Consider the following 230,686-nt stretch of genomic DNA (forward strand, 5'->3'; position numbering starts at 1 on the left):
GAGTGTGCTCGGGGACGTTCCATCCATCGTCCCGTCCGAAGGGCGCCGTGTAGTCAGCCGCTGTTCCGGTTCCGGGGGGCGACTTCGGTCGGACACCGGGGGCCGGCGTCATACCTGCGGATGACGACCACCCCCGAGGGGGCGCTGCCGCGCCGGGCCGGAGGGAGGGCGGCCGGGGGGAGGCGAAGCGGAGTGACGGTGAGTGTGAGGGGGGAGCAGGGGAGAGCGCGGGGGAGCGGGAGGGAGCAAAGGGGATCGAGGGGAAGCGGGGAGGGCGCGCGGGGGCGCGAGGAGGGCGCGGGCGAGAACGGGGCGGGCGTCCTTCTCGACACGGTGAATTCCCGTCATTCCGCATGCGTCGCCGGCCGCCGCGCGCAAGGCTGTTGGCATGTGCTGATGGCCTGACCCGGGAGCTGATGCCCACTCAGGCGCCAATAAAATAAGACAACATCGGTCCTCCCGCCCGCTGTTCGGGAGATGCGTCCCGATAGGCTCAAGACGCTCGACGCGGAGCCCATGGCCTGCCCGGATGGTGGAATGCAGACACGGCGAGCTTAAACCTCGCTGCCCCCTTGAGGGCGTGCCGGTTCAAGTCCGGCTCCGGGCACAACCACTGTCACCGCGCGTGACCAGCGACAACGGCCCCATGGGGCCGTTTCTCTTTTGCCGTTTGGGCGCACCGTGGGCGCACCCATGTGGTCAGGAGTTCGTCCAGATGCCGGTGCCTTGGTCGCGGACTTGCGCCCACAGCTCCAGGAGGCGCCCGTACTCCGTCGCGCGGCTCTCGTCTGCCGGCTGGGACATGAGAGCGCGGATCGCTTCGTTGACGCTCGTCGTGTACAGGCAGGGGCGACCGCAGGGCGGGCACGGGGAGGGCATACCGCCACGTTATGGGGCGGGTCTGACATCGGTCACCGGCCGGGTGTGTTCTATTCTGCGTTCGAGGTGGCCGGTGTGTGGCCGCCCCAGAACGGACTGATCATGACCGCTCCCGTGCCGCCGGTGACCGAGCCGGACGCCTCCGCCCGTATCTGCCCCGGCGACCAGCGTGTCCCCTGCGCACGGTGCCGCCGGACCACCCATGAGTACGGCTAAGTACGGCCCCGGTGCACGCAGCCCCTTGTGCGACTACTGCGACGCCGAGGCCGTGACGACCTGGGGGCGGCCCCTGCCCGCTACTCGGCCGGCCCTGGCGTCGTAGGGCGGGTGGCCGGCTCGGCCGGTTGCAGGTCGCGGACCATGCAGTCGTACAGGGGGGCGTCCTCCCACGGGTGGGAGGTGCCGACGCGGCGGTACCCCCAGGCCAGGTAAGCCCGGCGAGCTGGGGCGGCCTCGGGCTCGGGTCGTACGGTCAGGGTGACGCGCTCGGCGTGCACGTCCTCCAGGAGCAGGCTGTGCAGGCGGGCGGCGACGTGCTGGCGGCGCCAGGCGCTGCGCACAGCCAGTTCGATGATCACGAACGTGCGCCGGCCGTCCTCGCGGGTTTCCTCGGCGGGAAGCTGGACGTCCTGGAGGTTGGTCCACCATCGGGTGTCGGGGGCGAGGTAGTAGCCGTAGGTGAAGCCGACGACCTGGTCGCCGTCGTGGGCGAGGACGAGGCGCATGCCGGTGCGTTTGGCCTGCACGGCGTAGTGCTCGATGAAATCCGCGATGTCCCGAGGGCCCTCCAGGTAGGGCGGGGCGGCATAGATCTCCTCGTACGCCGGCAGGAACGCGTCCAGGGCCGTAGCGGCGTCCGGACCGTCGTGCCGGGTGTAGGCCAACCCCTCGGGCGTCATGCGGCTTTCCTCTCCTGTACGTACTCCGTCAGCTCCTCGGCGGCCTGGCGCGCGGAGACGGCGTCCACGTCGCTGAGGAGGTCCACCACCTCGGACAGGCGACGGAGGACCCGCCCGGACTCCACCTCTTCCAGGTGGCCCAGGCTCTCGGTGGCCTGGGCGGCTGCCTCGTCGACCTCGCCGCAGGTCACCAGGCTACGGGCGAGGGTGAGGCGGTAGAGAGCGCGGTTGCGGCCGTAGGTGCGGTCCTGGTGGTCGAGGGCGGCGCGCAGGAAGGCGACGGCGCGGCCGTGGTGACCGGTCTCTGTGTAGAGCAAGCCCTGGGCGTAGTCCAGTTCGGCGTGGCCGTGGAATGCCGCCCAGTCCGGGGCGGGCCGACCTCTGTCGGCGCGCTCCACCAGGCGCATGGATTCAGCGAGGCGCTGACGGGCTGCCGAGCCGTCCCGCAGGAGGGACAGCGCCCGGGCCTCCCGGGAGGCGATGAGGGACTGGAGGACGGGAGAGCCGTAGCGGGTGGCCCGTTCCTGGGCGGCGCGTGCCAGGTCGTAGCCGTCGCGGGGGCGTCCTGTGTAGCTGGCCTGCATACTCAGGGAGGCCAGCACGAGAATCTCCAGGGAGGCCTCCCGGAGCATCGTGGCGGTGGTCAAGGCGTCCCCCCAGTAGGAGGTGGCCGCGCCCTGGTCGTCGACGTCGTAGTGCAGCCAGGCACAGTGCTCGGCGGTCTCGCCGGCGAGCAGGCGCAACTGTCGGCCGATGGTCTCGGGAAACTCCCGGGTGTTGATGACGCGGCGGACGCGGCGGAGGTGTTTGGCGGCCAGGGAGAGGACGTCGCCGCCGCCGTAGGCGTCGTCCAGGTGGTACAGGGACCGGAGTCCTTCACGCAGCTCCAGCACGTGGGCGGTGCCGACGGCTCCCGTGCTGCTCGGCGGCGTAATGGGGGTCTCTCGGTGCGGCAGGGCGACGGCGGCGGTGACGCCGATGGAGTCGGAGAGGAATGCCCGTCGTTGCACGCTGGTGCCTTCCTGTGCGAGGAGCGTTGCTCCTCTCACGGTGACACCGGCTGGGGGGTTGTGGAAACCAAGCTCCACAGGGTCTACGCCGAACATGGCATGGATCACTCGCCATGTCAGTGCCCGGGGAGTTGGGGGCGGCACTTCGTGTTTCCAGCGGCGGACGTGACGGCTGGTCACGGTGACGGCCTCGCCCAAGAGGGCGGCTGTCGAGTCAAAGGCCCGGACGAACTTGCTCGTTGTGTCCCAGCCCTGAGCGATACACGCTTGCTCGAAAAGCGTTGGCCCCTCGGCCACGTCGTAACTCCACTCGTCCGACCGTCTACCGACCGTAGCCGGTGCCGCAGATACGGGATGTCCCCTCGCACGAAAATGTCCGCCTGAATGTCCGCCTGCACGTCCGCGCGGCGGCGTTGTCCGGCTGTTGGCTTGGAGGGCGGGCCCCTTGGGCCCGTCTCCGTAAATGCACGACAGCCGCTTGGGGGCGTCAGCATGGCGAGCACTACCACCCGCGACAGCGAGACGGTGGACCGGCTACGGCCGACCTGGCGGCCGGTCGCTTCCTCGACCGGTGACCCGGCGTACAGCGGAGTCCTGCAGAGGGACGACCAGGTCGCCGAGGACGCCCGGCAGATGGTGGACACGGTGCTGGCCGTGTGGAGCCTGGAGCGGCTGGCGGACGACCTGAAGGTGGTCGTGTCGGAGTTGGCGAGCAACGCGGCCCGGCACGCGAGGGGCACGGTCGTACGGATCGCGGTGACGAGGACGGCCCGCTACCGCGTCCGGGTGTCCATCACCGACAAGTGCCAGGCCATGCCTCAGCTCCAGGTCGGGGACCCGCTGGCCGAGTCCGGCCGGGGCCTGCGCCTGGTCGATGCGCTGTCCAGTAACTGGGGCGTCATTCCGCTGCCCTGGGGCAAGCAGGTGTGGGCGGAGGTGACCGCGTCGTGACGACCGCCGCGGTGCTGCGGCCGCCCTACCTGCCGCGTGAGGACGCGCTCTTGGCCATGACGGTTGTGGACGGCACATGGAATGCCGTCACCGTGCCTGCCACCTGGGGGCACCTGGTCCTGGAGGTGCTGGCGGAACGGACCGGGCCAGTCCTGGAGGACCCGGCCGCCGGCCACCTGCTGTGGGTGATCCCTCCCGGCGGCGCGGACGCCTGGCCGGACGCCACCGCGGCCGGGGTGCAGGTGCACGGCGACGCGGCGGAACTGTTCGTGTGCGGTCTGGACGGCTACCGGTCCGGGATGCGCTGGCTGCGCGTGCCGACGCCCCGCAGCTGGGAGACGGACGCACGGCTGCTGCGCCTGGGCCTGGAGTGGGTCCTGGGCCCCCTCGGCGACGCGGAGCCCATACAGGTGTGCATCTCCTGCGGGGCGCCTACCCGGGACGGCCGCCTGCTCGCGCGGCACCTCGGCGACGCGGGGCCCGGCTGGGAGGTGCACGCCTGCCCGCCCTGCTGGCGGGAGATGGTCCGCGGCGGCCCCGGCCGCCACCTGCGTGTGGTGAGGAGAGGCCCCCTGTGACGCGAACCGAAGTGGTCGTGTGCTCGGTGACCTGCGCGGCGCTGCTCGCGGCGCTGCTGCTCGCCGCCACCACCTGACCCCCTGAGACTCCCGCCCTGGGCCGGTACGGCACACCGACTGGCTCTCCCTGCCTGGACCCGCCCCCTCGCGCGGTCCCCGGCCCGGGGCGGGGCAGTGTTCCGGCCGGCCCTCCGTGGGGGAGTGAGGCGGCCGGGACACCACGGCCCCGGCCGCCTGGACCCCTTGGTGGTCGGGGCTGACCTGGCAGACCGCCGTCATTGACCAGGGCGGCCGACCTCCCATGAGGAAACCCATGATCAAAGAGGGCGCACACACCTACATCGACGGGCAAGGCTCCGTGGTGCCCTACACGGGGAAGTACGCGGTCAAGGTAGAGGACCCGTTCGCCGTGATCCGCGACCGGTGGCGCGCGGCCGGCGTCTCCGACGGGTACGCCTACCGTCCGCTGCGCGTCGAGTTCGAACTCACCGACCGCTGCAACGACAGTTGCAGGAGCTGCGGCATGGGGGCGCGGCCGGTGTCCGAGGGCGTGACCCTGTCGGACGCCCAGCTCGACCGCCTGGTGACCCAGTTCGCCGACGTGGGCCTGTCCTCCGTGGCCATCACGGGCGGGGAGCCGTTCGTGTCCAGCCGGGCCCTGTACCGGTTCATGGACATGGCGCGCGGCACGGTGGAGATCGGCAAGCTGACGACCAACGGAATCTGGGGGACGCCGACGGGCACCCCGCACGTCTTCGAGCGCCTGGCCGCCAACGGCTTCCTGGACACCCGCCTCTTCGTGCCCCTGCTGATGGTGTCCGTCGGCGAGCAGACCACGCCCCTGGACCGGATCGCCCGGATCATCCACCACGCCACCACCGAGTACACCGACCGGGAGCTGGGCATCGCGGTGTCCAGCCTCGCGGCCCCGGACGACCGCAAGCACCGCATCTACGAACTGCTCGACCTGTACGAGAAGACCTACGGGGACTTCCCCCACGACCGGGTCCACTCCACGATGCGGGTCTACCTGGAGAACGAGCGCCTTGAGGACCAGGCCCCCATCAACCGGCCGGGCACGACGACCGTCACCCGGTGGATGAACTCCTGTTACGACTGCTTCGCACCCACGGTCGGCACGTATGTCCTGCCGTGCGCGCTCATGAAGGTGAGCGGGGACCTGTACTCCTGCGCGGCGTTCAACGTCCCGGAGAAACTCGGGTTCGGCAACCTGTTCCGCGAGGAGTTCCGGGAGATCCTGGCCCGCGTCAACTCCAGCGCGTACGTACGCACGGTGCGCGCCGGCGGCGGCCTCAAGGGCGTGGGCGAGGTCATCCCACGGGCGGTCACCGACGGCATGACGTGCGGCAGTTTCTGCGGCTCCTGCAAGCTGCTCATCGACCGCTTCGAGGCGGCGACCGGCCAGCAGGAGCCCGGCGGGCGCCTGCCCACGTTCATCCCGCTCCAGGGCCTGACCGTGCGAGAGGGGCAGAGCGCGTGATCGAGAATCTCGTGACGGGCGTCCTCATGTCCGTCAGCGGCAAGCCGCAAAGCGAGTGCCGGAACCGGGACCTGCACCTGTTCCACGGTCTCGGCCTGGATAGCCTGGCCCTGATGGAGACAGTGACGGCCCTGGAGAAGGTGGCCGACTGCTCGATCCCCGACGAGATCACCGGGCAACTGGCCACGGTCGGCGACCTCCAGGAGGCGGTGCAGCAGTGCGCGAGCGGCGCGGTGAGCCGGATCGCGGAGGCGGAGGCATACCTCCTCGGCCACACCAGCGCGCACTTCGAGCGGGCCGGCCGTTTCCGGGCGGCCAGCGAGCGCCTGCGCGCCAGCGGCCTGGACGACGCCGACATCCTCGTGGACCTCGGCGCCGGCTACACAGAGCTGGACTTCTACCTGCGCCATGAGTACGGGTGGCGTGGCCGGTACGTCCCCATGGACGCCTGGGTGGACGGCACGTTCGACCTGGGCACCTGGCGTCCGGCGCGGCCGGTCGGCTGGTACGCGGCCCTGGAGGTGCTGGAGCACCTGGAGGACCCGGCGGACCTGGTCCGCCGGATGAAGGAAACCACGCTGAAGGGGTTCGTCGTGACGACACCCAACAGTGACGTAGTGGATGTTTTGGCGCAGGACCCCACCCACGTGACACCGCTGGACGAGAAGACTCTCCAGGGGTGGGGCCTGACCACCAGCCTGCACAACTTCTACGGCCGCTACCAGGACGGTATCTGCGGCCTGTGGCGAAAGGACTGAAGTGGACCTGACCGATAGGAAGATCCTCGTCTTCGGTGTCCTCACCGAGACCAGCATGGGCTTCAAGATCGCCGAGGCGGCCGTGCGCGCAGGCGCTGACGTGATCCTCGCCAACGCCCCGGGCCGGCCGAGCTCCATCATGGGCCGCATCGCCGGGCGGCTGCCCAAGGCTTCGGTGGCGTGCCTGTCGGCGGACATCACCAAGCCGGACGACCTGGCCGCCCTGGCCGAGGAGATCGGCGGCCACTGGGACCGGCTGGACGGCGTCGTGCACGCCGTGGCGTTCGCGCCCCAGGACGCGCTCGGCGGCAACTTCCTCAACACCCCGTTCGAGTCGGTGGCCACCGCCATGAACGTCTCGGCCTACTCCCTCAAGGGCCTGACGATGGCCGTGCTGCCGCTGCTGGAGAAGAGCGAGGCAGGGGCGTCCGTCGTGAGCCTCACCTTCAACGCGACCGTCGCGTGGCCGGTGTACGACTGGATGGGCCCGACCAAGGCCGCCCTGGAGGCGACCAACCGCTACCTGGCCCGGTACCTGGGCCCCAAGGGCATCCGCGTCAACGCCGTGGACTCCGGGCCGATCACGACCATGGCAGGCAAGAGCATCCCCGGGTTCGACGAGCTCGCGAAGGCGTGGCCCGAGCGGGCGCCACTGGGCTGGGACACCTCGGACGCCACGCCCGTGGCCGACACCGTCGCCTTCCTGCTGAGCAACGCAGCCCGGGCCATCACGGGCCAGGTGCTGCACGTGGACGGCGGGTTCTCCGCCGTGGGCGCCTGATCGGGCGCCGGCGAGGCGGGTGGATTTAGTCGAACGTGGAACAACTTGTCACACGTTCGAGTGACTAGTGCCCCGTGCCTGCTTTCCCGTGGCCAGTATGTTCACTGGGATGCAGAATGACAGCCACGTTTCGGCCAGTTGGCCGTGACGTGGGCAGGCTCCCGGCGTCCCCCGTGGCGTCGGGCAGGGCGGCCCCTTCCATACTCCGCAGGTAGGGCGAGGGGTCGTCACGAGGTGGGCCCGGCGCTCTTATCGCCGGGCCCACTGCCATGTATACGGAGCCCCGGACCAGTTCGGTTGCCGGTGTCCCCAATCTCACCCGGGCGCACGGGGGCGTGGCGGTGCCGGGTGAGCCACGGCGAGGACCGGCGGCCGGCCCTTGCGTCCGTGCGCCCCGCCAGGGGTTGATTTCAGGCCGTGCGCCCGGTGCGCCCAAGACGGGCGCACGAGACAGGATGAGGCCACCTGAGACGGCCTGAGACAGGATCAGGCGGGGGTGAAGGTGCAGGTCAGCGCTCTGACCTGGGAAGACGCTCCGGTTCAAGTCCGGCTCCGGGCACCAACTCCAAGACTTCGCTTGTCTGCGACGACAGCCTCGCCGAGGCGTCTCTGCTCTTCTGAACTGTCCCGGGTGTGCAGGGCGGCAGTGTGGCCCGGTCAGCGCTTCGTTTCGCCGAGGGCGGCGCGGAGCCAGTCGAGCGAACCGGTCTCCAGGACGGCGTCCGCGAGGGCCTGGCCGCTCTTGGTGACGATCCGGCCGCGGCTGTTGTCGATCCACCGCTGGGCGTTCTCGTATCCCTGGGCTCGGTATTCGATGCCCTGGATCATGCACTCCAGCTTGTCGGCGTCCCTGGCGCACACCGCCTCGGGCGACTCGCGTGCCTCGTACTCGCCGATCAGGTCGGCCACGGTCTGCGCCAGTGCCTCGGGCATGCCGGCGACCTGATCGGCGGCGATCGCACGTGGGTCGGCTTCGCCGGCGGTGTACTTCTTGCCGAGGTGGTTGACGTCCCCGGTGCGCGTCTCTCCGGTGTCGTGCCAGACGGCGAGGAAGGCGGCCCGCGCCGGGTCGGCTCCTTCGAGCTTGGCGATGACGGACGCGATCAGGCTGGTGCGCCACGAGTGCTCGGCCACCGACTCTGGGTCCTTGACGCCCGCCATCCACCATCCGGTGCGCTTCGTCTGCTTGAGCGTCCCCGCCTCGTACAGGAAGTTCGCCACCGCGGAAAGGTCGTCTGACACTTCGGGTTCCTCTCACGCCTCGGCGAGGCGGATTGCACAGTGGATGCTCTCCAGCTCCCGTCTGCCACGTGACGAGGGCTCCCGGCCATCCAACATGATCGGTAGCCGGTCGCGCAGGGCGCGTGCGGCAGCTCCTGAGCGCAGGAGGTTGGGACGGAGTTGGAGCAGGGACCACACGCTGTGGATGTTGAGGGCCACGTATCCGTGCCCAGGTGCGAGGCCCTGGACGAGGTGGTCGAGCAGCCGGTCTCCGGGTGCTGCATCTCGCCGACCCAGTACGCCCAGTAGTTGAGGTTGGCGGCCTCGCCTGCGTCGTCCTGGAGGGCCGTGTATCCGGTTGCGGTCGCCCTGGCGGGCGGCGACGGCCACCACCGAACGGCCGTTGAGCCAGCCCGTGAGCCAGTCGTCGGGGCGCTCGGTCCTCTGCTGGTGGGCGAGCCAGTCGGCGGTGTCCGTGGCGGTGTCGTACCCGGACGGCGACGGTCCGCGCCGGGGCCGGACAGGGGCGGGCAGGGTCCGTACCGGCTCCGGGGGCACTCCGTTGAGGGGCCCCGCCAGTACGGCGCCCGGCTCGCGCTGCATCACCATCACCGAGAGGGGACTCTCCTCGGCCATCGCTCTCCTGTCCACACCGTCCTGACCATCGGCCTTCCGCTCCTTGCCGTGCTGCCCCGTGCGTACGGCCGGGTGCGGCACCAACCCACCGAGGAGTTGTTCCTGCACTCTTGATCGTCGGCCCGTTCCTGGAACAGCAGACGCTCGTGCGGCCAGGCAACCGTGGCGGGGCCCTCCTGCCAGAGGCCCGGTACGGGGAACTGCGCAGCCACGACCCCGCCGAGCCCGCCCCGGCCTGGCTCGTCGACGCGGTCGGGGAGCCGTGGCCCGACCTCGACGTGACCGGCCGGCCGTCCGGCGAATACCGCCCACGTCCGAAGCAACACGGCCGGGCGCACCAGTCTCCGCGAGCCCGCCCGCCGCCTGATCCTCGCCCGAAGGCTCCGGGTTTCTCGAAAGCACTCCGCGCGCAAAGCCCTCTGACACCGAATCCACAGGTCCCCCGGCTACTTTCGCCCGGCGAGAGCACATGGCCGCCTCCTGTCGTGAGGCCGGAGGAGAGCAGCAGAGGGAGCACTCCGTGACTGAACCGCGTACAGAGCACGAGGACCGTGAGGGTACGGACGCCCACGGGCACCGGCGGCACGAGCCCGGGTCGCCCGGATTCGCGTCGCGGCGCCGGTTCATGCGGCACGCGTTCGCGGCGGCGGGCGTCGCCGCCTTCGGAACGATGGCCGCCGTCTCCAGGGCGGGCGCGTCCTCGGACGCGTCGTCGGCCGCCTCGACGGCCACCCCGGCGGCCACCGCATCGGGCGTCCCCTCGGGTGCGCCGAGCGGGGGGCCCGGCGGCGGGGGGCCCGGCGGGCCCGGCGGTGGCATGGGGATCAAGGACGAGTTCGTGGGCGTGACAACGGACGGCACCGTGATCGAGGACCTCTACACCCTCCACAGGACCGGCGTGTCCACGGGGCGCAGCGTGGCCGCGGCCAAGGCATGGCTCGCCTCCCTCACGGCCGCGCAGCGCGAGGCCGTGACCTTCCCCGTCCAGGCGTCCGACTACACAGAGGACCAGTGGCGCCTGTGGACCAACGTGGACGGCGACCGCGACGCGGGCCTGAGCCTGCAAGACATGACGAAGGCCCAGCGCCGCAGGGCGCTGGCGATCCTGAAGGCGGGCATGAGCGCCCGCGGGCTGGAGAACGCCGACAAGGTGCGTCATCTCAACCTCTACGGAGGGCAGTTGGTCGATCTCACCGACCAGTTCAACGACGAGCTGTACTGGCTGACCATCATGGGGACCCCGTCGGCCACGGAGCCCTGGGGCTGGCAGTTCGAGGGGCACCACCTGGTCATCAACTACTTCGTCCTCGGCGACCAGGTCGTCATGACCCCGACCTTCATGGGGACCGAACCCCGCGTGGCCGACTACGGCATCGACAGCGAGTACGAGGGCACGAAGAGCTTCGAGGACGAGCTGGCCGCCGGTTACGCACTCCTGCGCTCCCTGAGCGCGGACCAGCGGGCGGTCGCGGTCACCACGAGCGCCACCAGCGACATGGACCTGACGGCCGGCGCGTACTCGGACAACGCGGTCATGCCGTACGAGGGCATCGCGGCCGGCGAACTGAACTCCGCTCAGTTGGCGAAGCTGTGGAAGATCGTCGAGCTGTTCGTCGGGAACGTCGACGAGCGTCACGCCAGGATCAGGATGGCCGAGATCAAGAAGCACAAGGACGACACCCACTTCTCCTGGCACGGCGCCACCACCGACGACACGCCGATGTACTACCGCGTCCACAGCCCCGTCGTACTCATCGAACTCGACTCCCAGGACCTCGGGCCCATCGGGAAGGCGGCGGGATGGGAGGCCGGGATGACCCAGCGGCACATCCACGCCATCATCCGCACCCCCAACGGCAACGACTACGGCAAGGATCTCCTCGCCCTGCACCTGGCCCACGACCACTGACGCGACCGGCCCCGCCCGCCGGACCGCGTGGGCGTTCGTACTCAGGCCGCCGGTGCGCCGGGTACTCAGGCTCCCCAAAGACTCCCGCTCCCGGCTGAGCAGGTGAGCCCTGCCCGGCGCGGGCCGCGTCCGGCAGGGTGGTGGGCGGGGAGGGTCGCCTCTCCGCCCGGCGCCGGTCGCGCCGGGCGTCGTCCGGGCGCGAGTGGAGTGTCGTATGGCCGTCATGTCGTGGTTGCGGGTGCTGGTCGCGGGTGCCGCCGTGCTCGGACTCGCCGGGTGCAGCAAGGCCGACCGGGCGGTGGCCGGCGCGCCCGCGTGCCCCGAGGGGCGCTCAGCGCGGCCGGCACCGCGCGAGGCGGAGGCGGGTACGGCCTGGGCGTGGGAGCCCGCGTTCGGGGCTCCCGTCGGTGGCCGCCGGGAGGGCGCGGTGCCCGGCTGGACCGACGTCGTCTCCATCGCGGACGCCGGGTACACCACCGTGGCGGTGCGTGCCGACGGCACCGTGTGGTCGTACGGCACCAATGTCGGCGGCTCCCTGGGCCACGGCTCCCGCGAGCGCCACTACGAGGCGCAACCCCGGCGGGTGAACGGCATCGACGACGCGCGCGCGGTGTACGGCAACGGGGCGACGTTCTACGTCGTGCTCCGGGACGGCACCGTGCAGGCCTGGGGGAGCGACCGGTTCCTGGTGAAGGGCGGCAAGCGCGAGGGCTACGACGGCGTGCCGGTCCCGCAGCCGGTTCCCGGCCTGAAGGACGTGGTCTCGATGGGGCCCGGCTCCCTGAACGCCTTCGCCGTGCGGTCCGACGGGCGGGTGCGGGGCTGGGGCATCAACCTCACCGATGTCCTCGGGGACGTCGACGGCACCCGCCTGACGACGGTCCGCCGAGTCGGCGGGGTGGTCGGCGTGGCCTCGGCGGGCGAGGCCGTGGTCGCCGTCCGGGCCGACGGGCGGGTCTGCGCCTGGGGGAACAACGCGCACGGTCTGCTGGCCGTCGAGCCGCGCGGGGGACAGACGGGACGCCCGGTGCTGGTGCGCGGACTCGAGAACGTCGTCGAGGTGGCGGGCGGCAACGACGTGGCCTACGCGCTGGACAAGGACGGCGTGGTCCACGCCTGGGGCCGGGGCGCGGGCGGTGCGGTGGGCGACGGCGACACCTCGGACCACGTCACGGCGAGGCCGGTGCGCGTCGAGGGCCTGCCCGAGATCCGCCGGATCGCCGCCTTCGGGCTCACCGGACTCGCCATCGACACCGAGGGCGGGCTGTGGGGCTGGGGGTCCGGCCTGGGCCTCGGCCGCCACGCCGAGGGCGGCGCCGCCCGGCCGGTGCGGATCCCGCTGCCCGCGCCCGCCCTTGACCTGTCGGGCCGTCACGTCATCCTCCGGAGCACACCGGCCGACGACGGCGGCGCGCCCGCGGGCCGGAACTCGCGCCGGTGAGAACGGAGTAAGTTTCCGATCGGGTGAACCGCGCCCAACGGCCCGCGCGACCCCGGGCGTGAGGGGAATCACTGATCGGCGTAGCGTGTTGAGCGGCAGGGCAAGGGAAAGATCCTCCCCAAGCAGTAGGGTCATTCCTTTGCCGTTCTATTACTCTTGAGCCAAGGCTGCGCCGTGTGGCCATGGAGGAGTGAAATGAGGAGCAGAAACCCGGTCTTCTCGCGACGGGGGTTCAGCCGCGACAACGGCTACGCGGGCTTCAACGCCGCGCCGCAGGCCGGGGGACCCGCCGTCGCCACGCAGGGCAACCCGTACGCGCAGGGCGCACCGTACGCCCAGCCCGTCGGGAACCCCTACGCACAGAACCCGTACGCCCAGCAGGACCAGCAGTACGGCGCGCCGCCGCAGGCGCCGGCCACCACCGGCCGGATGACGATGGACGACGTCGTCATCCGTACGGCGAGCACGCTCGGCCTGCTCGTGGTGACGGCCGCGCTCGCGTGGGCGCTGCTGCCGGTGGACGACGCCAACATCAGCCGTTCGTACGGCATCGGCATCGGTGCCGCGCTGATCGGCATGGTCCTGGCGTTCGTCCAGTCCTTCAAGCGCAAGGCCTCGCCGGCGCTGATCCTGGCGTACGCGGCGTTCGAGGGCGTCTTCCTCGGCGTCGTCTCCAGCGTCGTCGACAACCGCATCGCGGACGGCGCGGCCATGCAGGCCGTGATCGGCACGATGGCGGTCTTCGCCGGTGTGCTGATCGCCTACAAGGCCGGCTGGATCCGCGTCAACCGCCGCTTCTACGGCTTCGTGATGGCCGCCGCGCTCGGCTTCGTCTTCCTGATGATGGTGAACCTGCTGTTCGCCGTCTTCGGCGGCGGTGACGGCCTCGGCTTCCGCAGCGGTGCGCTCGGTGTCGTCTTCGGTGTCATCGGCATCATCCTGGGCGCCTGCTTCCTCGCCCTGGACTTCAAGCAGGTCGAGGACGGACTCGCCTACGGCGCCCCCCGCGAGGAGGCCTGGCTCGCCGCCTTCGGCCTCACGCTGACGCTGGTCTGGATCTACCTGGAGTTCCTGCGCCTCATCGCGATCCTGAACAGCAACGACTAGCCGGCGACGGCCGTCGGACCAGTACGACCGCCGAAGGGCCCCGGGTGCGAACCCGGGGCCCTTCGCCGTGCTGGAGCGCTGGAGCGCCGGCGACGCGCGCTCACCGCAGCTTGCGCGCGGCCCTTCTCAGGTCGTACTCGTGGACGATCGCCTTCGCGTAGCCGTACGAGAGGTCGTGCTCGTGGCGGAGCCAGCTGACCTTCTCCTCGAAGCGGAAGAGCGCGGGGCCGTCCTCGACGGCGCGCAGCCAGTCGGAGACTTCACGGCCGGTGCACTGGGGGATGCGGGCGAGCAGATTGCGATGGGTCTCCTCGGAGAAGACTTGGGACATCGGCGCCTCCGGGCGAAAGGGGATGTGAGCCGGTCCTTCAGGTCACCGTGCCTGAGCGTTCGCCCGTTGGCAACAGTCCCGCAGGGCCGCGTACGCTCGCGCCGTGGTTGATACGACGCCTTTGACCCGTGCCGTGGACGACTTCGCCGACCGGCTGCGGGCCGCTCCGCAGAGCAGGCTCCAACGCGGCGCCGCCGCCGAGGCGCTGGGCCTGGCCAGGGAGTTGGCCCGGCGTGCCCAGCTCGTGGAGGAACCGGGGGCCCGGCCGCGGGAGATGCCGGACGCGGGGATGTTCGCCGCCGCCGACCAGATCGCCGTCGCCGCACACGACTTGGCCCTCGTGCTGGAGGACGAGGGCCAGGTGGAGGAGGCGGCGGGACTCGTGGAGGAGGCGCGCAAGCGGGCCGGGGTCTGAGGCCGCGGGCCGCCCGGGGACGGGAGGACCGGCCAACTACAGGGACGCGATGACGCGGTCCGCCAGGATGTACACGCTCTCCTCGCCGCAGGCGAAGGTCAGCGTGTAGGCGCCGGAGATCCCCGAGCCGCCGAGGAGGTACGGCGTCTGGCCCGCGCCCAGCGCGGCGGCCAGGCGCTCCGCGGTCTCGCGGTGGCCCGGGGTCATGCACAGGGTGGTGCCGTCGGCGAAGACGTACACGTCGAGGGTGCCCAGCGGGCCCGGCCGGACGTCCGCCAGCGCGACGCTGGACTCGGCCAGCTCCTCCAGCGTGGCGACGGTGCGCTCGTGGTCGTTGACGGCAGGCGAGGGGTTCGGCACGAAGTCCGGGTGCGAGGGGTGGCGGCGGCGGGCGGCGGCCAGTTCGGCGGACTCCCGGGGCGCGTGACCCCCGTGGACGGCGTCCTTGGCGGACGGCTCCTCGGGGTCCGTGCCCGGCTCGATCACCGGTTCGAGGCCCACGAAGTCGGTCTGGCGGGGCAGGAACAGCTCACTGTCGGACAGGCCGAGCAGCAGGGGCGCGTCCGGGACGTCCCGGGACTCCTGGGCTGCCCAGAAGGCCCGCGCCTCGGCGAGTTCCCGCTCACGCTCCTCGGCCAGGGCCTCCGCGACGGCGGCGCGTATCTCCTCGGCGTCGGCGGTGGTGCGGGCGGCGGGCACGCGGCCTCGCGTGGCGGCGGCGCGGCTCTCGGCCAGTTCGGCGTGCAGGGCCGTCACCTGCCCGCGCAGCACCAGAACGCTGCGCAGGACGGCGACGCCCACGGCGCCGGTGGCGGCCGTGGTGAGCAGCAGGGCGATCGGCATGGCGCTCACTGACGTACTCCCGGTTCAAGGTAGACCCCCGACTTCCTACATCAGCTTGAATGGAGGACTAATCGTCTGTCAGTGCGTAACGTCACGAAACGGACAGGACTTTGGGCCCTGGGGATGCCGGTGTGGCCGCTCTGACCTGCGTAAATCAAGGGGGCGGGAGAGGTAGGTCACATCCTGGGGCAGATTGGGTCACAAAACGGCCCGGAACCCCGGGAGTACGGGGCTCCGGGCCGCGGCGTCACGCTGGGTCTCCCGCGCGCTACCGACCGTCCTGCGATTCAGCCCCCGGCCGGTCAGCTCAGGCGCTCGACGACCATCGCCATGCCCTGGCCGCCGCCGACGCACATCGTCTCCAGGCCGAACTGCTTGTCGTGCCACTGGAGGGAGTTGATGAGCGTGCCGGTGATGCGCGCGCCGGTCATGCCGAAGGGGTGGCCGACGGCGATGGCGCCGCCGTTGACGTTCAGCTTCTCCAACGGGACACCCAGGTCGCGGTAGGAGGGGATGACCTGCGCGGCGAAGGCCTCGTTGATCTCGACCAGGTCGATGTCGTCGATGGTCAGCCCCGCGCGGGAGAGGGCCTGCCGGCTCGCCTCGACCGGACCCAGGCCCATGATCTCGGGGGAGAGGCCGGAGACGCCGGTGGAGACGATGCGGGCGAGCGGGGTCAGGCCCAGCTCGCGGGCCTTGGTGTCGCTCATGATCACGAGGGCGGCGGCGCCGTCGTTGAGCGGGCAGCAGTTGCCGGCGGTGACCAGGCCGTCGGGGCGGAAGGCGGGCTTGAGGCCCTGGACGCCCTCCAGGGTGACGCCGGCGCGGGGGCCGTCGTCCTTGGCGACGACGGTGCCGTCGGGGAGGGTCACCGGGGTGATCTCGCGCTCCCAGAAGCCGTTCTTGATGGCCTCCTCGGCGAGGTTCTGCGAGCGGACGCCGAACTCGTCCATGTCCTGGCGGGTGATGCCCCTGGCGCGGGCGAGGTTCTCGGCGGTCTGGCCCATCGCGATGTACGGGTCGGGGACCAGGCCGTCCTCGCGCGGGTCGTGCCAGGTGGTCCCCTCCTGCTCGGCGACGGCGGCGGTACGGGCCTCCGCCTCGGCGAACAGCGGGTTGCGGGTGTCGGGCAGACTGTCGGAGTTGCCCTTGGCGAACCGGGAGACCGTCTCGACGCCGGCCGAGACGAAGACGTCGCCCTCGCCGGCCTTGATGGCGTGCAGGGCCATGCGGGAGGTCTGGAGCGACGAGGAGCAGTACCGGGTGACGGTGCAGCCGGGCAGGTGGTCCATGCCCATCTCGACGGCGACGATCCGGCCCAGGTTGTTGCCCTGCTCGCCGCCGGGCAGGCCGCAGCCGAGCATCAGGTCGTCGATGTCCCGGGGGTCCAGCTCGGGGACCTTGGCGAGCGCGGTCCGGATGATGGTGGCGGCCAGGTCGTCGGCGCGCAGGTCCTTCAGGGAGCCCTTGAAAGCGCGGCCGATGGGGGAGCGGGCGGCTGAGACGATCACGGCTTCGGGCATCACGGCTCCAGTGGCGAGTGGGCAGGGCTTGGTTGGGAAGTTACCCGGACGTATGGCCCGGGTCACGGGGGCGGTGGTGTGACATGGACCGCAACTGTCCAAGCGCTTGCTTTGACCTCCGGCAGCGGTGCTCACATGCGGAGCAGTGCGCAGTCGCGCGGAGTCGCGCGGAGCAGTGCGGAGCAGTGCGGTGTTGCGCGGAGTCGCGCGGAGCAGTGCAGTGTTGCGCGGAGTCGCGCGGAGCAGTGCGGTGTTGCGCGGAGTCGTGGCGGGCGGGTCCGGGGACGGCGCCCCGGACCCGCCCGCAGGACCGGTCGGCCCCGTCCTCAGCCTCCCCCGGAGGGGGCACCCCCGACCGGGCTGGTGGGTTCCGCCTCCGCGACCCTCCGCCGCCGACGGCGCTTCAGCAGCGCCCAGGGCCCGCGCGGTCCGGCAGGCATCGCCGCCGCGACCTCCGTGCCCGCCTCGGAGGCGGCCTCGGCCGCCGCTCGGGCCACCGGCAGGAAGCCCTCGCGGCGCAGCGCGTCGGGGTGCTCCTCCTCGGCCGGCCACAGGCCGAGCGCGGCGCACACGGACGGCAGTACCGCCATCGCGGCCGTGGCGTATCCCTCCGCCGAGGGGTGGTAGTTGTCGGGGCCGAACAGCTCCCGCGGATTCTGCGCGAACTCCGGCCCGAGCAGATCGCCCAGCGACACGGTGCGCCCGCCCTGCTCCACGACCCCGATCGTCTGGGCCGCCGCCAACTGCCGCGAGGTCCGCCGGGCCAGCCAGCGCAGCGGCTGCCGCACCCGCTCGATCGTGCCCAGGTCCGGGCAGGTGCCGACCACCACCTCCGCGCCTGCCGTGCGCAGCCGCCGTACCGCACCCGACAGGTGCCGCACTGAGCGGGTCGCCGGCATCCGGTGGGTGACGTCGTTCGCCCCGATCATGATCACGCAGATGTCGGGCACCCGCCCGTGATCCCCGAGCACCAGCGCCACCTGCCGGTCCAGGTCGTCCGAGCACGCCCCGGGCGAGGCGACCGAGCCCAGTTCCACCGGCCGCTCCGCCACCGCCGCGAGTCCCGACGCGAGCAGCGCGCCCGGCGTCTGTCCGGCCCGGTGCACGCCGAGGCCGGCGGCCGTGGAGTCGCCCAGCATCATCAGCCGCAGCGCGGGCTCACCCGCGGTCGGCAGGGTGCCGCCGTACAGTCCGCGCGCCTCCGGCACCCGGTCGGGCGTACCGATGCCCACCCGGCGCCTGGCCAGCTGCACCTCCGCAAGGAGCAGGCCGACCGCGGCCGCCCCGGCCAGCCCGATGCCGCCACCGCCGTACGCCGCGCCGGCCGCGATCCGCCGGGCCACCCGCGCCCTCGACATACTCGTCATACGTCCCCGCCACCTCCTCCAACCCGTACACCCACTCCTTGCCCCGTACGGACGGTCGCCCAATCTCAACGGGGAGTGAACGACCGCCACGAGTCATCGGCGGGCCGGCAGGCCATAGGCTGGCGGTACCGATATCGACCATTCTTTTGCAGCATCCGGAGACCACGGTGCAATTCCACGACTCGATGATCAGCCTCGTCGGCAACACCCCGCTGGTGCGGCTCAACAGCGTGACCAAGGGCATCAGGGCGACCGTCCTGGCCAAGGTGGAGTACTTCAACCCGGGCGGCTCGGTGAAGGACCGCATCGCCGTGCGCATGATCGAGGCCGCGGAGAAGAGCGGAGAGCTGCGGCCCGGCGGCACGATCGTCGAGCCGACCAGCGGCAACACGGGCGTGGGCCTCGCGATCGTGGCCCAGCAGAAGGGCTACAAGTGCGTCTTCGTCTGCCCTGACAAGGTGTCCACGGACAAGATCAACGTGCTGCGCGCGTACGGCGCCGAGGTCGTCGTCTGCCCGACGGCGGTCGACCCCGAGCACCCGGACTCCTACTACAACGTCTCCGACCGGCTGGTCCGCGAGACGCCGGGCGCCTGGAAGCCGGACCAGTACTCCAACCCGCACAACCCGCTCTCCCACTACCACTCGACCGGCCCCGAGCTGTGGCAGCAGACGGAGGGGAAGATCACCCACTTCGTCGCGGGCGTCGGCACCGGCGGCACCATCTCCGGCACCGGGCGGTATCTGAAGGAGGCCAGCGACGGCGCGGTGAAGGTGATCGGCGCCGACCCCGAGGGGTCCGTCTACTCCGGCGGCTCGGGGCGGCCCTACCTCGTCGAGGGCGTCGGCGAGGACTTCTGGCCGACGGCGTACGACCGCGATGTCGCCGACGAGATCGTCCCCGTCTCCGACAAGGACTCCTTCCAGATGACCCGCCGCCTCGCCAAGGAGGAGGGCCTGCTGGTGGGCGGCTCCTGCGGCATGGCGGTCGTCGCCGCCCTGGAGGTCGCCGCACGGCTCGGCGAGGACGACGTGGTGGTCGTCCTGCTGCCGGACAGCGGGCGCGGCTACCTCAGCAAGATCTTCAACGACGAGTGGATGGCCGACTACGGCTTCCTGGAGGACACCGGTCCCAGCGCGCGCGTCGCCGAGGTCCTGAACCACAAGGAGGGCGGCCACATCCCCTCCCTCGTCCACATGCACCCGGACGAGACGGTCGGCGAGGCCATCGAGGTGCTGCGCGAGTACGGCGTCTCGCAGATGCCGATCGTCAAGCCCGGCGCCGGCCACCCGGACGTGATGGCCGCCGAGGTCGTCGGCTCGGTCGTGGAGCGGGAGCTGCTGGACGCCCTGTTCGCCAAGCGGGCCTCGCTCGAAGACCCGCTGGAGAAGCACATGTCCGACCCGCTGCCGCAGGTCGGCTCCGGCGAACCGGTCGCGGACCTGATGTCGGTGCTCGGCGTCGCCGACGCGGCGATCGTCCTCGTCGAGGGCAGGCCGACCGGCGTGGTGAGCCGGCAGGACCTGCTGTCCTTCCTGGCCAAGGGGAAGTAGCGCCGGTCCTCGCCGAGGGCGGCAAGCCGCCGGTGCCGGCCCCTCGGCCGGTGATCTTCGTGGACTTCGCGGAAGTGGAACGCGCACGTCATGTGGGCGCAGCAGGCGCTTAACACGGGACCGGCAGAGTGAGGGATGTCGGCAGGGACTGGGAGCGGCTCCCCGGTCCCGCCGGCGCCGAACGGCGTCACGGACCTTCCGGAGCGGCTCCCGGACCTCCAAGGACGCCACGGACGCGTCACCCGGCCGTGAGGCCCGGTATCGCGCGTCCCCCGCGGGGACCGCCGTCGTCCCGCCCCTCAGTAATGGGGGTGCGGCGGTCCCCGCGCAGTCTTCTCCCGGCCGCCCCTCGGTCCCTCAGTCCTTCCAGGTGTCGTCCTTGTCCGCGCGACGGCGCCCGAAGAGGCCCGGATTGGTGCGGGCGGCCTGGACGACGTTGACCCCGACGATCCCGGCCCAGGCGACCAGCAGCCCGGGGAGGTGCGCGACGCCGCCGCCGATCGCGGACAACGGGACCGCGAGGACCAGCGAGACGATGCCGAAGCCGAAGCGCTCGCCGAAGGAGTCCGTGGTCCGCGGCGCCCGGCTGTCCCGGGCCGCGGCCATCTGCTGCTCGGCGAGCTGCCGGCGCACCCGGCGCTCGACCGCGGTGTCGATGCGCTGATCGACCTTCTCCAGGAACGAGTCGACCAGCGCCGACTCGTACTCCTCACCCAGCTCCCTGCGGGTCCGCAGGGTGGCGTCGAGTTCCTTCTTGAGGTCGGTGTCCCGCCCGTCCATTCCCGTCATGCCCCCACGGTAGACAGCCGGGACGGCGCGGGCACTGGGGATAGCCCCCCGCTTGCGGCGGGGGAGGACCGGTGGGGGAAGACCCTTGGGGGGCGGGCCGCGAAGGACGCTCGGCGTCGTCCGTTCCACCGCCCCGCTGTATAACAGTATGCAGATATCGAGGCATGTGAATAGGTGGAGGGGGAGCACGCCATGAACGGGACCGGCGGGGCCGACCGGACCGGTGGGGCCGGTGGGACCGACAGTCCGGCCGCGCGGCTGCAGGCGCTCTTCGAGGGACACCGGCTGACGCCGACCCAGCGGCGCATCGCGCACAGCATGGTCCGCCGCGCCTTCGACGTGCCCTTTCTCTCCAGCGTGGAGCTGGCCGAGCTGGCCGGGGTCAGCCAGCCGTCCGTGACCCGCTTCGCCGTCGCCCTCGGCTTCGACGGCTACCCCGCGCTGCGCCGTCACCTGCGCGAGGTCGCGCCCGCGGAACCGGCCGCGGACACCGGCTCCGGCAATGAGTACCAGCAGGCCGTGGCGGCCGAGATCGAGAACCTGCGGCACCTGGCGGAGGCGCTGGCCGATCCGGGACCGGTGCGGGAGGCGGGCCGTCTCCTCGCCGGGAGCCGGCCGCTGCCGGTGCTCGGACTGCGCGCCGCCGCGGCCCAGGCCCACGGCTTCGCCTACTTCGCCGCCAAGGTCCACCCGGACGTCCGGCTCCTCGGCGAGGGCGGCACGATGCTCCACGACCGCGTGGACGCCGCCGTCCGGGCCGGCGCGACGGCCCTGCTCTGTTTCGCCCTGCCCCGGCATCCGCGCGAGGTCGTCGAGGCGCTCGCCCACGCCAAGGAGGCGGGGCTCACGGTGGTGACCGTCGCCGACTCCGCGTTCGCGCCGGTCGCCAAGGTGTCCGACCTGCTGCTGCCCGCCGCCGTCGGCACCGGCCTGGCCTTCGACACCGCCTGCGCGCCGATGCTGCTCGGCCGGGTGCTGCTGGAGGCGATGTGCGACGGCCTGCCGGACGCGCAGGCCCGGCTGGAGGAGTTCGACACCCGGGCCGCGGCGCGAGGGCTCTTCGTGGAGTGACGCGGGCGGCGACGCGCCACCCGCGGCCGTGTTCTCAGACTCGTCTCACCTTCTCCCGTTAACGTGCCTCGCCTCACACCCTTGAGACGTATCGCAGGGACAGGACTGGGACAGGAGGCCGGACGTGGCGCGCGGAGGACAGGGGCTGGCTCGGGTCGCCGTCGTCGTACGGGCGGGAGCGGCACCGCTGTGGTGGCTGGGCGTCTTCGCGGCGGGCATCGGGGTGCTGGTGCCGGGACTGACCGGACGCCGGATCGGCGTACTGGCAGGCGCCGCGCTGTTCATCGTGGCGACGGCCGTCGTGGCGTCGGTGCGCCGGCGGCGCTACACGGCCCTGGCCGGCTCGGCCGCCCGCGCGAGCAAGTACGACGTGCTCCAGGACCGTGCGGTGACCGTACGCAACTGGCGCCGCGGCCACCGCTGGTGGCTGCTCCTCGCCTTCGCCGCCGCGCTCGGCAGCGCCTTCGCGGTGCCCGCCGCGGTCGGGCTGCTGATGGCCGGCTGCGGCGCCGGACTGTGGCTCAAGTCCGGCTGGATCGGCCGCCGCGAACAGTCGCAGGACGCCCTGCTGTGGGTGCGCGTGGACTGGCTCGCCCGCAACGCCGGCCGCCCGGCGGGCAAGGCGGTCAGGGGCTACCGCAGCACCGGCATCGCGGCGGGCGACGCGGCCCCCGGCGGGGCCAGGCGGAAGACGGCGGCGCTGGTCTGACCGACGGGGCGGGGCGCGGAGCCCCGCCCCGTCCTGCCTCGCTCCGGCCCGGGGCGCGCGGCCGTGTCCGGGCCGGGAGGCCGGCCCCGGGTGCCCGGGGGCCGTGACACGGGGCGGCTGTGCCGCGCGCGGGTGGGCGCGACCGGCCACCCCGCCCCCGGTGGGCGGCTACCGCACCTCGCGCGGAGCCGACGTCAGCGCGTCGACGTGCCGTCCGCCCGCCTCGGCCACGATCTCCTCGACCGTCTGGGCCTCCCGCACGGTCGCGAAGACGACCCCGCCGTCCTCGTCCGCCACGAACCCGTGCACCCCGGGCCGGGCCAGCGAGTTGTACGCGTAGTGGTGCGCGAAGTAGTACGCCCCCGTGTCCAGCGCCGCCACGTAGTCCCCCTGCTCCAGGAGCGGCAGCGCACGCCCCGCGGCCAGCAGGTCCCCCGCGAAGCACGCGGGGCCCGCCACGTCCTGCACCACGTCGGGCCCCTCCTTCGGATGCCCCTTGCCGTCGTACGCGGCGATCCGCAGCGGCCACGCCCCCGGTGCGTACACCGTCCGCGTCGCCACCTGCACGCCCGCGTGCGTCACCGCGACCGGCCGCCCGCCGGCGCTCTTGGCGTACTCCACGCGCGCCACGATCGTGCCGTGCTTGGCCAGCAGCGACCGGCCGAACTCGGTGACCAGCCCGTACCGTCCGTCGAACAGCCCAGGCACCGCGTCGCGCAGCACGCGCGCGTACTCGGCGTACGTCGGCGCCGTCTCGTCCGACGCGAAGTTCACCGGCAGTCCGCCACCGATGTCGAGCGTGTCGACCTGCCTGCGGCCGGCCCGCTCGTTGATCTCCTCGGCGAGGAGGTACGCCTCCCGCACCCCCTCGGACATCAGGGCCAGCGGGATGCCCTGGGACCCGGTGTGCGCGTGCAGCCGGGTCAGCCACGGCCGGTCCAGATACGCCCGCACCACCCACTCGCGCGCCCCCTCGTCGCGCAGCGCCACCCCGAACTTCGAGGTCGCGGTCGCCGTCGAGAGCGCCTCGATGGAACCGGCGCCGATCTGCGGGTTCACCCGGATCCCGAGGGGCGAGGCGGTGTCGGGGGAGTCCTTCAGCAGGGCGTCGATGCGGTCCAGCTCCTGCGGATTGTCCGCGTTGACGGCGATGCCCAGCGCCAGCGCCTCCCGCAGTTCGCCCGGCGTCTTGGCGGGCGAGTCCAGCACCGTGCGCTCCGACGGCACCCCCGCCGCCCGCGCCAGCGCCAGCTCGCCCGGACTGGCGACCTCCGCGCCGACGCCCTCCTCGTGCAGCAGCCGCAGCACCGGGGCCAGCGGGGTCGCCTTCACGGCGAACGCGTGCAGCACGGGCGTCCCGGGCGCCGTCACCGCCTCGAACGCAGCCCGCAGGGCCGCCGCCGACTCCCGGACCCCGGCGACGTCCAGCAGCCCGACGATCGGGGACTCGGGCCCGAGCAGCCCCTGCTCCACGGCCGCCCGTACCGCCTCGTGCCGCCGCGCCGCCCGCCCCGCGTCGGCGCCGCCCAGGCCGCCGGTCCCGTCACTCACGTCATCTCTCATACCTTGTGACCTGCCCAAACCGTCCAGTCGAACACCCGCGACGCACGTGGGAAGGAACACGCCGTGTTGACTAGGTCTATTCACAAAGCGAGGATATGAATATCCGCAGTAACAGTCCGCCGGGAGCAGACCACCAGGAGGCAGACCATGTCCGGACCCCGCCCCTCCGAGCCGCCCCCGCGTCCTGTCCGGGCGCCGCGCGGTACGCGGCCGACCGCCCTGGGCTGGCAGCAGGAGGCCGCCCTGCGGATGCTCCAGAACAACCTCGACCCCGAGGTCGCCGAGCACCCCGACAAGCTCGTCGTCTACGGCGGCACCGGCAAGGCGGCCCGTGACTGGCGCTCCTTCGACGCCATGGTCCGCACGCTGGGGACCCTCAAGCAGGACGAGACGATGCTCGTCCAGTCCGGCCGCCCGGTCGGCGTCATGCAGACCCACGAATGGGCCCCGCGCGTCCTCATCGCCAACTCCAACCTCGTCGGCGACTGGGCCAACTGGGAGGAGTTCCGCCGCCTGGAGGCCCTCGGCCTGACCATGTACGGGCAGATGACGGCCGGCTCCTGGATCTACATCGGCACCCAGGGCATCCTCCAGGGCACCTACGAGACCTTCGCCGCCGTCGCCGCGAAGCTGCACTCCCTGGGCAAGGGGGTCGGCGGCACCCTCGCCGGGACCATCACCCTCACCGCCGGCCTCGGCGGCATGGGCGGCGCGCAGCCGCTGGCGGTGACGATGAACGGCGGCGTCGTCGTCTGCGTCGACTGCGACCCGCGCGCCATCGACCGCCGCATCGAGCACCGCTACCTCGACGTGAGGGCCGACTCCCTCGACCACGCCCTGCGGCTCGCCACCGAGGCCCGGGACCGGCGCGAACCGCTGTCCATCGGCGTCCTCGGCAACGCCGCCGACCTGGTCCCACGGCTCCTCGCCATGGGCGCCCCCATCGACATCGTCACCGACCAGACCTCGGCCCACGACCCGCTGGCCTACCTGCCCACCGGGATCGCCTTCGAGGACATGGCGGACGCCGCCGCCAAGGACCCGGCCGGCTTCACCACCCGCGCCCGCGAGTCCATGGCCCGGCACGTCGAGGCCATGGTCGGCTTCCAGGACGCCGGCGCCGAGGTCTTCGACTACGGCAACTCCATCCGCGGCGAGGCCCGGCTCGCCGGATACGACCGGGCCTTCGCCTTCCCCGGCTTCGTGCCCGCCTACATCCGGCCCCTGTTCTGCGAGGGCAAGGGCCCCTTCCGCTGGGCCGCCCTGTCCGGCGAGGCCTCCGACATCGCCAAGACCGACAAGGCGATCCTCGACCTCTTCCCCGAGAACGAGTCGCTGGCCCGCTGGATCAAGCTGGCCGGGGAGCGGGTCCACTTCCAGGGCCTGCCCGCCCGCATCTGCTGGCTCGGCTACGGCGAGCGCGACAAGGCGGGCGAGCGGTTCAACGACATGGTTGCGAGCGGCGAGCTGGCCGCGCCGATCGTCATCGGCCGCGACCACCTCGACTGCGGCTCCGTCGCCTCCCCGTACCGCGAGACCGAGGCCATGCTCGACGGCTCCGACGCCATCGCCGACTGGCCGCTGCTCAACGCCATGGTCAACGTGGCCTCCGGTGCCTCCTGGGTCTCCCTGCACCATGGCGGCGGCGTCGGCATGGGCCGCTCGATCCACGCCGGACAGGTGACGGTCGCCGACGGCACCGCGCAGGCCGGGGAGAAGATCCGCCGGGTGCTCACCAACGACCCCGGCATGGGCGTCATCCGGCACGTCGACGCCGGATACGACATCGCCGAGTCCGTCGCCGAAGAGCGGGGCGTGCGGGTGCCCATGCGCGAGGGTGACGAGGCGTGAGCTTCCACAGCATGTGGGCGCAGCTGCTGCCGGTCGGCCGCGGTTCCGCCTCCGGCGGCTACCGCCGCTACGCCTGGACCGCCGCCGACGCCGACTGCCGGGCCTGGTTCCGCGCACAGGCCGAGGGGCGCGGCCTGGCCCACGAGGTGGACCGCAACGGCAACCAGTGGGCCTGGCTCGGCGACCCGGCCGCCGGGAACGCCGTCGTCACCGGCTCCCACCTGGACTCCGTGCCCGACGGCGGCGCCTTCGACGGGCCCCTCGGCGTCGTCTCCGCCTTCGCCGCCCTGGACGAACTGCGCGCCCGGGGGACACACCCGACCAGGCCGCTCGGCATCGTCAACTTCGGCGACGAGGAGGGCGCACGCTTCGGCCTCGCCTGCGTCGGCTCCCGGCTCACCGCGGGCGCGCTCACCGCCGAGCGGGCCCACCGCCTCACCGACGCCGACGGCATCACGCTTCCGCGGGCCATGGAGGCCGCCGGACACGACCCCGACGCCCTCGGCCCCGACCCCGAACGGCTCGCCCGCATCGGCGCCTTCGTCGAACTCCACGTCGAGCAGGGCCGCGCCCTTGACCTGTCCGGCGACCGGATCGGCGTCGCGAGTGCCATCCGGCCGCACGGACGCTGGCGGTTCGACTTCCGGGGCGAGGCCAACCACGCCGGCACCACCCGGCTCGCCGACCGCCGCGACCCCATGCTGCCCTACGCCGAGACCGTCCTCGCCGCCCGCCGCGAGGCCGAACTCGCCGGCGCCGTCGCCACCTTCGGCAAGATCGCCGTCGAACCCAACGGCGTCAACGCCATCCCCTCCCTGGTGCGGGGCTGGCTCGACTCCCGAGCCGCCGACCAGGAGAGCCTGGACACCGTGGTCGGCGAGGTGGAGAAGGCCGCCCGCGAGTACGCCGCCGCCCACGGCGTCGACCTGGACGTGGTCCGCGAGTCCTTCACGCCCGTCGTCGAGTTCGACCACCTCCTGCGCGACGAACTCGCCCGCATCCTCGGCACCGGCACGCACCTCACGGTGCCCGTCCTCGGAACCGGCGCCGGACACGACGCCGGAATCCTCTCCGGACGCGTCCCGACCGCCATGCTGTTCGTGCGCAACCCCACCGGCGTCTCGCACTCCCCGGCCGAGTACGCCGCCGAGGACGACTGCCTCGCCGGGGTGAACGCACTCGCCGACGTACTGGAAGGGCTGACCCGCACGTGACCCCCACCGCACGGACGTACTGGCTGGAGCACGCCTGGCTCGACACCTATGTCGAGCCGGGCGTCGCCGTGGACGTGCGGGACGGCCGGGTCACCGCCGTCCGCACGGACACCCCCACCCCGCCGCCCGGCGCCGAGATCCTGCGCGGCCTCACCCTGCCGGGGCTGGCCAACGCCCACTCGCACGCCTTCCACCGCGCCCTGCGCGGCACCGTCCAGGTCGGCTCCGGCACCTTCTGGACCTGGCGCGAACTCATGTACTCCGTCGCCGACCGGCTGACCCCCGAGACGTACCACGACCTCGCCCGCGCGGTGTACGCCGAGATGGCGCTGGCCGGCATCACCACCGTCGGCGAGTTCCACTACGTCCACCACGCCCCCGGCGGCACCCCCTACGCCGACCCCAACGCGATGGGCGAGGCCCTGATCGAGGCCGCCGCCGAAGCCGGTGTCCGCATCACCCTCCTCGACACCTGCTATCTGTCCTCCGGCTTCGGCGAGCCCCCGAACACCCATCAGCGCCGCTTCTGCGACGGGACGGCGGACGCCTGGGCGCAACGCTGTGCAGTTCTCAAGGAACGGGATCACGCACGGATCGGGGCCGCGATCCACTCCGTACGGGCCGTGCCCGCCGACCAGTTGGCGACCGTGGCGCGCTGGGCCGAGGAGCGGCGGGCCCCGCTGCACGTGCACCTGTCCGAGCAGACCGCCGAGAACGACGCCTGCCTGCGGGCGCACGGACGCACCCCGGCCCGCCTCCTCGCCGACCACGGCGTGCTCGGACCCCGCACCACCGGGGTCCACAACACGCACCTCACCGACGAGGACATCGCCCTGCTCGGCGGCAGCCGCACCGGCACCTGCATGTGCCCGACCACGGAACGCGACCTCGCCGACGGCATCGGCCCGGCGGCCGCGCTTCAGCGGGCGGGCTCGGCGCTGTGTCTCGGCTCCGACAGCCACGCCGTCCTCGACCTGTTCGAGGAGGCGCGCGCCATGGAGCTGAACGAGCGCCTGCGCACCCGCACCCGCGGCCACTGGACCGCCGCCGCCCTGCTGCGCGCCGCCACCGGCGACGGCCACGCCGCCCTCGGCTGGGACGACACGGGCCGCATCGAGGCCGGGGCCCGCGCCGACCTGACGACCCTCGCGCTCGACTCGGTCAGAACGGCGGGGCCGCTGCCCAGGCTCGGCGCCGAGACGGCCGTATTCGCCGCGACGGCGGCGGACGTACGGCACACGGTCGTGGGCGGCCGGCACGTCGTGCGCGACGGGGCGCACGCGCTCGTACCCGATGTGCCGCGGGCTCTCGCGGGGGCCGTCGAGGCCCTGCGCGCATGACCACCCGCACCCGCCCCCACAAGGACACGACGGACACCATGAGCAGCAGCACGGTCATCACCGGCATCGCCGCACTCATCACCAACGACCCCTCCCTCGGTGGCAACTCTCCCCTCGGACTGGTCCGGGACGCGGCCGTCGTCATCGACGGCGACCGCATCGCGTGGACCGGTGAATCAAGCAAAGCACCCGCCACTGACAATCGCCTCGACGCCGGCGGCCGGGCGGTCCTGCCCGGCTTCGTCGACTCCCACTCCCACCTGCTCTTCGGCGGCGATCGCACCGAGGAGTTCAACGCCCGCATGTCCGGCCGCCCCTACAGCGCCGGCGGCATCCGCACCACGGTCGCCGCCACCCGCGCAGCGAGCGACGCGGAGCTGGAGGCGGGCCTCACCCGCTACCTCGACGAGGCCCTGCGCCAGGGCACCACGACCTTCGAGACCAAGTCCGGCTACGGCCTGACCACCGCCGACGAGTCCCGCGCCCTGCGCATCGCCGCACGCCACACCGACGAGGTCACCTTTCTCGGCGCCCACGTCGTCGCCCCCGAACTCGCCGGCGACCCGGCCGCCTACGTCGACCTCGTCACCGGAGAGATGCTCGACGCCTGCGCCCCGCACGCCCGCTGGATCGACGTGTTCTGCGAGAAAGGCGCCTTCGACGGCGACCAGGCCCGCGCGATCCTCACCGCGGGGAAGGCCAGGGGCCTGCACCCCCGCATCCACGCCAACCAGCTCTCCCACGGCCCCGGCGTCCGGCTCGCCGTCGAACTCGACGCCGCCAGCGCCGACCACTGCACCCACCTCACCGACGCGGACGTGGACGCCCTCGCGCACAGCCGTACGGTCGCCACGCTGCTGCCCGGCGCCGAGTTCTCCACCCGCGCCGAGTGGCCCGACGCCCGCCGCCTGCTCGACGCGGGCGCCACGGTGGCCCTGTCCACCGACTGCAACCCCGGCTCGTCCTTCACGTCCTCCGTGCCCTTCTGCGTCGCGCTCGCGGTACGGGACATGGGGATGACACCGGACGAGGCGGTCTGGTCGGCCACCGCGGGCGGCGCGGCGGCCCTGCGCCGGGACGACATCGGCCGCCTGACCCCTGGCGCCCGCGCCGACCTCACGCTCCTCGACGCGCCGAGCCACGTCCACCTCGCCTACCGGCCGGGCGTCCCGCTGGTCCGCGGGGTCTGGCGGCGCGGCGTACGCGTGGTGTGACCCGCGGGCCGGTGTCCGCACAGCCCGAAGGGGGGCGGCCCGGCCTCGGACCGCCCCCTGGAGGACAAGCGTCACCCGGTCGGGATCACTCCTCGACCGTGAGCCCCTTGCGCAGCCGTACGAGGGTCCGCGACAGCAGCCGCGAGACGTGCATCTGGGAGATGCCCAGCTCCTCGCCGATCTCCGACTGGGTCATGCCCGCGACGAAGCGGAGCGAGAGGATCTTCCGGTCCCGGGAGGGGAGTTCGGCGATCAGCGGCTTGAGCGACTCGACGTACTCGATGCCCTCGAGTCCGTGGTCCTCGTAGCCGATGCGGTCGGCGAGGGCGCCCTCCGCGTCGTCCTCCTCCGGCTGGGCGTCCAGCGAGGAGGCGGTGTAGGCGTTGGACGCCGCCATGCCCTCGACGACCTCGTCCTTGGACAGACCGAGGTGCTCGGCCAACTCGCCCACGGTGGGGGCGCGGTCCAGCCGCTGGGCCAGCTCGTCGCCGGCCTTGGCCAGGTCGAGCCGCAGCTCCTGGAGGCGGCGCGGGACGCGCACGGACCACGAGGTGTCGCGGAAGAAGCGCTTGATCTCGCCGATGATGGTCGGCATCGCGAACGTGGGGAACTCCACCCCGCGGGACAGCTCGAAGCGGTCGATCGCCTTGATCAGGCCGATCGTGCCGACCTGGATGATGTCCTCCATCGGCTCGCTGCGCGAGCGGAAGCGGGAGGCGGCGAACTTGACCAGAGCCAGATTCAGCTCGACGAGCGTGTTGCGCACGTACGCGTGCTCGTGGGTGCCTTCCTCCAGCGACTCCAGCCGCTCGAAGAGGGTCTTGGACAGGACCCGGGCGTCCGCCGGAGCCACCTCGTCGTACGCGGGGATGTCCGGAAGCCCGGCGAGTGCGCCGTCGTGGTCGACGACCGCGTCATGGTGCTCGATGGGATCCAGATGTTCCGGAGGGAGTGTCGACGTCGCTTGGTGGGTACGCGATCCGTCGAGCCGGGGTGACATGATGTCCTCCATCGTTCTCGGCATACGGCTGCCGAAGCCAGTTGCGTGCACTGCGGTGTGCGGCGCCTCCAAAGCCGGCCGTGTCGGTTTTCGTGTTCCTCTCTAGGCCTACCGGGTTTACCGAGCGGACCGCAAGTGTGTTATGTGCGAGTATGTCCGTTTCTGTGTGGTTGTTCGGGTGTCGGAGTGCGGTGGGAAGGCGTAGTGTTCGAGGGCGTCAGCAAGCAGTCATGACCTCGGGAGAGAGAAACGGCATGGACCGCGGGACGGTCGGCAGTGCCCAGTCGGGCCGGCTTCTGGTCGAGGTACGGGAAGAGGGCCCCAGTGCCGTCGTGACCCCGGCGGGTGAGTTGGATCACCACACCGCCGATCTGTTGCGCGAGCCGCTGGAGGAATGCCTCGCCAAGGGATTCAACCGGCTTGTCGTCGACTGCTCGCGGCTGGAGTTCTGCGACTCCACGGGACTCAACGTCCTGCTCGGCGCGCGGCTGAAGGCGGAGGCCGCGGGGGGCGGGGTGCATCTGGTGGCCATGCAGCCGGTGGTGGCCCGCGTGTTCGAGATCACGGGGGCCGAGGCGGTCTTCACCCTTCACGACACGCTCGCGGCCGCCCTGTCCGACGAGTCCGGCTGAGCCGGTCCTTGTCCGGCCGGCGGAGGTCTCGCGCGCTCCACGGGACGGGCGTTCCCGGCCCGTCCCGTGTTTCGTGCCGAATACAGGGGTGTTCGTACGGTCCGGTCGGGCAGGAGAGACCCTGAACCGGCTGTGTACGACTTTGCTGTCCACTGACTTTGAAACGTGAACCGGTGAATCGGTGAGGTGAAGCGCTGATGAGCACCACCCGGCCCTACTCGCCGGGCGACCGTGGTCCGGAGCCCAGCGGCGCTTCCGGGGCGTCCGAGGGGGGCGTGCCCGGGACCGGGGAGCCCGCCGAGGGCGGCGTGCCCGGCGGGCAGGCCGCCGTGATGGGGGCGCCCGTGTCCGGGGCCGCGCCCGGGTCCGCGCCTGCCCCCGGAGCCGCGCCCGGGTCCACGTCCGCCTCCGGGGCCGCGCCCGCGGGCCGCGGCGGGCGGCAGGTCCGGCGGCTGAGCTTCGAGGACCGCAGCGGGGTCGTCCCGCTCGCGCGTGACTTCACCCGCGAGGCGCTGTACGCCTGGGGCTGGCTGCCCTCCGCCACCGCGGACCAGCGGGCCGCCGCCGAGGACGTACTGCTCGTGGTGTCCGAGCTGGTCACCAACGCCTGTCTGCACGCCGAGGGCCCCGACGAGCTGTGGATCACCTGCGAGAAGAAGGTGATCCGGCTGGAGGTCTCCGACCGCGGCACGGGACAGCCGGCGCCGCGCACCCCGCACCGGGCCGGGCGGCCGGGCGGGCACGGGATGTTCATCGTGCAGCGTCTGTGCCTGGACTGGGGCGTCGTACGGACGCCGGGCGTCGCGGGCAAGCGGGTCTGGGCGGAACTGGGCACTCCGGCGTAGCAGGCGGTCCTTTTCCGGCCCCTTTCCCACCCGTCCCGGTCGGCCGGGCGGCCAACGGAGCTGAAGCGCCCGGAGGGCCGACTCCGTCCGCCCGGACGGGGTCGGCCCTCGCTTGCCTCCTCGGGCCCTCCGTGGAAAGGCACCCTCTGCCGGGGTCAGCGCACGTCGCCCATGAGTTCCTTCACGCGCTTGCGGTACATCCAGATCGCGGCGCCTGCGACCGCGGCGAGGGTGGCCTCCATGGCCACGACGCCCGTCTTGTTCAGGTCGACGCCGGCGATGGAGAGCAGGCCCGTCGTGGCGTCGCCCGCGGTGACGGCCAGGAACCAGACGCCCATCATCTGCGAGGCGTACTTCGCCGGCGCCATCTTCGTGGTGACCGACAGACCGACCGGGGAGAGCAGCAGCTCACCGCAGGTCTGGACGAAGTAGATCGCCACCAGCCACAGGGCCGCCGCCTTGTGGCCGCCCTCCGCGATGGACAGCGGGGCCAGGAAGAGGAAGAAGGACGCGCCGACCAGGACGAGGCCGAAGGAGAACTTGACGATCGTGCTCGGCTCCCTGCCCCGCCTGGCGAGCGCCAGCCACGCCATGGCGAAGACCGGGGCCAGGGCCATGATGATGACCGGGTTGACCGACTGGTACCAGGAGACCGGGAAGGCCCAGCCCAGGACGCTGTTCTCGGCCGAGGAGTCGGCGAACAGGGACAGGGTCGAGCCGCCCTGGTCGTAGATCATCCAGAAGACGGCGGCAGCCACGAAGAACCAGATGTACGCCGACATCTTCGACTGCTCGGCACGGTCCAGGGACTTGTCGCGCTTGATGCTGGTCAGCACCAGCACCGGGATGATCACGCCGAGCAGGGTCAGCGGTACCAGGATCCAGTTCAGGGTGTAGCTGCCGGAGAAGCCGACGACCGCGTAGAAGACGACGGCGAGCGCGGCCCAGAACGCGGCCTTGCGCAGCGTCGAGGTCCTCTCCCGCGCCGACAGCGGCTTCGGGACCAGGCTGGAGCGCGGGGCCAGGTGGCGGCTGCCGAGCAGGAACTGGACCACGCCCAGGCCCATGCCGACCGCGGCGAGCGCGAAGCCCAGGTGCCAGTTGACGTTCTCGCCGATGGTGCCGATGATCAGCGGCGCGGCGAAGGCACCGAGGTTGATGCCCATGTAGAAGACGGTGAAGCCACCGTCGCGGCGCGGGTCGTCGGGGCCGCTGTAGAGCTGGCCGACCATCGTGGAGATGTTGGCCTTCAGCAGCCCCGAGCCGATGGCGACCAGGCCGAGGCCCGCGTAGAACGTGCCGGCCGACGGCAGCGCCAGGGTGAGGTGGCCGAGCATGATGACGCCGCCGGCGACGGCGACGGTCTTGCGGGGGCCCCAGACCCGGTCGCCGAACCAGCCGCCCGGCATCGTGAGCAGGTACACCAGCGAGAGGTACACCGAGTAGATCGCGGTCGCGGTGCCGGCGCCGAGGCCGAGCCCGCCCGGGGCGACGAGGTACAGCGGGAGCAGTGCCCTCATGCCGTAGTAGGAGAAACGCTCCCACATCTCGGTCATGAAGAGAGTGGCCAGTCCGCGGGGGTGGCCGAGGAAGGTCTGTTCGGGTCCGGGGGTGCCCGGGGTGACCGAGTCCTTCGTCAGGCTGGACGCCATGGTCGTTCCTTGCTGGTCGGGACGCGCTCACGAGGCGATGCGCGCCCGGTGGGGGGCGGCCGGCACCGGCGGGCCCGCGTCCGCCCACCCCACGCCCGAGGGATTGCGCTCCGGATCGCGGAGCGTGGACGGCGACCCCCGGGATCCACGCCTCCGCGCGTGACTGCACGCGACGAGGCCCGGCCACAGGTCATTCCTTTCGGGGCCGGCCGTGGACCGGCCCGCACACAAAAGAGACCTTCGGCAGCGAACTGCCGCCAAAGGTCCCCTGGGTGCTACAGGCGCTGATTCACCATACGGCAGGACAACACCCGGTATGGAAGGACTTGAGACACGAATCACAGGTAATGACGGAACCGTGGACGATCTTTCGAAGGTCCAGCACAGGATGGCATCCCACAGCCGCAGGTTCGCACGTGGGGCCCACCGGACGGGCCGCGCGGCGGGTGCCCGGCTTGTCCATGGGTAAGAGGACCGGGACGCGATCATGCCCCGGGCGTTGCTCCGAGCGGTCTACCATCAGCTCATGACCCGTGTACTGCTCGCCGAGGACGACGCGTCCATCTCGGAGCCGCTGGCCCGCGCACTGCGCCGGGAAGGGTACGAGGTCGAGGTGCGTGAGGACGGACCCACCGCACTCGACGCCGGACTGCAGGGCGGCGTCGACCTGGTCGTGCTGGACCTCGGCCTGCCGGGCATGGACGGGCTGGAGGTCGCCCGGCGGCTGCGCTCCGAGGGCCACGCCGTGCCGATCCTCATCCTGACCGCGCGCGCCGACGAGGTGGACACCGTCGTCGGCCTGGACGCGGGCGCCGACGACTACGTCACCAAGCCCTTCCGCCTCGCCGAGCTGCTCGCCCGGGTCCGCGCCCTGCTGCGGCGCGGCGCGGTCGACACCCCGCAGCCGCCCGCCACGCACGGTGTGCGCATCGACGTGGAGTCGCACCGGGCCTGGATGGGCGAGGAGGAACTCCAGCTCACCGCCAAGGAGTTCGACCTGCTGCGGGTGCTGGTGCGCGACGCGGGCCGGGTCGTCACCCGCGACCAGCTGATGCGCGAGGTCTGGGACACCACCTGGTGGTCGTCGACCAAGACCCTGGACATGCACATCTCCTGGCTGCGCAAGAAGCTGGGCGACGACGCGGCGAACCCCCGCTACATCGCCACCGTGCGCGGCGTGGGCTTCCGTTTCGAGAAGAACTGAGCCGCGATCAAGAAGAAGAACCGAGCCGCGATCGAGGAACCGGGCGCCCGCAGGGCCCGCCCGGGTAAGAGGACATGCGCCGTCGACTGATCCAGTCCACGCTCGCCGTGGTGCTCGTCGTGATCGCCGTCTTCGGCGTCTCCCTCGTGATCGTCGAGGCCCGGACGATCAGCAGCACCGCACAGGAACGGGTCGACCTGGAGGCGGTGCGGCTGGCCGGCATCGTGGACAGCCGCCTGCTCGGCACCGGCTCCGTCGACGCCGGGTTCCTGCGGGAGCAGTTGCGGGACGCCCGGTACGCCGTGATCCGCATCCCCGGCAAGCCGGTCATGGAGGTCGGCGACAGGCCCTCCGGCGAGGTCATCCGGGGCAGGTCCACCGGCGAGGAGGGCGAGACGGTCCTCGTCGAGGAGCCGAGGTCCTCGGTGACCCGCGAGGTCGGCCGGACCCTGCTGATCATCGGCCTGGTGGCGCTGCTCGCGGTGATCGCCGCGGTACTGCTGGCGATCCGCCAGGCCAACCGCCTCGCCTCCCCGCTCACCGACCTCGCCGAGACCGCGGAACGCCTGGGTTCCGGCGATCCCCGCCCCAGGCACAAGCGCTACGGGGTCCCCGAGCTGGACCGGGTCGCGGACGTGCTGGACTCCTCCGCCGAGCGCATCGCCCGGATGCTCACCGCCGAGCGCCGCCTGGCCGCCGACGCCTCCCACCAGCTGCGTACGCCGCTGACCGCGCTGTCCATGCGGCTGGAGGAGATCACCCTCACCGACGACCCGGAGACGGTGAAGGACGAGGCGACGATCGCGCTGACCCAGGTGGAACGCCTGACGGACGTGGTGGAACGGCTGCTCACCAACGCCCGCGACCCGCGCAGCGGCTCCGCCGTCACCTTCGAGCTGGACGACGTCATCCAGCAGCAGATCGCCGAGTGGCGCCCCGCCTACCGCAGCGAGGGGCGGGCCATCGTCAGCTCCGGCAAACGCCATCTGACGGCCGTGGGCACCCCCGGGGCGGTGGCGCAGGTGCTGGCCGCGCTGATCGAGAACTCCCTGATGCACGGGGGCGGCACGGTGGCCCTGCGGACCCGGGTGACCGGCAACCAGGCGGTGGTCGAGGTCACCGACGAGGGCCCCGGTGTCCCGGGCGACCTCGGGGCACGGATCTTCGAGCGCGCGATCAGCGGCCGGAACTCCACGGGCATCGGTCTCGCCGTCGCCCGCGACCTGGCCGAGGCGGACGGCGGCCGGCTGGAGCTGCTCCAGGGCCGCCCCCCGGTCTTCGGCCTGTTCCTGTCCCGCACCCCGCCCCCGAAGAAGTCCTCCGGGGACGCGGGGGAGACGGTCCGCTAGCGGGTGTCGTCAGCGGTGGGCCGCGGGGGCGCCGTCCACGGTGCGCATCGCGGTCGGGTGCTCGTGCTCCAGGAAGGTCTCGGCCCGTGTCAGCGCCTCACGGGCGGGCAGCGCGCGGAAGACCCAGGTGCGGTACGACCAGAAGCGGAACAGCGTGCCGATCCCGATGCCGAGGAACTTGAAGATGTTGCTCTGCAGCGGGCTGTCCCAGCCGAAGCCGTACGTCGCCGTGTAGAGCACGCCGTTCTCGATCACCAGCCCGACCACGCTGAACAGCAGGAACAGCGACATCTCGCGGGTGCGGCCGCTCTTGTCGCGGTCCCGGTAGGTGAAGTAGCGAAAGCCCAGGTAGTTGAAGACGATCGCGACGACGGTGGCGACGATGCTGGCCCGCACCACCTGGAGATCGGTGGTGTTCCGCAGCAGGTTGAACACGAGGAGGTTGACCCCGACCCCCGCGACGCCCACCGCGCCGAACTTCGCGACCTCGCGGGTCAGCCGGTCGATCCGCTCCCGTAGCGCGCCGCGGGGTGCGGGCGGCGCCGGGGGAGCCGTATGAGCACCCGAGGAACCATGTCCCATGGTCGTGCAGGCCCCCGTCCATCGGTTGGCGTCAATCCAGTCATGCTAACCACCCGGACGCGCGATCTTCCTGCGGACGGGCTCGGCGCGAGACGGAACAGGCGGCGGGACGGCCGGGAAACGGCCGGTAAACAGGTGGGCTCCGCGCGGCCGATACGCTAGGGGTGTGACTTTCCCGGTAGTCGGCATGGTCGGCGGGGGCCAGCTCGCTCGTATGACACACGAGTCGGGCATCCCGTTGGGCATCAGGTTCAAGCTTCTCAGTGACACTCCCCAGGACTCTGCGGCGCAGGTCGTGAACAACGTCGTCATCGGCGACCATCGCGACCTGGACACGCTGCGCGAGTTCGCGCGCGGCTGTGACGTGATCACCTTCGATCACGAACATGTGCCGACCGAGCACCTCCGGGCCCTGGAGGCGGACGGCATCCCCGTGCGCCCCGGCCCCGACGCGCTCGTGCACGCCCAGGACAAGGGCGTGATGCGCGCGAAACTCGACGCGATCGGCGTGCCCTGCCCGCGGCACCGGATCGTGCGCGATCCGGCCGACGTGGCCGCCTTCGCCGCCGAGGGCGAGGGCTTCCCGGTGGTCCTCAAGACCGTGCGCGGGGGCTACGACGGCAAGGGCGTGTGGGTCGTCGACTCCGCCGAGGAGGCCGCCGAGCCGTTCCGCGCCGGGGTGCCGGTGCTCGCCGAGGAGAAGGTCGACTTCGTCCGCGAGCTGGCCGCCAACGTCGTATGCTCCCCGCACGGCCAGGCCGTCGCCTACCCGGTCGTCGAGTCCCGGCAGGTCGACGGCGTCTGCGACACGGTGATCGCGCCCGCGCCCGGCCTCCCGGAGGACCTGGCGCTCGACGCCGAGCGGATGGCCCTCGGCATCGCCAAGGAACTGGGCGTCGTCGGACACCTGGCCGTCGAGCTGTTCCAGACCCGCGACGGCCGCATCCTCGTCAACGAACTGGCGATGCGCCCGCACAACTCCGGCCACTGGACGATGGACGGCGCCATCACCTCGCAGTTCGCCAACCACGTCCGCGCCGTCCTCGACCTCCCCCTCGGCGACCCGCGCCCGCGCGCCGGGTGGACGGTGATGGTCAACGTCCTCGGCGGCGACTACCCGGACATGTACTCCGCGTTCCTGCACTGCATGGCCCGCGATCCGCGGCTGAAGATCCACATGTACGGCAAGGACGTGAAGCCCGGCCGCAAGGTGGGCCATGTCAACACCTACGGCGACGACCTGGACGACGTGCTGGAGCGCGCGCGTCACGCTGCCGGCTATCTGAGAGGGACGATCACCGAATGAGCCCGGTAAGCCCGGTCGTGGGCATCGTCATGGGGTCGGACTCCGACTGGCCCGTCATGGAGGCCGCCGCCAAGGCACTCGACGAGTTCGAGATCGCCCACGAGGTCGACGTCGTCTCCGCGCACCGCATGCCGCGCGAGATGATCGCGTACGGCGAGCAGGCCGCCGGACGCGGACTGAAGACGATCATCGCCGGGGCCGGGGGCGCCGCCCATCTGCCCGGCATGCTCGCCTCCGTCACCCCGCTGCCGGTCATCGGCGTGCCGGTGCCGCTGAAGTACCTGGACGGCATGGACAGCCTGCTGTCCATCGTGCAGATGCCGGCCGGCGTCCCCGTCGCCACCGTCTCGGTCGGCGGCGCCCGCAACGCCGGCCTGCTGGCCGCCCGCATCCTCGCCGCCCACGACGAGGAGCTGCTGGGCCGGATGCGCGACTTCCAGCAGGAACTGGGCGACCAGGCCACCGAGAAGGGCAGGCGGCTGCGCAACAAGGTCGCGAACTCCGCGGCCGGCTTCGGATTCGGCACGTGACGCAAGAGACGCACGCGACCGAAGAGACGCAAGTGACGAAGAAAGACGGAAAGGCACGCGGATGACCTCGCTTGACCAGGCCCGGGAACTGCTGCGCGAGTTCCCCGTCGTCGACGGGCACAACGACCTGCCCTGGGCGCTGCGCGAGCAGGTCCACTACGACCTCGACGCCCGCGACATCGCCGCCGACCAGTCGGCCCACCTGCACACCGACCTGGCCCGGCTGCGGGCCGGCGGCGTCGGCGCCCAGTACTGGTCGGTGTACGTGCGCTCGGACCTGCCGGGCGCGGTGACCTCGACGCTGGAGCAGATCGACTGCGTACGGCAGCTCATCGACCGCCATCCCGGGGACCTGCGTGCCGCGCTGACCGCCGCCGACATGGAGGCCGCGCGCGCCGAGGGCCGGATCGCCTCCCTGATGGGCGCCGAGGGCGGCCACTCCATCGACAACTCCCTCGCCACGCTCCGCGGGCTGTACGCGCTCGGCGTGCGCTACATGACCCTCACCCACAACGACAACAACGCGTGGGCGGACTCGGCGACCGACGAGCCCCGCGTCGGCGGTCTGTCGGCCTTCGGCCGCGAGGTCGTACGGGAGATGAACCGCGAGGGCATGCTGGTGGACCTCTCGCACGTGGCCGCGACGACGATGCGCGACGCGCTGGACACCTCCACGGCGCCGGTGATCTTCTCGCACTCCTCCGCACGGGCCGTCTGCGACCACCCGCGCAACATCCCGGACAACGTCCTGGAGCGGCTGCCGGCCAACGGCGGCATGGCGATGGTGACGTTCGTGCCGAAGTTCGTGCTCCAGGCGGCCGTGGACTGGACGGCCGAGGCCGACGAGAACATGCGCGCGCACGGCTTCCACCACCTCGACGCCGGCCCCGAGGCGATGAAGGTCCACCAGGCCTTCGAGGAGCACACCCCGCGCCCGGTCGCCACCGTCGCCACGGTCGCCGACCACCTCGACCACATGCGCGAGGTCGCCGGCGTCGACCACCTCGGCATCGGCGGCGACTACGACGGGACGCCGTTCACCCCGGACGGCCTCGGGGACGTCTCCGGCTACCCGAACCTGATCGCCGAACTGCTCGACCGCGGCTGGTCCCAGGCCGACCTGGCCAAGCTGACCTGGAAGAACGCGGTCCGGGTACTGGACGCCGCCGAGGCCGTGGCCCGCGGGCTCCGGGCGACCCGGGGGCCGTCCAACGCCACCATCGGGCAACTGGACGGCTGAGCACCCCGCTTGTGCCCGGGTGGGGCGTGCGTACCCCGAACGCCCCACCCACCAGGAGGCCCTTTCCGCTCCGTGCGACGGTGACCGTAACCCACGACGACCGTACGGAGCTTCGCGATGGCAGACCTCCAGGACGACCTGCACACCGCCACCGAGGCCGACGGGCTCGACGACCTGTCCGCCCCGCCCACCGCGCAGGTCGTCCCGCCGGAGCCCCACGCGCCCGTCAGCGACCCCGACGGCGAACCGTCGGTCCGCGCCCACGCCGTACTGGCCGCCCACCCCGTCGCCGACGGTTGCAGCGGTCTGCCCTGGGCGCTCAAGCACCTGCCCTGGTACGACCTGGAGCTGGGCGAGAACGCCGTCGAAACCGATGTGCCGAGGCTGCGCGCGGGCCACGTGGGCGCGCTGTTCTGGTCGCTGCACCTGCCCGACGCCCCCGACGGGGACCGGGCCGTCGGCGCCACGCTCGACCAACTGGACCTGGTCGAGTCGGTGGTGCGGGCCTACCCGGAGGGGCTGCGCCTGGCGCACGACGCGGGGCAGACCATCGACGCCCGCAACTGCGGCCGGGTCGCCGTACTGCCGGGCCCCGCGGGCGCCGCCGCCCTCGGGGACAGCCTCGGCGTCCTGCGTTGCCTGTACGCCCTCGGGCTGCGCGCGGTGACGCTGACCGGGGTGACATGGGCGGGCGAGGCGGGTCTGACGCGGTTCGGCGAGGAGGTCGTCCGCGAGATGAACCGGCTCGGTGTCGTCGCCGACCTCTCCGGCGCCTCCACCGAGACCGTCCGCCGCACCTTCGCCGTCTCCAGGGCGCCCGTGCTGTTCACCCGCTCCGCCGCCCGCGCCCTGCGCCCGCACCCCGCCAACCTCCCCGACGACCTGCTCGCCGAGCTGGGCGCGGCCGGGGGCCTGTGCATGGTGCCGCTGACCGCCGAGCAGACCGGCCCGACCGTCCGGGACGTCGCCGACCACCTCGACCACGTCCGTACGGTGGCCGGCCCGCGCGGCGTCGGCCTGTCCGGCACCTTCGACACCGGCACCGCCCACCCGCTGGAACTCGGCGACATCTCCTGCTACCCGAGGCTCGTCGCCGAGCTGCTGCGCCGCGGCTGGGCCGAGTCGGACGTGGCCCTGCTGACCTGGGGCAACGTCCAGCGTGTGCTGCGTGCGGCGGCCTTCACCGCACGGGCGGCACAGGCGCGACGAGGGCCGTCCACGGCGACGATCGCCGACCTCGACGGATAGCCGCCCGCGCGGGCGTCACGGGTGCTCGATCCGGCACGGGCAGAACGGATGCCCCGCCGGATCGGCGTACACCATGAAGTCCTTCTCCTCCCGGTCGTCGAGGTCCAGCGGCCGGGCGCCCAGCGCGAGCACCTTCTCGTGCGGTGAGGCCGCTCGCGCGCCGGAAGGACACCCGCGGCCCGCCGGGCACCGGGAGCACCACCCGGTCCGCGTCCTGCTCGTCGGGCGTGCCGCCCGCGACCGCCGCGTAGAAGCGGGCCGGCGCTCAGCAGGCGCAGAGGCAGAACGGGTGCCCGGCGGGATCGGCGTAAACCCGGAAGGTGCGGGCGCGGTCCTCCGTCTCCAGGGGCTTCGCGCCCAGTTCCAGGACGGCCTTCTCGGCCGTGTCCAGGTCCTTGACGGCGAGGTCGAGGTGGAACTGCTGCGAGTCGTCGGGCGCCGGCCACTTCGGCGGCACGAACCCGGGGGCGGCCTGGAACGACAGCACCCCTCCGCCCGGCAGGTTCAGGTCGATCCAGTCCTCCTCGCCCTCGTCCTCGACGGTGCCGCCGAGCACGCCGGCGTAGAAGCGGGCCAGTGCACGGGGGTCGGGACAGTCCAGGACGACGGCGCCCAGTTCGGCGACAGCCATGACTTCCTCCTTGAGATCCACGGTCTGCCGTCACCTGCTGCTGTTACCTGAATTGCCGGGTAACCGGTAACGGTTACTGCATGCTGCCCCATTGGCGGTAACGTCGCAAGCATGAGTGAGCGATCGCCCGCGCCGGGAGGCCTGGAGCTGGTCCGGGCCCTGGTGAACACGCTGGACGTCGAGACGGGCGTCGACTCGCTGGACACACCGGAGAACCGGACGCGGTTCGGTCTGGGGGAGGACGACCTGCCCGCGGCCCGCGAACTGCGCGAGTCGCTGCGCGCGACCCTGCTGGCCCACGCCGGCCATCCGCCGCACCGCACGGTCACCCCGCTCGGCGAGCTGCTGTCCGCGGCGCCGCTGGTGGTGACGGTCGACACCGCCGACGGCTCCGCCGCCCTCGCCCCGGCCCGCGCGGGCCCGCTGTCCGCCCGCGTCGCCGCCGCCGTCGCCGAGGCGCTGATCGCGGGCACCTGGAGCCGCCTCAAGGCCTGCGAGGCCGCCGACTGCCTGTGGGCCTACTACGACCGCAGCCCGGCCGGACGCGGCCGCTGGTGCTCGATGCGGGTGTGCGGGGCGCGCGCCAAGATGCGCCGCTACCGGGCCAGGGGGACGTGAACCACACGGGATTCACCGGCCGCCGCGCCGCCCCGTGGTGCAGAATGCGACAGACGCCGGTTCGGCCGACTGAGCCTCGGCCGAACCGGCGTCACCTGTTGACCGGGGTTCCTAGGCGGTCGGGCGGCCCATCGCCCGGTAGGTCCAGCCGGCCCGGCGCCATGCCCCGGGGTCCAGGGCGTTGCGTCCGTCCAGGATCACCCGGGCCGTCACCGCCTCGCCCAGCGTCCGCGGGTCCAGCTCGCGGAACTCCCGCCACTCCGTCAGGTGCAGGACGACATCGGCGCCCCGCACCGCCTCCAGCGCGGAGCCGGCGTAACCGAGCGTCGGGAAGATCCGCCGCGCGTTGTCCATGCCCTTGGGGTCGTACACCGTGACCTGGGCGCCCTGGAGGTGGACCTGTCCGGCGACGTTCAGCGCGGGGGAGTCGCGCACGTCGTCCGAGTCGGGCTTGAAGGTGGCGCCGAGCACCGCGATCCGCTTGCCGAGGAACGGGCCGCCGCCCAGCGCCTGCCGGGTCAGCTCCACCATCTGGCCGCGCTGGCGCATGTTGATGGAGTCGATCTCGCGCAGGAAGGTCAGCGCCTGGTCGGCGCCCAGCTCGCCGGCGCGCGCCATGAACGCCCGGATGTCCTTCGGCAGACAGCCGCCGCCGAACCCGATCCCGGCCCGCAGGAACTTCTTTCCGATCCGGTCGTCGTACCCGATCGCCTCGGCCAGCCTGGCGACATCCCCGCCGGCCGCCTCGCACACCTCGGCCATCGCGTTGATGAAGGAGATCTTGGTGGCCAGGAAGGAGTTCGCGGCCGTCTTCACCAGCTCGGCCGTCGGGAAGTCGGTGACGACGAAGGGCGAGCCCTCCGCTATCGGCGTCGCGTACACCTCGCGCAGCAGCTTCTCGGCCCGTTCGCCGCGCACGCCGACCACGATCCGGTCGGGGTGCAGCGTGTCGTCGACGGCGAAGCCCTCGCGCAGGAACTCCGGGTTCCAGGCCAGCTCAACGTCGCCGCCGGCCGGCGCGTGCTCGGCGAGGTAGGCGGCCAGCCGGTCGGCGGAGCCCACGGGCACGGTGGACTTGCCGACGACCAGCGCGGGGCCGTGCAGGTGCGGGGCGAGCGAGGCGAGCGCGGAGTCGACGTACGACATGTCGCAGGCGTACTCGCCGTGCTTCTGCGGGGTGTTCACGCACAGGAAGTGCACGTCGCCGAAGGCCGCGACCTCCGCGAAGTCGGTGGTGAAGCGCAGCCGCCCGCTGGACCCCTCGATCCCCGCGACATGCTTGCGCAGCAGCTCCTCCAGCCCCGGCTCGTACATCGGGACCCGCCCCCGCTCAAGCATCTCGATCTTCTCGGGCACCACGTCCAGGCCCAGCACCTCGAAACCGAGTTCGGCCATGGCCGCGGCGTGGGTCGCGCCGAGGTAGCCGGTTCCGATCACGGTGATCCTGGGGGCCATGGGGGTGCTCCTGAAGGTGTACGGCGGGCTGCGCGCCCGAGCATATCCGGGGCGTCGCGGGGCGCTTCGGCGGGCAGGTTTCCCGCTGTCGCCAAGCTCACCTATCCACGAACGTGGAGGGAGCCTAAAATTCAGAGTTACTTAACGGTAATTAGCGTCAGCATCACTGCGTTTTGGAGTGTGAGAGACCTTGGCCGGATCGGCTGACTTCGACCTGTACCGCCCGTCCGAGGAGCACGACATGCTCCGGGACGCCGTTCGCTCGCTGGCCGAGGCGAAGATCGCGCCGTACGCCGCAGCGGTGGACGAGGAGGCCCGCTTCCCGCGGGAGGCCCTCGACGCCCTGACCGCGAACGACCTGCACGCCGTGCACGTCCCCGAGCAGTACGGCGGCTCGGGCGCCGACGCGCTGGCCACGGTGATCGTGATCGAGGAGGTGGCCCGCGTGTGCGCGTCCTCCTCCCTCATCCCGGCGGTGAACAAGCTGGGCTCGCTCCCGGTGATCCTGTCCGGCTCCGAGGAGCTGAAGAAGCGCTACATGACCCCGCTCGCCAAGGGCGACGGCATGTTCTCCTACTGCCTCTCCGAGCCCGACGCGGGCTCGGACGCGGCCGGCATGAAGACCAGGGCGGTCCGCGACGGCGACCACTGGATCCTCAACGGCGTCAAGCGCTGGATCACCAACGCGGGCGAGTCGGAGTACTACACGGTGATGGCCGTCACCGACCCCACCAAGCGCTCCAAGGGCATCTCCGCCTTCGTCGTCGAGAAGTCCGACGAGGGCGTCTCCTTCGGCGCCCCGGAGAAGAAGCTCGGCATCAAGGGCTCCCCGACCCGCGAGGTCTACCTCGACAACGTCCGCATCCCCGCCGACCGCATGATCGGCGAGGAGGGCACCGGCTTCGCCACCGCGATGAAGACGCTGGACCACACCCGCATCACCATCGCCGCCCAGGCCCTCGGCATCGCCCAGGGCGCCCTCGACTACGCCAAGGGCTACGTCAAGGAGCGCAAGCAGTTCGGCAAGCCGATCGGCGACTTCCAGGGCGTCCAGTTCATGCTCGCCGACATGGCCATGAAGATCGAGGCCGCCCGCCAGCTCACCTACGCGGCCGCCGCCAAGTCCGAGCGCGGCGACAGCGACCTCACCTTCCAGGGCGCCGCCGCCAAGTGCTTCGCCTCCGACGCCGCGATGGAGGTCACCACGGACGCGGTCCAGCTCCTCGGCGGCTACGGCTACACCCGCGACTACCCGGTGGAGCGCATGATGCGCGACGCCAAGATCACCCAGATCTACGAGGGCACCAACCAGGTCCAGCGCATCGTCATGGCGAGGAACCTGCCGTAAGACTCACGGGGGCGGGTTCCGGTGGTGGGCTTCGGGCTCAGTCCTCGTAGCCCTCGGCCGCCCGTCGCTCGCGCAGTTCCATGATCGCGCGGCGGCGGGCCAGGCGGTGGGTGCGGCGGATCTGGGCCTCCTGGTAGCGGCGCTTGTCCTTCTCCGTCTGCGGCAGGACCGGCGGCACCTGGCGCGGCCTGCCGTCCGCGTCCACCGCGGCGAAGACCAGGTAGGCCGAGCCGACCTGGGTGGCCGGGGTGGACTCGTTCCAGCGCTCGGCCAGGACCCGGACGCCGACCTCCATGGAGCTGCGGCCGGTCCAGTTGACCTGTGCCTTCACATGGACCAGGTCGCCGACCCTGACCGGTTCGAGGAACACCATCTCGTCCATCGACGCGGTGACGGCGGGGCCGCCGGAGTGCCGCCCGGCCACGGCGCCCGCCGCGTCGTCGACCAGCTTCATGATCACGCCGCCGTGCACCGTCCCCAGAAGATTGGTGTCGCTGTGCGTCATGATGTGGCTGAGGGTGGTGCGGGCCGCCGAGGTCGGCTTGCCCGGGATCTCCGGTGTCGCCGACGGCCCGGCCGAGGCCTGTTGTGCCTGGTCTGTCATGGCCTCCACCTTATGCCGGGCCGACGACAGCGCGGTTTTGTGTCAGCTTCGCAACAGCGCGGGCCCTATTTTCCGACGACCCTGTATGGCGCACAGCGCGGCCCTGCACACTGGTGCGCATGAATGATTGGCCCGAGGGATGGTCCGGTGACAACCGCGCCGGCCGGTACGGACGCGGCAGCGCGAGCGCACAGCCCGAGAGCGCGCGCGTGATGCGGCAGGTCCGCCGCGGCGCGCCGCCGCCCGGCCCGAGCCAGTCGGCCCCGCCGTACGGCGCCGGGGTACCGCGGCAGCCGTCGTACGTCGACGGCCACGGCGGCCAGGACGGCTACGACAGCGGCTACAACACCGGCCAGGTCTACGGCGGCTCCGGCGGCCAGGGCCCCGGCCCCGGCGGCGAGTACCGGGACCGGCCCGCGCCGAACTGGCGCCGCCGGATCAAGTGGACCGCGATCACGGTGGTGACCGTGCTCGTCGTCACCACCGTCGGCACCTACTTCTGGGCCGACTCCAAGCTCAACCGCGAGGTCGACCTGTCCAAGGTCATCGAGCGGCCCGACGCGGGCAAGGGCACCAATTACCTGATCGTCGGCTCCGACAGCCGCGAGGGTATGACCGACGAGCAGAAGAAGGACCTGCACACCGGGTCGGCCGAGGGCAAGCGCACCGACTCGATGATGATCCTGCACACCGGGGCCAAGGGGTCGACGCTCGTCTCCCTGCCCCGCGACTCGGACGTGGAGATCCCCTCCTTCGTCGGCTCCGAGTCCGGCAAGACGTACCAGGGCACCGGCCGGCACGTGAAGCTGAACGCCGCCTACGCGGAGGACGGCCCCGAGCTGCTGGTGCGCACCATCGAGTACAACACCGGGCTGCGCCTCGACCACTACGTGGAGATCGGCTTCGCCGGCTTCGCGAACATCGTGGACGCGGTCGGCGGCGTCGACATCGACATCCCGCAGGACATCAAGGACAAGAAGTCCGGTGCCGACCTCAAGAAGGGCAAGCAGACCCTGAACGGCGAGGAGGCCCTCGCCTTCGTCCGCACCCGGTACGCGCTGGCCGGATCCGACCTGGACCGTACGAAGAACCAGCAGAAGTTCCTGTCGGCGCTGGCGAGCCAGGTGGCCACCCCCTCGACGGTGCTCAACCCGTTCAAGCTGTACCCGACCATGGGCGCCGGCCTGGACTCCCTCGTCGTCGACAAGGACATGGGCCTGTTCGGCCTGGCCCGCATGTTCTGGGCGATGAAGAGCGTCAGCGGCGGCGACGGCACGTCGATGAACATGCCGATCTCGGGCAGCGTGGGCTCCAACCTCAAGTGGGACGACGCCAAGGTGAAGAAGCTGGTCGAGGAGCTGAAGAACGACGAGAAGGTCACCGTCTCCGGCAACTGAGCCGGGGCCGGACGCCGGTCACCGCTTCCCGCACACCACCTCGTCGCCGCGCACCACCGTGCCCGACTCCTGCGGCGGGTCGGCCGGCCGCACCTTCACGACCTCCTTGAAGTCGGCGCCCGCGGTCACCTTCAGCGTCGCCCCCTGCCCCTTGACCGGCCGCAGCTCGCTGCCGGGCAGGGCGGCGGCCAGCGACTTCGCCGACTGGTCCCAGCGGGGGTCGTAGGAGACGACGGTGCGCTCGGTCGCGCGGTCGGCGGCGTTCCCGGGCGCCCGCGTGGTGCCGAACCCGGTCGCGGCCAGGGCGTCGTCCACCTGCTTGCCGAGCCCGGCCGTGCCCGTGCCGTTCTCCACCTGGACGCGGATCTGCTTCGGGTCCACCGGCACCCGCACCGGCGCCGGTCCCCCCGACCGCGGCTTGTGCGCCGCCAGCGGCTTGTCCTCGCGCAGCGCGTCGAAGACCCGCTCCGACTTCGCGGGGTCCCACTTCAGGGTCGAGCCGACGCCCTTGACGGCGTAGCCCATCTGCCCGATCGGCACGGTGGTGAACTCGGAGGAGGACGGCGAGAAGTTCCGCATCGCCCGCCCGAGCGCCAGCAGTTCGTCGGTGCCGAAGCCCTCGTCCGCCCGCACCGAGCCCAGCACGGCCCGGGTGACGTCGCGGAACTTGAGCGGGTTCAGCAGGATCCCGGAGGACGTCGTCCGGTCGATCAGGGCGGCCAGGAAGCGCTGCTGGCGCGTCATCCGGCTCAGGTCCGAGGCCCCGTCGAGGTGGCGGGAGCGGACGTACTGCAACGCCTGCCCGCCCATCAGCCGGTGCGTGCCGGCCGGCAGGTCCAGCCCGGTGTAGCTGTCCTTGAGCGGCTGGGCGGTGCAGATCTGCACGCCGCCCAGCACGTCCACGGTCTTCATGAAGCTGGTGAAGTCGACCTCCAGATAGTGGTCGATCTTCACCCGGGTCATGTTCTCGACGGTGCGGATGGTCAGCTGCGGGCCGCCCTCGGCGTAGGCCGCGTTCAGCTTGAGGGGGTGCCCCTTGTGGTGTTCGCCGGTGGTGCGGTCGGTGTGGTCGGGCGTCTCGGCGTACGAGTCGCGCGGCAGGCTCACCACGCTCGCCCGCTCCCGGTCCTCCGAGATGTGCACGATCATGATCGTGTCCGTGCAGTGGCAGGGGGCGCCGCCGAGCCGGTACTTGCGCCGCTCCTCCTCGCTGATCCGGTCGCGTCCGTCGGTGCCGACCATCAGGACGTTCATGCCGTCGCCCGCCCGCGGCCGGTTCTTCATGTCCTTGAAGGCGTCGACCCGCGAGATGTCCGAGCCCAGGCTCGACAGCACCGCGTGCCCGATCCCGGCGGAGGCGAGCACCACCACCGACAGCGCCGTCACCGCCCGCATGGCCCAGCGCGGTCTGCCGCGCCGTACGGGGGGCCGCGGCGGTCGCCGGGACGGGCGGGAGCCGCCGCGCCGGGCGGGGGGACCGCCCCGGGCCGTCGAGGCCGGGACCCGGGGGGAGCGGGGCGGCGTGGGCAAGGTGACACCTCCGCGAGGACGGGCCCTTGGGGGAGGGACCCCGAGGCCGGACGTGGGAACCGTGAGCACCGTAGGCCCATACGATCTGCTGCCCGGGTTGTGACCCCCGCGGCGCGCACTCGTGTCCCCCGTTCGCGGTAACGTGAGCACCGATGAACGCCAAGTCCGACGTGCGGCCGCCCGCCGTTTCCGTGATCATGCCCGTCCTCAACGAGGAGCGGCACCTGCGCGGCGCCGTCCGCGCCATCCTCGCCCAGGAGTACGCAGGCGAGATGGAGGTGGTCATCGCCGTCGGTCCCTCCGCGGACCGCACGGAGGAGATCGCCGCCGAACTCGTCCGCGAGGATCCGCGCGTGCACACCGTGCCGAATCCCACCGGCCGTACGCCCGCCGCGCTGAACGCCGCGATCAAGGCCTCCCGCCATCCGGTCGTCGTACGCGTCGACGGCCACGGCATGCTGTCGCCGAACTACATCGCCACGGCCGTACGGCTCCTGGAGGAGACCGGCGCGCAGAACGTCGGCGGCATCATGCACGCCGAGGGCGAGAACGCCTGGGAAGAGGCCGTCGCCGCCGCGATGACATCGAGGATCGGCGTGGGCAACGCCGCCTTCCACACGGGCGGCCGGGCCGGCCCCGCCGAGACGGTGTACCTGGGCGTGTTCCGCCGCGAGGCGCTGGAGCGGCAGGGCGGCTACAACGAGGAGTTCATCCGCGCCCAGGACTGGGAGCTGAACTTCCGCATCCGCGAGGCCGGCGGTCTGATCTGGTTCTCGCCCGAGCTGAAGGTGTCCTACCGGCCCCGGCCGAGCATGCGGGCGCTGGCCCGGCAGTACAAGGACTACGGCCGCTGGCGCCACGTCGTCGCCCGCTACCACTCCGGCTCCATCAACCTGCGCTACCTCGCCCCGCCCGCCGCCGTGTGCGCGATCGCGGCCGGTCTCGTGCTGGGCGCGGCGCTGACCCCGTGGGCCTTCGTGATACCCGGCGGCTATCTGGCCGCGATCGTCGCCGGCTCGCTCCCGGCGGGCAGGGGGCTGGGCCCGAAGGCACGCGCACAGGTGCCGGTGGCGCTGGCGACCATGCACATGTCGTGGGGCTGGGGCTTCCTGACCAGCCCGCGGTCACTGGCCCGCAAGGTGATCGCGAGCCGCCGCCCCGCGGTCCGCGCCACCACTCCGTAGCCGGCCCCGCGGTTCAGCTGGCGCAACCGACCTTGTCGGCCGTGGACTTGGGAACGTCGGGGGTCTCGGCCGACGCGGAGTTGAGCTTGACCCCGGCGCCCTTGAAGTCCTTGCCGAGGGTGAGGGTCATGGTGGGCAGGCCCTGGGAGTTGGTGACGCTCTTGCCGGGTTTCATGGCGCCGCCCGACAGGCCGAGGATGTCGGCGAGGGCGCGGGCCTGGTCGGCCTGGTCGGGGGCGTACTCCAGGGTGGTCTTCGCGACATCCGCGTCGGCGTTGCCCGCGTTCTCGGACTTGGTGACGCCCGCCTTGGTCTGGAGGTAGGCGAGTTCCTGCTGGGCGCTGCCGGTGGCGGCGCCGCCGTTGAGGACGCGGACGCGGACCTCGGAGGGGTCGGACTTCTCGCCCTTGAGGCGGGCGGCGACGGCGGCGGCTTCCTTCTTCTTCTGCTTCTTGACCTCGGTGAAGGAGATGTCGCTCTTGATCATGTCGAAGACCTGGGGGGCCGTCGCCTGGTCGACGACGACGGTCGCCTTGACCTTCTCCGCCGGGTTGTCCTGCACGGGGACCGTGACCATGGTGATGTTCTTCGGCGGCACCTTCTTCAGCTCCAGGGCCACGTCCTTGAGCGTGCCGACATTGCCGATGGCGGTGTCGACGGTGAGTGCCTTGGTGGCCGCCTCCGCCAGCTTCACCAGCTTGGTGGGGCTGGTCAGGGTGTCGCTGGAGGCCATCTTGCGCATGAGCGAGCTGAGGAACTGCTGCTGCACCCCGATGCGGTCGAGATCGCCCTTGTTGCCCCAGCTGTGCCTGGTGCGCACGAACGCCAGCGCCTGCTCACCCTCGATGGTGTGGGTGCCGGCGGCGAGGTGCAGCTTCGAGTCGTCGTCGTCAACGTCCTTGGCGACGCACACCTCCACTCCCTCGACGGCCGTCGTCAGCGTCTTCACCGCGTTGAAGTCCGCCATCATGAAGTGGTCCACCTCGATGCCGGTGGCCTCCTCGACGGTGCGCATCGTGCACCCGGGGTCACGGCCGTCCTGCCCGAGGCTCACGTTGAACCGCTGGCCGGGCGTGCCCGGAATCACCTTCTCCGAGCCGTCGGGCTGCTTCGTCGGACAGTCCGGGATGTCCACGATCATGTCGCGCGGAATGCTCAACGCGGTCGCGTTCGTACGGTCCTTGGAGACGTGCAGCAGGATGTTGGTGTCGGCGTGGCCGACGCTCCCGCTGTCGCCGTAGCCCTCGTTGCCCGCGCCGGTGCGCTTGTCGGTGCCGATGATGAGGATGTTGAAGGCCTCGTCCTTGCTGAAGCTGCTGCTGCCGGCGCTGCCGACATCCGTCGTCGTGACGTTGCCTTCGAGGTGCTTGAGGTACAAGTAGCCGCCCACGCCGGCCGCGAGGACGACGAAGGCCGTGGTGCCGCCGGTCCAGAGCAGTATCTTCCCGCTCCGCGACTTCTTCTTCGCCGGCCGGCGTCCGCGCCGCCCGGGGGCCGGCTCCTCGGGTGCCGAACGGCGTCGCCGCTGCGGCGGGACCTCGCGCTCGGGTGCGGCCGTACGACGGCGTGTCGTGCCGGGAGCGTCGTTGGCGGCCGAGGATTCACGGGGGGCGGGTCTGCGCGGGCCCGGGACGGCCGACTGCGGTGCGGGCCGGGGTGCCGATTGCGCTGCGGAGGGAGGCAGTCGCAGTTCGTATTCACCGGTCTGCGGATTCAGCACCCACTGGTCTGCGGGATCGACATCGTCTGCCCGCCCATGTCCTTGCGCGTCCACGGTCTCCCAATCCTCCGTCGGGGCCACGCGGCACCTTCCCGGAAGGCGCACGGTAAAGGGTCAACAAGTGCACGAACGCCAGGGCTGACCTCGCGGCGGGGGCACTGGAGCGCTCACACTATCCGCCAAGTTCAGCGTGCAACGACACAGGTGACAAATTCGACGACCCTACAACAGGGCAATCCCTCCTATTTACATGAACTCCTACCATCGGTAGGGCTCGTACACCTCCATGCACGTGCTGGTGTCCGACCCGTTGATGGCGTCACTGCTCTCCGGCAGGTCACCGGCCTTGGGCGTCTTCTCTTTCGGATAAGACGTGCCCGAGCGCCAATCGGTCCCCACGACAAGTGTGATACCGGACACGTCGGTCGACCTCTGTACGGCACTCGCGGGAATTCCCAGGGCCTCGGCGACGCGCCCGGCCCCGTTCGCCAACTCGGCGCTCGGATAACGGACCACGGTCCTCTCCTCGGAGTGCGGCGCCGAGGTGTCCGCGTTCGCCGCGGTGAATCCCATTTGCACCAGCGTCCCGGCGACCGCGCTCGCACGGCCGGTCACCGGAGCGAGCGTGGCGGACCGGGTGGCGTTCTGCACCAGGACGCCGATCCTGGCGTCGGCGGTGGTGGAGGCAAAACCGGCGGACGGCTTCGCGGAGGCCTCCTTTCCGGCGGCGGCGTCCTCGGCGTTCCGGGCGCCCTTGTCGTCCTTGTCGTCGAAAGGCACGTCGTCACGGAGCATCGCCCAGATCTCCTGGGCGCCGGCGCCGTCCGCGAGCCGGTGGTTGGGGTCCCGGTCGTCCTCTCGCGTGGGCAGCGTCGTCATGGTGATGCGGTCCGTGGGTACCGTCCTGAGCTGCGCTCCCAGGTCGTAGAGCTTCTTGACCGTGCCGATCTCCTCCGAGACCGTCAGGGACTTCGTCGCCGCCTCGGCCAGCTTCATCAGCCGGCCCGTGTCGGTGAAGACGTTCTGCTGCTTCAGCGTGCGGATCATCGAGTTCATGTACATGTGCTGGGCCCGCGCCCGCATCAGGTCGCTGCCCCAGGCGTGCCGGGTGCGCAGCCACTGCAACGCCTGCTCGCCCTGCACCTTCTTGCGGCCGGCGGTCAGCTTCAGACCGGATCCGCCGGACAGGGTGGGCAGCGGGCGGTCCCACACGTTCTGCTTCACACAGACCTCGACCCCGCCGACGGCGTCCGCCATCTGCACCACGCCCGCGAAGTCGATCGTCATCCAGTGGTCGATGTAGAGCCCGGTGAGGTTCTCCCAGGTGGCCAGCGTGCAGCCGGCGCCGCCGCGGCTCAGCGACACGTTGATGATGTCGTTGGTCGCCGGATACGTGTCGCCGCTGTCCGGGTCGGTGCACTGGGGGATGTCCACCCGGGTGTCGCGGGGGATGCTCACCACGGCGGCGCTCTTGCGGTCCGCGGCCAGGTGGATCAGCATCTGCACATCGCCCAGCGGCGGGCTGTCGCGGTTGTTCCTGGCGCCGCCGAGGGCCACGTTCGCGTCGGAGGCGCGGCTGTCGGAGCCGACCAGCAGGATGTTCAGGGGCCTCTGCCCGGTCGCGTTCGGCTCGGTCCTGTGCGCCTTGGAGTCGCCGCTGCTGCGCTCGCCCTTCTCGAGGTTGCCGTTCAGGTGCTCGTAGTAGAGGTATCCGGCCCCGGCCGTCACGAGTATCAGGAGCGCGAGGGTCGTCGCGGACCACCTGAGCGTGCGGCGCCGTCGCCCGGTCCGTCTGCCCTTCCCCCGCCCCGCGTCCCCGCGGTCCCCTTCTCCTTCGCGCCCGTCCGCGTGGGGGGCGGCCTCGCCGGTGGCGCTCTCCTTGGTGCCCCGGGCGCGCCGGGCGGCGCCCGGTCGTGTTCCCTCCTCGTGCACGCTGCTCCGCGTCATTTCCTTCTCTCCCACCTCGCGCCCGTGAACCGCCCGAGCGCGCGCCCAGTTTCGACAGTTGGACGTACGGGCCCCGTCATTGGCTGTACGGCCGTCCCGGCGGATTCCTCCCGCCCGCTCTCCCGCCGGAGCCGCGGCGCGGCTGCCATGTAGGACGCGAGAGTGGCCCGCCTGGTCACCTGGTCCACAGGGAAAAGGGCGGGGAAGTCGGCGGGCGGCGCCGTGGAGCCGGGCGGCGGCAGACACCGGATGGCCCCTTACAACCGGGCAATCCCCGGCATTCTTCGGAGAAAGGGCCGCGCTTTACCCGCAGATGTCCTCGCCGGCGGTGTTTCCGCTGAATGTCGGCGCCGGGGATTCGCCGTCCGAGGACGCGCGGGGCGTTCCGGAACCGGTTCCCGGCGTCGGTGTGTTCTTCGGGGGCGCCGCGATCTCCACGGGTTCGTCCGTCCGCAGGCGGGTGAACAGCTTCCCGGCGTCGGGCTCCACGAGCTGGTCCCGATTGGCGTCGGCCGCGTACGACTCCCGGGGGACGGTCAGGAATTGCACGCGTTCGGTGGGAATGTCGCGCAGCCCGCGCACGAGGTCGTACAGCCCGCGCAGACTGGCCAGACCCGGGTCCGTGGTGAGGGACGACGTGGCGGCGTCGAGAACGGGATACAGCTTCACCGGATTCAGCAGGACGTCATTGCTCTGGACCTTGCTGACCAGCGCCCCCAGAAAACGCTGCTGCCGGTCCATCCGCTCGGTGTCGCTGCCGTCGCCGAGCGACTTGCGGGCGCGGACGTAACCGAGTGCCTGCTCCCCGTGGAGCGTCACCCGGCCCGCGGGCAGTTTCAGTTTGGCGTCCTTGTCGTCGACCGGTTCCCGCAGGCACACCTCGACGCCGTCGAGCGCGTCGACCATCTTCTTGAAGCCCTGGAAGTCGACGACCACATGGTGGTCGATCCGGATTCCGGTCAGCTTCTCCACCGTGCGGATCGAGCACGCCGAACCGCCCGCCTCGAAGGCGTAGTTGAACTGGGCGAACACCGGCCTGGTGCGCGAGCCGTCGGAGCGGTGGCAGCCGGGCACGTCCACCATCAGGTCGCGGGGGAGGGAGACGGCGGTGGCGCTGTCCCGGCCCGCGGCCAGGTGCAGCAGGATCGTGGTGTCCGACCGCTCCGTCCCGGAGTCCCGCCCGTACTGCTCATTGCCCTCGCCGGAGCGCGAGTCCGACCCGATCAGCAGGACGTTCTGCGCGCCGCGCACCAGTGCGGTGGGCCGGTCCTTGTCGTACCGGGCGAGTTCGGCGGCCGCCGCCTCGTCCGAGGTGATGTTGCCGTTCAGCTTGGCGTACACCGCCCACCCGACGCCCACGGCGCCCACGGCCAGCACGGCGGCCACGATCGCCGCACCCCTCAGCCGCCGCCTGCGACGCCGCCGCTTCAGCCCGTCCCCGGTAGCGGACGCCCCCGTCCCCGGGCCCCCCTCGTCGGGCGGCGCGCCCGCATCACCGCTCACGTCTCCCTCCGTCCACACCCGCACGCTCCTACGACCATGCCCCGACCGACCCCCGGGGACGGAACGGGGATGAGCCGAACGGGTCACGACGACGGGGGCACGGGCTGTCCGGGCCGCGGGTACTCGGTTGCCCCCGGTGTACGGACGGTCGGGCCGGCCCAGCCTGTGGGCGGTTGTGGCGTCTCGGCGTGGGGGTGATCGGGTTGCCCAGCCTGCGGGTGGCTGTGCCGTCCCAGCCTGCGGGTAGTTGTGCTGCCCGGGGCGGCACGGGTGGGCGCAGGCAGCACCCCGCAGCGCCGGGCCACGCTCCCCACCCCCGGCCCGCCCCCGACGCCGGGCGCCGGATCAGCTCCGCCCGCTGTCGACGCAAACGCCGGGCGCCGGACCGGCGACGCCCCTCACCCCGACGCCGGTTCACCGACACCCCGCGGTCACATCACCGCGCCGTCGCCGAAACCCGCTCCGTCTCGATCCGCTGGTCCATGACCCCGGGCCCCGCCTGCTCCAGATGCCGGCACAGCACCACCGACCCGCCACTTGCCAACGGCCCGTACAACCCCGCGTTCAACCCCTCCCACGTGTCGTACGGCAGCCCCGACAGGATCCGCGTCCCCGGACCCGTGAGCCCGAGCCCCGACGCCTGCGACCGGGCCCGCTCCACGACCTCCGCCCCGCTGAACTCCCGTCCGGCCACGATCAGCGCCGGCTGCTCCGGATCCACCGGCGCGTACGGTACGAACCGGTCCCCCTGCCCCGGCACCTCCACCGCGTAGTCGGCGAAGCCCTCCGGCGGACCCGGCGCGAACCGCCCCCCGAGCGGCCGCAGCGCCAGCGCGATCCGCGCACCCGAGCACGCGCGCGCCGCCTCCAGCGACTCCGGCTCGGGACCGCTCACGACCACGTCGGCCGCCCCCGGATCACCCGCCATGTCGGCGACGACACCCACGGACGCGCACGCCAGCAGCCACACGGCCGTCTGCCAGTGCGCGGGCAGCAGCAGCGCGACCCGGTCACCGGGTTCGACGGACAGTTCGTCCTGGAGGAGATTCGCGGTCTTGGCCACCCAATTGGCGAAGGTGGCGACGGACAGTTCGACGCGTTCGCCGGTGGCGTCGTCGTAGAAGGTCACCAGGGGGCGTCCCGGGTCCGCGGCGAGCGCGGAACTCAGCAGGTCGGCAGGGGTGCGGTCGGTCGCGTTCACCCGGACAAGCGTACGCGGGCCCAAAGCCGCGCACCGGGCGGACGGCGTACCGCGCCACCACCGGATCGGACCAAAACGCCCTACGGCCCGTCAGATCCCAAATGGACATATTTGTCTGACGGTGTTCAGGATCAGGGGCATGCGTGGATTCCTTGCTTCCTCGATCGGTGTCACGTGCGCGGCGGCCCTGGCCCTCCCGCTCACCCCACCCGCGGCGGCGGCCACCTCCTCGGCCCCGCCCACGACCGGGACGACGGCGCGGCCCGAGGCGTACGTCCCCGGCGGCACCCAGTCGCTGCCCCTCGCCCCCCTCGCCCGCGACCGCACCCCCGGCACCGCCGAACAGGGCGTGCCCCGCAAGGACGTACGGAACTTCTCGCTGGTCGGCGTCGTCTGGGACAACCCGGGCACCGAACTCCACGGCCGCGTCGAGGTCCGTACCCGCGCCACCGGCACCGGAACCTGGTCCGGCCGGCAGGAGTTGGAGACCCACAACACCGACCACGCCGCCGACCCCGGCACCCCGGAGAGCGCCTCCGGCCGGGTCCGCGGCGCCACCGCACCGCTGTGGGTGGGCGAGTCCGACGGCGTGGAGGTACGGGTGCGCGCGGACAGCGGCCCCGGCTCCGGCCGTACCACCGAGGCCGCCGCCCCGCTCCCGACCGGCCTGCGCCTCGAACTCGTCGACCCCGGCGGGGGCACCGCGCCCGCGCCGGCCCCGGGATCCGGGCAGGGCCCCCGCAGCGCGGCCACGACCTCGGGCGCCACCGAGATCCCGGCCCTGAGCCGCGCCCGGACCGAGGCCGAACTCGGCGCGCGGCAGCGGGCCAAGCCGTATGTCGGCCCCCGCCCGAGCATCACCACACGCCGCGGCTGGGGCGCCGACGAGAAACTGCGCGTGAAGAAGCCCGTGTACACCACGAAGGTCAAGGCGGCCTTCGTGCACCACTCGAACACCGGCAACAACTACCGCTGCTCACAGGCCCCGTCGGTCATCCGCGGCATCTACCGCTACCACGTCAACAGCATGGGCTGGCGCGACATCGGCTACAACTTCCTCGTCGACAAGTGCGGAAAGATCTACGAGGGCCGGGCCGGGGGCGTGTCCAGGGCCGTACTGGGCGCCCACACCCTGGGGTTCAACTCCAACAGCATGGGAGTCGCCGTACTCGGCACCTACAACTCCACGAAGCCGTCGTCGGCCGCCGTGAAGGCGATCGCCCGGCTCACCGCGTGGAAGCTCGGTCTCTCCGGCATGAATCCGCGCGGGAGGACATACCTGAAGTCCGGCGGTGGGAATCTCTACCGAAAAGGCAAGAACGTACGACTGAACGTCATCTCCGGTCACCGGGACGGCTTCGCCACGAGCTGCCCCGGCGGGAAGCTCTACGGCAAGCTCGGCTCGGCGCGTTCGACGGCGGCCAAGTACCAGGGGCGCTGAGGGCCGGACCCCGCCCGGCCGGCGAAGGCGCGAGGAAGCGGGCTGCATACACTGGCCGGCCGAAGGACAGTTCGGCCGGCCCGGCAGGAAGCAGAGACGACAGGTGACAGAAGCGATACTCCTGGTCGGCGGCAAGGGCACACGGCTGCGCCCGCTCACGGTGCACACGCCCAAGCCCATGGTCCGGGCCGCCGGAGTGCCGTTCCTCACACACCAGTTGGCGCGGGCCAGGGCGGCGGGCGTCGAGCACGTCGTGCTCGCGACGAGCTATCTGGCAGAGGTCTTCGAACCGTACTTCGGCGACGGCTCGGCGCTGGGCCTGCACCTCGAGTACGTCACGGAGGAGGAGCCGCTCGGCACGGGCGGCGCGATCCGCAACGTGGCCTCCCGGCTGCACTCCGGCCCCGACGAACCGGTCCTCGTCTTCAACGGCGACATCCTGACCGGGCTCGACATCGGCGCGCTGGTCCGCACCCACGCGACGACGGGCGCGGACGTCTCCCTGCATCTGACGAAGGTGACCGACCCGAGGGCGTACGGGCTGGTCCCCACGGACGACACGGGCCGGGTGCTCGCCTTCCTGGAGAAGCCCCAGACCCCGCAGGAGATCGTCACCGACCAGATCAACGCGGGGGCGTACGTCTTCCGCCGCTCGGTCGTCGACACGATCCCGGCGGGGCGCCCGGTCTCGGTCGAACGCGAGACCTTCCCGGAACTCCTCGCCACCGGGGCGCACCTCCAGGGCATGGTCGACTCCACGTACTGGCTGGACCTCGGCACCCCGGCGGCCTTCGTACGCGGCTCCGCGGACCTGGTCCTGGGCCGCGCCCCCTCGCCGGCGATACCGGGCCGCTGCGGCGACCGCCTCGTCCTGCCCACGGCCCAGGTCGCGCCCGACGCCAAGCTGGCCGGCGGCACGGTGGTCGGCGAGGGCGCGTTCGTGGCGGAGGGTGCGCGCGTCTTCGGCAGCACGATCCTCCCCGGCGCCGTCATCGAGCCGGGCGCCGTCATCACCGACTCCCTCATCGGCACCCGCGCCCGCGTCGGCACCCGCTCGGTCCTCAGCGACACGGTCATCGGCGACGGCGCGATCATCGGCGCCGACAACGAACTCCGCTCAGGCGCCAGAATCTGGTGCGACGCCCACATCCCCCCGGCATCCCTGCGCTTCTCCTCAGACACGTAGCCCCACACGACCAGAGCCGCAACCACCACCCTGCCGCCCCAGCCGCGTCTGACCGTGCCGCCCCAGCTGCGGGCAGTCGTGCCTCCCCCAGTGCCTGAACGCCCTGGGAGGTACCCCCAGGGCGGCACGGGCGGGCGCAGCGGCACCCGCCCAGCGCCGGCCCGCGTCACCCACCCCGGCCCACAGCACGCCGGGCACCCGGCAAACACCGGCCCGCGTCACCCACCCCCCGGCCCACAGCGTGCCGGGCACCGGACAGTGACCCCGGCTCACAACCGCTCAATCCCCCGCGGAGCCATCCGCGGAGCCCGCCGCCCAGGCGCCCGCCCACTCAACAGCACCAGCCGAGCCGCCCGATGCCGCTGCCCCGCATACGGCTCCAGCAGGCGCAACATCGCGGCATCGTCCGCGTACCGCTCCCCGCCCAGCGCGAACCCCACGATCCCCGGCAGATGCAGATCCCCCACCGTCACCTCGTCCGGCGCCCCATGACTGCGCTGCACCGTCTCCGCGGAGGTCCACGGCCCGATCCCGGACACGAGTTCCAGCCGTTCCCGCGCCGCCACCGGCTCCATCCCGGCCGCCTCCTCAAGCCGCGCAGCGACCCGCACGGCCCGCAGGATCGTCGACGCCCGCTTGTTGTCCACCCCGGCCAGATGCCACTCCCAGGACGGGATCAGCGCCCACGTCCGCGCCGACGGCATGACACACATCCGCCCGGGAGCCGGTCCGGGCGCCGGCTCCCCGAACTTCCGGACGAGCAGCCGCCACGCCTGGTACGCCTCCATCGTCGTGACCTTCTGTTCCAGGACCGACGGGATCAGCGACTCCAGCACAAGACCGGTCCGCGACAACCGCAGCCCCGGCCGCCGATGCCGCGTCAGCGCCAGCAGCCGGTGCCGCGGCACGAACGCGGACGGGTCGTCGTCGGCGCCCAGCATCCGCGGCAGCTCCTCCAGCAGCCACTGGGCCCCCGGCCCCCAGGCCTCGCCCCGAACCTCCCCGCCGCGCACGGCGACCCGCAGCGTGCCCGGCCCGGCGGGCGTCCGGCTGGCCCGCCACACCGACCCGTCCGGCGTCGTCCGGAACGTCGGATCACCGAGCCCGCGCCGCAGCGGACCGAGCACCAGCCCCAGGTCCAGCGGCCCGTCCGGCACCCACACCCGCACCTTGCCCGGCGCGGGGGCCTGCCGGGGCACGACGGCGTCCCCGCCGCGTACCGGGGCACGCGCGGGCCGGGGAGCGAAACGTCCTGCCACCAGTGAGGTCCTTGGGAGTGAGGAGCGGAGAGAGCGTCCAGGAGAAGAAGGGGATCACCGCACCTCGATGAACGCCCCCGCGTCCCGCTCCGGCCGGGCCTTCGGCTCCTGCGCCGGATGCCCGACCGCCACCGCCCCCATCGGGTCCCAGTCGCCCGGCAGCCCCAGCACGTCCCGTACGACGTCCCGGCAGAACATCGTCGAGGACACCCACGCCGAACCCAGCCGCTCGCCGGCGAGCGCGACGAGCAGGTTCTGCACGCCGGCGCCGGTGGCGACCACGAACATCTCCCGCTCGGCCCCGTCGCGCCGCGCGTCCCCGTACGTGTGCGAGCCGTCCATGACCAGACAGGGGACGACGAGGTAGGGCGCGTTGCGCAGGACGTCCCCGCGCCGGACGCGCTTGGCGATCGACTCCTCGCTCTTGCCGTCCCGCCGCAGGTCCGCGATCCAGGCGTCCCGCATCGCGTCCAGCAGCCGGGTACGGGAGACGGCCGACTCCAGCAGCACGAACCGCCACGGCGTCGTGTGGTGCGGCGCCGGAGCGGTCACGGCCGCGGCCACCGCCCGGCGCACGGCACCGGGGTCGACCGGCTCGTCGGTGAAGGCCCGTACCGTACGGCGCTGGGCGACCGCCTGCCGTACCGCCTCCGACGTGCCGAGGCGGAACATGTCGTCGCGAGCGCCGCGCACCATCGCCCGCGCGCCCTCGCCGTCGTCCTCGGTGACCGCCCGCGCCAGCCCGCGCACGACGGCGACGGGCAGCCCCGCGGACTTGCCCTTGACCAGGTCGCCCGCGGCGGCCAGCTCGTCGGCGGTGGCGACGACGGTGGCGCCGAGCGGATTGCCGTGCGCGTCCGTTCCCCCGCGCAGGTCGTCGAGGACCCGTACCCCGGCGGCGCCGATCGCCACGTCCGTGAGCCCGGCGCGCCAGGGCCGCCCGAAGGTGTCGGTGACGACCACGCCGACCCGCACGCCCAGCGTGTCGCGCAGTCCGTCCCGGATGCCGCGCGCGGAGGCGTCCGGGTCCTCGGGGAGCAGCAGCACCGTCCCGGCGGGGGTGTTGGACGCGTCGACCCCGGCGGCCGCCATGACCAGGCCCTGGCGGTTCTCGACGATGCGCAGCGCGCCGCGCCGGGCCACCACCCGCACGGTCTCCGCGTCGATCGCGTCCTCCCGGTCGGCGGCCCGGACGACGCGTCCCTCGGCCTTGGACACGATCTTGGAGGTGACGAGCAGCACGTCCCCGTCGGCGAGTCCCGGCTCGGTCGCCGCGATCAGCTTGGCCAGGTCGTCGCCCGGCCGTACCTCGGGCAGGCCGGAAAGGGCCCACACCCGGTAGCCCTGCGGCGGGCCGGAAGCTCCGTCGCGCACGTCGTCGCTCACGCCTCCCGCACCTCCTCCGCCAGCGTCAGCGCCTCCCGGGCCATCTGCGCCGTCGCGTCGAGGCCGGTCATCATCAGCGGTACGGCGCGGCAGAGGACGCCGGCCGCCTTCACGCGCGTGACGGACTCCGCGTCGACCGTGTCGACCAGCCAGCCGTCGAGCAGTCCCGAGCCGTAGTGCTCGGCGACCGCGGCCGCCGTGGACTCCACGCCGACCGCCGCGAGCACCTTGTCGGCCATCCCGCGCACGGGCGCGTCCCCGACGATCGGGGAGAGGCCGACCACCGGCACCCCGGCTTCGGCGATCGCCTCCCGGACGCCGGGCACGGCGAGGATGGCGCCGACCGAGACGACCGGGTTGGAGGGCGGGAAGAGGATCACGTCCGCCTCGGCGATGGCCTCCAGGACGCCGGGCGCGGGCTTGGCCTGCTCGGCGCCGACCGGTACGACCGCCTCGGCGGGCACCGAGGCCCGCAGCCGTACCCAGTACTCCTGGAAGTGGACCGCCTTGCGCTCCCCGTCCAGCTCGACGGCGACGTGCGTCTCCACGCGGTCGTCGGTCATCGGGATGAGCCGCACCCCGGGCTTCCAGCGGTCGCACAGGGCCTGTGTCACCGCGCTGAGCGGATAACCGGCCGTGATCATCTGCGTCCGCACGATGTGTGTGGCGAAGTCGCGGTCGCCGAGGCCGAACCACTCGGGCCCGATGCCGTACGCCGCCAGTTCCTCCTTGAGGTGGAAGGTCTCGTCGGCCCGCCCCCAGCCCTGCTCCTCGTTGATGCCGCCGCCGAGCGTGTACATCACCGTGTCGAGGTCCGGGCAGACCTTCAGGCCGAAGAGGTGGATGTCGTCCCCGGTGTTGCCGATGACCGTGATGTCCGCGTCCGGCGCGGCCTGCTTCAGACCACGCAGGAACCGGGCACCGCCGATGCCGCCTGCCAGAACCACAATGCGCATGGCCCCAGTCTTGCAGGCGGGTACGACAGCGCGTCAGCCAGTCGTCACGGCACCGGCGTCCGTGCCCCGCGGCGCGGCCGTGGAGCACTGCGGCGAGTGCATGGGCATCGCGGTGAGGCCCGGGTAGTAGACGTGCAGGCTGACCGCGGGCTCCAGCGTGTCGTTGATCACCTCGTGCACGTACCCCGGCGCGAACACGCGCTGCCCTCCCGACCGCAACGCGCGCGTGCCGCGCTCCGTGTGCTCGGTGAGGGCGCCCTCCAGGACGGTCCACACGCCGGAGGAGGGTCCGTGGTCGTGGCGTCCGCTGCCCTGCCCCGGCACCCAGGACAGCAGCCAGACCTCGTAGCCGGGGCCGGTGCGCAGCCGGTGGTACCAGCGGGTCGTCGCGTCGTACCTGACGAGGTGTTCCCACGCGGAGCGGTCGGCGGCGATGGAGCGGGCCAGGCCGGCGAACTCGGCGACGGTGGCCGGGTGCTCGCGCGGAGCCTGGAGGAGGTGGGGTACTTCGAGGATGTCGCCGGCGATCTGGAGGTCGCTGTCGCTGTTCATGGGTGCGGTGGTTCCTCGGCAAATGAGTGCGGAGAGCGGAGCGGATGACGCGGAACGCCCTGGTGGGGCGGGACGGACCGGCGAGTCGCGTGGACTCGGGGACAGCCGGAGCGCGGTGGGCTCAACAGCTGGAACAGCGGCAACAGCTACAGCGAGCGTGGGCAGCACCGCGGGACCCGGAGGTGCGGGTCGAGGTGAGTGCCAAGTTCGCGAGCATGCCCACAAGAACAGCGGTTCACACCAGCACTGTCAACTCGGCGCCCGTTATGTGGGACATGTTTCACCTCATCCGGTTCATCTCATAGGTGAAAGGTTTGCTCAGACGGCTTCCGGGACACATGGCGCACTAGCCGGGCGCACAACCCCCGTTGCGATCCCGTGATCCGAATGTGATCAGGTTCGCTTCGGCGTGTGTATCGGAACGGGATCGATCGCCGGGGCGTCCTTCCCGGTGCAGGTGCTGTGCCGGTCGGGCGTCCTCGTGGGCCTCATTGGTGTGTCAAGGTTTATGGCGATTTGAACACTTTCCGCTTGGCCTTGGTTCCGCAGAGTGAATAAGGGGCTCAATAGCAGATCCCGGCTTGACTCGCTCGGAGCATCACACTTGTAATTTCACTCGTGTCGTTCAGCCGGAATCGATAACGGCTGGATCACGGGGACGCGAAAGACAGACGAGGGGCGCACATGACCGAGCTGGTGCAGCAACTGCTGGTCGACGACGCGGACGAGGAACTCGGCTGGCAGGAGCGCGCACTGTGCGCCCAGACCGACCCCGAGTCCTTCTTCCCCGAGAAGGGCGGCTCGACCCGGGAGGCCAAGAAGGTCTGCCTCGCCTGCGAGGTCCGCTCCGAATGCCTCGAATACGCCCTTGCCAACGACGAGCGCTTCGGCATCTGGGGCGGCCTGTCCGAGAGGGAACGCCGCCGCCTGAAAAAGGCCGCCGTCTGACAGAGCGGCGCGAACGGCTCCCGAACTGCGGGAACGGCCTGTCGCGGGTGGGTTGTCCACAGGTGGCGGGCCCTCTTCCTGCCCAGCCGATAGTGTGGGCGCTCGTCCGAGACGCCCCGCCACCCTCAACGGGCACGGGCGTCCACCGCAGTCCACCGAACCGGGGCCCGTACCTCGATGTCCGTGCAGAGTCACACGGCAGCGCAGCAAGACCTCGCTGCCACACCTGAGTTCCCGCGTCACGTGGTGACCGCGGTCCTCGTCGCCCACGACGGAGCCCGCTGGCTGTCCGACGCGCTCGCCGGGCTGCTCGGCCAGGAGCGCCCCGTCCAGTACGCCGTGGCCGCCGACACCGGCAGCGCCGACGACTCCGCCCGGCTGGTCGGCGACGTGCTCGGCGACGACCACGTGCTCCACCTCGCCCGGCGCACCGGCTTCGGCCAGGCCGTCGAGGAGGCCGCCCGCACCGCCCCCGTCCTCACCCCCGACGACCTGCCCTATCTGCGGCGGCCGAGCGGCTGGGACCCCGTCACGCGCACCTGGCGCGACGACGCCTACGACCTGCCGGAGCTTCCCCACGGAGAGCCGGTGCAGTGGCTCTGGCTGCTGCACGACGACTGCGCTCCCGAACCGGACGCCCTGTCCGAGCTGCTGCGCGTCGTGGACACCGAGTACGAACTCGGCCGCGAGGACGTCGCCGTCGTCGGCCCCAAGCTCCGCGGCTGGTACGACCGCAGGCAACTGCTCGAGGTCGGCGTCTCCATCGCCAACTCCGGCCGCCGCTGGACCGGCCTGGACCGCCGCGAACAGGACCAGGGCCAGCACGACCACGTCCGGTCCGTCCTGTCGGTGTCCACCGCGGGCATGCTGATCCGGCGTGATGTCTTCGAGCAGCTCGGCGGGTTCGACCGCCGGCTGCCCCTGATGCGCGACAACGTCGACCTGTGCTGGCGCGCGCACACCGCCGGATTCCGCGTCCTCATCGCCCCCGAGGCGGTCGTACGCCACGCCGAGGCGGCCTCCCGGGAACGCCGCGCCGTGGACTGCGCGGGGCGCACCACCGCCTCCCCGCACAAGGTCGACAAGGCCGGCGCCGTCCACACCCTCCTCGCCAACGTCCGCACCGCCGCCCTGCCCTGGGTGCTGCTGCGCATCGTCCTCGGCACCCTGCTGCGGACCCTCGCCTACCTCGTCGGCAAGGTCCCCGGACAGGCACTCGACGAGATCCGGGGCCTGCTGGGCGTCCTGCTGCGCCCCGAGCGCATCATCGCCGCACGGCGCGAACGCGGCCGCCCGCAGGTCGAGAAGGACGAACTGCGCCCCCTGTTCCCGCCCCCCGGCGCGACCATCCGCGTCACCGTCGAACAGGTCGCGGGCAATCTCTCCGGCAGCTCCGAGGCCGAGGCGGCCACCGGCGCCGGACGGCACGGCGGCGCCATCGAGTCCGGACCCGGCGGTGACGACGCCGACTTCCTGGAGGTGGAGCAGTTCGCCCGCCTCAAGCGCGTCGCCCGCAAACCCGGCCCGGTGCTCTTCCTGGTGCTGCTCCTGGTCTCGCTGGCCGCCTGCCGCGCGTTCCTCGGCAGCGGCGCGCTGGCGGGCGGCGCGCTGCTGCCCGCCCCGGCCGGCGCCGGCGAGCTGTGGTCGCGGTACACGGACGCCTGGCACACCGTCGGCACGGGCGGCACCGCCTCCGCGCCGCCCTACCTCGCGATCCTGGCGGCGCTGTCCTCCGTGCTGCTCGGCTCGACCGGACTCGCCGTCACCCTGCTGCTGGTCGGCTCGGTGCCCCTGGCCGGCGTCACCGCGTACTTCGCCTCCCGCCCGCTCGTCACCTCCCGGCTGCTGCGCGCCTGGGCGGCCGTCGCCTACGCCTTCCTGCCCGCCGTCACCGGCGCACTCGCCGGCGGCCGCGTCGGCACCGCCGTCCTCGCCGTCCTGCTGCCGCTCATCGCGCGCGCGGGCGTCGCGGCGGCCGGCCTCACCGGCCCCTCCGGCGCCCGCGGCAGCTGGCGGGCCACCTGGGCGTACGCGCTGCTGCTGACGATCACCACCGCCTTCACGCCCGTCGTGTGGCCCGTCGCGCTGGTCCTCGGCGTCGCGGTCCTGGCCCTGCGCCGGGGCGAGATCACGGCGTACGGGCCGCGCTTCCTCGCCCAGCTCGGCACCCCGCTGCTGCTCCTCGCCCCCTGGTCGCTGTCGCTGCTCCCGTTCGGCTTCTTCGACGAGGCCGGTCTGGAGTACGGCTCCTCGGCCGCCTCCGCCCTCGACCTGCTCGGGGCGAGCCCCGGCGGGCCCGGCACGGTCGGCGGGCTGGTCCTCATCGGCATCGTGCTGGCCGCGCTTGCCGCCCTGCTGCGCTCGGAACGCCAGTCGGGCATCCGGGCGGCGTGGGCCGTCGCCCTGGTCGCCCTCGTCTTCGCGGTCCTCGCCAACCGCTCGGCCTGGGCGGGACCCGCCACCCTCGTCTACGGCATCGCCCTGCTGTCCGCCGCCGTCCTCGGCGCCGACGGGGCACGCTCGCGCGTGGCCGAGCAGAGCTTCGGCTGGCGCCAGCCCGTCGCCGCCCTGGTCGCCCTCGCCTCGGCCGTCGGCCCGCTGATCGCAGCCGTCGGCTGGATGATCGGGGGCGCCGACGGCCCCCTGGAGCGCCGCGACCCGGTACAGGTGCCCGCGTTCGTCGCCGAGGAGAGCCAGACCCGCGACCAGGCCCGCACCCTCGTGCTCGACAGCGACTCCGCCGCCCACGTGGGCTACATGCTGGTCCGCGGCTCCGGGGCCCGCCTCGGCGACGGCGAACTGGCCACCGGCGACGGCGGGAACAGCGGACTCGACAAGACCGTCGCCAATCTCGTGGCCGGCTCCGGCGCCGACCAGGCCCAGCAGCTCGGCGGCTTCGCCGTGCGCTACGTGCTCGTGCACAAGGGCGCGCCCCGCGAGGTCACCCGGGTCCTGGACGCCACGCCCGGTCTGAGCCGGCTCAGCCAGCAGGACGGCAGCGGACTGTGGCGGGTCGACCAGGAGGTCGCGCGCGCGACCATCGTGTCCGGCGAGACCTCCAATGCCGGCCGGCCGCAGCCCGTGGCGGCCGGACCCGTCGAGGTCCACACCGAGATCCCCGCCGGCTCCGAGGGGCGGGTGCTGCGCCTCGCCGACACCGCCGCCGAGGGCTGGACGGCCACCCTGGACGGCAGGCCGCTCGCCCGCACCACGGTCGACGGCTGGGCGCAGGGCTTCGAACTCCCCGCCTCCGGCGGAAAGCTGGACATCACCTACGACGCCCCCTTCACCCACACCGCCTGGCTGTGGGCCCAGGGCCTGCTCGCCGTCGTCCTGGTCGTCCTCGCCCTGCCCGGCAGGCGCCGCGACGTGGACGACGACCTGCCCGAGGAGCCGCTCGTCCCGGCCGAGGCCGTCGAGGGCGAGGGACGCCGGGCACGGCGGCTGCGCGCCCAGGCGGAGGCCGACGCCGAGGCCGCCGCGGGGACCGAGCCGGCGCCCGAGGACGCGGACGGCCCCTACGACGGGTCCGAGGAGCCGGAACCGCCCATGGCGGCACCGGTGCCGATCCCGCAGCAACCGGCGTACGGCGAGTGGGACTCGGCGGGGTACGCCGGTGACGGGTACGGCACCTACGACACGTACGGCGGCGAGCAGTACCGGGGCGCCCAGCAGTACGACCAGGGCGCCTACGCCCAGCAGCCGTATCAGGAGGATCCGTATCAGGCGGATCCGTACCAGGCCGACGCCTACCAGGGCGGGCAGGACGGCCAGGCCACCCAGTACGGCACGGGGCAGTACGACCCGTACGGCTACGGCGACCCGGCCCAGGCCCAGGCTCAGGAGGGCGGGTACGACCCCGCCGCCTTCGACCAGGCGTACGGCCGGGACGGATACGACACGCCGTACGACCCTTCCCAGCCCCACCACCCCCACGGCACGGGCAGTGAGCGGCCCGACGGGAGCCAGCAGTGAAGCGCACGACCCTGTCCCTGATCGCCTGCGCGACCGCGCTCGCCGCCGTCACCGGATTCGCGGCGGTGTCCGCCCCGGAGACCTCCGGCACGGACACCGCCGCGCCGGCCGGCCTGCTGCCCGTGGAGCGCACCAGCCTGCTGTGCCCGGCGCCCAGCACCTCCGACCTCGCCGAGACCGCGTACACCTCGTTCACGCCCGTCACGAAGGGCACCGACGAGAAGGGCGAGGCCGCGCTCAAGGCGGCGGAGTCGGGCGACGCGGACGCAGACACGGACGCCGGGGACGGCAAGAAGACCGGCAAGAAGCCCGAGAAGCCCGTCGTCCAGCCCAAGGCGCCCGGCACCCCGGTCACCGGGAAGACCTCCGGCGCCGACGCACCCGCACTGATCGGCACCGCGGAGGGCAGCTTCGCGCCCGGCTGGACGGTCCAGCAGACCACCGAGGTCGCCGCCGGGACGGGCCGGGGCCTCCAGGGCGTCAACTGCACGGCCCCGGACACGGAGTTCTGGTTCCCGGGCGCCAGCACGGCGGCCGGCCGCACCGACTACGTGCACCTGACCAACCCCGACGACTCGGCGGCCGTCGTCGACATCCAGCTCTACGGCAAGGACGGTGCCCTGAAGTCCACGGTGGGGGAGGGCATCACGGTCGCGCCGCACGCCGCTCAGGACCTCCTGCTGTCCACGCTCAGCGACGTGGAGCAGACCGACCTGACCGTGCACGTCGGTGTGCGCAGCGGGCGGGTCGGCGCCGCGGTGCAGGCCCTGGACGACAAGACCGGCGGCGACTGGCTGACCGCGGCCGCGGACCCGGCGGGCAGCCTCGTGCTGCCGGGCCTCCCGAAGGACGCCACCGCCGTGCGCCTGGTGCTGTTCACGCCCGGTGGCACCGACGCCGACCTGAAGGTGCGGCTCGCCTCGCCGTCCGGGCTGATCACCCCCGCCGGTCACGAGACGGTGCATGTCAAGGCGGGGATGACGACGGGCGTCGACCTGGGCGAGGTGACGCGCGGCGAGGCGGGGTCGCTGGTGCTGACACCGACGGACCGGTCGGTGCCGGTGGTGGCCGCGGTCCGGGTGGTGCGGGGCAAGGGCGGCAAGCAGGAGTCGGCGTTCATCCCGGCCTGCGACCCGGTGGGCGCGCGCGCGACGGCCGTGGACAACCGGGCCAAGGGCACGTTCCTGTCCCTGGCCGCGACCGGCGAGGCCGCGCGGGTCAAGGTCACGGCGTCGGCGGGCACCGGGGGCGGCACGGCGGCGACCAGGACGTACACGGTCAAGGGCGGCACGACGCAGAATGTGGAGGTGCCGGTCCTCGAGGGGCTCAAGGGCACTTACGCGCTGACCGTCGAGACCGTCTCGGGCGGCCCGGTCCACGCCTCCCGCACCCTGACCGGATCGGACGGCGGTGTGGCGTCCTTCACCGTCCAGACCCTCCCCGACGACGGCGGAACGGTCTCGGTGCCGAACGCGGACGAGGACCTGTCGGTGCTCCAGCGGTAGCCTCCGCGCGGCGCCCAGGCGCCCGGTCAGTCCTCCCCGTAGCGCGGGTCCACCGTCTCGGGCGTCAGGCCCAGCAGCTCCGCGACCTGCTCCACGACGACCTCGTGCACGAGTGCCGCCCGCTCGTCCCGCCCCTTGGTCCGGATCTCGACCGGCCGCCGGTACACGACCACCCGGCCCCGGCCGCCGTCGTGCGAGGGCACCGTGCCCCCGAGCGGGACCGCCTCGTCGTTCCACGTCGTGCCGGCCCCCTGGAGCCGGGGCACGTCGAGCACCAGGAAATCGATGTCGGCGAGCTGCGGCCACCGCCGCTCCAGGCGCTCCACGGAGTCCTGCACCAGGTCCGCGAAGACCTCGCCGCGGCTCGCGGCGAGCGGCACCTGCGGGGGTGCGATCGGGCCGCGCATGCCCCGGCCGTGGCGATCACGGCGGCGGGGCCCTGGGCGGCCGGCATCACGGGGCGTCACGGGCTTGTCCATCACTGGTGAAGGGTAGTCCCCGCCGAGGTCGCGCGCCGGACCGCACACGCATACCGGACGGCGCCGGGGCACCCTCTGCCGCTTGTCGCCGGATGACCATTCCAGCCAAGGTTGGGCTCAATTCAGTACCCTTCCGCGACCGTGGAACTCAAGGCAAATGTCACTGTTTGCATAGGGCCGTGACCGCTTCCGAAGCCGCCCGGCCGCTCGGGAACCGGCGTCCACGCAGGTCAACTGGGCGTGTTCGCAGGGGGTCATGGGCCATTTCACGCCACGACACGGTGGTGTGACCTCGTGGAGAGTCGTCGCAGCCCGCTCAAGAGTGCGGTACCGTCCAACATCGTGAGCCCTGTACGTCGCTGTTCGCGCACCGCCTGCGGCCGTCCCGCCGTCGCGACGCTGACGTACGTCTACGCCGACTCGACCGCGGTCCTCGGCCCGCTCGCCACCTACGCCGAACCCCACTGCTACGACCTGTGCGCCGAGCACTCCGAGCGCCTCACCGCCCCGCGCGGCTGGGAGGTCGTCCGGCTGCTGGACGGCTCGGCCCCGGCCCGCCCCAGCGGCGACGACCTGGAGGCCCTCGCCAACGCGGTGCGCGAGGCGGCCCGGCCCCAGGAGCGGACCGCCGAGGCCGGTGGCGGCCCACGGGCGGCCGACCCGATGGAGGTCGCGCGCCGCGGCCATCTGCGCGTGCTGCGCTCGCCCGACAACTGAGTCACGCCGGCCACGTCCGTCGGCATCCGTTGCCGCAGACCCATTGACGTCTCCTTGTCGCGGACACGACCATTCCGGGAGCCGCGAGAACTCACTTTCGCATGGCGGAACCCGGGGAGGCGCCCGTGTACGTCCAGGAACTGGAACCCGTCGCCGGTTCACTCGGGCTGTCCGCCCTGGTGGCGGCCCTGCCCTTGGTGATCGTCCTCGTCCTGCTGGGCGGCGTCCGCATGAAGGCGCACCTGGCCGGTCTCATCGGTCTGCTGGCGGCCGTGCTCGTCGCCTGGCTGGTCTACGGCATGCCGCTGGACCAGACGGCGTCCGGCGCCGTCCAGGGCGCCGTGTTCGGACTCTTCCCCATCCTGTGGATCGTCGTGAACGCCCTGTGGGTCTACCGGATGACCGTCCGCACCCGGCACTTCGACATCCTGCGCCGCTCCTTCGGCCGGCTCTCCGACGACCCCCGCATCCAGGCCCTGGTCGTCGCCTTCTGCTTCGGCGCCCTGCTGGAGGCCCTCGCCGGGTTCGGGGCGCCCGTCGCGATCTGCTCGGTCATGCTCGTGGCCCTCGGCTTCGACCCCGTGCGCGCGGCGGTCGTGTCGCTGGTCGCCAACACCGCGCCCGTCGCCTTCGGCGCGATGGGCACCCCGGTGGTGACGCTCGCCCAGGTCACCGGGCTGCCGCTGGACGTCGTCGCCTCCGTGGTGGGCCGCCAGACACCCCTGCTGGCCCTCGTGGTCCCGCTGCTGCTGATCGCCCTGGTGGACGGGCGGCGCGGACTGCGCGAGACCTGGGTGCCCGCGTTGGCCTGCGGGGTCGCCTTCGCCCTCGCCCAGTTCGTCGCGTCCAACTACGTCTCCGCCCAGCTCGCCGACATCGCCGCCGCCCTGGTCGGCGCCGGCGCCCTGGTCGCCGTGCCGCACTCCCGCCGGCCCGCCGCCGAGCCCGTACGGACCTCCGTGCTGACCGGCGTACGGAGCGAGGAACTGGACGAGGAGGACTCCGGCCGGGAGGTCGCGCGCGCCTACGCGCCGTACGCGCTGATCGTGGCCGTCTTCTCCGTGGCGCAGATCCCGCCGGTCAAGGACTGGCTGGCCGGGGCTACCCAGACCTACGACTGGCCGTTCCTCGACGTGGCCGACCCCGAGGGCAGTCCGGTCGGCGGCAACGTCTTCTCCTGGCCGATCGTCTCCACCGGCGGCACGCTCGTGCTGTTCGCCGGAGCGGCCACGGCCGTCGTCCTCGGCCTGCACGCGCGCGTGGCCGTCAAGGAGTGGCTGGCGACCGTGTACGAACTGCGGTTCGCGATCCTCACCGTCACCTCGGTACTGGCCCTCGCCTACGTCATGAACCTCTCCGGGCAGGCCGCCACCATCGGCTACTTCGTCGCGGCGGCCGGCGCCGGACTCGCCTTCCTGTCACCCGTGCTCGGCTGGTTCGGCGTCGCCGTCTCCGGCTCCGACACCTCGGCCAACGCGCTCTTCGGCGCCCTCCAGGTGACCGCCGCGCGGGAGTCCGGCCTCTCGCCCGAACTGCTGGCCGCCGCCAACAGTTCCGGCGGCGTCCTCGGCAAGATGATCTCCCCGCAGAACCTCACCATCGCCTGCGCGGCCGTCGGACTCGCGGGCCGCGAAGGAGACGTACTGCGCAAGGTGCTGCCCTGGAGCCTGGGCCTGCTGCTGGTGATGTGCCTGATCGTCGTCGGACAGTCCACGCCGGTCCTGGGCTGGATGCTGCCCTGACCTTCCGGAACCGCGCGACCCCCGGTCGGCGGTTGCGGGTAGTTTGTGGGCACCGACGAGACTTTCAGGAAGGTTGGCCGTGGCTGCTGATCTGTCGCAGATCGTGAAGGCGTACGACGTACGCGGTGTGGTCCCGGACCAGTGGGACGAGCCGCTCGCCGAACTGTTCGGCGCGGCCTTCGTCGAGCTGACCGGCGCGAGCGCCGTCGTCGTCGGCCACGACATGCGCCCGTCCTCCCCGGGCCTGTCCGGCGCCTTCGCACGCGGGGCGGCGGCCCGCGGCGCCGACGTGACCGGGATCGGCCTGTGCTCCACCGACCAGCTGTACTACGCCTCCGGCGCGCTCGACCTGCCGGGCGCAATGTTCACGGCCTCGCACAACCCGGCCCGGTACAACGGCATCAAGCTGTGCCGCGCGGGCGCCGCGCCCGTCGGCCAGGACACCGGCCTCGCGCGGATCCGCGCCCTCGTGGAGCGCTGGAGCGTCTCGGGACCCCCGGAGCCGGCGGCCCGGCCGGGCACGGTCACCCGGCGCGACACGCTCGCCGACTACGCGGCCCACCTGCGTTCCCTCGTCGACCTCACCGCCATCAGGCACCTGAAGGTCGTCGTCGACGCGGGCAACGGCATGGGCGGTCACACGGTCCCCTCGGTCTTCGCCGGCCTCCCCCTCGACCTCGTGCCGATGTACTTCGAACTGGACGGCACCTTCCCCAACCACGAGGCCAACCCGCTCGACCCGGCCAACCTCGTCGATCTGCGCGAGCGCGTCCGCGAGGAGGGCGCCGACCTCGGCATCGCCTTCGACGGCGACGCCGACCGCTGCTTCGTCGTCGACCAGAACGGCGACCCGGTCCCCCCGTCCGCCGTCACCGCCCTCGTGGCCGCCCGCGAACTCGCCCGCAACGGCGGCAGCGGCATCGTCATCCACAACCTGATCACCTCCTGGTCCGTGCCGGAGGTCGTGCGGGAGAACGGCGGCACACCGGTACGCACCCGCGTGGGCCACTCCTTCATCAAGGCCGAGATGGCCCGCACCGGCGCCATCTTCGGCGGCGAGCACTCCGCGCACTACTACTTCCGCGACTTCTGGAACGCCGACACCGGCATGCTGGCCGCCCTCCACGTCCTGGCCGCCCTCGGCGGACAGCAGGGCACGCTGTCCGACCTCGTCGCCCAGTACGACCGCTACGCCGGATCCGGCGAGATCAACTCCACCGTCGACGACCAGGCCGCCCGCCTCGCCGCGGTCCGCGCCGCGTACGAGGGCCGCGACGACGTCACCCTGGACGACCTGGACGGCCTCACCGTCACGTCGGCCGACTGGTGGTTCAACGTCCGCCCCTCCAACACCGAGCCCCTGCTGCGCCTCAACGCCGAGGCCCGCGACGAGGCGACGATGGCGAAGGTGCGGGACGAGGCGCTGGCAATCATCCGGGCGTGAGGAGGGGCCCGCCGGGGCAGACGGGCGGACACGGGACGGGAGCCGGGGGCACGCAGCGGCTGCGCCCCTCCGCCCGGCCCATCACCGGCGGTACCCTGACCAGCACATCCGCACAAGCCCCACCATCCCCGAAGGGAACCCCCATGCCGCTCGAAGCCGGCCTCCTGGAGATCCTCGCCTGCCCGGCGTGCCACGCCCCCCTCAAGGAGCAGGACGCGGAGCTGATCTGCACCGGCCAGGACTGCGGCCTCGCCTACCCGGTGCGCGACGGCATCCCCGTCCTGCTCGTCGACGAGGCCCGCCGCCCCGGATAACGACGGCCGGGCACCCCGCGCACCCGCACGAACGCTTCCGGCGATCGGAGACTGCCGCCATGCTCGACGAATCACTCCTCGACGCCCCGGAGCGCCTCACCCAGGCCGACCGCCGCGGCCTGCTCCGCGGCGCCGCCGAGGCCGGGGCCCGCGTACGCACCGCCGCCCGGCACGCAGCCGAGGCAGGCGTGGGCAGCCTCAAGCCCGACGGACGCCCCCGAGCCGTCCTGATCGCCGGTCCCGGCGCCGCGGCCACCGAGGCCGCCGACCTCCTGGGCACCCTCGCCGGCGCCGGCAGCCCCGTCATCCGCCTCGCCCCGACCGGCGTGGCCCCCGCCGCGGGCGCCCTGCGCTGGGAACTGCCCGGCTGGGCCGGCTCCGTGGACCTCCTGCTGATCGCCACCCCCGACGGCACCGAGCCCGGCCTGTCCCTGCTCGCCGAACAGGCCTACCGCCGGGGCTGCACGGTCGTCGCCGTCGCCCCCGCCCGGTCCCCGCTCAGCGAGTCGGTGAGCACCTCACACGGCCTGTTCATCCCGATGGCGACCGCTCCCTACGACCACGACGAGCCCCTCGCCGGCGCCGCCCCCGGCGTCCTGTGGGCGCTGCTCACCCCGCTGCTCGCGCTGCTGGACCGCACCGCCCTGCTCGACGCGCCGCCCGAGGCCATCGAGAGGGTCGCCGACCGCCTCGACAGCGTCGCCGAACGCTGCGGGCCCGCCGTCGTGACCTACAGCAACCCCGCCAAGACCCTGGCGTCCGAGCTGGCCGAATCCCTCCCGGTCATCTGGACCGAGGGCACCTCGGCGGGACCGGCCGGCCGCCGCTTCGCCGCCGCGCTCGCCGAACTGTCCGGCACCCCCGCCCTCGTCGCCGAACTGCCCGAGGCACTCGCCGCGCACAGCGCCCTGCTCGCCGGCCGGCTCGCCGCGGGCGCCGACCCCGACGACTTCTTCCGCGACCGCGTCGAGGAGGCACCCACCCTGCGCGCACGCGTGGTGCTCCTGCGCGACCGCCCCACCGGCGGCCTCACCGCCGCCCCCAACGCCCGCGACCTGGCCCTCGGTCACGACACGCCGATCAGCGAACTGGAACCCGAGGCGGGCGGGGAACTGGAACCCCTCGCCGAACTGATCGCCATCACGGATTTCGCCGCCGTCTACCTGGCGCTCGCCTCGGGAGCCTGATCCCGCCCGCACCATCGCCGTACGCCCAGATCCGTACGCATCATCGCCGTACGCGCAGACCCGCACGCCCAGCCCGTACGGCACCGACCAGCACGCCCCCGCGCACAGGACAACGCACCGCGCACGCACCGGCAGAGAGAGCCCATGGACCGCCTCGACAACACCGTCCGCCCCTACGCCTGGGGCTCCACCACCGCGATCCCGACCCTGCTCGGCACCGAGCCGACCGGCGAGCCGCAGGCGGAGATGTGGATGGGCGCCCACCCCGGCGCCCCCTCCCGCACCGGTCGTGGCACCCTCGCCGAGGTCGTCGACGCCGACCCCGAGAAGGAACTCGGCCCCGCCTCGGTGGCCAAATTCGGCCCCCGCCTTCCCTTCCTCCTCAAGCTCCTCGCGGCCGGCGCCCCGCTCTCCCTCCAGGTCCACCCCGATGTGGCCCAGGCCGAGGCGGGTTACGCGGACGAGGAGCGCCGGGGCGTACCCCTGGACGCCCCGCACCGCAACTACAAGGACGCCAACCACAAGCCCGAACTGATCTGCGCCCTCACCGAGTTCGACGGCCTGTGCGGCTTCCGCGCCCCGGCCGCCACCGCCGACCTGCTCGACGGCCTCGGCATCGCCTCCCTCAAGCCCTACGCCGACCTGCTGCGCGCCCGGCCCGAGGACGCCGCCCTGCGCGAGGTCCTCACCGCGATCCTCACCGCCGAACCCGAGGAGATGTCCCGCACCGTCGCCGAGACCGCCGCCGCCTGCGACCGCCTCGGCGGCGCCTACGCGCCCTACGCCGACATCGCCCGCCACTACCCGCGCGACCCCGGCGTCCTCGCCGCCATGCTCCTCAACCACGTCCGGCTCCAGCCCGGCGAGGCCCTCTTCCTCGGGGCCGGCATCCCGCACGCCTACCTGAGCGGCCTCGGCGTCGAGATCATGGCCAACTCCGACAACGTCCTGCGCTGCGGCCTGACCCCCAAGCACGTCGACGTCCCCGAACTCCTGCGCGTCGTCCGCTTCGAGGCCGGAGAGCCCGGCATCCTCCGCCCGGAGGCGTCCCCCGACGGCGAGGAGGTCTACGACACCCCGATCGACGAGTTCCGCCTGTCCCGCCACGTCCTGCCCGAGGGCTCCGGCGTCCACGACCTCACCCTGACCACCCCGCAGATCCTGCTCTGCACGGCCGGCACCGTACGGGCGGGCGAACACCAACTGGCCCCCGGCCAGTCCGTGTTCGTACCGGCGGGCGAAAAGGCCGAGGTGTCCGGAAACGGCACGCTCTTCCGGTCCACCGTGCGCGTCTGACGTCCCGCCCGGCGGGCACACGTCGGATCGCGCGGCACGCCGGAGCCGGGGCGGCTGCAACAATGGCGCACCGCGCAGGCGGGGCACGGCCGACGACCGGCCGCGCTCCCAACGGCGTTCGCACGCAGACGAAGGCGAAGGGACAACGCGACACATGAGCGCGTCAGGCGGAACCAGGGCGATCGTGGCGGCACTGCTCGCCAACCTCTCGATCGCGGCAGCGAAGTTCGTGGCGTTCCTCTTCAGCGGATCGTCGTCGATGCTCGCCGAGTCCGTGCACTCCCTCGCCGACTCGGGCAACCAGGGACTGCTGCTCATCGGCGGCAAGCGTGCCCAGCGCGAGGCCACCCCGCAACACCCCTTCGGCTACGGCCGCGAGCGCTACGTCTACGCCTTCCTCGTCTCCATCGTGCTCTTCTCGGTCGGCGGCATGTTCGCCGTCTACGAGGGCTACGAGAAGATCAAGCACCCGCACGAACTGGAGCACTGGTACTGGCCGGTGGGCGTCCTGGCCTTCGCGATCCTCGCCGAGGCCTTCTCCTTCCGGACCGCCGTCAAGGAGGCCGGGCCCCTGCGCGGAAACGAGTCCTGGAAGGACTTCGTCCGCCACGCCAAGGCCCCCGAACTTCCGGTCGTCCTTCTGGAGGACCTCGGCGCCCTCGTCGGCCTGGTCCTCGCCCTCGGCGGCGTCGGCCTCGCCCTGCTCACCGGCGACGGCGTCTGGGACGGCATCGGCACCCTGTGCATCGGCGTGCTGCTCATCCTGATCGCGCTGGTCCTGGCCGTCGAGACGAAGTCCCTGCTGCTCGGCGAGGCCGCGGGCATCGACGCGGTCCGGCGGATCGAGGCCGCGATCGTCGCGGGCGACACGGTCACCGGCGTCATCCACATGCGCACCCTCCACCTCGGCCCCGAGGAACTGCTCGTCGCCGCCAAGATCGCCGTCCGCCACGACGGCACGGCCACCGAGATCGCCTCCGCGATCGACGCCGCCGAGTCCCGTATCCGCGACGCCGTCCCGATCGCCCGCGTCATCTACCTGGAACCCGACATCTACAGCGAGTCCGAGGCCGCCAAGGGCCCGGACCGCGAGGCGACCCCCGGCGGCCCGGCCACACCGCCCACCGGCCACTGACCGCCCGCACCCGTGCCCAGGCACCGTCGGCCGTCACGCTTCGTGAACGTCCGGAAGTGTTCGGAGGCGGACTGGGGACGGCGGGGGCCCGCGGTGTAGCTTGGGGCGGAGCCAGACGTCGCTGCTGATGGCGGTCGGGCGGTCCAGTACGGACCGGCCGAGGGAGAGAGGGCCTCCGACGGACTGCGCTGCGCGCACGCGGGCATGCCCGTGTCCTCTTCGGGGCACCCCTGTGTCCGCCGCCGCGCAGGTCAGCCGTACCCACCTCGACCCAACCCGAGGAGCAGCCCGTAATGACGACTGTCGACAACCGACAGGACTTCAAGGTCGCCGATCTCTCCCTGGCCGAGTTCGGCCGCAAGGAGATCACCCTCGCCGAGCACGAGATGCCCGGCCTGATGGCGATCCGCAAGGAATACGCCGAGGCGCAGCCGCTCGCCGGCGCCCGCGTCACCGGCTCCCTGCACATGACCGTGCAGACCGCCGTGCTCATCGAGACCCTGGTCGCCCTGGGCGCCGAGGTCCGCTGGGCCTCCTGCAACATCTTCTCCACCCAGGACCACGCGGCCGCCGCCATCGCCGTCGGCCCGAACGGCACGCCGGACAACCCGCAGGGCGTCCCGGTCTTCGCCTGGAAGGGCGAGAGCCTCCAGGAGTACTGGTGGTGCACGGAGCAGGCGCTGACCTGGCCGAACACCCCCACCGGCGGCCCGAACATGATCCTGGACGACGGCGGCGACGCCACCCTCCTCGTCCACAAGGGCGTCGAGTACGAGAAGGACGGCAAGGTCCCCTCGCCGGACACCGCCGAGTCCGACGAGCACCGCGTCATCCTCGAACTCCTCACCCGCACCGTGGGCGAGAGCCCGCAGAAGTGGACCCGGCTGGCGTCCGAGATCCGCGGCGTGACCGAGGAGACCACGACCGGCGTCCACCGCCTGTACGAGATGCACCGCGACGGCACCCTGCTGTTCCCGGCGATCAACGTCAACGACGCGGTGACGAAGTCGAAGTTCGACAACAAGTACGGCTGCCGCCACTCCCTGATCGACGGCATCAACCGCGCCACGGACGTGCTGATCGGCGGCAAGACCGCGGTCGTGTGCGGCTACGGCGACGTGGGCAAGGGCTGCGCGGAGTCCCTGCGCGGCCAGGGCGCCCGGGTGATCATCACGGAGATCGACCCGATCTGCGCGCTCCAGGCGGCGATGGACGGCTACCAGGTCACGACGCTGGACGAGGTCGTCGAGACCGCCGACATCTTCGTCACGACGACCGGCAACAAGGACATCATCATGGCCTCCGACATGGCCCGGATGAAGCACCAGGCCATCGTCGGCAACATCGGCCACTTCGACAACGAGATCGACATGGCCGGTCTCGCCAGGATCCCCGGCATCGTCAAGGACGAGGTCAAGCCGCAGGTCCACACGTGGACCTTCGCCGACGGCAAGGTCCTCATCGTCCTGTCCGAGGGCCGCCTGCTGAACCTGGGCAACGCCACCGGTCACCCGTCGTTCGTGATGTCCAACTCCTTCGCGGACCAGACCCTGGCCCAGATCGAGCTGTTCACCAAGCCCGACGCCTACCCGACCAACGTCTACGTGCTGCCCAAGCACCTGGACGAGAAGGTCGCCCGCCTCCACCTCGACGCGCTCGGCGTCAAGCTGACCACGCTCCGCCCGGAGCAGGCCGACTACATCGGCGTCAAGGTCGAGGGCCCCTACAAGGCGGACCACTACCGCTACTGAGCCCTGCCGGCTCCTCCGAGACAGGCCCCCGCACCCCCGTGCCGGGGGCCTGCCCCGTTGGCGCTCCGCGACGGGCCCAGCAGACCGTCACCAACCAGGACCACCATGCCCCGCGGCCGATATTCGCTCCACGATCCGCACGACCACACCTCCCTCGCAGAAGAGCACTTCCAGTGCGCCCCCGGCCCTTCCGGCTGGCGCTACGTATCCCGGCTGACCACACCCACCGGGGACGACCACGGCTCCGTCGACCTCGCCCTCGACGAACTCGGCCGCCCCATCCGCCTCGAACTCCACGCCGCGAGCTGGCAGGTGCGCGGTGCGGCCATCGACGGCGTCACCTGGGTCCGTACCGACCCCACCGGAATCCACGCCGCCGAAGGCAATGCGCGCGCCAACGCCTTCACCGGCACGTCTCCGGCCTTCCTTGTCGCGACCACCCGTCTCCTGCGCCTCACCCCCTCTGTGCCAGCCACCCGCGTACGCCTCGTCGCCCTCACCGATCCGGTCCTCGCCCCCCGCACCGTGGACCAGTCCTGGGCCTTGCTGAAAAGAGAAGCACACACCACTGACAACGGACCCCTCACCGTGGACGAATACCAGGTCACAGCCCTGGACACCGGCGAACAGCACCTCGTGCACATCGCCGGCGACGTGGTGCTCGCGGCCCCCGGCATCGAGCTGGAGGACCTGGAGTCACCACCGTCCGTGTTCCCATGACCGGCGCCCGGCCACCGGAGCCGCGGGCCGCTTCGAGCGCGGTCGCCGCCCGACCTAGGCGGGCGGCACGAACCCGGTGCCGGGGCGGTCGTCCGACGCAACGTCCCGCGACGGCACCTCCCGCTCCGGCCTGACGGCATCCCGCGGCGGCACGGCCGGCGGCACCGGCGGCGCCGCGGGGAAGGCCGGTGGCGGACCCGCCGGGATCGGCGCCGCCGCCTCGGGCCCTGGGCCCGCCGGCACGTCCCCGAACGCCCGCCGGGCCTCCCGGGCCCGCCGCTCCTGCAACACCGCCGCCAGATACGCGGCCGGCGGCACCTCGCGCGGTGCCGGAGCCCCCGTACGGGCCGCCACATCGGCGGCGAGCCGCTCGGCCATCGCCCAGCCGACGCGGGGATCGAGCTGCCCCATCCGCGTCAAATACTGACGCACGGCGAGCCACAGGTCATCGGGCACCGCGGACAGGTCGAGCGCCGCGAACCGCCCCGCCAGCCAGGGCGGAGGAGGCGGTATGAAACCCGCCGACGCGACCGGAACCCGCTCCCGTACGACCAAAGTGCCCGCGAACACGTCACCGAGCCGCCGCCCCCGCGCCGACACCAGCGAGGCGATACAGGCGACGACCCCGAACGTCATCAGGATCTCGATCACCCCGATCAGGCCCCGCACCAGCGAATGCCGGAACCGGATCGGACCGCCGTCGTCCCGCACCACCCGCAGCCCGCACGCCAACTTCCCGAGCGACCGCCCATGGCTGAGCGTCTCCACGGCGATCGGCGCCCCCACCAGTACGAGGACGAACACCGCGATCGACAGCGCGGTCTGCGCCGCCATGTCCAGGGAGGCGGTGGAGGCCACCACGGCGACGGTCACCGCCACGTAGACGGCCACGGCCACCGCCAGGTCGAGCAGGACGGCCAGTGCCCTGCTGGGCAGTCTCGCGGGGCGCAGCTCCAGCGCCACCGCCTCGCCGGTCACCAGCTCGCTCACGCCCGCCACCCTTCCCCTGGCTGCCCCCGTCCCCGCCAGTCTGCCAAGCTGAGGACGCACCGCGCCGCGGTACGACAAGCTGATCCACGACGAGCCGCCGACGATAGCCGAGGAGCAGGCACACCGATGGACCTCGACGTCTTCGTCTCCGCCCACCGCGCGGAGTGGGACCGCCTCGACGCCCTGCTCAGGCGCCGGCGCCGGCTGACCGGTGCCGAAACCGACGAACTCGTCACCCTCTACCAGCGCACGGCCACCCATCTCTCCCTGATCCAGTCCAGTGCGCCCGACCCCCAGCTGACCGGACGGCTCAGCCAACTGGTCGCACGCGCGCGCAGTGCCGTGACGGGCACCCGCCGGGCCTCCTGGCGCGATGTCACCCGCTTCCTGACCCACCAGTTCCCGGCGGCCGTCTACCGGGCACGCCACTGGTGGGTCCCCACCGCACTCCTGTCGACCGCTGTCGCGGCACTCCTGGGCTGGTGGATCGGCACCCACCCCGAGGTCCAGGCCACGATCGCGGCACCCAGCGAACTGCGGCAGCTCACCCGGCCCGGCGGCCAGTACGAGACGTACTACTCGAGCCACCCCGCGGCCTCCTTCGCCGCGCAGGTCTGGACGAACAACGCCTGGGCCGCCGCGCTCTGCCTGATCCTGGGCGTCTTCCTGGGACTGCCGGTCATCTGGATCCTGTTCCAGAACATGCTCAACCTCGGCATCGGCGCCGGTCTGATGTCGTCGGCCGGCCGCCTCGACACCTTCCTCGGCCTCATCCTGCCCCACGGTCTGCTCGAACTGACCGCGGTCTTCGTCGCCGCGGGCACGGGGCTGCGGCTCGGCTGGACCCTGATCGATCCGGGCCCACGCACCCGCCGCACCGCCCTCGCCGAGGAGGGCCGCGCAGCCATCGGCATGGCGATCGGACTCGCCCTGGTCCTGTTCGTCTCCGGTGCCGTCGAAGGCTTCGTCACCCCGTCAGGACTGCCCACCTGGGCCCGCATCACCATCGGCGCCGTCGCCGAGGCGGCCTTCCTGGCCTACGTCTACATCCTGGGCGGACGTGCGGTGCGCGCCGGCGACACGGGCGACGTCGAGGCGGCCGAGCGCAGCGCCACCGTGCCGACGGCCGCCTGATGTGCATCCACCCCCGGTGAGCTGCTACTGTCCTCTTCGTTCCCGCAAGGGCCGTTGACACGGACCGAGCGGGGAGGTAGATTAGAACAGTTGCCTGTAGACGGGTTCACCCTAGAGGGCAAAGGTTGAACATCTATCTGCTTCTTCCGGATCATGGAATTCGACGAAGCACTCTCCCGATGAATCGGAAATGAATGGCCGGTCAGACCGGCCCGGAACTTCTGATAAAGTCGGAGCTGCCGGAAAGGGAAACGCGAAAGCGGGAACCTGGAAAGCACCGAGGAAATCGGGTCGGAAAGATCTGATAGAGTCGGAAACGCAAGACCGAAGGGAAGCGCCCGGAGGAAAGCCTGAGAGTTTCTCGGGTGAGTACAAAGGAAGCGTCCGTTCCTTGAGAACTCAACAGCGTGCCAAAAGTCAACGCCAGATATGTTGATACCCCGACCTGTATCGGTTGATCCGATCGGGTTGAGGTTCCTTTGAAATACAACAGCGAGGACGCTGTGAACGGTCGGATTATTCCTCCGACTGTTCCGCTCCCGTGATGTTGGAAAGCATTCACGGAGAGTTTGATCCTGGCTCAGGACGAACGCTGGCGGCGTGCTTAACACATGCAAGTCGAACGATGAACCACTTCGGTGGGGATTAGTGGCGAACGGGTGAGTAACACGTGGGCAATCTGCCCTGCACTCTGGGACAAGCCCTGGAAACGGGGTCTAATACCGGATACTGACCTCCACGGGCATCTGTGGGGGTCGAAAGCTCCGGCGGTGCAGGATGAGCCCGCGGCCTATCAGCTTGTTGGTGAGGTAATGGCTCACCAAGGCGACGACGGGTAGCCGGCCTGAGAGGGCGACCGGCCACACTGGGACTGAGACACGGCCCAGACTCCTACGGGAGGCAGCAGTGGGGAATATTGCACAATGGGCGGAAGCCTGATGCAGCGACGCCGCGTGAGGGATGACGGCCTTCGGGTTGTAAACCTCTTTCAGCAGGGAAGAAGCGAAAGTGACGGTACCTGCAGAAGAAGCGCCGGCTAACTACGTGCCAGCAGCCGCGGTAATACGTAGGGCGCAAGCGTTGTCCGGAATTATTGGGCGTAAAGAGCTCGTAGGCGGCTTGTCGCGTCGGTTGTGAAAGCCCGGGGCTTAACCCCGGGTCTGCAGTCGATACGGGCAGGCTAGAGTTCGGTAGGGGAGATCGGAATTCCTGGTGTAGCGGTGAAATGCGCAGATATCAGGAGGAACACCGGTGGCGAAGGCGGATCTCTGGGCCGATACTGACGCTGAGGAGCGAAAGCGTGGGGAGCGAACAGGATTAGATACCCTGGTAGTCCACGCCGTAAACGGTGGGCACTAGGTGTGGGCAACATTCCACGTTGTCCGTGCCGCAGCTAACGCATTAAGTGCCCCGCCTGGGGAGTACGGCCGCAAGGCTAAAACTCAAAGGAATTGACGGGGGCCCGCACAAGCGGCGGAGCATGTGGCTTAATTCGACGCAACGCGAAGAACCTTACCAAGGCTTGACATACACCGGAAACGGCCAGAGATGGTCGCCCCCTTGTGGTCGGTGTACAGGTGGTGCATGGCTGTCGTCAGCTCGTGTCGTGAGATGTTGGGTTAAGTCCCGCAACGAGCGCAACCCTTGTCCCGTGTTGCCAGCAAGCCCTTCGGGGTGTTGGGGACTCACGGGAGACCGCCGGGGTCAACTCGGAGGAAGGTGGGGACGACGTCAAGTCATCATGCCCCTTATGTCTTGGGCTGCACACGTGCTACAATGGCCGGTACAATGAGCTGCGATACCGTGAGGTGGAGCGAATCTCAAAAAGCCGGTCTCAGTTCGGATTGGGGTCTGCAACTCGACCCCATGAAGTCGGAGTCGCTAGTAATCGCAGATCAGCATTGCTGCGGTGAATACGTTCCCGGGCCTTGTACACACCGCCCGTCACGTCACGAAAGTCGGTAACACCCGAAGCCGGTGGCCCAACCCCTTGTGGGAGGGAGCTGTCGAAGGTGGGACTGGCGATTGGGACGAAGTCGTAACAAGGTAGCCGTACCGGAAGGTGCGGCTGGATCACCTCCTTTCTAAGGAGCACATGGCCGACTGCAAGCGCATGTCTTGCACGGTTGCTCATGGGTGGAACGTTGACTATTCGGTCCGGATTCGGGCCGGTGGCTGTCAGTACTGCTCTTCGGAGTGTGGAAGGCATGATCATCGGACGGGTTTGGGCCGGGCACGCTGTTGGGTGTCTGAGGGTATGGCCGTGAGGCTGCCTCAGTTGCCGGCCCCAGTGAACTTGTCGTGAGTGGCAGGGTGATGGGTGGTTGGTCGTTGTTTGAGAACTGCACAGTGGACGCGAGCATCTGTGGCCAAGTTTTTAAGGGCGCACGGTGGATGCCTTGGCACCAGGAACCGATGAAGGACGTGGGAGGCCACGATAGGCCCCGGGGAGTCGTCAACCAGGCTTTGATCCGGGGGTGTCCGAATGGGGAAACCCGGCAGTCGTCATGGGCTGTCACCCGCTGCTGAACACATAGGCAGTGTGGAGGGAACGCGGGGAAGTGAAACATCTCAGTACCCGCAGGAAGAGAAAACAACCGTGATTCCGGGAGTAGTGGCGAGCGAAACCGGATGAGGCCAAACCGTATGCGTGTGAGACCCGGCAGGGGTTGCGTGTGCGGGGTTGTGGGATCTCTCTTTTACGGTCTGCCGGCCGTGAGACGAGTCAGAAACCGTTGATGTAGGCGAAGGACATGCGAAAGGTCCGGCGTAGAGGGTAAGACCCCCGTAGTCGAAACATGAGCGGCTCGTTTGAGAGACACCCAAGTAGCACGGGGCCCGAGAAATCCCGTGTGAATCTGGCGGGACCACCCGTTAAGCCTAAATATTCCCTGGTGACCGATAGCGGATAGTACCGTGAGGGAATGGTGAAAAGTACCGCGGGAGCGGAGTGAAATAGTACCTGAAACCGTGTGCCTACAAGCCGTGGGAGCGTCGGGCATCAAGTTTGCTTGGTGTCTCGTGACTGCGTGCCTTTTGAAGAATGAGCCTGCGAGTTTGCGGTGTGTTGCGAGGTTAACCCGGGTGGGGTAGCCGTAGCGAAAGCGAGTCCTAAGAGGGCGTTTGAGTAGCACGCTCAAGACCCGAAGCGGAGTGATCTAGCCATGGGCAGGTTGAAGCGGCTGTAAGAGGTCGTGGAGGACCGAACCCACCAGGGTTGAAAACCTGGGGGATGACCTGTGGTTAGGGGTGAAAGGCCAATCAAACTCCGTGATAGCTGGTTCTCCCCGAAATGCATTTAGGTGCAGCGTCGTGTGTTTCTTGCCGGAGGTAGAGCACTGGATAGGCGATGGGCCCTACCGGGTTACTGACCTTAGCCAAACTCCGAATGCCGGTAAGTGAGAGCGCGGCAGTGAGACTGTGGGGGATAAGCTCCATGGTCGAGAGGGAAACAGCCCAGAGCATCGACTAAGGCCCCTAAGCGTACGCTAAGTGGGAAAGGATGTGGAGTCGCACAGACAACCAGGAGGTTGGCTTAGAAGCAGCCATCCTTGAAAGAGTGCGTAATAGCTCACTGGTCTAGTGATTCCGCGCCGACAATGTAGCGGGGCTCAAGCGTACCGCCGAAGTCGTGTCATTGCAGCAATACGGCTAACGCTGGCTGTGATGGGTAGGGGAGCGTCGTGTGCCGGGTGAAGCAGCCGTGGAAGCGAGTTGTGGACGGTTCACGAGTGAGAATGCAGGCATGAGTAGCGATACAAACGTGGGAAACGTTTGCGCCGATTGACTAAGGGTTCCTGGGTCAAGCTGATCTGCCCAGGGTAAGTCGGGACCTAAGGCGAGGCCGACAGGCGTAGTCGATGGATAACCGGTTGATATTCCGGTACCCGCTGTAGAGCGTCAGACATCGAGCATCGTGATGCTAAGGCCGTGAAGCCGCCCTGGAGCCTTCGGGTGAAGGGGAGTGGTGGAGCCGCTGAACCGAGCGGTTAGTAGGTGAGTGATGGGGTGACGCAGGAAGGTAGTCCATCCCGGGCGGTGGTTGTCCCGGGGTAAGGGTGTAGCCCGTCATCCAGGTAAATCCGGGTGGCATGTGGGTGAGACCTGATGCCGAGCCGATTGTGGTGAAGTGGATGATCCTATGCTGTCGAGAAAAGCCTCTAGCGAGTTTTATGGCGGCCCGTACCCTAAACCGACTCAGGTGGTCAGGTAGAGAATACCGAGGCGTTCGGGTGAACTATGGTTAAGGAACTCGGCAAAATGCCCCCGTAACTTCGGGAGAAGGGGGGCCACACCTGGTGATGATCTTTACGGTCTGAGCTGGGGGTGGCCGCAGAGACCAGCGAGAAGCGACTGTTTACTAAAAACACAGGTCCGTGCGAAGCCGTAAGGCGATGTATACGGACTGACGCCTGCCCGGTGCTGGAACGTTAAGGGGACCGGTTAGTCATATTTCGGTGTGGCGAAGCTGAGAACTTAAGCGCCAGTAAACGGCGGTGGTAACTATAACCATCCTAAGGTAGCGAAATTCCTTGTCGGGTAAGTTCCGACCTGCACGAATGGCGTAACGACTTCTCGACTGTCTCAACCATAGGCCCGGTGAAATTGCACTACGAGTAAAGATGCTCGTTTCGCGCAGCAGGACGGAAAGACCCCGGGACCTTTACTACAGTTTGATATTGGTGTTCGGTTCGGCTTGTGTAGGATAGCTGGGAGACTGTGAACTTTGGACGCCAGTTCAGGGGGAGTCGTCGTTGAAATACCAGTCTGGTCGTGCTGGATGTCTAACCTGGGTCCGTGATCCGGATCAGGGACAGTGTCTGATGGGTAGTTTAACTGGGGCGGTTGCCTCCTAAAGAGTAACGGAGGCGCCCAAAGGTTCCCTCAGCCTGGTTGGTAATCAGGTGTTGAGTGTAAGTGCACAAGGGAGCTTGACTGTGAGACCGACGGGTCGAGCAGGGACGAAAGTCGGGACTAGTGATCCGGCGGTGGCTTGTGGAAGCGCCGTCGCTCAACGGATAAAAGGTACCCCGGGGATAACAGGCTGATCTTCCCCAAGAGTCCATATCGACGGGATGGTTTGGCACCTCGATGTCGGCTCGTCGCATCCTGGGGCTGGAGTCGGTCCCAAGGGTTGGGCTGTTCGCCCATTAAAGCGGTACGCGAGCTGGGTTTAGAACGTCGTGAGACAGTTCGGTCCCTATCCGCTGTGCGCGTAGGAGTCTTGAGAAGGGCTGTCCCTAGTACGAGAGGACCGGGACGGACGAACCTCTGGTGTGCCAGTTGTCCTGCCAAGGGCATGGCTGGTTGGCTACGTTCGGGAGGGATAACCGCTGAAAGCATCTAAGCGGGAAGCCTGCTTCGAGATGAGGGCTCCCACCCACTTGATGGGGTAAGGCTCCCAGTAGACGACTGGGTTGATAGGCCGGATCTGGAAGCACCGTGAGGTGTGGAGGTGACCGGTACTAATAGGCCGAGGGCTTGTCCTCAGTTGCTCGCGTCCACTGTGTTAGTTCTGAGACAACGAACAGTTGTCGGCTTTCGAGCTGAACAGACAATTAAAGAGTGTGCTTGTTCGCTCGAAACCATTAGGGTTTCGGTGGTCATGGCGTAGGGGAAACGCCCGGTTACATTTCGAACCCGGAAGCTAAGCCTTACAGCGCCGATGGTACTGCAGGGGGGACCCTGTGGGAGAGTAGGACGCCGCCGAACAATTATTGCGAGGAAACCCCGCACCGGAAACGGTGCGGGGTTTTCTGCGTTTCAGGGGTGGTTCAAATGCGTGCGGGGTTCTTTTCACCCCGCCCGCTCATAGACGGCCTGCTGCCTTCAGTTCCAGATAGGCGTCGGCGAGCGCCGGAGCCAGCTCGTCCGGGGTCGCGTCGACGACCGTGACGCCGTGCCTACGGAGCTGGTCCCCGATGCGTCGGCGTTCCTCCTGGGCCTGTGCGGCCGCCGCGGCCTCGTAGACGGCGTCCGTGTGACCGCGGGCCTCGGCCATTCCGGCGATGTGCGGGTCTGCCACCGAAGCCAGCAGGACAGTGTGGCGCTGAGTCAGTTGTGGCAGGACGGGGAGCAGCCCTTCTTCGATCGGCGCCGCGTCGAGTGTGGTGAGCAGGACGATCAGAGAGCGGCGAGGAGCCGACCGGAGGACGGTGGCGGCGAGACCGCCGGCGTCCATCTCGACGAGTTCCGGTTCCAGGGTCGCCATCGTGTTGACCAGGGAAGGGAGTACGTCCCCTGCCGTGCGGCCCCGCACGAGAGCGCGTACCCGCCGGTCGTATGCGAGAAGGTCGACGCGGTCACCGGCGCGGGAGGCCAGAGCGGCCAGCAGGAGCGCGGCATCCATGGACGCGTCGAGGCGGGGGGCGTCGTCCACACGGCCGGCCGAGGTGCGGCCGGTGTCGAGGACGAGCAGGATGTGCCGGTCGCGTTCGGGGCGCCAGGTACGTACGGCGACGGTGGACTGGCGTGCCGTCGCCCGCCAGTCGATGGAGCGGGTGTCGTCGCCGGGAACGTACTCGCGCAGGCTGTCGAACTCCGTGCCCTCTCCTCGGGTGAGCACGCTGGTGCGACCGTCGAGTTCTCGCAGCCGGGACAGCTTGGACGGCAGGTGCTTGCGGCTGGTGAACGCAGGCAGGACGCGTACCGTCCAGGGGACCCGGTGAGTGCCCTGGCGGGCGAAGAGCCCCAGCGGACCGTACGAGCGGATCGTGACGCGGTCGGCCTGGCGGTCGCCCCGCCGGGTGGGCCGCAGACGGGTGGTCACGCGTCGGCGTTCGCCCGCGGGCACCGTCAGGCGGTGGCGGGAGGCCGCGGTCTCCGTGCCTGGCCGCCAGCTGCTCGGCGGCCAGGCGTCGCGGAGACGGGCTCGGAGCGGACGGTTGGACGGGTTGGTGACCGTCAGGGTGACGTCGGCGGTCTCGCCCAGGCGTGCGGAGGTGTCGCCGGAGCGGGTCAGGAGCAGGCGTCGTACCGGGGCGGCCAGGGCGAAGTCGCAGGCGCAGGCCGCGGCCAGCGGGGCGTTGACCGCGAGGAGGCCCGTCCAGCCGGGCTCCCAGATGCCGATGGGTACGGAGCCGAGGGCCGCGATGAGCGCGGCGCGTCCGGTGAGTGCCATCAGCGGGGGACGGGGACGTGGGCGAGGATCGCGTTGATGACGGAATCCGTGGTCACGCCCTCCATCTCGGCCTCCGGGCGGAGCTGGACGCGGTGCCGGAGGGTGGGCAGGGCCAGGGCCTTCACGTCGTCGGGGGTGACGTAGTCGCGACCCGTCAGCCAGGCCCACGCGCGGGCGGTCGAGAGCAGCGCCGTGGCTCCGCGCGGGGAGACGCCGAGGGTGAGGGACGGCGACTCGCGGGTGGCACGGCAGAACGTCGACGACGTAGGCGGTGATCTCGGGGGAGACGGTGGTCTTGGCGACCTCGGCGCGGGCGGCGTCCAGATCGGCGGCGGTCGCGACGGGGCGCACGCCAGCGGCGTGCAGGTCGCGCGGGTTGAAGCCGGCGGCGTGGCGGGTGAGGACGTCGATCTCGTCCTGGCGGGAGGGGAGAGGGACGGTGAGTTTGAGGAGGAAGCGGTCGAGCTGGGCTTCCGGGAGGGGGTAGGTGCCCTCGTACTCGACCGGGTTCTGGGTGGCCGCGACGAGGAAGGGCTCGGGAAGCGGGCGGGGCGTGCCGTCCACCGTGACCTGGCGTTCCTCCATGGCTTCCAGGAGGGACGACTGGGTCTTCGGGGGCGTGCGGTTGATCTCGTCGGCGAGCAGCAGGTTGGTGAAGGCCGGGCCGGGCTGGAAGGAGAACTCCGCGGTGCGGGCATCGTAGACCAGCGAGCCGGTCACGTCGCTCGGCATCAGGTCGGGGGTGAACTGGACGCGCTTGGTGTCGAGTTCGGTGGCCGCGGCGAGGGCACGGACGAGGAGTGTCTTGGCGACTCCGGGGACGCCTTCCAGCAGGACGTGGCCGCGGCACAGGAGCGCTACGACGAGGCCGGTCACGGCGGCGTCCTGGCCGACCACGGCCTTGGCGATCTCGGCGCGCAGGGACTCGAGGGCGGCGCGGGCATTGCCCGGGGCCCCGGTCCGCCCCGCGTTGTCAGTGGTCGGGTCCATCATGGACGGCGTACCTCTCTTTCGAGGGCGTCGAGTTGGTCGGCGAGTGCGATGAGGGCCGCGTCGTCGCCGGGCGGCGGGCCGAAGAGGAGGGTGTGCAGGCACTGTCCGTCGCCGTGGAGGTGGGCGGACAGCGCGGGGAGCAGGGCCTCGGGCGAGTGAGCCTGGGCGACGGAGACGCCTGTGAGGGGGGCGAGGCGGGTGCGGGTGGCGGAGCGAAGAGCACTGGCCGCGCGGTCGCGGGCGTTCGCCTTCCGGTAGAGGCGGGCGCGGCCTTCGACGGTTTCGGAGGCGCGGATCGCCACGGGGAGTTTCTCGGGCACCAGGGGGCCGAGCCGGCGTGCCCGCCACAGGGCCGCGAGGGCCGCGGCGACGAAGAGTTGCAGGGTGCCCCAGAGCCAGCCGGAGGGGAGCAGGTCGAAGAAGCCGCGTTCGTCGTCCGGGGTGGTGGTGTCGGAGAGCGAGGGGAGGTACCAGACCAGGTGGTCGCGGGAGCCGAGGAGTTGGAGGGCGAGGGAGGCGTTGCCGTGCTCGGCGAGGTGGTTGTTGCGGAGGATGTAGGGGGCGCCGAGGACGACGGTGTCGCCCGGGGTGCCGTCCTGGGGCGCCTGTCCGGAGGGGTCGGGTATGCGCAGCAGCGTGGCCAGGCGCCGGCTGGGGTAGCAGGCGTCGGCCTCGACGTGGGCGGTGTAGCGGACGCCGCCCGTGTCGGCGGTGCCCGCGCGCCGGGCGGCGGGCAGGTCGCAGGCGGGGGCCAGTGTCGAGTCGAAGCTGAGCGCCGGGTCGGCGGTGACACCGGGGGCGAGCCGTTCGACGGCCGGGCCGCCGGGGGCCACGAGGACGGTGCGGCCACCGGAGCCGGTGACCGCGGAGTGCAGTCGCGTCTGCTGGCGCTCGGTCAGGAGGTCGGGGACGGCGACCAGCAGGGTGGTGTCCGGGCCGACGGCGGCGCGTGCGTCGTCCAGGGTGTTGACCACGCGCGTGGACACCCCCCGGTCGGCCAGGAGTTCCGCGACGGCTCGGCTGCCGTTGGGGTCGGCGGAGCGCGGGTCGAGTTCGCCGTGCCGGGCGTCGGAGCGGACGACGGCGATCGCGACGGCCCCGACGAGCAGCACGACGAGCGCGAGTGCGACGCCCCGCGCGCGTGTCCACAGCTGGCGGGCGGTGGGCGAGGCCGAGGTGGTGGCGGGCGTGGCCTCGGTGGTCATCCGGCGGCTCCCCGGCGGGTGTCGCGGTCCGTGTCGTCGGCGTGGCCGCCTGCCGTGCTGCCCGCCAGGTGCGGCTTGCTGCGCTCCAGGTCGCGGTCGAGTTCGGTGAGGCGCCGGTACGACTGCTCGGTGCCGGGGCGGCCGCCGTATGTGATGTCGTCGAAGTCCCGTGCGGCGGCGCGCAGCCGGGTGCCGTGGGCGGGCAGGGCGCGGCCGGCCTCGGTGGCGGCCTCGTCGGCGGTGCGGCCGGGGCGGATGTCGAGCAGGGCGCGTTCCTCCAGAGCGCGGACGACGGCCCGCATGCGTTCCTGGACGGCCTGGTTCCAGTGGCCCTGGGCGGCGTGTGCCTGGGCGGCGGCGCGGTGGTCGGCCGCGCTGCGGGGGCGGTCGTCGAAGAGGGCGGGGGCCGAGGCGGGCCGGCGGCGCGGGGTGCCGAGGCGCCACCAGAGCGCGCCGAGCACCGCGAGGACGGCCACGATGACGACGACCAGGCCGAGTGTTCCGCCGGGGGTCGCGTCGGCCGCGCTGCTGAACAGCTCGCCGATCCAGTCCCAGAAGGCGTTCAGGGCCCGCTGGAACCAGCTGGGGTCGTTCTCGTGGTACATGCGCTTGGACAGTTCGTCCCGCGCGGCCTTCCGCGCGGGATCGCGCGGAATCGTCACCGGTGGTTCGTCGCTCGCGCGCGACAGTGCCGGTACGAAGGTGTCGCCGGCGCGCGCCGCCGTCCGTACGGCGGCGCGCGACAGCACCTCTGTGACCTGTGTGAGAACTCCCCCCGCCGGGCTCACCGCATCAGCTCCCCGGGACGGCGCCGGGAGCCGCGGTGCCCTGGGCGCCTGCGGCGCGGACCAGTTCGAGGTCGAGGGCCTCGCGGCGGATGCGCTGGTCGATGTAGAGCAGCACGGCGACGCCCGCCGTGATCGGGAAGGTGATCATGGAGCCGATCACCGAGCCGATGCCGCTGACGATGAGGAAGGTCCAGCCGAGATCCCCGGTGCCCTCCAGGAAGCCGCCGATGCCGTCGCCGCCGAGGGCCGCCGCGAGGAAGGCGAAGGGGATGACGATGATCGACGCGACGACGTTGGCGATGATCGTGGCGAGCAACTGGATGCCGAAGACCCGCCACCAGGAGCCGCGCACCAGCTTCACGGAGCGGCCCATCGCCTTCTTGATGCCCTGCTTCTCCAGCATCAGCGCGGGGGACGCCAGCGAGAGGCGCACCATGAGCCACACCGAGACGACGCCGCCCGCCATGAAGCCGAGGATCGTCAGGGCCAGGCCCGCGTCGCCGCCGGCCGCGGCCGTGACGAGGAGACCGGGGGTCATGCCGGCCGCGATGATGCCGAAGACGATGAGCAGCAGCAGGATGATCAGGCCGAACAGCTTCAGCACCTGGGGGCGGGCGTCCCGCCAGGCCTCGCCGGCGGTGACCGGCCTGCCGAGTACGGCGCGGCTGGTGACCGTCGTGAGCAGGGCGGTGGCCAGGACGGTGCCGATCAGGGAGATCAGGAAGACGACGCCCGAGTTGATCGTGGTGTCGGCCAGGGCGTCGCCCAGTTCGCTCAGGGTGGCGTCGGGGTCGTTGAGGGCCTCGGTGCCGGTGCTGTCCAGGACCAGGCCCTGGAGCAGTACGACGATGACCTCGGTGAAGACGGCGACGGTCAGCGAGATGCCGAGGACCGTGCGCCAGTGGGCGCGCATGGTGGAGACCGCGCCGTCGAGGATCTCGCCGACGCCGAGGGGGCGGAGCGGGATCACGCCGGGCTTGGCCGCGGGCGGCGGACCGCCCCAGCCGCCTCCCCAGCCGCCGGGGGCGCCGTAGCCTCCGCCCCGGCCGCCGTACCCGCCCCAGCCGCCTCCGGGAGGACCGGGGGGCGGGGCGCCCCAGCCTGGGCCGGGCGGTGGGGGAGGCGGGGGCTGGGCGGGGTCCGCGGGGCCGGTGGGTGCGGACCACTGGCCGGGGGCCGGCTGTTCCTTGGACCACTTCGTGCCGGGGCTCGTCGGTTCCGCACCCGGCCGGTCCGCGGCCCGGCCGGGGCCGCCGGGGCGGTCGGCGGGCTCGGCGGGGCCCGACGTGCCGGGCTCCCGTCCGTCGGACGGGGCGGATCCGGGCGAGGTCCAGCCCGGAGTGTCGTTCATCGTCGCTCCTTCACGGTGCCCGTCCGCGGTCGCGGTGGCAGGTTGGCAGCCATCGTGCCATGGGGCGGTCGGGTGCGGACCGGGCACGGTCTGGGCTGCGCGCCTTCAATGGTCCGTCGCAGACGGGGCAGACTGAACGTATGGCTGATCAGTACGCGCACAGCGGCGAGAACAAGCGGCCGACCGAGATCCCGGCACTGCGCTGGGAAGAACCCCCCGAGGGCCCTGTGCTGGTCCTGCTCGACCAGACCAGGCTGCCGGCCGAGGAGGTCGAGCTGGTCTGCACGGACGCGTCCGCGCTGGTGGAGGCGATCCGTTCGCTTGCGGTGCGCGGGGCGCCGCTGCTCGGCATCGCGGGCGCCTACGGGGTCGCGCTCGCCGCCGTGCGGGGCTTCGAGGTGGAGGAGGCCGCGGTCGCGCTGGCGGCGGCCCGTCCGACCGCGGTGAATCTCGCCGTCGGGGTGCGCCGGGCACAGGCCGCCCACCAGGAGGCGCTGGCCAGGACCGGTGACACCCGGCAGGCGGGCGCGGCGGCACTGGCCGCGGCGCGGGCGCTGCACCGGGAGGACGCCGAGGCCAGCGCGCGGATGGCCGTGCACGGACTGGCGCTGCTGGACGAGCTGCTGCCCGCCGGCGGACACCGCGTCCTCACGCACTGCAACACCGGCTCGCTGGTGTCGGGCGGTGAGGGGACCGCCTTCGCGGTGGCGCTCGCGGCACACCGGTCGGGGCGGCTGCGACGCCTGTGGGTGGACGAAACGCGTCCCTTGCTGCAAGGTGCTCGCCTGACGGCATACGAGGCGGCCCGCAACGACATGGCGTACACCTTGCTCACCGACAACGCGGCGGGTTCGCTGTTCGCGGCGGGCGAGGTGGACGCCGTGCTGGTCGGCGCGGACCGCATCGCGGCCGACGGTTCGGTGGCGAACAAGGTGGGGAGCTATCCGCTCGCGGTGCTCGCGCGGTACCACCACGTACCGTTCATCGTGGTGGCACCCGTCACAACGGTGGATCCGGACACGCCGGACGGGGCGTCCATCGAGGTGGAACAGCGCCCCGGATATGAAGTGACCGAGGTCACAGCACCCCAGGTGCCGGTGACGGGAGCGGGAGGCGGGATTCCGGTGGCACCCCTGGGGACCCAGGCGTACAACCCGGCGTTCGACGTGACTCCGCCCGAACTGGTGACGGCGATCGTCACCGAGGAGGGCGCGGTTTCGCCCGTGACGACCGAGGCCCTGGCGGAGCTGTGTGCCAGGTCACGCCAGGTAACGATTAGCTAATGGGATGATGTCGTTTATGAAGGGACGAGTCCTTGTCGTCGACGACGACACCGCACTGGCCGAGATGCTCGGCATTGTGCTGCGTGGTGAGGGTTTTGAGCCATCGTTCGTAGCCGACGGTGACAAGGCGCTGGCCGCCTTCCGGGAGGCCAAGCCCGACCTGGTGCTGCTCGACCTGATGCTGCCCGGTCGGGACGGCATCGAGGTGTGCCGCCTGATCAGGGCGGAGTCGGGGGTGCCGATCGTGATGTTGACGGCGAAGAGCGACACCGTCAACGTCGTGGTGGGGCTGGAGTCGGGTGCCGACGACTACATCGTGAAGCCGTTCAAGCCGAAGGAGTTGGTGGCCCGTATCAGGGCGCGTCTCAGGAGGTCCGAGGAACCGGCGCCGGAGCAGCTCGCCATAGGCGACCTGGTCATCGACGTGGCCGGTCACTCCGTGAAGCGGGACGGGCAGTCGATCGCGCTGACGCCGCTGGAGTTCGACCTGCTGGTGGCGCTGGCCCGCAAGCCGTGGCAGGTGTTCACGCGCGAGGTGCTCCTGGAGCAGGTCTGGGGCTACCGGCACGCCGCCGACACCCGGCTGGTCAACGTGCATGTGCAGCGGCTGCGCTCCAAGGTCGAGAAGGACCCGGAGAAGCCGGAGATCGTGGTGACCGTCCGCGGCGTCGGTTACAAGGCCGGACCGAGCTGACGTGACCGGGGACAGTGCCGCTTCGGCGTCCGGGTCCGGGGCCCGCGCCGGACGGCCTGTCGGCCACCCGCCCGCAGGCTCGCGCCTCGGCGTCCTGCTGGAGAGCGGGCTGCTGCACGGCGGGGTGCAGGGCAGCCCGGTGCTCCGTCTGTTCGCGCGCTGGGTGCGCCGTCCACTGCTGCCCGTCATGCGGCTGTGGCGGCGCAACATCCAGCTCAAGGTCGTCGTCACCACACTGCTGATGTCGCTGGGCGTGGTGCTGCTGCTGGGCTTCGTGGTGATCGGACAGGTCCGCAACGGACTGCTGGACGCCAAGGTGAAGGCGTCCCAGAGCCAGGCCACCGGTGGGTTCACGGCGGCCAAGCAGAAGGCCGAGGAGGCGGCGAGCACCGACGGCGACGACAACACGCCGGCGGACGGCCGCCCCTCGCAGAACGTCATCCAGTGGATGAGCGAACTGGTGAAGTCGCTCTCCAGCGGCGGCCAGGGCGCCTTCGACGTGGTCACCCTCCCCATGGGCGGGGACAGCGGCAGCGGGCGCGGCCCGCGCGCCTCCGGCCTGGTCGACTGGTCCGCCAGCGTTCCCGAGAACCTGCGGGTGCGCATCGACGGCAGTACCGCGGCGGCCCAGAGCTACACCCGCATCGTCTACAACTCCGACCAGGACTCCCAGCCCGGACTGGTCATCGGCAAGCAGGTCAACGACCCGAACGGCGAGCCGTACCAGCTGTACTACCTCTTCCCGCTCACGCAGGAGGAGAAGTCGCTCAGCCTGGTCAGGGGCACACTGGCGACGGCCGGGCTCTTCGTCGTCGTCCTGCTCGGGGCCATCGCCTGGCTGGTGGTGCGCCAGGTCGTCACGCCCGTGCGGATGGCGGCGAGCATCGCCGAGCGGCTGTCCGCGGGTCGGCTCCAGGAGCGTATGAAGGTCACCGGCGAGGACGACATCGCCCGCCTCGGCGAGGCCTTCAACAAGATGGCGCAGAACCTCCAGCTCAAGATCAGCCAGCTGGAGGACCTGTCGCGGATGCAGCGGAGGTTCGTCTCCGACGTGTCGCACGAGCTGCGGACGCCGCTGACGACCGTACGGATGGCCGCCGATGTCATCCACGACGCGCGCGTGGACTTCGATCCGGTGACCGCGCGGTCGGCCGAGCTGCTCGCCGACCAGCTGGACCGGTTCGAGACGCTGCTCGCGGACCTGCTGGAGATCAGCCGCTTCGACGCGGGCGCCGCCGCGCTGGAGGCGGAGCCGATAGACCTCAGAGAAGTCGTACGGCGGGTCGTCAGCGGGGCCGAACCGCTCGCCGAGCGCAAGGGCACCCGGATACGTGTCGTCGGCGACCAGCAGCCCGTCGTCGCCGAGGCGGACGCCCGGCGGGTGGAGCGTGTGCTGCGCAACCTCGTCGTCAACGCCGTCGAGCACGGCGAGGGCAACAACGTCGTCGTGAAGCTCGCCGCGGCCGGCGGCGCGGTCGCCGTCGCGGTGCGCGACTACGGCGTCGGGCTCAAGCCGGGCGAGGCCACCCGGGTCTTCAGCCGCTTCTGGCGGGCCGACCCGGCACGCGCGCGTACCACCGGCGGTACGGGGCTGGGGCTGTCGATCGCCCTGGAGGACGCCCGGCTGCACGGCGGCTGGCTGCAGGCCTGGGGCGAGGCGGGCGGTGGCTCGCAGTTCCGGCTGACGCTGCCCAGGACCGCGGACGAGCCCCTGCGCGGCTCGCCGATACCCCTGGAGCCGACGGACTCGCGGCGCAACCGCGGGCTCAGCGACGCGGGCCTCAACGACACCGCGCACGGTGCGGACGGGGCGGCGGACGTCCCGGCACAGGCGTCGCGGGCACCCCAGGTGTCCGCCCGGGACCCGATACCCAACCGGTCGGCCGCGGCGGCCCCCACGGCCGATCCGACGGCACTGCCCGGCAACGGCGCGCGCGTGGTGGCGAGGCCGGTGTCGGGCGCCCGGAGCCAGGACGAACGGCCCGCGCCCGAGGCGGCGAGCCGCCCGGACGCCGAGCCGGAGGACTCGAGCAGGCAAGGGGAGGCATCTCGTGGGCGCTGACCGCGAGAGGGGCGGTCGGCGGGTGCCGGCGCGCGTGGTGGCGTTCACCGTCTGCGGCGGCGTCCTGCTGGCCGGATGTGCGTCCATGCCCGACAGCGGGGATCTGCGCGGGGTGGAGTCCACGCCCCGGCAGGACCCGCAGGTGCGGGTGTTCGCGATGCCGCCGCGCGAGGACGCCCCGCCCTCCGACATCGTGCAGGGCTTCCTGGAGGCGCTGACCAGCGACGACCCGCACTATGAGACGGCGCGCACGTATCTGACCGGGGACGCCGCGAAGAACTGGCGGCCGGACCGGTCCGCGACGGTGCTCGCGGGCGGGCCGGGCACCGAGTCCGACCACTCGGGCAGCCGCGAGGACGCCAACGACTACTCGGTCATCCTGACCGGCACCAAGGTTGCCACGGTGGACGCGCAGCAGTCGTACTCGCCTGCCGACGGCTCCTACCGCACGTCGGTGCACCTCACCCGGGACGGCAAGAGCGGGCAGTGGCGCATCGACGCGCTGCCCCAGGGCGTCGTCATGGGCAAGTCGGACTTCCAGCGCAACTACATGTCGGTCAACCGCTACTACTTCGCCTCGAACACCGCGGTGAAGGCCGAGGCCGGCACCAGCCGGCAGCCGGCGGCCGTCGCCGACCCCGTCTACGTGCGCCGGCGCGTGGACCCCATGACGCAGGTGGTGCGTTCTTTGATCAGCGGTCCGACGAGCCTGCTCGGACCCGTGGTCAGGTCGAGTTTCCCGACCGGAACGGCGCTGGCGAAGAACGTCGTCTCGCTGACGCCCGACGACCACAACAGGCTGACCGTGCCGCTGAACGACAAGGTGGCGCGGGCCGGGGCCGACAAGTGCGACGAGATGGCCGCCCAGCTCCTGTTCACGTTGCAGAACCTCACCCCGGCGGTGGACGAGGTCGAACTGCGCTCGGGCGGTGAGCAACTGTGCTCGCTCACCGAGGACCGGGCCGAGACGGTGGCGACGCGCGGCTCCGCCCAGCGGCCCGACTACCTGTACTTCGTCGACGAGGAGGACCGCCTGGCGCGGATCGCCGCGGGCGGCAACGCGACCCGGGCGGAACCCGTGCCCGGTCCGCTGGGCGAGGGCGAGACGGCTCTGCGGTCGGTGGCGGTGGCGCGCGACGAGCACAGCGCGGCCGGGCTCGGGCTCGACAGCAAGTCGCTGTACGTCGGCTCGCTGGTGCCGGGGGGTTCGCTCGGCGACCCCGTGCTGGTCAGCAAGGGCAAGGCGGAGACCGACCGGCTGACGCCGCCCAGCTGGGACGCGCAGGGCGACCTGTGGACGGCCGACCGCGACCCGGCCGCTCCGCGCCTGCTGTTCCTGAAGCAGGGCGCGGGTGAGCCGGTGGAGGTGCGCACACCGGGCCTCGACGGGCGGATCCAGGCCGTGCGGGTGGCGGCCGACGGGGTGCGGATCGCGCTCGTCGTGGAGAAGGACGGCAAGCGGTCGCTGCTCATCGGGCGGATCGAACGGGACGCGAGGGACGGCGAACCGGCCGCGGTCACCGTCCTCGAACTGCGCTCCGCGACCCCCGAGCTGGAGGAGGTCACGGCCATGTCGTGGGCCGGTGACAGCCGGCTCGTGGTGGTCGGGCGCGAGCGCGGCGGCGTCCAGCAGATCGGATACGTCCAGGTCGACGGCTCCACGCCGGAGGCTTCGGTGCCCGCGGCTCTGACCGGCGTGAAGGAGATCGCGGCGACCGAGGACGAGCGGCTGCCGCTCGTGGCGTACTCGGAGGACGTGATCGTCCGGCTGCCGTCCGGGTCGCAGTGGCAGAAGGTGACGGAGGGGAGCGCGCCGGTCTATCCGGGGTGACGCGGACGGCTGTTCCGGGAGCGGGCGTTCACTCGTGAGAGGGATGCGCGGCGGGCGGCGGCCGGAGTTGTCCACAGGGAGCCGGGCGGCGTTTTCCACAGGCCTGGCGGGGTTCCGCGGGCGTTGGCACAGTGGTGGCCATGCGGGGATCGGGGACATTGCGGGGATGGTGGCGGGACCTCACGGACCTGGTGCTGCCGGCCGAGTGCGGGGGTTGCGGCAGGGCTCGGGCGGTGCTGTGCCCCCGGTGCCGTGCGGCCCTGAGCGGGGCCGCGCCGAGTCCGGTGCGGCCGGTGCCGGAGCCGCCGGGGCTGCCGCTGGTGCACGCGGCCGCCCGGTACGCGGACGAGGTGCGGGCCACTTTGCTGGCCCACAAGGAGCGGGGCGTGCTGGCGCTCACGGCACCGCTCGGCGCCGCTCTGGCGGGAGCGGTGCGGGCAGGCCTGTGGGAGGCGTGGGCGGGCGCCGGTGACGTGCGAGCCGGCGACGTGAGCGCCGGGCGGGTGCGGGGGCCCGTGCTGCTCGTGCCCGTGCCCTCGGCGCGCCGGGCGGTGCGGACACGTGGGCACGACCCGGCGCGGCGGATCGCCCACGCGGCGGCGGGTGAGCTGCGGCGGACCGGGACCTCCGCCCGGGTGCTGGCCGTGCTGCGGCAGCGGCACACCGTCGCCGACCAGTCGGGGCTCGACGCCGGGCAGCGGCTGGCCAATCTGGCCGGGGCGCTGGCGGTGGTCCCCGGCGGCGGGCGGCTGCTGTGCGGCGGTGGGCCGGTCGTCCTGGTCGACGACCTGATGACCACGGGGGCGTCCCTGACGGAAGCGGCGCGTGCCGTGCGCGCGGGGGCGGTCGCGGAGGGGGCCGTCGCGACTGAGTCGCGGGCGGGGCCGGGCACGTACTGGACGGCGAGATCGGCAGTGTATCCGTGGGCCGCGGGGGAAGGCAGAGAGGAACGGGACACCGGGTCCGGCACGAGGGACCCGAACGGAGGCGGTGGCGTGGTCGGTGAAGCGATCTGCGCGGCAGTGGTCGCGGCTTCACCGGACTCTTTCGAAATAAACCGGAACTGACTGAGTAGTTGCGTCGTTGCAGGTAATGAGAGGGTCAATTCACTGGAACGGAGGTAGAGCGCAGGAGAGGGTGACGGCGCCCGTCCGAGCGAGATATGTTCGGTTGTGAGGAAAAGCCGCAGGCCGCACCTCGCAAATCCGAATGCTGTGCTGTGGGTTTTGCGTTATCGCCCGCGCCGGTGGAGTGGAGATCTCGCCCGCGGGGGAGGAGGTGGACGTCACCGAGTCCGCGGTTCCGGGATGGACCGGAATCTGGTGCAAAAGGGAGATGCTCCGCCGTCGAGACGGAGCGATCCGGGAACGGAGTTCTGCGTGGACATCGTCGTCAAGGGCCGCAAGACCGAGGTGCCCGAGCGGTTCCGGAAGCACGTGGCCGAGAAGCTGAAGCTGGAGAAGATCCAGAAGCTCGATGGCAAGGTGATCAGCCTCGACGTCGAGGTGTCGAAGGAGCCGAACCCCCGGCAGGCGGACCGTTGTGACCGAGTGGAGATCACCCTCCGCTCCCGCGGTCCGGTGATCCGGGCGGAGGCGGCGGCGAGCGACCCGTACGCGGCGCTCGACCTGGCGGCGGAGAAGCTCGACGCACGGCTGCGCAAGCAGCACGACAAGCGCTTCTCGCGCCGCGGTTCGCGCCGGATCTCGGCGGCCGAGGTCGCCGACCACGTCCCCGGCGCGGCGACGCTCAACGGGAGCGGCAACGTCGTCCCGACGGAGAAGCAGGACGACGTACCCACCAAGAAGATCGGCTCGCTGGAGGTCCAGGGCGACGGACCGCTCGTCGTCCGCGAGAAGACCCACGTGGCCGCGCCGATGACCCTCGACCAGGCGCTCTACGAGATGGAGTTGGTCGGGCACGACTTCTATCTCTTCGTCGACTCCGAGACCAAGGACCCCAGCGTCGTCTACCGGCGGCACGCCTACGACTACGGCGTGATCCACCTCACCACGGACACGATGGTCGCCCAGACGCACGCCCCCGAGGCGGGCGACGCGCTCGGCGGCTGACACCGTCCGGTGACAGCGGGCCGGTGCCCCTGGAGCGCGTGTGCGCCCCCAGGGGCATCGGTGTGCGACGGTGCGCGTGGGCATGCGACCCCTTCGCGGCCCGCTCGGGCACCCCGGCGTCGGCCGGGCATGGAATCATGGTGTCAACGGCCCAACCGGTGGGTCGTTGCTCTGGGTTGGCGTTGGCTCAGAACCATGGGCCGCAGCCTTCAGGGGGAGGAACGATGGCGGACAGTTTCGGACCGATGCGGGGCGAGGGCGTCGACCACGGAGTCGACGACGGCGCCGCCGGCATGGGCCCGGACGCGGGTGTCGCGCGCAAGGAGCCGATCAGGGTCCTGGTCGTGGACGACCACGCCCTGTTCCGCCGCGGCCTGGAGATCGTGCTCGCGGCCGAGGAGGACATCCAGGTCGTCGGGGAGGCCGGTGACGGCGCCGAGGCTGTGGAGAAGGCCGCCGACCTGCTGCCGGACATCGTCCTGATGGATGTGCGGATGCCCAAGCGGGGCGGTATCGAGGCCTGCACCTCCATCAAGGAGGTGGCCCCCAGTGCCAAGATCATCATGCTGACGATCAGCGACGAGGAGGCCGACCTCTACGACGCGATCAAGGCGGGGGCGACCGGCTATCTCCTCAAGGAGATCTCGACGGACGAGGTGGCCACCGCCATTCGCGCGGTGGCCGACGGACAGTCGCAGATCAGCCCGTCCATGGCGTCGAAACTGCTCACCGAGTTCAAGTCGATGATTCAGCGCACCGACGAACGCCGACTGGTGCCCGCGCCGCGGCTCACGGATCGCGAGCTGGAGGTCCTCAAGCTCGTCGCCACGGGAATGAACAACCGCGACATCGCGAAAGAACTGTTTATTTCCGAGAACACCGTGAAGAACCACGTGCGCAACATCCTGGAGAAACTGCAGCTGCACTCCAGGATGGAGGCCGTGGTGTACGCGATGCGGGAGAAGATTCTCGAGATCCGCTAGCGCGGATCAGGCGAGCAGGCGGGCCAGCTCGCTCACGAGGGGGGTACGCAGGTCCGGCGCCTCGACCCGTTCCACGCGCACATCCGTGCAGTCCACCCAGCTCGCCGCCTCGACCAGGGCCTGGGCCACCGCCGGGACGGCCTTGGCACCGTCCAGCCTGACCTGCCTGGCGACCAGGGTGCGTCCCTCGCGCGCCGGGTCCACGCGGCCGACGAGCCGGCCGCCGGCCAGTACCGGCATCGCGAAGTAGCCGTGCACCCGCTTCTGCTTGGGCACATACGCCTCCAGGCGGTGGGTGAAGCCGAAGACCCGTTCCGTGCGCGCCCGCTCCCAGATCAGGGAGTCGAAGGGCGAGAGGAGCGTCGTGCGGTGCCGGCCGCGCGGGGGTGTCTCCAGGGCCTCCGGGTCCGCCCAGGCCGGCCGTCCCCAGCCCTCCACGGTGACCGGGACCAGGCCCGAGTCGGCGATCACGGCCTCGACCTGCTCGCCCTTGAGGCGGTGGTAGTCGGCGATGTCCGCGCGCGTGCCGACGCCCAGGGAGCGGCCGGCCAGGCGGACCAGGCGGCGCAGGCACTCGGTGTCGTCCAGGTCGTCGTGCAGCAGCGCGGCCGGGACCGCGCGCTCGGCCAGGTCGTACACCCGCTTCCAGCCGCGGCGCTCGACGCACACCACCTCGCCGTACATGAGCGCGCGCTCGACGGCGACCTTCGTGCCCGACCAGTCCCACCACTCGCTGGTCCTCTTCGCACCGCCCAGCTCCGTCGCGGTGAGCGGGCCCTCGGCGCGCAGCTGCTTGAGGACCTGGTCGTAGGTGCCGTCGGGGAGGTGGTGGTTCCAGTGCGGCCGGTCGCGGAAGGCGCGGCGGCGGAACGCGAAGTGCGGCCACTCCTCGATCGGGAGGATGCAGGCGGCGTGGGACCAGTACTCGAAGGCGTGCGTGTCCGTCCAGTAGGCGTCCTCGACCGTGCCGCGGCCCACCGCGCCCAGGCGGGCGTACGGGATGAGTTCGTGGGAGCGGGCGAGGACCGAGATCGTGTCGAGTTGCACCGCGCCCAGGTGACGGAGGACTCCGCGGACGCCCGCGCGGCGGTCGGGGGCGCCGAGGAAGCCCTGGGCGCGGAGGGCGAGGCGGCGGGCCTCGGCTGCGGAGAGTTCCACGGCGGGGGGCGGGAGGGTCGTCATACGTCGGCACGATAGAGGGTGGGTCTGACAGCGGGGCGGCCCGGCGGTGCGGGGTGCCTCCCGGGCCGTTCGGGCACTGGGGGAGGCACGGCAGGCCGCGGCTAGGCGGGCGGGGCCGGGAGGTAGGGGGACGTGGAGGGGAGGGAGAGGTCCGAGGGGAGGAGGGAGCCGATCCAGCAGTCGCGGCGCACGCCGTTGTTGTTGGTCGCGGAGCGCAAGGTGCCCTCCATGGTGAAGCCCGTGCGCCGGGCCACCGCGCGGGAGGCCGCGTTGCCGACCTCGGCGCGCCACTCCAGGCGGTCGATCGCCCGCTCGGTGAAGGCCCAGCGGGACGCGGCGACGGCGGCCTCGGTGATGTAGCCGCGGCCCCGGTACTCCTTGGTGCCCCAGAACCCGATCTCGCCGGCGCCCAGGGAGATCATCGTGATGCCGAGCATGCCCACCAGGTCCCCGGCGGGCAGAAAGAGGCCGAAGGTGAACATCGAGTCGTTCGCCCAGCCGTCGGGGACCATCTGTTCCGTGAAGCCGCGCGCGTGCTCGGGGAGGTAGGGCGAGGGAATCGTGGTCCAGCGCTGGATGTCGGGATCCTGCGCGGCGGTGTACACGGCCTCGGTGTCCCGGGAGCCGACCGTGCGCAGGACGAGGCGGTCGGTGGTGAGCGTGACGGGTTCCATCGGCCGATTCTGCGGGGAGCCCCGCGCCGGGCGCCATTTTTTTGCCCTGCGTGAACAGACAGTCGCTTTACGCGCAATTCGCCGACCGGCGCGGCACCATCCGCGGGGCTTGGACGTTGAACACGGTGCCGGCGACCGGAAGCCGGATATGAGGAGCACGCGGTCCCCGTTGCGGCAGGCCTCCCGGGGTGGCGGGGTCCTCGCATACGATGGCCGTTGCTCAGTCCGTCAAAGGAAACCGACCGTCCCAGGCCCGACCGGCAAGGAGACCAACCCCCGTGTCCGTCCTCTCGAAGATCATGCGTGCAGGCGAAGGCAAGATCCTGCGCAAGCTGCACCGCATCGCGGACCAGGTCAACTCCATCGAAGAGGACTTCGTCGACCTCTCCGACGCCGAGCTGCGGGCCCTCACCGATGAGTACAAGCAGCGCTACGCCGATGGTGAGAGCCTGGACGACCTGCTTCCCGAAGCCTTTGCCACCGTCCGCGAGGCCGCCAAGCGCGTCCTGGGCCAGCGGCACTACGACGTGCAGATCATGGGCGGTGCCGCCCTGCACATGGGCTACGTCGCCGAGATGAAGACCGGTGAGGGCAAGACCCTCGTCGGCACGCTGCCCGCCTATCTGAACGCCCTGTCCGGCGAGGGTGTGCACATCGTCACGGTCAACGACTACCTCGCCGAGCGCGACTCCGAGATGATGGGCCGCGTCCACAAGTTCCTCGGTCTGAACGTGGGCTGCATCCTCGCCAACCAGACGCCGGCCCAGCGCCGCGAGATGTACGGCTGCGACATCACCTACGGCACGAACAACGAGTTCGGCTTCGACTACCTGCGCGACAACATGGCGTGGTCCAAGGACGAACTCGTCCAGCGCGGCCACAACTTCGCCATCGTCGACGAGGTCGACTCCATCCTCGTCGACGAGGCCCGTACGCCGTTGATCATCTCCGGCCCGGCCGACCAGGCCACCAAGTGGTACGGCGACTTCGCCAAGCTGGTCACGCGCCTGAAGAGGGGCGAGGCCGGAAACACCCTCAAGGGCATCGAGGAGACCGGCGACTACGAGGTCGACGAGAAGAAGCGCACGGTCGCCATCCACGAGTCGGGTGTCGCCAAGGTCGAGGACTGGCTGGGCATCGACAACCTCTACGAGTCGGTGAACACCCCGCTGGTCGGCTATCTGAACAACGCCATCAAGGCCAAGGAACTCTTCAAGAAGGACAAGGACTACGTCGTCATCGACGGCGAAGTCATGATCGTCGACGAGCACACCGGCCGTATCCTCGCCGGCCGCCGCTACAACGAGGGCATGCACCAGGCGATCGAGGCGAAGGAAGGGGTGGACATCAAGGACGAGAACCAGACGCTCGCCACGATCACCCTCCAGAACTTCTTCCGCCTCTACAAGCGCCACGACCACACCGGCAAGGAACAGCCCGGTCTGTCCGGCATGACCGGTACGGCGATGACCGAGGCCGCCGAGTTCCACCAGATCTACAAGCTCGGTGTGGTGCCCATCCCGACCAACCGGCCGATGGTCCGCAAGGACCAGTCGGACCTGATCTACCGCACCGAGGTCGCGAAGTTCGAGGCGGTCGTCGACGACATCGAGGAGAAGCACCGCAAGGGTCAGCCGATTCTCGTCGGCACCACCTCGGTCGAGAAGTCCGAATACCTCTCGCAGCAGCTCAGCAAGCGCGGTGTCCAGCACGAGGTGCTGAACGCCAAGCAGCACGACCGGGAGGCGACGATCGTCGCCCAGGCGGGCCGCAAGGGCTCCGTGACGGTCGCCACGAACATGGCGGGCCGTGGTACGGACATCAAGCTCGGCGGCAACCCCGAGGACCTCGCCGAGGCGGAGCTGCGCCAGCGCGGTCTCGACCCCGAGCAGCACATCGAGGAGTGGGCCGCCGCCCTGCCCGCCGCGCTGGAGCGGGCCGAGCAGGCGGTCAAGGCGGAGTTCGAGGAGGTCAAGGACCTCGGCGGGCTCTATGTGCTGGGCACCGAGCGGCACGAGTCGCGGCGTATCGACAACCAGCTGCGCGGTCGTTCCGGTCGTCAGGGCGACCCCGGCGAGTCCCGGTTCTACCTCTCCCTGGGCGACGACCTGATGCGGCTGTTCAAGGCCCAGATGGTCGAGCGCGTGATGTCGATGGCGAACGTCCCGGACGACGTGCCGATCGAGAACAAGATGGTCACGCGCGCGATCGCGTCCGCCCAGTCGCAGGTCGAGACGCAGAACTTCGAGACCCGCAAGAACGTCCTGAAGTACGACGAGGTCCTCAACCGGCAGCGCGAGGTCATCTACGGAGAGCGGCGCCGCGTCCTGGAGGGCGAGGACCTCCAGGAACAGATCCAGCACTTCATGAACGACACGATCGACGCGTATGTGCAGGCCGAGACCGCCGAGGGCTTCCCCGAGGACTGGGACCTGGACCGGCTGTGGGGCGCCTTCAAGCAGCTCTACCCGGTGAAGGTCACCGTCGAGGAGCTGGAGGAGGCGGCCGGCGACCGGGCCGGGCTGACCGCCGACTACATCGCGGAGTCCATCAAGGACGACATCCAGGAGCAGTACGAGTCGCGTGAGACGCAGCTCGGCTCCGAGATCATGCGCGAGCTGGAGCGCCGGGTCGTGCTGTCGGTCCTGGACCGCAAGTGGCGCGAGCACCTCTACGAGATGGACTACCTCCAGGAGGGCATCGGCCTGCGCGCCATGGCGCAGAAGGACCCGCTGGTCGAGTACCAGCGCGAGGGCTTCGACATGTTCCAGGCCATGATGGAGGGCATCAAGGAGGAGTCCGTCGGCTATCTGTTCAACCTGGAGGTCCAGGTCGAGCAGCAGGTCGAGGAGGTGCCGGTCGAGGACACCGCGCCGTCGCTCGACAAGGCCCCGCAGGACGCGGTTCCGGCCCAGGCGGGTGCCCGTCCGGAGATCCGCGCCAAGGGACTCGACGCCCCGCAGCGCCGGGACCTGCACTTCTCTGCGCCGACCGTGGACGGCGAGGGCGGTGTCGTCGAGGGCGAGTTCGCCTCGGACGGCGAGCCCGCGCAGGCGCAGTCCGACGGGCTCACGCGCGCGGAGCGCCGCAAGCAGGCCAAGGGCGGACGCCGCCGCAAGAAGTGACGTTGCGGCGCCTTCGGGGTGCCGTAGCGGTCCGAGGGGCCGGTCACCCCACGGGGGCGACCGGCCCTTCGCCCGTCCGGCGTCAGTCGTCGTCCGTGTGCGGCCTGCGGGGGCCGCCCAGTTCCACCGCCGTGCAGCGCCAGCGCAGGTCCCGGCCCTGCTCCAGGCGGAAGGCCATGGCACGCAGCTGGTCGCCCGCGCCGATGCGGGCGAAGACCTCCAGGGCGCCGGGCCGGGGCTCGAAGTAGCCGATGTCGCGGACGACGGGGTGGGTGCCGCGGGTGCGCAGGGGGCCGCGTTCGGCGAGGTGGGCCAGGTCGTCGTAGGCGCGGCCGGCGGTGTGGCGCAGCATCGAGTGCACGGGGCGCCGGCCGCTGAGCACGTTGAGGAGCAGCTCGGCGAAACGGTCGGTCGGGAGGAGCTGAGGGACGGGGCGGCGCGGGGTCTGGGCGGGGACGAGAGGCGCCGCCGGGGGCGCGGCGGGCGTGCCCGCGGGGCGTGCCGTGGTGGCGTCCGCGACCGGGCGTGGGCCCGTCCTGGTCCGGCCCGCGGGCGCCGTGGGCGGGCGGGTGTCCGTCGGCCTGGTACGAGAGCGCGCGGTCCGGCCCGGGGCCCCCGGCGGACGCCCACCGTGGGCCCCGGCACGCACGACACTGCCACCGGGCCTGCGGGGCGGCGCGCCACCGGGGGCGCGGGACGGGGCGTCGGTGGGGGCGGACGGTGGCGTGGCGCCTGGGGTGTGGAAGGCGGGCGCCTCGGCGGAAGCGGGCGGTGGGGTGACGCCTGGGGTGGACAGCCGGGTGGTGCCGGGTGTGCGGGAGGGCGTGCCGCCGGGCGGTGGGGTGGTGCCGGGTGTGCCGGACGGGACCTCGGCGGGGGCGGACGGTGACATGGCATCCGGTGTGTGGGAGGTGGGTGTGTCGTCCGGGCCGAGTCGTGCGGCCGGGGCGTGTGGGGGGTTCGGTGTGGGAAGGGGTGGGCTGGTGGGGCGGAGCTGGGCTCTGGTCATGACCTTGCGCATGGGGGTCCCCGTTCGGCGGCCCGGGTGATACCGGGCAGTAACTTAGCGGTCGGGGATCTTGTACGGGGTGGGGTGGCGGGACGGCAAGGAGGCAGAGGGGCGGGTCGAGGGGGTCCGGAAGTTCACCTATCAGAGTGACCGGGGCGGTCGCGGGGCCCGGCGTGGAGCGGTTGGACCGGGTGAGTTCCGGGGCCCGAGGTGGACGTGTCGGGTGCCATGGGCGGGAACCCGAAAGGGGACACCCGCACGTATCCTGATGGCCCCTCCGGACCAATCCAGGAGTCACCCCCGGGCCGTCCGAGGACTTCGGCGAAGGCCCCGACCACGAAAGCGGCATCCCATGCGCGTCTACGTCCCGCTGACCCTCTCCGGCCTCGCCGAGGCGCACAGGACGGGACGGCTGGGGACCGGGCCGCTTCTCGCCCACGCCGTCACACCGGCGCTGCGCGAGTGGTACCTGTCGGACGACATCGAGGAGCTGGAGTACGCCGCCCTCAACCGGGCCGCGCTGGCCTCGCTGCGGCTGCTGGCCGCCGACGCCGGTGCGGCGCGCCGCCGGGTCGTGGTCGCCGCCGACGTGCCCGACGGCGCCACCTGGGCCGACCCGGACCGGGGGCTCGACCCGGCGGCGCTGGGCGAGGTGCGGGTCGCCGAGCCCCTGCGGCTGGCCGAGGCGGCCTCGGTGCACATCGACGCCGCCGCTGCGGAGGCGGACGTCACCGCCGCGGCCGAGGCCCTCGCGGCGGCGGACGGCGGGGACGACGACGCCCGGTTCGTGGTGGACGGGGCGGAGGACCACGAGCTGCTCTGGTACGCGACGCAGGAGGTCCCGAACCTGGTGGGTCAGGGCCACTGACCGGGGCCCTGACCCCGCTGCGCCTTGAATGTCAGTGGCGGCGGGTACGTTTTCCGGCATGGGGATGCAGACAGGCGCACACATCGTCTGGGACTGGAACGGGACGCTGTTCCACGACAACGACGCGATCATCGAGGCGACGAACGCGGCGTTCGCCGAGCTGGGGCTGACGCCGATCACGATGGAGCAGTACCGGGCGCTGTACTGCGTGCCGGTGCCGAAGTTCTACGAGCGGCTGATGGGACGGCTGCCCACGGAGGCCGAGTGGGAGGTCATGGACGCGGCCTTCCACCGTCACTACACCGAGCACCGGGTGCGGTGCGGGCTCACCGAGGGCGCCACGGAGCTGCTTGCGGGGTGGCGGTCGGCGGGGCGCAGCCAGTCGATTCTCAGCATGTACGGCCATGACGAGCTGGTGCCGCTGGTCAAGCGCTTCGGGATCGAGACGCACTTCATACGCGTCGAGGGGCGGACCGGGCCGTCCGGGGGCAGCAAGGCCGAGCACATGGTGCGACACCTCGCCCAACTGGCGCTGGCCGGGGTGGAGCCCACCCGGACGGTGGTGATCGGGGACGCGGCGGACGACGCGGTGGCCGCGGGGCACGTGGGCGCGAGGGCGGTGCTGTACACCGGGGGGTCGCACAGCCGGTCCAGCCTCGAGGGGGCCGGGGTGCCGGTGGTGGACACGCTGGGGGAGGCCGTGGTGGTGGCGGAGCGGTTGGCTCTCGCGAGCCGGTAGCCGCCGTCGCCCGTGGAGCCCCGGCGCACTGCCGAAGCTGTGCGGAACGTCCAAGTTCCGGCCGTGGTTTTGTACACAAGCGGCTCGTGACGAGGGCCCCGCGCGGGGCGATAGCCTTGTGGCGTGATCAGCGCGATAGCTCGCGGGGGCACTGGTGTCCCCGCCCCGCGCCCGGTGCGCACGGACGACATCCGTGTCCGGGCGGCGGTCGCTGGTCTTCGCGGGCGGGACGGGGCATCGAAGCCCCCCGGTACGGCGCCGCGCACCACCCGGACCGTGACGGCGAGAGCGATGTCACACCCGGTGAGCGCGGCGACATTGGCCGATATGCCCCCGCTCCTTCCACCTCGCGGCATAGCGTCGGAGCAGACCGGACACCCCGTGTCCCGACGTCATGCCGGAAGGCAGGAGACCGTACTTCCTTCTACGTCACGCAACGGCGCGCGACAGGAGTCAGAGGACAATGCAGACCAAGCTGGACGAAGCCAGGGCCGAGCTGCTCGAAAGGGCCGCACGGGTAGCTGAGAACAGCCCGGTCGGGGGGCAGCTACCGACCGGGACCACGAGCGAGGGGATTCCCGGCCCCGGCACCCGGGGTGCCCAGGGCACCCCGGATCACGCATCGGTGTTCGCGTTCCTCCAGCGCTACTACCGGCACACCGCCCCGGAGGACCTGGCCGACCGCGATCCGGTCGACATCTTCGGCGCCGCCTTCTCGCACTACCGGCTGGCGGAGAACCGCCCGCAGGGCACGGCCAACGTGCGGGTGCACACCCCGACCGTCGAGGAGAACGGCTGGACGTGCAGCCACTCCGTCGTCGAGGTGGTCACCGACGACATGCCCTTCCTCGTCGACTCCGTGACCAACGAGCTGACCCGTCAGCGCCGCGGCATCCACGTCGTCGTCCACCCGCAGATCGTGGTGCGGCGCGATGTCGCGGGCAAGCTGATCGAGGTGCTCCCCGGCCGGCCCGCCGCCGACCTGCCGCACGACGCGCACATCGAGTCCTGGATCCACGTCGAGATCGACCGCGAGACCGACCGCGGCGACCTCAAGCAGATCACCGCCGACCTGCTGCGCGTCCTCAGCGACGTCCGCGAGACCGTCGAGGACTGGAGCAAGATGCGCGAGGCGGCCGTCCGCATCGCGGAGCGGCTGCCGACCGAGCCGGCCCCCGAGGACCTGCCCCCGCGGGAGCTGGAGGAGGCCCGCGAGCTGCTGCGCTGGCTCGCCGACGACCACTTCACCTTCCTCGGCTACCGCGAGTACGAACTGCGCGACGACGACTCGCTCGCCGCCATCGCCGGCAGCGGCCTCGGCATCCTGCGCTCCGACCCGCACCACGAGATCGACGAGAGCCACCCGGTCAGCCCGTCCTTCGAGCGGCTCCCGGCCGACGCTCGGGCCAAGGCCCGCGAGCACCGGCTGCTGGTGCTGACCAAGGCGAACAGCCGGGCCACCGTGCACCGGCCGTCGTACCTGGACTACATCGGCGTCAAGAAGTTCGACGAGAACGGCAACGTCGTCGGCGAGCGGCGCTTCCTCGGTCTGTTCTCCTCCGCCGCCTACACCGAGTCCGTGCGCCGGGTCCCGGTGATCCGGCGCAAGGTGGAGGAGGTGCTGGAGCGGGCCGGCTTCTCGCCCCACAGCCACGACGGGCGGGACCTGCTGCAGATCCTGGAGACCTACCCGCGCGACGAGCTGTTCCAGACCCCGCCCGACGAGCTGCGCACCATCGTCACCTCCGTGCTCTACCTCCAGGAGCGGCGCCGTCTGCGCCTCTACCTGCGCCAGGACGAGTACGGCCGCTACTACTCGGCCCTCGTCTACCTCCCCCGCGACCGCTACACCACCGGTGTCCGGCTGCGGATCATCGACATCCTCAAGGAGGAACTCGGCGGCACCAGCGTCGACTTCACGGCCTGGAACACCGAGTCGATCCTGTCCCGGCTGCACTTCGTGGTCCGGGTGCCGCAGGGCACCGAGCTGCCGCAGCTGTCCGACGCCGACAAGGAGCGCATCGAGGCCCGTCTCGTCGAGGCCGCCCGCTCCTGGTCCGACGGATTCGCCGACGCGCTGACCGCCGAGGTCGGCGAGGAGCGGTCCGCGGAGCTGCTGCGCCACTACGCGAATGCCTTCCCCGAGGGCTACAAGGCCGACCACGGCCCGCGTTCCGCGGTCGCCGACCTCGGCCACCTGGAGCGGCTCGACGAGGAGAACACCTTCGCGCTGAGCCTGTACGAGCCGGTCGGCGCCGCACCCGAGGAGCGGCGTTTCAAGATCTACCAGAAGGGCGGCTCGGTCTCCCTGTCCGCCGTGCTGCCGGTGCTCAGCCGGCTCGGCGTCGAGGTCACCGACGAGCGGCCCTACGAACTGCGCTGCGCGGACCGCACGACGGCCTGGATCTACGACTTCGGCCTGCGCATGCCGACCTCGGCGGCCGGCGGCACCGACCACCTCGGTGACGACGCCCGCGAGCGCTTCCAGGACGCCTTCGCCGCCACCTGGAACGGCAAGGCGGAGAACGACGGCTTCAACTCCCTCGTGCTCAGCGCCGGGCTGACCTGGCGGCAGGCGATGGTGCTGCGCGCGTACGCCAAGTACCTGCGGCAGGCCGGCTCGACGTTCAGCCAGGACTACATGGAGGACACCCTCCGCAACAACGTCCACACCACGCGCCTGCTCGTCTCCCTGTTCGAGGCACGGATGGCGCCGTCGCGCCAGCGGGCCGGACGCGAGATCGTCGACGCCCTGCTGGAGGAGGCCGACGCGGCCCTCGACCAGGTCGCGAGCCTCGACGAGGACCGGATCCTGCGGTCCTTCCTCACCGTCATCAAGGCGACGCTGCGGACCAACTTCTTCCAGGAGGCGAGCCGCGGCAGGCCGCACGAGTACGTCTCCATGAAGTTCGACCCGACGGCCATCCCCGACCTGCCCGCGCCGCGCCCGGCGTTCGAGATCTGGGTGTACTCGCCGCGCGTCGAGGGCGTGCACCTGCGCTTCGGCAAGGTCGCGCGCGGCGGCCTGCGCTGGTCGGACCGCCGGGAGGACTTCCGCACCGAGATCCTCGGCCTGGTCAAGGCGCAGATGGTGAAGAACACCGTCATCGTGCCGGTCGGCGCCAAGGGCGGTTTCGTCGCCAAGCAGTTGCCCGACCCGAGCGTCGACCGCGACGCCTGGATGGCCGAGGGCATCGCCAGCTACAAGACCTTCATCTCGGCGCTGCTCGACATCACCGACAACATGGTGGCCGGCGAGGTCGTCCACCCGGTGGACGTCGTCCGGCACGACGAGGACGACACCTACCTCGTCGTCGCCGCCGACAAGGGCACCGCGAAGTTCTCGGACATCGCCAACGAGGTCGCCGAGGCCTACAACTTCTGGCTCGGCGACGCCTTCGCCTCCGGCGGCAGCGCGGGCTACGACCACAAGGGCATGGGCATCACCGCCCGCGGCGCCTGGGAGTCCGTCAAGCGGCACTTCCGGGAGCTGGGCGTGGACACCCAGACCGAGGAATTCAGCGTCGTCGGCATCGGCGACATGTCCGGCGACGTGTTCGGCAACGGCATGCTGCTCAGCGAGCACATCCGCCTGGTGGCCGCCTTCGACCACCGGCACATCTTCGTCGATCCGACCCCGGACCCGGCCACGTCGTACGCCGAGCGCCGCCGGCTGTTCGAGCTGCCGCGCTCCTCGTGGGAGGACTACGACACCGGGCTGCTCTCGGCCGGCGGCGGGATCTTCCCGCGTACCGCCAAGTCGATCCCGGTCAACACGCACATGCGCGAGGCCCTCGGCATCGAGCCCGGCGTCACCAAGATGACCCCGGCCGAGCTGATGAAGGCGATCCTCACCGCCCCGGTGGACCTGCTGTGGAACGGCGGCATCGGTACGTACGTCAAGGCGTCCACCGAGTCCAACGGCGATGTCGGCGACAAGGCCAACGACGCCATCCGCGTCGACGGCAAGGACCTGCGGGTCCAGGTCGTCGGCGAGGGCGGCAACCTGGGGCTGACCCAGCTCGGCCGGATCGAGATCGCCACGCACGGCGGCCGGGTCAACACCGACGCCATCGACAACAGCGCGGGCGTGGACACTTCCGACCACGAGGTGAACATCAAGATCCTGCTCAACGGTCTCGTCAAGGACGGCGACATGACCGTCAAGCAGCGCAACAAGCTGCTCGCCGAGATGACCGACGAGGTGGGCACGCTGGTCCTGCGCAACAACTACGCGCAGAACACGGCGATCGCCAACGCGCTGGCGCAGTCCAAGGACATGGTCAACGCGCAGCAGCGCTTCATGCGGCACCTGGTCAGGGAGGGCCACCTCAACCGGGCCCTGGAGTTCCTGCCCACCGACCGCCAGATCCGCGAGCGCATCGGCGCCGGGCAGGGCCTCACCGGCCCGGAGACGGCCGTGCTGCTGGCGTACACGAAGATCACGGTCGCCGAGGAGCTGCTGCACACCTCGCTGCCCGACGACCCCTACCTCAAGGCCCTGCTGCACTCGTACTTCCCGACAGCGCTGCGCGAGCGGTTCCCCGAGCACCTCGACAGCCATCCGCTGCGCCGGGAGATCACGACGACCGTCCTGGTCAACGACACGGTCAACACGGGCGGTACAACGTATCTGCACCGGATGCGCGAGGAGACCGGCGCCTCCCTGGAGGAGATCGTGCGGGCGCAGACCGCGGCTCGGGCGATCTTCCGCGCCGCCCCGGTGTGGGACGCGGTGGAGGCCCTGGACACCAAGGTCGACGCGGCGGTGCAGACCCGCATCCGGCTGCACTCGCGCCGGCTGGTCGAGCGCGGCACGCGCTGGCTGCTCAACAACCGGCCGCAGCCGCTGGAGCTGGCCGAGACCGTGGAGTTCTTCGCCGAGCGCGTCGAGCAGGTCTGGACGCAGTTGCCGAAGCTGCTGCGGGGCGCGGACGCGGGGTGGTATCAGCACATCTACGACGAGCTGACCGCCGCCGGTGTGCCGGACGAGCCGGCCACGCGGGTGGCCGGGTTCTCCTCGGCCTTCCCGACGCTGGACATCGTGTCGGTGGCCGACCGGATGGGCCGGGAGCCGCTGGACGTGGCCGAGGTGTACTACGACCTGGCTGACCGGCTCGGTGTCACTCAGCTGATGGACCGGATCAGTGATCTGCCGCGGTCCGACCGCTGGCAGTCGATGGCTCGGGCGGCGATCCGCGAGGACCTGTACTCGGCGCACGCGGCGCTCACCGCGGACGTGCTGGCGGCGGGGGACGGTACGGCCACGCCGGAGCAGCGGTTCGAGGCGTGGGAGAAGAAGAACGCGGCGATTCTCGGGCGGGCGCGTACGACGCTGGAGGAGATTCAGGGGTCGGACGCCTTTGACCTCTCCAACCTGTCGGTGGCGATGCGGACCATGCGGACGCTGTTGCGCACGCATGCGTGACGGCGTGAGCGTGAGCGTGGGTGTGTGACGTGACGTGAGGTGCCCCGGGTGATGTGCCCGGGGCACCTTGCGTCGTCCGGCGCGGGTCAGCGCAGGATGGCGGCCGCCAGGCGGGCCGCTCTTCTTGTCCGGGGAGTGGAGAGGCGGTGCAGGGCCGGGCGGATCAGGGCGGCCGTGCTGCCGGTCGGGTGCCAGCCGATCCGGAGGCGGCCGGGGTTGTGGCCCTCGGGTTCCACCGTGACCCGGTGGGGGGTGGTGCCGGCGCGGTAGGGGACGCGGGCGGTGAGGGGCGGGAAGGACGGCGGGGCCAGCAGGATGCCCGTGTGGTTCCGGCCCTGGTGGTGGAGGCGGAGCACGGGGTGGCGTACGCCCTCGAAGCCCTGGAGGGGGAGGCGGGCCGCCGCCAGGTCCAGGCGGACGCGGCCCTCGAAGAGGCCGGGCCGGACGGGCGAGAGGCGGAAGGGGACCGTCAGACGACGCCGGCCGGGGGAGAGGTGGAGCACGGCACGCAGGGGGCCGACCGGGAGGCGCAGGGCCGGGTCGTGGGTGCGTACGGTGAGGTCGACCGAGGCGCCGGGCCCTCGCGCGATTCCGGTGATCTCGTGCCGGAGCAGGGCGGTGAAGAACGGCCGGGTGTCCAGTTCCAGGTCGGTCAGGTCCAGCTCGCGACGGGCCTCGTCGGACGGCGGGACGCCCTCGCCCCAGTAGGTCCGGCCGCTGTCCTCGTCCCATGTCACCCGGGGCGGTGCCACCGCGTGGCCGAGGCCCCGGGCCGCCGTGCGTACGTCGGACAGGCGCCGGTCGCGCAGCAGCCGGAGCACGACCCGTTCGTCGCGCGGCAGACGGGCGTAGGCGCCCCGGGCGAGCGTGTCGAGGTACGGGGTCATGATGTCCGCGAAGGACGCCAGCCACGCGTCGTCCCGGTAGGGGAGGTCACCGGCGTACATCCGGAAGTCGTGCTTGAGGAACTTGAAGTCCTTGTCCTCGCGCAGCGCCTCGTTTCCGCTCCGGGCGAGGAACGCGTCGATGAGGCGCTGGACGTGGACGCGGTCGCGGACGTTGGTCAGCTTGTGCCGCTGGTTGGAGATGGAGGCGCTCTCGGCGGCGGCGTACGGGGCGATGTACCAGCGGTAGACCGGATCCGGGATCACGGTGAACCGCTCGGCCAGGCAGTACGCCTGCGCCGAGAAGAGCTGGTCCTCGTAGTGGATGTCCTCGGGGAAGCGCAGGCCGTGCCGGTCGAGGAAGGCGCGGGCGTACATCTTGCTGGTCGACAGGTGCTCGAAGAACAGCCGCGGGTCGGCCGCCACGCCGTCGAGGGTGCGGCGCTCGGCGACCAGGTGCGGCATCCAGGTCGTACGGCGTCCGCCGTCCACGCGTATCCGGTGCACCGCGCCCATCGCGAAGTCGAGGTCGCGTTCGCGGTGGGCGGCGAGCAGCGCCTCGACGGCGTGCTCGGGGAGTTCGTCGTCGCTGTCCAGGAACATCAGGTACGGCGCCCGCGCGATCTCCAGGGCGCGGTTGCGCGGCACGCCGCATCCCCCGCTGTTCTCCGGCAGGCGGAGGTACACGACGCGGGGGTCGCGGGCCGCCAGTTCCCGTGCCACGTCGGGGGTGGCGTCCGTCGAGTGGTCGTCGCTGATGACGACCTCGATGTTCGCGTGGCTCTGGCGGAGCACGGAGGCGACCGCGCGGGGGAGGCGTTCGGCGTCGTTGTAGACGATGACCGTGACGGTGACGTCCGGGGCGCTCACGGGCCGGGGCGTCGGCGGGCTCGTCGACGGACTGGTGGCTGTGTTCATGACGCGGTGGCCTCCTCGGGGCTCGGGGCCGGGGTGCGCTCCTCGATCGGCAGTACCGGGGGCAGCGTCCGCTCGTCCTCGCCGAGGAAGACCCGGCGCACGACGCGTTCGGCGGCGCGGCCGTCGTCGTACTCGCAGAACCGGCGCCGGAAGGCGGCCCGCGCCTTGGCCGCGCGTTCGTCGCGCCAGGCGCCCGTGGTGAGGATCTCCGTCAGTTCCGCCTGGGTGCGGGCGACCGGTCCCGGCGCCTCGGCCATCAGGTCGAAGTAGACGCCGCGCGTGGTGCGGTACGTCTCCCAGTCGTCGGCGTGGATCACGATCGGGCGGTCGAGGTTGGCGTAGTCGAACATGATCGACGAGTAGTCCGTGATCAGCGCGTCGGCGGCCAGGCACAGTTCCTCGACCGGCTCGTAGGAGGAGACGTTGATGATCCGGCCGGTGCGGCGCAGGTCCGTCAGCGCGGCGGACGGGACGGAGGCGGGCTCGTAGAAGTAGTGGGCGCGCACGAGCAGGACCGTTTGTCCCCCGAGGTGCTCGGCGAGCGCGGCGAGGTCGAGGCGCGGGGTCCAGCCGGCCTCGTAGTCGCGGTGGGTGGGCGCGTACAGGACCGCCCTGCGGCCCGGCGCGATGCCGAGGCGCTCGCGGACCGCGCGGACCTCCTCGGCGCCGGCGGTGTAGTAGACGTTGTTGCGCGGATAGCCGTGGTCGAGGGAGACATGGCGGGACGGGTACGCCCGCTGCCACATGCGGGTGGTGTGGCTGTTGGCGGAGACGCTGTAGTCCCATCGGTCGACGCGCTCCAGCAGCGCCTGGAAGTCCAGGCCGCGCGCGGCCGCGGGGTAGGGCAACTGGTCCAGGCCCATGCGTTTGAGCGGGGTGCCGTGGTGGGTCTGGAGGTGGACGGTGCCCGCGCGTTTGACCACTGGGTCCGGGAAGTTGACGTTGTTGACCAGGTACTTGGCGCGGGCCAGCACCTCCCAGCAGCGGCGGGTGCCGGGGACGACGTGGTCGGTGCCGGGCGGCAGCAGGGCGGCGCCCGCGGCGGTGACCACCCACACCGGGTGGACGTTCGGGGCGAGTTCGGCGAGCTTGGCGGCGATCGCGGCCGGGTTGCAGGCCACGCCGCGGTTCCAGTACGCCGAGAAGACGGCGAGGTGCGGGTCGACGGGGCCGGCGAGCGCCCTGCGGTACTGGAGGGCGCGCACCCGGCTGCCGGCCCGGTGCCTGCCGGTGCGCACGGCCGACCGCACCTGCCGGCGGGTGCGGTTGGCGGCCTGGAGGGCGCGGTACTTCGAGTAGGCGCCCTCCTCCAGCAGCGACCGGCGTACCCCTTCGAGGCCGGCCGGGCGCGGGCCGCCGTCGGGGAGGTGGCGCCGGGCGGCCAGGGCGGCCCGGCGGAAGAACTCCCGTGCCACGTCGTCCGGCATCCCGGCGCGGGCGAAGGTGTGCAGGCAGTCGCGGACCATCACGTCGTACAGCACCGCGTGCGCGGCAGGCCGGTCGGCGGCGAGGCCGAGGAGGGTCTCGTAGCGGTCGACCAGGGCGCAGCGCTGCTCCGGCGGGGCGGGCGGGAGGCTCTCCGGGCGCAGCCGGCGGTCCTCGTACGCGGGGTGGGGCAGACAGGCGACGCGGTCGGCGAGCAGCAGCGCGGCGAGGGCGGCGAAGGGCTCGTCGTCGGTGGTGAGGAGGCGTTCGCGCGCCCGCCAGAAGCCGGCGCGCACGGCGCGGTTGCCGAGCAGCGGGGCCGTTTCGAGCAGTGCCGCGTGCTCGTCGAGGGCGAGGCCGGCGCGGCCCGCGCGGGCGAGGCGGGGGCCGTCGGGGGAGGGCAGGTTGGCGGCCCGCCACGTGCTGCGGACGTGGTCGAACAGCAGGACGTCCACGGAGTCGGCGAGGCCGGCGGTGTGCCGGGCGATCGTGCGCGGGGCGCCCGGGGGCAGCCCGTCCTTGGCGTGGACGAAGTGCAGCCACCGGCCCCGCGCCCGTGCCGCCCCCGCCGAGCGGGCGGCGGCGTCGCCGGCCCCGTCCGGCAGGGGCAGCACGGTGAACTCGGGCGCGTGCCGCCGCGCCGTCTCCCGGGCCCAGTCCCCGACGGCGGCGACGATCACCTCGACGCCGGTGAGGGGGTGGGCGTCCAGGGAGTCGAGGAGCGCGGCGAGATGGCCCTGGACGTTGGGTCCGTGGACGACGACGCTGAGTTCGGGGATCTCGGACATCGCGGGGGACTCCTTCGCCTTCGTCGCTCCCGGATCGCTCCTACTGGCCGGTTCTATTCGGTCATCGTGACATTGATCGGACAAAAGGGTTAATCGAGGATGCGCCTCCCGAGGGAGGCAGGGCGGTCACAGGGCGGCCTTCGCCTGGGGCGCGGGGTCGGCCGCGGAGTCGGTCGTGGGCTTGGCCGCGGGCTTGGGGCGGGCCTTCGGCTTTGCCGTCCTGTCCGGGCCGCCGGTGAACTTCTCGTACTCCTTCAGAACGTCGTCCGTCGGTCCGTCCATGCGCAGCTCACCGCGCTCCAGCCACAGCACCCGGTCGCAGGTGTCGCGGATGGACTTGTTGCTGTGGCTGACCAGGAACACCGTGCCGGCGTGCTTGCGCAGCTCGCGGATGCGCTGCTCGGAGCGCTTCTGGAAGGAACGGTCGCCGGTGGCCAGGGCCTCGTCGACGAGGAGGACGTCGTGGTCCTTGGCGGCGGCGATGGAGAAGCGCAGCCGGGCCGCCATGCCGGAGGAGTACGTGCGCATCGGCAGCGTGATGAAGTCGCCCTTCTCGTTGATCCCGGAGAAGTCGACGATGTCCTGGTAGCGCTCCTTGATCTGTGCGCGGGACATGCCCATCGCCAGGCCGCCGAGGTAGACGTTGCGCTCGCCGGTGAGGTCGTTCATCAGGGCGGCGTTGACGCCGAGGAGCGAGGGCTGGCCGTCCGTGTAGATGCGGCCGTTCTCCACCGGGAGCAGGCCCGCGACGGCCTTGAGCAGGGTCGATTTGCCGGAGCCGTTGGTGCCGATCAGGCCGATGGCCTCGCCCCGGTACGCCACGAAGGACACGTTCCGCACGGCGTGCACCCGGCGCACGCCCGCCGCCTTCTCGGTCTTCCCGCGGCGCAGTATGCGGTTGAGGGCGGCGGTCGCGGTGCCGCGGCCGGCCCCGGTGCCGTTGACCCGGTAGACGATGTCGACGCCGTCGGCGATGACGGTGGGGACGCGCTCGCCCGTCTGCCGGGCGGTGCTGCCGGTGTTGTTGTCAGCCACGACCGTACGTCTCCTCGGCCTTCCAGAAGTAGATGAAGCCGCCGATCCCGGCCAGCAGCGCCCAGGCCGCCGCGAACGCCCACACGTGGGGCGGCAGCTGGTCCCCGCCGTAGCTGTCGATCAGGGCGAAACGCATCAGGCCGATGTAGACGGCCGCGGGGTTGAGCTGGAGGGCGGTGCCGACCCAGGACGGCAGGTCGCTGTCCGGGCCGGTCAGGTGGTGGATGCTGAACATGACGCCCGAGCCGTACATCCAGGTGCGCAGCAGGAACGGCATCAGCTGGGCCATGTCGGGGATCTTGGAGCCCAGCCGGGCCATGACCATCGCCAGGCCCGCGTTGAACACGGACTGCAGCACCAGCGCCGGAACCGCGAGGACCCAGGACAGGGTGGGCGGCACGCCGAAGGCGAGCAGGATCACGACGAGGGCGGCCATCGAGAACAGCAGCTGCTGGAGCTGCTGGAGGCAGAAGGAGAGCGGCAGCGCGGCGCGCGGGAAGTGCAGCGCGCGGACCAGGCCGAGGTTGCCGGAGATGGCCCGGGTGCCCGCCATGATCGAGCTTTGCGTGAACGTCCACACGAACACGCCGGTGACCAGGAACGGGACGAAGTCCTCCACGCCCCGCTTGGTGTTCATCAGCACGCCGAAGATGAAGTAGTACACCGCCGCGTTGAGCAGGGGCGTCATCACCTGCCAGACCTGGCCCAGCTTGGCCTGGGTGTACTGGGCGGTGAGCTTGGCGGAGGCGAAGGCGGTGATGAAGTGCCGGCGCTCCCGCAGCCGGCGGACGTACTCCGGCAGGGAGGGGCGGGCGCCGCTGACCGACAGGCCGTGCCGGGCGGCGAGGGCCGCGAGGTCGTGGCCGGCGGCGGGTCCGGGGGCCGGCGGGTCCGCTGTCGGGGGCGGTGTGTGGAGGACCTGACTCACATCCGCTGCTTTCGCTCGGGGGGAGGGAGGGGGGGGCGGCACCCGTCGTTCACCTGAGTGATCCCGGGGGTTCACTTACGTCGGGACGGGACCGTATCGTCGTGACGTGAGCGTAGGACGTGGCCACGCCGGAACGCAACCGTTCCGTCGTGACGCCCCTATGCTTGGCGCGCATGACGACCAACGCCGACGAGCCGCAGCCGCGCCCGCGCCGCCGGCGGGCCCCCGCCGGGGCGGCCGTGCTCCGCGAGGACGTGACGGAAGCCATCAGGGCGGCGGTCTTCGAGGAACTCGCTGCGGTCGGCTACGCGCGGATGTCCATCGAGGGGATCGCGCGCCGTGCGGGGGTCGGCAAGACCGCGGTGTACCGGCGCTGGCGCTCCAAGCTGCACCTGGTGCTCGACATCGTCTCGGCGCTCGCCGTGCAGGGCCTTCCCGCGCCCGACACCGGGGCCCTGGAGGGCGACCTGCGGCTGCTGTACGAGGTGACGTCCCGGGCCCTGCGCCACCCGGTGGCCTCGCAGATCATCCCCGACCTCCAGGCGGAGGCGGCCCGCAATCCCGACATCGCCGAGGCGCTGCGGAAGGCCCTGCGGGAGGGCCAGGACGGCGTCGCCAGCAAGATCCTCGCGGCGGCGGCGGAGCGCGGCGAACTCGCCCCCACCGTCGACACCGACCTGGCGCTCGACCTGATCTCGGGCCCGCTGTACTGGCGCTCGGTGGTGATCCGCAGCCCGAAGCTGCCCAAGGGCTACCTGGGGGCGCTGGCCCGCGCCACGGCCGAGGCCCTCAAGGCGCTCTGAAACCGCCGGGGGCCTTCGGCGGAGAGAGCGCGGGGGGCGTCAGGACACACGGCCCCGGCCCATGGGCCCACGGCGATCGGATCGTGCGGCAGAGCCGCCGGTGCGGGCCGGGCGCCGCGCGGCTCGCGTGGCCGCGGCGGTGTTCCGTTCCGTGACCGCCGTGCGGCCGAGGCCGCCGGTCGGCGGGTGCCGGGTGCCGGGTGCCGGGTCGGCGGACGGTCCCGGGCCGCGCCCCGTCGCCGCGTTCCCGCCGCCCGCCCGGAGGGCGCGGGCTCGTCGGCATCCGGTGTGCGTGGTCGCAGGGCGCCGGAGCGGGGCCGCGCGGGAGTCCTGGCGGGGCGGCGAGTGTGCGGGCCGGGCGGGCGGGGATCCGACGCGAGGGTCTACTCCCGCGCCGCCCCCGGGTGCAGCCGTACCCAGCCCGTCCATGCCGATGTGATCATGTCCTCGATGTCGTACTTGGCCTTCCAGCCCAGTTCGGCGGCGGCGCGGTCGGCCGAGGCGACGACGCGGGCCGGGTCGCCGGGGCGGCGGGCGGTGACCGTCGGGGGGCGGTCGTGGCCGGTGAGGGCGTTGATGCGGTCGATCATCTCGCGGACGGAGACGCCCTCGCCCCGGCCGATGTTGAGGGTGAGGGCGCGGCCCGGGGCGGCCCGGAGGGCGCGGGCCGCGGCGACGTGGGCCTCGGCCAGGTCGACGACGTGGATGTAGTCGCGGACGCAGGTGCCGTCCGGCGTCGCGTAGTCGTCGCCGAAGACCCGCGGGGCGGCGCCCTCCGTCAGCTTCTCGAAGACCATGGGGACGAGATTGTGCACGCCGGTGTCCGCGAGCTGCGGGCCTGCCGCGCCCGCGACGTTGAAGTAGCGCAGCGCGGCCGTGGACAGGCCCGACGCCCGTCCGGTCGCGCGGACCAGCCACTCACCGGCCAGCTTGGTCTCGCCGTAGGGCGACATGGGCGCGCACGGCGTCTGCTCGGTCACCAGGTCGACGTCGGGCATGCCGTACACGGCGGCGGAGGAGGAGAAGACGAAGGACGGGACACCGGCCGCCGTGACCGCCTCCAGCAGGACGCGCAGGCCCTCGACGTTCTCCCGGTAGTAGCGCAGCGGCAGCTCCACCGACTCGCCGACCTGCTTCTTCGCCGCGAGGTGCACGACACCGGTCACGGAGTGGTCGGTGAGGGCGCGCGCCACCCGCTCGCCGTCCAGGACCGAGCCCACCACGAGGGGGACACCGTCGGGCACGCGCTCGGCGATCCCGGTGGACAGGTCGTCGTACACGACCGCCTGCTCGCCCGCCTCGGTCATCGCCCGTACGACGTGCGCCCCGATGTATCCGGCGCCGCCGGTGATCAGCCAGGTCATTGCGGCCGTCCCCTCGTCAGTGAAGTCTCGGTCGGTCCCCCGCGGTTCATGATCCGGCATACGGTTCCCCGGTGGCACCCAGTCGTCAGGATGCGGTCCGGGAGGCGGGCGGTTCCGTCGTGTAGGCGTCGATGGCCGCCGTGAGCCGGTTCAGACGGGTGCGCAGGTCCTGGACCTCCGCGAGGTCCAGGCCGGTCGCCGCGGCGATCCGGCGCGGCACCTCCAGGGCCCGCTCGCGCAGCGCCACGCCCTCGGCGGTCGGCCGCACCTCCACCGAGCGCTCGTCGCGGGCGCTGCGCTCCCGGCGGACCAGACCGGCCGCCTCCAGCCGCTTGAGCAGGGGCGACAGCGTGCCGGAGTCGAGCCGCAGATGTTCGCCGAGCCTCTTCACCGGCAGCTCCCCGTGCTCCCACAGCACCAGCATCACCAGGTACTGCGGGTAGGTGAGCCCGAGGTCCTTGAGGACCACCCGGTAGACGCCGTTGAAGGCGCGGGAGGCGGCGTTCAGGGAGAAGCAGATCTGCTGGTCGAGGCGGAGCAGGTCCGTGCCGGGCGTGGTCATGCGCTCCAGGGTAACCGACAGGCCTTGCCCGTCATTTAGTTGTACGCAACTTAATAGTGTGCTCTACTTGTCGGTACCGGAAGACCGGCGCCGGACGCCGGCCCGCCTCGACTCAGAAGGACGGTTCCCCATGGACGCGCTCTACACCGCCGCCGCCACCGCCACCCACGGCCGCCAGGGCCGCGCCGTCAGCTCCGACGGCAAGCTGGACCTCGCGCTCGCCACCCCCGTCGAGATGGGCGGCAACGGCGAGGGCACCAACCCCGAGCAGCTGTTCGCCGCCGGATACGCCGCCTGCTTCGGCAGCGCCCTCGGCGCCGTCGGCCGGCAGGCGAAGGTCGACGTCAGCGACGCCGCGGTGACCGCCGAGGTGGGCATCGGCAAGCAGGGCGAGGGCTTCGCGCTCGCCGTCACCCTCCGCGTCGAACTGCCCGAGGGCCTCGACGCGGAGACCGGCCGCAAGCTGGTCGAGCAGGCCCACCAGGTCTGCCCCTACTCCAACGCCACCCGGGGCAACATCCCGGTCGAGCTGGTCGTCGAGTAGTCACCGACCGCCCCCGACCCGCGCCAGCACCTCCCCCGTCCGCTCGCTCCACGCCACCACCACCGCCTCCTGCGGCACCCGCTGCCGGCGGGTCAGCAGCAGCCAGCGGACGTGGTAGCGGCGGACGACGGAGGCGCGCTCGGCGCGGGTGGAGCCGGGCCCGAGATACGCCTCGACGGCCGCCACCCGCCGCTCGCGCTCCCGCTCGTCCAGCGCCGGGTCGGGCCAGGGGGGCGCCGCGAGGTTCGGCCCGTACCCGGCGAGGGCGCGGCGGGCGTAGTAGCCGTCGGTGAGCACGACCTCACCGGGGCCGATGTACCGGGTCGCCCACTCGTACGACGGCCAGCGCGGCGGGTGGCTGGTGAGGCCGGCCGGGTCCAGCGAGCGCGGCACCAGCGCCCCCGCGTGGACCGTGAGGAAGCCCAGCAGCGCCCCCGCGGCCGCCGCCCCGCCCAGCAGCCGCCGCCACCGCCCCCACGGCCGCGGCGCCGCCAGCTCCACCGCGAGCGCGAACTGCAACGGCACCACCGTGAGCCCGAGGATCCGGCCATAGGTGTAGTGCCCGCTGAACCAGCCGTACGCCACCACCGCGCAGTCCAGCACGAACATCAGCACCAGCGGGTCCCGTGCCGAGCGGCGCCCGCGCATCCACAGCGCCGGCAGCCCGAGCAGCGTCAGCCAGAACTCCCCGGGCACGCGCAGATACAGGACCCGGTGGATCTCGTCCACGCTGCCGTCGCCGCTCAGCGCGAACACGTTGAAGTACGGCCAGACCGCCCCCGTCGCCACCGCCGCCGCGCCCGCCAGGGCCCACCGCCCGGCGACCTCCCGGCGCCATCCGCGCTGCCATCCGGCCACCAGCGCCACCGCGCCCAGCACCGCCGCCACCGAGGTGATCGGGTGGATCAGCAGGATCAGGCCGTAGAGGACGCCGAGCCCCGCGTACCCGGGCAGCCCGCGCAGTCCGCCCGGCCCCACGTACCGCACCCGGCGCGTGTCCCGGGCCAGTGACCCGGTCAGCGCCCAGGCCCAGAAGGTGAGCCCGATCGCGAACGCCGACGGGTAGCCGAGGTTGCCCGTCATCGACAGCAGTCCGAGATAGCCGCTCCACCAGGCCCGCTCGGTGCCCCACAGCAGCGTCATCGCGCCCAGTGCCAGCACCGGCGCCCACGGCCGCGGGCTCAGCACCCGCACGAAGCGGTTCAGGCCGGTCAGCAGCACCAGCAGATTCACCGGCCCGGCGAGCCGCACCACCTCCCAGCCGCCCAGCCCGGTCAGCCGCGCGAACACGCCCTGCGCCACCGCGTACGGCGAGTAGTACGCGCTGCCCTCGCCCGGCAGGTCGGCCATCGGGTGGCGGGGGTGGAGCAGGTCGGCCTTGAGGCGTTCGACCACGGCCGCGTGCTGCCCGGCGTCGCAGCACAGCGGCACCGCCCAGTACGCCAGCGACATCAGCAGGAAGAACAGGAGGCCGACGACCTGGTACGGAGTGGGACGCCAGACGCGGCGGGGGCGCAGCGCCGTCGCACCGAGCGCGGACCGCCGGACGAGGGCGCCGGCGCTCACCGGGCGAGAAGAAGATGTGACATTCGGGGCATTTGTCGTATGTTCCCGGCGGGGTCGGTGGCATGACCCCAAGTCACCTCAACGGGTGATGCTCAGCCGGCGGCGGGTACCCGGTCGACCCGGTCGACGTGCCCCGCCGCCGGCCGCGCCGCCCGGCCCCGCACCACCGGCTCCAGCAGCAGCGGGATGCCCACCACCGGCAGCAGCCACGCCAGCACGATCAGCCGCTCGCCCCAGATGTTGATGTCCGGATGCCCGGCCTGGGTGAGGAACCCGGTGCACGCCGCCGCGACCAGGAAGCCGCCGACCGCGCCCCCGCGCCGCAGCGCCCCCCACGCCCCGGCGCCCAGGGCCGCGACGAACAGCGGCTGCCACGCCTGCCGGCGCAGCCACTCCGCCCAGAAGTTGCCCTGCAACCGCCAGAACTCCGGCCACGGACGCTCCCGGTCGGGCAGCGCGAAGTGGTCGGTGAGCAGGTCTTGCAGACTGTCGGACTCGGAGGGGTAGTGCAGCAGCCGCGCCAGCGCCAGCGTGACCACGACGCCGGCCAGCCCCACCGCCGCGAGCGCGAGCACGCCCCGGTCCGCCGGCCGGCCCCGGCGCCGGCGCCGCAATGCGATCAGCGCGCCCGCCCCCGCCAGGCACAGCCCGAGGAACAGCGCCTGGGAGTGCTTGACCGTGAACAGGGCGAGCAGCGATCCGGCGACCAGGGCCGCCCCGGCGCGCGGGCGTCCGGCCCGCAGCACCAGCGCACAGCCCCACACCGCCGCCAGGGTCAGCGCCATCAGCAGACCCTCGGTCATCGGGCGCATCGCGGTCGTCCCGGACGGCAGCACGTAGTACAGCGCCTGTCCGGCGAGCGCGAGCGGCACCGGCACGGACAGCGTGCGCAGGATCAGGAAGGCCAGGACGCCGCCCGCGCACGTGATGACGACGCCCGCCGCCCACAGCCCCCAGGTCACCCCGAAGGCCATGACGAACGGCACCAGGAACACCGGATAGCCCGGCCGCACCTCGAAGATCCGCATGAAGCGCTCCGGCATGTACGGCACGGTGTGCCCGCCGGTCTGCCCGGCCGCCAGCCGCGGTTCCACCAGCCGCCACTCCTGCTCCCGGCACTGGTCCACCACCCGCTCGGTGGGGTCGGGGCGGTGGAAGCGGACCACGTGCACGCTCTGCTCCCGGCGGGCCCGCGCCGCCCGGCTCGCGCACACGTAGTCGATGGTGGCCGCCGCGGCCTCCCGCTTGCCCTCGCCGCTCAGGCTCAGCGCGTACGACAGGTAGTTCTTGGTGTCGGGGGTGTCCCGGCCGGTGATGTTCGCGAGCTGGAGCACGGCGAACACCGCGGCCAGGACCAGCACCCAGCCGCGCGGCCTCATGGAGAGGGCAGCAGGCCGTGCCCCGCCGCGAGGACTCGGGCACCCGGGACGGCGCAGGGCTCGGGCTCGGGCATCGACTCGCCCAGCATCAGCGTGCGGACGACCCGCTCGGCCGCGCGGCCGTCGTCGTACTCGCAGAACCGGGCCCGGAACGCGGACCGCCGCCGCGCCGACTCCTCGTTCCGCCACGCCCCGGAGGCCAGCAGCGAGGCCAGCTCCGGGTAGGAGCGCGACACCTGGCCCGGGGCCTCGGCGGTGATGTCGAAGTAGGCGCCGCGGCTCGCCGTGTACGCGCCCCAGTCGTCGGCGTGGATCACGATCGGCCGGTCCAGGAGCGCGTAGTCGAACATCAGGGCGCAGTAGTCGGTGATCAGCAGGTCGGAGGCGAGCATCAGGTCCTCGACGTGCGGTTCGTCCGTCGCGTCGATCAGCACGCCCCGCCGGTGCAGCTCCGACAGGCCCATGCCGCGGGCCGGTCCGGTGGCGAGGGACGGGTGCAGCCGGACCACGAGGGTGTGGCCCGCGCCGAGGTCGGCGGCCAGCCGGGCCAGGTCGACGCGCTCGACGTGCCCGCCGCGCCGGTACTCGCGACGGGTCGGCGCGTACAGCACGACGGTGTCGCCCTCGGGCACGCCGAGCCGTTCCCGGACCCGGCGGCCGTCCTCGGGGCCCGCGTTCACCAGCGCGTCGTTGCGCGGGCTGCCGGTGCGCGCGGACGTGAAGTGGCACGGGTACGCCCGCTCCCACACCCGCTCCGAGTGCCGGTTGGCGACCAGGCTGTAGTCCCAGCGGTCGGACCGGCGCAGCATCTGCGGCACGTCGAGACCGAGCCGGGCGCCGGGCTTGTCCAGCAGGTCGGCGCCCATGTACTTGAGCGGGGTGCCCTGGTGGGTGTGGATGTGGACGCTGCCGGGCCGCTTGGCCACGGCCCCGGGCCAGTTGACGTTGTTGACGAAGAAGGTGGCCCGCTCGGTCACCCGGCGGTAGGCGGAGCTGCCCGGCAGCACATACTCCGTGCCGGGCGGCAGCAGGGCCGCGGTGTCCTCGTCGCGGACCACCCACACCCCGCGCAGATGCGGGGCGATCTCCCGGGCCCGCTGGTAGATCGCCGCCGGGTCGCCCAGTATGCCGCGGTGCGAGAAGGCCGAGTACACGGCGAGAGCGGGGTCCGGCGGACGGTGGCCGGCCGCGGCGGAGCGGACCCGGCCCAGCCGCCCGACGGCCGCGTCGCGGGTGCGGCCCGCCCTGCGGCGCAGCTCGCGGCCCGCCCGTCCCGACTGCCGCCACACCTGGTAGGCCGGGTAGCCGTGCTCCAGCACCCGCAGCCCGGCCGGGGTCCCGGCGCCCGCCGGCCGGCGCGCGCGGAACATCTCGGCGGTGCGGTGGAAGAACTCGGCCTTGTCGGACGGGGGCAGCCGGTCCGGCTTGGTGAGGATGTCCAGACAGTGCTCGGCCATCTTGGTGTGCAGGAACGGCCGCCAGTGCGCCAGTTCGGGGTGGTCGTCGAGGAACGCGAAGACCCGCTCGTACTGCCCGTGGACGTCGAAGTGCTTGCGGCTGGTGGTGGACAGGATGTTGCCCTGGCGGCGCTGGCGGTAGTGCAGGCAGATGCGGTCGAGGGTGGCGATCCGCTCGGCGCTGAACATCACCGGGAAGGTCCAGGGCGTGTCCTCGTAGTAGCCCGGCGGGAAGGTGAAGCCCTCCCGTTCGACGAAGTCGCGCCGGTAGACCTTGTTCCAGACGACCATCAGCAGGCTGAGGATCTCGGGGTACTCGGCGGCGGTGAAGGTGCCCCCGCCCGCCTCCGTGAGGATCCGGGCCAGGACGTTGCGCCGGGTGCCGCCCCACCAGTAGGTGCGCGCGTAGTCGAAGACCAGCACGTCCGGGTCGTCCGTCTCCGTGACCCGGTCGGCCATAGCCCGCAGCGAGCCCGGGGTGAGGGTGTCGTCGCTGTCCAGGAAGAAGAGGTAGTCGCCGGTGGCGAGCGGCATCCCGGCGTTGCGGGCCCGGCCGAGGCCCACGTTCTCCTCCAGGTGCAGCACGCGCACCCGGTCGTCGCGGGCCGCGTACTCGTCGAGGATCGCGCCGCAGCCGTCCGGCGAGCAGTCGTCCACGGCGATGACCTCGATGTCCCGGTAGGACTGGTCCAGGACCGAGTCGAGGCACTCGCGCAGGAAGCCCTGGACCTTGAAGCAGGGGATGATGACGCTGAAGCGGGGCACTGCGGGGTCAGCTCCTTACCAGGGTGGCGGCGGCGGGGGCCGGGACGCGCTCGGCGAGGGGCGTCACCGGCGGGATCGCCTCCGGCGGCTCGCCGAGCAGCACCCTGCGCACCACCCGCTCGGCGGCGCGGCCGTCGTCGAACTCGCAGAACCGCTCCCGGAACGCCGCCCGCAGGGCCGTCGACTCCGGGCCCGCGTACGTGCCGTCGGCGAAGACCCCGGCCAGTTCCTCCGGGGTCCGGGCCACCGGGCCCGGGGGCGCCGCCATCAGGTCGAAGTAGACGCCGCGGGTCTCCCGGTAGATGTCCCAGTCGTCGGCGTAGACGACGATCGGCCGGTCCAGGTTGGCGTAGTCGAACATGATCGACGAATAGTCGGTGATCAGCGCGTCCGCGGCCAGGCACACGTCCTCGGAGGAACGGTGCGCCGTGACGTCGATGATCCGGCCGCTGCCGCGCGCGCCGCCGCGGTCGTAGAAGTAGTGGGCGCGCAGCAGCACCACCACGTCCTCGCCCGCCGCCGCGCAGAACGCCTCCAGGTCCAGTCCTCCGGCGCCGAAACCGGTCTCGTAGTCGCGGTGGGTGGGCGCGTACAGGACGGCGGTCCTGCCCTCGGGGACGCCCAGGGCGCGGCGGGCGCGGGCCACGTCCTCGGCGGTCGCCGTGAGGTAGACGTCGTTGCGCGGGTAGCCGTACTCCAACTGCTCGTACGAGCCGGGGAAGGCACGCTCCCACATCTGGGTGGAGTGGCGGTTGGAGGACAGGTTGTAGTCCCAGCGGTCCACGCGGCCCAGCAGCTTGGCGAAGCTGCCGGTGGCCGCCGCCACCACCGGGTACGTCGACTGGTCGACGCCCATCGTCTTCAGCGGCGTGCCGTGCTGGGTCTGCAGATGCACGCTGCCGGGCCGCTTGACCACGCCCTCGGCGAAGTTGGCGTTGTTGACCAGGTACTTCGCGCGGGCCAGCACCTCCCAGCCGCGCCGGCTGCCGATGACGGCGTGGTCGACGTCCTTGGGCACGGTGTGCGCCTGGTCCGGCTCGACCAGGAACACCGCCCGCAGGTGCGGGGCCAGTTCGCGGGCCTTGGCGTGGATCGCGGCCGGGTTGCAGGCGTAGCCGCGGCCCCAGTAGGCGCAGTACACGACGAGGTTCTCGTCCAGGGGCCGGCGCAGCTCGCGCCGGTAGAGCAGGCGGGTGCGCAGTCCGTGCGGGCGCGGCAGGCGCCTGAGCGTCCCGGCCGCCGCCCGGTTGGCGGCGCGCAGGGTGCGGAACCCGGTGTACGACCCGGACGCCAGCAGCCGGTACTGCACGCCGAGCCGGCCGCCCGGCGGCCGGAAGGAGGGCGGGCGGTGCTGCCGGTAGAGGTGACCGGCCCGGGTGAAGAACTCGCGGCGCCCGCGACGCGTCAGGCGGCGTGCATGGGTGGCCGTCTTGAGGACCATCGCGAAGAGCTGCTCGAACAACCGCGCGTGTCGTTCCTCCGGCAGGCCGCGCTCGGCGGCGTGCGCGAGGGCCAGCCCGGCCTGGTCGAGCAGGTCCGCGTGGTGATCGCCGGGGGCGTTCAGCCGGCTGCCCTGGCGGCGTACCAGATGCCGTACGACGACGGAGCGCAGCACCGCCATGCGCTCGGCGTCCGCCGCGACCAGGGCCCCGAAGCCGACATCCGTGAAATTCCGCTCGGGGAAGGCCAATCGCCGCTCGGCCAGGAAGGCGCGGCGGTAGACCGCGCTCCACGCCGGGAGCTGTACGCCGGTGAGGTGCGGGGCTTCGGCCGGGGCGAAGGCCCCGCGCGGCGTCCTCGCCAGCAGCGGGGCGGCCGGGTTCGTCGGGGGGTCCAGCCACCAGGGGACCCGCTGGTGCTCGAAGTAGAGCACGTCGACGCCGCCGGTCTCGGTCAGCCGGGCGTCCAGTGCCGCCAGCGCGCCGGGTTCGAGTACGTCGTCGCCGTCGAGGAACAGCAGATACGCGCCGGTCGCCGCGCGCATCCCGGTGTTCCGGGCCCCGGCAAGTTGGGCCGAGGGCGGCGAGTGCACGGGGGTCACGCGGGGGTCCCGCTCGGCGCGGGCGCCGGCGATCTCCGCCGCGGTGCACTCCGGAGCGTCGCAGACCGGGATCAGTTCGAAATCACCGAAGGACTGAGCGAGAACCGAATCCAGCGTCTGGGACAGCCGGCCCGTGACCCCATGGGTCGGGACGACGATGCTGAAACGGGGCATACTGCTTTTTTCTCCTCTTTCCGGTATGTCGGGAACTCTCCCGGACGGATCAGGCTACCGGCTGTCCGGGCCGTCATTTCCTGCCCGGTCCTCCCGTGGGGCGCCAGGTGGACGGCCTGGTCGGAGCGGGGCGCGACGAGCCGTGCGACATGTGAACTCCCTGTGGAGAAACGGCGATCGGGCGTGGTCGCGGGGGCACGACCGATCGGTCCGGGCCCGCGTGGTCGAACGTGGGCGCCGGCCGTCACCCGATGGGCGGAGCGGTTCGAACCGGTGTGTGGGGACAAGGGCACAGAACCTTTGCACGGCGGCGTCCTGGGTCGGCGGTGCGGGTGTTCGGGTGAACGGTCGGTGGAGTGATTTGGTTACGATCCCTGCGGCATTCGGGGGATCCCGCGCGCACGGCGGAGGGGGCGGACCGGTCATCCGTCCGCCCCCTCAAGGGTCGTGCTTCGCCGCCTACTTGACGGCGCCCGCCATCACACCGGAGACGAACTGCCGCTGGAACGCGAAGAACACGGCCAGCGGGATCACCATGGAGATGAACGCTCCCGGCGCCAGCACGTCGATGTTGTTGCCGAACTGCCGCACCTGCGTCTGCAGGGCGACCGTGATCGGCTGGCTCCCGGAGTCCGAGAAGATCAGCGCGACCAGCATGTCGTTCCACACCCACAGGAACTGGAAGATGCCGAGGCTCGCGATCGCGGGCCCGCCCAGCGGCATCACGACCCGGACGAACAGCCGCAGTTCCCCCGCGCCGTCCAGCCGGGCCGCCTCCAGCAGTTCCCTGGGGATCTCCGCGAAGAAGTTCCGCAGCAGGAACACCGCGAAGGGCAGACCGAAGCCGACGTGGAAGAGGATCACGCCGAGAACCGACCCGAAGAGGCCGATCTTCCCGAACAGTTCGGCGATCGGGATCAGCGCGACCTGGACCGGGACGACCAGCAGCCCGACCACGGCCAGGAACCACCAGTCGCGGCCGGGGAAGTCCATCCACGCGAAGGCGTAGCCCGCCAGCGACCCGATGACCACGACCAGGACCGTCGCCGGGACCGTGATCAGCACGGTGTTGAGGAGGGAGGAGGTGATGTCGCCGTTCCTCAGCAGCTCCTCGTAGCTCTGGAAGGTCAGCTGGGACGGCTTGGTGAAGACCTCCCACCAGCCGCTCGCCGCCATGTCCCGGGGTGTGCGCAGGGAGGAGAGCAGCAGGCCGATCGTCGGGACCAGCCAGAACAGGCCCACCACGATCAGGAACACCTGGACGAGACCGCCGCTGACGGTCTCGGCGAGCCGCGTGCCCAGCGACCGCCTCCCCTTGACGACGCTCTCCGGGGGTTCCGTGGCCGCCCCGCCGAGGGCACCCGCGTCCGCGCTCATCGCCGCACCTCCCGCCGCAGTCGCCGTACGTTGAACCACATCACCGGGATGACCAGGAGCAGCAGGAACACCGCGATGGCGCTGGCGATGCCCGGCTGGTCCGAGGCGAAGCCCTTGCGGTACAGCTCCAGGGCGAGCACGTTCGCGTCGTCCTGGGAGGAGCCGGGGGCGATGATGAAGACCAGGTCGAAGACCTTCAGCACATTGATCATCAAGGTGACGACGACGACCGCGAGGACCGGCGCGAGCAGCGGCACCGTGACCCGTCTGAAGACCTGCCACTCGTTGGCACCGTCGACCCGGGCGGCCTCCAGCAGCTCCCGGGGGACCCCGGCGAGACCGGCCGCGATCAGCACCATGGCGAAGCCCGCCCACATCCACACGTACGAGCCGATGATCGCCGGGGTGACGAGCGAGGGGCCGAGCCAGTTCAGGCCGTTGTACGGCTCCTCGAAGTTGCCGGCGGGCAGTCTCAGCAGCGCCCCGTCGGCCGCGGCCGGCAGCGTGAAGGTGCCGTCGCCGGCCGCCTTCGTCGACGCGACGACCTTGCCGTCCTTGACGGCCTCGATCTTCATCCCGGCATAGCCCAGCTCGGTGGCGTCGACGCCGTTGAGCTTGCCGACGCCCTTGCCGCGGGTGAAGTCCTGCCAGGTGGTGCCGGTGATCCTGTCGTCCGCGGGCTCGGCGGCTCGGGCCCTCTTCGCGCCGTCCGGCAGCACATCCGGGGCGACGCCGACGAGGGGGAGCGCGACGACCTCGCCCACGCCGACCGGCCGCTTGGTGATGAACGCGCCCCCGCCGGCCGGCTTCAGCGGCGACTCACGGCCCGGGTGCGCCTTCGGGAACGCGGACGACTCGGCGAACGTGTCGTGCACCCCGACCCACACCGCGTTCGCGACGCCCTTGTCCGGGTCCTGGTCGTACACGAGGCGGAAGATGATGCCGGCCGCCAGCATCGAGATCGCCATCGGCATGAAGACGACCAGCTTGAACGCCGTGCCCCAGCGCACCCGTTCGGTCAGCACCGCGAAGATCAGACCGAGCGCGGTGGCGACCGTGGGCGCGAACACCACCCAGATGATGTTGTTCTTCAGGGCGGTGCGGATGCCGTCGTCGGTGAACAGCGCCTCGTAGTTGTCGAATCCGGCGAAGGAGTCGCCGGACTGGTCGTAGAAGCTGCGGATCAGCGAGTACCCGATCGGGTAGACCACGAGCGCGCCGAGCAGCACCAGGGCGGGCAGCAGGAACAGGGCTGCCACGGTCCTGCGAGTGCCGGTCACGCTCTTGCGCGACTTGGGGGCGGCAGGGCCGGGTGAGGTCCCTGCCGCCGTGGCCGACGTCATCGCGTCAGTCCCCGTAGGCGGCGGCCGCGTCCGACTCCAGCTTCGCCTGGGCGCCGGAGACGTCCTTCGGGTTCTTCAGGAAGTCCTGGAGCGTCTTCCACTCGCCCTTGCCGGGCGTGCCGCCGAAGGCCTGCGGGGCCTGGTCCGACATGTCGAAGCGGAAGTCGTCGCCGGCCGCGACCAGCGCCTCGGCGATCTTCTTCTGCACGTCGTTCGGGTACGCCGAGGAGTCGACGTTCTTGTTCGGCGACAGGTAGCCGCCGAGCTTCGCCTGGATCGTCGCGGCGTCCGGGGAGGCCAGGAAGGTGGCCAGCGCCTGCGCCGCCTTCGACTCCTTCAGGATCACGGCCGCGTCGCCGCCGGAGACCACCGGCGCGGTGTCGCCGACGGCCGGGAACGGGAACACCTTCGCGTCCGTGCCGATCTTCGCGTCGGTCTCACCGATGTTGACCTGCACGAAGTCACCCTCGTAGACCATGCCCGCCTTGGGCTGGTCGCCGCCGGTGAAGGTCTGCGTCACCGAGGCCGGGAACTCCGTCTGCAACGCGCCGGACGCGCCGCCCGCGACGAAGTCCTTCTTGCCCCAGACCTGGGCGAGCGTGGTCAGCGCCTCCTTGACGGACGGGTCCGTCCACTTGATCTCGTGCTTGGCCAACTGGTCGTACTTCTCCGGGCCCGCCTGCGAGAGGTAGACGTTCTCGAACCAGTCGGTGAGGGTCCAGCCGTCCGCGCCGCCGACCGAGAACGGCGTGACACCGGAGTCGTAGATCGTCTGGGCGGTGGTGAGCAGCTCGTCCCAGGTCTTGGGTTCGGCCGCGCCCGCGTTCTCGAAGACCTGGGCGTTGTACCAGATCAGGGACTTGTTGGCGGCCTTGTAGTAGACGCCGTACTGCTTGCCGCCGACCTTGCCGATGTCCTGCCAGCCCTGCGAGTAGTTCTCCGTCAGCTCCTTGGCGGCCTCCGCGCCCAGCGGCTTGGCCCAGCCCTTGTCGACGGCCTGCTTGATGGCGCCGGGCTGCGGGAGCATCGCCACGTCCGGCGGGGCGCCGCCCGCGATCTTCGAACCGAGGAAGTTGATGATCGGGTCCTGGGCCGGCACGAAGGTCACCTGGGCGCCGGTGCGCTTCTCGAACTCGGCGAGGACCTTCTTGAAGTTCTCCTGCTCGGCGCCGGTCCAGACGGCGGCGACCTCCAGGCTCTCGCCGTCCAGCTTCGGGAGGGTGACGGAGGAGGCCGGCTTCTTGTCGCCGCCCGTCGTGCCCCCGCTGCCGCCACCGCCGTTGTCGTCGTCGCCACCGCACGCGGTGAGCGAGAGCGCGAGCGCTCCCGCGGCGAGGCCGGCGGCGGCCCGGGTGGTCCTGCTGAGCGTCCCGCGGGTGCCGCGAGACCGCATGGTGCTGCTCGTGCGCATTACTGCCCCGTTCATCGTTCCTCGTCGAACGTCCAGCGCTGTTCCGTGCGCTCTGGTGTACGCCAGGGGGGTGACAGCGGCAAGACCGCGTTCGCGGTCAACGGGGCGATCGTGACCGCGTCGTGATTCGCCGGGAGTCCGGCTCAGGGCAGCAGGGACGGCATCCGCGCCGCGGCCACCTCTCGGGTCGCCCGTTCCAACGCGCTGGCCAGCAGGGCCAGGTCGGTGGGGCCGTTGCCCAACTCGCGCACGGTGCGCCGGGCGGGCGGGTCGCCCATGCGGTGCCACTCCAGCGGGACGACCGTGGGCCGCAGGGTCGCCGTACGGGGGATGCGCCCCGTGACCCGACCACCCTGGAGGGCCACCGATCGGCCGTCCGGGCGGTCCAACCGCCCGCGCCCCGGCGCCGGTTCGTCCGGTCCGGGCACCGGGGCGTCGAGGGTGACGCGCAGCGTGGCGCGCAGGGCGGGCTCCGTCTGTGCCGTACGGCCGCCGGGCGCGGTGGCGGCCACCAGGTGCACCCCGAGCCGCTCGCCCTCCCGCGCGACGGCTTCGAGCGCCCGCATCATCGAGCCCGCCGCGGGCCGCCCGGGTGAGCCGAGCGGGGGAGTGACGAGCGCGTCGAGATCGTCCACGACCACGACGAGGCGGGGGAGCGGCGGCACGGCCCCGGTCCGGCGCCGCGCCGCGCCCGGACGCAGCCGCATGGTGGCACTGGGCGGGGAGTCGAGGTCCCCGGTGCCCGCCGTCGCCCCGGGACCGCCGCCCGCCGGAGTGCGCTGGGAGACCAGCCGGCCCGACACCTCGCGCCCGGTGTGCCACTCGGCGAAGCCCGAGCGCCCGAGCAACTCGGCCCGCCGCTTCAGCTCGGCGCTCAGCGACTGGGCGAACTCCCGCATGCGGACGGGGTCGTTGGCGACGAGGTGGGTGGTGACATGAGGTACGTCCGTACAGACGCGCAGGCCCTCGCCGTGTCCGCCGTCCGCGCCCATGCTGTCGCGGCCGTCCAGCAGGACGATGCCGAGGCGGTCGGGGCGTTCGGCCGAGGCGAGCGAGGCGACGAGCGCCCGCAGCAGCTCCGTACGGCCGCTGCCGGGCGGGCCCTCGATCAGCAGGTGAGGTCCCTCCGCGGCGAGGTCGACCGCGACGGGGCCGCGCGGTCCGGCGCCCAGCACCGCGTGCGCGCGTCCGCCGCCGGCCTCCGTGTCGTCGGCCGCGTCGGCCCAACGGGCCATCAGGGACGCCGGAGTGGCTCGGGCGAGGCCCAGTTCGTCGAGGAGACGGGCCACCTGGGGCAGCGGCGCGGAAACGCGCGCGTGCCGCTCGCCGCCGACGGTGCCGTCGGTGCGCAGTGGGGCCAGGGCGCGGGCGAACCGCTCGGCCCAGGCGAGGGAGACGGCGTCGACCGTGCCGAGCGTGCCGTGACCGACCGGTCCTGCGGGAGCGGCCGGGGTGCCGGGGGTGGCCGGGGTGCCCGCGCGCGCGACGCGCAGCAGCCGCAGGGTCGTCGCCACGTCCCCGCTGAGCAGCGCGACGGCGCCGCACTCCCGGAACAGCGGCGACGCCGTACAGGCCGCCTCGTAGGTGTCCGCCGCCGGGGAGGCGGGGGAGGCCGGGGCCGTCTCGGCGAGGCACACGATATGGATGCCGGCCCGCGGGCCCTCCAGGGCCAGCCGCGCCACCGTCTCGCGCACGTCCGCGCCGCCGGGGTCCCCGTCCACGACGACCACGGTGTACGGCCCCGCGAAGCCGCCGGTCGGATCGGCGTCCTGCGGCGCCCGGGAGGGCTGCCGGGCGGGGACCGTGCCGTCGTACGCCGGGGGCCGTGCTCCGGGACCGGTGTCCGTCAGATGGTCCTCCAGCCGGCGCAGGAGTTCGTGGGCGCGGGCGGCGGCCTGTTCGCGGTCGTAGGCGAGCAGCAGGCGGCAGTCCTGGCCGTGCCCGGGGCGCAGTTGGGGCAGCCAGCCGAGCCAGGACCACTCGGCGGACCGCTCCGCGAGCGGACGGGAGCGGTCCGCGCTGATCAGGACGATTTCCAGGGTGTCGGCGGAGTGCAGTGCGGCGAGCTGGGCCAGCACCGAGCGGGCCAGCCCGGCCAGTCGCGCCCGCGGGCCGGCCAGCCCGAGCGCCCCGACCTCGCGCAGTGCGGCGGTCACCGGGACGGCGGGCAGCGGTGTGCCGCCGCCGGGCGCCACCCGGTCGGCCGTACCGAGCCGCACGGTGAGCGCCTCCGGGTGGCCGGGGCCGCGCTCCCACAGCCGGGGGCCCGGCCCCAGCGCCGTCAGCAGCAGCGACGCCGGGTCCGGCCAGGTCTCCGGGGTGTGCGCGGTGCCGGTCGGGGCCGTCGGTGCGGGACCGCCCGCCGCTTCGCCGTCCGGGTGCGGGTACGCGCCGGGCGCCGCGGCGTCCTGCGCCTCCCCGCGCCCGCCGGCCAGCCGGCGCGCCCAGGCACCTATCCCGCCGCGCCTGCGCATCCCCTGCGGCACGTCGGTCCCACGCAGCGGCGTCCCCTTGCGCCCGGCCCCGACACCGACGGCGGGGCCTTCGGCGACCTCGCCGGGCGCGTCTGCGCCGTAGGGATCCGTGCCGGGGTTGCCCGCGCGGCGCGTGTTCGCGCGGGGCGCGCCCGCGCCGTGGGCGTCCGCGGCGGGCCTGTCCGCTCCGGACGCGCCCGTGTCGTACGGCGCCGTGCCCGGCTCGCCGGTGCGGTGGGTGTCCGTGCCGCGCCTGCGTGAGCGGGAGGTACTCGCGCCGTCGTACGGTCCCGCGTCCGGGCCGCCGTCGCCGTACGGATCCGCCGGCTGCCTGCCGGCTCCGGGCGCACCCGCGCCGTTCCTGCCGGGCCGGCCGGAGCCCGCCCGGCCGGTGCCTGGCCCGCGGTCGTCGTAGGGGTCCGCTCCCCGCCCGCCCGCGCCCGCGCCGTACGCGTCCGTCCTCGGCCCGTCTGTCCCGGCCGGCCTCGTGCTGTACGGGTCCGGGTCCGGCCCGCGTGTGTCTGCTCGGCCGGTGCCGGGGCTGCGGTCGCCGTAGCGGTCGTCGTAGCGGCCGGCGTAGGGATCCGCGTCTCGTCCGCCTGTCCCGGCCGGCCTCGCCTCGTACGGGTCGCCGTCCCGCCTGCCCGCGCCGGACGGCCCGCCGTACCTGCCCGTGCCGCCGTGTGTCTCGCCCATCGGGTGGGTCTGGCGAGGCGCGCCCGCCGTGGGGCCGGTGCCGTGGCTCTCGATGCGGGGGGCGCCGCCCTGGCCGGGTACCTGCGTCGGCTCGGCGGGTGCCGGACGGGTGCCGAAACCCGACGCGCCGTGGGTGCGGTGGGTCCGTCCGGTGGGCGTGTCCCACCCCGCCGCCGCGGAGCCGTCGGTCCGGGACGCCCCGTCGCTCCCGCCCCGGTGCGCGGGTCCGTCGGGCACGCGCGCGTGGGTCGCCTCGTCCCCGCCGTCCGGGGACGACCGCGCACCGGAGAGCCGCACATACCCCTCCCCGTCCGGTGTCGTCGCCATCCGTGCCGTCGGCTCCCGGCGGGCCGGCGCGAGCCGCAGGGCCGACTCGCCGATCCGCAGGAGCGCGCCCGGCGCGAAGCGGACCGGGCGCTCGCCCACGCGGGTGCCGTCCAGGGTGGTGCCGTTGGTCGAGCCGAGGTCGGCGACCGAGACGCCGCCGTCGGACCCGACGGTCACGGCGCAGTGCATCCGGGACACGTCCGGGTCGTCGAGCGCCACATCGGCGTCGGCGGAGCGGCCGAGCCTGACCCGGCCCCCGTGCAGCAGGTGGACGCCGCCCGCGTCGGGGCCCGCGACCACGTGGAGCTGGGCCGGCGTGTCGGCCGGCTCGGTGTGCGGATCGGGCTCGCCGGGGGCGCCCAGGCAGAGCACGGCGCCGTCGATCAGCGGCGGCTCGCCCAGGGTGCTGCGCTGGGCGTCCAGCCGCTGCGCCCCGGCGTACAGCACCACCTGACCGGAGCCCGGGGCCTCGCCCCCGGGGAGCGCCGCGGCCAGCGCGGAGGAGACCGAGGCCAGGGCGGTGCCGGCCGGTGCGGTCACCAGCACGTCGCAGCTCGCGGCGCGGCCCCCCGCCGCGGCATGCGGGCCCAGCGGGTCTATGACGGTCAGCCGGATCTGCATCGCCGTCAGCGGTCCCTTCGCGCGGGAGCCCGCACACCGGGACGGAAGCCGCCACCACGGTCCCCCACCGCGGACTTCCCCCACCGCCACACGAGCACGTCGGCCAGTACTGCACGCATCCTCGCACCTGCCACTGACAACGCGCTCGCCGTCCGCCGCCAAATGATCTTGATTGGTCGGCTCTGCCCGCAAAAGTGCCTGGCAAGTGACGTGCCGGTGATCGAATGGTGTCGGCTTGAGATCGGTCACGCGCGAGCCCGGCAACCAAGGGACCGGGTCGAGCGTCTTTCCTTCGAACATGGCCCGGAAGCGGAACGTAAGACGCACCGGCGGACCAATGGGAACCACAGAATGAGGACAGCCCGGCGCCGGGACCGCGGCACTACAGTGGGTCCGAACAGCCAGCAAGCAACAGGGAGCGCATGACGTGCGGCCGGTAGGCAGCAAGTACCTCCTCGAGGAGCCCCTCGGTCGCGGCGCCACGGGCACCGTCTGGCGTGCCCGCCAGCGGGAGACCGCGGGCGCCGAGGCGGCCGTGGCCGGACAGCCCGGGGAGACCGTCGCGATCAAGGTCCTCAAGGAGGAACTCGCGAGCGATCCCGACATCGTGATGCGCTTCCTGCGGGAGCGCTCCGTCCTGCTCCGGCTCACCCACCCCAACATCGTCCGGGTCCGCGACCTGGTCGTCGAGGGCGAGCTGCTGGCCCTGGTCATGGATCTCATCGACGGTCCCGACCTGCACCGCTATCTGCGCGAAAACGGGCCGCTCACCCCGGTTGCCGCCGCCCTGCTCACCGCGCAGATCGCCGACGCCCTCGCCGCCAGCCACACCGACGGCGTCGTCCACCGCGACCTGAAGCCGGCCAACGTCCTGCTGAAGCAGACCAACGGCGAGATGCACCCGATGCTCACCGACTTCGGCATCGCCCGCCTCGCCGACTCGCCGGGCCTCACCCGCACCCACGAGTTCGTCGGCACGCCCGCGTACGTCGCGCCGGAGTCCGCCGAGGGCCGCCCGCAGACCTCCGCGGTCGATGTCTACGGCGCCGGCATCCTGCTGTACGAGCTGGTCACCGGCCGGCCCCCGTTCGGCGGAGGCTCCGCCCTCGAAGTGCTGCACCAGCACCTGAGCGCCGAGCCGCGCCGCCCCTCCACCGTCCCCGACCCGCTGTGGACGGTCATCGAGCGCTGCCTGCGCAAGAACCCCGACGAGCGCCCCGGCGCCGAGAACCTCGCCCGCGGCCTGCGCGTCGTCGCCGAGGGCATCGGCGTGCACGCGAACAGCGCGCAGATCGGCGCCGCCGAGAGCGTCGGCATGCTCCTCGCCCCCGACCCGGCGCCCGCGCAGGTGCCGGGCGCCCCCGGCGCCGCCGACCCCACCCAGGTCCTCCCACAGAACCCGAACGGCGCCTACGACCCGAACGGCGCCACCAGCGTCCTGCCGCACACCGGCAACGCCGCGGGCGCCGCCGACCCCACCGCCGTACTCCCGAGCCACGGCGCGGCCGACCCGACCGCCGTCATGCCGCCCGTGCCGCCCGGACAGCCCGGACAGCCGGGCGGGCCCGAGGACCCGCACCCCTGGCAGAACCAACTGCGCGCCGCCCGCGACCGCAATGAGCAGACGCAGGTCCAGTACCTCGACCCGAACGACGACCCGCTGCGCCGCCGCCCCCAGCGGCAGGTCGCCCGCCCGCCGCAGCAGCAGCCCGGCTACGGCTACCCGCAGCAGCAACAGCCGCAGCGGTACGTCACTCCGCAGCCGCAGCAGCCCCAGCAGGCGCCCCCGCCCCAGCCGCAGCGGTACGCCCCGCCGCCCACGCCCGAGCCGCAGCGGCCCCGACGCGAGCCCCGGCCGCCGCGGCAGCGCGGCGCCAACCCCATGCGGATCCCCGGGCTCGGTTGCCTCAAGGGATGCCTGTTCACGATCGTCATCCTGTTCGTGGCGGGCTGGCTGATCTGGGAGCTGAGCCCCTTGCAGGACTGGATCGGTACGGGCAAGGGCTACTGGGAGCAGATCGGTGACTGGTTCACCGCCACGAAGGACTGGTTCGGCGACCTGGGCGGCGGTTCCTAGGCGACGCGGGAGACATGTCGACATCCAGCGGGTGATTTCCGCCTCCGCTGTGAAGGTTGGCTCCACGGACGCGTACTTTTAGGCGCAACACGCGTCGGTAGGAGCAGTCTTGGCACGGAAGATCGGCAGCCGGTACACCGCCCACCAGATCCTCGGGCGGGGCAGCGCCGGCACGGTGTGGCTGGGCGAGGGGCCCGAGGGACCCGTCGCGATCAAGCTGCTGCGTGAGGACCTGGCGTCCGACCAGGAACTCGTCTCACGCTTCGTGCAGGAGCGCACCGCCCTGCTCGGCCTTGAGCACCCCAACGTCGTCTCCGTGCGCGACCTGGTGGTCGACGGCAACGACCTCGCGCTGGTCATGGACCTGGTGCGCGGCACGGACCTGCGCACCCGCCTCGACCGGGAGCGGCGGCTGGCCCCCGAGGCCGCGGTGGCCGTCGTCGCCGATGTCGCCGACGGCCTGGCCGCCGCGCACGCCGCCGGGGTCGTGCACCGCGACGTCAAGCCGGAGAACGTACTGCTGGACATGCAGGGCCCGCTCGGTCCCGGCGGCTCGCACCCGGCCCTGCTGACGGACTTCGGGGTGGCCAAGCTCATCGACACCCCGCGGCGCACCCGCGCCACGAAGATCATCGGAACGCCGGACTATCTGGCCCCGGAGATCGTCGAGGGACTGCCCCCGCGCGCGGCGGTGGACATCTACGCGCTGGCCACGGTGCTGTACGAGCTGCTCGCGGGCTTCACGCCGTTCGGCGGCGGCCATCCCGGCGCGGTGCTGCGCCGCCATGTGACCGAGAGGGTCGTCCCCCTCCCCGGTATCCCGGACGAGCTGTGGCAGTTGCTCGTGCAGTGCCTCGCCAAGGCGCCGGCCTCCCGGCTGCGCGCCTCCGAGCTGAGCGCCCGGCTGCGCGAGCTGCTGCCGATGCTGGCCGGGATGGGCCCGCTGGACGTGGACGAGTCCGGCGCGGACCAGGAGGAGGACGCGCCCGAGGAGCCCCCGGCCTCCCCCGCGCCCGCCGGGGAGCCGGTGCGGCGCCGGGGGGCGGTGCCGCTGGTGCCGGGCGCGAAGCCGGCCGACTCCAACCGCGACACGCACACCTCGATGCGCGTACCGGCCCCGGACGAGCTGGCCGGCGGCGCCCGTGGCACGGCCCGCGCCCCGCGCGCCTCCGGCGCCCCGCGCCCCGGCTCCGCCCGCAACCGTGCCGCCGCACGGCGCCGCAGGCTCACGGTGGGCGTCGGCGCCGTCGCCCTGGTGGCCGCGATCGGCGTCGGTACGTGGCTGGCCACGGCCGGCGACGAGGACGGCACGGCCCCCCAGGACACCCGGAACTCGGCCCCGGCCTCCCCCTGACCCCGCCCGACACCCGGGCACCACCTCCCTCACGAGCCCGGCACCAGCGCGGCCTCGGCCTGCCCGGTGGGTCTTCTTCGCAGGCCGGGGGCGGTGTCCGGGGTGGGTCGGCGGAGGTCGGTGGGTGGAGCCGTTAGGCTGGATGCGTGGCAGTCGTCGATGTATCCGAAGAGCTGAAGTCCCTCTCCTCGACCATGGAGTCGATCGAGGCCGTCCTGGACCTCGACAGGATGAGGGCAGACATCGCCGTGCTCGAGGAGCAGGCGGCCGCGCCCTCCCTGTGGGACGACCCGGAGGCGGCGCAGAAGATCACCAGCAAGCTCTCGCACCTCCAGGCCGAGGTGCGGAAGGCCGAGGCCCTGCGCGGCCGGATCGACGATCTCGGCGTGCTCTTCGAGATGGCCGAGGAGGAGGACGACCCGGACACCCGTGCCGAGGCCGAGACCGAACTCACGGCCGTCAAGAAGGCACTGGACGAGATGGAGGTCCGCACCCTGCTCTCGGGCGAGTACGACGCCCGTGAGGCGCTGGTCAACATCCGCGCCGAGGCCGGTGGCGTGGACGCCGCGGACTTCGCCGAGAAGCTCCAGCGGATGTACCTGCGCTGGGCCGAGCAGCACGGCTACAAGACCGAGGTCTACGAGACCTCGTACGCGGAGGAGGCCGGCATCAAGTCGACCACCTTCGCCGTGCAGTCGCCGTACGCCTACGGCACCCTCTCCGTCGAGCAGGGCACGCACCGGCTGGTGCGCATCTCGCCCTTCGACAACCAGGGGCGCCGCCAGACCTCCTTCGCGGGTGTCGAGATCCTCCCGGTGGTCGAGCAGACCGACCACATCGAGATCGACGAGTCCGAGCTGCGGGTGGACGTGTACCGGTCCTCCGGCCCCGGCGGCCAGGGCGTGAACACCACCGACTCCGCGGTGCGGCTCACCCACATCCCCACCGGCATCGTGGTCTCCTGCCAGAACGAGCGCTCCCAGATCCAGAACAAGGCCACCGCCATGAACGTCCTCCAGGCCAAGCTGCTGGAGCGGCGCCGCCAGGAGGAGCAGGCCAAGATGGACGCCCTCAAGGGCGACGGGGGCAACTCCTGGGGCAACCAGATGCGTTCGTACGTCCTGCACCCGTACCAGATGGTCAAGGACCTGCGCACGGAGTACGAAGTGGGCAACCCCGAGGCCGTGTTCAACGGCGAGATCGACGGTTTCCTGGAGGCCGGCATTCGCTGGCGCAAGCAGCGGGAGAAGTAGCACGAGGCGAGGACGCCACTTTGTCGACAAGGCAACTGCCGCCGTTCTGGCGGCAGTTGCCTTTTGTCACCCCGCTGACTCCCGCGTGATGTCAGGGTTTCGCGTCACACTCACACCCCTTTGTGTCCGGCATACATCCCGTACCAGGACATCGCGTGCGCAACGGCCTTGACGTTGCTTTGAACATTCGTAAGGGTGAGGTTCGGCATGCGTATTTCTGGGGCGCATGTGAACCGGGGAGTACGAGCGCAGCCACCCCCGTCGATCACGGCCCCCGAGTGCGGCCTCACTGACTAATCAGCTACTGGGGGTAGCAACTACATGACGAAGAAGACGCGCATCCGTGTCGCGCGCATCGCGGCCGGCGCGGTCATCGCCGCCGGAGCCTCCCTGACCGCCGCGGGTGCCGCCTCGGCGCTCGAGATCGGGGTGAGCGCGGGCGCCGACAAGGGCGGTGTCGACCTCGGCCTGGGCGTTCAGGAGGACGACCCGACGGACGACCCCACCATCCCGACGGACCCCAACGACCCGACGGACGAGCCCACCATTCCGACGGACCCGACGGACCCGACCGATCCCACGGACCCGACCGACCCGACGGATCCCACTGAGCCGACGGACCCGACCGAGCCCACCGACCCGGGCACCCCGACCGACCCGACCCAGCCCACCGACCCGGGCGGCTCCACGGAGAGCCCGGGTACCGGCGGTTCCGGTGGTGGCAACTCCGGCACCACCCCCGACGGCGGCAGCAATGACAACGTCGCCCAGGAGGAGGGCTCCTCGGCCCTGACCGACACCGGCGAAGAGGCCCAGGCCTCCGACACCGCCGCCCAGGGCAACGGTTCCGAGCTGGCCGAGACCGGCGCCGCGGAGACCACGTTCCTGCTGGTCGGCGCCGCCACGATGATCGCCGGTGGCATCGGCTTCCGCCTGCTGCCGCGCATGATGAACGGCCGCGGCGGAGCGGCTGCCTGACGGTAGCCGTCCGCCTACGCACGGCACACCCGCACGAACACGCGAAGGGGCCCGGAGCGCGATCGCTCCGGGCCCCTTCCGTGTCTCTGCCCCTGTGCCCTTGTCGCCTGCGGACCCCGTCCCGGGTCCCCGCGGGGGCCCTGTGGGGCTCTCCGGGCCTGTCAGGCGGTCTGGTGGGCCAGCAGGGCCACCGCCGCGATCAGCACCGCCAGCAGCGCGATCAGCGTCATCGGATTCAGCCCCGCGAAGAAGTTGCCCTGCTGAAGCCGCTCGCGGTTCGCCCGGCAGACCGGGCACCTGCCCTCGTTCACGGGCGCCGCGCAGTTCGCGCACACCAACCGGTCGTACGTCATGCGCTCGCCCTCCTTGCCACCGGCTCTGTCAGAACAACGCCCGCGACGGCACGAACGTTCCCCTTCCACTGTGCCAGGTTCCGTGGAGCCCCGCGCGCCCCGCGGGCCCGGACAAAACGCGCAACTGATACGCAACCCAGACCGGTGACTGCGGGGCCCTCCCCGGTTCGCGTATGGTCACGCACATCTACCCCCGGCGACCCGTGGTGCATCCGTGATCCGATTCGACAACGTCTCCAAGGTCTACCCCAAACAGAGCCACCCAGCCCTCAGGGACGTCTCCCTGGAGGTCGAGAAGGGCGAGTTCGTCTTCCTCGTCGGGTCCTCCGGCTCCGGAAAGTCCACCTTTCTGCGGCTGATCCTGCGCGAGGAGCGGTGCAGCCACGGCCAGGTGCACGTCCTGGGCAAGGACCTCGCCCGCCTGTCCAACTGGAAGGTGCCGCAGATGCGGCGCCAGCTGGGGACGGTCTTCCAGGACTTCCGCCTGCTGCCGAACAAGACGGTCGGTGAGAACGTCGCCTTCGCCCAGGAGGTCATCGGCAAGTCCCGCGGCGAGATCCGCAAGTCCGTGCCGCAGGTGCTCGACCTGGTCGGTCTCGGCGGCAAGGAGGACCGCAAGCCCGGCGAGCTGTCCGGCGGTGAGCAGCAGCGCGTCGCCATCGCGCGCGCCTTCGTCAACCGGCCCAAGCTGCTGATCGCCGACGAGCCCACGGGCAACCTCGACCCGCAGACCTCCGTCGGCATCATGAAGCTGCTCGACCGCATCAACCGGACGGGCACCACCGTGGTGATGGCCACGCACGACCAGAACATCGTGGACCAGATGCGCAAGCGCGTCATCGAGCTGGAGAAGGGCCGCCTGGTCCGTGACCAGGCGCGCGGCGTCTACGGCTACCAGCACTGACGACGAGGAACGAAAGGCTTAACGAGACGCCATGCGCGCCCAGTTCGTGCTCTCGGAGATCGGTGTCGGTCTTCGCCGCAATCTGACGATGACCTTCGCGGTGATCGTCTCCGTCGCCCTGTCCCTGGCCCTGTTCGGCGGTTCGCTGCTGATGAGCGACCAGGTCAACACCATGAAGGGCTACTGGTACGACAAGGTCAACGTCTCGGTCTTCCTCTGCAACAAGAGCGACGCCGAGTCCGACCCCAACTGCGCCAAGGGCGCGGTGACCGCGGACCAGAAGAAGCAGATCATGTCCGACCTCGACAAGATGGCGGTCGTCGACAAGGTCGTGTACGAGTCGCAGGACGACGCGTACAAGCACTACAAGGAGCAGTTCGGCGACTCGCCGCTGGCCAGCTCCCTCACGCCGGACCAGATGCAGGAGTCGTACCGGATCAAGCTGACGGACCCGGAGAAGTACCAGGTCATCGCCACCGCCTTCGACGGCCGGGAGGGCGTGCAGTCCGTGCAGGACCAGAAGGGCATCCTGGACAACCTCTTCGGCCTCCTCAACGGCATGAACTGGGCCGCGCGCGCGGTGATGGCGCTCATGCTCGTCGTCGCGCTGATGCTGATCGTCAACACCGTGCGGGTCTCGGCGTTCAGCCGGCGGCGCGAGACCGGCATCATGCGCCTCGTGGGCGCCTCGGGCTTCTACATCCAGGCGCCGTTCATCATGGAGGCGGCCGTCGCCGGGCTCATCGGCGGTGGTGTCGCCTGCGGCTTCCTGGTGATCGCCCGGTACTTCATCATCGACCACGGACTCGCCCTGTCCGAGAAGTTGAACCTCATCAACTTCATCGGCTGGGACGCCGTACTGACGAAGCTGCCGCTCATCCTGGCGACGAGTCTGCTGATGCCCGCGCTGGCCGCGTTCTTCGCGCTGCGCAAGTACCTGAAGGTGTGACGCATACCAAGAGGGCCGAACGGTCAAGCGACCGTTCGGCCCTCTCGCGTTGTCCTAGACTCACCCGCATGTCAGGTCGTGACCTGTTCTGCAAGCCCCGTCGCGTACGCCACGGGGCCGCCCTGACCTTGGTGTTCGCGGGCGTGCTCGCCGCGGGCGCGGCCACCGGATCGTTCCCCGGGCCGGACCGGAAGCCCGGGACGGGCACGGCGCGTTCGGCCGCTCCCGCCGGACGGCACGAGGACGTGGTCCGGGCCGCCGCCGAGGCGATGGCCGACGGCAAGTCCCCCGTGGAGGCCGCCGAACGCGCCGTCAGCCGCAGCGGGGACCGCTGGGGCGCCGTCTACTCCCAGGGCGAGTACGAGGAGTTGGAGGAAGCCCTCGACGGCCGGTACACCGGCGTCGGGCTCTCCGCGCGCCGCGAGCGCGACGGCCGCATCGAGGTGACCCAGGTGCGCTCCGGCTCGCCCGCCGCCGACGCCGGGATCCGCGAGGGCGACCGGGTGCGCAGCGTCGACGGCGAGCGGGTCGACGGGCGCCCCGTCACCGAGGTCGTCTCCATACTCCGCGGCGACGCCGAACAGGAGCCCGCGGGCACCGCGGTGCGGCTCGGTCTGGAACGCGGCACGCGCGCGTGGACCGAGACCGTGCGCCGGGCCAGGCTTTCCACGGACCCCGTGAGCGTGCGCACGCTCGCCGACGGCGTCACCGTCGTCAAGGTCGCCTCCTTCACCAAGGGCGTCGGCGCGCAGGTCCGCGCCGCCGTCGCGCGCGTGCCGTCCGGCGCCGGAGTCGTCCTCGACCTGCGCGGCAACTCCGGCGGCCTGGTCACCGAGGCCGTCACCGCCGCCTCCGCCTTCCTCGACGGCGGCCTGGTCGCCACGTACGACGTTGACGGCGACCAGCGGGCCCTGCACGCCGAACCCGGCGGGGACACCACCAGGCCCCTGGTCGCGCTCGTCGACGGCGGCACGATGAGCGCGGCCGAACTCCTCACCGGCGCGCTCCAGGACCGCGGCCGGGCGGTCGTCCTGGGCTCCCGCACCTTCGGCAAGGGCTCGGTGCAGATGCCGAGCCGGCTGCCCGGCGGCTCGGTGGCCGAGCTGACCGTCGGCCACTACCGCACCCCCTCGGGCCGCGGCGTCGACGGCACGGGCATCACGCCCGACCTGGAGGTCGGCCCGACGGACCCGGCCGCGGCCCTGGAGCGGGCGCGGACGGTGCTCAGCGGACTGGGACGGTAGCCCTCCCCGCGGTAATCGGCTTTCCGCCGCCCCCCTGCGTAGTGCCAAAATGGGCTGCACTATGGCTAAGGAAAAAGGGCGCAAGCTGATCGCGCAGAACAAGAAGGCGCGGCACGACTACCAGATCCTCGACACCTACGAGGCCGGACTGGTCCTGTCCGGCACCGAGGTGAAGTCGCTGCGCCAGGGGCGGGCCTCACTGGTCGACGGGTTCGTGCAGCTGGACGGACACGAGGCGTGGCTGCACAACGTGCACGTGCCGGAGTACAGCCAGGGCACCTGGACCAACCACAGCGCCCGCCGCAAGCGGAAGCTGCTGCTGCACCGCGTGGAGATCGACAAGCTGGAGGCGAAGTCCCAGGAGTCCGGTCACACGATCGTGCCCCTGGCGCTCTACTTCAAGGACGGCCGGGCCAAGGTCGAGATCGCGCTGGCGCGCGGCAAGAAGGAGTACGACAAGCGCCAGACCCTCCGGGAGAAGCAGGACCGCCGCGAGGCGGAGCGGACGATCTCGGCGATCCGGCGCAAGCAGCGGGCCTGACGGCCGGGAATACGGTGGCACCCTCGTGCGTTGGTCACGTACGATGGCAGTCGCACTCCACCGCGGGTGCACACCCTCTCCGGAGGGTTTGAAAAATCAACATGGGGATGATCGGTTTCGACAGCGGCTGTCGAAGCAGGGGAAGCGTGTCGAGGAAGCGGCCATGATCTCGTAAACCACAGGCCGAAAAAAATAATCGCCAATACCAAGCGCGATTCCTCCCAGCAGGCCTTCGCCCTCGCTGCCTGATCTCAGGTAGCGAAGCGAGCCTCCTATCAAGGGAGTGTCAGCCCGGGGCTGTTCCCGACCCGGATCCTGGCATCAGCTAGGGGACTAAACCTCTAAACCCGGTCACGGGGTGTAGAGGGAAATCAAACAGTGACTGAGCCCGTCGGAGACTTGTCCGCGTGATCTCCGGGGCCGAGAAAATCGAAGCGGACTGCACACGGAGAAGCCCTGATTCCGCACCGTTGGACGCGGGTTCGATTCCCGCCATCTCCACGAGGTCGAGGGCGATGTGGCTCGCGTCAAGCGCGAGACACATCGCCCTCGTCGTTTTGCGCGGCCAGGGCGAGCAGCAGGGCCGAGGCCGCCGCCGTGACCGGTATGCCGTAGGCGGCCGCGGGGGACGCGTGCTCCACCGTCCAGCCGCCCGCCGCGCTGCCGCAGGCGATGCCGCCGAGCAGGCCGCCCGCCGCGAGCGTCATCCCTTCGTTCAGACGGCCCTGCGGGGTGCGGAGCTGGACCAGTGCCATCGTGGTCACCATCGTCGGGGCGGTCGCCGTCCCGGCCACCAGCAGGGCGAGCGCCACCAGCGGCAGTGAGCCGGTGAGGGACGCGGCGAGCAGCGGCAGCGTCAGCAGGGCCGTCATCGCGGCGACACACCACGGCAGGCGGTGCCCGGCAGGTCCGGCCGGCCTCAGCGTGCCGTACAGCAGACCCGCCGCGCAGGAACCGGCCGCCTGGAGCGCGAGGACCACACCGGCGGCCGCACGGTGTCCCTGTGCGTCCGCGAACGCGATCGTGACGACCTCCATGGCACCGAACACCCCGCCCGTCGCCAGGCACACCGCCAGCAGCGGCACAACACCCGGGGCGCGCAGGGGCGCCTTCGCCGTCGGGCGCGGACGGGCCGGCGGCTCGGTCGAGCGCCCGGCCGTGAACAGCAGCATGCCGCTCACCAGCAGCACCACGCCGACCAGCGTGCCCGCCTCCGGGAACAGCGCCGTGCACAGGAACGCGGCGAGCACCGGCCCGCACATGAAGCACAGCTCGTCCGCGGCCTGCTCGAAGGAGTTCGCGGTGTGCAGCGCGTCGGCGTCGCCCCTCAGCAGGTGGGACCAGCGGGCGCGGGCCATGCCGCCGGTGTTGGGCGTCGTCGCGGTGGCGGCGTACGCGGCGAACAGGGTCCAGGCGGGCGCGCCGAGGCGCACGCACAGCAGCAGGGCGAGCGAGCCGAGGGCGGCGACCAGCGTGGCGGGCACGGCGATTCGGGCCTGGCCGTACCGGTCCACCAGCCGCGCGGTGAACGGGGCGACGAGCGCGGTGGAGGCCAGCCCGGTCGCGGTGACGGCGCCGGCGAGGGCGTACGAACCACGGGTGCCGGCGATCATCAGGACCGCGCTCACGCTGAACATGCCCATGGGCAGCCGGGCCATGAGATTCCCGATCGTGAACGCTCGGGCGCCGGGCATGGCGAGGAGGCGCCGGTACGGGCCGGGTGGCCGGTGCCGGGTGCGCGGGCGGAAGTCGGCGACGACCAGGGAGTCGGCGGTGACGGAGGGGAGGACGGCGGGCGGGCACGGGCGTGCGGAGGTCGGCTGCGGCATGCGCTCACCGTCGCCCGGGAGCGGTCAGGGGGTCCAACACCTTCTCCGCGCCCATTCACGCACCCCTGTTGTAAGTTCGCCGGATGCCCGCCCACCTCGACCCCCGCCTCCTGCGCGCCTTCGTCGCCGTCGCCGAGGAACTGCACTTCACCCGGGCCGCCGCCCGTCTCTACGTCGCCCAGCAGGCGCTCAGCCGGGACGTGCGGCGACTTGAGCGGGAACTGGGCGCCGACCTGTTCGTCCGTACCACCCGGCAGGTGACACCGACCGCCGACGCCGAGCGGCTGCTGCCGTACGCCCGCCGCGTCCTCCAGGCGCAGGACGACCTGCTGGCCGCCTTCGGACAGGCCCGTCCGCTGCTGGTCGACCTCAACTCCCCGGGCCTGGCCACCGGCCGCCTGGTCCTGGAACGGGCCCGCGGACTCGCGCCCGAGCAGGAGCTGATGGCGCGTTACGAGAGCGGGCTGACGTACGCCGCCGCCGAACTGCTCGCGGGACGCCTCGACGCCTCCTTCGGCAGGTTCGCGGGTCTCCCGTCGGCGCTGCGGGCCGGACTCGGCCACCAGCCGGTGCGCTACGAGCCCATGGCGGTCGTCCTGCCCGAGGGCCATCCGCTGGCCCGGCTGCCGGAGGTGCCGCTCGACGCCCTCGCCGGGGAGACCGTGTACGCCGGGGCCGGCAACCCGCGCACGCCGGAGTGGACCGACCTCGCGCACCGCCTGTTCGAGGGACGCGGCATCGACGTGGCGCCACCCGTTCCGCTGGCCGTCGGCGACGAGGAATTTCAGCGGATCATGGACAAGACAGGCAATCCGGTACTCGTGGTGGAAACCTTTCCGGCCATGGGGTCGACCGTGGTGCGCCCGATTGTCGATCCCGTGCCGCTGTCGCCGGTGTCACTGATCTGGCGAAAAGGACTGGCGCACCCCGCGTTCGACGCGCTGCGCCGGGCCGCTGCGCAGGTCGCGGCGGAAAACGGCTGGCTTCGTGCCCCTGTCGAAGGATGGATTCCGGCCGTCGACGCCGCTGTGATGTGTGTCCATAACTGACACGCGGCAACCACACATCCTCCGCGTGCGCTACATTCTTGGCCTGGGCACGGTGTGATACAGGGGGCGCTCGAACCTGGTGGGGGCCGGTTCGGCCGACGAGTGCTCGGAGTCGTATGCGCACCCGGAAGTGTTCCGTGGGGGGAAGTGCGCGCGCGTGAAGAAATGGCAAGAAGACGCTCAACCGGAATGGCCCGAGGCCGAGTCCGGGGCTCGTGACCGCTCGGAGGCGAGACCGAATGCCGACGCCACCGAGGTGTTTCCGGCGACCCGGGCCCACCCGTCGGCCGGGGATCTCCCGATGACCGCGGCGTCCGGCAGGCCCGGTGGACCCGCCGGGAGCGGGCCGGGATGGTTCGCAGACTCCGGCGCCGCCGCTCGCCCCGCCGGACAGGCCGGGGGAGCGCAGGCCCGTCACCCCGACGCCGGTGAGACGGAGATCCTCGGTTCCCGGGTACCGCGGGACCGTTCCGGCGGGCGCCCGGAGCCGGAGCGCGGCCGTGATCCGCTGGCTGAGGGCCGGATAACCTGGGGCGCGCCGAACCAGACCGGGGCGTACGCGACGGGTGTGAACCCGACGGGAATGAGCCCGCCCGGAATGAGCCCGACCGGCGTCAATCCGACTGGCTCCCGTCCGCCCGGATTCACCCCGCCCGGACCGAACCCGCCCGGACCGAACCCGCCCGGACCGAACCCGCCCGGACCGAACCCGCCCGGACCGAACCCGGCCGGGCCGAACCCGCACCGGGCCGCCCGGAACGGGGCGATCCCGCCCGGCGCGCACCCCGGCGACGGTGCCGGTGCCGCCGCGACCGGAACCGGCCGGGGCGGCAGCGCCCCGGACACCGACCGGACGGATGTCCTGCCCGCGGCCGACCCGGCCGCCGCCACCCGCATGCTCCCCGCACCCGGTGGCGCCACGGCCGCCCTCCGCGACCCCTGGCAGGAGACCCCGGGCGCGGACGGCGACGCCGACGGTCACACCCACGACCCGCACGAGGTGACGGTCCAGCTCGACGCCGTCCAGCTCGGCGACGGTGTGCTGCACCGGGCCGACAAGGGGCACCGCAGGAGCAGCGGCCCGGACGCCTCCGACGGCCCCGTCTTCGTCGACGAGTCCGGACGCCGCAGCCGCCTCTACCGCAGGCTCGGCATACTCGTCGGCGTCGCCTGCGCGATCTACGCCGTCGTCATCGTCTCCACGCTGCTGTCCGGCAACTCCGACGCGCCCTGGCTGCCCGTGCCGGGCCAGCAGGAGGGCAAGCCGGCCGGCCAGGTCGACACCACCCCGCTGCCCTCGAAGTCGGCGCAGCCCTCCGAGACCGGCAGCGCCACCCCGCAGACCAGCCCCTCGGCCGGCGCCGACGCGACGACGGCACCGGGGGCCGACGCGCCCGCGGCCGGCACCACCGGCGGATCCGGCACCACCGGACAGCCCGGTACGGGCACCGGCGCCGGGTCCTCGACGACCGGAACCGACCCGAAGCCGGGCGGCGGCGGCGCGACCAACCCGGGCCCGACGCAGTCGACGCAGGCACCGCCGCCCAGCAGCGCGGGCCCGTCGACCCCGGCCGGCGGCGGCGACACCCCGGTCGAGCCGACCGATCCGCCCGCCGACCCCACGGACGACGACCCGGGCGCGGGCGGTGCCGGCGTCAACGGCGCGAGCGACCCGTCCCCGGTCGCCGCCGGGGGCTCCGCCGCGCCCGTCTTCGCCGGTCCCGGCGGCACCTCCACGTCCACTTCCCTGTCCCCGGAGAACACCCTCTGATGGCATCCCGCACCCGCCGTCACGGGGCCGCGCGCGGCGCCCGTGAGGGTTCCCGCCGCCGCCTGCCCTTGCGCCTGCTGCTTCCCCTGCTCGTTCTGGTCGCCCTGGTGGCGATGCTCATGCTGCGCGGATACGTGCACAGCGAGATCCTCGCCGACCACCGCATCCAGAAGCCCGCCCCGACCACCCGGGTACCGGACAAGATCCTCGACGGCGGTCCGGTCATCAACGTCCGCGGCGGCCAGACCCAGAGTCTGCGGGTGCCCGACCACCGGCTGGTCCTGACCTTCGACGACGGCCCGGACCCGACCTGGACGCCCAAGGTGCTGGACGTGCTCAAGAAGCACGACGCGCACGCGGTCTTCTTCGTCACCGGCACGATGGCCTCCCGCTACCCGGACCTCGTCAAGCGCATGGTCGACGAGGGCCACGAGGTGGGCCTGCACACCTTCAACCACCCCGACCTCGCCTACCAGTCCAAGAAGCGCATCGACTGGGAGCTGTCGCAGAACCAGTTGGCGATCACCGGCGCGGCCGGCGTCCGCACCTCGCTCTTCCGCCCGCCGTACTCGTCCTTCGCCGACGCCATGGACAACAAGTCCTGGCCGGTCACCAAGTACATAGGCAGCCGCGGCTACATCACCGTCGTCAACAACACCGACAGCGAGGACTGGAAGCGGCCCGGCGTCCACGAGATCATCCGCCGTGCCACGCCCCGGCACGGCAAGGGCGCCATCGTCCTGATGCACGACTCGGGCGGCGACCGCAGCCAGACCGTGCGGGCCCTGGACAAGTTCCTGCCCGGCCTCAAGGACAAGGGCTACGAGTTCGACAACCTCACCGAGGCCCTGGACGCGCCCAGCGCCATGACCCCGGTGACCGGCGCCGAACTGTGGAAGGGCAGGGCCTGGGTCTTCCTGGTCCAGGCCTCGGAGAAGATCACCGACGGCCTCGTGGTCGGCCTGGCGATCATCGGCACGCTGGTCATCAGCCGCTTCGTGCTGATGCTGCTGCTCTCCGCCGTCCACGCCCGCCGGGTCCGCCGCAGACGCTTCCGCTGGGGGCCGGCGATCACCGAACCGGTGACGGTGCTGGTCCCGGCGTACAACGAGGCCAAGTGCATCGAGAACACGGTCCGCTCCCTGATGGAGAGCGACCACCCGATCGAGGTCATCGTCATCGACGACGGTTCGAGCGACGGCACCGCCCGGATCGTGGAGGCGATGGGCCTGCCCAACGTCCGGGTGATCCGCCAGCTCAACGCGGGCAAGCCGGCCGCGCTCAACCGCGGACTGGCCAACGCCAGTCACGACATCATCGTGATGATGGACGGCGACACCGTCTTCGAGCCGTCCACCGTCCGCGAACTCGTCCAGCCCTTCGGCGACCAACGGGTGGGCGCCGTGGCCGGCAACGCGAAGGTCGGCAACAGGGACAGCCTCATCGGCGCCTGGCAGCACATCGAGTACGTGATGGGCTTCAACCTGGACCGCCGGATGTACAACGTCCTCGGCTGCATGCCGACCATCCCCGGTGCCGTCGGCGCCTTCCGCCGCTCCGCCCTGGAGCCCATCGGCGGCATGAGCGACGACACCCTCGCCGAGGACACCAACGTCACCATGGCGCTGCACCGGGCCGGCTGGCGCGTGGTCTACGCCGAGAACGCCCGCGCCTGGACCGAGGCGCCCGAGACGGTCCAGCAGCTGTGGTCCCAGCGCTACCGCTGGTCGTACGGCACGATGCAGGCCATCTGGAAGCACCGCCGCGCGGTGATCGAGAAGGGCCCCTCGGGCCGCTTCGGCCGCGTGGGCCTGCCCTTCGTCTCCCTGTTCATGGTCCTGGCCCCGCTGCTGGCCCCGCTGATCAACGTCTTCCTGCTCTACGGCATCGTCTTCGGCCCGACCCAGAAGACCATCGTGGCGTGGCTGGGCGTCCTGGCCATCCAGGCGGTCTGCGCGGCGTACGCCTTCCGGCTCGACCGCGAACGCATGACCCACCTGATCTCGCTGCCGTTGCAGCAGATCCTCTACCGCCAGCTCATGTACGTGGTGCTGCTCCAGTCCTGGATCACCGCGCTCACCGGCGGCCGGCTGCGCTGGCAGAAGCTGCGGCGCACCGGCGTAGTGGAGGCACCCGGCGGCTCCGTGCCGGCCCAGCGTGCCAAGAGCGGCGACGATCGGAGGCCCGTGGCATGACCCACGGATACACGACAGGCGCGGGTAGGGACCCGGAGCCGGCCGGCCCCTACGGAACCCCGTACACGGGCCCCCCGAACGCGTCCGCGGGAGTGCCGTACGCCGTCCCGCGGCAGCGTGTGACGGAGCCCGCGCCCGAGCCCGCCGCCCCGGCCGCGAAGAAGCCGGGCCGCGACCGGTACCTGGACCTGCTGCGCTCCATCGCGCTGGTCCGCGTCGTGGTGTACCACCTCTTCGGCTGGGCCTGGCTGACGGTGCTGTTCCCGTCGATGGGCGTGATGTTCGCGCTGGCGGGCTCGTTGATGGCGCGTTCGCTGAAGCGTCCGGCGATGGGCGTGATCCGCAGCCGGATCCGCCGGCTCCTGCCGCCCCTGTGGGCCTTCTCGGCGGTGGCGCTGGGGCTGCTGTTCGCGGGTGGCTGGAGCCCGTCGGGCGACCCGGACCAGGGCGGCACCTGGGGCCTGGTCAAGGTGATCAACTACATCGTCCCGATCGGGGCCCCGGCCTACCCCCTGGAGGCCGGAGCGCCGCTGGGCTGGCTGGAGAGTTCCTGGGCGGAGCAGGCGGTGGGGCCGCTGTGGTACCTGCGCGCCTACCTGTGGTTCGTCGTCGCCTCCCCGCTGCTGCTGTGGGCGTTCCGCCGGGCCCCCTGGCCGACGCTGCTCGCGCCGCTCGGCCTGACGGCGGTCGTGGGCACCGGCCTGGTGACCATCCCCGGTGAGACGGGCAACGCGGTCACCGACTTCGCGGTCTACGGCGGCTGCTGGGTCCTGGGCTTCGCCCACCACGACGGCATGCTCAAGCAGATCCCGAGGTACGTCTCCGTCTCCTGCGCCTTCCTGGTGATGGCCTTCGGCCTGTGGTGGGCCTCGCGCCATCTGGGCTCCGCGGGCTGGGACCTGAACGACATCCCGCTGGCCCAGGCCGCCTGGTCGTTCGGCTTCGTCGTGATCCTGCTCCAGTACTCCCCGTCCTGGCAGGAGCTTCCCGGGCGCCTGGCGAGGTGGGACAAGCTGGTGACCCTCTCCAACAACCGCGCGGTCACCATCTACCTGTGGCACAACATGCTGATCATGGCGACGGTCCCGCTCGTCGACCTGCTGTACCGGATCCCGTTCATGCAGAGCGAGCGGGGGATGAGCGCCATCGACAGCACGTATACGATCTGGATGTTCGCCCTGGTCTGGCCGCTGATCGGGCTTGCGGTGCTCGCCGTCGGCTGGATCGAGGACCTCGCGGCGAAGCGGAGACCGCGGCTGTGGCCGAACGGCACACAGCGCTCCGGCGGCAGGTCGTCCGGGGCGAGGGCCGCACACCGGGGCTGACGGGTGTCACCCCCGCGTGCGAGACTGCCCCGGTTGCGGAAGTGAACAGGGCGGCGTGAGCCGGTCGGGGGGAGCGGGCGGAATGAGCAGACGGCAGACGCAGAAGTTGCTGCGGTTGATGGCGAGCGGGGAGCCGATCGAGTTCACCAGCCCGATGGCGTCCGTGAAGAAGCTCGCCAGACTCGCCTTCGTCGCCCAGCAGTTCGGGTATGAGTACGCGGACGTGCGACAGGGCGGCGGGAGCAACGGCGCGCTCACGATGCTGCTCGTCCCCGACCCCGGCCCGCAGGCCCGGACCCGCGCCGCGCAGAACTGGGCGCAGTACCCGAACGCCGGGGACGGGGTGTCGGTGCCGCCGCTCGTGCCGGACGCCTTCGAACTGCTCAAGGCGCGGATCAACTTCGACCTCACCGGCCGGAGCGCCGAGAAGCGGATGGGGTACGGCGCGCTCGGCGTCACCGTCGGCTGCGTGGTCCTCGCCTTCCGCGCGGGCGGCTCGCCCGACGACTTCGGACTGGCCGCGATCATCTGGCTGTTCCTCCTGGCGGTCCTGGGCGTCGGCTTCCTCGTCACCCGCAAGCGCAACGCCAGGTTCGCGGCCAGGCTGCGGGCCGCCGGGTTCGTGCCGGTGGCCGACGAGACGGGCCGGGTGCGGTACCTGGCGCCGGGGGCGCGGCTCCCGGGGCACGCAAACCCCTTCGGGGGCGTCGGCGGGCCCGTGGCCGGGGAAGCGCCGTACGGCTGTCCGCAGGCGCCCGCCGCCCCCGCGGCACCCGGCGGTCACGGGCAGCCCGCACCGGGCCCGTACGCCCCCCAGCAGCCCCAGCAGCCGTACCCGGCTCAGCCGGCCTACGGGCAGCCGCAGCAGCCGCCGTACGCGCAGCCGCAGCCGTACCCGTCGTACGGCCCGCCCCAGCCGCAGCAGCCCTACCCGCCGCGGCCTCACCCCCAGCAGAACCCCCACGGGCAGCCCCAGCCCCCGCAGGGCTGAGCGGTATACCTTCGCCTCCCGGCCGGGGGCGCCGGGCGGCTCGCTGGCGTGGGGGCGTAACACTGGTGACATGAGGCGGAACCGAGCCCGTCACGCGCCGTTGACAGGCTCGGCCGGCGCGTGTGCACGCACGCGGGTGTGAACGATCGGAGCGCGGCGAGCGATGGACGACGTGGACGACGGACAGCGGCCACCCGGTCACGGACCCCTGGCCGGGTTCACCGTGGGCGTGACCGCGGCCCGCCGGGCCGACGAACTGGGCGCGCTGCTCCAGCGGCGCGGAGCCGTCGTCCTGCACGCGCCGGCGCTGCGCATCGTGCCGCTCGCCGACGACAGCGAGCTGCTGGCCGCGACCGGGCAGCTCGTCGACCGGCCGCCGGACGTCGTCGTCGCCACCACCGCCGTCGGGTTCCGCGGATGGCTGGAGGCCGCCGACGGCTGGGGCCTCGGCGCGGCCCTGCTGGAGCGGCTGGGCGCGGCGGAGCTGCTGACGCGCGGTCCCAAGGTCAAGGGCGCGGTCCGGGCCGCGGGTCTGAAGGAGCGGTGGTCGCCGGAGTCCGAGTCCATGGCCGAGGTGCTGGACCGGCTCCTGGAGGAGGGCGTCGAGGGCCGCCGGATCGCCGTACAGCTGCACGGTGAGCCGCTGCCGGGGTTCATGGAGGCGCTGCGGGCGGGCGGCGGCGAGGCCGTCGGCGTGCCCGTGTACCGGTGGCTGCCGCCCGAGGACATCGGCCCCGTGGACCGGATGCTGGACGTCACGCTGTCGGGTGGCCTGGACGCCGTGACCTTCACCAGCGCGCCCGCCGCCGCGTCCCTGCTGCGCCGTGCCGAGGAGCGCGGTCTGCTGCCCGAGCTGCTCGCCGCGTTCGGCCGCGACGTGCTGCCGGCCTGTGTCGGTCCGGTCACCGCGGCGGCGCTGCGGACACACGGCGTCGAGACGGTCCATCCCGAACGCTTCCGGCTCGGCCCCCTGGTCCAGTTGGTGTGCCGGGAACTCCCGGCCCGCGCCCGGGTCCTGCCGGTCGCCGGGCGCCGGCTGGAGATCCGCGGGCACGCGGTGCTCGTCGACGGGGAGTTGAGGGCCGTGCCGCCGGCCGGCATGTCCCTGCTGCGTGCCCTGTCCCGGCGGCCGGGCTGGGTCGTGCCCCGCGCGGAACTCCTGCGCGCCCTGCCGGGCACCGGCCGCGACGAACACGCCGTGGAGACGGCGATGGCCCGCCTGCGCGCGTCCCTCGGCGCCCCGAAGCTGATCCAGACGGTCGTCAAACGCGGCTACCGCCTGGCCCTGGACCCGGCGGCGGACGCCACCCGAGCGGACCGGTGAACGCGCCGGCACCGCCCGCCGCCGCCCCCGCGCGCGGGCGCACACACGAGCGTCCACGCGGGAGTGGTACGAGGGGTTCCGGGCGCGGACGGGGGCAGGCACTGTAGGAGGAGCGGTCCACCTGCTCCCCTTTCCAGCCCGCACCTCGCCGGGCCATCCCTAGGCGGTGACAGGAACATGGCACTGGGCACGGCCACCGACCCGTACGAGCTGCGGTTCGACACCGGGCGGATCTGTCTGGACCTCGTCGCCACCACCCACCCCGTGGAACGCCTCGGTTCGGTGGAGGTGCTGCGCGCCTGGATCACCGGCGCCGGACTCGTCCCGGCCGGCACCCCGCTGGCCCACGCCGACGCCGCCTGGCTCACCGGCTTCCGTGAACTGCGCCGCGAGACCGCGAGGTTGGTGCGCGGCCGGCCGGCGCCCGGTACCCGCCCGCACGACCTCGCGCTCGCCCGCGTCAACGGCCTCGCCCTCGCCGCGCCCCCGGCCCCGCGCGCGGTGCGCGGCGAGGACGGCTCGCTGGTACGGGAGTTGACCGGCCCTCCGGAGTGTGCGGCGCTGCTCGGCGCCCTCGCCCGGGACGCCGTGGAGCTGCTCACCGACCCCGTCGCGCGGGCGAGCCTGCGGCAGTGCGAGGGCGACAACTGCCCCATCGTGTACGTGGACACGTCCCGCGGGCGCCGCCGGCGCTGGTGCTCGAGCGAGATCTGCGGGAACCGCGAACGCGTCGCCAGGCACCGCCGCCGCGCCGCCCTCGCCCGGTGACCCGTAGGGTGTCGACCATCCTCATCGGTGTGACAGAAATGTGAAGAGAAAGGGGCGGTTATGTGCCCCCGTGTCCCCCTTGCCGCGCCACCGCCGAGAAAACTGTCATCTCGCTTTGAACACGCCGCACTTCGCGTCCGTACCGAATGGGCGAGCGACCGACTGGGGGAACCCCCGGACATCGGAGGTGGGCGTGCGCAAGGATTCCGTCGTGGCCAATGAGCAAGGTGCCAGGGCCCGACATCGCATGTCTCAGTCGTCCTCGGAACCCGACGAGGAGCTGATGCGCGCGCTCTACCGCGAGCACGCCGGCCCCTTGCTGGCCTATGTGCTGCGGCTGGTCGCGGGGGACCGCCAGCGCGCCGAGGACGTCGTCCAGGAAACGCTCATCCGTGCCTGGAAGAACGCCGGTCAGCTCAATCGAGCGACCGGATCGGTACGCCCCTGGCTGGTGACGGTCGCCCGGCGCATCGTCATCGACGGCCACCGCAGCCGGCAGGCCCGGCCGCAGGAGGTCGATCCGTCGCCGCTGGAGGTCATCCCCGCGGAGGACGAGATCGACAAGGCGCTGTGGCTGATGACGCTGTCGGACGCGCTCGACGACCTGACCCCGGCTCACCGGGAGGTCCTCGTCGAGACGTACTTCAAGGGGCGTACCGTCAATGAGGCGGCGCAGACACTGGGCATACCCAGCGGCACCGTTCGCTCCCGGGTGTTCTACGCCCTGCGTTCGATGAAGCTGGCACTGGAGGAGCGGGGGGTGACTGCGTGATGAGCGGGTACGGGGGACTTCGGGGATTCAACGCGGGTGATTCGGGTAGGTCTGCCCCCATGCAGGGATCACCGGCGCCGAACGAACACGAGACCGTCGGCGCCTACGCCCTCGGCATTCTCGACGACACGGAAGCGACCGCTTTCGAGGCCCACCTCGCCACCTGCGAGTGGTGCGCCCAGCAGCTCGACGAGCTGGCCGGCATGGAGCCCATGATGGCCGCCCTCGCGGACCTGCCGGGCACCGGCACGCCCGCGATCGCCGAGTCGCTGACCGCGAAGCCCTCCGCGCGGCTCGCGGAGAAGCTCGTCGACGAGGTCGCCGAGCGCCGCGCGGGCAAGCGGCGCCGCAACTTCTACCTGGTGGGCACCGCGGCGGCACTGATCATCGGCGGCCCGTTCGCCGCCGTGGCGACCACGGGCGGCGGTGACGACACCGGCGGACGCAAGACCGAGGCGTCCCAGTCGGTCGCCACGCCCGCCGAGTCCGCCTTCGCCGCCATGCCCGACCGGGTCACGGCCACCGACCCGGCCACCGAGGTCAGCGCGACCGTGGCGCTGGAGAAGAAGGCCTGGGGCACCGACGCGGTGCTGGAACTGAAGAACGTCAAGGGGCCCGAGAAGTGCTCCCTGATCGCCGTCGGCAAGAACGGCGAACGGGAGACGCTCACCTCCTGGACGGTCCCCGACTGGGGCTACGGCATCCCGGACGCCACCACCGACAAGGCCAAGAAGCCGCTGTACGTGCACGGCGGCGCCGCCTTCGAGCCCAACCAGATCGACCACTTCGAGGTCATGACCTTCGACGGCAAGCGGCTGGTCGAGGTGGACGCGTAGGCCGCCGGGCCGGACCGGCCGTAGCCTTACCGGGTCCCCTTCGCGTACCTTTGACGGCTGCCCAGCACGTCAGAAGGGGGCCCGGTGGCCGCACAGGCTCAACAGGACTCAGCGGTCGACTCGGTTCACGGCGCGGCGGCGCGAGCCGTACCCGATTCCGTACGGGACCGAGAGATCAGCGTGGAACAGACACACCTGGACCGGGTGTACCGCCGGCTGGAAGAGAAGATCCACGAGGCCGAGTTCCTCATGCACGACGCCGCTCAGCGCGGCCACGTCGGCACACCCGGCGCGCTGGCCGAGCGCGACGCGCAGGTCTTCCGGGCCGGCATCCACCTCAACCGCCTGAACAACGAGTTCGAGGACTTCCTGTTCGGCCGGGTCGACCTGCTTCTCGGCAAGGACGGCAAGAAGGGCCCGGACGGCGCGTACACGGCGGTGGAGCCCGCCGAGGGCGCCCTGCGGCCCGACAACACCGCCGACATCGCCGAGACCCTGCACATCGGCCGCATCGGCGTCCTGGACGAGGAGTACGCCCCGCTGGTCATCGACTGGCGGGCGCCCGCCGCGGCCCCCTTCTACCGGTCCACGCCGGTCGACCCGGGCCGGGTCGTGCGCCGCCGGGTGATCCGCTCCAAGGGACGGCGCGTCCTCGGGGTCGAGGACGACCTCATGCGGCCCGAGGTCAAGGCCCGCCTGGACGGCGAGGAACTGGCCGTCGTCGGCGACGGCGCCCTGATGGCCGCCCTCGGCCAGGCCCGCACCCACACGATGCGCGACATCGTCTCCTCCATCCAGGCCGAGCAGGACCGGGTGATCCGCGCCCCCGCCGCCTCCGTGACCCAGGTCGAGGGCGGCCCCGGCACCGGCAAGACCGCCGTCGCCCTGCACCGGGCGGCGTACCTGCTCTACCAGGACCGGCGCCGCTACGCGGGCGGCATCCTGATCGTCTCGCCGACCCCGCTGCTGGTGGCGTACACCGAGGGCGTGCTGCCCTCCCTCGGCGAGGAGGGGCAGGTCGCCATCCGCGCCATCGGCTCACTCGTCGACGGCGCCGAGGCCACGCTGTACGACTCCCCGGCCACCGCCCGTGCCAAGGGCTCCTCCCGCATGCTCAGGGTGCTGCGCAGGGCCGCGCGCGGAGCCCTGGAGCCGGGCGGTTCGCCGACGAGGCTGCGGGTCGTCGCCTTCGGCCGCCGCCTCGAACTGGAGGCCGAGGAGCTGGCCGACATCCGCCGCACCGCCCTCGGCGGCACCGCGCCCGTCAACCTGCTGCGCCCCCGCGCGCGCCGGCTGCTCCTGGACGCCCTGTGGCGCAGGTCGGGCGCCGCCGCCCGGCACACCGACCCCGAGCTGGCCGCCGAGCTGCGCTCCTCCTTCGACGAGGACGTGAGCCTGGAGGACTCCTTCATCGACTTCCTCGACGCCTGGTGGCCGGAGCTGACGCCGGGCGCGGTGCTGGCGGCGATGGCGGACGAGCGGCGCCTCGGCCGCTGGGCCCGGCGCGTCCTGAACCCGGGCGAGGTGCGCAAGGTGGCCCGTTCGCTGCGGCGCGAGGGCCACTCCGCGCACGACATCGCCCTGCTGGACGAACTCCAGGCGGTCGTCGGCACCCCGGCCCGCCCCCGCAAGCGCCGCGAGCAGGACCCGCTGGACCAGCTCACCGGTCTTGAGGAGCTGATGCCGCAGCGCGAGGAGACCCAGCGCGAGCGCGCCGAGCGGCTGGCGCAGGAACGCACCGAGTACGCGCACGTCATCGTCGACGAGGCCCAGGACCTCACCCCCATGCAGTGGCGGATGGTGGGCCGCCGCGGCCGGCACGCCACGTGGACCGTCGTCGGCGACCCGGCCCAGTCCTCCTGGTCCGACCCCGACGAGGCGGCGGCCGCCCGGGACGAGGCCCTCGGCACCCGTCCGCGGCGCCGCTTCGAACTGACCGTCAACTACCGCAACCCGGCGGAGATCGCGGAGCTGGCGGCCAGGGTGCTCGCCCTCGCCATGCCGGGCTCCCGGTCGCCGAGGGCGGTGCGCTCGACGGGCGTGGAACCGCGTTTCGCGGTCGTGCGCGACTCCCTCGGCGCGACCGTCGGGGCGGAGGCGGCCCGGCTGCTGGACCTCGTGGACGGCACCGTCGGCGTCGTGGTCGCCATGAACCGCCGCGAGGAGGCCCGGCGCTGGCTGGCCGGGCTCGGCGACCGGGTGGTGGCGCTGGGCAGCCTGGAGGCGAAGGGCCTGGAGTACGACGCCACGGTCGTCGTCTCGCCGGCCGAGATCGCCGACGAGTCGCCCGCCGGGCTGCGCGTGCTGTACGTCGCCCTGACCCGGGCCACCCAGCAGTTGACGGTCGTCTCCGCGGAGCGGGACGAGCCGGACGCCGCGGGGGTGCCGGACCTGCTCCGCGACTGAGACCGAGGCCGCCGGCGCGGCCGAGGAGGGCACGCACGCGCAAGGCCCGCGCCGTCACACGGCGCGGGCCCCACGTCTTCACATCTTCGGCACTGCTTCGTTCAAGTGGCACCGGCCCGCCATGCTCGCCTCGCGGCAAGTGGTCGCTCGTAGCGACGATGGTTGGGCCCGGGGGCTTGGATCGAGCCGGTGCCACATCCAAGGTAACAAACGATCCTCGCAAGACAATTCCCGTCCCACGGGTTCTTTCGCCGAGAGACCAGTTCTCGTATGGTGGAAGTCATTTTCCGAAAGTGTGCATGAACTCAACGTTCGCAATCGGGGGCGACTACCACGTACTCGCTGGTAGGTGCGACGATCGGACGGCACGACACAGTTACACGGTGAAAGCAGAGGAAGTCGGCCATGGCAACGGCGCCCAGCGTCTCCTACTCGATGACGGTCCGACTGGAGGTGCCCGCGGGCGGGACCGCGGTCTCGCAGCTCACCACCGCGGTGGAGTCCGCCGGAGGATCGGTCACCGGCCTCGACGTCACGGCCTCCGGCCACGACAAGCTCCGTATCGACGTCACCATCGCGGCCGGCTCGACCTCGCACGCCGAGGAGATCGTCGAGCAACTGCGCGGCATCGAGGGCGTCAGCCTGGGCAAGGTCTCCGACCGTACCTTCCTCATGCACCTCGGCGGCAAGATCGAGATGCAGTCCAAGCACCCCATCCGCAACCGTGACGACCTCTCCATGGTCTACACGCCGGGTGTGGCCCGGGTCTGCATGGCGATCGCCGAGAACCCCGAGGACGCCCGCCGCCTCACCATCAAGCGGAACTCCGTTGCGGTCGTGACGGACGGCTCCGCGGTGCTGGGCCTCGGCAACATCGGCCCGAAGGCCGCGCTGCCGGTGATGGAGGGCAAGGCGGCCCTGTTCAAGCGTTTCGCCGGCATCGACGCCTGGCCGATCTGCCTCGACACCCAGGACACCGACGCGATCGTGGAGATCGTCAAGGCCATCGCCCCGGGCTTCGCCGGCATCAACCTCGAGGACATCTCCGCCCCCCGCTGCTTCGAGATCGAGGCCCGGCTGCGCGAGGCCCTCGACATCCCCGTCTTCCACGACGACCAGCACGGCACCGCCATCGTCGTCCTGGCCGCCCTGACCAACGCCCTGCGCGTCGTCGGCAAGGGCATCGACGACGTACGGGTCGTGATGTCCGGCGCCGGCGCCGCCGGTACGGCCATCCTCAAGCTGCTGCTGGCCGCGGGGGTGAAGAACGCCGTCGTCGCCGACATCCACGGCGTCGTGCACGCCGGCCGCGCCGACCTGGTCGACGCCGCGCCCGGTTCGGCCCTGCGCTGGATCGCCGACAACACCAACCCCGAGAACCTCACGGGCACTCTCAAGGAGGCCGTGCACGGCGCCGACGTCTTCATCGGCGTCTCCGCGCCCAACGTCCTCGACGGCGAGGACGTGGCCGCGATGGCCGAGGGCGCGATCGTGTTCGCGCTCGCGAACCCGGACCCCGAGGTCGATCCGGCGGTCGCCCGCCGGACGGCGGCGGTCGTGGCCACGGGACGCTCGGACTTCCCGAACCAGATCAACAACGTGCTCGTCTTCCCGGGCGTGTTCCGCGGTCTGCTGGACGCCCAGTCCCGCACGGTCAACACCGAGATGATGCTGGCCGCCGCGCACGCCCTCGCCGACGTGGTGACCGAGGACGAGATCAACCCGAACTACATCATTCCGAGCGTCTTCAACGACAAGGTCGCCGGTGCCGTCGCGGGCGCCGTACGGGACGCGGCGAAGGCCGCCGGAGTGGTGGCGTAGGTTCCCCCGGCGGGGGAGGGCGGCCTGCGGCGTGGTGGTGAGGATCACCACGGCGGGCCGCCGCACCGGCGCGTCGCGGGACGGCGCACCTTGTGTCGCCCTCTAGTGTGGCGCAAGGCTCAGGCCCTCTCTTCGTGTGACTCCCAAGGGGGTTCTCACGACTCCTGGGGGTGCCGGATTGGCTTTACCGCCGCAGGTGGAGGCAGGATGCCTCCCTGGGCGCGAGGGTCTGACGACCGACCCGGGTCCGGGGAGTGTCCGAGGACCCTGGCAGCATCGGCATCGCTGTGCCCAACATGCGGCTCCGCCGCGTGGCACGCCTCAACGGCAAGAAGAACACGGGAGTAACAACATGAACCGCAGTGAGCTGGTGGCCGCGCTGGCCGACCGCGCCGAGGTGACCCGCAAGGACGCCGACGCCGTTCTGGCCGCGTTCGCCGAGGTTGTCGGCGACATCGTCTCCAAGGGTGACGAGAAGGTCACCATCCCCGGCTTCCTGACCTTCGAGCGCACCCACCGGGCCGCTCGCACCGCCCGCAACCCGCAGACCGGCGAGCCGATCCAGATTCCGGCCGGCTACAGCGTCAAGGTCTCCGCGGGCTCCAAGCTCAAGGAAGCCGCCAAGGGCAAGTAAGCGCTCCGCTTCGAGCGCAGGGTGACTGCGGGCCGTATGTGGCCGGTCGCGCAGTTCCCCGCGCCCTTTGCAGAGGCGCTTGAGCCAACGCCGATGGGGCGGTCACCCGGGTCCGGGTGACCGCCCCATCGGCGTATCGGGGCGGCTGTCAGCCCAGCGCCTTGCCCGGGAGTTCGACCTTCGCGCCCAGCTCGACCAGCTTGTCCATGAAGTTCTCGTAGCCCCGGTTGATCAGGTCGATGCCGTGGACCCGGGAGGTGCCCTGGGCCGCGAGGGCGGCGATGAGGTACGAGAAGCCGCCGCGCAGGTCGGGGATGACCAGGTCGGCGCCCTCCAGCTTGGTCGGGCCCGACACGACGGCCGAGTGCAGGAAGTTGCGCTGGCCGAAGCGGCAGTGGGAGCCGCCGAGGCACTCCCGGTAGAGCTGGATGTGGGCGCCCATCTGGTTGAGCGCGGAGGTGAAGCCGAGCCGGGACTCGTAGACCGTCTCGTGGACGATGGACAGGCCCGTGGCCTGCGTCAGGGCGACCACCAGGGGCTGCTGCCAGTCCGTCTGGAAGCCCGGGTGCACGTCCGTCTCCAGGGCGATGGACTTCAGCCGGCCGCCCGGGTGCCAGAAGCGGATGCCCTCGTCGTCGATCTCGAAGGCGCCGCCCACCTTCCGGAAGGTGTTCAGGAAGGTCATCATCGAGCGCTGCTGGGCGCCCCGGACATAGACGTTCCCCTCGGTCGCCAGCGCCGCCGAGGCCCACGAGGCGGCCTCCAGGCGGTCCGAGAGGGCGCGGTGGGTGTAGCCGCCCAGCTCGTCCACACCGGTGACGCGGATCGTGCGGTCGGTGTCCATCGCGATGATCGCGCCCATTTTCTGCAGGACGCAGATCAGGTCCTCGATCTCCGGCTCCACGGCCGCGTTGGACAGCTCCGTGACGCCCTCGGCGAGCACGGCCGTCAGCAGCACCTGCTCGGTCGCGCCGACCGAGGGATACGGCAGGTTGATCTTCGTACCGCGCAGCCGCTGCGGGGCCTCCAGATACTGGCCGTCCGCCCGCTTCTCGATCTTCGCGCCGAACTGCCGCAGCACGTCGAAGTGGAAGTCGATGGGCCGGCCGCCGATGTCGCAGCCGCCCAGACCGGGGATGAAGGCGTGCCCGAGGCGGTGCAGCAGCGGGCCGCAGAACAGGATCGGGATGCGCGACGAGCCCGCGTGGGCATCGATGTCGGCGACGTTCGCGCTCTCCACATGGGTCGGGTCGAGCACCAGCTCACCGGGCTCCTCACCCGGACGGACGGTCACCCCGTGCAGTTGCAGCAGTCCGCGTACGACCCGCACGTCGCGGATGTCCGGCACATTGCGCAGCCGGCTCGGCGCACTGCCCAGCAGGGCGGCCACCATGGCCTTGGGCACGAGGTTCTTCGCACCGCGGACCCGCAGTTCGCCCTCCAGCGGGGTTCCGCCGTGGACTAGCAGTACGTCATCAGTGCCGTTGACGGTCATGGATCTCGCGTTCCGTGGGGTCGGGAAGGGGGCCGGAAGGGAAAGGGTAGTCGCCTTGTACCCCCCTTCACTAAGCCTGTGCACGGTCCGGCGACGTCATGGATTCGTCACAACACGCGGTGTTCACCGGCGCGTACGGGGGGTCACGGCCGCGGGGCGTGCGCGGGCCGTGCGTTCGCCCGCGCGCCCCGATTGCCTCCCCAAGGGAGGGGAACATGCGGGATCATGTCAGGCATGACCGAGGTGTCCTCGCTCACGGGGCGGCTGCTCGTGGCAACCCCCGCCCTGGCGGACCCGAACTTCGAGCGTGCGGTGGTGCTCCTCCTCGACCACGACGAGGAGGGTTCCCTCGGTGTGGTCCTCAACCGTCCCACGCCGGTCGACGTGGGCGACATCCTGGAGGACTGGGCGGACCTGGCGGGCGAACCGGGCGTCGTCTTCCAGGGCGGACCCGTCTCGCTCGACTCGGCCCTCGGGGTCGCCGTCGTCCCCGGCGGCGCGTCGGGGGAGCGGGCGCCGCTGGGCTGGCGCCGGGTGCACGGCGCCATCGGGCTGGTCGACCTGGAGGCGCCGCCCGAGCTGCTGGCGCCCGCCGTCGGGGCGCTGCGGATCTTCGCCGGATACGCCGGATGGGGCCCCGGCCAGCTGGAGTCCGAGCTGACGGAGGGCGCCTGGTACGTGGTCGAGTCCGAACCCGGCGACGTCTCCTCGCCCTGGCCCGAGAGACTCTGGCGCGAGGTCCTGCGCCGCCAGCGCAACGATCTGGCGATGGTGGCGACGTACCCGGACGATCCCTCGCTCAACTGATCCGCCGCCCGGCACCTCACCCGGTCCGTGTGAGGTTCGATACCCCGGCTTTCAGTACCCTGGCATGCATGAGCACTCTCGAGCCCGAGCGCGGGACTGGTACGGGGACCCTCGTAGAGCCGACGCCGCAGGTGTCCCACGGCGACGGCGACCACGAGCGCTTCGCCCATTACGTCCAGAAGGACAAGATCATGGCGAGCGCCCTCGACGGCACGCCCGTCGTGGCGCTGTGCGGCAAGGTCTGGGTACCGGGCCGCGATCCGAAGAAGTACCCGGTCTGCCCCATGTGCAAGGAGATCTACGAGTCGATGAGCGGCGGCGGCGACGAGGGCAAGGGCGGCGACAAGAAGTAGCGGCTCTTCCCGCCCGAGGTCCCGGGGCCCCCGGAGTGTGCCCGCGCGCGCTCCGGGGGTCTTCGTGCGTCACGAACTGGTTGAGACCTCTTGTGGACATGTTCATGTAGTCCATACCCTCCTGGATGTTGTGCAGAGCGAAATCGTCATTGCATATGTTGCAACGCACGCCCGGAGGAAGACTCCATGAAGCTCGCCCCCCGCCTGGCCGTACTGCTGGCCGCCGCCGTCGTCTCCGCGACCGCGTGCGCCCCCCAGACGTCCGACAACTCCTCCTCCGGCAAGGACGAGAAGAGCGGCACACTACGGATCTGGCTCTTCCAGGAGGTCAACAACAAGCCGAAGGAAAAGGTCGTCGACGCGGTCCTGGCCGGCTTCGAGAAGGCCCACGACGACACGAAGGTCACCGTCGAGTACATCCCCGTCGAGACCCGCGCCCAGCGCATCAAGGCCGCCTTCAACGACCCGAAGAGCGCCCCCGACCTGATCGAGTACGGCAACACGGACACCGCCGGCTATGTGAAGGACGGCGGACTCGCCGATGTCGGCGCGGAGTTCGGGGCCTGGGCCGAGGCCAAGGACACCGACCCCACCGCCCGGCAGTCGGTCACCGTGGACGGCAAGGTCTACGGCGCCCCCTACTTCGTCGGAGTCCGGGCCCTGTACTACCGGACCAACGTCTTCGACGAACTGGGCCTCGACGCCCCCCGGTCGCTGGACGAACTGGCCGCCACCGCGAAGAAGGTCCGGGCCGCCAGGCCGGGCCTCTACGGCATCGCGGTCGGCGGCGCCTACACCTACGGCGCGATGCCGTTCATCTGGGCCAACGGCGGCGAACTCGCCACCGGCAAGGGAGGCTCGTACGCCTCGGCGATCGACAGCGCCGCCGCCCGAAAGGGCATCGGGGCGTACACGTCCCTCTTCGGCGACGACAACTGCCCCGCCGCCAAGTGCGCCGGCATGACCGGCAACGACACCATCACCGCCTTCGCTTCCGGCAAGGCGGCCATGGCGATCGGCGGCGACTTCAGCCACCAGGCCGTGGAGTCCGGCGCGGTCAAGGGCAAGTACGCGGTCGTGCCGCTGCCGGGCGTCGAGTCCGGCTCCACCGCCCCGGCCTTCGCGGGCGGCAACAACATCGGTGTCCTGAAGAGCACTTCGCACCGCACCCTCGCCGTCGACCTGATGAAGCGGCTCGCCTCCAAGAAGGCGCAGGGCGAACTGTTCGACGCGATGGGCTTCCTGCCGACCTTCACGGACGTACGGCAGCAGGTCGCGGCGAAGGAGCCGTACGTGAAGCCGTTCGTCGACACGCTCGCCGCCGGCACCAAGTTCGTGCCGGCCTCGCCCGCCTGGGCGACGATCGACTCCTCGCAGGTGCTGCCGACGATGTTCCAGGAGGTCGTCAGCGGCAAGAAGGACGTGGACGCCGCCGCCGGGGACGCCGCGAAGAAGATGGACGCGGCGTTCGGCTCCGCCGGATGAGTGTGGCACCCTCCGGGCCGGGGGGAGCGGTTCGCGGTGGCTCGCCGCGCCGTTCCCCGCGCCCCTTCGGGCGCTCCTCCGGTGTGCCCTGGCTGTATCTCGCGCCCGCTCTCGTCGTCCTCGGCGGGCTGCTCGTCTATCCCGTCTACCAGCTCGGGCTGATCTCCTTCCTGGAGTACACGCAGGCCCAGGTCTCCGGTGGGGAGCCGACGACCTTTCAGGGGTTCGGCAACTACGCCGAGTTGTTCGGGGACGGCGAGTTCTGGCGGGTGCTGCTCGCCACCGTGGTGTTCGCGGCGGCCTGTGTCGTGTCGACGCTGGCCGTCGGCTGTGCGCTCGCCGTGCTGCTCACCCGCGTGCGGGCCGTGCCGCGGCTCGCGTTGATGCTGGCGGGACTGGGCGCGTGGGCGACCCCGGCGGTCACCGGTTCGACGGTCTGGCTGCTGCTGTTCGACGCCGACTTCGGGCCCGTCAACCGGATGCTGGGCCTCGGCGACCACTCCTGGACGTACGGGCGCTACAGCGCCTTCCTGCTCGTCCTGCTCGAAGTGGTCTGGTGCTCCTTCCCGTTCGTCATGGTGACCGTCTACGCCGGGATCCGGGCCGTGCCCTCCGAGGTCCTGGAGGCCGCCGCGCTCGACGGCGCCTCGCAGTGGCGGATCTGGCGCTCGGTGCTCGCGCCGATGCTCCGGCCGATCCTGGTGGTCGTCACCATCCAGTCGGTCATCTGGGACTTCAAGGTCTTCACCCAGATCTACGTCATGACCAACGGCGGCGGCATCGCCGGCCAGAACCTCGTCCTCAACGTCTACGCCTACCAGAAGGCGTTCGCGTCCTCGCAGTACAGCCTCGGCTCCGCGATCGGCGTCGTCATGCTGCTGATCCTGCTCGCCGTGACGCTGGTGTACCTGCGGCTGCTGCGCCGCCAGGGGGAGGAGCTGTGAATCTTCCGCGCGCGCGTGTGCGCCGTCCGTGGCGGCTCGCGGCGGAGGCGTCGGCGCTGCTGATCGCGGTCGTGGTGGCCTTCCCGCTGTACTGGATGGTGCTGAGCGCCTTCAAACCGGCCGGGGAGATCGCGTCGAGCCGGCCGCGGCCGTGGACGCTGACGCCCTCGCTGGATTCCTTCCGACGGGTCTTCGGGCAGCAGGAATTCGGCCGTTACTTTCTCAACAGCCTGATCGTGGCGGGCACCGTCGTGATCGCCTCGGCGCTCATCGCGTTCCTCGCGGCGACCGCGGTGACGCGTTTCCGGTTCCGTTTCCGGACCACCCTGCTGATCATGTTCCTGGTGGCCCAGATGGTGCCCGTGGAGGCGCTCACGATCCCGCTGTTCTTCCTCATGCGGGACTTCGGCCAGCTGAACACGCTGGGTTCGCTGATCCTGCCCCACATCGCCTTCTCGCTGCCGTTCGCGATCTGGATGCTGCGGGGCTTTGTGAAAGCGGTCCCACAAGCGCTGGAGGAGGCCGCGTACATCGACGGAGCCGGCCGCGCGCGATTCCTGTGGCAGATCCTTTTCCCGCTGGTCCTGCCGGGCCTCGTGGCCACCAGCGTCTTCTCCTTCATCTCGACCTGGAACGACTTCCTGTTCGCCAAGTCGTTCATCATCAGTGACACCTCCCAGTCGACGCTGCCGATGGCGCTGCTGGTCTTCTACAAGCCGGACGATCCCGACTGGGGCGGCGTGATGGCGGCCTCGACGGTGATGACGATTCCGGTGCTGGTCTTCTTCGTACTCGTACAACGACGACTCGTCTCCGGCCTCGGCGGAGCGGTGAAGGACTGACGTGACGGACCTCATTCCCCAGCCACGGCAAGTGACCTCGCGGGGGCCCGGTTTCCTCGCCCTCGGCCCGGACACGGGAATCGTGGCGGGCGTCGGCACGGAGCACACCGAACGCCGGCTGCGCGCCGCCCTGGGCGCGGCCACCGGCCTGCCGCTCGCCCCCGGGACGGGAGACGGCGACGTCATCCGCCTGTCCCTCGACGGTGAACTGGACGCCGAGGGCTACCGCCTCGACATCACCCCGGCCGGCGTGCACCTCGCCGGCGGGAGCCCGGCCGGCCTCTTCCGGGGCGCCCAGACGCTGCGGCAACTGCTCGGTCCGGACGCCTTCCGGCGCGCGCCGCTTCCCGGCCGGCGGTGGCGACTGCCGCTGGTCCGCGTCGAGGACGCGCCCCGCTTCCGCTGGCGCGGCCTGATGCTGGACGTCGCCCGGCACTTCATGCCGAAGGACGGCGTCCTGCGCTACCTGGACCTGATGGCGGCGCACAAACTCAACGTCCTGCACTTCCATCTGACGGACGACCAGGGCTGGCGGGTCGAGATCAAACGCCACCCGAGGCTCACCGAGACCGGCTCCTGGCGGGCCCGCACCAAATACGGCCACCGCGCCTCTCCGCTCTGGGAGGACAAACCCCACGGCGGTTACTACACCCAGGACGACATCCGCGAGATCGTCGCCTACGCCGCCGAACGGCACATCACCGTCGTCCCCGAAATCGACGTGCCCGGACACTCGCAGGCCGCCATCGCCGCGTATCCGGAACTCGGCAACACCGATGTCGTCGACACCGCGGCCCTCACCGTCTGGGACACCTGGGGCGTCTCCGAGAACGTACTCGCCCCGACGGAGCGCACACTGCGCTTCTACGAGGGCGTTTTCGAGGAACTCCTGGAGCTTTTCCCCTCGGAGTTCATCCACGTCGGCGGCGACGAATGCCCCAAGGACCAGTGGCGGCGCTCGCCCACCGCGCAGGCCCGCATCGAGGAACTCGCACTCGCCGACGAGGACGAACTCCAGGCCTGGTTCATCCAGCACTTCGACACCTGGCTCGCCGAACGCGGGCGCCGGCTCATCGGCTGGGACGAGATCCTGGAGGGCGGACTGGCCAAGGGCGCGGCCGTCTCCTCGTGGCGCGGCTACGCGGGCGGGGTCGCCGCCGCGCGCGCGGGGCACGACGTCGTGATGTGCCCGGAGCAGCAGGTGTACCTGGACCACCGTCAGCACGCCGGCGAGGACGAGCCCGTGCCGATCGGCTTCGTGCGCACCCTGGAGGACGTCTACCGGTTCGAGCCGGTTCCCCCGGAACTGACGCCGGACGAGTCCGGACATGTGATCGGCACCCAGGCGAACGTGTGGACCGAGGTGATGGAGAACCAGGCGCGCGTCGACTACCAGACCTTCCCGAGGCTCGCCGCGTTCGCCGAGGTCGCCTGGAGCGACCTGCCCGCCCCGCCCGACCGGGACTTCGCCGGATTCGAGCGGCGGATGGCCGCCCACTACCGGCGGCTCGACGCCCTGGGCGTCGGCTACCGGCCGCCCGCCGGTCCGCTGCCCTGGCAGCGGCGGCCCGGGGTGCTCGGCCGGCCGATCGACGGGCCACCGCCGAACAAGTAAGGAGAAAGCCCCGAAACGCCACTGAAGAGTGGCAACTCGTGCGCACCGCGCGTACCACCGATCACCGGCCATCCCATGCGAAAACGGGCCATGTCACTGATGAGGTGGGCGAATGCCTCCTAGCGGACCCCTGCGTTCGGGCCCTGCAAAGATGTGCCAGAGTTGCCACGTCCGCCCTGTCAGGTCGTACCGTACGGCCTCATGGGCGGGACCAGGTGGGACAGCGGGAAGGGGCAGTCGGGTTGACCACGCACGCACCGCGGGCGGCGCAGGCCGTCACGCTGCCCACGACACTGGACGAGGCCGTGGCGGCGCTCACCGCCATGCCCGCCGCCGTTCCGGTCGCGGGCGGCACGGACCTGATGACCGCCGTCAACTCCGGCCAGCTCAGGCCCGCCGCGCTGGTGGGCCTCGGCCGGATCAGCGAGATCCGCGGCTGGCAGTACCAGGACGGGCACGCGCTCCTCGGCGCGGGACTCACCCACGCCCGCATGGGCCGCCCGGACTTCGCCGCGCTCATCCCGGCGCTCGCCGCCGCCGCGCGCGCCGCCGGGCCGCCGCAGATCCGCAACGCGGGCACCTTGGGCGGCAACATCGCCTCGGCCGCCCCCACCGGGGACGCGCTGCCGGTGCTGGCCGCCCTTGAGGCAACACTGATCATCGCGGGCCAGGACGGCGCCCGCCGCGAGGTGCCGGTCTCGCACCTGCTGGCCGGCATGGAGATGCTCCGCGCGGGCGAGCTGATCGGCTATGTGCGCGTGCCGCTGCTGCACGCGCCGCAGGTCTTCCTGAAGGCGACCGGCCGCACCGGACCCGGCCGCGCCACGGCCTCCGTGTCGCTGGTCCTCGACCCCGCCAGGCGCGGGGTGCGGTGCGCCGTCGGCGCCATCGCGCCGATGCCGCTGCGGCCCCTGGAGGCCGAGCAGTGGGTGGCCTCGCTCATCGACTGGGACAACGGCCGCGCGATAGTCCCCGAGGCCCTGCACGGCTTCGGCGAGTATGTCGCCGCGGCCTGCATCCCCGACGCGGCCCCGGCCGAGGACGGTTCCGTACCGCAGCTCCCGCCCGGCGTACTGCACCTGCGGCGCACCGTCGCCGCGCTGGCCCGACGAGCACTGGGGAGGGCGCTGTCGTGACCGACGACCAGCACGGAGAGGGCACGCCCCCGAGCGGAGGACGCTGGGACCCGCTGCCCCAGGGCGAGTACGACGACGGCGCCACCGCCTTCGTGAAGCTCCCCGAGGGCGGCGTGGAAGCGCTCCTGGCCTCCGCGGACACCCCGCTCGCCGCGCCCGGACACGGCTATGTGCCGCCGCAGATCACGGTTGCGCCGACCGACGGCGCCGACCCGGCGGGCAACGGCTCCTGGGCGATGCCGGCGGCGCCGTCCGCACCCGTGGACGGCACCCAGTGGCACGTCCCGGAGGCGGGGCAGGGACACACCGGTCACCAGGACCCCGGCGCGCACCAGGGGTACGACGCCTACCCGGGGCGGGACCCGTACGGCGGGGCCGCGCCCTACGACCCGAACGCCGGGCGGGGCGACGGCGACCGGTTCGCCCACCGGCCCGAGGGCACCGGCCAGTGGGACTTCCCCGGGAACGCGGACGCGGCGCCCGGACCAGGGCCCGGCCAGGACGTGACCGGCCAGGATGTCACCGGCCAGTGGTCCATCCCCGTCGCCGACGGGGACCTGCCGGACGAGTCGGGCGAGTTCACCACGTCGTCGCTGGCCGAGCAGTGGGGCGGCGCCGCGCCGGCCACCCTGCCCGGCGGCGCCTCCGCACCGTGGGCCGCCGAGCCGCCCGCCCAGCCGTGGGACGACCGCGCGGCGGACGCCGGACCGGCCGGCGGACAACGGCCGGGCGGGGCTGCGTCCGCGCCCGGTGCCGGTGCCGGTCCGTACGCGGGGGCACCGGCGGAGCGCGCCGCGGAGACCGTCTCCTCGGCACGGCCGGCCGACGCGACGGTGACCGAGGAGCCCCAGGGGGCCGAGGAGGCCCCTGAGAGGCCCGCAGAGCCCTCGGCGGACTCCATCGGGAACTCTGCATCGGGAACCCGCCCGAAGGCCGCCCAGGAGCCTCTGGCGGGCCCGGCACCGGCCGCCGCGCAGGAGCCCGGCGCGACGCGGGAAGCAGCGCGGGAATCCGCGCCGGACGGCGAGCGCGGACCGGGGGCCGAGCCCCGCACCGCCCCCCGGGACGACCCGGCGGCCGGCGCGGCGGTCGGCCCAGCCGCCGATCCGGTCGCCGACCATGCCGACGCCGGGGAGCAGGCCCCCGAGGGACCGCACGAGGAACACCCCCTCGCCTCCTACGTGCTGCGCGTCAACGGCGCCGACCGGCCCGTCACCGACGCCTGGATCGGCGAGTCGCTGCTGTACGTGCTGCGCGAGCGGCTCGGCCTCGCGGGCGCCAAGGACGGCTGCTCGCAGGGCGAGTGCGGCGCGTGCAACGTACAGGTCGACGGACGCCTGGTCGCCTCCTGCCTGGTCCCGGCCGTGACCGCGGCAGGCAGCGAGGTGCGTACGGTCGAGGGCCTGGCCGCCGACGGACGGCCGTCCGACGTGCAGCGGGCGCTCGCCCGGCGCGGCGCGGTGCAGTGCGGCTTCTGCGTGCCCGGCATGGCGATGACCGTGCACAACCTCCTGGAGGGCAACCCGGCGCCGACCGAGTTGGAGGCCCGGCAGGCCCTGTGCGGCAACCTGTGCCGCTGCTCCGGCTACCGGGGCGTCCTGGAGGCGGTCAAGGAGGTCGTCGCCGAGCGCGAGGCGCATGCCGCCGAAGCGCACGCCGCGGACGCCGACGAGCCGCCCCGCATCCCGCACCAGGCGGGGCCGGGCGCGGGCGGCGTCAACCCGTCGGCGTTCGAGCCCCAGGGGCCGCCCGGGACGGCCGAGGGACCGCACTCCCAGGGACCGCACTCCCGGGGCCCGCACGGCGAGCCCTACGACGACCGGTCCTACGGCGACCAGACCTACGGTGACCAGCCCAACGGCCGGGACGGAGGCCACGCGTGAGCAACGACGCCGCGACTGCGGAGGCCGCGGGAACCGCCGAGGCGGCCGCCCCCGCCCCCGACCCGATCCCGCACGGCCTCGGCGTGTCCCTGCCGCCCGCCGACGCCCGCGCCAAGACCGAGGGCACCTTCCCGTACGCCGCCGACCTGTGGGCCGAGGGCCTGCTGTGGGCGGCCGTCCTGCGCTCACCGCACCCGCACGCGCGCATCGTGTCCATCGACACCACCCACGCGCGCGAGATGCCCGGCGTCCGCGCGGTGGTCACCCACGAGGACGTGCCCGGCACGCCGGTGCACGGACGCGGCCGGGCCGACCGCCCGGTGTTCGCCTCCGAGGTCGTACGCCACCACGGCGAGCCCATCGCCGCCGTCGCCGCCGACCACCCGGACACCGCGCGGATGGCCGCCGCCGCCGTCATCGTCGAGTACGAGGTGCTCGACCCGGTGACCGACCCGGAGCAGGCCTTCGAGGCCGAGCCGCTGCACCCGGACGGCAATCTGATCCGGCACATCCCGCTGCGGCACGGCGACCCGGAGGCCGCCGGTGACATCGTCGTCGAGGGTCTGTACCGCATCGGCCGCCAGGACCCGGCCCCCATAGGAGCCGAGGCGGGCCTCGCCGTGCCGAGACCCGACGGCGGCGTGGAGCTGTACCTGGCCTCCACCGACCCGCACGGCGACCGCGACACGGCCGCCGCGTGCTACGGCCTCGCGCCCGAGCAGGTGAAGATCGTCGTCACCGGGGTGCCCGGCGCCACCGCCGACCGCGAGGACCAGGGCTTCCAGCTGCCGCTCGGCATGCTGGCGCTGAAGACCGGCTGCCCGGTGAAACTGACCGCCACGCGCGAGGAGTCCTTCCTCGGCCACACCCACCGCCACCCCACCCTCCTGCGCTACCGCCACCACGCGGACGCCGAGGGCCGGGTGGTCAAGGTCGAGGCGCAGATCCTGCTCGACGCGGGCGCCTACGCCGACACCTCCTCCGACGCCCTGGCCGCCGCGGTGGCCTTCGCCTGCGGCCCCTACGTCGTCCCGAACGCCTTCATCGAGGGCTGGGCCGTGCGCACCAACAACCCGCCCTCCGGGCACGTCCGGGGCGAGGGCGCCATGCAGGTCTGCGCCGCCTACGAGGCGCAGATGGACAAGGTCGCCAAGAAGCTGGGCCTGGACCCGGCCGAGGTACGGCTGCGCAATGTGCTGGCCACGGGCGACGTGCTCCCCACCGGCCAGACGGTCACCTGCCCGGCCCCGGTCGCCGAACTCCTCCAGGCGGTACGGGACTTCCCGCTGCCTCCGCTGCCCAAGGACACGCCCGAGGACGAGTGGCTGCTGCCCGGCGGCCCCGAGGGCGCGGGCGAACCGGGCGCGGTGCGCCGGGGCGTGGGCTACGGCATCGGCATGGTGCACATGCTCGGTGCCGAGGGCGCCGACGAGGTCTCCACGGCCACCGTGAAGGTCCAGGACGGCGTGGCGACGGTGCTGTGCGCGGCCGTCGAGACCGGCCAGGGCTTCACCACGCTGGCCCGGCAGATCGTGCAGGACACCCTCGGCGTCGAGGAGGTGCGGGTGGCCCCGGTCGACACCGACCAGCCCTCGGCCGGCCCGGGATGCCGGGGCCGCCACACCTGGGTGTCGGGCGGCGCGGTGGAACGGGCGGCCAAGATGGTCCGCACCCAGCTCCTCCAGCCCCTCGCGCACCAGTTCGGGATGTCCACCGAGCTGCTCCAGATCGCCGACGGCAAGATCACCTCGTACGACGGTGTGCTCTCGACCACGGTCACCGAGGCGCTGGACGGCAAGGAACTGTGGGCCACCGCCCAGTGCCGTCCGCACCCGACCGAGCCGCTGGACGAGGCCGGGCAGGGTGACGCCTTCGTCGGCATGGCCTTCTGCGCGATCCGCGCGGTGGTGGACGTCGACATCGAGATCGGCTCGGTACGGGTGGTGGAGCTGGCCGTCGCCCAGGACGTGGGCCGCGTGCTCAACCCGGCCCAGCTCACCGCGCGTATCGAGGCGGGCGTGACGCAGGGCGTCGGCATCGCGCTCACGGAGAACCTGCGCACCCCGCGGGGCCTGATCCGCCACCCCGACCTGACCGGCTACGCCCTGCCGACCGCGCTGGACACCCCGGACATCCGGATCGTGAAACTCGTCGAGGAACGCGACGTGGTCGCGCCCTTCGGCGCCAAGGCGGTCAGCGCGGTGCCGGTCGTGGCCTCCCCCGCGGCCGTCGCCTCCGCCGTGCGCGCGGCCACGGGACGCCCGGTCAACCGGCTCCCGATCCGGCCGCAGGCCGCGGTGGTCACCGGGAACTGAGCCGCGCGAGGCAACGGGCGGGGGTGTCCGGCGCGTCTTGAGGGGTGGGCGGGGTGCGCGCGCTGAGGCGTTGTCAGTGGTGGCGCGTAGGCTCCGCAGGAGTGGGAACGGCGGCCGCCCGCGCACGGGCAGGCACACATTCTCGGGGGAGAACATGCACGCAGTCATGGACGAGACGACGACCACGGTGTGCCCGGCGGCGCCGTCGCTGGTGACCCGGGTCCGTCTGGCGACCTCGTTCGAGGACCCGCGGTGGCCGCGCGGCGCCGCACGGCGCGCACCGGGGGCGTGCGAGGGGCCGTCGCTGTGGAACACGTCCACGCTGATGGGCTGCCTGCTGCTGACGGCGGGCCACCGCACCGCGCCGGGGCCGTCGCGGGAGCTGCCGGCCCGGTTCCTGGACCGGGACTTCGGCCGGCGCGGGGTGACGCGCTTCGAGGACGTGGACTTCCCGAGGACCCTGCGGCACGAACCCACCCGCCGCTTCCTGCGGGAGACGGGCCTGCCGGAGGATGCCCACCCCTTCCGCCGGGACGGTGACCCGGACGACCTGGCGCTGCCGACGCTGGCCGAGTACTGCGGCGAGTTCCCCGAACACCGGACGCCCGACCGCGCGGACCACCTCATACGCCTGGGCCGGCTGACGGACGGCCATCACGTGGTGCTCGACGGCACGACGGGCGCGATCCTGACCTGGCGAACCCCCGACACCGCCCCGCGCCCCCTGACGCCGGACGTCACCGCCCTCGCCCTCACCCTCTGGGCACTGCGCCGCACGGCGCGACTGGAGGCCGTGGCGGGGATCGAACCCGCGTAACTCGCTTTGCAGGCGAGCCCCTCAACCACTCGGGCACACGGCCGTGTCACGAGCTGGGGCCGAGACGGTCCCGAACTCGTTGACTCGACCGTAGATCGGCGCGGGGGAGAGGCTCAAGACATCCGGAGCCTCCGCAACGCGACTGCCACACGCCGTTCACGAACGAGGGCTCGCGCGCGCACCGCGTCAGCGCAGGGACTCGATGACCCGGAGGATGACGGCGCGCGCCTCGGCCCCGTACACGGCGACGTCGGTGAGCCTGGCGAACGCCCGGAGGTAGATGTCGAGTTCGCCCGGGGCGGTCACGGTCACCTTCGCCGCGAGCAGCTCGACGTGGATGCGTGTGTCGTCGAAGACCGTGAACTGTTCGAGTGGCCACATGATGCCCTCGCGGGACGCCGAGGCGGGGATGATGCCCAGCGACATACGCGGCAGGCTCATGGCGGCCAGGAGACTGCCGAGCTGGCCGGCCATCACCTCCGTGTCCCCCACCCGGTGCCGCAGCACGTTCTCCTCGATGAGGGTGGCGAAGCGGTGGTCTCCCTCGTGGACGACGTGGGAGCGGCGCATGCGTGCGTCGACGGCTTCGGCCACGTCGTCGGGGGTGCCGCGGAAGTCCGCGATGGTGCGCATCAGCGCGGTGGCGTAGCCGGGGGTTTGCAGGTATCCGGGGATGACGTGCGAGGCGTACACGCGGAAGACCCGAGTGCGCTCGTACAGGGGAGCGGAGGCCTCCTGGAGATGGCGCATGCCGCTGCGCTGGAGCCGCTTCCACTGGACGTACATGGAGTCGGCCTGCCGATTGGCCGCGACGAGGTCCGCCGCCTGGTGTTCGGCCCCGCACGCCGAGCACCAGGCCCTGATGTCCGCGTCCGACGGAGGCGTGTTGGCGTTCTCGATACGGGATGTCTTGGCGACGGACCAGCCGCAGCGCGCGGCGAGTTCCCTGCCGGTGATGCCCGCGTCCAGGCGCAGCTCGCGCAGGCGGCCTGCGAGGACCGCGCGTGCTTCCTGCACGCTGGACGTGGGGGAGGGACGCATGACGTGTTTACTCGACCTCGTAGGTGTCGTGGGCGATGGCGTGGTCCCAGACATTCTCGAACGCGGTTGAGTACAAGTCGACCACGCTCGGCTCCTCGCACGGTTCCTTGGCGATCCATTCTCCGTCTCCGGAGAAGTGGTGGATACGGATCAGACGGTTGTCGAAGATCCAGAAGTCGTTGGCCGGCAGGAGCACGGCCGTTGCCGTGCGGCGGGGCAGCCAGCGCACCACCTCACCCGCCTCGGTGTTGGCGCGGGTCTGGTAATGCTCCCAGCGGATGTAGTCCGTGACCGGTTCGGAGACGACGCGGGCGCGCCGTACGGTGACGCCACGGCTGACGGCGTCCGCGATGTTCTGGTGGTAGGGACGCCACCAGGAGGCCTTGTCGTCCCAGTCGGTGCGCTCCCCTCGCAGCCAGGCCTCGAAGCGCGGGTTGCTGTAGTAGAACGTCCCGCGTCTCCAGGTGGACGGCGCTGTGCTGACAGCGTGCGATGAGTTCGCTGAACTCAGGCATCGAGTTCATCGCACGCCTTCCTGATGATCGGGATCATCCGCTTCGGAACCCGGATGACGGACTCGCCGTCCGGAATCGGGGCCCTGGCCGGGGACAGCGCGTCGCACGTCGCCGTTGTCTCCTCGTCGGCGTCGTACCCCTGGATCAGCAGGTCGCCGGCCTCCGGGTCCACCCATACCGTCGGGCATCCGTCCTCGACACTCTGAAGAACACCCCCGGAGTCGTGCAGGTGCGGACTCTGGCCGAGGCCGGCGACACCAAGCACCCGTACGGCGTCGCGGTCACGACGGCCGACGGCGAGGCTCGCTGGCAGATCATCGGCCAGCTCGCCGAGGGAGAGCGCCACGGTCACGCCGAGGCGCCTGTCGAGGGAGCACCGGCCGCGTGGACGGACGCGGTGGGCGACAACCCGGAGGGCTGGCTCGCCGCTGCCATCGGCCGTGCCGAGTCCCCGGAGATCGCCCGCATCGAACGCTGGTCCATCCGCGAGGACCGAGGCGACGACCAGGGGATGACCCTCGTCTTCCACAGCGGCGCGAAGGCGTACGTGCGTAAGCTCTGACTCTCCCCGCCGACTGTCACGCGGGAAGCGCTCAGCACCACTGGTCACACCATCACGACGAGGTCAGGAGCCCGACATGCGTAACAGGTTCGACCCCGGCCGGACGAACGCCTGCTGCCCAGTCGGCGGCGCCGAGTTGTGACACGACCGAGCGAAGTCCCGCCCGTCCGCATGGGGCGGGTGCGGACGGGCGGGGCCGGTCAAGGCTGGATCACTGGGCGAGCTGCCCACTGCCTGGGCACATCTCTCGGGTGCCCTGCCTCTGGTGCGGGCCGTCGGGTCGCCAGGCTCCGGGCCGCCGTAGCCCCCCACCCGGTTGCCGTGGTTCGCGCGCCCACTGTGACGTCCGTCCCACCCGGGGGTGACCCACCCCGGGGCGCGCTTCGGTCGGGGTGGGGCGCCGGTAGGGTGGCCCGGTTGTCATACGTGGCCGAGCCGTTCTACCCCCTTCGGAGACCGTGACTACCACCGCCAGCTCCAGCACCTCGCACCACCTGTCCCCGGCCTTCCCGGGCCGTGCCCCCTGGGGCACCGCCGGCAAGCTGCGGGCCTGGCAGGAGGGGGCGATGGAGAAGTATCTCCAGGACCAGCCCCGGGACTTCCTGGCGGTCGCCACCCCCGGCGCCGGAAAGACGACCTTCGCCCTGACGCTCGCGTCCTGGCTGCTGCACCACCACGTCGTGCAGCAGGTGACCGTCGTCGCGCCGACCGAGCACCTGAAGAAGCAGTGGGCGGAGGCCGCCGCGCGGATAGGGATCAGGCTGGACCCCGAGTACAGCGCGGGCCCGCTCAGCCGCGAGTACCAGGGCATCGCCATCACCTACGCGGGCGTCGGCGTACGCCCCATGCTGCACCGCAACCGCGTCGAGCAGCGCAAGACCCTCGTCATCCTCGACGAGATCCACCACGCCGGTGACTCCAAGTCCTGGGGCGAGGCCTGCCTGGAGGCGTTCGAGCCGGCCACGCGGCGCCTCGCGCTGACCGGCACGCCGTTTCGCTCGGACACCAACCCGATCCCCTTCGTGGCGTACGAGGAGGGCGACGACGGCATCCGCCGCTCCGCCGCCGACTACACCTACGGATACGGCTCCGCGCTCGCCGACGGCGTCGTGCGCCCCGTCATCTTCATGAGCTACAGCGGCAACATGCGCTGGCGCACGAAGGCGGGCGACGAGATCGCGGCGCGCCTCGGCGAGCCCATGACCAAGGACGCCGTCAGCCAGGCCTGGCGCACCGCGCTCGACCCGCGCGGCGAGTGGATGCCCGCCGTGCTGCGCGCCGCCGACCAGCGGCTCACGGAGGTCAGGAAGGCCGTCCCGGACGCCGGCGCCCTCGTCATCGCCGCCGACCAGGACTCCGCCCGCGCCTACGCCAAGCTGATCCGCGAGATCACCGGCAGCAAGGCCACCGTCGTGCTGTCCGACGACACCGGCGCCTCCAAGAACATCGACGACTTCAGCGGCAGCACCGACCGCTGGATGGTCGCCGTCCGCATGGTGTCCGAGGGCGTCGACGTGCCGCGTCTGGCGGTCGGCGTGTACGCCACCACCATCTCCACCCCCCTCTTCTTCGCCCAGGCCGTCGGCCGCTTCGTACGGTCCAGGCGGCGCGGCGAGACGGCGTCCGTCTTCCTGCCGACCGTGCCCGACCTGCTCGGCTTCGCGGGCGAGATGGAGCGCGAGCGCGACCACGTCCTCGACAAGCCCAAGAAGGCGGGCGAGGAGGACCCCTACGCCGAGTCCGAGAAGGAGATGGACGAGGCGAACCGGGAGCAGGACGAGGACACCGGCGAACAGGAGCAGTTCTCCTTCGAGGCGCTGGAGTCCGAGGCCGTCTTCGACCGGGTGATGTACAACGGCGCCGAGTTCGGCATGCAGGCCCACCCCGGCAGCGATGAGGAGCAGGACTACCTGGGCATCCCGGGCCTGCTGGAGCCCGACCAGGTGCAGATGCTTCTCCAGAAGCGGCAGGCCCGCCAGATCGCGCACAGCCGCAAGAAGCCCGACGACGAGGCCGACCTGCTCGAACTGCCCGCCGACCGGCGCCCGGTCGTCTCCCACAAGGAGCTGATGGAGCTGCGCAAGCAGCTCAACAGCATGGTCGGCGCCTACGCCCACCAGAGCGGCAAGCCGCACGGCGTGATCCACACCGAACTGCGCCGCGTGTGCGGCGGCCCGCCCAGCGCCGAGGCCACCGGCGGACAACTGCGCCAGCGGATCGCCAAGGTGCAGGAGTGGGCTACCCGCATGAAGTGAAAAAGTGGGGCACGGGGCTGTGGGTTTCCTGTCCGTACCGGCGGAACATATCGGGACGAATGCCGACACTCGATAACGGTTGGCGCCCGGATTCTGGACGGAGCCTTCCGCTGAGCGGACCTGGTAGTTACTGTCCCGCTACGCACACGCCCCGTGGCAGCGCCGCCGCGGAGCGCAGCCGTGAAGCGACTGGGTCCGGGCACAAGGCCGGGCCGTCAGCCGATCGGGGGCCTCTGAAGCACGTCACGGACGGGACTCGGTGACGCATCCGCCGCGAGGGGGCCGCCGACCTCACCACTAAGGAGTGGGCGTCGTGACCGCGGAGACCTCTCAGACGCTCGACCGGGGACTGCGGGTCCTCAAGCTGCTGGCCGATACGGACCACGGGCTGACCGTGACCGAGCTGTCCCACAAGCTGGGCGTGAACCGGACCGTCGTGTACCGGTTGCTCGCCACGCTGGAGCAGCACGCACTCGTACGCCGGGACCTGGGTGGCCGCGCCCGGGTCGGACTCGGCGTCCTCGGCCTGGGCCGCCAGGTGCACCCACTGGTCCGCGAGGCGGCCATGCCGGCCCTGCGCTCGCTGGCCGAGGACATCGGGGCGACGGCCCATCTGACCCTGGTGGACGGTGCCGAGGCCCTGGCCGTGGCAGTCGTCGAGCCGACCTGGACGGACTACCACGTGGCCTACCGCGCGGGTTTCCGCCATCCCCTGGGCCAGGGAGCCGCGGGCAAGGCCATACTCTCCGCCCGCCGGCCCCCACAGCCCGCCGACGGCACGACGGAGCCGCCCGGATACACCCTGACCCACGGCGAACTGGAGGCCGGTGCCTGCGGGGCGGCGGCGCCGCTGCTCGGGGTGACGGGGGTGGAGGGCAGTGTGGGCGTGGTCATGCTGTCGGACGTCGTCCCGGAACGCGTGGGCGAACGCGTGATGCACGCGGCACGGGAGGTGGCGGAGGCGCTGCGGTGACCTCCTGGCAGTGCGTGCGGGAGATCCCGGCGCAGCCGTCACGCGGTGCCCCCGATCCCGGGAAGCGGCGTCGGGGCGAGGCAGCGGTACGGCTGCCCGCGACAGGGGCGCAAGCGCGCTCGCGCTAGATTGAGCCCGTGCTCTCTCGTCTCACGCGTCCCCAGTTCCTCGCCGTGTGCGCGCTTCCCGTCGTGGCGCTGCTCGTGACCGCCGTGTTCGCGCCCCTGCCGTTCTCCGTGGCGCAGCCGGGGCTGACGGCGGACGTGCTGGGGCAGAACCAGGGCGCCCCGGTGATCACGATCAAGGGGGCGCCGACGCACGACACCAGTGGGCAGTTGCGGATGACCACGATCGAGGCGACCGGGCCCGACGCGAGTATCCGTCTCGGGGACGTGCTCAGCGGTTGGTTCGACACCGAACGGGCCGTCATGCCGCGCGACGCCGTGTACCCGAGCGGCGACGACGTGAGCGAGATCGAGGAGTACAACCAGGAGCAGATGAAGGAGTCGCAGGACTCGGCCACCACGGCGGCACTGGACCATCTGCACCTCGACGGCAAGGACATCGACGTTCGGCTGCGGCTGGAGGACGTTGGCGGGCCCAGCGCCGGGCTGCTGTTCTCGCTCGGCATCGTGGACAAGCTCGGCGCCGGTGATCTCACCGGGGGCAGGGTCATCGCCGGGACCGGGACCATCACCGACGGCGGCAAGGTCGGCGCCGTCGGCGGGGTGCCGCTCAAGACGCAGGCCGCGCGGCGGGACGGAGCCACCGTCTTCCTCGTACCGAAGGCGGAGTGCTCGGACGCGCGGGCCGAACTGCCGAAGGGGCTCCGGCTGATCCCCGTCACCACCCTCAAGGGCGCGGTCGACTCGCTCAGGGCCCTGGAGAGCGGCAAGGGCGACGTTCCCGCCTGCTGAAGCCTGCCGGAGTCCGCTGAAGTCGGCTATCCCTCCTTCACGAAGCCCTTCTCCTTCATCCAGTCCAGCGCCACCTGGTGCGGATCCTCGCCGTCCACGTCGACCTTCGCGTTCAGGGTCCGCGCGACGTCGTTGGTCAGCGCCTCGGTGACCGGGTCGAGGACGGACGCGATCGCCGGCCACTTCTTCAGGGTGGCGGTGCGGACCATGGGCGCCGCGTTGTAGTTCGGGAAGAACTTCTTGTCGTCCTCCATCACCACCAGGTTCATGGACTTGATCCGCCCGTCGGTGGTGTACACCTCGCCGTAGGTGCAGCCGGAGCCCTTCGCGGTCTGGGTGTAGATGATGCCGGTGTCCATCTGCGTGATGTTCCCGGCCGGGATCCTCATCCCGTACGCCTTCTCCAGCCCCGGCAGACCGTCCGCGCGGTTGGCGAACTCGCCCTCCACGCACAGCGTCACCGCGCCGGGGTCGGACTTCGCCAGCTCGGCGACCTCCGACATCGTCCTCGTGCCGTACTTCTTGTAGTTGGCCTGGTTCATCGCCAGCGCGTAGGTGTTGTTCAGCCGGGCCGGCGTCAGCCAGGTCAGCCCCTTCTTCGCGTCGGCCTCCTTCACCGCCTCCCACTGCTGCCGCGGGTCGGGGATCGGCTTGCTGCGGCCCAGATAGGTGATCCAGGCGGTGCCCGTGTACTCGTACGTGGCGTCGGCGTCGCCGTTCTCGACCGCCGCCCGGGTGCCGACGGAGCCCTGGATGCCCGTGCGGTCGAGCACCTGCGCGCCGGCCGCCTCGAAGGCGATGCCCATGATTGCGCCGAGGATCAGCTGCTCGGTGAACTCCTTGGAGGTGACCGTGAGGTCGGCGCCCTCCAGCGGCCGGCCCTTCCCGATGGAGCCGGGCCCGACGTCGTCGACCATGGGGGAGCCGCTGGTCAGGCCGCAGCCGGCGGTGGCCGCCAGCAGCGAGGCGGTCAGCAGCAGGCACGTACGGCGGCTCACGGTCCCCACTTGCGGCCGGCTCATGTCTCCACCTCCAACCCGCGCGGGCGCATCAGCAGTTCGGCGAGCGAGGCCAGCCAGTCCACCAGCAGCGCGAGGGCGACGGTGAGGACCGAGCCGAGCACCAGCACCGGCATCCGCTGGCTGGTGATCCCGGTGGTGATCAGCACGCCCAGGCCGCCGCCCCCGCCGAAGGTCGCCAGCGTCGCCGTACCGACGTTCAGCACCAGGGCCGTGCGCACGCCGGCCAGGATCAGCGGGACGGCCAGCGGCATCTCCACCCGCGTGAGCACGCCGAGCGGGGACATGCCGATGCCGCGGGCCGCCTCCAGCAGCGTCGGGTCGTTGGCCCGCAGGCCCGCGATGGTGTTGGAGAGCACGGGCAGGACGGCGTAGATGATGATGCCGATCAGGGCGGCCCGGCGGCCGATGCCCAGCCAGATCACCAGCAGCGCGAGCAGGCCGATGGCCGGGGTCGCCTGGCCGGTGTTGGCGAAGGCCATCGCCACCGGGGTGGCCCTGCGGAACATCCCGCGGGTGAGCAGGACGCCCAGCGGGATGGCGATGATCAGCACGAAGAAGGTCGAGATCACGGTCAGTTGGACGTGCTGCCACAGGGCCTTGGTGACCTGCCCGTTCGACAGCGCGTTCTCGCTGAGCGCGTCCAGGTGGGCCTGCCGGAACCACAGCCACGTCGCCAGCAGTACGGCGATCAGCACCGTGGGCAGGAAGGTCAGCTTCCGCCAGCCGATCCGGCGCCCCGCGGGCCCCGGGGACGGCGGGGGCGGCGGGGGCGACTCCTGCTCCTCCTCGGCCTCGTCCCGCAGGGCGAGCGCCTTGACCTCGCGCTCGCCCTCGGGCCGCCGCCGGGAGGCCCCCGAGGAGGAGCCGGACGAGGGGCCGGACGAGGTACTCACACCGTGCCCCCGTCTCCTTTGATGCCGAAGCCCTCCTGCTCGGAGTGCGTCTGCGTGGCCCGGATCTCCTCCAGGTCCTGCTGGTGCTCCAGCGCGTCGAGCCGGTCGGCCTCCAGCAGCTCCTGCACGGAGTTCATCAGCGTCTCCATGTCGACGACCCCCTCGTACGCGCCGCGCCGCCCGGTGACCGCGACCCGCCCCGCGTTGTCGGTGAGCACCGCCTCCAGCGCGTCCCGCAGCGTCGCGTCCCGGGTCACCGTGTCGTTGACCAGCGTCCCGGCCCGTGCCAGCGAACCCTTGGCCCGCATCACGTCGCCGCGCCTGAGCCACTTGTAGGGCCGGCCGCGCCGGTCGAGGAGCAGGATCTCGTTGTTGCCGGACTTCCGCAGCCGCTCGAAGATGTGCTGGAGCGGGTCCTCCACGGTCACCGTCGGGTAGTCGGTGATCCCCACGTCCCGCACCCGGGTCAGGTTCAGCCGCTTCAGGGCCGCCCCGGCGCCCACGAAGCCGGAGACGAAGTCGTCCGCCGGGTTGGTGAGGATGGCCTCCGGGGTGTCGAACTGCGCGATGTGGGAGCGTTCGCGCAGCACGGCGATCCGGTCGCCCAGCTTGATCGCCTCGTCGAAGTCGTGGGTGACGAAGACGATCGTCTTGTGCAGCTCGTGCTGGAGCCTGATCAGCTCGTCCTGGAGGTGGTCCCGGGTGATCGGGTCGACCGCTCCGAACGGCTCGTCCATCAGAAGTACGGGCGGATCGGCCGCCAGGGCCCGCGCCACGCCCACCCGCTGCTGCTGGCCGCCGGAGAGCTGGCGCGGATAGCGGCCGTGGAACTCCCCGGCGTCGAGACCGACCAGGTCGAGCATCTCCTCCACCCGTGACCTGATCCGCGACTTGGACCAGCCGATCATCTTCGGCACCAGCGCGATGTTCTGGGCGACGGTCATGTGCGGGAAGAGGCCGGAGGACTGGATCGCGTAGCCGACCTGGCGGCGCAGCTTCACCGGGTCGATGTCGGTGACGTCCTCGCCGCCGATGCGGATGCGTCCGCCGCTCGGCTCGATCAGCCGGTTGATCATCTTCAGGGTGGTGGACTTCCCGCAGCCCGAGGGGCCGACGAAGATGACCGTCTCGCCGGCCTTGATCTCCATCGACACGTTCTCGACGGCCGGCTGCGGGTTGCCGGGGTAGACCTTGGTGAGGGACTCCAGCTCGATGGTCGCCCCGGTGGTGTCGTTGTGGCCGTTCTCAGACACGGATCCCCCTCGGAATGGTCAGCCGGCCGAGCAGCACGTACGCCGCGTCGAACAGCAGCGCCAGGACGATGATCCCGAGGGTGCCCGCGAGTACCTGGTTGAGGGCGTTCTTGCTGCCCAGTGAGGCGATCCCGCGGAAGATCTCGTTGCCGAGGCCCGGACCGGAGGCGTAGGCGGCGATCGCGGCGATGCCCATGAGCATCTGCGTCGAGACCCGGATCCCGGTGAGGATCGGCGGCCAGGCCAGCGGCAGTTCCACCTTCAGCAGCCGGGCCGCACGCGACATCCCGATGCCCTTGGCCGCGTCCACCAGCGCCGGGTCCACCCCGCGCAGGCCGACGATCGCGTTGCGCACGATCGGCAGCAGCCCGTACAGGGTCAGCGCGGTCACCGTCGGCGCGACGCCGAGGCCCACGATCGGGATGAGCAGACCGATCATGGCAAGCGACGGGATGGTCAGGATGGTCGACGTGGTCAGGGTCGCCAGGTTGCCCGCCCACTCGCTGCGGTAGGTGACGACGCCGATCACGACCCCGAGCAGAGTCGCCACGACCATGCACTGGAAGACCGCGCTGGCGTGCTGGTAGCCGTCGGTGAGCAACTGCTGGTGGCGGCTGCCCAGGAACTCCCAGAAGTTCAACTCCGCTCACCTCCGGGATCGGGCCTGTGTCAGTCGGGTCCTTCGCTGTCCTTGGCCGCCTGCTCCACCAGCGGGACGATCCGCAGCGGAACGGGGTTCTCCATGACGATCGCCGTGGCGGCCCGGACGATGCCATCAAAACCGACAACCCGGTCGATCACCCGTTGGAGATCGGCGTTGGAGCGGGCCACCAGCCGGCACAGCATGTCCCCGGTGCCGGTCGTGGTGTGCAGCTCCAGCACCTCCGGCACGGTCGTCAAGTGCGCCCGTACGTCGGCCCCTTGGCCCTGCCGGATCTCCAGCGTGGCGAAGGCCGTCACCGGGTAGCCGAGGGCCGCCGGATCCACGTCGGGACCGAAACCGCGGATGACTCCGTTCGACTGAAGCCGGTCCAGCCGCGCCTGCGCGGTGCCGCGCGCCACCCCCAGCCGCCGGGACATCTCAAGCACCCCGATCCGGGGCTCCCGGGCCAGCAGTGCGAGGATCCGCCCGTCCAGTCGATCGATCGCCATCCCTCACCCTCCCGGCTGGTCATCCTGTACAGATCGCCCGCTCCCGCCGGCGTATCGCTGGTCAGGTTGCCCACTGGATACGCAAACTATTGCGCACCTTGCAGACACGGGAGAACCTGCGGCTATGACGCAGACCACACACCACACTCCCGACACCGCCCGGCAGGCCGATCCCTTCCCGGTCAAGGGAATGGACGCGGTCGTCTTCGCCGTGGGCAACGCCAAGCAGGCCGCGCACTACTACTCCACCGCCTTCGGCATGCGCCTGGTCGCCTACTCCGGACCGGAGAACGGCAGCCGGGAGACCGCGAGCTACGTCCTGGAGAGCGGCTCCGCCCGCTTCGTCCTCACCTCGGTGATCAAGCCCACGACCGACTGGGGCCGCTTCCTCGCCCGGCACGTGGCCGAGCACGGCGACGGCGTCGTCGACCTCGCCATCGAGGTCCCGGACGCGCGCGCCGCCCACGCCTACGCCGTCGAGCACGGCGCCCGCTCGCTCGCCGAGCCGCACGAGGCCAAGGACGAGCACGGCACCGTCGTCCTCGCCGCGATCGCCACCTACGGCGAGACCCGCCACACGCTCGTCGAGCGCACCGGCTACGACGGCCCCTACCTGCCCGGATACGTCGAAGCCCGGCCGATGGTCGCCCCGCCCGCCCAGCGCGTCTTCCAGGCCGTGGACCACTGCGTCGGCAATGTCGAACTCGGCCGCATGAACGAGTGGGTCGGCTTCTACAACAAGGTCATGGGCTTCACGAACATGAAGGAGTTCGTGGGCGACGACATCGCCACCGAGTACAGCGCGCTGATGTCCAAGGTGGTCGCGGACGGCACCCTCAAGGTCAAGTTCCCGATCAACGAGCCCGCCGTCGCCAAGAAGAAGTCCCAGATCGACGAGTACCTGGAGTTCTACGGCGGCGCCGGCGTCCAGCACATCGCGCTGAACACCAACGACATCGTGCAGACCGTGCGCGCGATGAAGGCGGCCGGCGTCGAGTTCCTGGACACGCCCGACTCGTACTACGACACGCTCGGCGAGTGGGCGGGCGAGACCCGCGTGCCCGTCGACACGCTGCGGGAGCTGAAGATCCTCGTCGACCGCGACGAGGACGGCTATCTGCTGCAGATCTTCACCAAGCCGGTCCAGGACCGTCCGACCGTCTTCTTCGAGATGATCGAGCGCCACGGCTCGATGGGCTTCGGCAAGGGCAACTTCAAGGCCCTGTTCGAGGCGATCGAGCGCGAGCAGGACAAGCGCGGCAACCTCTGACCCCGGGGGCCCCGCGGGGTCCTGCGGGGCACTACTTGGGCGGGCCCTCCATCGAGGGCTCGCCCAGTTCCGTCAGCGCCCGCCGCGCCTCGGGCGCCCGCAGCGGCGAGAAGTACGGGTTGATCACCAGCGCCTCCCGAAGGTGGCGCCGCGCGGACCCGGACCGCCCCAGCTCCCGCTCGATCAGCCCCCGGTGGAAGGCGTACGGCGCGCTGCGCACCCCGCCGCCCTGGTCGCCCTCGGTCGCGATCGTCGCGAACTCCAGCGCCTCCTCGTGCGCACCGGTGCGGTGCAGCGCCCAGCCCAGCGCGTCGGCGACCGCGATCCCCGGCTGCCGCCCCCACTCGGCCCGCAGCAGCCGCACCGCCTCCTCGGGGTCCCCGTGGTCCGCCTCCAGGTACCCCAGCACCAGTTCCTCGTCGGCCCCGGCCGCCGCGGCGCCCCGCACCCGCTCCCGCAGCAGGTCGTACTCCACCCGCGCGGCCTGCTCAAGGCCCAGCGACTCGTACAGCTCGCCCAGCTCCAGCGCGAACTCCGGGTTGGGCCGCTTGGCCAGCGCCGCCTGGTACGCGGACAGCGCCTCCGTGGTCCGGCCCAGCGCCGCCAGCGCCCTGCCCTGCCCGGCCTGCGCCGCCCGCTGGTCCGGGTCGGTGCGCAGCGCCTCCTGGAAGAAGCGCAGCGCCTCCTCCCGCTCCCCGCGCTCGAACGCCAGCCGCCCGGCCTGCTCCAGATACGCCGCCCGCTCGGCCGGCGCCCCGGCCGTGGCCACCGCGTCGGAGATCTGGGCCGCCGCGTCCTCGCGCCAGCCCCGGTCCCGGTAGACGGCCGCGGCCCGCGCCCTGGCGGCCGGGGTGCCGGAACGCAGCTCCAGCACTCTGTCCAGGGCCCGGCCCGCCCCCTTGTCGTCGCCGAGCCCGGTGTACGCGTCGATCAGCACCGCGTGCGCCGTCCACCGCTTCGGCGCCGCCCGGACCGCGCTCTCGCCCCACTTCTTCGCACCGGGGAAGTCGCGCCGCGCGACCGCGAGCGCCGCGAGCCCCTCCATGGCCTGCGGGTCGCGCCCCGCCCCGACCTCCAGCGAGGTGTTCAGCGCCTTCTCGGCCTTCGGCCAGTTCGCGCTGTCCGCCGTCCGGCGCCCCTGCTCCACGTAGGCCGCCCCGAGCACCGCCCACGACGCCCCGTCCCGCGGATGCGCCCGCAGATGGGCCTCCCGGTCGCCGATCAGCACGGCCAGGTCCCCCAGCGCGGCCGGCACCCCCGTGGTGAGCGCGCCGCGCGCCAGCGCCTCGGGCCCCGGCGCGGGCCGGGGAGCGCCGCGCCCGTCCCGGGGCAGCAGCACCAGGACCCCGCCGAGTACGGCGGCCCCGGCGACGGAGGCGATCAGCGCCCGGCGTCCGCGGCGGGATCGCCGCCCCTGTCCGGTCTCCCTGTCCATGGCGTCCATGGCGCTCACTGTGCGTCAATACGATGAGCGCACCGGGCAGGTGGCGGGCGCCGTCGACGGGGTTCACACCGATGGCCCCGGGTGCGAACCTCTGATTCATGAGCCGCATCGAAAGCCGCATCGAAGCGCCCCGCGACAAGGACGACGCACCCCCTGGGACCGGCGCGGCCACGGCCGTCGACGCCACCCTCGTCGACCGGCTGCGGGCCGCTCTGCCCGCCGAGTCCGTCCTCACCGACCCCAACGTCACGGCCTCCTACGCCAACGACATGGCGAGCTTCTGTCCGGCCGGCGCCCCCGCGGTGGTCGTCCTGCCGCGCACCGTGGAGGAGGTGCAGCACGTCATGCGCACCGCCACCGCCCTGCGCGTCCCGGTGGTCCCGCAGGGCGCCCGCACCGGTCTGTCCGGCGCGGCCAACGCCACCGAGGGCTGTGTCGTGCTCTGCCTGACCAGGATGGACCGCATCCTGGAGATCAACCCCGTCGACCGCGTCGCCGTCGTCGAGCCGGGCGTCGTCAACGCCACGCTCTCCCGGGCGGTGAACGAACACGGTCTGTACTACCCGCCGGACCCCTCCAGTTGGGAGACGTGCACCATCGGCGGCAACATCGGCACCGCCTCCGGCGGCCTGTGCTGCGTCAAGTACGGGGTGACGGCCGAGTACGTCCTCGGCCTCAACGTCGTCCTCGCCGACGGCCGCCTGATGTCCACCGGCCGCCGCACCGCCAAGGGCGTCGCCGGGTACGACCTCACCCGCCTGTTCGTCGGCTCCGAGGGGTCCCTCGGCATCGTCGTACGGGCCGTGCTCGCCCTGCGTCCCAGGCCGCCCGAGCAACTGGTGCTGGCCGCCGAGTTCACGTCGGCGTCCGCCGCGTGCGACGCGATCTGCCGGATCATGGAGGGCATGCACGTGCCGTCCCTCCTCGAACTGATGGACCGTACGACCGTCAAGGCGGTAAACGACCTCACCCGCATGGGCCTGCCCGAGACCACCGAGGCCCTGCTCCTCGCCGCCTTCGACACCTCGGACCCGGCCGCCGACCTCGCCGCCGTGGGCGCGCTGTGCGAGGCGGCCGGTGCCACGCAGGTGGTCCCGGCCGACGACGCGGCCGAGTCGGAACTGCTCCTCCAGGCACGCCGGTCGGCGCTCACCGCGCTGGAGGCCGTCAAGGGCACGACGATGATCGACGACGTGTGCGTGCCCCGCTCCCGGCTCGGCGAGATGCTGGAGGGCGTCGAGCGCATCGCGGTCGAGCACGACCTCACCATCGGGGTCTGCGCCCACGCGGGCGACGGCAACACCCACCCCACCGTGTGCTTCGACGCGTCGGACCCCGACGAGTCCCGGCGGGCCCGCGAGTCCTTCGACGAGATCATGGCACTCGGCCTGGAACTCGGCGGGACCATCACCGGCGAGCACGGGGTGGGCGTGCTGAAGAAGGAGTGGCTGGCGCGGGAGCTGGGCCCGGTGGGCCTGGAGATGCAGCGGGCCGTCAGACAGGTCTTCGACCCGCTGGGCATCCTCAACCCGGGCAAGCTCTTCTGACCGGTGCCGCGGCTCACCGGGCGAGCAGCTCGGCCAGCCCGTCGTCGATGCCGAGCTGCTCGCCCTCGGTGCCCGGCGGCACCGCCCGCAGGGTGCGCTCCAGCCAGGCCGACACCTGGGGGGTGGGCGCCTCCAGGAGGGCGTCGCCGTCCGGGCTGCTCAGCGCCATCAGGACGACGCTGCGGCCGTCCGCCTTCGACGGCCACACCCGCACGTCCCCGTGCCCGGACGGCCGGAAGACGCCCTCCACCAGCAGGTCGCGGGCGAACGTCCAGTGCACCGGGTGGCCGGAGTTGATGTGGAAGGTGATGTGGACGGCGTAGGGGTCGTCCGCGTGGTAGGCGAGCCGGGCCGGCACCGGGATGCCGCACTCGGGCGACAGGATGAGCCTCAGCTCCAGTTCGCGTTCAACGACGGTGGGGTGCATGGCGGGGGTTTCCTCTCTCGTACGGGTCCGCACGGGCCGCCTGGAACGGGCCCGCACGAGTGAGAGCGGCCGGGGCCGTGAGCATTACGCGGGTTCGCCGAACTTTTTTCCGGACTCTGTCCCCGGAGTGAAGGTCCATGCACGAGGTTGCCCGGAAAGGGGCGCGTCCTGCCGGACCGGCGGTGCGGATTGCGCCCGTCTGATAGATGTTGAGGCCCCCATACCAACCCCCGAGCAGATACGGGACGACGGACATGAGCGCCCCAACCCCGGCCCCCGGTGACGACAGGCCCCGCGAAGGGTTTTACCCGGACCCGTCCATTCCTGGATATGTCCGTTACTGGAACGGCGCCTCCTGGGTGTCGGGCACGAGCCGGCCCGCCCCCGGGGACGGTGAGTCGCTGGCGCCGCCGCCCGGCGCGCGGCCCTCCGTCGAGGAGACCGGCCCGCACTTCTTCGACGAGGACCCGGTCGAGGAACCGCCGCCGGCCGCCGCGTCCCAGCACGGCAGCCGCCCGGAGCCGGCCACGGCCTGGGGCGCCGACCGCTCCCACCAGTCCGGCTTCGCCGACGACACGAACCGCCGCGTCGCCTGGCCGGGCACGGCCCAGGGCCCGGACCCGCGGATCCCGCACGCCCCGGGCCCGGCCGGTCCGGCGGCGCCCGGGGGCGCACCGGCCGACGCGGGTGCCGGGCCGGTGGGCGGTGCGCGCGGTGGCCCGGTACGGCCGGGTGCCGGAGGCGGGGCGGCTCCTCATGACCCACGGGGTGGGGCGGCAGCCGACGGGCCGAGCGGCGCCGGGGTGGCCGGCGGCAGGGGCTCGGGTGGCGCCGTGCCCGCCGGTGGCGGGGGTCCGGGTGGCGCCCGTGGTGCCGGCTCCGCGGCCTCCGGGCCCGGCATCGCCGGTGGACCCGGTGCGGGGAGGGCCGGCGGGGCTCAGGACGGACGCGTGCCCGGCGGACCGGGGCCCGTCGGCGGTGCGGGCGCGCCGAGCGGTGCTCGTGGCGGGGCCGCCGGGAGCGGCTCCCGGACCGGGGACCCCGCGGGCGGTGACCGGCCCGCGCGGGGTGGCAGCGCACGTTCCGCGCGGACGGACGCCACGGCCGAGGGCACGTCCGGCGACGCGCAGGCCGGGGCGGGCAACACCTTCGTCTTCCAGCGCCCGGCGGCCGGGCCCCAGGGCAAGCCGGCCCCGCGCGGCGCCGCGGACGACGACGAGGGGACCATCACCTTCCGCGCGGTCCCCCCGCGGGTCGGCGCCCCGGGCGTTCCCGGCTTCGACGCCGGGAAGGCGGCAGCCGCCCGAGCCGCCGCGCAGTCCGCACCCACGGCCCCCGCAGGGCCGCAGCAGACGGGCGGTCCGACGGGATCGGGCGGTCCGACGGGATCGGGCGGTGCCACCGGTCCGGGCGGTCCGGCCGTCCCGCGCCAGGCCGCCGCGCCGAAGCCCGCGGCCTCCGCCCCGCTCTCGGCCGGCCCCGGCGGTGGTCAGCCCTCCTGGGCCCAGCAGGTGCACCAGCTCGCCGGGGGCGGCGACGAGCCGCCCGTCGCGCCCTGGAAGCCGCCGGTCGAGGACGTGTTCCAGGCCGCCGCCCGACGCCAGGCGTCGGCCCGCCCCGCCGGGCTCGGCAAGCGGCTGGCCGCCCGTCTGATCGACACCGCGGTCCTCGCGGGCGTCACCGGTGTGGCCGCCGTACCCCTCGGCGTCAAGGCGATCGACCACGTCGACGACAAGATCGACCGGGCCAAGCTCTCCGGCGAGACCGTCACCGTCTGGCTGCTCGACGGCACCACGTCCACGTACCTGGGCATCGTCCTGGCCGTCCTGCTGCTCTTCGGCGTCGTCTACGAGGCGCTGCCCACCGCCAAGTGGGGCCGCACCCTGGGCAAGAAGCTGCTCGGCCTGGAGGTACGGGACATCGAGGCCCACGAGCCCCCGACCTTCGGCGCGTCCCTGCGCCGCTGGCTGGTCTACGCGGTCCCCGGCCTCCTGGTCGTCGGCGTGGTCGGCGTCGCCTGGTGCCTCTTCGACCGCCCCTGGCACCAGTGCTGGCACGACAAGGCGTCCCGCACCTTCGTAGCCACCTGACCCCACCGCCCGGCTGCGCCACACGTCCGGAGCGGCACCCACACGCTTGGGTTGCCGCGCTCCGGCGCCGGGTGGTGGCGCCGTCGGTCGCTGGGGTTTGCGCGGGGTGCCCGGGGGTGGGGCTTCGCCCTCGGGCGTTCCGGACGGCGGTTCGCCGCGTCCCCGGGTGTTCCGGGCGGTGGCTCACCGGATTACTGCGCTGCGGTGTTGGGTGGCGGTCCGGTGCCGGGTGTGGCTCCGCTGGTCGCTGGCGTCTGAGTCGCCTGCGCGGCGTTGTGGTCCCGTTCCCGGGTGCTCGGGGTGGTGGTTCGCTGGGTTGCCGTGTCTTTGGTGCCGGGCGGCGGTCCGCTGTCCCGTCGGCCTCCGGCTTGTGTTGCGCGCCGCGTGTCCGGAGCGGCGCCCGCGCCCTCGGGTGTTCCGGGTGGTGGCTCATCGGGTTGCTGTCGCTGCGGTGTTGGGTGGCGGTCTGGTGCCGGGTGTGGCTCCGCTGGTCGCTGGCGTCTGAGTCGCCTGCCCGGCGTTGTGGTCCCGTCCCCGGGTGCTCCGGGCGGCGGGCCGCGTCCCCGGCACCGGGCGGCGGGCCCACCGGACCCCTCGCCCCCGGGGCCACGCCGCGCCTCCCGTGCCCGCAGGCGCGCCCCGGTACTCCGGACGGCGGCTCGCCGGATGCGTCGTCCAGGGGTTCGGGGTCGACTCGGGCCATGAGCAGCGAACCGCCCACCGGAGCCGGCGGGCAGCCGCCGGAAGACGACCCGTTCAGGAAGCCTCCCTCGTCCCCCGAACCGGGCCGGGACCCCGGCCCCGGCCCCGGCGCGGGCGGTACGGGCTCGCCGTACGACAGTCCGCCCCCGCCCGGAGGAGACGCCGGCCAGCCCCCGCCGTACGGCGGCAGCGAACGCCCGCCCCCCGGTGAGGGCGGGCCCTACGGCGCTCAGCCTCCCGGTGGCGGCGGGCCCTACGGCGGGCAACCCCCCGGTGGCGGCGGCCCCTACGGCGGTGACCCGTACGGTGGGGGCTCCTACCCCGCCGATCCGCTGTCCGGCATGCCCCCGCTCGCCGACAGCGGGCGGCGTACGCTCGCGCGGATCATCGACATGATCCTCGTGGGCATCGTGGTCTGGCTGCTCAGCTGGGCGTTCAACGTCCAGGAGTACCAGGTGGACGGCGACGACATCGCGGTCGGCAAGTCCTTCGGGCAGTCCGTGATCGCCGCCGTGCTCTACATCGGCTACGACACCTACATGATCACCAAGACGGGCCAGACCCTCGGCAAGAAGTGGCTCGGCCTGCGCGTGGCCAACCTGGACAACGGCGCCACGCCCTCGGTGCGGACGTCACTGGTCCGCGCCCTGGTGCTGTGGATCCCGTTCGCCTTCTGCTGCGCCTGCGTGTGGACCATCATCGCGGGCGGCTGGAGCTTCTTCGACCGGCCCTACAAGCAGGGCCTGCACGACAAGGCAGCCAAGACGGTCGTGGTCAGCGCCCGTTGACGACACGGACGCCCGCGAAGGCTCAGGCGGCCCGACCGCGCGCCGAGTCGCCCGCACCCGCGGAGACCCGGGCCGCGGCCGGCACCGGCTCCCGGGCCGCGGCGGGCCCGCGGGACGGCACGGCGGTCACGGGACGGGTCCCGGGCTGCGGGACCGCCAGGGCGACCAGCAGCCCGAGGGCCAGCGAAGCGACGGTGACGAGGGCGATTCCCGGACCCGAACTCGTCCGGGACAACAGCAGCATGGCGAGCGTCGAGAAGATCACCGTGCACGAACCGTAGGCGAACTGTGCGGCAGTCGGACGGGGCATGGCCATCGTGTCCTCGGAAGACGATCTTGAAGTGTGACCGGCTGTCGGCCTGGCATTCCGCCGGCTTCCGGGCGTTCCGCCAAGCGACTCTAACCGGCTGTGTGCCCGAGTGGAACCGCTAGTAAGCGTGACCCGACAGACAGTGCCGATGCACAGGGGGCGCACGGATTCATGGCATCCGGCAAGTGGACGGTCCCGCGCGCCCGTCGGGCGCCGCGGCCGACCGGTCCGTGGTCCGCGGAGCGAACGACGGCTCCGCCTAGTGCACTTGTCCTGCTCAAGTCAAGGTCTGTCTTTTCAGTCGAACCTCTAGTCAAATGTCGTCACTTGACTACACGCGTTGAACACGCGTGCGCGGACTTCGCACCGACCTTGTCCCCCCATCCGCGCGCGTCGACGCGGGGGAGGAAATCAAGTGACCAGTAGATCCTGGACGTTCAGAGCGGCAGCGGCCACCGTCGCGCTCGCCGCCGCCACCGTCTCGCTCTCCGCGGCCGGTGTCGCGCAGGCGGACTCGCCGGCCCGGCCGGAGGGCGTGGACCGCCACGACCCGCACCCGGAGAAGGGCACGCGCTCCCACGACCTCAAGGGCCCCCTGAGCGACACTCAGGCCGCCCAGCGCGAGGAGGCCCTCAGCCAGGTCATATCCGGCAAGAGTTCGGTGAAGAAGAAGGGCGGCTCCAACGTCGTCCAGCTCAAGGGCAAGAAGGGCGACAGCAAGTACGTCGAACTGGGCCGGGAGAAGACGGACAAGATCTTCACCATCCTGGTCGAGTTCGGCGACCAGGTCGACAGCCGCTACGGCGGCGACCCCGGCCCGCTGCACAACGAGATAGCCGAGCCGGACCGCGCGACGGACAACTCCACGGCCTGGCAGGCGGACTACAACCGGGAGCACTTCCAGGACCTGTACTTCGGCTCGGGCAAGGGCGTCAACTCGGTCAAGACGTACTACGAGAAGCAGTCCTCCGGCCGCTACTCGGTCGAGGGCGAGGTCTCCGACTGGGTCAAGGTCCCCTACAACGAGGCCCGTTACGGCTCCAACAAGTGCGTCCCCGACACCTGCGCCTGGTACGCGGTGCAGGACGGCGTCACCGCCTGGGTCGAGCAGCAGCAGGCGGCCGGCCGGACCGACGCCGAGATCAAGTCCCAGCTCGCCCAGTACGACCAGTGGGACCGCTACGACTACGACGGCGACGGCGACTTCAACGAGCCGGACGGCTACATCGACCACTTCCAGATCGTGCACGCCGGCGAGGACGAGTCCGCGGGCGGCGGCGCGCAGGGCGAGGACGCGATCTGGGCCCACCGCTGGTACGCCTTCGGCACCGACGCCGGCGCCACCGGCCCCGACCAGAACAAGCTCGGCGGCACCCAGATCGGCGACACCGGCATCTGGGTCGGCGACTACACCATCCAGCCGGAGAACGGCGGACTCGGCGTCTACGCCCACGAGTACGGCCACGACCTCGGCCTGCCGGACCACTACGACACGGCCGGCGGCGAGAACTCCACCGGGTTCTGGACGCTGATGTCCTCCGGTTCCTGGCTCGGCACCGGCCGCAACGAGATCGGCGACCTGCCCGGCGACATGAACGCCTGGGACAAGCTCCAGTTGGGCTGGCTCAACTACGACACCGCCAAGGCGGGCGTCAGTTCCTGGCACAAGCTGGGCGTGGCCGAGTACAACACCAAGCACAAGCAGGGTCTGGTCGTCGAGCTGCCGAAGAAGGCAGTCACCACCGAGATCGTGACCCCCGCCGAGGGCGAGACCCAGTGGTGGAGCGGCAGCGGTGACGACCTCAGAAACACGCTGACCCGAGGCGTCGACCTCACCGGCAGGTCGTCCGCCGCCCTCACCCTGGACGGCTGGTACGACATCGAGTCCGGCTACGACTACCTCTACACCGAGGTGTCCACCGACGGCGGCGCCAACTGGACCGCCGTGGACGGCACGTTCGACGGCCGCCCGATCGAGCGCGACGGCAGCGGCAAGCCCGCCCTGAGCGCCACCGTCGACGCCTACGGCAAGCTCGTCTACCCGCTGGACGCCTACGCGGGCCAGAAGATCGACCTCCGCTTCCGCTACCAGACCGACGGCGGCGTGGCCCAGAAGGGCTTCGCGGCCGACGAGATCACGGTGACGGCCGACGGGGAGACCCTCTTCGCCGACGACGCGGAGACCGCCGACGACGCGTGGACGGCCACCGGCTTCTCCCGCGTCGGCGCGTCCTTCACCAAGGACTACGCGCAGTACTACATCGCCGAGAACCGGCAGTACGAGTCGTACGACAAGACGCTGAAGACCGGCCCGTACAACTTCGGTTTCTCGGACCGCCCCAACTGGGTGGAGCACTACGCGTACCAGAACGGCCTGCTGATCTGGAAGTGGGACACCTCCCAGGCGGACAACAACACCAGCCAGCACCCGGGCGCCGGTCTGGTCCTGCCGGTCGACTCGCACCCGACCGCGCTGAAGTGGAAGGACGGCACGCTGATGCGCAACCGCTTCCAGACCTACGACTCGGCGTTCAGCCTCTACCCCACGGGCGGCATGACGCTGCACAAGGCGGGCGTGGCGAAGACCGTCCCGGGCTCGAAGGGCGTCTCGGTCTTCAACGACCGCAAGAGCGACTACTACGACGAGGCGAACCCGGCCGGCAGTGTCAAGATCACTGACACCAACACGAAGATCAAGATCCTGAAGGAGGCCAAGAATGGCTCGACGATCGAGCTTGAGGTCGGCCCTGCGGGCAGGTAAATAGCGTCTTCGCAGGTCAGAGCGTGATCGGCGGTGGCCCCCTGGCGGGTCGCCGCCGATCCGTGTTTAGGTGCCTCCTGTGGTTCTCTTATTGACACCAGGTCCGAGACCCGGACCGGCACCGGCTGACACGGGGGTATGACCGCATGGCCGCAGGAGGCTTCTGCAAGCTGCCGAACGGCACCGTGGTGGTGGCACTCAACCTGCCGCGCCCCGTCGCCGTCGGCGGGGCGCGCACACCCCCGGGGGAGTGCGCGTACTGGTCCACGCCCGCAACCGGGCGCGCGCCCTGACCAGGCTGCGCAATCTGGGCCTGCGCGCGGTCTACCTGCGGGGCAACGCGGCCCCGCCGACCCCGGACGAGGTCACGGCGGTCCTGCACCACCCCGACGGCCTGATATGGCGCACGGCTCCGGTGGCCGGCGCGGTGGGCGGTCCCGACCTCGTCCAGGAGCTGTGGCACCCGATCCGGGCCCTGCTCGGACGCCCGACATCGGCTGCCTGAGCGGAAGAGGCACGGCCGAAAGCCATGAGCCGGCTTCGAGCGACGCGCGGGGCCAGGGATCACATTTCGTGTTCCCAGCTGCCGCGGGTGTTCACCTGCGCGGCAGCCGCGAGGGACTCCAGCTCGGTGATCTCGTCGTCGGTGAGGGCGACGCCGGTGGCGCGCACGAGGCCGTCGATGTGCTGCGGCTTGGTCACTCCGATGATCGGCGTGGTGCCCTTCGCGATCGCCCACGCGGTCGCGATGTCCGCGGCGGACGCCTCCCGGGCCCGTCCGAGCCGGGCGAGCCCGTCGGTCAACGCCGTCAGCCGGGGGAGCACGGCGTTGTAGGCCCGAGCGCGGACGCTGCCCTGCGGCATCGGGCTCTTCGTGTCGTACCGGCCGGTGAGCGCGCCCTGCTCAAGCACCATGTAGGCGTAGAAGCGGATGCCGTTCTCGCGGCAGTGGTCCAGGATCCCGGCCTCCTCGGAGCTTCGGTAGAGCAGGCTGTAGTGGTTCTGCACGGCCTCGACGCGGAATCCGGCCTCGCCGAGGATCCGGTCGGCGAGCCGGATCTCCTCCAGACCGTGGTTGGAGACGCCGACGTGCCGGATCCTGCCGCTCTCCAGCAGGGGGACCAGATGCGCCGTCCACCGAGTGACATCCGCCGGGTTGTGGATCCAGTAGAGATCGACGTAGTCGGTGCCGAGATTCGCCAGGCTTCGCTCAAGCATGTCGGCCACCGGGTTCTCGCCGTCGCCCGCGATCTGCGGGGTGAACTTGGTCGAGATCCGGTAGTCGCCGCGGTCGTACCGCTTCAGGACCTCGCCGAGCACCTGCTCGGAGCGGCCCATGCCGTAGACCAGCGCCGTGTCCCACAGGGTGAGCCCGGCAACCTGGGCCTTGTCGGCGACCTCTGCCAGGACCGCCCGGCTCAGCTCGCTGCCGAAGTATCCGTCGCCGCTCCGCCCGCTGTCGCCCCAGGCCCAGGTGCCGAGGCCGACCGCGGCGGGCCGCAGATCTTCGTTCGTCATGTCGGTCCCCTCTCGACGCGTGTGCCGCTGCCGTGCGACCGCGGCAGGCGCGTCTCGCGCTCCCCGCGTGCGACATCCATGACACGGCCTGTCCCGCACGGGCAGCAGTCCCTGCTCGTCCGGGTACCAGCACAGCCTCCCTCACGACGCGGACGGCGGCCACCGTGGCACGCGTGGACGCAAAGGCGGAGGTCCGTGACTTCCTGACGACTCGCCGCGCCCGGACCACTCCTGGACGAGGCCGGTGAACCGGCGACACGAGGCGAGGAGTTCCGGCGACGGAGTTCCCCTCCGACCCGGCCTGGGCTACCGGACGACCGGCCTGCCGGACAGCTCCACGTCCGCCTCCCGCAGCTCCTCCAGTGCCCGCTCGGTGGTCTGCGCGGCCACCCCGGCGGTCAGGTCGAGCAGCACCCGGGTGCGGAAACCCGCGCGGGCGGCGTCCAGGGCGGTCGCCCGTACGCAGTGGTCGGTGGCGATGCCCACGACGTCGACCTCGTCGATCTCCCGGGCGCGCAGCCACTCGGCGAGCTTCGTGCCGTTCTCGTCGGTGCCCTCGAAGCCGCTGTAGGCCGCCGAGTAGGCGCCCTTGTCGAAGACGGCGTCTATCGAGCCGGAGGCGACGGCGGGGGCGAAGTTCGGGTGGAAGCCGACCCCCTCGGTGCCTGCCACGCAATGCGCCGGCCAGGAGTGCACGTAGTCGGGGTGGTCGGCGAAGTGGCCACCCGGTGCGATGTGGTGGTCGCGGGTGGCCACGACGTGGCGGTAGCCGGCGGGCGCCTGCCCGATCAGCTCGGTGATGGCGGCGGCCACGTCGGCACCGCCGGACACCGCGAGGCTGCCTCCCTCGCAGAAGTCGTTCTGTACGTCGACGACGATCAGGGCGCGGCGCATGGTCGGTGTCCTTCGACTGGATCGGCTGCGGAATTCGGTGGGACGGTCGGGGGCGGGCGGAGTGCGCGCGCCGTTTCACGGCGCACCGCTTTAGTTACCCGAGCCCCCGTGCGCGTACTCCGTGGGAATGACGGGTTCTCCCCGGGAGAGCTGGGTGGCCGAGAGCGGAAGATTGGCGCGGGCCGCCGCGTGCCGGTCCCGGGCGGCGTCCAGCGGCTCGCGGGCGACCACCTCGCCGCCCCTGACCAGCTCGACCAGGAGCTGCCGGTCGGAGAGACCGTCGGGCACCGGACCGGTGCCGACCACCTCGGCCTCGGCGTAGCCGTACGCGTCCAGCCGCCGGGCGGCCCACTTGCGCCCGCCGATCGAGGTCTTGCCGCCGGTCGACCTCTTCGCCACCGCCACCAGCGGCGCCGCCTCGCCCGCGGAGCCGGACTCGGCGCGGGCGACGAGCTTGTAGACCATCGAGGCCGTCGGATGCCCGGACCCGGTCACCAGCTGGGTGCCGACGCCGTACGCGTCCACGGGCGCCGCCGCCAGCGAGGCGATGGCGTACTCGTCCAGGTCGGAGGTCACGACGATCTTCGTCTCGGTGGCGCCCAGCTCGTCCAGCTGCTGGCGCACCCGGTGGGCGACCAGCAGCAGGTCACCGGAGTCGATGCGCACGGCGCCCAGCTCGGGCCCGGCGACCTCCACGGCCGTACGGACGGCCTCGGCGACGTCGTAGGTGTCCACGAGGAGCGTGGTGTCCCTGCCGAGCGAGTCGACCTGGGCCCGGAAGGCGTCGCGCTCGCTGTCGTGCAGCAGGGTGAAGGCGTGGGCGGAGGTGCCGACGGTGGGGATGTTGTAGCGGAAGCCGGCGGCCAGGTCGGAGGTGGTCGCGAAGCCGCCGATGTAGGCGGAGCGGGCGGCGGCGACGGCGGCCAGCTCGTGGGTGCGGCGGGCGCCCATCTCGATCAGCGGGCGCTCCCCGGCCGCGGAGGACATGCGGGAGGCGGCGGCTGCGATCGCGGAGTCGTGGTTGAGGATGGAGAGGATCACGGTCTCCAGGAGCACGCACTCGGCGAAGGACCCCTCGACCCGCATGATCGGCGAACCCGGGAAGTACACCTCGCCCTCGGGATAGCCCCAGATGTCACCGCTGAAACGATACTGCGCGAGCCAGTCCAGGGTTTCGCCGTCGACGACGTCCTTCTCCCGGAGGAAGCGCAGGACGCCCGGGTCGAAGCGGAAGTTCTCCACCGCGTCCAGTACGCGTCCGGTGCCGGCCACCACGCCGTAGCGCCGCCCGTCCGGAAGTCGCCTGGTGAAGACCTCGAACACGCTCTGGCGTGCGGCCGTGCCCGCCTTCAGGGCGGCCTGGAGCATGGTCAGTTCGTACTGGTCCGTGAAGAGCGCCGTCGACGGGACGTCCACCGGCAGCCCATGGTCGGCTGTGTTCATGATGAGGATCGTACCCCCATTTCGTCAGTCTGACGATTTGTGGGGCGTGACGCCGCCCACAAGGCCGTTTGTGCGGGTGCCCACCTGTGGTGGCAGCATGGGTGGTGTGACGTCAGCCGCACCCATGGAGATCGAGAAGACCGAGCCGGCGGAGGAGGTCTTCGCCGTACCCGAGCCCGACGTGCCCTGGGTGACGATCGTCCACAATGATCCCGTCAACCTCATGAGCTACGTGACGTACGTCTTCCAGTCCTACTTCGGCTATTCGAAGGACAAGGCCACCAAGCTCATGATGGACGTCCATCACAAGGGCCGGGCGGTCGTCTCCAGCGGCTCGCGCGAGGAGATGGAAAGGGACGTCCAGGCCATGCACGGCTACGGTCTGTGGGCCACCCTCCAGCAGGACCGGAAATGACCCACGCCCGCCCGCAGGACGGAAGTAGCTGAATCGCCCTCATGCCCGGACAATTCGAACCGCTGGCCGGCGGCGGTGCCGCCGTCGCCCTCGACGACGTCGAGATCTCCATCATCCGCTCCCTGGCCGTGCAGCTCCTGGAGCTGATCGGCCCGGGTCCCGCCGAGGACGCCTCCGACGACCCGCTCGCCGAGCTGTTCACCGACGGCCCGAGCGAACCGCCCTCCGACCCGGTGCTGCGGCGCCTGTTCCCGGACGCCTACGGCGACCCCGAGGGCACCCCGCAGGCCCGGGAGGCCGAGGAGCAGCGGGCGTACTCCGCGGAGTTCCGCCGCTACACCGAGAACGACCTGCGGGCCGGCAAGCGCGAGAGCGCCCTCCTGGTGATCCGCACCCTGGACGCCGTGGCGTCCGGGTCGGCGGGCGACGGCGGGGCGGTGCTGAAGCTGTCGGCGGAGGAGTCGAGGCAGTGGCTGAGCGCCCTGAACGACCTTCGCCTGGCGATCGGCTCCCGCCTCGAGATCGCCGACGAGGACGACACCGACCTGCTCTACCGGCTCCCGGACGAGGACCCGCGCAAGCCGATGGTGATGGCGTACCTGTGGCTCGGCGGGCTCCAGGAGTCCCTCGTCGCGACCCTCATGCCCTGAACGCGGCGGTTCGACCGGGCCCGGTGTCCGCTCAGCGGAGCCTCAAATCCGGATAACGATCCCGTCAAATGACGCGCCCTTTTTTGCACCCCAGGGGCGCTTTTTGTCCGCCTCCGTCTGTGTGACACATCACAGGTGGCCCCTGTGATCAGCGCCGTCACCGTGGTAGATCTTCACGACCGCCCGGTGAACACCACCCGCATGTTCGGCCGGGTGCGCCACCGAGCCGGTTGACCGCCGGCCAGGCACCGAGCGGGATGTGAGGCCCGCTCAGCTCCATCATCCGGGGGGATCGAGACCCGATCCGAGGCCGACGAAAGGCCCGGGTCGGCATGGAGAAAGGCGCATCACACATGACCTCTGCGCAGGTCGACACGGAGAAGGCCCCCGAAGAGGGCTACGAGCGCGGACTCAACAGCCGCCAGGTCCAGATGATCGCGATCGGCGGCGCCATCGGCGTCGGCCTCTTTCTGGGCGCCGGGGCCAACATCGCCAAGGCCGGCCCCAGCATCATCCTCATGTACGCCCTGGCCGGCCTGATCATCTTCTTCATCATGCGGGCGCTCGGCGAGCTTCTGCTCTACCGGCCGGTCTCCGGCTCCTTCGCCGAGTACTCGCGCGAGTTCCTCGGCCCCTTCTTCGGCTACTTCACCGGCTGGACGTACTGGCTGATGTGGGTGGTCACCGGCATGGCGGAACTCACCGCCGCCGCCATCTACATCCACTACTGGTTCCCCGACATCCCGCAGTGGGTGTCGGCCCTGGTCTTCCTGGTCCTGCTGTTCGTGGCCAACCTGATCTCGGTGAAGCTGTTCGGCGAGATCGAGTTCTGGTTCTCGATGGTCAAGGTCACCGCCATCATCGGCATGATCGTGATCGGCGCAGGCGTGCTCACCCTCGGCTTCAGCCAGGCCGGCGACACCGCCGCCGTCTCCAACCTGTGGGAGTTCGACGGCTTCTTCCCCAAGGGCATCGGCTCGTCCCTGATGACCTTGCAGGGCGTCATGTTCGCCTACCTCGCCGTGGAGCTGGTCGGCGTCACCGCCGGCGAGTCGGAGAACCCGGAGAAGACCCTCCCCAAGGCGATCAACACCCTGCCCTGGCGCATCGCGCTGTTCTACGTCGGCGCCCTCACCGTCATCCTGGCCGTGGTGAAGTGGACCGAGTTCGCCGAGGGCGTCAGCCCCTTCGTGAAGGCCTTCACCGTCATCGGCATCCCGGCCGGCGCCGGCATCGTCAACTTCGTGGTGCTCACCGCCGCCCTGTCCTCCTGCAACTCCGGCATGTACTCCACGGGCCGCATGCTGCGCACCCTCGCGGACAACGGAGAGGCGCCCAAGGTCTTCAAGCGGCTGTCCTCGACCAGGACCCCGGCCATCGGCATCGCCCTCTCGGTGGTCTTCATGGGCATCGGCGTCGTCCTGAACTACATCGTCCCGGAGAAGGCCTTCGGCTACGTCACCTCCGTCGCCACCGCCGCCGGCATCTGGACCTGGCTGATGATCCTGATCAGCCACGTCCGCTACCGCCGCAGGGTCGTCGCGGGCCGCCTGCCCGCCTCCTCCTTCCCGGCGCCGGGCGGCTCGGTGTGCTCCTGGGTCGCCATCGCCTTCCTGCTCTTCGTCACCTGCCTGATCGCCTACGACGCCGACGCCCGGGTCTGCCTGTACGTGATGGCCGGCTGGGCCGCCGCCCTCGGCATCGGCTGGGCGGTGCTCAAGGGCCGCAACCCGGAGATCACCGAGCCGCGCGGCGAGCCGGAACTCGAACAGATCGGCTGACGGGCGACGCCCCCGACCAGCGCGTTCGCGCGCCTCGCGGACGCCCGGCCGCCCGGGGTGCTCGTGGCACCCGGCGCGGCCACCGCTCAGGGCGTCCGGCATATGGGCCGGTCCGTACCACCCACCGGTACGGACCGGCCCGTTGCCTATGCTGGCCGCATGCTGACCATCACCCAGGCCCTGTACGACCAGATCGTCGCCCATGCGCGCGAGGACCACCCCGACGAGGCGTGCGGCGTGGTGGCCGGCCCCGCGGGCCGGGGCCGCCCCGAGCGGTTCATCCCGATGCTGAACGCGGCCCGCTCGCCGACCTTCTACGAGTTCGACTCGCAGGACCTGCTCAAGCTCTACCGGGAGATGGACGACCGGGACGAGGAGCCGGTGATCGTCTACCACTCCCACACGGCCACCGAGGCCTACCCCTCCCGCACCGACATCGCCTACGCCAACGAGCCCGGCGCCCACTACGTCCTGGTCTCCACGGCGGACACCGACGACGCCGGTGAATTCCAGTTCCGCTCGTTCCGGATCCTGGAAGGCGAGGTCACCGAGGAAGAGGTCGAGGTCGTGGAGGCGTACTGATGCCACATGGCGGACAGAAAGCGTCCGGTGCGTGGGATCACACTCCGGGAGCCGGAGGGGGAATCGATACGATGAGCCCATGGTTCTTCTCGACGTGAGCGAAAAGGCGCCGGGCACGATGCTCGTGGCGCGGCTGCACGTCGACCTGTGCAGGCTGGAAAGCGCCATCTGTTGATCTTCGGCTGCCGCCGTGCGGCCGTGAGCCGCGGCGCGCTGCCGCGTGCCGCCGCGTGCTCTCAGTACCCACGACAAACTTCCGACAGGAGCCCTCAGCCATGGCCATCGAGGTCCGCATCCCGACCATCCTCCGCCAGTACACCGACGGCCAGAAGGCGGTGGAGGGCACCGGGGACACCCTCGCCAAGCTCTTCGCCGACCTCGAGACCCGGCACGCGGGCATCCGGGCCCGCCTCGTCGACAAGGAGAACGGCGACCAGCTGCGCCGCTTCGTCAACGTCTACCTGAACGACGAGGACGTGCGCTTCCTGGACGGCATCGACACCAAGCTCGCCGACGGCGACAGCATCACGATCCTGCCGGCGGTCGCCGGCGGTATGGCCTGATACCCGATGCGCCACGACTCCCCGCTGGCCGCGGTGGGCAACACCCCCCTGGTGCGCCTGCCGCGGCTCTCGCCGTCCGACGACGTGCGCCTGTGGGCCAAGCTGGAGGACCGCAACCCCACCGGCTCGATCAAGGACCGTCCCGCGCTCCACATGGTCGAGCAGGCGGAGAAGGACGGCCGCCTCACCAAGGGCTGCACCATCCTGGAGCCGACCAGCGGCAACACCGGCATCTCGCTGGCCATGGCCGCCAGGCTCAAGGGCTACCGCATCGTCTGCGTGATGCCCGAGAACACCTCGCGGGAGCGCCGGGACCTGCTCGCCATGTGGGGCGCGGAGATCATCGCCTCCCCGGCCGCGGGCGGCTCCAACACCGCCGTACGGGTCGCCAAGGAACTCGCCGCCGAGAACCCGGACTGGGTGATGCTCTACCAGTACGGCAACCCGGACAACGCGGGCGCCCACTACGCGGGCACCGGCCCCGAGATCCTCGCCGACCTGCCCTCGGTCACCCACTTCGTGGCCGGACTCGGCACCACCGGCACCCTGATGGGCGTCGGCCGCTATCTGCGCGAGCACAAGCCGGACGTGCGGATCGTCGCCGCCGAGCCGCGCTACGACGACCTGGTGTACGGGCTGCGCAACCTCGACGAGGGCTTCGTCCCCGAGCTGTACGACGCCTCCGTGCTCACCACCCGCTTCTCGGTGGGCTCCGCCGACGCGGTCACCCGCACCCGCGAGCTGCTCCAGCAGGAGGGCATCTTCGCGGGCGTCTCCACCGGTGCCGCGCTGCACGCGGCGATCGGGGTCGGCAGGAAGGCGGTGCGGGCCGGCGAGAGCGCGGACATCGTGTTCGTCGTCGCCGACGGCGGCTGGAAGTACCTCTCCACCGGCGTCTACACGGCCGCCACCACCGAGGAGGCCATCGAGGCCCTCCAGGGCCAGCTCTGGGCCTGAGCCGTTCCTGATCCCTCAGCCGGCGAGGTGACGGACCCGGTCCCACAGGGCCGGGTCCACCACGCCCACCCGGCGCCGGAAGTCCCGCACGGGCACCTCCCGCAGCTCGCCGGTCTCCAGGAAGCTCGTCCGCCCCGCCGCGTCACCGACCGAGCCCGGCGGCAGCGTGATCACCCCGGCCCGCCCCTCCCGGTGCCGGCTGGTGATCTTCGCGACCAGCACCCGCCGCCCGCGCACCGAGATCACCAGACACGGCCGGTCCTTCGCGCCGTCGGAGTCCTCGTACGGCACGTTCGCCCACCAGATCTCCGCGGGCCGCGGCCCGGCCTCCCGCCCGCGTCCCGTGGGCCGGCCGGGGGGCCGCCGGCTGCCGCCCGGCCGGGGAGGCCGACGGCCGCGTCCCCAGCCGTCGACGACCGTGGCGACGAGCGCGAGCAGTACCACCGCCGCGAAGGCGAGCCACCAGGACGTGTCCATACCGACGACGGTACCGGCGCGCCCTCGCCGTCGCGCGCCCCTTCGGCGGTCCCGTGCGCCCCACTTCCAGCCGAACCGGTGACGCCGCAGGTGAGTTCGCCCACAACGGCCCCTGGCGGAGGAGCGACCCGAGGTTTTGCGCCTTACGCTCGACGGACCGCACGACCCCCGTCTCTCCACACGCGCCAGCGGAGGTTTCTGCTTCATGAAGCTCACCGTCGTCGGCTGCTCGGGGTCGTTCCCGTCCGCGGAATCGGCCTGCTCGAGCTACCTCGTCGAGGCCGACGGCTTCCGGCTGCTCCTCGACATGGGCAACGGCGCCCTCGGCGAGTTGCAGCGCCACTGCGGTCTCTACGACCTCGACGCGATCTTCCTCAGCCATCTGCACGCCGACCACTGCATCGACATGTGCGCCTACTTCGTGGCGCGCTACTACCGGTACGACGGCGGCCGCTGCGCCCCGCTCCCGGTCTACGGACCCGAGGGCACCGAGCACCGGCTCACCACCGCCTACGCCGACACGCCCTCCGCCTCGTCCATGAGCGAGGTCTTCGACTTCCACACGATCAAGCCGTCCACGTTCGAGGTCGGCCCGTTCACCGTGCACACCGAGCGCGTCGCCCACCCCGTGGAGGCCTACGCCATCCGCGTCGAGCACGGCGGCAGGTCGCTGACCTACTCCGGCGACACGGGCGTCACCGGCACGCTGGACGAACTCGCCCGCGACACCGACCTGTTCCTGTGCGAGGCCGCCTTCACCCACGGCAAGGAGAACATCCCCGACCTGCACCTCAACGGCCGCGAGGCGGGTGAGTCCGCCACCCGCGCCCGCGCCCGGCGCCTGGTGCTCACCCACATCCCCCCGTGGACCGACCCGCGGGTCAACCTGACCCACGCGCGCGAGGTCTACGACGGGGTGGTGGAGGTCGCCGCGCCCGGCGCGGTGTACGAGATCTGACGGCGCGAAACGCGCGAAAGGCGGGGCCCGGCCGGTGACGGCCGGGCCCCGCCGCGTGAGCGCGTGCGGGTGACGCCTATTTGCCCTCCGCCTTCTGCAACTCGGCGAGTTCCTCGTCCGACTCGCGGCCGGGCGTTGGCAGGTTGAACTTGGTGATCGCGAACCGGAAGACCACGTAGTAGACGGCCGCGAAGCACAACCCCACCAGGGCCAGGCCCCATGGGTTGCTCGCGATGCCCAGGTTCAGGAAGAAGTCGACCGCGCCGGCCGAGAAGCCGAAGCCGTCCTTCATGCCCAGTGCCCAAGTCAGCGCCATCGAGACGCCGGTGAGCACCGCGTGGATGGCGTACAGCGCCGGGGCGATGAACATGAAGGTGAACTCGATCGGCTCGGTCACACCGGTGACGAACGACGTGAGCGCGAGCGAGAACATCATGCCGCCGACGACCTTGCGGCGCTCGGGGCGGGCGCAGTGCACGATCGCCAGGCAGGCGGCGGGCAGCGCGAACATCATGATGGGGAAGAAGCCCGTCATGAACTGACCGGCGCTCGGGTCACCGGCCAGGAAGCGGGCGATGTCGCCGCTCTTGCCCTCGTAGTCGCCGGCCTGGAACCAGGGGAAGGAGTTCAGCAGGTGGTGCATGCCGACCGGGATCAGCGCGCGGTTGGCGACACCGAAGATGCCCGCGCCGACCGCGCCCGAGCCGACCAGCCACTCGCCGAAGTTGTGCAGGCCGGTGCCGAGGACCGGCCAGATGTAGCCGAAGACGATGCCGAGGATCAGGCCCGCGAAGGCGGACAGGATCGGAACCAGGCGCCGGCCGCCGAAGAAGCCTGCCCAGTCGGGCAGCCTGGTCCGGTAGAAGCGCTGGTACAGCAGCGCGACCACGAGGCCCATCACCACGCCGCCGAGGACCTTCGCGTCCACGGGCGCGTCCGTCATGACGACCTTGCCGTCGACGACCTGCGCCACCTGCGGCAGGTTCTTGTCGGTGAACGTGGCCAGTACGTTCTTGAAGGCCAGGTAGCCGACGACCGCCGCCAGCGCCGTCGAGCCGTCCGACTTCTTGGCGAAGCCGATCGCGATGCCCACGGCGAACAGCAGCGCCATGTTGTCGAGGATGGCGTTGCCGCCGGCCGCCATGAACCCGGCTATCTTCGTCAGGAACGTGGGGAACTCCGGGCGGCCCAGCATGTCGGTGTTGCCGAGGCGCACCAGCAGCGCGGCGGCGGGCAGCACCGCGACCGGCAGCATCAGGCTGCGGCCGATGCGCTGCAGCACGGCCATCACGCCGGCGCCCTTCTTCTTCTCGGCCGCGGGCGCGGCACTGGGCGTGGTCACAGCATCCTCCAGGGGGCAGGGCGCGCCGCCCGGTCGTACGGAGTGGATGGGGACGGCGTTGGCGCAGGTCTAAACCACTGAGTGGTGTAGACCTGTTGTAGCACGATGAAGGCCGGGTGAGGAACCCGCGATCGCGCGACCGGGAGGCTACGCCCCGTGCCGGATCCGGGGCACTGCCGGGCCCCGGCGAGGGCATGCCGAAGGCCCCCGGACCAACGGTCCGAGGGCCTTCGCGAGACCAGGATCCAAGGGTACGCGAGGTCTACACCTTCGTGACGTCCTCCACCTCGTCCTCCGGCTCCCGCCCCGGGGTCTTCAGGTCGAACCTGGTGATCGCGAACCGGAAGACCAGGTAGTACACCGCCGCGAAGCACAGGCCGATCGGGATGATCAGCCACGGTCTCGTCGCCAGGTTCCAGTTGATGACGTAGTCGATCAGCCCCGCCGAGAAGCTGAACCCGTCCTTCACGCCGAGCCCCCACGTCACCGCCATCGACACACCCGTCAGCACCGCGTGCGCCGCGTACAGCAGCGGGGCGATGAACAGGAAGGAGTACTCCAGCGGCTCCGTGATCCCCGTCACGAACGAGGTCAGCGCGACCGAGAGCATCAGACCGCCGACCTCCTTGCGCCGGTGCGGCTTCGCGCAGTGCGTGATCGCCAGGGCCGCCGCCGGCAGCGCGAACATCATGATCGGGAAGAAGCCGGTCGTGAACTGACCCGCGTTCGGATCGCCCGCCAGGAACATGTTGATGTCCCCGTGCACCACCGTGCCGTCCGGCTTCGTGTACGAACCGAACTGGAACCACATCGGCACGTTCAGGAACTGATGCAGGCCGATCACCAGCAACGCCCGGTTCGCCAGCCCGAACACGCCCGCGCCCCACGCGCCCAGCCCGGTCAGCCAGTCGCTGAAGCTCTCCAGCGCGTCACCGATGGGCGGCCACACCCACAGGCACAGCGCGGCGAACACGATCGCCACGAACGCCATGATGATCGGCACCAGCCGCCGCCCGTTGAAGAAGCCGAGCCAGTCCACCAGCCTGGTGCGGTGGAAGCGCTGCCAGAAGTACGCCGCCATCAGCCCCATCACGATGCCGCCGAAGACACCCGGGTTCTGGAAGGTGAACGCGGTCACCGTCCCCGAGCCGTCGGTCAGCCGGCAGCCGATCTGCGGGATCGCCTCCGACCCCGAGGGGCAGTCCTCCGGGAACTGCCGCAGCACGTTGTAGTAGACGAGGAACCCCGCCACCGCCGCCAGCGCCGTCGAACCGTCGGACTTCCTCGCCATCCCGATGGCCACGCCCACGCAGAACAGCAGCGGCAGCCCCAGCGACCCGTCGAGCAGCGCGCCGCCCGCGCCGGTCATCACCTTCGAGACGTTCGACCAGCCGAGGCCGTCGTCCCCGAACACGTCCGGCTGCCCCAGCCGGTTGAGAATGCCCGCGGCGGGCAGGACCGCGATGGGCAACTGAAGGCTGCGGCCCATCTTCTGCAAGCCCTGGAACGCCTTGTTCCAGTGGACTCGGGCGGGACTGGCCGCGCTGTCGGCACTCATCCGGTCTCCATCCGGTCGCTCGGGAGTCCCCTTGTGCGGGAGGAGGTTGGGCAGCCGTCGTAAGGTGGTGTAGACCAGCTGACGGACGGTTCCGCTGTCGTGACGCCATCATTGGGTACCCGCCGCATGGTCGCTCGCGAAGCTGGGCCAACTGTGGGTTACTGCGACAAAGCGGTCCGGATCAGGGAGAAGGAACATGGCCAGCAAGGCTGAGAAGATCGTCGCCGGCCTCGGCGGCATCGACAACATCGACGAGATCGAAGGCTGCATCACCCGCCTGCGCACCGAGGTCAACGACCCCGCGCTGGTCGACGAGACCGCCCTGAAGGCCGCCGGCGCCCACGGCGTCGTCAAGATGGGCACCGCCATCCAGGTCGTCATCGGCACCGACGCCGATCCGCTCGCCGCGGAGATCGAAGACATGATGTGAGCCACCGCCCGGGGGTGTTGTCCGGATCGGGTCGCGGCAGTCCTGCGGCCCCACGTCCGCGGCATGATCCGGACGGCACCCCCTAAGCTCTCCCGCATGTCACGCATCGACGGCCGCACCTCCCAGCAGCTCCGCCCCGTCACCATCGAACGCGGCTGGAGCAAACACGCCGAAGGATCCGTCCTCGTCTCCTTCGGCGACACCAAGGTCCTCTGCAGCGCCTCCCTCACCGAGGGCGTCCCACGCTGGCGCAAGGGCAGCGGCGAGGGCTGGGTCACCGCCGAGTACGCCATGCTTCCCCGCGCCACCAACACCCGCGGCGACCGCGAGTCGGTCAGGGGCCGCATCGGCGGCCGCACCCACGAGATCAGCCGGCTCATCGGCCGCTCCCTGCGCGCCGTCGTCGACCACAAGTCGCTCGGCGAGAACACCGTCGTCCTGGACTGCGACGTCCTCCAGGCCGACGGCGGCACCCGCACGGCGGCGATCACGGGCGCCTACGTCGCGCTGGCCGACGCCATCGCCTGGGCCCAGGGCAGGAAGCTCGTCAAGGCCGGCCGCAAGCCCCTCACCGGCACCGTCTCCGCCGTCTCCGTCGGCATCGTCGCGGGCGCCCCGCTCCTCGACCTCTGCTACGAGGAGGACGTCCGCGCCGACACCGACATGAACGTCGTGTGCACCGGCGACGGCCGCTTCGTCGAGATCCAGGGCACCGCGGAGGCCGAGCCCTTCGACCGCGACGAACTCAACGCCCTGCTCGACCTCGCCGCCGCCGGCTGCGCGGACCTCGCCCGGCTCCAGCGCGAGGCCCTCGACACGGTCCTCGGCGAGCGCTAGGAGGCGACCAGCGGCAAAGGGAACGCCAAGGACACCAAGGGCGTCCCAAGGAAAGGCGGTTGAAGGCGCAACTCCGCCGGCCGCCGCCGCGTCACTAGCAGTACGGACGTACGGTCCACCACCGTACGTCCGAAGCCGCACGTACCCGGGCCGTCCGGCCCTGTCCCCAGGGGAGGACCGAGAAGCATGGGCGCGACCCGCCACCGCCGCCTTCGCCGTACCGCCGTCACCGTCGCGACCGCGGCGGCCCTCGCCCTGACGGCCGGGCTCACCACCGGCTGCGACGCCGTCGACAAGGCGCTCGACTGCGTCCGCACCGCCGACGCCATCGCCGACAGTGTCACCGAACTCCAGCAGGCCGTGGAGGACGCGTCCGACGACCCGACGCAACTCGAGGAATCCCTCGACTCCATAGACGACAACCTCGGCAGGATCGGCGACCGGACCGACCACGCCGACCTCGACAAGGCGGTCGACGGCCTCGGCGAGGCGGTCGACAACGTCCGCACCTCGGTCGAGAACGGCGACACCACCCCCGACCTCAGCCCCGTCACCGAGGCGGCGGGTGAACTGACCAAGGTCTGCACGCCGTGACGGACGGGCTCCGCGGTCCCGGATACTGGCCCTCATGACCCGCCTGATCCTCGCAACCCGCAACGCCGGGAAGATCACCGAACTGAGGGCCGTCCTCACCGACGCCGGCCTGCCCCACGACCTGGTCGGCGCGGACGCCTGCCCCGACCTCCCCGATGTCAGGGAAACCGGCGTCACCTTCGCCGAGAACGCCCTCCTCAAGGCCCACACCCTGGCCCGCGCCACCGGCCTGCCCGCCGTCGCCGACGACTCCGGCCTCTGCGTCGACGTGCTCAACGGCGCGCCCGGCATCTTCTCCGCCCGCTGGTCCGGCACCCACGGGGACGACAGGGCCAACCTCGACCTCCTCCTCGCCCAGATCGCCGACATCGCCGACGAGCACCGGGGCGCCCACTTCGCCTGCGCGGCCGCCCTGGCCCTGCCCGACGGCACGGAGCGGGTGGTCGAGGGACAGCTGAGGGGCACCCTGCGCCACGCCCCCGCCGGCACGGGCGGGTTCGGCTACGACCCGATCCTCCAGCCGGAGGGCGAGAGCCGTACCTGCGCCGAGCTGAGCGCGCGGGAGAAGAACGCGATCAGCCATCGCGGCAAGGCGTTCCGGGCACTGGTGCCGGTGGTGCGGGACCTGCTCGGCTGAGCAGCCGACGAACATACTGGTGCGGCCGGAGGGACTCGAACCCTCACGGGAGTTACCCCACTGGGACCTAAACCCAGCGTGACTGCCAATTCCACCACGGCCGCCCGGCGCTGCTGCCCGGCCATGCTACTGGCCGGGCGGCACCGTCAGATCCCCAAGTCCTTGATGATCTTCGCCACGTGGCCCGTCGCGCGGACGTTGTACAGGGCGCGTTCGACCTTGCCGTCCTCGTCCACGACGACCGTCGAGCGGATGACGCCCAGGTACGTCCTGCCGTAGTTCTTCTTCTCGCCGAAGGCGCCGTACGCGTCCAGGACCTTCTTGTCCGGGTCGGCGAGGAGGGTCACCTTGAGGGATTCGCTCTCGCGGAACCTGGCCAGCTTCTCCGGCGTGTCCGGCGAGATGCCGATCACGTCGTACCCGGCGCCGGCCAGCAGGTCGAGGTTGTCCGTGAAGTCGCAGGCCTGCTTGGTGCAGCCGGGGGTAAGCGCGGCAGGGTAGAAGTAGACGATGACCTTGCGGCCCCGGTGGTCGGACAGGGACACCTCGTTGCCGTCGGCGTCCGGGAGGGTGAAGGCGGGGGCCGGGTCCCCGCTCTGGAGTCGCTCGCTCATCGATCCAGCGTAACCGGGGGTCCTGACAGTGCGGCGAGGGCCGGAGCTGACAGACTGTCCGGAACAGCGTCAGCAGACTTCGGAGGCCGTACGGTGGCGGACACGTCGGACATCAGAACCCCGGCGCAGATCGAGGCGGACATCAAGCGCCGCCGCGAGGTGCTGGCCGAGACGCTCGACGAGATCGGGATGCGGGTGCACCCGAAGACGATCGTGGGCGATGCCAAGGCCAAGGTCGCCTCCAGCGTCGACCACACCCTCGGACGGGCGTACGTCGAGGTCAACAGGGTGGTCAGCGAGGTGAGGTCGCAGTTCGTGGACGAGGAGGGCTCGCCGCGCCTGGAGCGGGTCGTGCCCGCCGCGCTCGTCGTGGCCGGCGTGGTGGGGCTGCTCGCCCTCGGCGGCACCCGGCGGCGCAGGCGCTGAGCGCGGGCAGGTAGGTTCAGGGCGTGAGCGCCAAGAGAAACGAGCACAGTTCCCCGGACGACAAGCTGCCCATCCGGATGCTGCACGACCGCGTACTCGTGCGGCAGGACACCAGCGAGGGCGAACGGCGTTCCGGGGGCGGGATCCTGATCCCCGCCACGGCGGCCGTCGGCCGCCGGCTGGCCTGGGCCGAGGTCGTCGCGGTGGGACAGAACGTACGGACCGTGGAGCCGGGCGACCGGGTCCTGTACGACCCGGAGGACCGCGCGGAGGTCGAGGTGCGGGGCGTGGGCTATGTGCTCATGCGCGAGCGCGACCTGCACGCCGTGGCCGCGGACCGCTTCGAGGGCTCGGAGGACTCCACCGGGCTGTATCTGTAGGGCAGTCGGAAAAAGGGGCTGGTGACCACGGTCACCAGCCCCTTTTTCCGCTTGTCGGCACCGCGCGCCGTCACGGCCGCCGGGGTGTGATGGGGATGCCGGCGATCGTCCCGGTGTCCGGGTCGCCGCCGCCGGCGCCCGTGGTGTCGCCGCCCTCGGTGCCGCCGCCGTTCGACGCGTCGTCGCCGCCTCCGTCGCCGCCGCCCGTGGGACCGGGTTCGCCGGTGTCGCCGCCGGTGGTGGCGCCGCCGTCCGGCGGGTTGCCGGTGTCGCCGCCGGTGTCGCCCGGCGGGGTGCTCGCGCCGCCGGTGTTGCCCGGGGCCCGGCTGCCGGTGCCCTCGTCGCCGGTGGCTCCGTCGTCCGGGGTGCCGCTCTCGTCGCCGGTGCCCGGCGTGGTGGAGGAATCGCCGGACGGGGGCGCGGTCACCTCGGCGCCCGTCTGGAGTCGCAGGTCGAAGTCGGTGACCGGTTCGCCCTTGAGGGCGTCGCGGGTGTACTGGCCCCAGATCTCCGCGGGCGGGCCGCCGCCGTTGATCCGTTGCAGGCCCAGCGCGCCGTACAGCGACTTGTGGGCGGCGGTTTCCGGGTCCTGGCCCATGACGGAGACGACGGTGGCGAGTTCGGGCGTGTAGCCGGCGAACCAGGCGGCCGTGTCCTCCTCGGCGGTGCCGGTCTTGCCGGCCGCGGGCCGGCCCGCGGCCTGGGCGGCGGTGGCGGTGCCGTTCTCGACGACGCTGCGCAGCACGGACGTGGTCGTGTCGGCGGCCTCGCGGCTGACGGCCTGGCGCTCGCGCCGCTCGGGCAGCGCGATCTCCTGCCTGCCGTCCTTGGTGACCTTCTCGATCAGCGTGTACGTGCCGTGCTTGCCGTGGTTGGCGATGGTCGCGTACGCCTCGGCCATGTCGAGGGGGCTCGCGGTGGCGACGCCGAGGGCGATCGAGGGGGACGCGGTCAGCTCGGGGGTGTTCTTGGAGAGCCCCAGGTCGATCGCGGTCTGCTGGACCTTGTCGGAGCCGACGTCCACGGCCATCTGGGCGTACACGGCATTGATGGACTTGTCGGTGGCCTCGCGGACGGTGACGTTGCCGTAGTCGCGGTGGTCCTCGTTCTCCGGGGCGTAGCGGCCGCCGCTCCAGCCCTGGACGGGGCGCTCGCTGGTGCCGTCGTAGGTCGTGTTCGGGTTGATCACACGGCCGTCCTGGGTCCGGGAGTGGTTCTCGACGGCGGACGTGAACACGAAGGGCTTGAAGGTGGAGCCGACCTGGAAGTCGCGGCGGGTGGCGTTGGGCGTGTACTGCTTGACGTAGTCGATGCCGTTGTACATCGCGACGACCTTGCCGGTCTTCGGGTCGACGGAGGCGCCGCCCGCGCGGACGTAGGCGTCGACCTTGCGCTCCTTGTCCAGCTTGGACATGAGCTTGTCGTCGACGGCCTTGACGAAGGCGTCCTGCTTGTCCTTCTGCAGGGTGGTGGTGATGCGGTAGCCGCCGCGGTCGAGTTCCTCCTCGCCGACGATCTTGTTCTTGACCAGGTGGTCCTTGACGATGCCGACGACGTATCCGCGCTGTCCGGACATGCCGGTGGAGACCGTGTTCGCCTTCGGCGCCGGGAACTTCGCGGCGGCGCGGTCGGAGGCGCTGAGCCAGCCCTTGTCGACCATGCCGTTCATCACGTAGTTCCAGCGGGCCTCGGCGGCCGGCCGGTTCTCGGGGTGGGCGACGACGTCGTACTGGCTGGGGGCGTTGAGCAGGGAGGCGAGGTAGGCGCCCTGGCCGGCGGTGAGGTCCTTGGCGTCGATGCCGTAGTAGGCCTGGGCGGCGGCCTGGATGCCGTAGGCGCCGCGGCCGAAGAAGCTGGTGTTGAGGTAGCCCTCCAGGATCTCGCTCTTGCTCTTCTCCCGGTCGAGCTTGATCGAGATGAAGAACTCCTTCACCTTGCGGCTGACGGTCTGCTCCTGGGCGAGGTAGTAGTTCTTGACGTACTGCTGGGTGATGGTGGAGCCGGACTGCTTGCCCTTGCCGGTCGCGGTGTTCCAGCCGGCCCGGACCATGGCCCCCGGGTCGATGGCGGACTCGCTGTAGAAGTCGCGGTCCTCGGCGGCCAGGACGGCGTGCTGGGCGTCCTTGGAGATGCGGGAGAGGCCGACGCTCTCCCGGTTGACCTCGCCGTCGCGGGCGAGGACGCTGCCGTCGGCGTACAGGTAGACGTTGCTCTGCTTGGTCGCGAGCGCGTTGGCGGCCGGGATCTGGACCAGGTGGTAGCCGAGGAAGAAGCCGCCGACCACCAGCAGGAGGCCGACGACGACGGTGCTCAGCACGATGCGCCAGGTCGGGATCAGCCGGCGCCATCCGGTGCGCTTGGGCCGCTTGGGCTTCGGCGTCCTGCCCGGCTGCCCCGCCGGACCCTCGCCGGCCGCCCGTGGCTCTCTCGGCGCCCAGCCCTGGTTCGGCTGCTCCGGCTGCGGCTCGTCGCTCATCTCGTGCACGGACTCCTGTTTCACTTCGTACGGTTTTCGCATCGTACGGTTTTCGCGTCGTACGGTCTGGTCTCGTACGGCCTTGTACGCCTCTGCGTCCTCTGCGGCTTCTACGCCTTCTGAGGTCCTCTGAAGAAGACTCTCGCACCGGGCGTTCCGTTCCCACTCGACGGCACACCCGTGAAATTCCGTGGCACGGAACGCCGCGTTCCCCGTAGGCTCCTGCGCTTTGGTGCCGGTCGGGAGGGGGAGGACGGTGGATGCGGGCTCGGGGCGGTTGTACGTGGCCGTCGCGGCGGGAGGATTCCGACGGTACGCGACGTATCGGGCGGCCACCGCCGCCGGGGTGTTCACCAACACGGTCTTCGGACTGATCCTGGTGTACACCTATCTGGCTCTGTGGGACGAGAAACCGCAGCTCGGAGGGTACGACCAGGCGCAGGCCGTGACCTATGTGTGGCTCGGGCAGGCCCTGCTGGCCGCGGTGGCGATCGGCGGCGGCGGATTCGAGGACGAGCTGATGGAGCGCATCCGTACGGGTGACATCGCCGTCGATCTGTACCGGCCGGCCGACCTCCAGTTGTGGTGGCTCGCGGCCGACGTGGGGCGGGCGCTGTTCCAACTGGCGGGGCGCGGGGTGCTGCCGTTCGCCTTCGGGGCGCTGTTCTTCCCGATGGCGCTGCCGCGCGAGGCCGCCACCTGGATGGCGTTCCTGGTGGCGGTGGGGCTGGCGATGGTGGTGGGTTTCGCGCTGCGGTATCTGGTGGCGCTCTCGGCGTTCTGGCTCCTCGACGGCCAGGGGGTGACGCAGATGGCGTGGCTGGCCGGGATGTTCTGCTCGGGGATGCTGCTGCCGCTGAACGTGTTCCCGGGCACGCTCGGCGAGATCGTGCGGGCGCTGCCGTGGTCGTCGCTGCTCCAGGCGCCGGCCGACGTGCTGCTCGGCGAGGCCGAGCCGCTGGGGACGTTCCTCTTCCAGGCGTCCTGGGCGGTGGCGCTGCTGGCGCTCGGGCGGCTGGTGCAGTCGGCGGCGACGCGACGGGTGGTGGTCCAGGGTGGCTGAGGCGACGGGCACACGGGTGCGGCGCGGCCGGGCCGCGGAGGGGCTGCGCGCGTACGGACTGATCGCCATGATGTGGATCCGGTCGACGATGACCTACCGGGCGTCCTTCGCGCTGACCACCTTCGGGAACTTCGCGATGACCGCGCTGGACTTCGTGGCGATCCTGCTGATGTTCTCCCGCGTCGACGTGCTGGGCGGCTGGTCGCTGCCCGAGGTGGCGTTCCTGTACGGGCTGTCCGGGGTCGCCTTCGGCCTCGCCGACCTGGCGATCGGCTCGATGGACCGGCTGGGGCGCCGGGTGCGCGACGGCACGCTGGACACGCTGCTGGTGCGCCCGGTGCCGGTCCTCGCCCAGGTCGCGGCGGACCGCTTCGGGCTGCGCCGGCTGGGCCGGGTGGCGCAGGGGCTGCTGGTGCTGGGCTACGCGCTGGTGGTCGTCGACATCGACTGGACGGCGGCGAAGCTGCTGCTGATTCCGGTGGCGCTGCTCAGCGGGGCCGGCATCTTCTGCGCGGTGTTCGTGGCGGCGGCGGCCTTCCAGTTCGTGGCGCAGGACGCCTCCGAGGTGTCCAACGCCTTCACCTACGGCGGTACGACGATGCTGCAGTACCCGCCGGCGGTGTTCGCGCCGGACCTGGTGCGGGGAGTGACCTTCGTGCTGCCGCTGGCCTTCGTGAACTGGCTGCCGGCGAGCTATGTGCTGGGGCGGCCCTATCCGCTCGACCTGCCCGCGTGGGTGGCGTTCGCGCCGCCGCTGGTGGCCGTGGCCTGCTGTGTGCCGGCGGGGCTGGCGTGGCGGGCGGGCCTTCGTTCGTATCGGAGTACGGGGAGTTGAGAGCGTTGGCCGAGAGCGACACCGCGGGGCCGGGTACCGGGGCCTTCATCGAGCTGGACGGCGTCGAGAAGGTCTTCGACGTGCGCAAGAAGACGGGCTTTCTGAAACGGGAGCTGCGGCGGGTGCGGGCCGTGGACGGGCTGTCGTTCACCGTGGCGCGCGGCGAGATGGTCGGCTACATCGGCCCGAACGGCGCCGGGAAGTCGACGACGATCAAGATGCTCACCGGCATCCTGACGCCGAGCGGGGGCCGGCTGCGGGTGGCCGGCATCGACCCGTCCCGCGAGCGGATGCGGCTGGCGCACCGCATCGGAGTGGTGTTCGGGCAGCGCACGACCCTGTGGTGGGACCTGCCGCTGGCCGACTCCTACCGGCTGATGCACCGCATGTACCGCATCCCGGACGCCCGTTACCGGGAGAACCTGGAGCGCTGCGTGGAACTCCTCCAGCTCCACGAGCTGCTGGACGTGCCGGTGCGGCAACTGTCGCTGGGGCAGCGGATGCGCGGCGACATCGCGGCCGCGCTGCTGCACGATCCCGAGGTGCTGTACCTGGACGAGCCGACGATCGGCCTCGACGTGGTGTCCAAGGCCAAGGTGCGGGGCTTCCTGCGGGACCTGAACGCGGAGCGCGGCACGACGGTGCTGCTGACCACGCACGACCTCCAGGACATCGAGCAGTTGTGCTCGCGGGTGATGGTCATCGACCACGGGCGGCTGATGTACGACGGCGCGCTGGGCGGGCTGCACGAGGCGGGGGAGAGCGAGCGGACGCTCGTGGTGGACCTGGAGCGGGAGTTGCCGCCGATCGAGGCGCCGACGCCCGCGTGGGTGGTGCGGGTGGAGGGGCCCCGGCAGTGGCTGGCGTTCCCGGCGTCGGCCTCGGCGGCGGCTCTCGTGGCGCGGATCGCGGCCCGGTATCCCCTGGTGGACCTGTCGGTTCGGGAGCCGGACATCGAGTCGGTGATCGCCAAGATGTATGCGGAACGCACGAGCGCGTAGTCTCCGGCGCGGCGACCTCGTAGGCTGCTGTACATGACCGACGACGCCCCGGAACTCCGCGCATCCGACGCCGACCGTGAACGAGTCGCCGAGGTCCTGCGGGACGCCCTCGCGGAGGGGCGTCTGGACATGACCGAATTCGAGGAGCGGCTGGACGCCACGTACAGCGCGCGGACCTACGGGGAGCTGGCGCCGATCACCCGCGACCTGCCGACCGGCGCGAAGGGCCCGGCACCCCGGGTGTCGATGACCAAGGAACCCGGGCCCGGCGGCGAGAACTGGGCGGACCGGATCACCGGCGGCGAGGCGTCGTCCTCGTGGGCGGTCGCCGTGATGTCCGGGTTCCAGCGCAAGGGCCGCTGGACGGTGCCCAAGCGGTTCACCTCCTTCGCGTTCTGGGGCGGCGGCGAGATCGACCTGCGCGAGGCGCTCTTCGCCGAGCGCGAGGTCGTGATCAACTGCATCGCGATCATGGGCGGGATGAACGTGGTCGTGCCGCAGGGCGTCGAGGTGGTCGTGCGCGGCATCGGGATCATGGGCGGCTTCGACCACAGCGAGGAGGGCGTCTCCGGGGAACCGGGCGCACCGCGCGTCGTCGTGACCGGCTTCGCCTTCTGGGGCGGCGTCGGCGTCGAACGCAAGCTGCGGCGGGCGGAGCGGCAGCGGCTGAAGGAGGAGCGCCGCCAGGAGAAGCTGGACCGCAGGGCCGCCCGGCAGGAACTGCACGCCGCGTACCGCGAGGAGGCGGAGGAGACCCAGCGCGAGATGCTGGAGCGCCGGCGCGAGCTGATGAGGGACCAGCACCACCTGCTGCGCGACCACCGCGACCACCGCAGGCGCCACAAGGACTAGGACGAACCGGGGGCGCAGTCCAGGGTCCCGGCGGGTCACAGGCGGGCCGCTGCCGCGCCCTTCAGGGTGTTCAGATCGAGGGTCCGGCCCATCCGCGCGTACCCCTTGTCACTGGGGTGCAGATGGTCGCCGCTGTCGTAGTCGGCGCGCAGCCGGCGCGGGTCGTAGGGGTCCCGCAGGGCCTTGTCGAAGTCGACGACCGCGTCGAACACGCGGCCCGAGCGGATCTCCTCGTTGACCGACCGCCGTATCGCCTCGCGGGCCCGCGTGTACCCGCTGTGACGGCCGAACGGCGTGATCGTCGCGCCGACGACCTTCAGCCCGTGCGCGTGCGCCTGGTCGGTCATGGCGCGCAGGCCGGCGAGGATGCCGTCGCGGTCGGCGAGTCCCGGGCTGTGCAGGATGTCGTTGACGCCGAGGGCGATGACGACGGCCTTGACGTTGGTGCGGCCCAGCACGTCCCGCTGGAAGCGGCTCACCGCGCTCGGGTTGCCGGGCGGCCGGCCCGACCTGCCGGTCAGGATCCGGTTGCCGCTGATGCCCTCGTTGACGACGCCGTAGTGGGGGACGCCGCGCCGGCTCCCGGCCGCCTCGTGCAGCCGCCCGGCGAGCACGTCGGTCCAGCGGCGGTTGGCGTTCGGCGCGGAGCCGAAGCCGTCGGTGATCGAGTCGCCGATCGCGACGACGGTGCCGTCGGCCTCGTGGCTCAGCACGTCCAGCGCGGTCAGATACCGCCAGTACGGCGTCTCGGTCGTGTACGCGGCGGAGCCGGCGTCCGCCGTGCGGTCGCCGACGGCGAGATAGCTGGTCTGCCGTGCCTGCGGGTGGTAGGTGACCGGCCCGGACGGCACGGGGGAGTACGTGGTGACCAGGACGTCCGCGCCGTACGGCACGGCGATGCGGGCGGCGTCGCTCGTCACCTGTCCGCCCGCGGGGATGCTCACCCGCGGGCTGCCGCCGAAGGTGAGCCGGCGCATGGTCTTGGCCAGCGCGGCGGCGGAGCCGGGGCCCGCGGCGAGGGCGATGGAGGCGTGCGTGACGGTCAGCGGCGACTGCCCGTAGAGGTTGGACAGGGTGATCCGCGCGCCGGTGCCGCCGATCCCGGCATGCACCACGTTGCGCACCGAGCGGCCCGCCATGCCGGTCGTCCCGGTGCCCGGCTCGGCCGCGGCCGGCGCGGTGGACCACGCGCCGACCCAGGTGCCCGTGGACGCGGGAGCGGCCTCGCCCCGTGGGGCACGGCCGCCCGCGACCGGTGCGTGGTCCTTGGCGCCGTCGTCCGTGGACGCGCCGACGTATATCGCCGCGGAGATCGCCACTATCAGGGTGACGATCGCGGCGAGCAGGGCACGGTGCTTGGTGGGGGGAGTCCCCGCACTCCCGTGACGACCCCGGGTCATGCTGTGGTGTTCTCCTCGGGCGAGGGGAGCCCCGAGGCTCCGGTCCGATGAATCCATGATGCGGCATGGGCCGGGGGAAGGCCGCGGGAGCCCCGGGCGTTCCCCTCCCGGACAGACGCCGGGAACTTGTGTTCCGTTCCAGGAGTCGGTCAGGAAGGGACAATGTGTACGGGACGGATGAGCGAACGGTGGAGTGGATGGAACGCACGAAAGCGGAACTGCCCGAGAGTTCCGGGGCGGCCGGGCAGGACACGGCGGAGGGCGGCCGGACCACCGCGCCGGGATCCGCGACCGGCGCCGTCCGCGACCGTGCGATGACCTCCTTCAGCCCGGCCGACGAGGTCAAACAGCGCGGCGTGCGCCGTATGAAACTCACCGCCACCGGCATGCTGCTGTTCGTCGCCGTGGTCTACGCCCTGACCGAGTGGGCCGCCCACCGGGGCGCGGGCGCCTGGGCCGGCTATGTCTCCGCCGCCGCCGAGGCCGGCATGGTCGGCGCGCTCGCCGACTGGTTCGCGGTCACCGCCCTCTTCCGGCACCCGCTGGGGCTGCGCATCCCGCACACCGCGATCATCCCCACCAAGAAGGACCAGCTGGGCGTCTCGCTGGGCGAGTTCGTCGGCGAGAACTTCCTCTCCGAGGACGTTCGTACGCGGCCGGCTGCGCGCCGTCGGCATCGGCAGCCGGCTCGGCGCCTGGCTCGCCGTGCCCGAGCATGCCGACCGGGTGACCGCCGAGCTGTCGGCCGCCCTGCGCGGCGCCCTGACCGTGCTGCGGGACTCGGACGTGCAGGCGGTGGTGGGGGAGGCGATCACCCGCCGCGCCGACGCGCAGGAGATAGCCCCCGGCATCGGCAAGATGCTGGACCGGGTCGTCACCGACGGCGGCCACCGGCGCGCCGTCGACCTGATCGTCTCCCGCGCCCACGACTGGCTGATCCTGCACGGCGACTCCGTGATGGACGCCGTGCAGGGCGGGGCACCCGGATGGACGCCCCGGTTCGTGGACAAGAAGATCGGCGACCGCGTCTACAAGGAGCTGCTGCGCTTCGTCACCGAGATGCGCGACATGCCCGCCCACCCCGCGCGCGGCGCCCTCGACCGCTTCCTCACCGACTTCGCCTCCGACCTCCAGTCCGACACGGAGACCCGCGCGCGCGTGGAGCGGCTGAAGACCGAGGTGCTGGGCCGCGGCGAGGTCCAGGACCTGATCGCGTCCGCCTGGACGGCCGTACGATCCATGATCGTCTCGGCGGCGGAGGACGAGCGCAGCGAACTGCGGCTGCGGGTACGGGCCTCGCTGCTGTCCCTGGGCGCCCGGATGGCCTCCGACCCCAAGGTGCAGGGCAAGGTCGACGGGTGGGTCGAGGGCGCCGCGGTGTACGTGGTCACCACCTACCGCCGGGAGATCACCTCCCTGATCACCGACACGGTGGCGGGCTGGGACGCCGAGCACACCACCAGGAAGATCGAGGCGAACATCGGCCGCGACCTCCAGTTCATCCGCATCAACGGCACGGTGGTCGGCTCGCTGGCCGGGCTGCTGATCTACACGTTCTCCCGCATGCTGGGGGCGTAGAGCCCGCCCGGCAGACCCGGGTCTCCGGCACGGCGGGCGTGTTTCTCCTGCGCACAGGCGCGGGGGGAGGCGTTCGTCCGACGGAGAGGGAGCCATGGCAGGAGAGTCGTCGTCGGCCTCGGAGCCCGCCTTCACCGGGGCCGTCACCACGGCCGTCCCGGCCCGCCTGGACCGGCTGCCCTGGTCCCGCTGGCACTGGATGATCGTGATCGGCCTCGGCACCGCCTGGATCCTGGACGGCCTGGAAGTCACGATCATCGGCAACATCGCCGGACGCATCGCCGAGGACGGCAGCGGCCTGGCCATCAGCTCGGCCCAGATCACCGGCCTCGCCGCCGCCCTGTACGTGGCGGGCGCATGCTCCGGCGCCCTGTTCTTCGGCTGGCTGACCGACCGCCACGGCCGCAGGAAGCTGTTCATGATCACGCTGGTGCTCTATCTGGCGGCGACCGCGCTGACCGCGGTCTCCTTCGAGTCCTGGTGGTTCTTCCTCTTCCGCTTCCTCACCGGCTTCGGCATCGGCGGCGAGTACGCGGCGATCAACTCCGCGATCGACGAGCTGATCCCCTCCCACTACCGGGGCCGGGTCGACCTCGTCATCAACGGCAGCTACTGGCTCGGCGCGATCGGCGGCGCCCTGCTGTCCATCGTGATGCTGGACACCGACATCTTCCCCAAGGACCTCGGATGGCGGCTCAGCTTCTCCCTCGGTGTGCTCCTGGGCCTGCTGGTGCTCCTGGTGCGCCGGCATGTCCCGGAGAGCCCGCGGTGGCAGTTCATCCACGGCCAGGGTGAGAAGGCCGACGCACTCGTCTCCTCCGTCGAACGCAGGATCGAGGAGGAGAAGGGCG

184 protein-coding genes, 3 tRNA genes, 3 rRNA genes, 1 other RNA gene and 6 pseudogenes (1 of these 197 running past the window's edge) are annotated in these 230,686 nt (G+C 71.8%); 122 read left to right on the top strand and 75 right to left on the bottom strand.

What is annotated here, in order from left to right:
- The first annotated feature begins 523 nt into the window (after positions 1–523).
- Positions 524–607: transfer RNA gene (locus AC4IHM_RS19900), tRNA-Leu, on the top strand.
- Between the two features lie 568 nt (positions 608–1,175).
- Here the strand turns inward: AC4IHM_RS19900 and AC4IHM_RS19905 are convergent.
- Together AC4IHM_RS19905 and AC4IHM_RS19910 are read right to left on the bottom strand one after the other, a co-directional pair.
- Complete coding sequence (locus AC4IHM_RS19905) at positions 1,176–1,778, bottom strand: GNAT family N-acetyltransferase (protein WP_490868358.1); 603 nt, start codon at positions 1,776–1,778, stop codon at positions 1,176–1,178.
- The gene (locus AC4IHM_RS19910) at positions 1,775–3,085 is read right to left on the bottom strand and encodes an NsdA family TPR-like regulatory protein (RefSeq protein WP_490868359.1); all 1,311 of its coding nucleotides are present in this window, start codon (positions 3,083–3,085) and stop codon (positions 1,775–1,777) included. Before AC4IHM_RS19910 ends, AC4IHM_RS19905 begins: the two co-directional genes overlap by 4 nt.
- Positions 3,086–3,280: 195 nt before the next feature.
- Here AC4IHM_RS19910 and AC4IHM_RS19915 point away from each other — a divergent pair, with 195 nt between their 5' ends.
- The 5 genes from AC4IHM_RS19915 (at position 3,281) to fabI (ending at position 7,357) form a co-directional block, all read left to right on the top strand.
- Complete coding sequence (locus AC4IHM_RS19915; RefSeq protein ID WP_490868360.1) at positions 3,281–3,739, top strand: ATP-binding protein; 459 nt, start codon at positions 3,281–3,283, stop codon at positions 3,737–3,739.
- Positions 3,736–4,317: a hypothetical protein gene (locus tag AC4IHM_RS19920; RefSeq protein WP_490868361.1), complete on the top strand. Its 582-nt coding sequence runs from the start codon at positions 3,736–3,738 to the stop codon at positions 4,315–4,317. The genes AC4IHM_RS19915 and AC4IHM_RS19920 overlap by 4 nt, the downstream gene beginning before the upstream one ends.
- Positions 4,318–4,630: 313 nt before the next feature.
- A complete protein-coding gene (locus AC4IHM_RS19925; protein WP_490868362.1) occupies positions 4,631–5,818 on the top strand; it encodes a radical SAM/SPASM domain-containing protein in 1,188 nt (395 codons plus the stop codon).
- The gene (locus AC4IHM_RS19930; RefSeq protein WP_490868363.1) at positions 5,815–6,576 is read left to right on the top strand and encodes a phosphopantetheine-binding protein; all 762 of its coding nucleotides are present in this window, start codon (positions 5,815–5,817) and stop codon (positions 6,574–6,576) included. Before AC4IHM_RS19925 ends, AC4IHM_RS19930 begins: the two co-directional genes overlap by 4 nt.
- Position 6,577: 1 nt before the next feature.
- Positions 6,578–7,357, top strand: a complete 780-nt coding sequence (gene fabI, locus AC4IHM_RS19935; RefSeq protein WP_490868364.1) for an enoyl-ACP reductase FabI — start codon at positions 6,578–6,580, stop codon at positions 7,355–7,357.
- Between the two features lie 657 nt (positions 7,358–8,014).
- On the opposite strand, the gene AC4IHM_RS19940 is transcribed toward fabI, so the two are convergent.
- Positions 8,015–8,599, bottom strand: a complete 585-nt coding sequence (locus AC4IHM_RS19940; RefSeq protein WP_490868365.1) for an HD domain-containing protein — start codon at positions 8,597–8,599, stop codon at positions 8,015–8,017.
- Positions 8,600–8,611: 12 nt separating this feature from the next.
- Positions 8,612–9,214, bottom strand: coding sequence for a transcriptional regulator (locus AC4IHM_RS19945; RefSeq protein WP_490868366.1), 603 nt, complete (start codon positions 9,212–9,214; stop codon positions 8,612–8,614).
- Positions 9,215–9,734: 520 nt separating this feature from the next.
- On the opposite strand from AC4IHM_RS19945, the gene AC4IHM_RS19950 reads away from it, so the two are divergent.
- From AC4IHM_RS19950 to AC4IHM_RS19960, 3 genes are all read left to right on the top strand, one after another.
- Positions 9,735–11,123, top strand: a complete 1,389-nt coding sequence (locus AC4IHM_RS19950) for a DUF3500 domain-containing protein (protein ID WP_490868367.1) — start codon at positions 9,735–9,737, stop codon at positions 11,121–11,123.
- Between the two features lie 214 nt (positions 11,124–11,337).
- On the top strand, positions 11,338–12,564 hold the full coding sequence (locus AC4IHM_RS19955; RefSeq protein WP_490868368.1) for an RCC1 domain-containing protein: 1,227 nt from the start codon (positions 11,338–11,340) through the stop codon (positions 12,562–12,564).
- 195 nt (positions 12,565–12,759) lie between these two features.
- A complete protein-coding gene (locus AC4IHM_RS19960; protein WP_490868369.1) occupies positions 12,760–13,671 on the top strand; it encodes a Bax inhibitor-1/YccA family protein in 912 nt (303 codons plus the stop codon).
- Between the two features lie 100 nt (positions 13,672–13,771).
- Here the strand turns inward: AC4IHM_RS19960 and AC4IHM_RS19965 are convergent, their stop codons facing one another.
- Positions 13,772–14,002 carry a DUF4287 domain-containing protein gene (locus AC4IHM_RS19965; RefSeq protein ID WP_490868370.1) on the bottom strand — a complete coding sequence of 77 codons (231 nt, stop codon included), beginning with the start codon at positions 14,000–14,002 and terminating at the stop codon, positions 13,772–13,774.
- 103 nt (positions 14,003–14,105) lie between these two features.
- Between AC4IHM_RS19965 and AC4IHM_RS19970 the strand changes: the two genes are divergently transcribed.
- A complete protein-coding gene (locus AC4IHM_RS19970; protein ID WP_490868371.1) occupies positions 14,106–14,417 on the top strand; it encodes a hypothetical protein in 312 nt (103 codons plus the stop codon).
- Positions 14,418–14,453: 36 nt separating this feature from the next.
- Here the strand turns inward: AC4IHM_RS19970 and AC4IHM_RS19975 are convergent, their stop codons facing one another.
- The 3 genes from AC4IHM_RS19975 to AC4IHM_RS19985 all read right to left on the bottom strand — a co-directional run bounded on the left by AC4IHM_RS19975 (position 14,454) and on the right by AC4IHM_RS19985 (position 18,150).
- The gene (locus AC4IHM_RS19975) at positions 14,454–15,269 is read right to left on the bottom strand and encodes a hypothetical protein (protein ID WP_490868372.1); all 816 of its coding nucleotides are present in this window, start codon (positions 15,267–15,269) and stop codon (positions 14,454–14,456) included.
- Positions 15,270–15,562: 293 nt separating this feature from the next.
- Positions 15,563–16,783 (bottom strand): acetyl-CoA C-acetyltransferase, encoded by a 1,221-nt coding sequence (locus AC4IHM_RS19980; protein ID WP_490868373.1) that lies wholly within the window; start codon positions 16,781–16,783, stop codon positions 15,563–15,565.
- Between the two features lie 326 nt (positions 16,784–17,109).
- The gene (locus tag AC4IHM_RS19985) at positions 17,110–18,150 is read right to left on the bottom strand and encodes an SGNH/GDSL hydrolase family protein (RefSeq protein ID WP_490868374.1); all 1,041 of its coding nucleotides are present in this window, start codon (positions 18,148–18,150) and stop codon (positions 17,110–17,112) included.
- A gap of 167 nt (positions 18,151–18,317) precedes the next feature.
- Here AC4IHM_RS19985 and AC4IHM_RS19990 point away from each other — a divergent pair, with 167 nt between their 5' ends.
- Positions 18,318–19,703, top strand: a complete 1,386-nt coding sequence (locus tag AC4IHM_RS19990) for a cystathionine beta-synthase (protein ID WP_490868375.1) — start codon at positions 18,318–18,320, stop codon at positions 19,701–19,703.
- Between the two features lie 357 nt (positions 19,704–20,060).
- Here AC4IHM_RS19990 and AC4IHM_RS19995 read toward each other — a convergent pair whose 3' ends face one another.
- A complete protein-coding gene (locus AC4IHM_RS19995; RefSeq protein WP_490868376.1) occupies positions 20,061–20,492 on the bottom strand; it encodes a hypothetical protein in 432 nt (143 codons plus the stop codon).
- A 192-nt stretch (positions 20,493–20,684) separates the two neighbouring features.
- Here AC4IHM_RS19995 and AC4IHM_RS20000 point away from each other — a divergent pair, with 192 nt between their 5' ends.
- Together AC4IHM_RS20000 and AC4IHM_RS20005 are read left to right on the top strand one after the other, a co-directional pair.
- A complete protein-coding gene (locus AC4IHM_RS20000; protein WP_490868377.1) occupies positions 20,685–21,563 on the top strand; it encodes a MurR/RpiR family transcriptional regulator in 879 nt (292 codons plus the stop codon).
- 124 nt (positions 21,564–21,687) lie between these two features.
- Positions 21,688–22,272 carry a hypothetical protein gene (locus tag AC4IHM_RS20005; RefSeq protein WP_490868378.1) on the top strand — a complete coding sequence of 195 codons (585 nt, stop codon included), beginning with the start codon at positions 21,688–21,690 and terminating at the stop codon, positions 22,270–22,272.
- A 168-nt stretch (positions 22,273–22,440) separates the two neighbouring features.
- On the opposite strand, the gene AC4IHM_RS20010 is transcribed toward AC4IHM_RS20005, so the two are convergent.
- Positions 22,441–23,835 carry a type III PLP-dependent enzyme domain-containing protein gene (locus tag AC4IHM_RS20010; protein ID WP_490868379.1) on the bottom strand — a complete coding sequence of 465 codons (1,395 nt, stop codon included), beginning with the start codon at positions 23,833–23,835 and terminating at the stop codon, positions 22,441–22,443.
- A gap of 147 nt (positions 23,836–23,982) precedes the next feature.
- On the opposite strand from AC4IHM_RS20010, the gene hutU reads away from it, so the two are divergent.
- Genes hutU through hutI form a run of 4 tightly spaced genes read left to right on the top strand, consistent with a single transcriptional unit; the run spans position 23,983 to position 29,454 of the window.
- Positions 23,983–25,686: a urocanate hydratase gene (hutU, locus tag AC4IHM_RS20015; RefSeq protein WP_490868380.1), complete on the top strand. Its 1,704-nt coding sequence runs from the start codon at positions 23,983–23,985 to the stop codon at positions 25,684–25,686.
- Positions 25,683–26,900, top strand: a complete 1,218-nt coding sequence (locus AC4IHM_RS20020) for an allantoate amidohydrolase (protein ID WP_490868381.1) — start codon at positions 25,683–25,685, stop codon at positions 26,898–26,900. Before hutU ends, AC4IHM_RS20020 begins: the two co-directional genes overlap by 4 nt.
- A complete protein-coding gene (locus AC4IHM_RS20025; protein WP_490868382.1) occupies positions 26,897–28,240 on the top strand; it encodes a formimidoylglutamate deiminase in 1,344 nt (447 codons plus the stop codon). The genes AC4IHM_RS20020 and AC4IHM_RS20025 overlap by 4 nt, the downstream gene beginning before the upstream one ends.
- Positions 28,241–28,278: 38 nt before the next feature.
- Positions 28,279–29,454, top strand: coding sequence for an imidazolonepropionase (gene hutI, locus AC4IHM_RS20030; RefSeq protein ID WP_490870879.1), 1,176 nt, complete (start codon positions 28,279–28,281; stop codon positions 29,452–29,454).
- An 85-nt stretch (positions 29,455–29,539) separates the two neighbouring features.
- Here the strand turns inward: hutI and AC4IHM_RS20035 are convergent, their stop codons facing one another.
- On the bottom strand, positions 29,540–30,466 hold the full coding sequence (locus AC4IHM_RS20035; RefSeq protein ID WP_490868383.1) for an RNA polymerase sigma factor SigF: 927 nt from the start codon (positions 30,464–30,466) through the stop codon (positions 29,540–29,542).
- A gap of 242 nt (positions 30,467–30,708) precedes the next feature.
- Between AC4IHM_RS20035 and AC4IHM_RS20040 the strand changes: the two genes are divergently transcribed.
- Together AC4IHM_RS20040 and AC4IHM_RS20045 are read left to right on the top strand one after the other, a co-directional pair.
- Positions 30,709–31,086 carry an STAS domain-containing protein gene (locus AC4IHM_RS20040; RefSeq protein ID WP_490870880.1) on the top strand — a complete coding sequence of 126 codons (378 nt, stop codon included), beginning with the start codon at positions 30,709–30,711 and terminating at the stop codon, positions 31,084–31,086.
- Between the two features lie 197 nt (positions 31,087–31,283).
- The gene (locus AC4IHM_RS20045) at positions 31,284–31,931 is read left to right on the top strand and encodes an ATP-binding protein (protein ID WP_490868384.1); all 648 of its coding nucleotides are present in this window, start codon (positions 31,284–31,286) and stop codon (positions 31,929–31,931) included.
- A 155-nt stretch (positions 31,932–32,086) separates the two neighbouring features.
- Here AC4IHM_RS20045 and AC4IHM_RS20050 read toward each other — a convergent pair whose 3' ends face one another.
- Positions 32,087–33,583 (bottom strand): oligopeptide:H+ symporter, encoded by a 1,497-nt coding sequence (locus AC4IHM_RS20050; RefSeq protein WP_490868385.1) that lies wholly within the window; start codon positions 33,581–33,583, stop codon positions 32,087–32,089.
- Positions 33,584–34,109: 526 nt separating this feature from the next.
- Here AC4IHM_RS20050 and AC4IHM_RS20055 point away from each other — a divergent pair.
- Both AC4IHM_RS20055 and AC4IHM_RS20060 read left to right on the top strand, forming a co-directional pair.
- Positions 34,110–34,787 (top strand): response regulator transcription factor, encoded by a 678-nt coding sequence (locus AC4IHM_RS20055; protein ID WP_490868386.1) that lies wholly within the window; start codon positions 34,110–34,112, stop codon positions 34,785–34,787.
- Between the two features lie 74 nt (positions 34,788–34,861).
- The gene (locus AC4IHM_RS20060; protein WP_490868387.1) at positions 34,862–36,136 is read left to right on the top strand and encodes an ATP-binding protein; all 1,275 of its coding nucleotides are present in this window, start codon (positions 34,862–34,864) and stop codon (positions 36,134–36,136) included.
- Between the two features lie 9 nt (positions 36,137–36,145).
- On the opposite strand, the gene AC4IHM_RS20065 is transcribed toward AC4IHM_RS20060, so the two are convergent.
- Complete coding sequence (locus AC4IHM_RS20065) at positions 36,146–36,718, bottom strand: GtrA family protein (RefSeq protein WP_490868388.1); 573 nt, start codon at positions 36,716–36,718, stop codon at positions 36,146–36,148.
- 166 nt (positions 36,719–36,884) lie between these two features.
- On the opposite strand from AC4IHM_RS20065, the gene AC4IHM_RS20070 reads away from it, so the two are divergent.
- The 4 genes from AC4IHM_RS20070 (at position 36,885) to AC4IHM_RS20085 (ending at position 41,042) form a co-directional block, all read left to right on the top strand.
- On the top strand, positions 36,885–38,024 hold the full coding sequence (locus AC4IHM_RS20070; RefSeq protein WP_490868389.1) for a 5-(carboxyamino)imidazole ribonucleotide synthase: 1,140 nt from the start codon (positions 36,885–36,887) through the stop codon (positions 38,022–38,024).
- A complete protein-coding gene (purE, locus tag AC4IHM_RS20075) occupies positions 38,021–38,554 on the top strand; it encodes a 5-(carboxyamino)imidazole ribonucleotide mutase (RefSeq protein WP_490868390.1) in 534 nt (177 codons plus the stop codon). The genes AC4IHM_RS20070 and purE overlap by 4 nt, the downstream gene beginning before the upstream one ends.
- 61 nt (positions 38,555–38,615) lie before the next feature.
- Positions 38,616–39,794 carry a dipeptidase gene (locus AC4IHM_RS20080; protein ID WP_490868391.1) on the top strand — a complete coding sequence of 393 codons (1,179 nt, stop codon included), beginning with the start codon at positions 38,616–38,618 and terminating at the stop codon, positions 39,792–39,794.
- A gap of 117 nt (positions 39,795–39,911) precedes the next feature.
- Entirely contained in the window at positions 39,912–41,042 is a 1,131-nt protein-coding gene (locus AC4IHM_RS20085; RefSeq protein ID WP_490868392.1) for a dipeptidase, read from the top strand.
- A gap of 15 nt (positions 41,043–41,057) precedes the next feature.
- On the opposite strand, the pseudogene AC4IHM_RS20090 reads toward AC4IHM_RS20085, so the two are convergent.
- Both AC4IHM_RS20090 and AC4IHM_RS20095 read right to left on the bottom strand, forming a co-directional pair.
- Positions 41,058–41,301: pseudogene (locus tag AC4IHM_RS20090) on the bottom strand (VOC family protein); the annotation flags it as partial.
- Positions 41,302–41,307: 6 nt separating this feature from the next.
- A complete protein-coding gene (locus tag AC4IHM_RS20095) occupies positions 41,308–41,673 on the bottom strand; it encodes a VOC family protein (protein WP_490868393.1) in 366 nt (121 codons plus the stop codon).
- A 111-nt stretch (positions 41,674–41,784) separates the two neighbouring features.
- On the opposite strand from AC4IHM_RS20095, the gene AC4IHM_RS20100 reads away from it, so the two are divergent.
- Positions 41,785–42,291, top strand: coding sequence for a CGNR zinc finger domain-containing protein (locus tag AC4IHM_RS20100; protein WP_490868394.1), 507 nt, complete (start codon positions 41,785–41,787; stop codon positions 42,289–42,291).
- 111 nt (positions 42,292–42,402) lie between these two features.
- On the opposite strand, the gene AC4IHM_RS20105 is transcribed toward AC4IHM_RS20100, so the two are convergent.
- Complete coding sequence (locus AC4IHM_RS20105; protein WP_490868395.1) at positions 42,403–43,746, bottom strand: UDP-glucose dehydrogenase family protein; 1,344 nt, start codon at positions 43,744–43,746, stop codon at positions 42,403–42,405.
- Positions 43,747–43,936: 190 nt separating this feature from the next.
- On the opposite strand from AC4IHM_RS20105, the gene AC4IHM_RS20110 reads away from it, so the two are divergent.
- Entirely contained in the window at positions 43,937–45,094 is a 1,158-nt protein-coding gene (locus AC4IHM_RS20110; protein WP_490868396.1) for an acyl-CoA dehydrogenase, read from the top strand.
- A gap of 37 nt (positions 45,095–45,131) precedes the next feature.
- On the opposite strand, the gene AC4IHM_RS20115 is transcribed toward AC4IHM_RS20110, so the two are convergent.
- A complete protein-coding gene (locus tag AC4IHM_RS20115; RefSeq protein ID WP_490868397.1) occupies positions 45,132–45,698 on the bottom strand; it encodes an acyl-CoA thioesterase in 567 nt (188 codons plus the stop codon).
- 119 nt (positions 45,699–45,817) lie between these two features.
- Here AC4IHM_RS20115 and AC4IHM_RS20120 point away from each other — a divergent pair, with 119 nt between their 5' ends.
- Positions 45,818–47,095 carry an LCP family protein gene (locus tag AC4IHM_RS20120; RefSeq protein WP_490868398.1) on the top strand — a complete coding sequence of 426 codons (1,278 nt, stop codon included), beginning with the start codon at positions 45,818–45,820 and terminating at the stop codon, positions 47,093–47,095.
- A gap of 18 nt (positions 47,096–47,113) precedes the next feature.
- Here the strand turns inward: AC4IHM_RS20120 and AC4IHM_RS20125 are convergent, their stop codons facing one another.
- Complete coding sequence (locus tag AC4IHM_RS20125) at positions 47,114–48,625, bottom strand: LCP family protein (RefSeq protein WP_490868399.1); 1,512 nt, start codon at positions 48,623–48,625, stop codon at positions 47,114–47,116.
- A 152-nt stretch (positions 48,626–48,777) separates the two neighbouring features.
- Between AC4IHM_RS20125 and AC4IHM_RS20130 the strand changes: the two genes are divergently transcribed.
- Entirely contained in the window at positions 48,778–49,809 is a 1,032-nt protein-coding gene (locus AC4IHM_RS20130) for a glycosyltransferase family 2 protein (RefSeq protein ID WP_490868400.1), read from the top strand.
- A gap of 13 nt (positions 49,810–49,822) precedes the next feature.
- Here AC4IHM_RS20130 and AC4IHM_RS20135 read toward each other — a convergent pair whose 3' ends face one another.
- The 4 genes from AC4IHM_RS20135 to AC4IHM_RS20150 all read right to left on the bottom strand — a co-directional run bounded on the left by AC4IHM_RS20135 (position 49,823) and on the right by AC4IHM_RS20150 (position 56,180).
- Complete coding sequence (locus tag AC4IHM_RS20135) at positions 49,823–51,583, bottom strand: LCP family protein (RefSeq protein ID WP_490870881.1); 1,761 nt, start codon at positions 51,581–51,583, stop codon at positions 49,823–49,825.
- Positions 51,584–51,787: 204 nt separating this feature from the next.
- On the bottom strand, positions 51,788–53,476 hold the full coding sequence (locus tag AC4IHM_RS20140) for an LCP family protein (protein ID WP_490868401.1): 1,689 nt from the start codon (positions 53,474–53,476) through the stop codon (positions 51,788–51,790).
- 303 nt (positions 53,477–53,779) lie between these two features.
- Positions 53,780–54,979 carry an LCP family protein gene (locus AC4IHM_RS20145; RefSeq protein ID WP_490868402.1) on the bottom strand — a complete coding sequence of 400 codons (1,200 nt, stop codon included), beginning with the start codon at positions 54,977–54,979 and terminating at the stop codon, positions 53,780–53,782.
- 436 nt (positions 54,980–55,415) lie between these two features.
- The gene (locus tag AC4IHM_RS20150; protein WP_490868403.1) at positions 55,416–56,180 is read right to left on the bottom strand and encodes a TIGR03089 family protein; all 765 of its coding nucleotides are present in this window, start codon (positions 56,178–56,180) and stop codon (positions 55,416–55,418) included.
- Positions 56,181–56,319: 139 nt separating this feature from the next.
- Here AC4IHM_RS20150 and AC4IHM_RS20155 point away from each other — a divergent pair, with 139 nt between their 5' ends.
- Both AC4IHM_RS20155 and manB read left to right on the top strand, forming a co-directional pair.
- Positions 56,320–57,621 carry a peptidoglycan recognition protein family protein gene (locus AC4IHM_RS20155; RefSeq protein WP_490868404.1) on the top strand — a complete coding sequence of 434 codons (1,302 nt, stop codon included), beginning with the start codon at positions 56,320–56,322 and terminating at the stop codon, positions 57,619–57,621.
- 103 nt (positions 57,622–57,724) lie between these two features.
- Positions 57,725–58,807, top strand: coding sequence for a mannose-1-phosphate guanylyltransferase (gene manB, locus AC4IHM_RS20160; protein ID WP_490868405.1), 1,083 nt, complete (start codon positions 57,725–57,727; stop codon positions 58,805–58,807).
- Positions 58,808–59,076: 269 nt separating this feature from the next.
- Here the strand turns inward: manB and AC4IHM_RS20165 are convergent, their stop codons facing one another.
- From AC4IHM_RS20165 to AC4IHM_RS20180, 4 genes are read right to left on the bottom strand one after another with little or no spacing between them, the layout of a single operon-like run.
- On the bottom strand, positions 59,077–60,066 hold the full coding sequence (locus tag AC4IHM_RS20165) for a DNA-3-methyladenine glycosylase family protein (RefSeq protein ID WP_490868406.1): 990 nt from the start codon (positions 60,064–60,066) through the stop codon (positions 59,077–59,079).
- Between the two features lie 54 nt (positions 60,067–60,120).
- Positions 60,121–61,452, bottom strand: a complete 1,332-nt coding sequence (locus AC4IHM_RS20170) for a coenzyme F420-0:L-glutamate ligase (RefSeq protein WP_490868407.1) — start codon at positions 61,450–61,452, stop codon at positions 60,121–60,123.
- A complete protein-coding gene (gene cofD / locus AC4IHM_RS20175) occupies positions 61,449–62,408 on the bottom strand; it encodes a 2-phospho-L-lactate transferase (protein WP_490868408.1) in 960 nt (319 codons plus the stop codon). The genes AC4IHM_RS20170 and cofD overlap by 4 nt, the downstream gene beginning before the upstream one ends.
- A gap of 33 nt (positions 62,409–62,441) precedes the next feature.
- On the bottom strand, positions 62,442–62,960 hold the full coding sequence (locus AC4IHM_RS20180) for a cysteine dioxygenase (RefSeq protein ID WP_490868409.1): 519 nt from the start codon (positions 62,958–62,960) through the stop codon (positions 62,442–62,444).
- A 684-nt stretch (positions 62,961–63,644) separates the two neighbouring features.
- On the opposite strand from AC4IHM_RS20180, the gene AC4IHM_RS20185 reads away from it, so the two are divergent.
- The 3 genes from AC4IHM_RS20185 (at position 63,645) to AC4IHM_RS20195 (ending at position 69,388) form a co-directional block, all read left to right on the top strand.
- Positions 63,645–63,908: a WhiB family transcriptional regulator gene (locus tag AC4IHM_RS20185; RefSeq protein WP_003975777.1), complete on the top strand. Its 264-nt coding sequence runs from the start codon at positions 63,645–63,647 to the stop codon at positions 63,906–63,908.
- Positions 63,909–64,085: 177 nt separating this feature from the next.
- On the top strand, positions 64,086–67,883 hold the full coding sequence (locus AC4IHM_RS20190) for a glycosyltransferase family 2 protein (RefSeq protein ID WP_490868410.1): 3,798 nt from the start codon (positions 64,086–64,088) through the stop codon (positions 67,881–67,883).
- Positions 67,880–69,388 (top strand): DUF5719 family protein, encoded by a 1,509-nt coding sequence (locus AC4IHM_RS20195; RefSeq protein WP_490868411.1) that lies wholly within the window; start codon positions 67,880–67,882, stop codon positions 69,386–69,388. Before AC4IHM_RS20190 ends, AC4IHM_RS20195 begins: the two co-directional genes overlap by 4 nt.
- 26 nt (positions 69,389–69,414) lie before the next feature.
- Here the strand turns inward: AC4IHM_RS20195 and AC4IHM_RS20200 are convergent, their stop codons facing one another.
- Positions 69,415–69,867: a metallopeptidase family protein gene (locus tag AC4IHM_RS20200; protein WP_490868412.1), complete on the bottom strand. Its 453-nt coding sequence runs from the start codon at positions 69,865–69,867 to the stop codon at positions 69,415–69,417.
- A gap of 294 nt (positions 69,868–70,161) precedes the next feature.
- On the opposite strand from AC4IHM_RS20200, the gene AC4IHM_RS20205 reads away from it, so the two are divergent.
- The 9 genes from AC4IHM_RS20205 to AC4IHM_RS20245 all read left to right on the top strand — a co-directional run bounded on the left by AC4IHM_RS20205 (position 70,162) and on the right by AC4IHM_RS20245 (position 80,173).
- The gene (locus tag AC4IHM_RS20205) at positions 70,162–70,584 is read left to right on the top strand and encodes a DUF3499 domain-containing protein (RefSeq protein ID WP_490868413.1); all 423 of its coding nucleotides are present in this window, start codon (positions 70,162–70,164) and stop codon (positions 70,582–70,584) included.
- Positions 70,585–70,709: 125 nt separating this feature from the next.
- Entirely contained in the window at positions 70,710–72,326 is a 1,617-nt protein-coding gene (locus AC4IHM_RS20210) for an L-lactate permease (protein ID WP_490870882.1), read from the top strand.
- A 79-nt stretch (positions 72,327–72,405) separates the two neighbouring features.
- Entirely contained in the window at positions 72,406–73,770 is a 1,365-nt protein-coding gene (locus tag AC4IHM_RS20215) for a phosphomannomutase/phosphoglucomutase (RefSeq protein ID WP_490868414.1), read from the top strand.
- A 143-nt stretch (positions 73,771–73,913) separates the two neighbouring features.
- Positions 73,914–74,084 carry a Trm112 family protein gene (locus tag AC4IHM_RS20220; protein WP_216725222.1) on the top strand — a complete coding sequence of 57 codons (171 nt, stop codon included), beginning with the start codon at positions 73,914–73,916 and terminating at the stop codon, positions 74,082–74,084.
- A 59-nt stretch (positions 74,085–74,143) separates the two neighbouring features.
- On the top strand, positions 74,144–75,271 hold the full coding sequence (locus AC4IHM_RS20225; protein ID WP_490868415.1) for an SIS domain-containing protein: 1,128 nt from the start codon (positions 74,144–74,146) through the stop codon (positions 75,269–75,271).
- A 144-nt stretch (positions 75,272–75,415) separates the two neighbouring features.
- Entirely contained in the window at positions 75,416–76,567 is a 1,152-nt protein-coding gene (manA, locus tag AC4IHM_RS20230; protein WP_490868416.1) for a mannose-6-phosphate isomerase, class I, read from the top strand.
- A 154-nt stretch (positions 76,568–76,721) separates the two neighbouring features.
- Entirely contained in the window at positions 76,722–77,702 is a 981-nt protein-coding gene (locus tag AC4IHM_RS20235; protein ID WP_490868417.1) for a cation diffusion facilitator family transporter, read from the top strand.
- 293 nt (positions 77,703–77,995) lie between these two features.
- The gene (gene ahcY / locus AC4IHM_RS20240; protein WP_490868418.1) at positions 77,996–79,453 is read left to right on the top strand and encodes an adenosylhomocysteinase; all 1,458 of its coding nucleotides are present in this window, start codon (positions 77,996–77,998) and stop codon (positions 79,451–79,453) included.
- Between the two features lie 105 nt (positions 79,454–79,558).
- Complete coding sequence (locus AC4IHM_RS20245) at positions 79,559–80,173, top strand: hypothetical protein (RefSeq protein ID WP_490868419.1); 615 nt, start codon at positions 79,559–79,561, stop codon at positions 80,171–80,173.
- Positions 80,174–80,227: 54 nt separating this feature from the next.
- On the opposite strand, the gene AC4IHM_RS20250 is transcribed toward AC4IHM_RS20245, so the two are convergent.
- Entirely contained in the window at positions 80,228–81,163 is a 936-nt protein-coding gene (locus tag AC4IHM_RS20250) for an RDD family protein (RefSeq protein WP_490868420.1), read from the bottom strand.
- 126 nt (positions 81,164–81,289) lie between these two features.
- Here AC4IHM_RS20250 and AC4IHM_RS20255 point away from each other — a divergent pair, with 126 nt between their 5' ends.
- From AC4IHM_RS20255 to rrf, 4 genes are all read left to right on the top strand, one after another.
- The gene (locus AC4IHM_RS20255; RefSeq protein ID WP_490868421.1) at positions 81,290–82,297 is read left to right on the top strand and encodes a stage II sporulation protein M; all 1,008 of its coding nucleotides are present in this window, start codon (positions 81,290–81,292) and stop codon (positions 82,295–82,297) included.
- A 557-nt stretch (positions 82,298–82,854) separates the two neighbouring features.
- Positions 82,855–84,381 (top strand): 16S ribosomal RNA (locus AC4IHM_RS20260).
- A 283-nt stretch (positions 84,382–84,664) separates the two neighbouring features.
- Positions 84,665–87,786, top strand: a 23S ribosomal RNA gene (locus AC4IHM_RS20265).
- Between the two features lie 106 nt (positions 87,787–87,892).
- Positions 87,893–88,009 (top strand): 5S ribosomal RNA (gene rrf / locus AC4IHM_RS20270).
- Together the 16S, 23S and 5S rRNA genes form the textbook arrangement of a ribosomal RNA operon.
- Positions 88,010–88,106: 97 nt before the next feature.
- Here rrf and AC4IHM_RS20275 read toward each other — a convergent pair.
- From AC4IHM_RS20275 to AC4IHM_RS20295, 5 genes and pseudogenes are all read right to left on the bottom strand, one after another.
- Entirely contained in the window at positions 88,107–89,417 is a 1,311-nt protein-coding gene (locus tag AC4IHM_RS20275) for a DUF58 domain-containing protein (RefSeq protein ID WP_490868422.1), read from the bottom strand.
- Positions 89,417–90,410: pseudogene (locus AC4IHM_RS20280) on the bottom strand (AAA family ATPase). The gene AC4IHM_RS20275 and the pseudogene AC4IHM_RS20280 overlap by 1 nt, the downstream one beginning before the upstream one ends.
- Positions 90,407–91,615 (bottom strand): DUF4350 domain-containing protein, encoded by a 1,209-nt coding sequence (locus tag AC4IHM_RS20285; RefSeq protein ID WP_490868423.1) that lies wholly within the window; start codon positions 91,613–91,615, stop codon positions 90,407–90,409. Before AC4IHM_RS20285 ends, AC4IHM_RS20280 begins: the two are co-directional and overlap by 4 nt.
- Positions 91,612–92,364: a DUF4129 domain-containing protein gene (locus tag AC4IHM_RS20290; protein WP_490868424.1), complete on the bottom strand. Its 753-nt coding sequence runs from the start codon at positions 92,362–92,364 to the stop codon at positions 91,612–91,614. Before AC4IHM_RS20290 ends, AC4IHM_RS20285 begins: the two co-directional genes overlap by 4 nt.
- A gap of 43 nt (positions 92,365–92,407) precedes the next feature.
- Positions 92,408–93,754 (bottom strand): DUF7847 domain-containing protein, encoded by a 1,347-nt coding sequence (locus tag AC4IHM_RS20295; RefSeq protein ID WP_490868425.1) that lies wholly within the window; start codon positions 93,752–93,754, stop codon positions 92,408–92,410.
- A 140-nt stretch (positions 93,755–93,894) separates the two neighbouring features.
- Here AC4IHM_RS20295 and mtnA point away from each other — a divergent pair, with 140 nt between their 5' ends.
- The 7 genes from mtnA to AC4IHM_RS20330 all read left to right on the top strand — a co-directional run bounded on the left by mtnA (position 93,895) and on the right by AC4IHM_RS20330 (position 102,679).
- On the top strand, positions 93,895–95,037 hold the full coding sequence (gene mtnA, locus AC4IHM_RS20300) for an S-methyl-5-thioribose-1-phosphate isomerase (RefSeq protein ID WP_490868426.1): 1,143 nt from the start codon (positions 93,895–93,897) through the stop codon (positions 95,035–95,037).
- Between the two features lie 4 nt (positions 95,038–95,041).
- Entirely contained in the window at positions 95,042–95,731 is a 690-nt protein-coding gene (mtrA, locus tag AC4IHM_RS20305; protein ID WP_490868427.1) for a two-component system response regulator MtrA, read from the top strand.
- Between the two features lies 1 nt (position 95,732).
- Entirely contained in the window at positions 95,733–97,793 is a 2,061-nt protein-coding gene (gene mtrB / locus AC4IHM_RS20310) for an MtrAB system histidine kinase MtrB (RefSeq protein WP_490868428.1), read from the top strand.
- Positions 97,783–99,624, top strand: coding sequence for an LpqB family beta-propeller domain-containing protein (locus tag AC4IHM_RS20315; protein WP_490868429.1), 1,842 nt, complete (start codon positions 97,783–97,785; stop codon positions 99,622–99,624). The genes mtrB and AC4IHM_RS20315 overlap by 11 nt, the downstream gene beginning before the upstream one ends.
- 158 nt (positions 99,625–99,782) lie before the next feature.
- A complete protein-coding gene (locus tag AC4IHM_RS20320) occupies positions 99,783–100,691 on the top strand; it encodes a ComF family protein (RefSeq protein ID WP_490870883.1) in 909 nt (302 codons plus the stop codon).
- Positions 100,692–101,003: 312 nt separating this feature from the next.
- Entirely contained in the window at positions 101,004–101,696 is a 693-nt protein-coding gene (gene hpf / locus AC4IHM_RS20325; RefSeq protein ID WP_490868430.1) for a ribosome hibernation-promoting factor, HPF/YfiA family, read from the top strand.
- Positions 101,697–101,920: 224 nt separating this feature from the next.
- Entirely contained in the window at positions 101,921–102,679 is a 759-nt protein-coding gene (locus AC4IHM_RS20330) for a response regulator (RefSeq protein ID WP_490868431.1), read from the top strand.
- A gap of 6 nt (positions 102,680–102,685) precedes the next feature.
- On the opposite strand, the gene AC4IHM_RS20335 is transcribed toward AC4IHM_RS20330, so the two are convergent.
- The gene (locus AC4IHM_RS20335; protein ID WP_490868432.1) at positions 102,686–103,861 is read right to left on the bottom strand and encodes a winged helix-turn-helix domain-containing protein; all 1,176 of its coding nucleotides are present in this window, start codon (positions 103,859–103,861) and stop codon (positions 102,686–102,688) included.
- A 101-nt stretch (positions 103,862–103,962) separates the two neighbouring features.
- On the bottom strand, positions 103,963–104,535 hold the full coding sequence (locus AC4IHM_RS20340; RefSeq protein ID WP_490868433.1) for a GNAT family N-acetyltransferase: 573 nt from the start codon (positions 104,533–104,535) through the stop codon (positions 103,963–103,965).
- Between the two features lie 278 nt (positions 104,536–104,813).
- Between AC4IHM_RS20340 and secA the strand changes: the two genes are divergently transcribed.
- Positions 104,814–107,660 (top strand): preprotein translocase subunit SecA, encoded by a 2,847-nt coding sequence (secA, locus tag AC4IHM_RS20345; protein ID WP_490868434.1) that lies wholly within the window; start codon positions 104,814–104,816, stop codon positions 107,658–107,660.
- Positions 107,661–107,742: 82 nt separating this feature from the next.
- On the opposite strand, the gene AC4IHM_RS20350 is transcribed toward secA, so the two are convergent.
- Positions 107,743–108,552, bottom strand: coding sequence for an Rv3235 family protein (locus AC4IHM_RS20350; RefSeq protein WP_490868435.1), 810 nt, complete (start codon positions 108,550–108,552; stop codon positions 107,743–107,745).
- Positions 108,553–109,021: 469 nt separating this feature from the next.
- On the opposite strand from AC4IHM_RS20350, the gene AC4IHM_RS20355 reads away from it, so the two are divergent.
- The 3 genes from AC4IHM_RS20355 to AC4IHM_RS20365 all read left to right on the top strand — a co-directional run bounded on the left by AC4IHM_RS20355 (position 109,022) and on the right by AC4IHM_RS20365 (position 115,704).
- Positions 109,022–109,537: a DUF6912 family protein gene (locus AC4IHM_RS20355; protein ID WP_490868436.1), complete on the top strand. Its 516-nt coding sequence runs from the start codon at positions 109,022–109,024 to the stop codon at positions 109,535–109,537.
- A gap of 58 nt (positions 109,538–109,595) precedes the next feature.
- Complete coding sequence (locus tag AC4IHM_RS20360) at positions 109,596–110,276, top strand: HAD family hydrolase (RefSeq protein ID WP_490868437.1); 681 nt, start codon at positions 109,596–109,598, stop codon at positions 110,274–110,276.
- A gap of 463 nt (positions 110,277–110,739) precedes the next feature.
- Positions 110,740–115,704, top strand: coding sequence for an NAD-glutamate dehydrogenase (locus AC4IHM_RS20365; RefSeq protein WP_490868438.1), 4,965 nt, complete (start codon positions 110,740–110,742; stop codon positions 115,702–115,704).
- Between the two features lie 86 nt (positions 115,705–115,790).
- On the opposite strand, the gene AC4IHM_RS20370 is transcribed toward AC4IHM_RS20365, so the two are convergent.
- From AC4IHM_RS20370 to AC4IHM_RS20385, 4 genes are all read right to left on the bottom strand, one after another.
- On the bottom strand, positions 115,791–117,506 hold the full coding sequence (locus AC4IHM_RS20370) for a glycosyltransferase family 2 protein (RefSeq protein WP_490868439.1): 1,716 nt from the start codon (positions 117,504–117,506) through the stop codon (positions 115,791–115,793).
- Entirely contained in the window at positions 117,503–119,710 is a 2,208-nt protein-coding gene (locus AC4IHM_RS20375; protein WP_490870884.1) for a CDP-glycerol glycerophosphotransferase family protein, read from the bottom strand. The genes AC4IHM_RS20370 and AC4IHM_RS20375 overlap by 4 nt, the downstream gene beginning before the upstream one ends.
- Before the next feature lie 135 nt (positions 119,711–119,845).
- Positions 119,846–120,754, bottom strand: coding sequence for an ABC transporter ATP-binding protein (locus AC4IHM_RS20380; RefSeq protein WP_490868440.1), 909 nt, complete (start codon positions 120,752–120,754; stop codon positions 119,846–119,848).
- Entirely contained in the window at positions 120,747–121,682 is a 936-nt protein-coding gene (locus AC4IHM_RS20385) for an ABC transporter permease (protein ID WP_490868441.1), read from the bottom strand. The genes AC4IHM_RS20380 and AC4IHM_RS20385 overlap by 8 nt, the downstream gene beginning before the upstream one ends.
- A 173-nt stretch (positions 121,683–121,855) precedes the next feature.
- On the opposite strand from AC4IHM_RS20385, the gene AC4IHM_RS20390 reads away from it, so the two are divergent.
- Positions 121,856–122,485: a TetR/AcrR family transcriptional regulator gene (locus tag AC4IHM_RS20390; RefSeq protein WP_490868442.1), complete on the top strand. Its 630-nt coding sequence runs from the start codon at positions 121,856–121,858 to the stop codon at positions 122,483–122,485.
- A gap of 383 nt (positions 122,486–122,868) precedes the next feature.
- Here the strand turns inward: AC4IHM_RS20390 and galE are convergent, their stop codons facing one another.
- Both galE and AC4IHM_RS20400 read right to left on the bottom strand, forming a co-directional pair.
- Positions 122,869–123,849 carry a UDP-glucose 4-epimerase GalE gene (gene galE / locus AC4IHM_RS20395; protein WP_490868443.1) on the bottom strand — a complete coding sequence of 327 codons (981 nt, stop codon included), beginning with the start codon at positions 123,847–123,849 and terminating at the stop codon, positions 122,869–122,871.
- Positions 123,850–123,934: 85 nt separating this feature from the next.
- Entirely contained in the window at positions 123,935–124,411 is a 477-nt protein-coding gene (locus tag AC4IHM_RS20400) for a MarR family winged helix-turn-helix transcriptional regulator (protein ID WP_490868444.1), read from the bottom strand.
- Between the two features lie 130 nt (positions 124,412–124,541).
- On the opposite strand from AC4IHM_RS20400, the gene AC4IHM_RS20405 reads away from it, so the two are divergent.
- Positions 124,542–124,955: an organic hydroperoxide resistance protein gene (locus tag AC4IHM_RS20405; protein ID WP_490868445.1), complete on the top strand. Its 414-nt coding sequence runs from the start codon at positions 124,542–124,544 to the stop codon at positions 124,953–124,955.
- Here AC4IHM_RS20405 and AC4IHM_RS20410 read toward each other — a convergent pair whose 3' ends face one another.
- The 8 genes from AC4IHM_RS20410 to AC4IHM_RS20445 all read right to left on the bottom strand — a co-directional run bounded on the left by AC4IHM_RS20410 (position 124,956) and on the right by AC4IHM_RS20445 (position 140,586).
- Positions 124,956–126,521: a hypothetical protein gene (locus AC4IHM_RS20410; protein ID WP_490868446.1), complete on the bottom strand. Its 1,566-nt coding sequence runs from the start codon at positions 126,519–126,521 to the stop codon at positions 124,956–124,958.
- Between the two features lie 92 nt (positions 126,522–126,613).
- On the bottom strand, positions 126,614–127,900 hold the full coding sequence (locus AC4IHM_RS20415; protein WP_490868447.1) for a hypothetical protein: 1,287 nt from the start codon (positions 127,898–127,900) through the stop codon (positions 126,614–126,616).
- Positions 127,897–130,122, bottom strand: a complete 2,226-nt coding sequence (locus AC4IHM_RS20420) for a bifunctional glycosyltransferase/CDP-glycerol:glycerophosphate glycerophosphotransferase (RefSeq protein ID WP_490868448.1) — start codon at positions 130,120–130,122, stop codon at positions 127,897–127,899. The genes AC4IHM_RS20415 and AC4IHM_RS20420 overlap by 4 nt, the downstream gene beginning before the upstream one ends.
- A gap of 7 nt (positions 130,123–130,129) precedes the next feature.
- Positions 130,130–132,337 carry a bifunctional glycosyltransferase/CDP-glycerol:glycerophosphate glycerophosphotransferase gene (locus tag AC4IHM_RS20425; RefSeq protein ID WP_490868449.1) on the bottom strand — a complete coding sequence of 736 codons (2,208 nt, stop codon included), beginning with the start codon at positions 132,335–132,337 and terminating at the stop codon, positions 130,130–130,132.
- A 459-nt stretch (positions 132,338–132,796) separates the two neighbouring features.
- Positions 132,797–133,714, bottom strand: a complete 918-nt coding sequence (locus tag AC4IHM_RS20430; RefSeq protein ID WP_490868450.1) for a carbohydrate ABC transporter permease — start codon at positions 133,712–133,714, stop codon at positions 132,797–132,799.
- Positions 133,711–134,994, bottom strand: a complete 1,284-nt coding sequence (locus AC4IHM_RS20435; RefSeq protein ID WP_490870885.1) for a carbohydrate ABC transporter permease — start codon at positions 134,992–134,994, stop codon at positions 133,711–133,713. The genes AC4IHM_RS20430 and AC4IHM_RS20435 overlap by 4 nt, the downstream gene beginning before the upstream one ends.
- Positions 134,995–135,061: 67 nt before the next feature.
- Positions 135,062–136,468, bottom strand: a complete 1,407-nt coding sequence (locus tag AC4IHM_RS20440; RefSeq protein ID WP_490870886.1) for an ABC transporter substrate-binding protein — start codon at positions 136,466–136,468, stop codon at positions 135,062–135,064.
- A 143-nt stretch (positions 136,469–136,611) separates the two neighbouring features.
- Complete coding sequence (locus tag AC4IHM_RS20445) at positions 136,612–140,586, bottom strand: FHA domain-containing protein (RefSeq protein WP_490868451.1); 3,975 nt, start codon at positions 140,584–140,586, stop codon at positions 136,612–136,614.
- 427 nt (positions 140,587–141,013) lie between these two features.
- Here AC4IHM_RS20445 and AC4IHM_RS20450 point away from each other — a divergent pair, with 427 nt between their 5' ends.
- The 4 genes from AC4IHM_RS20450 (at position 141,014) to AC4IHM_RS20465 (ending at position 146,248) form a co-directional block, all read left to right on the top strand.
- On the top strand, positions 141,014–142,663 hold the full coding sequence (locus AC4IHM_RS20450) for a serine/threonine-protein kinase (RefSeq protein ID WP_490868452.1): 1,650 nt from the start codon (positions 141,014–141,016) through the stop codon (positions 142,661–142,663).
- 109 nt (positions 142,664–142,772) lie between these two features.
- Positions 142,773–144,017 carry a serine/threonine-protein kinase gene (locus AC4IHM_RS20455; protein WP_490868453.1) on the top strand — a complete coding sequence of 415 codons (1,245 nt, stop codon included), beginning with the start codon at positions 142,773–142,775 and terminating at the stop codon, positions 144,015–144,017.
- Between the two features lie 146 nt (positions 144,018–144,163).
- Entirely contained in the window at positions 144,164–145,270 is a 1,107-nt protein-coding gene (gene prfB / locus AC4IHM_RS20460; RefSeq protein ID WP_490868454.1) for a peptide chain release factor 2, read from the top strand.
- A 321-nt stretch (positions 145,271–145,591) separates the two neighbouring features.
- The gene (locus tag AC4IHM_RS20465; RefSeq protein ID WP_490868455.1) at positions 145,592–146,248 is read left to right on the top strand and encodes a hypothetical protein; all 657 of its coding nucleotides are present in this window, start codon (positions 145,592–145,594) and stop codon (positions 146,246–146,248) included.
- A 161-nt stretch (positions 146,249–146,409) separates the two neighbouring features.
- Here the strand turns inward: AC4IHM_RS20465 and AC4IHM_RS20470 are convergent, their stop codons facing one another.
- Positions 146,410–146,601, bottom strand: coding sequence for a hypothetical protein (locus tag AC4IHM_RS20470; RefSeq protein WP_490868456.1), 192 nt, complete (start codon positions 146,599–146,601; stop codon positions 146,410–146,412).
- 214 nt (positions 146,602–146,815) lie between these two features.
- On the opposite strand from AC4IHM_RS20470, the gene ftsE reads away from it, so the two are divergent.
- From ftsE to ssrA, 5 genes are all read left to right on the top strand, one after another.
- A complete protein-coding gene (ftsE, locus tag AC4IHM_RS20475) occupies positions 146,816–147,505 on the top strand; it encodes a cell division ATP-binding protein FtsE (protein WP_490868457.1) in 690 nt (229 codons plus the stop codon).
- Positions 147,506–147,536: 31 nt separating this feature from the next.
- Positions 147,537–148,454 carry a permease-like cell division protein FtsX gene (ftsX, locus tag AC4IHM_RS20480; RefSeq protein ID WP_490868458.1) on the top strand — a complete coding sequence of 306 codons (918 nt, stop codon included), beginning with the start codon at positions 147,537–147,539 and terminating at the stop codon, positions 148,452–148,454.
- Positions 148,455–148,522: 68 nt separating this feature from the next.
- Positions 148,523–149,698, top strand: a complete 1,176-nt coding sequence (locus AC4IHM_RS20485) for a S41 family peptidase (RefSeq protein WP_490868459.1) — start codon at positions 148,523–148,525, stop codon at positions 149,696–149,698.
- Positions 149,699–149,759: 61 nt separating this feature from the next.
- Complete coding sequence (smpB, locus tag AC4IHM_RS20490) at positions 149,760–150,239, top strand: SsrA-binding protein SmpB (RefSeq protein ID WP_311575135.1); 480 nt, start codon at positions 149,760–149,762, stop codon at positions 150,237–150,239.
- Positions 150,240–150,342: 103 nt separating this feature from the next.
- Positions 150,343–150,743, top strand: a transfer-messenger RNA (tmRNA) gene (ssrA, locus tag AC4IHM_RS20495).
- A gap of 23 nt (positions 150,744–150,766) precedes the next feature.
- Here ssrA and AC4IHM_RS20500 read toward each other — a convergent pair.
- The gene (locus AC4IHM_RS20500; protein WP_490868460.1) at positions 150,767–152,068 is read right to left on the bottom strand and encodes an MFS transporter; all 1,302 of its coding nucleotides are present in this window, start codon (positions 152,066–152,068) and stop codon (positions 150,767–150,769) included.
- Positions 152,069–152,151: 83 nt separating this feature from the next.
- On the opposite strand from AC4IHM_RS20500, the gene AC4IHM_RS20505 reads away from it, so the two are divergent.
- From AC4IHM_RS20505 to AC4IHM_RS20560, 12 genes are all read left to right on the top strand, one after another.
- Complete coding sequence (locus AC4IHM_RS20505; RefSeq protein ID WP_490868461.1) at positions 152,152–153,117, top strand: LysR family transcriptional regulator; 966 nt, start codon at positions 152,152–152,154, stop codon at positions 153,115–153,117.
- 598 nt (positions 153,118–153,715) lie between these two features.
- Positions 153,716–154,888 (top strand): hypothetical protein, encoded by a 1,173-nt coding sequence (locus AC4IHM_RS20510; protein ID WP_490868462.1) that lies wholly within the window; start codon positions 153,716–153,718, stop codon positions 154,886–154,888.
- Positions 154,888–157,083, top strand: a complete 2,196-nt coding sequence (locus tag AC4IHM_RS20515) for a bifunctional polysaccharide deacetylase/glycosyltransferase family 2 protein (RefSeq protein WP_490868463.1) — start codon at positions 154,888–154,890, stop codon at positions 157,081–157,083. Before AC4IHM_RS20510 ends, AC4IHM_RS20515 begins: the two co-directional genes overlap by 1 nt.
- Positions 157,080–158,408 carry an acyltransferase family protein gene (locus AC4IHM_RS20520; RefSeq protein ID WP_490868464.1) on the top strand — a complete coding sequence of 443 codons (1,329 nt, stop codon included), beginning with the start codon at positions 157,080–157,082 and terminating at the stop codon, positions 158,406–158,408. The genes AC4IHM_RS20515 and AC4IHM_RS20520 overlap by 4 nt, the downstream gene beginning before the upstream one ends.
- Positions 158,409–158,490: 82 nt before the next feature.
- Entirely contained in the window at positions 158,491–159,399 is a 909-nt protein-coding gene (locus AC4IHM_RS20525; RefSeq protein ID WP_490868465.1) for a hypothetical protein, read from the top strand.
- 163 nt (positions 159,400–159,562) lie between these two features.
- Positions 159,563–160,723, top strand: coding sequence for a uroporphyrinogen-III synthase (locus tag AC4IHM_RS20530; RefSeq protein ID WP_490868466.1), 1,161 nt, complete (start codon positions 159,563–159,565; stop codon positions 160,721–160,723).
- Between the two features lie 177 nt (positions 160,724–160,900).
- A complete protein-coding gene (locus AC4IHM_RS20535) occupies positions 160,901–161,491 on the top strand; it encodes a CGNR zinc finger domain-containing protein (protein WP_490868467.1) in 591 nt (196 codons plus the stop codon).
- A gap of 247 nt (positions 161,492–161,738) precedes the next feature.
- Positions 161,739–162,263: a sigma-70 family RNA polymerase sigma factor gene (locus AC4IHM_RS20540; RefSeq protein ID WP_007450155.1), complete on the top strand. Its 525-nt coding sequence runs from the start codon at positions 161,739–161,741 to the stop codon at positions 162,261–162,263.
- A 59-nt stretch (positions 162,264–162,322) separates the two neighbouring features.
- Positions 162,323–163,099, top strand: coding sequence for a zf-HC2 domain-containing protein (locus tag AC4IHM_RS20545; RefSeq protein ID WP_490868468.1), 777 nt, complete (start codon positions 162,323–162,325; stop codon positions 163,097–163,099).
- An 84-nt stretch (positions 163,100–163,183) separates the two neighbouring features.
- Positions 163,184–165,505: a HelD family protein gene (locus tag AC4IHM_RS20550; protein WP_490868469.1), complete on the top strand. Its 2,322-nt coding sequence runs from the start codon at positions 163,184–163,186 to the stop codon at positions 165,503–165,505.
- A gap of 405 nt (positions 165,506–165,910) precedes the next feature.
- Entirely contained in the window at positions 165,911–167,326 is a 1,416-nt protein-coding gene (locus tag AC4IHM_RS20555; RefSeq protein WP_490868470.1) for an NAD-dependent malic enzyme, read from the top strand.
- A gap of 352 nt (positions 167,327–167,678) precedes the next feature.
- Positions 167,679–167,960, top strand: a complete 282-nt coding sequence (locus AC4IHM_RS20560) for an HU family DNA-binding protein (protein ID WP_003950507.1) — start codon at positions 167,679–167,681, stop codon at positions 167,958–167,960.
- Positions 167,961–168,108: 148 nt separating this feature from the next.
- Here the strand turns inward: AC4IHM_RS20560 and murA are convergent, their stop codons facing one another.
- Positions 168,109–169,455: a UDP-N-acetylglucosamine 1-carboxyvinyltransferase gene (gene murA / locus AC4IHM_RS20565; protein ID WP_490868471.1), complete on the bottom strand. Its 1,347-nt coding sequence runs from the start codon at positions 169,453–169,455 to the stop codon at positions 168,109–168,111.
- A 234-nt stretch (positions 169,456–169,689) separates the two neighbouring features.
- Here murA and AC4IHM_RS20570 point away from each other — a divergent pair, with 234 nt between their 5' ends.
- From AC4IHM_RS20570 to AC4IHM_RS20615, 10 genes are all read left to right on the top strand, one after another.
- Positions 169,690–170,262 carry a YqgE/AlgH family protein gene (locus AC4IHM_RS20570; RefSeq protein WP_490868472.1) on the top strand — a complete coding sequence of 191 codons (573 nt, stop codon included), beginning with the start codon at positions 169,690–169,692 and terminating at the stop codon, positions 170,260–170,262.
- A 68-nt stretch (positions 170,263–170,330) separates the two neighbouring features.
- Complete coding sequence (locus tag AC4IHM_RS20575; protein WP_217142822.1) at positions 170,331–170,615, top strand: DUF3039 domain-containing protein; 285 nt, start codon at positions 170,331–170,333, stop codon at positions 170,613–170,615.
- 186 nt (positions 170,616–170,801) lie between these two features.
- Complete coding sequence (locus AC4IHM_RS20580) at positions 170,802–172,100, top strand: extracellular solute-binding protein (RefSeq protein WP_490868473.1); 1,299 nt, start codon at positions 170,802–170,804, stop codon at positions 172,098–172,100.
- A complete protein-coding gene (locus AC4IHM_RS20585) occupies positions 172,097–173,044 on the top strand; it encodes a carbohydrate ABC transporter permease (RefSeq protein ID WP_490868474.1) in 948 nt (315 codons plus the stop codon). The genes AC4IHM_RS20580 and AC4IHM_RS20585 overlap by 4 nt, the downstream gene beginning before the upstream one ends.
- Entirely contained in the window at positions 173,041–173,886 is an 846-nt protein-coding gene (locus AC4IHM_RS20590; RefSeq protein ID WP_490868475.1) for a carbohydrate ABC transporter permease, read from the top strand. Before AC4IHM_RS20585 ends, AC4IHM_RS20590 begins: the two co-directional genes overlap by 4 nt.
- A 1-nt stretch (position 173,887) precedes the next feature.
- Positions 173,888–175,501 (top strand): beta-N-acetylhexosaminidase, encoded by a 1,614-nt coding sequence (locus tag AC4IHM_RS20595; protein WP_490868476.1) that lies wholly within the window; start codon positions 173,888–173,890, stop codon positions 175,499–175,501.
- Positions 175,502–175,743: 242 nt separating this feature from the next.
- Entirely contained in the window at positions 175,744–176,637 is an 894-nt protein-coding gene (locus AC4IHM_RS20600) for an FAD binding domain-containing protein (RefSeq protein WP_490868477.1), read from the top strand.
- Positions 176,634–178,520 (top strand): (2Fe-2S)-binding protein, encoded by a 1,887-nt coding sequence (locus tag AC4IHM_RS20605; RefSeq protein ID WP_490868478.1) that lies wholly within the window; start codon positions 176,634–176,636, stop codon positions 178,518–178,520. Before AC4IHM_RS20600 ends, AC4IHM_RS20605 begins: the two co-directional genes overlap by 4 nt.
- Positions 178,517–180,835 (top strand): xanthine dehydrogenase family protein molybdopterin-binding subunit, encoded by a 2,319-nt coding sequence (locus tag AC4IHM_RS20610; RefSeq protein ID WP_490868479.1) that lies wholly within the window; start codon positions 178,517–178,519, stop codon positions 180,833–180,835. Before AC4IHM_RS20605 ends, AC4IHM_RS20610 begins: the two co-directional genes overlap by 4 nt.
- A gap of 154 nt (positions 180,836–180,989) precedes the next feature.
- Entirely contained in the window at positions 180,990–181,652 is a 663-nt protein-coding gene (locus tag AC4IHM_RS20615; protein WP_490868480.1) for an SUKH-4 family immunity protein, read from the top strand.
- Here AC4IHM_RS20615 and AC4IHM_RS20620 read toward each other — a convergent pair.
- The 4 genes and pseudogenes from AC4IHM_RS20620 to AC4IHM_RS20635 all read right to left on the bottom strand — a co-directional run bounded on the left by AC4IHM_RS20620 (position 181,621) and on the right by AC4IHM_RS20635 (position 183,380).
- Positions 181,621–181,695, bottom strand: a tRNA-Cys gene (locus AC4IHM_RS20620). The two genes, AC4IHM_RS20615 and AC4IHM_RS20620, sit on opposite strands and share 32 nt — an antisense overlap.
- 143 nt (positions 181,696–181,838) lie before the next feature.
- Positions 181,839–182,693, bottom strand: a complete 855-nt coding sequence (locus tag AC4IHM_RS20625; protein ID WP_490868481.1) for a helix-turn-helix domain-containing protein — start codon at positions 182,691–182,693, stop codon at positions 181,839–181,841.
- Positions 182,694–182,700: 7 nt separating this feature from the next.
- Positions 182,701–183,217, bottom strand: a pseudogene (locus AC4IHM_RS20630) (DUF6879 family protein).
- Positions 183,201–183,380, bottom strand: coding sequence for a hypothetical protein (locus tag AC4IHM_RS20635; protein ID WP_490868482.1), 180 nt, complete (start codon positions 183,378–183,380; stop codon positions 183,201–183,203). Before AC4IHM_RS20635 ends, AC4IHM_RS20630 begins: the two are co-directional and overlap by 17 nt.
- Positions 183,381–183,431: 51 nt before the next feature.
- On the opposite strand from AC4IHM_RS20635, the gene AC4IHM_RS20640 reads away from it, so the two are divergent.
- From AC4IHM_RS20640 to AC4IHM_RS20655, 4 genes are all read left to right on the top strand, one after another.
- Positions 183,432–183,770 carry a hypothetical protein gene (locus AC4IHM_RS20640; RefSeq protein WP_490868483.1) on the top strand — a complete coding sequence of 113 codons (339 nt, stop codon included), beginning with the start codon at positions 183,432–183,434 and terminating at the stop codon, positions 183,768–183,770.
- A 458-nt stretch (positions 183,771–184,228) separates the two neighbouring features.
- Positions 184,229–186,025 carry a DEAD/DEAH box helicase gene (locus AC4IHM_RS20645; RefSeq protein WP_490868484.1) on the top strand — a complete coding sequence of 599 codons (1,797 nt, stop codon included), beginning with the start codon at positions 184,229–184,231 and terminating at the stop codon, positions 186,023–186,025.
- A gap of 313 nt (positions 186,026–186,338) precedes the next feature.
- Complete coding sequence (locus AC4IHM_RS20650; RefSeq protein WP_490868485.1) at positions 186,339–186,998, top strand: IclR family transcriptional regulator; 660 nt, start codon at positions 186,339–186,341, stop codon at positions 186,996–186,998.
- 137 nt (positions 186,999–187,135) lie between these two features.
- The gene (locus AC4IHM_RS20655) at positions 187,136–187,915 is read left to right on the top strand and encodes a S16 family serine protease (RefSeq protein WP_490868486.1); all 780 of its coding nucleotides are present in this window, start codon (positions 187,136–187,138) and stop codon (positions 187,913–187,915) included.
- 26 nt (positions 187,916–187,941) lie between these two features.
- Here the strand turns inward: AC4IHM_RS20655 and AC4IHM_RS20660 are convergent, their stop codons facing one another.
- The 5 genes from AC4IHM_RS20660 to AC4IHM_RS20680 are packed head-to-tail and all read right to left on the bottom strand — an operon-like array spanning position 187,942 to position 192,235.
- Positions 187,942–188,937: a glycine betaine ABC transporter substrate-binding protein gene (locus tag AC4IHM_RS20660; protein ID WP_490868487.1), complete on the bottom strand. Its 996-nt coding sequence runs from the start codon at positions 188,935–188,937 to the stop codon at positions 187,942–187,944.
- The gene (locus AC4IHM_RS20665) at positions 188,934–189,830 is read right to left on the bottom strand and encodes an ABC transporter permease (protein ID WP_490868488.1); all 897 of its coding nucleotides are present in this window, start codon (positions 189,828–189,830) and stop codon (positions 188,934–188,936) included. The genes AC4IHM_RS20660 and AC4IHM_RS20665 overlap by 4 nt, the downstream gene beginning before the upstream one ends.
- Positions 189,827–191,083: a betaine/proline/choline family ABC transporter ATP-binding protein gene (locus AC4IHM_RS20670; RefSeq protein ID WP_490868489.1), complete on the bottom strand. Its 1,257-nt coding sequence runs from the start codon at positions 191,081–191,083 to the stop codon at positions 189,827–189,829. Before AC4IHM_RS20670 ends, AC4IHM_RS20665 begins: the two co-directional genes overlap by 4 nt.
- Entirely contained in the window at positions 191,076–191,723 is a 648-nt protein-coding gene (locus AC4IHM_RS20675; protein WP_490868490.1) for an ABC transporter permease, read from the bottom strand. Before AC4IHM_RS20675 ends, AC4IHM_RS20670 begins: the two co-directional genes overlap by 8 nt.
- Positions 191,724–191,752: 29 nt before the next feature.
- Positions 191,753–192,235 (bottom strand): Lrp/AsnC family transcriptional regulator, encoded by a 483-nt coding sequence (locus tag AC4IHM_RS20680; protein ID WP_490868491.1) that lies wholly within the window; start codon positions 192,233–192,235, stop codon positions 191,753–191,755.
- A gap of 124 nt (positions 192,236–192,359) precedes the next feature.
- Between AC4IHM_RS20680 and hppD the strand changes: the two genes are divergently transcribed.
- The gene (gene hppD / locus AC4IHM_RS20685; protein WP_490868492.1) at positions 192,360–193,505 is read left to right on the top strand and encodes a 4-hydroxyphenylpyruvate dioxygenase; all 1,146 of its coding nucleotides are present in this window, start codon (positions 192,360–192,362) and stop codon (positions 193,503–193,505) included.
- A 31-nt stretch (positions 193,506–193,536) separates the two neighbouring features.
- Here hppD and AC4IHM_RS20690 read toward each other — a convergent pair whose 3' ends face one another.
- Positions 193,537–194,949 carry a tetratricopeptide repeat protein gene (locus AC4IHM_RS20690; RefSeq protein ID WP_490868493.1) on the bottom strand — a complete coding sequence of 471 codons (1,413 nt, stop codon included), beginning with the start codon at positions 194,947–194,949 and terminating at the stop codon, positions 193,537–193,539.
- 98 nt (positions 194,950–195,047) lie between these two features.
- On the opposite strand from AC4IHM_RS20690, the gene AC4IHM_RS20695 reads away from it, so the two are divergent.
- A complete protein-coding gene (locus tag AC4IHM_RS20695; RefSeq protein WP_490868494.1) occupies positions 195,048–196,496 on the top strand; it encodes an FAD-binding oxidoreductase in 1,449 nt (482 codons plus the stop codon).
- Positions 196,497–196,509: 13 nt separating this feature from the next.
- Here the strand turns inward: AC4IHM_RS20695 and AC4IHM_RS20700 are convergent, their stop codons facing one another.
- Positions 196,510–196,923 (bottom strand): SsgA family sporulation/cell division regulator, encoded by a 414-nt coding sequence (locus tag AC4IHM_RS20700; RefSeq protein WP_490868495.1) that lies wholly within the window; start codon positions 196,921–196,923, stop codon positions 196,510–196,512.
- Between the two features lie 254 nt (positions 196,924–197,177).
- Here AC4IHM_RS20700 and AC4IHM_RS20705 point away from each other — a divergent pair.
- The 3 genes and pseudogenes from AC4IHM_RS20705 to AC4IHM_RS20715 form a co-directional block, all read left to right on the top strand.
- Positions 197,178–197,270: pseudogene (locus AC4IHM_RS20705) on the top strand (DUF2510 domain-containing protein); the annotation flags it as partial.
- Positions 197,271–197,282: 12 nt separating this feature from the next.
- Positions 197,283–199,013 (top strand): RDD family protein, encoded by a 1,731-nt coding sequence (locus AC4IHM_RS20710; protein ID WP_490870887.1) that lies wholly within the window; start codon positions 197,283–197,285, stop codon positions 199,011–199,013.
- Positions 199,014–199,714: 701 nt separating this feature from the next.
- On the top strand, positions 199,715–200,503 hold the full coding sequence (locus tag AC4IHM_RS20715) for an RDD family protein (RefSeq protein ID WP_490868496.1): 789 nt from the start codon (positions 199,715–199,717) through the stop codon (positions 200,501–200,503).
- Positions 200,504–200,525: 22 nt separating this feature from the next.
- Here AC4IHM_RS20715 and AC4IHM_RS20720 read toward each other — a convergent pair whose 3' ends face one another.
- Positions 200,526–200,813: a hypothetical protein gene (locus tag AC4IHM_RS20720; protein WP_490868497.1), complete on the bottom strand. Its 288-nt coding sequence runs from the start codon at positions 200,811–200,813 to the stop codon at positions 200,526–200,528.
- A gap of 415 nt (positions 200,814–201,228) precedes the next feature.
- On the opposite strand from AC4IHM_RS20720, the gene AC4IHM_RS20725 reads away from it, so the two are divergent.
- Complete coding sequence (locus AC4IHM_RS20725) at positions 201,229–203,574, top strand: immune inhibitor A domain-containing protein (protein ID WP_490868498.1); 2,346 nt, start codon at positions 201,229–201,231, stop codon at positions 203,572–203,574.
- Positions 203,575–203,720: 146 nt separating this feature from the next.
- Positions 203,721–204,079: pseudogene (locus tag AC4IHM_RS20730) on the top strand (hypothetical protein).
- 59 nt (positions 204,080–204,138) lie between these two features.
- Here AC4IHM_RS20730 and AC4IHM_RS20735 read toward each other — a convergent pair.
- The 3 genes from AC4IHM_RS20735 to AC4IHM_RS20745 all read right to left on the bottom strand — a co-directional run bounded on the left by AC4IHM_RS20735 (position 204,139) and on the right by AC4IHM_RS20745 (position 207,429).
- Positions 204,139–205,092, bottom strand: coding sequence for an aldo/keto reductase (locus AC4IHM_RS20735; RefSeq protein WP_490868499.1), 954 nt, complete (start codon positions 205,090–205,092; stop codon positions 204,139–204,141).
- A gap of 306 nt (positions 205,093–205,398) precedes the next feature.
- Positions 205,399–205,986: a nicotinamidase gene (locus tag AC4IHM_RS20740; protein ID WP_490868500.1), complete on the bottom strand. Its 588-nt coding sequence runs from the start codon at positions 205,984–205,986 to the stop codon at positions 205,399–205,401.
- A gap of 90 nt (positions 205,987–206,076) precedes the next feature.
- Positions 206,077–207,429 (bottom strand): nicotinate phosphoribosyltransferase, encoded by a 1,353-nt coding sequence (locus AC4IHM_RS20745; protein WP_490868501.1) that lies wholly within the window; start codon positions 207,427–207,429, stop codon positions 206,077–206,079.
- 97 nt (positions 207,430–207,526) lie between these two features.
- Between AC4IHM_RS20745 and clpS the strand changes: the two genes are divergently transcribed.
- The 7 genes from clpS (at position 207,527) to AC4IHM_RS20780 (ending at position 212,377) form a co-directional block, all read left to right on the top strand.
- Positions 207,527–207,844, top strand: a complete 318-nt coding sequence (gene clpS, locus AC4IHM_RS20750; protein ID WP_490868502.1) for an ATP-dependent Clp protease adapter ClpS — start codon at positions 207,527–207,529, stop codon at positions 207,842–207,844.
- 41 nt (positions 207,845–207,885) lie between these two features.
- Complete coding sequence (locus AC4IHM_RS20755; protein ID WP_490868503.1) at positions 207,886–208,494, top strand: DUF2017 domain-containing protein; 609 nt, start codon at positions 207,886–207,888, stop codon at positions 208,492–208,494.
- 353 nt (positions 208,495–208,847) lie between these two features.
- Entirely contained in the window at positions 208,848–210,275 is a 1,428-nt protein-coding gene (locus AC4IHM_RS20760) for an amino acid permease (RefSeq protein WP_490868504.1), read from the top strand.
- A gap of 159 nt (positions 210,276–210,434) precedes the next feature.
- Entirely contained in the window at positions 210,435–210,857 is a 423-nt protein-coding gene (locus AC4IHM_RS20765) for a M67 family metallopeptidase (RefSeq protein WP_490868505.1), read from the top strand.
- A 79-nt stretch (positions 210,858–210,936) separates the two neighbouring features.
- On the top strand, positions 210,937–211,032 hold the full coding sequence (locus tag AC4IHM_RS20770) for a putative leader peptide (RefSeq protein ID WP_490868506.1): 96 nt from the start codon (positions 210,937–210,939) through the stop codon (positions 211,030–211,032).
- 100 nt (positions 211,033–211,132) lie between these two features.
- Positions 211,133–211,420 (top strand): MoaD/ThiS family protein, encoded by a 288-nt coding sequence (locus AC4IHM_RS20775; RefSeq protein WP_490868507.1) that lies wholly within the window; start codon positions 211,133–211,135, stop codon positions 211,418–211,420.
- 6 nt (positions 211,421–211,426) lie between these two features.
- A complete protein-coding gene (locus AC4IHM_RS20780; protein ID WP_490868508.1) occupies positions 211,427–212,377 on the top strand; it encodes a PLP-dependent cysteine synthase family protein in 951 nt (316 codons plus the stop codon).
- A gap of 15 nt (positions 212,378–212,392) precedes the next feature.
- Here the strand turns inward: AC4IHM_RS20780 and AC4IHM_RS20785 are convergent, their stop codons facing one another.
- Entirely contained in the window at positions 212,393–212,854 is a 462-nt protein-coding gene (locus AC4IHM_RS20785) for a type II toxin-antitoxin system PemK/MazF family toxin (RefSeq protein ID WP_490868509.1), read from the bottom strand.
- 205 nt (positions 212,855–213,059) lie between these two features.
- Between AC4IHM_RS20785 and AC4IHM_RS20790 the strand changes: the two genes are divergently transcribed.
- A complete protein-coding gene (locus AC4IHM_RS20790; RefSeq protein ID WP_490868510.1) occupies positions 213,060–213,812 on the top strand; it encodes an MBL fold metallo-hydrolase in 753 nt (250 codons plus the stop codon).
- Between the two features lie 76 nt (positions 213,813–213,888).
- Here the strand turns inward: AC4IHM_RS20790 and AC4IHM_RS20795 are convergent, their stop codons facing one another.
- Together AC4IHM_RS20795 and AC4IHM_RS20800 are read right to left on the bottom strand one after the other, a co-directional pair.
- Positions 213,889–215,154, bottom strand: coding sequence for a PTS transporter subunit EIIC (locus AC4IHM_RS20795; protein WP_490868511.1), 1,266 nt, complete (start codon positions 215,152–215,154; stop codon positions 213,889–213,891).
- A 262-nt stretch (positions 215,155–215,416) separates the two neighbouring features.
- Positions 215,417–216,712, bottom strand: a complete 1,296-nt coding sequence (locus AC4IHM_RS20800; RefSeq protein ID WP_490868512.1) for a PTS transporter subunit EIIC — start codon at positions 216,710–216,712, stop codon at positions 215,417–215,419.
- A gap of 196 nt (positions 216,713–216,908) precedes the next feature.
- Between AC4IHM_RS20800 and AC4IHM_RS20805 the strand changes: the two genes are divergently transcribed.
- The 4 genes from AC4IHM_RS20805 (at position 216,909) to rdgB (ending at position 219,210) form a co-directional block, all read left to right on the top strand.
- Positions 216,909–217,142 carry a PTS sugar transporter subunit IIB gene (locus AC4IHM_RS20805; protein ID WP_490868513.1) on the top strand — a complete coding sequence of 78 codons (234 nt, stop codon included), beginning with the start codon at positions 216,909–216,911 and terminating at the stop codon, positions 217,140–217,142.
- A gap of 96 nt (positions 217,143–217,238) precedes the next feature.
- Positions 217,239–217,979 carry a ribonuclease PH gene (gene rph / locus AC4IHM_RS20810; RefSeq protein ID WP_490868514.1) on the top strand — a complete coding sequence of 247 codons (741 nt, stop codon included), beginning with the start codon at positions 217,239–217,241 and terminating at the stop codon, positions 217,977–217,979.
- A 186-nt stretch (positions 217,980–218,165) separates the two neighbouring features.
- A complete protein-coding gene (locus tag AC4IHM_RS20815; protein ID WP_490868515.1) occupies positions 218,166–218,573 on the top strand; it encodes a hypothetical protein in 408 nt (135 codons plus the stop codon).
- A 34-nt stretch (positions 218,574–218,607) separates the two neighbouring features.
- On the top strand, positions 218,608–219,210 hold the full coding sequence (rdgB, locus tag AC4IHM_RS20820; RefSeq protein WP_490868516.1) for an RdgB/HAM1 family non-canonical purine NTP pyrophosphatase: 603 nt from the start codon (positions 218,608–218,610) through the stop codon (positions 219,208–219,210).
- A 17-nt stretch (positions 219,211–219,227) separates the two neighbouring features.
- Here rdgB and AC4IHM_RS20825 read toward each other — a convergent pair.
- Positions 219,228–219,314, bottom strand: a tRNA-Leu gene (locus tag AC4IHM_RS20825).
- Between the two features lie 42 nt (positions 219,315–219,356).
- Entirely contained in the window at positions 219,357–219,824 is a 468-nt protein-coding gene (bcp, locus tag AC4IHM_RS20830) for a thioredoxin-dependent thiol peroxidase (protein ID WP_490868517.1), read from the bottom strand.
- Between the two features lie 93 nt (positions 219,825–219,917).
- On the opposite strand from bcp, the gene AC4IHM_RS20835 reads away from it, so the two are divergent.
- Positions 219,918–220,250, top strand: coding sequence for a DUF3618 domain-containing protein (locus tag AC4IHM_RS20835; protein WP_490868518.1), 333 nt, complete (start codon positions 219,918–219,920; stop codon positions 220,248–220,250).
- A gap of 23 nt (positions 220,251–220,273) precedes the next feature.
- A complete protein-coding gene (locus tag AC4IHM_RS20840; RefSeq protein ID WP_490868519.1) occupies positions 220,274–220,630 on the top strand; it encodes a GroES family chaperonin in 357 nt (118 codons plus the stop codon).
- A 70-nt stretch (positions 220,631–220,700) separates the two neighbouring features.
- On the opposite strand, the gene AC4IHM_RS20845 is transcribed toward AC4IHM_RS20840, so the two are convergent.
- Positions 220,701–223,106, bottom strand: coding sequence for a transglycosylase domain-containing protein (locus tag AC4IHM_RS20845; protein WP_490868520.1), 2,406 nt, complete (start codon positions 223,104–223,106; stop codon positions 220,701–220,703).
- Between the two features lie 256 nt (positions 223,107–223,362).
- Between AC4IHM_RS20845 and AC4IHM_RS20850 the strand changes: the two genes are divergently transcribed.
- Genes AC4IHM_RS20850 through AC4IHM_RS20865 form a run of 4 tightly spaced genes read left to right on the top strand, consistent with a single transcriptional unit; the run spans position 223,363 to position 226,857 of the window.
- Positions 223,363–224,169, top strand: a complete 807-nt coding sequence (locus AC4IHM_RS20850) for an ABC transporter permease (RefSeq protein ID WP_490868521.1) — start codon at positions 223,363–223,365, stop codon at positions 224,167–224,169.
- Positions 224,162–225,004, top strand: a complete 843-nt coding sequence (locus AC4IHM_RS20855; protein ID WP_490868522.1) for an ABC transporter permease — start codon at positions 224,162–224,164, stop codon at positions 225,002–225,004. The genes AC4IHM_RS20850 and AC4IHM_RS20855 overlap by 8 nt, the downstream gene beginning before the upstream one ends.
- A 5-nt stretch (positions 225,005–225,009) precedes the next feature.
- Positions 225,010–226,005, top strand: a complete 996-nt coding sequence (locus AC4IHM_RS20860) for an ABC transporter ATP-binding protein (protein WP_490868523.1) — start codon at positions 225,010–225,012, stop codon at positions 226,003–226,005.
- 33 nt (positions 226,006–226,038) lie between these two features.
- Positions 226,039–226,857, top strand: a complete 819-nt coding sequence (locus tag AC4IHM_RS20865; RefSeq protein ID WP_490868524.1) for a DUF1707 SHOCT-like domain-containing protein — start codon at positions 226,039–226,041, stop codon at positions 226,855–226,857.
- A gap of 35 nt (positions 226,858–226,892) precedes the next feature.
- Here AC4IHM_RS20865 and AC4IHM_RS20870 read toward each other — a convergent pair whose 3' ends face one another.
- Positions 226,893–228,257: an SGNH/GDSL hydrolase family protein gene (locus tag AC4IHM_RS20870; RefSeq protein ID WP_490868525.1), complete on the bottom strand. Its 1,365-nt coding sequence runs from the start codon at positions 228,255–228,257 to the stop codon at positions 226,893–226,895.
- Positions 228,258–228,454: 197 nt separating this feature from the next.
- Between AC4IHM_RS20870 and AC4IHM_RS20875 the strand changes: the two are divergent.
- Together AC4IHM_RS20875 and AC4IHM_RS20880 are read left to right on the top strand one after the other, a co-directional pair.
- A pseudogene (locus AC4IHM_RS20875) lies at positions 228,455–229,835 on the top strand (DUF445 domain-containing protein).
- A 94-nt stretch (positions 229,836–229,929) separates the two neighbouring features.
- Positions 229,930–230,686, top strand: the 5' portion of a protein-coding gene (locus AC4IHM_RS20880) for an MFS transporter (RefSeq protein ID WP_490868526.1). Its footprint extends 749 nt past the window's final position; 757 of the gene's 1,506 nt are visible here — the first part of the coding sequence; its start codon is at positions 229,930–229,932; the stop codon falls past the right edge of the window.

The sequence above is a fragment of the Streptomyces sp. SL06 genome (genome assembly GCF_058244745.1).

Coding starts and splice junctions, on each gene's coding strand:
- AC4IHM_RS19905 (WP_490868358.1), bottom strand. CDS start 1,778: ATGACGCCCGAGGGGTTGGCCTACACCCGGCACGACGGTCCGGACGCC.
- AC4IHM_RS19915 (WP_490868360.1), top strand. CDS start 3,281: ATGGCGAGCACTACCACCCGCGACAGCGAGACGGTGGACCGGCTACGG.
- AC4IHM_RS19925 (WP_490868362.1), top strand. CDS start 4,631: ATGATCAAAGAGGGCGCACACACCTACATCGACGGGCAAGGCTCCGTG.
- AC4IHM_RS19945 (WP_490868366.1), bottom strand. CDS start 9,214: ATGGCCGAGGAGAGTCCCCTCTCGGTGATGGTGATGCAGCGCGAGCCG.
- AC4IHM_RS19955 (WP_490868368.1), top strand. CDS start 11,338: ATGGCCGTCATGTCGTGGTTGCGGGTGCTGGTCGCGGGTGCCGCCGTG.
- AC4IHM_RS19960 (WP_490868369.1), top strand. CDS start 12,760: ATGAGGAGCAGAAACCCGGTCTTCTCGCGACGGGGGTTCAGCCGCGAC.
- AC4IHM_RS19965 (WP_490868370.1), bottom strand. CDS start 14,002: ATGTCCCAAGTCTTCTCCGAGGAGACCCATCGCAATCTGCTCGCCCGC.
- AC4IHM_RS19980 (WP_490868373.1), bottom strand. CDS start 16,783: ATGCCCGAAGCCGTGATCGTCTCAGCCGCCCGCTCCCCCATCGGCCGC.
- AC4IHM_RS19985 (WP_490868374.1), bottom strand. CDS start 18,150: ATGACGAGTATGTCGAGGGCGCGGGTGGCCCGGCGGATCGCGGCCGGC.
- AC4IHM_RS19995 (WP_490868376.1), bottom strand. CDS start 20,492: ATGACGGGAATGGACGGGCGGGACACCGACCTCAAGAAGGAACTCGAC.
- AC4IHM_RS20000 (WP_490868377.1), top strand. CDS start 20,685: ATGAACGGGACCGGCGGGGCCGACCGGACCGGTGGGGCCGGTGGGACC.
- AC4IHM_RS20010 (WP_490868379.1), bottom strand. CDS start 23,835: ATGAGAGATGACGTGAGTGACGGGACCGGCGGCCTGGGCGGCGCCGAC.
- hutU (WP_490868380.1), top strand. CDS start 23,983: ATGTCCGGACCCCGCCCCTCCGAGCCGCCCCCGCGTCCTGTCCGGGCG.
- hutI (WP_490870879.1), top strand. CDS start 28,279: ATGAGCAGCAGCACGGTCATCACCGGCATCGCCGCACTCATCACCAAC.
- AC4IHM_RS20035 (WP_490868383.1), bottom strand. CDS start 30,466: ATGGAGGACATCATGTCACCCCGGCTCGACGGATCGCGTACCCACCAA.
- AC4IHM_RS20040 (WP_490870880.1), top strand. CDS start 30,709: ATGGACCGCGGGACGGTCGGCAGTGCCCAGTCGGGCCGGCTTCTGGTC.
- AC4IHM_RS20045 (WP_490868384.1), top strand. CDS start 31,284: ATGAGCACCACCCGGCCCTACTCGCCGGGCGACCGTGGTCCGGAGCCC.
- AC4IHM_RS20050 (WP_490868385.1), bottom strand. CDS start 33,583: ATGGCGTCCAGCCTGACGAAGGACTCGGTCACCCCGGGCACCCCCGGA.
- AC4IHM_RS20055 (WP_490868386.1), top strand. CDS start 34,110: ATGACCCGTGTACTGCTCGCCGAGGACGACGCGTCCATCTCGGAGCCG.
- AC4IHM_RS20060 (WP_490868387.1), top strand. CDS start 34,862: ATGCGCCGTCGACTGATCCAGTCCACGCTCGCCGTGGTGCTCGTCGTG.
- AC4IHM_RS20065 (WP_490868388.1), bottom strand. CDS start 36,718: ATGGGACATGGTTCCTCGGGTGCTCATACGGCTCCCCCGGCGCCGCCC.
- purE (WP_490868390.1), top strand. CDS start 38,021: ATGAGCCCGGTAAGCCCGGTCGTGGGCATCGTCATGGGGTCGGACTCC.
- AC4IHM_RS20080 (WP_490868391.1), top strand. CDS start 38,616: ATGACCTCGCTTGACCAGGCCCGGGAACTGCTGCGCGAGTTCCCCGTC.
- AC4IHM_RS20085 (WP_490868392.1), top strand. CDS start 39,912: ATGGCAGACCTCCAGGACGACCTGCACACCGCCACCGAGGCCGACGGG.
- AC4IHM_RS20095 (WP_490868393.1), bottom strand. CDS start 41,673: ATGGCTGTCGCCGAACTGGGCGCCGTCGTCCTGGACTGTCCCGACCCC.
- AC4IHM_RS20100 (WP_490868394.1), top strand. CDS start 41,785: ATGAGTGAGCGATCGCCCGCGCCGGGAGGCCTGGAGCTGGTCCGGGCC.
- AC4IHM_RS20105 (WP_490868395.1), bottom strand. CDS start 43,746: ATGGCCCCCAGGATCACCGTGATCGGAACCGGCTACCTCGGCGCGACC.
- AC4IHM_RS20115 (WP_490868397.1), bottom strand. CDS start 45,698: ATGACAGACCAGGCACAACAGGCCTCGGCCGGGCCGTCGGCGACACCG.
- AC4IHM_RS20120 (WP_490868398.1), top strand. CDS start 45,818: ATGAATGATTGGCCCGAGGGATGGTCCGGTGACAACCGCGCCGGCCGG.
- AC4IHM_RS20130 (WP_490868400.1), top strand. CDS start 48,778: ATGAACGCCAAGTCCGACGTGCGGCCGCCCGCCGTTTCCGTGATCATG.
- AC4IHM_RS20140 (WP_490868401.1), bottom strand. CDS start 53,476: ATGACGCGGAGCAGCGTGCACGAGGAGGGAACACGACCGGGCGCCGCC.
- AC4IHM_RS20155 (WP_490868404.1), top strand. CDS start 56,320: ATGCGTGGATTCCTTGCTTCCTCGATCGGTGTCACGTGCGCGGCGGCC.
- cofD (WP_490868408.1), bottom strand. CDS start 62,408: ATGCGCATTGTGGTTCTGGCAGGCGGCATCGGCGGTGCCCGGTTCCTG.
- AC4IHM_RS20180 (WP_490868409.1), bottom strand. CDS start 62,960: ATGAACAGCGACAGCGACCTCCAGATCGCCGGCGACATCCTCGAAGTA.
- AC4IHM_RS20185 (WP_003975777.1), top strand. CDS start 63,645: ATGACCGAGCTGGTGCAGCAACTGCTGGTCGACGACGCGGACGAGGAA.
- AC4IHM_RS20190 (WP_490868410.1), top strand. CDS start 64,086: ATGTCCGTGCAGAGTCACACGGCAGCGCAGCAAGACCTCGCTGCCACA.
- AC4IHM_RS20200 (WP_490868412.1), bottom strand. CDS start 69,867: ATGGACAAGCCCGTGACGCCCCGTGATGCCGGCCGCCCAGGGCCCCGC.
- AC4IHM_RS20220 (WP_216725222.1), top strand. CDS start 73,914: ATGCCGCTCGAAGCCGGCCTCCTGGAGATCCTCGCCTGCCCGGCGTGC.
- AC4IHM_RS20225 (WP_490868415.1), top strand. CDS start 74,144: ATGCTCGACGAATCACTCCTCGACGCCCCGGAGCGCCTCACCCAGGCC.
- manA (WP_490868416.1), top strand. CDS start 75,416: ATGGACCGCCTCGACAACACCGTCCGCCCCTACGCCTGGGGCTCCACC.
- AC4IHM_RS20235 (WP_490868417.1), top strand. CDS start 76,722: ATGAGCGCGTCAGGCGGAACCAGGGCGATCGTGGCGGCACTGCTCGCC.
- ahcY (WP_490868418.1), top strand. CDS start 77,996: ATGACGACTGTCGACAACCGACAGGACTTCAAGGTCGCCGATCTCTCC.
- AC4IHM_RS20245 (WP_490868419.1), top strand. CDS start 79,559: ATGCCCCGCGGCCGATATTCGCTCCACGATCCGCACGACCACACCTCC.
- AC4IHM_RS20255 (WP_490868421.1), top strand. CDS start 81,290: ATGGACCTCGACGTCTTCGTCTCCGCCCACCGCGCGGAGTGGGACCGC.
- AC4IHM_RS20275 (WP_490868422.1), bottom strand. CDS start 89,417: ATGGCACTCACCGGACGCGCCGCGCTCATCGCGGCCCTCGGCTCCGTA.
- AC4IHM_RS20285 (WP_490868423.1), bottom strand. CDS start 91,615: ATGACCACCGAGGCCACGCCCGCCACCACCTCGGCCTCGCCCACCGCC.
- AC4IHM_RS20295 (WP_490868425.1), bottom strand. CDS start 93,754: ATGAACGACACTCCGGGCTGGACCTCGCCCGGATCCGCCCCGTCCGAC.
- mtnA (WP_490868426.1), top strand. CDS start 93,895: ATGGCTGATCAGTACGCGCACAGCGGCGAGAACAAGCGGCCGACCGAG.
- mtrA (WP_490868427.1), top strand. CDS start 95,042: ATGATGTCGTTTATGAAGGGACGAGTCCTTGTCGTCGACGACGACACC.
- AC4IHM_RS20330 (WP_490868431.1), top strand. CDS start 101,921: ATGGCGGACAGTTTCGGACCGATGCGGGGCGAGGGCGTCGACCACGGA.
- AC4IHM_RS20335 (WP_490868432.1), bottom strand. CDS start 103,861: ATGACGACCCTCCCGCCCCCCGCCGTGGAACTCTCCGCAGCCGAGGCC.
- AC4IHM_RS20340 (WP_490868433.1), bottom strand. CDS start 104,535: ATGGAACCCGTCACGCTCACCACCGACCGCCTCGTCCTGCGCACGGTC.
- AC4IHM_RS20350 (WP_490868435.1), bottom strand. CDS start 108,552: ATGTCACCGTCCGCCCCCGCCGAGGTCCCGTCCGGCACACCCGGCACC.
- AC4IHM_RS20355 (WP_490868436.1), top strand. CDS start 109,022: ATGCGCGTCTACGTCCCGCTGACCCTCTCCGGCCTCGCCGAGGCGCAC.
- AC4IHM_RS20360 (WP_490868437.1), top strand. CDS start 109,596: ATGGGGATGCAGACAGGCGCACACATCGTCTGGGACTGGAACGGGACG.
- AC4IHM_RS20365 (WP_490868438.1), top strand. CDS start 110,740: ATGCAGACCAAGCTGGACGAAGCCAGGGCCGAGCTGCTCGAAAGGGCC.
- AC4IHM_RS20370 (WP_490868439.1), bottom strand. CDS start 117,506: ATGAACACAGCCACCAGTCCGTCGACGAGCCCGCCGACGCCCCGGCCC.
- AC4IHM_RS20390 (WP_490868442.1), top strand. CDS start 121,856: ATGACGACCAACGCCGACGAGCCGCAGCCGCGCCCGCGCCGCCGGCGG.
- galE (WP_490868443.1), bottom strand. CDS start 123,849: ATGACCTGGCTGATCACCGGCGGCGCCGGATACATCGGGGCGCACGTC.
- AC4IHM_RS20400 (WP_490868444.1), bottom strand. CDS start 124,411: ATGACCACGCCCGGCACGGACCTGCTCCGCCTCGACCAGCAGATCTGC.
- AC4IHM_RS20405 (WP_490868445.1), top strand. CDS start 124,542: ATGGACGCGCTCTACACCGCCGCCGCCACCGCCACCCACGGCCGCCAG.
- AC4IHM_RS20415 (WP_490868447.1), bottom strand. CDS start 127,900: ATGAGGCCGCGCGGCTGGGTGCTGGTCCTGGCCGCGGTGTTCGCCGTG.
- AC4IHM_RS20425 (WP_490868449.1), bottom strand. CDS start 132,337: ATGCCCCGTTTCAGCATCGTCGTCCCGACCCATGGGGTCACGGGCCGG.
- AC4IHM_RS20430 (WP_490868450.1), bottom strand. CDS start 133,714: ATGAGCGCGGACGCGGGTGCCCTCGGCGGGGCGGCCACGGAACCCCCG.
- AC4IHM_RS20440 (WP_490870886.1), bottom strand. CDS start 136,468: ATGCGCACGAGCAGCACCATGCGGTCTCGCGGCACCCGCGGGACGCTC.
- AC4IHM_RS20445 (WP_490868451.1), bottom strand. CDS start 140,586: ATGCAGATCCGGCTGACCGTCATAGACCCGCTGGGCCCGCATGCCGCG.
- AC4IHM_RS20465 (WP_490868455.1), top strand. CDS start 145,592: ATGACGAAGAAGACGCGCATCCGTGTCGCGCGCATCGCGGCCGGCGCG.
- AC4IHM_RS20470 (WP_490868456.1), bottom strand. CDS start 146,601: ATGACGTACGACCGGTTGGTGTGCGCGAACTGCGCGGCGCCCGTGAAC.
- ftsX (WP_490868458.1), top strand. CDS start 147,537: ATGCGCGCCCAGTTCGTGCTCTCGGAGATCGGTGTCGGTCTTCGCCGC.
- AC4IHM_RS20485 (WP_490868459.1), top strand. CDS start 148,523: ATGTCAGGTCGTGACCTGTTCTGCAAGCCCCGTCGCGTACGCCACGGG.
- smpB (WP_311575135.1), top strand. CDS start 149,760: ATGGCTAAGGAAAAAGGGCGCAAGCTGATCGCGCAGAACAAGAAGGCG.
- AC4IHM_RS20500 (WP_490868460.1), bottom strand. CDS start 152,068: ATGCCGCAGCCGACCTCCGCACGCCCGTGCCCGCCCGCCGTCCTCCCC.
- AC4IHM_RS20505 (WP_490868461.1), top strand. CDS start 152,152: ATGCCCGCCCACCTCGACCCCCGCCTCCTGCGCGCCTTCGTCGCCGTC.
- AC4IHM_RS20510 (WP_490868462.1), top strand. CDS start 153,716: ATGAGCCCGACCGGCGTCAATCCGACTGGCTCCCGTCCGCCCGGATTC.
- AC4IHM_RS20515 (WP_490868463.1), top strand. CDS start 154,888: ATGGCATCCCGCACCCGCCGTCACGGGGCCGCGCGCGGCGCCCGTGAG.
- AC4IHM_RS20520 (WP_490868464.1), top strand. CDS start 157,080: ATGACCCACGGATACACGACAGGCGCGGGTAGGGACCCGGAGCCGGCC.
- AC4IHM_RS20525 (WP_490868465.1), top strand. CDS start 158,491: ATGAGCAGACGGCAGACGCAGAAGTTGCTGCGGTTGATGGCGAGCGGG.
- AC4IHM_RS20530 (WP_490868466.1), top strand. CDS start 159,563: ATGGACGACGTGGACGACGGACAGCGGCCACCCGGTCACGGACCCCTG.
- AC4IHM_RS20535 (WP_490868467.1), top strand. CDS start 160,901: ATGGCACTGGGCACGGCCACCGACCCGTACGAGCTGCGGTTCGACACC.
- AC4IHM_RS20540 (WP_007450155.1), top strand. CDS start 161,739: ATGTCTCAGTCGTCCTCGGAACCCGACGAGGAGCTGATGCGCGCGCTC.
- AC4IHM_RS20545 (WP_490868468.1), top strand. CDS start 162,323: ATGCAGGGATCACCGGCGCCGAACGAACACGAGACCGTCGGCGCCTAC.
- AC4IHM_RS20555 (WP_490868470.1), top strand. CDS start 165,911: ATGGCAACGGCGCCCAGCGTCTCCTACTCGATGACGGTCCGACTGGAG.
- AC4IHM_RS20560 (WP_003950507.1), top strand. CDS start 167,679: ATGAACCGCAGTGAGCTGGTGGCCGCGCTGGCCGACCGCGCCGAGGTG.
- murA (WP_490868471.1), bottom strand. CDS start 169,455: ATGACCGTCAACGGCACTGATGACGTACTGCTAGTCCACGGCGGAACC.
- AC4IHM_RS20570 (WP_490868472.1), top strand. CDS start 169,690: ATGACCGAGGTGTCCTCGCTCACGGGGCGGCTGCTCGTGGCAACCCCC.
- AC4IHM_RS20575 (WP_217142822.1), top strand. CDS start 170,331: ATGAGCACTCTCGAGCCCGAGCGCGGGACTGGTACGGGGACCCTCGTA.
- AC4IHM_RS20580 (WP_490868473.1), top strand. CDS start 170,802: ATGAAGCTCGCCCCCCGCCTGGCCGTACTGCTGGCCGCCGCCGTCGTC.
- AC4IHM_RS20585 (WP_490868474.1), top strand. CDS start 172,097: ATGAGTGTGGCACCCTCCGGGCCGGGGGGAGCGGTTCGCGGTGGCTCG.
- AC4IHM_RS20615 (WP_490868480.1), top strand. CDS start 180,990: ATGCACGCAGTCATGGACGAGACGACGACCACGGTGTGCCCGGCGGCG.
- AC4IHM_RS20625 (WP_490868481.1), bottom strand. CDS start 182,693: ATGCGTCCCTCCCCCACGTCCAGCGTGCAGGAAGCACGCGCGGTCCTC.
- AC4IHM_RS20660 (WP_490868487.1), bottom strand. CDS start 188,937: ATGAGCCGGCCGCAAGTGGGGACCGTGAGCCGCCGTACGTGCCTGCTG.
- AC4IHM_RS20680 (WP_490868491.1), bottom strand. CDS start 192,235: ATGGCGATCGATCGACTGGACGGGCGGATCCTCGCACTGCTGGCCCGG.
- hppD (WP_490868492.1), top strand. CDS start 192,360: ATGACGCAGACCACACACCACACTCCCGACACCGCCCGGCAGGCCGAT.
- AC4IHM_RS20690 (WP_490868493.1), bottom strand. CDS start 194,949: ATGGACGCCATGGACAGGGAGACCGGACAGGGGCGGCGATCCCGCCGC.
- AC4IHM_RS20695 (WP_490868494.1), top strand. CDS start 195,048: ATGAGCCGCATCGAAAGCCGCATCGAAGCGCCCCGCGACAAGGACGAC.
- AC4IHM_RS20700 (WP_490868495.1), bottom strand. CDS start 196,923: ATGCACCCCACCGTCGTTGAACGCGAACTGGAGCTGAGGCTCATCCTG.
- AC4IHM_RS20715 (WP_490868496.1), top strand. CDS start 199,715: ATGAGCAGCGAACCGCCCACCGGAGCCGGCGGGCAGCCGCCGGAAGAC.
- AC4IHM_RS20720 (WP_490868497.1), bottom strand. CDS start 200,813: ATGCCCCGTCCGACTGCCGCACAGTTCGCCTACGGTTCGTGCACGGTG.
- AC4IHM_RS20735 (WP_490868499.1), bottom strand. CDS start 205,092: ATGACGAACGAAGATCTGCGGCCCGCCGCGGTCGGCCTCGGCACCTGG.
- AC4IHM_RS20740 (WP_490868500.1), bottom strand. CDS start 205,986: ATGCGCCGCGCCCTGATCGTCGTCGACGTACAGAACGACTTCTGCGAG.
- AC4IHM_RS20745 (WP_490868501.1), bottom strand. CDS start 207,429: ATGAACACAGCCGACCATGGGCTGCCGGTGGACGTCCCGTCGACGGCG.
- clpS (WP_490868502.1), top strand. CDS start 207,527: ATGGGTGGTGTGACGTCAGCCGCACCCATGGAGATCGAGAAGACCGAG.
- AC4IHM_RS20755 (WP_490868503.1), top strand. CDS start 207,886: ATGCCCGGACAATTCGAACCGCTGGCCGGCGGCGGTGCCGCCGTCGCC.
- AC4IHM_RS20760 (WP_490868504.1), top strand. CDS start 208,848: ATGACCTCTGCGCAGGTCGACACGGAGAAGGCCCCCGAAGAGGGCTAC.
- AC4IHM_RS20765 (WP_490868505.1), top strand. CDS start 210,435: ATGCTGACCATCACCCAGGCCCTGTACGACCAGATCGTCGCCCATGCG.
- AC4IHM_RS20770 (WP_490868506.1), top strand. CDS start 210,937: ATGGTTCTTCTCGACGTGAGCGAAAAGGCGCCGGGCACGATGCTCGTG.
- AC4IHM_RS20775 (WP_490868507.1), top strand. CDS start 211,133: ATGGCCATCGAGGTCCGCATCCCGACCATCCTCCGCCAGTACACCGAC.
- AC4IHM_RS20780 (WP_490868508.1), top strand. CDS start 211,427: ATGCGCCACGACTCCCCGCTGGCCGCGGTGGGCAACACCCCCCTGGTG.
- AC4IHM_RS20785 (WP_490868509.1), bottom strand. CDS start 212,854: ATGGACACGTCCTGGTGGCTCGCCTTCGCGGCGGTGGTACTGCTCGCG.
- AC4IHM_RS20790 (WP_490868510.1), top strand. CDS start 213,060: ATGAAGCTCACCGTCGTCGGCTGCTCGGGGTCGTTCCCGTCCGCGGAA.
- AC4IHM_RS20800 (WP_490868512.1), bottom strand. CDS start 216,712: ATGAGTGCCGACAGCGCGGCCAGTCCCGCCCGAGTCCACTGGAACAAG.
- AC4IHM_RS20805 (WP_490868513.1), top strand. CDS start 216,909: ATGGCCAGCAAGGCTGAGAAGATCGTCGCCGGCCTCGGCGGCATCGAC.
- rph (WP_490868514.1), top strand. CDS start 217,239: ATGTCACGCATCGACGGCCGCACCTCCCAGCAGCTCCGCCCCGTCACC.
- AC4IHM_RS20815 (WP_490868515.1), top strand. CDS start 218,166: ATGGGCGCGACCCGCCACCGCCGCCTTCGCCGTACCGCCGTCACCGTC.
- rdgB (WP_490868516.1), top strand. CDS start 218,608: ATGACCCGCCTGATCCTCGCAACCCGCAACGCCGGGAAGATCACCGAA.
- bcp (WP_490868517.1), bottom strand. CDS start 219,824: ATGAGCGAGCGACTCCAGAGCGGGGACCCGGCCCCCGCCTTCACCCTC.
- AC4IHM_RS20845 (WP_490868520.1), bottom strand. CDS start 223,106: ATGAGCGACGAGCCGCAGCCGGAGCAGCCGAACCAGGGCTGGGCGCCG.
- AC4IHM_RS20865 (WP_490868524.1), top strand. CDS start 226,039: ATGACCGACGACGCCCCGGAACTCCGCGCATCCGACGCCGACCGTGAA.
- AC4IHM_RS20870 (WP_490868525.1), bottom strand. CDS start 228,257: ATGACCCGGGGTCGTCACGGGAGTGCGGGGACTCCCCCCACCAAGCAC.